Origin of the sequence: Pseudomonas cavernicola, assembly GCF_003596405.1 — a bacterium.
Taxonomy (GTDB): domain Bacteria; phylum Pseudomonadota; class Gammaproteobacteria; order Pseudomonadales; family Pseudomonadaceae; genus Aquipseudomonas; species Aquipseudomonas cavernicola.
Genome location: NZ_QYUR01000002.1, coordinates 970,526 through 1,198,915 on the forward strand (window position 1 = coordinate 970,526; position 228,390 = coordinate 1,198,915).

202 protein-coding genes, 4 pseudogenes and 3 riboswitches (1 of these 209 running past the window's edge) are annotated in these 228,390 nt (G+C 62.3%); of the genes and pseudogenes, 107 read left to right on the top strand and 99 right to left on the bottom strand.

The features are described 5' to 3' along the window. The first annotated feature begins 36 nt into the window (after positions 1-36). Positions 37-357, top strand: a complete 321-nt coding sequence (locus D3879_RS04870; RefSeq protein ID WP_119952946.1) for a DUF2388 domain-containing protein — start codon at positions 37-39, stop codon at positions 355-357. Further along, the gene (locus tag D3879_RS04875; RefSeq protein WP_119952947.1) at positions 354-2,312 is read left to right on the top strand and encodes a DUF7844 domain-containing protein; all 1,959 of its coding nucleotides are present in this window, start codon (positions 354-356) and stop codon (positions 2,310-2,312) included. The genes D3879_RS04870 and D3879_RS04875 overlap by 4 nt, the downstream gene beginning before the upstream one ends. Before the next feature lie 190 nt (positions 2,313-2,502). Here D3879_RS04875 and D3879_RS04880 read toward each other — a convergent pair whose 3' ends face one another. Further along, entirely contained in the window at positions 2,503-2,907 is a 405-nt protein-coding gene (locus tag D3879_RS04880) for a GFA family protein (protein ID WP_119952948.1), read from the bottom strand. 76 nt (positions 2,908-2,983) lie between these two features. Here D3879_RS04880 and D3879_RS04885 point away from each other — a divergent pair, with 76 nt between their 5' ends. After that, entirely contained in the window at positions 2,984-3,919 is a 936-nt protein-coding gene (locus D3879_RS04885) for an AEC family transporter (protein ID WP_238474203.1), read from the top strand. Between the two features lie 200 nt (positions 3,920-4,119). Here D3879_RS04885 and D3879_RS04890 read toward each other — a convergent pair whose 3' ends face one another. Beyond that, positions 4,120-5,019: a LysR substrate-binding domain-containing protein gene (locus tag D3879_RS04890; protein WP_119952949.1), complete on the bottom strand. Its 900-nt coding sequence runs from the start codon at positions 5,017-5,019 to the stop codon at positions 4,120-4,122. A gap of 195 nt (positions 5,020-5,214) precedes the next feature. Between D3879_RS04890 and D3879_RS04895 the strand changes: the two genes are divergently transcribed. The 10 genes from D3879_RS04895 to D3879_RS04940 all read left to right on the top strand — a co-directional run bounded on the left by D3879_RS04895 (position 5,215) and on the right by D3879_RS04940 (position 15,725). Further along, positions 5,215-6,855: a 5-guanidino-2-oxopentanoate decarboxylase gene (locus D3879_RS04895; protein WP_119952950.1), complete on the top strand. Its 1,641-nt coding sequence runs from the start codon at positions 5,215-5,217 to the stop codon at positions 6,853-6,855. Between the two features lie 368 nt (positions 6,856-7,223). Next, complete coding sequence (locus D3879_RS04900; RefSeq protein WP_119952951.1) at positions 7,224-8,327, top strand: ABC transporter substrate-binding protein; 1,104 nt, start codon at positions 7,224-7,226, stop codon at positions 8,325-8,327. A 96-nt stretch (positions 8,328-8,423) separates the two neighbouring features. After that, positions 8,424-9,332: an ABC transporter permease gene (locus D3879_RS04905; RefSeq protein WP_119952952.1), complete on the top strand. Its 909-nt coding sequence runs from the start codon at positions 8,424-8,426 to the stop codon at positions 9,330-9,332. Then, complete coding sequence (locus D3879_RS04910) at positions 9,329-10,174, top strand: ABC transporter permease (protein ID WP_119952953.1); 846 nt, start codon at positions 9,329-9,331, stop codon at positions 10,172-10,174. The genes D3879_RS04905 and D3879_RS04910 overlap by 4 nt, the downstream gene beginning before the upstream one ends. Positions 10,175-10,327: 153 nt before the next feature. After that, entirely contained in the window at positions 10,328-11,383 is a 1,056-nt protein-coding gene (locus D3879_RS04915; RefSeq protein ID WP_119952954.1) for an ABC transporter ATP-binding protein, read from the top strand. 37 nt (positions 11,384-11,420) lie between these two features. Further along, a complete protein-coding gene (locus D3879_RS26880) occupies positions 11,421-11,672 on the top strand; it encodes an SDR family NAD(P)-dependent oxidoreductase (RefSeq protein ID WP_238474204.1) in 252 nt (83 codons plus the stop codon). 8 nt (positions 11,673-11,680) lie between these two features. Continuing rightward, entirely contained in the window at positions 11,681-11,902 is a 222-nt protein-coding gene (locus D3879_RS26885; protein ID WP_238474205.1) for an SDR family oxidoreductase, read from the top strand. A gap of 478 nt (positions 11,903-12,380) precedes the next feature. After that, complete coding sequence (locus D3879_RS04930; RefSeq protein ID WP_119952956.1) at positions 12,381-13,688, top strand: CitMHS family transporter; 1,308 nt, start codon at positions 12,381-12,383, stop codon at positions 13,686-13,688. Positions 13,689-13,721: 33 nt separating this feature from the next. Beyond that, positions 13,722-14,492: a TerC family protein gene (locus D3879_RS04935; RefSeq protein ID WP_119952957.1), complete on the top strand. Its 771-nt coding sequence runs from the start codon at positions 13,722-13,724 to the stop codon at positions 14,490-14,492. A gap of 255 nt (positions 14,493-14,747) precedes the next feature. Beyond that, the gene (locus tag D3879_RS04940) at positions 14,748-15,725 is read left to right on the top strand and encodes a PGAP1-like alpha/beta domain-containing protein (protein WP_119952958.1); all 978 of its coding nucleotides are present in this window, start codon (positions 14,748-14,750) and stop codon (positions 15,723-15,725) included. 9 nt (positions 15,726-15,734) lie between these two features. Here the strand turns inward: D3879_RS04940 and recD are convergent. The 3 genes and pseudogenes from recD to recC form a co-directional block, all read right to left on the bottom strand. Further along, a pseudogene (recD, locus tag D3879_RS04945) lies at positions 15,735-17,593 on the bottom strand (exodeoxyribonuclease V subunit alpha). A 142-nt stretch (positions 17,594-17,735) separates the two neighbouring features. After that, positions 17,736-21,302 carry an exodeoxyribonuclease V subunit beta gene (recB, locus tag D3879_RS04950; protein WP_119952959.1) on the bottom strand — a complete coding sequence of 1,189 codons (3,567 nt, stop codon included), beginning with the start codon at positions 21,300-21,302 and terminating at the stop codon, positions 17,736-17,738. Next, on the bottom strand, positions 21,299-24,655 hold the full coding sequence (gene recC / locus D3879_RS04955; RefSeq protein WP_119952960.1) for an exodeoxyribonuclease V subunit gamma: 3,357 nt from the start codon (positions 24,653-24,655) through the stop codon (positions 21,299-21,301). The genes recB and recC overlap by 4 nt, the downstream gene beginning before the upstream one ends. Positions 24,656-24,944: 289 nt before the next feature. Here recC and D3879_RS04960 point away from each other — a divergent pair, with 289 nt between their 5' ends. Together D3879_RS04960 and D3879_RS04965 are read left to right on the top strand one after the other, a co-directional pair. After that, positions 24,945-26,603, top strand: a complete 1,659-nt coding sequence (locus D3879_RS04960) for a Na/Pi cotransporter family protein (RefSeq protein ID WP_119952961.1) — start codon at positions 24,945-24,947, stop codon at positions 26,601-26,603. Positions 26,604-26,679: 76 nt separating this feature from the next. Next, complete coding sequence (locus D3879_RS04965; RefSeq protein WP_119952962.1) at positions 26,680-27,717, top strand: AraC family transcriptional regulator; 1,038 nt, start codon at positions 26,680-26,682, stop codon at positions 27,715-27,717. A gap of 412 nt (positions 27,718-28,129) precedes the next feature. On the opposite strand, the gene D3879_RS04970 is transcribed toward D3879_RS04965, so the two are convergent. Further along, the gene (locus D3879_RS04970; protein ID WP_119952963.1) at positions 28,130-29,077 is read right to left on the bottom strand and encodes an SDR family oxidoreductase; all 948 of its coding nucleotides are present in this window, start codon (positions 29,075-29,077) and stop codon (positions 28,130-28,132) included. After that, positions 29,065-29,991 (bottom strand): bile acid:sodium symporter family protein, encoded by a 927-nt coding sequence (locus D3879_RS04975; RefSeq protein WP_119952964.1) that lies wholly within the window; start codon positions 29,989-29,991, stop codon positions 29,065-29,067. The genes D3879_RS04970 and D3879_RS04975 overlap by 13 nt, the downstream gene beginning before the upstream one ends. Positions 29,992-30,516: 525 nt before the next feature. Between D3879_RS04975 and D3879_RS04985 the strand changes: the two genes are divergently transcribed. Continuing rightward, a complete protein-coding gene (locus D3879_RS04985; RefSeq protein ID WP_119952966.1) occupies positions 30,517-31,530 on the top strand; it encodes a DUF5924 family protein in 1,014 nt (337 codons plus the stop codon). A 198-nt stretch (positions 31,531-31,728) separates the two neighbouring features. Here the strand turns inward: D3879_RS04985 and D3879_RS04990 are convergent, their stop codons facing one another. Then, positions 31,729-32,955 carry a nucleoside recognition domain-containing protein gene (locus tag D3879_RS04990; RefSeq protein ID WP_119952967.1) on the bottom strand — a complete coding sequence of 409 codons (1,227 nt, stop codon included), beginning with the start codon at positions 32,953-32,955 and terminating at the stop codon, positions 31,729-31,731. 532 nt (positions 32,956-33,487) lie between these two features. Here D3879_RS04990 and D3879_RS04995 point away from each other — a divergent pair. Beyond that, a complete protein-coding gene (locus tag D3879_RS04995) occupies positions 33,488-34,144 on the top strand; it encodes a DUF3313 domain-containing protein (protein ID WP_119952968.1) in 657 nt (218 codons plus the stop codon). A gap of 166 nt (positions 34,145-34,310) precedes the next feature. On the opposite strand, the gene D3879_RS05000 is transcribed toward D3879_RS04995, so the two are convergent. Then, the gene (locus D3879_RS05000; RefSeq protein ID WP_119952969.1) at positions 34,311-35,117 is read right to left on the bottom strand and encodes an N-acetylmuramoyl-L-alanine amidase; all 807 of its coding nucleotides are present in this window, start codon (positions 35,115-35,117) and stop codon (positions 34,311-34,313) included. Positions 35,118-35,648: 531 nt separating this feature from the next. On the opposite strand from D3879_RS05000, the gene D3879_RS05005 reads away from it, so the two are divergent. Further along, positions 35,649-36,800: an aminotransferase class V-fold PLP-dependent enzyme gene (locus D3879_RS05005; protein ID WP_119952970.1), complete on the top strand. Its 1,152-nt coding sequence runs from the start codon at positions 35,649-35,651 to the stop codon at positions 36,798-36,800. Between the two features lie 211 nt (positions 36,801-37,011). On the opposite strand, the gene D3879_RS05010 is transcribed toward D3879_RS05005, so the two are convergent. From D3879_RS05010 to D3879_RS05030, 5 genes are all read right to left on the bottom strand, one after another. Continuing rightward, complete coding sequence (locus D3879_RS05010; protein WP_119952971.1) at positions 37,012-38,997, bottom strand: GGDEF domain-containing protein; 1,986 nt, start codon at positions 38,995-38,997, stop codon at positions 37,012-37,014. Then, a complete protein-coding gene (locus tag D3879_RS05015; RefSeq protein WP_177412370.1) occupies positions 38,994-39,872 on the bottom strand; it encodes an endonuclease/exonuclease/phosphatase family protein in 879 nt (292 codons plus the stop codon). Before D3879_RS05015 ends, D3879_RS05010 begins: the two co-directional genes overlap by 4 nt. Before the next feature lie 6 nt (positions 39,873-39,878). Next, positions 39,879-40,511, bottom strand: coding sequence for a thiol:disulfide interchange protein DsbA/DsbL (locus D3879_RS05020; protein WP_119952972.1), 633 nt, complete (start codon positions 40,509-40,511; stop codon positions 39,879-39,881). Positions 40,512-40,673: 162 nt separating this feature from the next. Beyond that, the gene (locus tag D3879_RS05025; protein WP_119952973.1) at positions 40,674-41,279 is read right to left on the bottom strand and encodes a c-type cytochrome; all 606 of its coding nucleotides are present in this window, start codon (positions 41,277-41,279) and stop codon (positions 40,674-40,676) included. A 44-nt stretch (positions 41,280-41,323) separates the two neighbouring features. Next, a complete protein-coding gene (locus tag D3879_RS05030) occupies positions 41,324-41,614 on the bottom strand; it encodes a c-type cytochrome (RefSeq protein ID WP_119952974.1) in 291 nt (96 codons plus the stop codon). A 193-nt stretch (positions 41,615-41,807) separates the two neighbouring features. Between D3879_RS05030 and yihA the strand changes: the two genes are divergently transcribed. Then, positions 41,808-42,443 (top strand): ribosome biogenesis GTP-binding protein YihA/YsxC, encoded by a 636-nt coding sequence (yihA, locus tag D3879_RS05035; RefSeq protein WP_119954894.1) that lies wholly within the window; start codon positions 41,808-41,810, stop codon positions 42,441-42,443. Between the two features lie 280 nt (positions 42,444-42,723). Here the strand turns inward: yihA and polA are convergent, their stop codons facing one another. After that, complete coding sequence (polA, locus tag D3879_RS05040; RefSeq protein ID WP_119952975.1) at positions 42,724-45,582, bottom strand: DNA polymerase I; 2,859 nt, start codon at positions 45,580-45,582, stop codon at positions 42,724-42,726. A 73-nt stretch (positions 45,583-45,655) separates the two neighbouring features. Here polA and D3879_RS05045 point away from each other — a divergent pair, with 73 nt between their 5' ends. Further along, positions 45,656-45,940: a DUF2782 domain-containing protein gene (locus D3879_RS05045; RefSeq protein ID WP_119952976.1), complete on the top strand. Its 285-nt coding sequence runs from the start codon at positions 45,656-45,658 to the stop codon at positions 45,938-45,940. Between the two features lie 31 nt (positions 45,941-45,971). After that, complete coding sequence (locus tag D3879_RS05050) at positions 45,972-46,922, top strand: homoserine kinase (protein WP_119952977.1); 951 nt, start codon at positions 45,972-45,974, stop codon at positions 46,920-46,922. 195 nt (positions 46,923-47,117) lie between these two features. Here the strand turns inward: D3879_RS05050 and D3879_RS05055 are convergent, their stop codons facing one another. Then, the gene (locus tag D3879_RS05055; RefSeq protein WP_238474206.1) at positions 47,118-48,026 is read right to left on the bottom strand and encodes a zinc ABC transporter substrate-binding protein; all 909 of its coding nucleotides are present in this window, start codon (positions 48,024-48,026) and stop codon (positions 47,118-47,120) included. 63 nt (positions 48,027-48,089) lie between these two features. Here D3879_RS05055 and zur point away from each other — a divergent pair, with 63 nt between their 5' ends. The 7 genes from zur to D3879_RS05090 all read left to right on the top strand — a co-directional run bounded on the left by zur (position 48,090) and on the right by D3879_RS05090 (position 53,912). Further along, the gene (gene zur / locus D3879_RS05060) at positions 48,090-48,575 is read left to right on the top strand and encodes a zinc uptake transcriptional repressor Zur (protein ID WP_119952979.1); all 486 of its coding nucleotides are present in this window, start codon (positions 48,090-48,092) and stop codon (positions 48,573-48,575) included. Next, positions 48,572-49,381 carry a zinc ABC transporter ATP-binding protein ZnuC gene (gene znuC / locus D3879_RS05065; protein ID WP_119952980.1) on the top strand — a complete coding sequence of 270 codons (810 nt, stop codon included), beginning with the start codon at positions 48,572-48,574 and terminating at the stop codon, positions 49,379-49,381. The genes zur and znuC overlap by 4 nt, the downstream gene beginning before the upstream one ends. Beyond that, complete coding sequence (gene znuB, locus D3879_RS05070) at positions 49,374-50,162, top strand: zinc ABC transporter permease subunit ZnuB (RefSeq protein ID WP_119952981.1); 789 nt, start codon at positions 49,374-49,376, stop codon at positions 50,160-50,162. The genes znuC and znuB overlap by 8 nt, the downstream gene beginning before the upstream one ends. Positions 50,163-50,271: 109 nt before the next feature. Further along, a complete protein-coding gene (locus tag D3879_RS05075; RefSeq protein WP_119952982.1) occupies positions 50,272-51,138 on the top strand; it encodes a PA5502 family lipoprotein in 867 nt (288 codons plus the stop codon). A 236-nt stretch (positions 51,139-51,374) separates the two neighbouring features. Then, a complete protein-coding gene (locus D3879_RS05080) occupies positions 51,375-52,382 on the top strand; it encodes a methionine ABC transporter ATP-binding protein (RefSeq protein WP_119952983.1) in 1,008 nt (335 codons plus the stop codon). Further along, on the top strand, positions 52,382-53,056 hold the full coding sequence (locus D3879_RS05085; protein WP_119952984.1) for a methionine ABC transporter permease: 675 nt from the start codon (positions 52,382-52,384) through the stop codon (positions 53,054-53,056). The genes D3879_RS05080 and D3879_RS05085 overlap by 1 nt, the downstream gene beginning before the upstream one ends. A gap of 61 nt (positions 53,057-53,117) precedes the next feature. Then, on the top strand, positions 53,118-53,912 hold the full coding sequence (locus tag D3879_RS05090; protein ID WP_119952985.1) for a MetQ/NlpA family ABC transporter substrate-binding protein: 795 nt from the start codon (positions 53,118-53,120) through the stop codon (positions 53,910-53,912). Between the two features lie 190 nt (positions 53,913-54,102). Here the strand turns inward: D3879_RS05090 and D3879_RS05095 are convergent, their stop codons facing one another. From D3879_RS05095 to D3879_RS05115, 5 genes are all read right to left on the bottom strand, one after another. Continuing rightward, positions 54,103-54,738: an SCO family protein gene (locus tag D3879_RS05095; RefSeq protein WP_119952986.1), complete on the bottom strand. Its 636-nt coding sequence runs from the start codon at positions 54,736-54,738 to the stop codon at positions 54,103-54,105. 12 nt (positions 54,739-54,750) lie between these two features. Then, on the bottom strand, positions 54,751-55,650 hold the full coding sequence (cyoE, locus tag D3879_RS05100; RefSeq protein WP_119952987.1) for a heme o synthase: 900 nt from the start codon (positions 55,648-55,650) through the stop codon (positions 54,751-54,753). A 94-nt stretch (positions 55,651-55,744) separates the two neighbouring features. After that, complete coding sequence (locus D3879_RS05105) at positions 55,745-56,776, bottom strand: COX15/CtaA family protein (protein WP_119952988.1); 1,032 nt, start codon at positions 56,774-56,776, stop codon at positions 55,745-55,747. A gap of 9 nt (positions 56,777-56,785) precedes the next feature. Then, positions 56,786-57,367, bottom strand: a complete 582-nt coding sequence (locus D3879_RS05110; protein ID WP_119952989.1) for a hypothetical protein — start codon at positions 57,365-57,367, stop codon at positions 56,786-56,788. Continuing rightward, a complete protein-coding gene (locus tag D3879_RS05115) occupies positions 57,364-58,092 on the bottom strand; it encodes an SURF1 family protein (RefSeq protein ID WP_119952990.1) in 729 nt (242 codons plus the stop codon). Before D3879_RS05115 ends, D3879_RS05110 begins: the two co-directional genes overlap by 4 nt. A gap of 76 nt (positions 58,093-58,168) precedes the next feature. Here D3879_RS05115 and D3879_RS05120 point away from each other — a divergent pair, with 76 nt between their 5' ends. Beyond that, positions 58,169-58,372: a twin transmembrane helix small protein gene (locus D3879_RS05120; RefSeq protein WP_119952991.1), complete on the top strand. Its 204-nt coding sequence runs from the start codon at positions 58,169-58,171 to the stop codon at positions 58,370-58,372. Between the two features lie 70 nt (positions 58,373-58,442). Here the strand turns inward: D3879_RS05120 and D3879_RS05125 are convergent, their stop codons facing one another. From D3879_RS05125 to coxB, 4 genes are read right to left on the bottom strand one after another with little or no spacing between them, the layout of a single operon-like run. Continuing rightward, the gene (locus D3879_RS05125; protein WP_119952992.1) at positions 58,443-59,330 is read right to left on the bottom strand and encodes a cytochrome c oxidase subunit 3; all 888 of its coding nucleotides are present in this window, start codon (positions 59,328-59,330) and stop codon (positions 58,443-58,445) included. Positions 59,331-59,345: 15 nt separating this feature from the next. After that, positions 59,346-59,894: a cytochrome c oxidase assembly protein gene (locus tag D3879_RS05130; protein WP_119952993.1), complete on the bottom strand. Its 549-nt coding sequence runs from the start codon at positions 59,892-59,894 to the stop codon at positions 59,346-59,348. Next, positions 59,894-61,510 carry a cytochrome c oxidase subunit I gene (gene ctaD, locus D3879_RS05135; protein WP_119952994.1) on the bottom strand — a complete coding sequence of 539 codons (1,617 nt, stop codon included), beginning with the start codon at positions 61,508-61,510 and terminating at the stop codon, positions 59,894-59,896. The genes D3879_RS05130 and ctaD (D3879_RS05135) overlap by 1 nt, the downstream gene beginning before the upstream one ends. Before the next feature lie 11 nt (positions 61,511-61,521). Beyond that, entirely contained in the window at positions 61,522-62,646 is a 1,125-nt protein-coding gene (gene coxB / locus D3879_RS05140; RefSeq protein WP_119952995.1) for a cytochrome c oxidase subunit II, read from the bottom strand. Between the two features lie 372 nt (positions 62,647-63,018). Here coxB and D3879_RS05145 point away from each other — a divergent pair, with 372 nt between their 5' ends. Beyond that, a complete protein-coding gene (locus tag D3879_RS05145; protein ID WP_119952996.1) occupies positions 63,019-63,678 on the top strand; it encodes a hypothetical protein in 660 nt (219 codons plus the stop codon). Between the two features lie 15 nt (positions 63,679-63,693). Here D3879_RS05145 and D3879_RS26890 read toward each other — a convergent pair. Continuing rightward, a pseudogene (locus D3879_RS26890) lies at positions 63,694-63,899 on the bottom strand (hypothetical protein); the annotation flags it as partial. 294 nt (positions 63,900-64,193) lie between these two features. Between D3879_RS26890 and D3879_RS05155 the strand changes: the two are divergent. After that, the gene (locus D3879_RS05155; protein ID WP_119952997.1) at positions 64,194-64,748 is read left to right on the top strand and encodes a magnesium transporter; all 555 of its coding nucleotides are present in this window, start codon (positions 64,194-64,196) and stop codon (positions 64,746-64,748) included. A 30-nt stretch (positions 64,749-64,778) separates the two neighbouring features. Here the strand turns inward: D3879_RS05155 and D3879_RS05160 are convergent, their stop codons facing one another. From D3879_RS05160 to prlC, 9 genes and pseudogenes are all read right to left on the bottom strand, one after another. After that, the gene (locus tag D3879_RS05160) at positions 64,779-65,117 is read right to left on the bottom strand and encodes a cytochrome C oxidase subunit IV family protein (protein WP_119952998.1); all 339 of its coding nucleotides are present in this window, start codon (positions 65,115-65,117) and stop codon (positions 64,779-64,781) included. 164 nt (positions 65,118-65,281) lie between these two features. Then, positions 65,282-66,001, bottom strand: a complete 720-nt coding sequence (locus D3879_RS05165) for a heme-copper oxidase subunit III family protein (RefSeq protein ID WP_119952999.1) — start codon at positions 65,999-66,001, stop codon at positions 65,282-65,284. 6 nt (positions 66,002-66,007) lie between these two features. Beyond that, complete coding sequence (locus tag D3879_RS05170; protein ID WP_119953000.1) at positions 66,008-66,700, bottom strand: cytochrome c oxidase subunit 3; 693 nt, start codon at positions 66,698-66,700, stop codon at positions 66,008-66,010. Beyond that, complete coding sequence (gene ctaD, locus D3879_RS05175; RefSeq protein ID WP_119953001.1) at positions 66,697-68,472, bottom strand: cytochrome c oxidase subunit I; 1,776 nt, start codon at positions 68,470-68,472, stop codon at positions 66,697-66,699. Before ctaD (D3879_RS05175) ends, D3879_RS05170 begins: the two co-directional genes overlap by 4 nt. Positions 68,473-68,514: 42 nt before the next feature. After that, a pseudogene (locus D3879_RS05180) lies at positions 68,515-69,994 on the bottom strand (c-type cytochrome). Between the two features lie 351 nt (positions 69,995-70,345). After that, positions 70,346-71,404: a PA0069 family radical SAM protein gene (locus D3879_RS05185; protein WP_119953003.1), complete on the bottom strand. Its 1,059-nt coding sequence runs from the start codon at positions 71,402-71,404 to the stop codon at positions 70,346-70,348. Positions 71,405-71,765: 361 nt separating this feature from the next. After that, positions 71,766-72,557 (bottom strand): DUF3658 domain-containing protein, encoded by a 792-nt coding sequence (locus D3879_RS05190; RefSeq protein WP_119953004.1) that lies wholly within the window; start codon positions 72,555-72,557, stop codon positions 71,766-71,768. 21 nt (positions 72,558-72,578) lie between these two features. Further along, positions 72,579-72,860: a YheV family putative zinc ribbon protein gene (locus D3879_RS05195; protein WP_119953005.1), complete on the bottom strand. Its 282-nt coding sequence runs from the start codon at positions 72,858-72,860 to the stop codon at positions 72,579-72,581. Then, complete coding sequence (gene prlC, locus D3879_RS05200; protein WP_119953006.1) at positions 72,857-74,905, bottom strand: oligopeptidase A; 2,049 nt, start codon at positions 74,903-74,905, stop codon at positions 72,857-72,859. Before prlC ends, D3879_RS05195 begins: the two co-directional genes overlap by 4 nt. Before the next feature lie 135 nt (positions 74,906-75,040). On the opposite strand from prlC, the gene D3879_RS05205 reads away from it, so the two are divergent. Both D3879_RS05205 and D3879_RS05210 read left to right on the top strand, forming a co-directional pair. Beyond that, positions 75,041-75,583, top strand: coding sequence for a gamma carbonic anhydrase family protein (locus tag D3879_RS05205; protein ID WP_119953007.1), 543 nt, complete (start codon positions 75,041-75,043; stop codon positions 75,581-75,583). Between the two features lie 32 nt (positions 75,584-75,615). Continuing rightward, positions 75,616-76,263, top strand: coding sequence for an HAD family hydrolase (locus tag D3879_RS05210; RefSeq protein WP_119953008.1), 648 nt, complete (start codon positions 75,616-75,618; stop codon positions 76,261-76,263). A 146-nt stretch (positions 76,264-76,409) separates the two neighbouring features. On the opposite strand, the gene D3879_RS05215 is transcribed toward D3879_RS05210, so the two are convergent. Continuing rightward, positions 76,410-76,640, bottom strand: coding sequence for a DUF1161 domain-containing protein (locus D3879_RS05215; RefSeq protein ID WP_119953009.1), 231 nt, complete (start codon positions 76,638-76,640; stop codon positions 76,410-76,412). A 149-nt stretch (positions 76,641-76,789) separates the two neighbouring features. Continuing rightward, positions 76,790-77,863 (bottom strand): aminopeptidase, encoded by a 1,074-nt coding sequence (locus D3879_RS05220; RefSeq protein WP_119953010.1) that lies wholly within the window; start codon positions 77,861-77,863, stop codon positions 76,790-76,792. Positions 77,864-77,956: 93 nt separating this feature from the next. Between D3879_RS05220 and D3879_RS05225 the strand changes: the two genes are divergently transcribed. Then, positions 77,957-78,379: a PA0061/PA0062 family lipoprotein gene (locus tag D3879_RS05225; RefSeq protein WP_119953011.1), complete on the top strand. Its 423-nt coding sequence runs from the start codon at positions 77,957-77,959 to the stop codon at positions 78,377-78,379. A 46-nt stretch (positions 78,380-78,425) separates the two neighbouring features. Next, entirely contained in the window at positions 78,426-78,845 is a 420-nt protein-coding gene (locus D3879_RS05230; protein WP_119953012.1) for a PA0061/PA0062 family lipoprotein, read from the top strand. Between the two features lie 22 nt (positions 78,846-78,867). Here the strand turns inward: D3879_RS05230 and D3879_RS05235 are convergent, their stop codons facing one another. From D3879_RS05235 to D3879_RS05250, 4 genes are all read right to left on the bottom strand, one after another. Continuing rightward, positions 78,868-79,863 (bottom strand): LLM class flavin-dependent oxidoreductase, encoded by a 996-nt coding sequence (locus D3879_RS05235; RefSeq protein WP_119953013.1) that lies wholly within the window; start codon positions 79,861-79,863, stop codon positions 78,868-78,870. 483 nt (positions 79,864-80,346) lie between these two features. Further along, complete coding sequence (locus tag D3879_RS05240) at positions 80,347-80,571, bottom strand: DUF1161 domain-containing protein (protein WP_119954895.1); 225 nt, start codon at positions 80,569-80,571, stop codon at positions 80,347-80,349. Between the two features lie 329 nt (positions 80,572-80,900). Next, the gene (locus D3879_RS05245; RefSeq protein WP_119953014.1) at positions 80,901-81,116 is read right to left on the bottom strand and encodes a dodecin; all 216 of its coding nucleotides are present in this window, start codon (positions 81,114-81,116) and stop codon (positions 80,901-80,903) included. Positions 81,117-81,373: 257 nt separating this feature from the next. After that, complete coding sequence (locus D3879_RS05250) at positions 81,374-82,285, bottom strand: LysR family transcriptional regulator (protein WP_119953015.1); 912 nt, start codon at positions 82,283-82,285, stop codon at positions 81,374-81,376. A gap of 188 nt (positions 82,286-82,473) precedes the next feature. Between D3879_RS05250 and trpB the strand changes: the two genes are divergently transcribed. The 3 genes from trpB to D3879_RS05265 all read left to right on the top strand — a co-directional run bounded on the left by trpB (position 82,474) and on the right by D3879_RS05265 (position 85,134). Continuing rightward, positions 82,474-83,688 carry a tryptophan synthase subunit beta gene (trpB, locus tag D3879_RS05255; RefSeq protein WP_177412372.1) on the top strand — a complete coding sequence of 405 codons (1,215 nt, stop codon included), beginning with the start codon at positions 82,474-82,476 and terminating at the stop codon, positions 83,686-83,688. Beyond that, positions 83,685-84,494 (top strand): tryptophan synthase subunit alpha, encoded by an 810-nt coding sequence (gene trpA / locus D3879_RS05260; protein ID WP_119953017.1) that lies wholly within the window; start codon positions 83,685-83,687, stop codon positions 84,492-84,494. Before trpB ends, trpA begins: the two co-directional genes overlap by 4 nt. Positions 84,495-84,606: 112 nt before the next feature. Beyond that, positions 84,607-85,134 (top strand): REP-associated tyrosine transposase, encoded by a 528-nt coding sequence (locus D3879_RS05265; RefSeq protein ID WP_119953018.1) that lies wholly within the window; start codon positions 84,607-84,609, stop codon positions 85,132-85,134. Positions 85,135-85,247: 113 nt separating this feature from the next. Here the strand turns inward: D3879_RS05265 and D3879_RS05270 are convergent, their stop codons facing one another. Together D3879_RS05270 and D3879_RS05275 are read right to left on the bottom strand one after the other, a co-directional pair. Further along, positions 85,248-85,616, bottom strand: a complete 369-nt coding sequence (locus D3879_RS05270; RefSeq protein ID WP_119953019.1) for a DOPA 4,5-dioxygenase family protein — start codon at positions 85,614-85,616, stop codon at positions 85,248-85,250. Beyond that, positions 85,613-86,524, bottom strand: coding sequence for a choline sulfate utilization transcriptional regulator (locus D3879_RS05275; protein WP_420800902.1), 912 nt, complete (start codon positions 86,522-86,524; stop codon positions 85,613-85,615). Before D3879_RS05275 ends, D3879_RS05270 begins: the two co-directional genes overlap by 4 nt. 123 nt (positions 86,525-86,647) lie before the next feature. Here D3879_RS05275 and betC point away from each other — a divergent pair, with 123 nt between their 5' ends. The 3 genes from betC (at position 86,648) to D3879_RS05290 (ending at position 90,939) form a co-directional block, all read left to right on the top strand. Further along, a complete protein-coding gene (gene betC, locus D3879_RS05280) occupies positions 86,648-88,156 on the top strand; it encodes a choline-sulfatase (RefSeq protein WP_119953021.1) in 1,509 nt (502 codons plus the stop codon). Positions 88,157-88,252: 96 nt separating this feature from the next. Further along, on the top strand, positions 88,253-89,179 hold the full coding sequence (gene choX / locus D3879_RS05285; RefSeq protein ID WP_119953022.1) for a choline ABC transporter substrate-binding protein: 927 nt from the start codon (positions 88,253-88,255) through the stop codon (positions 89,177-89,179). A gap of 191 nt (positions 89,180-89,370) precedes the next feature. Continuing rightward, a complete protein-coding gene (locus D3879_RS05290; RefSeq protein ID WP_119953023.1) occupies positions 89,371-90,939 on the top strand; it encodes a SulP family inorganic anion transporter in 1,569 nt (522 codons plus the stop codon). Positions 90,940-91,011: 72 nt separating this feature from the next. Here the strand turns inward: D3879_RS05290 and aroE are convergent, their stop codons facing one another. Further along, positions 91,012-91,830 (bottom strand): shikimate dehydrogenase, encoded by an 819-nt coding sequence (gene aroE, locus D3879_RS05295; protein ID WP_119953024.1) that lies wholly within the window; start codon positions 91,828-91,830, stop codon positions 91,012-91,014. A 144-nt stretch (positions 91,831-91,974) separates the two neighbouring features. After that, a complete protein-coding gene (gene hemF, locus D3879_RS05300; protein ID WP_119953025.1) occupies positions 91,975-92,892 on the bottom strand; it encodes an oxygen-dependent coproporphyrinogen oxidase in 918 nt (305 codons plus the stop codon). A 315-nt stretch (positions 92,893-93,207) separates the two neighbouring features. Between hemF and D3879_RS05305 the strand changes: the two genes are divergently transcribed. Further along, the gene (locus D3879_RS05305) at positions 93,208-94,185 is read left to right on the top strand and encodes an NADPH:quinone reductase (RefSeq protein WP_119953026.1); all 978 of its coding nucleotides are present in this window, start codon (positions 93,208-93,210) and stop codon (positions 94,183-94,185) included. A 129-nt stretch (positions 94,186-94,314) separates the two neighbouring features. Here D3879_RS05305 and tsaC read toward each other — a convergent pair whose 3' ends face one another. The 3 genes from tsaC to D3879_RS05320 all read right to left on the bottom strand — a co-directional run bounded on the left by tsaC (position 94,315) and on the right by D3879_RS05320 (position 97,315). Continuing rightward, positions 94,315-94,872 (bottom strand): L-threonylcarbamoyladenylate synthase type 1 TsaC, encoded by a 558-nt coding sequence (gene tsaC, locus D3879_RS05310; protein WP_119953027.1) that lies wholly within the window; start codon positions 94,870-94,872, stop codon positions 94,315-94,317. A gap of 249 nt (positions 94,873-95,121) precedes the next feature. Continuing rightward, positions 95,122-96,216, bottom strand: a complete 1,095-nt coding sequence (gene dprA, locus D3879_RS05315) for a DNA-processing protein DprA (RefSeq protein WP_119953028.1) — start codon at positions 96,214-96,216, stop codon at positions 95,122-95,124. A gap of 73 nt (positions 96,217-96,289) precedes the next feature. Continuing rightward, complete coding sequence (locus D3879_RS05320) at positions 96,290-97,315, bottom strand: LysM peptidoglycan-binding domain-containing protein (RefSeq protein ID WP_119953029.1); 1,026 nt, start codon at positions 97,313-97,315, stop codon at positions 96,290-96,292. Between the two features lie 153 nt (positions 97,316-97,468). On the opposite strand from D3879_RS05320, the gene def reads away from it, so the two are divergent. The 5 genes from def (at position 97,469) to D3879_RS05345 (ending at position 102,298) form a co-directional block, all read left to right on the top strand. After that, positions 97,469-97,975: a peptide deformylase gene (def, locus tag D3879_RS05325; RefSeq protein ID WP_119953030.1), complete on the top strand. Its 507-nt coding sequence runs from the start codon at positions 97,469-97,471 to the stop codon at positions 97,973-97,975. A 72-nt stretch (positions 97,976-98,047) separates the two neighbouring features. Beyond that, positions 98,048-98,986, top strand: coding sequence for a methionyl-tRNA formyltransferase (gene fmt / locus D3879_RS05330; protein ID WP_119953031.1), 939 nt, complete (start codon positions 98,048-98,050; stop codon positions 98,984-98,986). Then, positions 98,983-100,311: a 16S rRNA (cytosine(967)-C(5))-methyltransferase RsmB gene (rsmB, locus tag D3879_RS05335; protein ID WP_119953032.1), complete on the top strand. Its 1,329-nt coding sequence runs from the start codon at positions 98,983-98,985 to the stop codon at positions 100,309-100,311. The genes fmt and rsmB overlap by 4 nt, the downstream gene beginning before the upstream one ends. A 265-nt stretch (positions 100,312-100,576) precedes the next feature. Further along, positions 100,577-101,950: a Trk system potassium transporter TrkA gene (trkA, locus tag D3879_RS05340; RefSeq protein ID WP_119953033.1), complete on the top strand. Its 1,374-nt coding sequence runs from the start codon at positions 100,577-100,579 to the stop codon at positions 101,948-101,950. A gap of 27 nt (positions 101,951-101,977) precedes the next feature. Further along, the gene (locus tag D3879_RS05345) at positions 101,978-102,298 is read left to right on the top strand and encodes a tetratricopeptide repeat protein (RefSeq protein WP_119953034.1); all 321 of its coding nucleotides are present in this window, start codon (positions 101,978-101,980) and stop codon (positions 102,296-102,298) included. Positions 102,299-102,307: 9 nt separating this feature from the next. Here D3879_RS05345 and D3879_RS05350 read toward each other — a convergent pair whose 3' ends face one another. From D3879_RS05350 to D3879_RS05360, 3 genes are all read right to left on the bottom strand, one after another. Beyond that, positions 102,308-102,571, bottom strand: coding sequence for a PilZ domain-containing protein (locus D3879_RS05350; protein ID WP_119953035.1), 264 nt, complete (start codon positions 102,569-102,571; stop codon positions 102,308-102,310). Between the two features lie 85 nt (positions 102,572-102,656). After that, entirely contained in the window at positions 102,657-103,544 is an 888-nt protein-coding gene (locus tag D3879_RS05355) for a lysophospholipid acyltransferase (protein ID WP_119953036.1), read from the bottom strand. An 88-nt stretch (positions 103,545-103,632) separates the two neighbouring features. Continuing rightward, on the bottom strand, positions 103,633-104,181 hold the full coding sequence (locus D3879_RS05360; protein ID WP_119953037.1) for a DNA-3-methyladenine glycosylase I: 549 nt from the start codon (positions 104,179-104,181) through the stop codon (positions 103,633-103,635). 80 nt (positions 104,182-104,261) lie between these two features. On the opposite strand from D3879_RS05360, the gene glyQ reads away from it, so the two are divergent. The 4 genes from glyQ to D3879_RS05380 are packed head-to-tail and all read left to right on the top strand — an operon-like array spanning position 104,262 to position 108,611. After that, entirely contained in the window at positions 104,262-105,215 is a 954-nt protein-coding gene (gene glyQ / locus D3879_RS05365; RefSeq protein WP_119953038.1) for a glycine--tRNA ligase subunit alpha, read from the top strand. After that, the gene (gene glyS / locus D3879_RS05370) at positions 105,212-107,266 is read left to right on the top strand and encodes a glycine--tRNA ligase subunit beta (RefSeq protein WP_119953039.1); all 2,055 of its coding nucleotides are present in this window, start codon (positions 105,212-105,214) and stop codon (positions 107,264-107,266) included. The genes glyQ and glyS overlap by 4 nt, the downstream gene beginning before the upstream one ends. A 3-nt stretch (positions 107,267-107,269) precedes the next feature. Continuing rightward, the gene (gene gmhB, locus D3879_RS05375; RefSeq protein ID WP_119953040.1) at positions 107,270-107,806 is read left to right on the top strand and encodes a D-glycero-beta-D-manno-heptose 1,7-bisphosphate 7-phosphatase; all 537 of its coding nucleotides are present in this window, start codon (positions 107,270-107,272) and stop codon (positions 107,804-107,806) included. 31 nt (positions 107,807-107,837) lie between these two features. After that, positions 107,838-108,611: a lysophospholipid acyltransferase family protein gene (locus D3879_RS05380; protein ID WP_119953041.1), complete on the top strand. Its 774-nt coding sequence runs from the start codon at positions 107,838-107,840 to the stop codon at positions 108,609-108,611. Positions 108,612-108,626: 15 nt separating this feature from the next. Here D3879_RS05380 and D3879_RS05385 read toward each other — a convergent pair whose 3' ends face one another. The 7 genes from D3879_RS05385 to dnaA all read right to left on the bottom strand — a co-directional run bounded on the left by D3879_RS05385 (position 108,627) and on the right by dnaA (position 118,800). Beyond that, the gene (locus D3879_RS05385; protein WP_119953042.1) at positions 108,627-109,487 is read right to left on the bottom strand and encodes a helix-turn-helix transcriptional regulator; all 861 of its coding nucleotides are present in this window, start codon (positions 109,485-109,487) and stop codon (positions 108,627-108,629) included. Positions 109,488-109,591: 104 nt separating this feature from the next. Beyond that, positions 109,592-111,001 carry an aminotransferase gene (locus D3879_RS05390; protein WP_119953043.1) on the bottom strand — a complete coding sequence of 470 codons (1,410 nt, stop codon included), beginning with the start codon at positions 110,999-111,001 and terminating at the stop codon, positions 109,592-109,594. Positions 111,002-111,109: 108 nt separating this feature from the next. Beyond that, complete coding sequence (locus D3879_RS05395; protein WP_119953044.1) at positions 111,110-112,213, bottom strand: polyamine ABC transporter substrate-binding protein; 1,104 nt, start codon at positions 112,211-112,213, stop codon at positions 111,110-111,112. A 426-nt stretch (positions 112,214-112,639) separates the two neighbouring features. Beyond that, a complete protein-coding gene (gyrB, locus tag D3879_RS05400; protein WP_119953045.1) occupies positions 112,640-115,057 on the bottom strand; it encodes a DNA topoisomerase (ATP-hydrolyzing) subunit B in 2,418 nt (805 codons plus the stop codon). Between the two features lie 4 nt (positions 115,058-115,061). Further along, a complete protein-coding gene (gene recF / locus D3879_RS05405) occupies positions 115,062-116,165 on the bottom strand; it encodes a DNA replication/repair protein RecF (RefSeq protein WP_119953046.1) in 1,104 nt (367 codons plus the stop codon). A 23-nt stretch (positions 116,166-116,188) separates the two neighbouring features. After that, the gene (gene dnaN / locus D3879_RS05410; RefSeq protein ID WP_119953047.1) at positions 116,189-117,292 is read right to left on the bottom strand and encodes a DNA polymerase III subunit beta; all 1,104 of its coding nucleotides are present in this window, start codon (positions 117,290-117,292) and stop codon (positions 116,189-116,191) included. A 38-nt stretch (positions 117,293-117,330) separates the two neighbouring features. Beyond that, a complete protein-coding gene (gene dnaA, locus D3879_RS05415) occupies positions 117,331-118,800 on the bottom strand; it encodes a chromosomal replication initiator protein DnaA (protein WP_119953048.1) in 1,470 nt (489 codons plus the stop codon). Positions 118,801-119,329: 529 nt separating this feature from the next. Here dnaA and rpmH point away from each other — a divergent pair. The 21 genes from rpmH (at position 119,330) to glmS (ending at position 140,106) form a co-directional block, all read left to right on the top strand. Further along, entirely contained in the window at positions 119,330-119,464 is a 135-nt protein-coding gene (rpmH, locus tag D3879_RS05420; protein ID WP_002551315.1) for a 50S ribosomal protein L34, read from the top strand. A 13-nt stretch (positions 119,465-119,477) separates the two neighbouring features. After that, a complete protein-coding gene (rnpA, locus tag D3879_RS05425; protein WP_177412416.1) occupies positions 119,478-119,882 on the top strand; it encodes a ribonuclease P protein component in 405 nt (134 codons plus the stop codon). Then, positions 119,875-120,120 carry a membrane protein insertion efficiency factor YidD gene (yidD, locus tag D3879_RS05430; protein ID WP_119953050.1) on the top strand — a complete coding sequence of 82 codons (246 nt, stop codon included), beginning with the start codon at positions 119,875-119,877 and terminating at the stop codon, positions 120,118-120,120. Before rnpA ends, yidD begins: the two co-directional genes overlap by 8 nt. A gap of 2 nt (positions 120,121-120,122) precedes the next feature. Further along, positions 120,123-121,865: a membrane protein insertase YidC gene (gene yidC, locus D3879_RS05435; protein WP_119953051.1), complete on the top strand. Its 1,743-nt coding sequence runs from the start codon at positions 120,123-120,125 to the stop codon at positions 121,863-121,865. Positions 121,866-121,947: 82 nt separating this feature from the next. Continuing rightward, positions 121,948-123,315: a tRNA uridine-5-carboxymethylaminomethyl(34) synthesis GTPase MnmE gene (gene mnmE, locus D3879_RS05440; protein WP_119953052.1), complete on the top strand. Its 1,368-nt coding sequence runs from the start codon at positions 121,948-121,950 to the stop codon at positions 123,313-123,315. A 593-nt stretch (positions 123,316-123,908) separates the two neighbouring features. Beyond that, positions 123,909-125,801: a tRNA uridine-5-carboxymethylaminomethyl(34) synthesis enzyme MnmG gene (mnmG, locus tag D3879_RS05445; RefSeq protein ID WP_119953053.1), complete on the top strand. Its 1,893-nt coding sequence runs from the start codon at positions 123,909-123,911 to the stop codon at positions 125,799-125,801. Beyond that, positions 125,801-126,463, top strand: coding sequence for a 16S rRNA (guanine(527)-N(7))-methyltransferase RsmG (gene rsmG / locus D3879_RS05450; protein WP_119953054.1), 663 nt, complete (start codon positions 125,801-125,803; stop codon positions 126,461-126,463). Before mnmG ends, rsmG begins: the two co-directional genes overlap by 1 nt. Before the next feature lie 268 nt (positions 126,464-126,731). Continuing rightward, entirely contained in the window at positions 126,732-127,520 is a 789-nt protein-coding gene (locus D3879_RS05455; RefSeq protein WP_119953055.1) for a ParA family protein, read from the top strand. Between the two features lie 9 nt (positions 127,521-127,529). After that, positions 127,530-128,402, top strand: a complete 873-nt coding sequence (locus D3879_RS05460) for a ParB/RepB/Spo0J family partition protein (RefSeq protein WP_119953056.1) — start codon at positions 127,530-127,532, stop codon at positions 128,400-128,402. Positions 128,403-128,575: 173 nt separating this feature from the next. Then, positions 128,576-128,983: a F0F1 ATP synthase subunit I gene (locus tag D3879_RS05465; RefSeq protein ID WP_119953057.1), complete on the top strand. Its 408-nt coding sequence runs from the start codon at positions 128,576-128,578 to the stop codon at positions 128,981-128,983. A gap of 16 nt (positions 128,984-128,999) precedes the next feature. Then, on the top strand, positions 129,000-129,869 hold the full coding sequence (atpB, locus tag D3879_RS05470) for a F0F1 ATP synthase subunit A (protein ID WP_119953058.1): 870 nt from the start codon (positions 129,000-129,002) through the stop codon (positions 129,867-129,869). Positions 129,870-130,148: 279 nt separating this feature from the next. Beyond that, complete coding sequence (gene atpE, locus D3879_RS05475) at positions 130,149-130,406, top strand: F0F1 ATP synthase subunit C (protein WP_002555987.1); 258 nt, start codon at positions 130,149-130,151, stop codon at positions 130,404-130,406. Positions 130,407-130,476: 70 nt separating this feature from the next. After that, complete coding sequence (locus D3879_RS05480; RefSeq protein ID WP_119953059.1) at positions 130,477-130,947, top strand: F0F1 ATP synthase subunit B; 471 nt, start codon at positions 130,477-130,479, stop codon at positions 130,945-130,947. Between the two features lie 14 nt (positions 130,948-130,961). Then, the gene (locus tag D3879_RS05485) at positions 130,962-131,498 is read left to right on the top strand and encodes a F0F1 ATP synthase subunit delta (RefSeq protein WP_119953060.1); all 537 of its coding nucleotides are present in this window, start codon (positions 130,962-130,964) and stop codon (positions 131,496-131,498) included. Positions 131,499-131,519: 21 nt separating this feature from the next. Then, positions 131,520-133,064 carry a F0F1 ATP synthase subunit alpha gene (gene atpA, locus D3879_RS05490; protein ID WP_119953061.1) on the top strand — a complete coding sequence of 515 codons (1,545 nt, stop codon included), beginning with the start codon at positions 131,520-131,522 and terminating at the stop codon, positions 133,062-133,064. 50 nt (positions 133,065-133,114) lie between these two features. Then, positions 133,115-133,975, top strand: coding sequence for a F0F1 ATP synthase subunit gamma (atpG, locus tag D3879_RS05495; protein WP_119953062.1), 861 nt, complete (start codon positions 133,115-133,117; stop codon positions 133,973-133,975). A gap of 30 nt (positions 133,976-134,005) precedes the next feature. Further along, a complete protein-coding gene (atpD, locus tag D3879_RS05500) occupies positions 134,006-135,382 on the top strand; it encodes a F0F1 ATP synthase subunit beta (protein ID WP_119953063.1) in 1,377 nt (458 codons plus the stop codon). A gap of 44 nt (positions 135,383-135,426) precedes the next feature. After that, the gene (locus D3879_RS05505) at positions 135,427-135,852 is read left to right on the top strand and encodes a F0F1 ATP synthase subunit epsilon (RefSeq protein WP_119953064.1); all 426 of its coding nucleotides are present in this window, start codon (positions 135,427-135,429) and stop codon (positions 135,850-135,852) included. Between the two features lie 171 nt (positions 135,853-136,023). Continuing rightward, positions 136,024-137,388, top strand: coding sequence for a bifunctional UDP-N-acetylglucosamine diphosphorylase/glucosamine-1-phosphate N-acetyltransferase GlmU (gene glmU / locus D3879_RS05510; protein ID WP_119953065.1), 1,365 nt, complete (start codon positions 136,024-136,026; stop codon positions 137,386-137,388). 86 nt (positions 137,389-137,474) lie between these two features. Next, entirely contained in the window at positions 137,475-138,245 is a 771-nt protein-coding gene (locus D3879_RS05515; protein WP_119953066.1) for a DeoR/GlpR family DNA-binding transcription regulator, read from the top strand. 10 nt (positions 138,246-138,255) lie between these two features. Beyond that, entirely contained in the window at positions 138,256-140,106 is a 1,851-nt protein-coding gene (gene glmS / locus D3879_RS05520; RefSeq protein WP_119953067.1) for a glutamine--fructose-6-phosphate transaminase (isomerizing), read from the top strand. 103 nt (positions 140,107-140,209) lie between these two features. On the opposite strand, the gene D3879_RS05525 is transcribed toward glmS, so the two are convergent. The 8 genes from D3879_RS05525 to cobG form a co-directional block, all read right to left on the bottom strand. Then, on the bottom strand, positions 140,210-143,860 hold the full coding sequence (locus tag D3879_RS05525; protein WP_238474207.1) for a transporter substrate-binding domain-containing protein: 3,651 nt from the start codon (positions 143,858-143,860) through the stop codon (positions 140,210-140,212). After that, complete coding sequence (locus D3879_RS05530) at positions 143,857-144,507, bottom strand: response regulator transcription factor (protein ID WP_119954896.1); 651 nt, start codon at positions 144,505-144,507, stop codon at positions 143,857-143,859. The genes D3879_RS05525 and D3879_RS05530 overlap by 4 nt, the downstream gene beginning before the upstream one ends. 611 nt (positions 144,508-145,118) lie before the next feature. Then, the gene (locus tag D3879_RS05535) at positions 145,119-146,315 is read right to left on the bottom strand and encodes an EAL domain-containing response regulator (protein ID WP_158592064.1); all 1,197 of its coding nucleotides are present in this window, start codon (positions 146,313-146,315) and stop codon (positions 145,119-145,121) included. Positions 146,316-146,437: 122 nt separating this feature from the next. After that, the gene (locus D3879_RS05540) at positions 146,438-146,854 is read right to left on the bottom strand and encodes a response regulator (RefSeq protein WP_119953070.1); all 417 of its coding nucleotides are present in this window, start codon (positions 146,852-146,854) and stop codon (positions 146,438-146,440) included. Positions 146,855-147,974: 1,120 nt separating this feature from the next. Beyond that, on the bottom strand, positions 147,975-149,666 hold the full coding sequence (gene cobJ, locus D3879_RS05545; protein WP_119953071.1) for a precorrin-3B C(17)-methyltransferase: 1,692 nt from the start codon (positions 149,664-149,666) through the stop codon (positions 147,975-147,977). 136 nt (positions 149,667-149,802) lie between these two features. After that, complete coding sequence (locus D3879_RS05550) at positions 149,803-150,552, bottom strand: precorrin-2 C(20)-methyltransferase (RefSeq protein WP_119953072.1); 750 nt, start codon at positions 150,550-150,552, stop codon at positions 149,803-149,805. Beyond that, the gene (locus D3879_RS05555; RefSeq protein WP_119953073.1) at positions 150,549-151,175 is read right to left on the bottom strand and encodes a precorrin-8X methylmutase; all 627 of its coding nucleotides are present in this window, start codon (positions 151,173-151,175) and stop codon (positions 150,549-150,551) included. Before D3879_RS05555 ends, D3879_RS05550 begins: the two co-directional genes overlap by 4 nt. Continuing rightward, positions 151,172-152,545 (bottom strand): precorrin-3B synthase, encoded by a 1,374-nt coding sequence (gene cobG / locus D3879_RS05560; protein ID WP_238474208.1) that lies wholly within the window; start codon positions 152,543-152,545, stop codon positions 151,172-151,174. The genes D3879_RS05555 and cobG overlap by 4 nt, the downstream gene beginning before the upstream one ends. A gap of 92 nt (positions 152,546-152,637) precedes the next feature. Further along, positions 152,638-152,876, bottom strand: a riboswitch (cobalamin riboswitch). 204 nt (positions 152,877-153,080) lie between these two features. Between cobG and cbiE the strand changes: the two genes are divergently transcribed. The 3 genes from cbiE to D3879_RS05575 all read left to right on the top strand — a co-directional run bounded on the left by cbiE (position 153,081) and on the right by D3879_RS05575 (position 156,331). After that, positions 153,081-154,286, top strand: a complete 1,206-nt coding sequence (cbiE, locus tag D3879_RS05565) for a precorrin-6y C5,15-methyltransferase (decarboxylating) subunit CbiE (protein ID WP_119953075.1) — start codon at positions 153,081-153,083, stop codon at positions 154,284-154,286. A gap of 231 nt (positions 154,287-154,517) precedes the next feature. After that, positions 154,518-155,615 carry a cobalt-precorrin-5B (C(1))-methyltransferase gene (locus tag D3879_RS05570; RefSeq protein WP_119953076.1) on the top strand — a complete coding sequence of 366 codons (1,098 nt, stop codon included), beginning with the start codon at positions 154,518-154,520 and terminating at the stop codon, positions 155,613-155,615. After that, on the top strand, positions 155,612-156,331 hold the full coding sequence (locus D3879_RS05575) for a cobalt-precorrin-6A reductase (RefSeq protein ID WP_119953077.1): 720 nt from the start codon (positions 155,612-155,614) through the stop codon (positions 156,329-156,331). The genes D3879_RS05570 and D3879_RS05575 overlap by 4 nt, the downstream gene beginning before the upstream one ends. A gap of 199 nt (positions 156,332-156,530) precedes the next feature. Here D3879_RS05575 and D3879_RS05580 read toward each other — a convergent pair whose 3' ends face one another. The 4 genes from D3879_RS05580 to cobW form a co-directional block, all read right to left on the bottom strand. Beyond that, positions 156,531-157,262 carry a vWA domain-containing protein gene (locus tag D3879_RS05580; protein ID WP_119953078.1) on the bottom strand — a complete coding sequence of 244 codons (732 nt, stop codon included), beginning with the start codon at positions 157,260-157,262 and terminating at the stop codon, positions 156,531-156,533. After that, complete coding sequence (locus tag D3879_RS05585; RefSeq protein ID WP_119953079.1) at positions 157,187-158,194, bottom strand: magnesium chelatase ATPase subunit I; 1,008 nt, start codon at positions 158,192-158,194, stop codon at positions 157,187-157,189. The genes D3879_RS05580 and D3879_RS05585 overlap by 76 nt, the downstream gene beginning before the upstream one ends. A gap of 52 nt (positions 158,195-158,246) precedes the next feature. After that, on the bottom strand, positions 158,247-162,008 hold the full coding sequence (gene cobN / locus D3879_RS05590) for a cobaltochelatase subunit CobN (protein ID WP_119953080.1): 3,762 nt from the start codon (positions 162,006-162,008) through the stop codon (positions 158,247-158,249). A gap of 129 nt (positions 162,009-162,137) precedes the next feature. Next, positions 162,138-163,190 carry a cobalamin biosynthesis protein CobW gene (gene cobW, locus D3879_RS05595; RefSeq protein ID WP_119954897.1) on the bottom strand — a complete coding sequence of 351 codons (1,053 nt, stop codon included), beginning with the start codon at positions 163,188-163,190 and terminating at the stop codon, positions 162,138-162,140. 120 nt (positions 163,191-163,310) lie between these two features. After that, positions 163,311-163,524: riboswitch (cobalamin riboswitch) on the bottom strand. Between the two features lie 120 nt (positions 163,525-163,644). Next, positions 163,645-163,890, top strand: a riboswitch (cobalamin riboswitch). Positions 163,891-164,000: 110 nt separating this feature from the next. Here cobW and D3879_RS05600 point away from each other — a divergent pair. From D3879_RS05600 to cfaB, 8 genes are all read left to right on the top strand, one after another. Next, positions 164,001-164,186 (top strand): CbtB domain-containing protein, encoded by a 186-nt coding sequence (locus D3879_RS05600; protein ID WP_119953081.1) that lies wholly within the window; start codon positions 164,001-164,003, stop codon positions 164,184-164,186. 10 nt (positions 164,187-164,196) lie between these two features. Next, positions 164,197-164,904 (top strand): CbtA family protein, encoded by a 708-nt coding sequence (locus D3879_RS05605; protein ID WP_119953082.1) that lies wholly within the window; start codon positions 164,197-164,199, stop codon positions 164,902-164,904. 97 nt (positions 164,905-165,001) lie between these two features. Then, positions 165,002-165,412 (top strand): cobalamin biosynthesis protein, encoded by a 411-nt coding sequence (locus D3879_RS05610; protein WP_119953083.1) that lies wholly within the window; start codon positions 165,002-165,004, stop codon positions 165,410-165,412. 29 nt (positions 165,413-165,441) lie between these two features. After that, the gene (gene cobM / locus D3879_RS05615; protein WP_119953084.1) at positions 165,442-166,200 is read left to right on the top strand and encodes a precorrin-4 C(11)-methyltransferase; all 759 of its coding nucleotides are present in this window, start codon (positions 165,442-165,444) and stop codon (positions 166,198-166,200) included. A gap of 176 nt (positions 166,201-166,376) precedes the next feature. Continuing rightward, on the top strand, positions 166,377-166,631 hold the full coding sequence (gene bufA2, locus D3879_RS05620) for a BufA2 family periplasmic bufferin-type metallophore (protein ID WP_119953085.1): 255 nt from the start codon (positions 166,377-166,379) through the stop codon (positions 166,629-166,631). Between the two features lie 58 nt (positions 166,632-166,689). Then, on the top strand, positions 166,690-167,535 hold the full coding sequence (bufB, locus tag D3879_RS05625) for an MNIO family bufferin maturase (protein ID WP_119953086.1): 846 nt from the start codon (positions 166,690-166,692) through the stop codon (positions 167,533-167,535). Next, entirely contained in the window at positions 167,526-168,326 is an 801-nt protein-coding gene (locus D3879_RS05630; RefSeq protein WP_119953087.1) for an HvfC/BufC N-terminal domain-containing protein, read from the top strand. The genes bufB and D3879_RS05630 overlap by 10 nt, the downstream gene beginning before the upstream one ends. Before the next feature lie 88 nt (positions 168,327-168,414). Further along, complete coding sequence (gene cfaB / locus D3879_RS05635) at positions 168,415-169,605, top strand: C17 cyclopropane fatty acid synthase CfaB (protein WP_119953088.1); 1,191 nt, start codon at positions 168,415-168,417, stop codon at positions 169,603-169,605. Between the two features lie 224 nt (positions 169,606-169,829). On the opposite strand, the gene cls is transcribed toward cfaB, so the two are convergent. After that, positions 169,830-171,269, bottom strand: a complete 1,440-nt coding sequence (gene cls / locus D3879_RS05640; RefSeq protein ID WP_119953089.1) for a cardiolipin synthase — start codon at positions 171,267-171,269, stop codon at positions 169,830-169,832. A gap of 236 nt (positions 171,270-171,505) precedes the next feature. Between cls and D3879_RS05645 the strand changes: the two genes are divergently transcribed. Then, a complete protein-coding gene (locus D3879_RS05645) occupies positions 171,506-172,027 on the top strand; it encodes a DUF3617 domain-containing protein (protein WP_119953090.1) in 522 nt (173 codons plus the stop codon). A gap of 28 nt (positions 172,028-172,055) precedes the next feature. Here the strand turns inward: D3879_RS05645 and D3879_RS05650 are convergent, their stop codons facing one another. From D3879_RS05650 to folE2, 4 genes are read right to left on the bottom strand one after another with little or no spacing between them, the layout of a single operon-like run. Further along, complete coding sequence (locus D3879_RS05650; protein ID WP_119953091.1) at positions 172,056-172,931, bottom strand: metal ABC transporter substrate-binding protein; 876 nt, start codon at positions 172,929-172,931, stop codon at positions 172,056-172,058. 28 nt (positions 172,932-172,959) lie between these two features. After that, positions 172,960-173,823: a metal ABC transporter permease gene (locus D3879_RS05655; RefSeq protein ID WP_119953092.1), complete on the bottom strand. Its 864-nt coding sequence runs from the start codon at positions 173,821-173,823 to the stop codon at positions 172,960-172,962. After that, positions 173,823-174,491: a metal ABC transporter ATP-binding protein gene (locus tag D3879_RS05660; RefSeq protein WP_119953093.1), complete on the bottom strand. Its 669-nt coding sequence runs from the start codon at positions 174,489-174,491 to the stop codon at positions 173,823-173,825. The genes D3879_RS05655 and D3879_RS05660 overlap by 1 nt, the downstream gene beginning before the upstream one ends. Then, positions 174,488-175,384, bottom strand: coding sequence for a GTP cyclohydrolase FolE2 (gene folE2 / locus D3879_RS05665; protein WP_119953094.1), 897 nt, complete (start codon positions 175,382-175,384; stop codon positions 174,488-174,490). Before folE2 ends, D3879_RS05660 begins: the two co-directional genes overlap by 4 nt. Positions 175,385-175,462: 78 nt before the next feature. On the opposite strand from folE2, the gene dksA reads away from it, so the two are divergent. From dksA to D3879_RS05680, 3 genes are read left to right on the top strand one after another with little or no spacing between them, the layout of a single operon-like run. Continuing rightward, on the top strand, positions 175,463-175,870 hold the full coding sequence (gene dksA / locus D3879_RS05670) for an RNA polymerase-binding protein DksA (protein ID WP_119953095.1): 408 nt from the start codon (positions 175,463-175,465) through the stop codon (positions 175,868-175,870). A 49-nt stretch (positions 175,871-175,919) separates the two neighbouring features. After that, complete coding sequence (gene zigA, locus D3879_RS05675) at positions 175,920-177,125, top strand: zinc metallochaperone GTPase ZigA (RefSeq protein ID WP_119953096.1); 1,206 nt, start codon at positions 175,920-175,922, stop codon at positions 177,123-177,125. Further along, a complete protein-coding gene (locus D3879_RS05680; RefSeq protein ID WP_119953097.1) occupies positions 177,125-177,784 on the top strand; it encodes a DUF1826 domain-containing protein in 660 nt (219 codons plus the stop codon). Before zigA ends, D3879_RS05680 begins: the two co-directional genes overlap by 1 nt. A 43-nt stretch (positions 177,785-177,827) precedes the next feature. On the opposite strand, the gene D3879_RS05685 is transcribed toward D3879_RS05680, so the two are convergent. Beyond that, positions 177,828-178,181: an NADH:ubiquinone oxidoreductase gene (locus D3879_RS05685; protein WP_119953098.1), complete on the bottom strand. Its 354-nt coding sequence runs from the start codon at positions 178,179-178,181 to the stop codon at positions 177,828-177,830. A 68-nt stretch (positions 178,182-178,249) separates the two neighbouring features. Between D3879_RS05685 and D3879_RS05690 the strand changes: the two genes are divergently transcribed. Continuing rightward, positions 178,250-179,218 (top strand): CobW family GTP-binding protein, encoded by a 969-nt coding sequence (locus tag D3879_RS05690; RefSeq protein ID WP_119953099.1) that lies wholly within the window; start codon positions 178,250-178,252, stop codon positions 179,216-179,218. Positions 179,219-179,338: 120 nt separating this feature from the next. Here the strand turns inward: D3879_RS05690 and D3879_RS05695 are convergent, their stop codons facing one another. The 4 genes from D3879_RS05695 to D3879_RS05710 form a co-directional block, all read right to left on the bottom strand. Beyond that, positions 179,339-180,652 carry an MFS transporter gene (locus tag D3879_RS05695; protein WP_119953100.1) on the bottom strand — a complete coding sequence of 438 codons (1,314 nt, stop codon included), beginning with the start codon at positions 180,650-180,652 and terminating at the stop codon, positions 179,339-179,341. A 338-nt stretch (positions 180,653-180,990) separates the two neighbouring features. Further along, complete coding sequence (locus tag D3879_RS05700) at positions 180,991-181,278, bottom strand: DUF559 domain-containing protein (RefSeq protein ID WP_338014868.1); 288 nt, start codon at positions 181,276-181,278, stop codon at positions 180,991-180,993. Positions 181,279-181,411: 133 nt separating this feature from the next. Beyond that, entirely contained in the window at positions 181,412-182,773 is a 1,362-nt protein-coding gene (locus tag D3879_RS05705) for a sigma-54-dependent transcriptional regulator (protein ID WP_119953101.1), read from the bottom strand. Then, complete coding sequence (locus tag D3879_RS05710) at positions 182,770-184,533, bottom strand: sensor histidine kinase (RefSeq protein WP_119953102.1); 1,764 nt, start codon at positions 184,531-184,533, stop codon at positions 182,770-182,772. Before D3879_RS05710 ends, D3879_RS05705 begins: the two co-directional genes overlap by 4 nt. 101 nt (positions 184,534-184,634) lie before the next feature. Here D3879_RS05710 and D3879_RS05715 point away from each other — a divergent pair, with 101 nt between their 5' ends. Next, positions 184,635-185,513, top strand: a complete 879-nt coding sequence (locus tag D3879_RS05715; protein ID WP_119953103.1) for an alpha/beta fold hydrolase — start codon at positions 184,635-184,637, stop codon at positions 185,511-185,513. Between the two features lie 149 nt (positions 185,514-185,662). On the opposite strand, the gene D3879_RS26650 is transcribed toward D3879_RS05715, so the two are convergent. After that, positions 185,663-186,166, bottom strand: coding sequence for a hypothetical protein (locus tag D3879_RS26650; RefSeq protein ID WP_177412374.1), 504 nt, complete (start codon positions 186,164-186,166; stop codon positions 185,663-185,665). A gap of 368 nt (positions 186,167-186,534) precedes the next feature. Then, the gene (locus D3879_RS05725) at positions 186,535-186,990 is read right to left on the bottom strand and encodes a DUF3301 domain-containing protein (RefSeq protein ID WP_119953105.1); all 456 of its coding nucleotides are present in this window, start codon (positions 186,988-186,990) and stop codon (positions 186,535-186,537) included. A 401-nt stretch (positions 186,991-187,391) separates the two neighbouring features. Between D3879_RS05725 and pdxY the strand changes: the two genes are divergently transcribed. Next, positions 187,392-188,258 carry a pyridoxal kinase PdxY gene (gene pdxY, locus D3879_RS05730; protein ID WP_119953106.1) on the top strand — a complete coding sequence of 289 codons (867 nt, stop codon included), beginning with the start codon at positions 187,392-187,394 and terminating at the stop codon, positions 188,256-188,258. Between the two features lie 69 nt (positions 188,259-188,327). On the opposite strand, the gene D3879_RS05735 is transcribed toward pdxY, so the two are convergent. The 4 genes from D3879_RS05735 to D3879_RS05750 form a co-directional block, all read right to left on the bottom strand. Beyond that, positions 188,328-188,810 carry an acyl-CoA thioesterase gene (locus tag D3879_RS05735; RefSeq protein ID WP_119953107.1) on the bottom strand — a complete coding sequence of 161 codons (483 nt, stop codon included), beginning with the start codon at positions 188,808-188,810 and terminating at the stop codon, positions 188,328-188,330. A 299-nt stretch (positions 188,811-189,109) separates the two neighbouring features. Further along, entirely contained in the window at positions 189,110-189,868 is a 759-nt protein-coding gene (locus D3879_RS05740) for an SDR family NAD(P)-dependent oxidoreductase (RefSeq protein ID WP_119953108.1), read from the bottom strand. 100 nt (positions 189,869-189,968) lie between these two features. Then, positions 189,969-191,348 carry a glutamine synthetase family protein gene (locus D3879_RS05745; protein WP_119953109.1) on the bottom strand — a complete coding sequence of 460 codons (1,380 nt, stop codon included), beginning with the start codon at positions 191,346-191,348 and terminating at the stop codon, positions 189,969-189,971. 134 nt (positions 191,349-191,482) lie between these two features. Further along, complete coding sequence (locus tag D3879_RS05750) at positions 191,483-192,874, bottom strand: aspartate aminotransferase family protein (protein WP_119953110.1); 1,392 nt, start codon at positions 192,872-192,874, stop codon at positions 191,483-191,485. Between the two features lie 121 nt (positions 192,875-192,995). Here D3879_RS05750 and D3879_RS05755 point away from each other — a divergent pair, with 121 nt between their 5' ends. From D3879_RS05755 to D3879_RS05765, 3 genes are all read left to right on the top strand, one after another. Next, a complete protein-coding gene (locus tag D3879_RS05755) occupies positions 192,996-193,775 on the top strand; it encodes an SDR family NAD(P)-dependent oxidoreductase (RefSeq protein WP_119953111.1) in 780 nt (259 codons plus the stop codon). Between the two features lie 69 nt (positions 193,776-193,844). Beyond that, complete coding sequence (locus tag D3879_RS05760; RefSeq protein WP_119953112.1) at positions 193,845-194,510, top strand: GntR family transcriptional regulator; 666 nt, start codon at positions 193,845-193,847, stop codon at positions 194,508-194,510. Positions 194,511-194,858: 348 nt separating this feature from the next. Beyond that, positions 194,859-196,622 carry a cation:proton antiporter gene (locus tag D3879_RS05765; RefSeq protein WP_119953113.1) on the top strand — a complete coding sequence of 588 codons (1,764 nt, stop codon included), beginning with the start codon at positions 194,859-194,861 and terminating at the stop codon, positions 196,620-196,622. Between the two features lie 39 nt (positions 196,623-196,661). On the opposite strand, the gene D3879_RS05770 is transcribed toward D3879_RS05765, so the two are convergent. Beyond that, positions 196,662-197,069, bottom strand: coding sequence for an SMI1/KNR4 family protein (locus D3879_RS05770; protein ID WP_119953114.1), 408 nt, complete (start codon positions 197,067-197,069; stop codon positions 196,662-196,664). Between the two features lie 314 nt (positions 197,070-197,383). Between D3879_RS05770 and D3879_RS05775 the strand changes: the two genes are divergently transcribed. Together D3879_RS05775 and D3879_RS05780 are read left to right on the top strand one after the other, a co-directional pair. Then, the gene (locus D3879_RS05775; protein WP_119953115.1) at positions 197,384-197,848 is read left to right on the top strand and encodes an aminoacyl-tRNA deacylase; all 465 of its coding nucleotides are present in this window, start codon (positions 197,384-197,386) and stop codon (positions 197,846-197,848) included. Between the two features lie 39 nt (positions 197,849-197,887). Then, positions 197,888-198,928, top strand: a complete 1,041-nt coding sequence (locus D3879_RS05780; RefSeq protein ID WP_119953116.1) for an MBL fold metallo-hydrolase — start codon at positions 197,888-197,890, stop codon at positions 198,926-198,928. 139 nt (positions 198,929-199,067) lie between these two features. Here D3879_RS05780 and D3879_RS05785 read toward each other — a convergent pair whose 3' ends face one another. From D3879_RS05785 to uvrD, 4 genes and pseudogenes are all read right to left on the bottom strand, one after another. Beyond that, positions 199,068-199,928, bottom strand: a complete 861-nt coding sequence (locus D3879_RS05785) for a Tim44 domain-containing protein (protein WP_119953117.1) — start codon at positions 199,926-199,928, stop codon at positions 199,068-199,070. Between the two features lie 89 nt (positions 199,929-200,017). Continuing rightward, complete coding sequence (locus tag D3879_RS05790) at positions 200,018-200,593, bottom strand: TetR/AcrR family transcriptional regulator (RefSeq protein WP_119953118.1); 576 nt, start codon at positions 200,591-200,593, stop codon at positions 200,018-200,020. Positions 200,594-200,734: 141 nt separating this feature from the next. Next, a pseudogene (locus D3879_RS26475) lies at positions 200,735-200,857 on the bottom strand (hypothetical protein); the annotation flags it as partial. Then, positions 200,835-203,021: a DNA helicase II gene (uvrD, locus tag D3879_RS05795; protein ID WP_119953119.1), complete on the bottom strand. Its 2,187-nt coding sequence runs from the start codon at positions 203,019-203,021 to the stop codon at positions 200,835-200,837. The gene uvrD and the pseudogene D3879_RS26475, both read right to left, overlap by 23 nt. 199 nt (positions 203,022-203,220) lie before the next feature. Between uvrD and D3879_RS05800 the strand changes: the two genes are divergently transcribed. The 7 genes from D3879_RS05800 (at position 203,221) to D3879_RS05830 (ending at position 214,907) form a co-directional block, all read left to right on the top strand. Then, positions 203,221-206,106, top strand: a complete 2,886-nt coding sequence (locus tag D3879_RS05800; protein WP_119953120.1) for an EAL domain-containing protein — start codon at positions 203,221-203,223, stop codon at positions 206,104-206,106. A gap of 764 nt (positions 206,107-206,870) precedes the next feature. After that, on the top strand, positions 206,871-207,416 hold the full coding sequence (locus D3879_RS05805; RefSeq protein ID WP_238474209.1) for a fimbrial protein: 546 nt from the start codon (positions 206,871-206,873) through the stop codon (positions 207,414-207,416). A 322-nt stretch (positions 207,417-207,738) separates the two neighbouring features. Further along, complete coding sequence (locus D3879_RS05810) at positions 207,739-208,485, top strand: fimbrial biogenesis chaperone (protein ID WP_177412417.1); 747 nt, start codon at positions 207,739-207,741, stop codon at positions 208,483-208,485. 189 nt (positions 208,486-208,674) lie between these two features. Further along, positions 208,675-211,368, top strand: a complete 2,694-nt coding sequence (locus D3879_RS05815) for a fimbria/pilus outer membrane usher protein (protein WP_119953121.1) — start codon at positions 208,675-208,677, stop codon at positions 211,366-211,368. Positions 211,369-211,382: 14 nt separating this feature from the next. After that, complete coding sequence (locus tag D3879_RS05820) at positions 211,383-212,747, top strand: fimbrial protein (protein WP_119953122.1); 1,365 nt, start codon at positions 211,383-211,385, stop codon at positions 212,745-212,747. Continuing rightward, positions 212,737-213,483, top strand: a complete 747-nt coding sequence (locus D3879_RS05825; protein ID WP_238474211.1) for a fimbrial biogenesis chaperone — start codon at positions 212,737-212,739, stop codon at positions 213,481-213,483. The genes D3879_RS05820 and D3879_RS05825 overlap by 11 nt, the downstream gene beginning before the upstream one ends. A gap of 749 nt (positions 213,484-214,232) precedes the next feature. Beyond that, positions 214,233-214,907: a hypothetical protein gene (locus tag D3879_RS05830; RefSeq protein ID WP_119954901.1), complete on the top strand. Its 675-nt coding sequence runs from the start codon at positions 214,233-214,235 to the stop codon at positions 214,905-214,907. Position 214,908: 1 nt separating this feature from the next. Here the strand turns inward: D3879_RS05830 and trhP are convergent, their stop codons facing one another. After that, complete coding sequence (gene trhP / locus D3879_RS05835) at positions 214,909-216,267, bottom strand: prephenate-dependent tRNA uridine(34) hydroxylase TrhP (protein ID WP_119953123.1); 1,359 nt, start codon at positions 216,265-216,267, stop codon at positions 214,909-214,911. A gap of 260 nt (positions 216,268-216,527) precedes the next feature. Next, a complete protein-coding gene (gene zwf / locus D3879_RS05840; RefSeq protein ID WP_218567830.1) occupies positions 216,528-217,952 on the bottom strand; it encodes a glucose-6-phosphate dehydrogenase in 1,425 nt (474 codons plus the stop codon). 132 nt (positions 217,953-218,084) lie between these two features. Between zwf and hexR the strand changes: the two genes are divergently transcribed. Together hexR and D3879_RS05850 are read left to right on the top strand one after the other, a co-directional pair. Then, positions 218,085-218,951: a transcriptional regulator HexR gene (gene hexR / locus D3879_RS05845; RefSeq protein ID WP_119953124.1), complete on the top strand. Its 867-nt coding sequence runs from the start codon at positions 218,085-218,087 to the stop codon at positions 218,949-218,951. Between the two features lie 97 nt (positions 218,952-219,048). Continuing rightward, a complete protein-coding gene (locus tag D3879_RS05850; RefSeq protein ID WP_119953125.1) occupies positions 219,049-219,273 on the top strand; it encodes a PA3496 family putative envelope integrity protein in 225 nt (74 codons plus the stop codon). Here D3879_RS05850 and D3879_RS05855 read toward each other — a convergent pair. Continuing rightward, positions 219,215-220,162, bottom strand: coding sequence for a LysR family transcriptional regulator (locus D3879_RS05855; RefSeq protein WP_119953126.1), 948 nt, complete (start codon positions 220,160-220,162; stop codon positions 219,215-219,217). The genes D3879_RS05850 and D3879_RS05855 overlap by 59 nt on opposite strands. Positions 220,163-220,373: 211 nt before the next feature. Between D3879_RS05855 and D3879_RS05860 the strand changes: the two genes are divergently transcribed. Together D3879_RS05860 and oadA are read left to right on the top strand one after the other, a co-directional pair. Further along, complete coding sequence (locus D3879_RS05860) at positions 220,374-221,792, top strand: acetyl-CoA carboxylase biotin carboxylase subunit (RefSeq protein ID WP_119953127.1); 1,419 nt, start codon at positions 220,374-220,376, stop codon at positions 221,790-221,792. Between the two features lie 10 nt (positions 221,793-221,802). Next, positions 221,803-223,611, top strand: a complete 1,809-nt coding sequence (oadA, locus tag D3879_RS05865) for a sodium-extruding oxaloacetate decarboxylase subunit alpha (protein ID WP_119953128.1) — start codon at positions 221,803-221,805, stop codon at positions 223,609-223,611. Positions 223,612-223,757: 146 nt separating this feature from the next. On the opposite strand, the gene D3879_RS05870 is transcribed toward oadA, so the two are convergent. From D3879_RS05870 to D3879_RS05885, 5 genes are all read right to left on the bottom strand, one after another. Next, complete coding sequence (locus D3879_RS05870; protein WP_119953129.1) at positions 223,758-224,858, bottom strand: polyamine ABC transporter substrate-binding protein; 1,101 nt, start codon at positions 224,856-224,858, stop codon at positions 223,758-223,760. A gap of 54 nt (positions 224,859-224,912) precedes the next feature. Further along, positions 224,913-225,041 carry a hypothetical protein gene (locus D3879_RS27425; protein ID WP_274381356.1) on the bottom strand — a complete coding sequence of 43 codons (129 nt, stop codon included), beginning with the start codon at positions 225,039-225,041 and terminating at the stop codon, positions 224,913-224,915. Positions 225,042-225,299: 258 nt separating this feature from the next. Next, positions 225,300-225,980, bottom strand: coding sequence for a GNAT family N-acetyltransferase (locus D3879_RS05875; protein ID WP_119953130.1), 681 nt, complete (start codon positions 225,978-225,980; stop codon positions 225,300-225,302). A gap of 38 nt (positions 225,981-226,018) precedes the next feature. Then, entirely contained in the window at positions 226,019-226,468 is a 450-nt protein-coding gene (locus D3879_RS05880; RefSeq protein ID WP_119953131.1) for a GNAT family N-acetyltransferase, read from the bottom strand. 134 nt (positions 226,469-226,602) lie between these two features. Beyond that, positions 226,603-227,247, bottom strand: a complete 645-nt coding sequence (locus D3879_RS05885) for an FMN-binding negative transcriptional regulator (RefSeq protein WP_119953132.1) — start codon at positions 227,245-227,247, stop codon at positions 226,603-226,605. Between the two features lie 121 nt (positions 227,248-227,368). Here D3879_RS05885 and pdxR point away from each other — a divergent pair, with 121 nt between their 5' ends. Continuing rightward, on the top strand, positions 227,369-228,390 hold the 5' portion of the coding sequence (gene pdxR / locus D3879_RS05890) for a MocR-like pyridoxine biosynthesis transcription factor PdxR (RefSeq protein ID WP_119953133.1). The gene runs 457 nt beyond the window's last position; only the first 1,022 of its 1,479 coding nucleotides appear in the window; it begins with the start codon at positions 227,369-227,371; the stop codon falls past the right edge of the window.

Genomic DNA, 228,390 nt, shown 5'->3' on the forward strand with positions numbered 1-228,390 from the left:
CAATCATCACGAATCCTTTGGTAAACCGGAGCCCCCATGCGTAGCCCGTTGACTATCGCAGCCCTCGCCCTGCTTATCGCCGCCGGAACCGCCCAGGCGCAGACCTTGGTCGCGACCAGCAACATCATCGTTCGCGCTTTCGGTCGCACCATCGACTTCACCTCGGACACCACCACCTCGATCCGCGACTCCAAATTAGTCCTCGAAGCCCACGACGATGCCGCCAGCTTTGTCGCCAGTCAAGGCGCTATCCGCGGCGCGCAACTGGAAGCCGCCTTCGGCACTCTCCGCGCCCGTGTGCCTGAAGCACGCGACGCCAGCGATCAAGTCTTGGCCGAAGCCATTCTCGCGCTGTGAAACCTGTCGGCGTCTGGCTGCTGGCTGCGGCGTTACTGCTGGGCGGCACCAGCACTCAGGCTGACCTGCGCCTGGTGCTACACGACGCAGGGCTGAGCAACAGTGAACGGCAAGCCAGCCAGGCCTTGCTCGATGAGGCGCATAGCGCCTTGCCGCCACGCGTAATCGAACAACTGGATCGGCGCGTCGAAGTCAGCTGGAGCAGCGATTTACCAGCCAATGCCTATGGCCGCGCCATCCGCGCTGACGCCCTGCTGCTGAATGCCAAGCTGCTGCCAGCCCTGGCCGATGGCTCCGCCGCCAGCAAAAAAACCAACCGTCCCCACGGCACCCTGCGGCGTGAATTGTTGGCCACCGTGCTGCATGAACTGACCCACCTCTACGATCGCGCCCGGCTGTGGCCGGCGGCCGAAAAAACCCTGCTACAACGCTGCCGGCAGCAGGCCTCCAGCCTCGGCAAAGTCGGCCTGCCGGATAACTGCCGCGGCCAGACGCAACGCCTCTACACCCTCAGCGATGCTCCGCGCCTGCTCGACCTGGCCGGCTGGGCGCAATACGTTGGCCGGCGCGGCGAACGCGAGCAGAGCAATCGCCAAGTCGCACGCAGCCCAGACAGCTACGAGCTGAGCAATCCGCGCGAGTTCGTCGCGGTGAACATGGAGTACTTCCTCCTCGACCCCGCCTACGCTTGTCGGCGGCCGGCGCTGTATCGCTATTTTCGTGCGCACTTCGGCTGGGCACCGAGCACAGCGCAGCCCTGCGCCCCTGCCTATGCCTACCTGAACGCCGGCCGTGATTTCGCCCGCCAGCCGCTCGGCAAGCTCGACCCGGAACGCGTCTACGCAGTCGACTACCTGCTGGCCGAAGCCAATGATCAGTGGGCCAGCCGCTGGGGCCACAGCATGTTGCGGCTGATCATCTGCGCGCCGAGCCGCCCGCGTGGGCCGGACTGTCGGCTGGATCTGGATCAGCACCTGGTGCTGTCCTACCGCGCCTTCGTCGGCGACGTGCAACTGTCCAGTTGGGACGGTCTGACCGGCGCCTATCCTTCGCGGCTGTTCGTCCTGCCACTCAGCCAGGTCATCGAGGAGTACACCAAAGTCGAGCTTCGCGGCCTCGCTTCAGTGCCACTGAAACTCTCGCGACAAGAGTTGGAAGCGCTGGTCGAACATGCCGCCGAGCAACACTGGAGCTACGACGGCAACTACTATTTCGTGTCGAATAACTGCGCCGTGGAAACCCTCAAGTTACTGCGCAGCGGCAGTGCACGGGCGGAGCTGAACAGCCTCGACAGCATCTTGCCCAACGGCCTGCTGGACATGCTTGAAGGCCGTGGCCTGGCCGACCGCAGCGTACTGAACGACCCCAAAGAAGCGCTGCGCCTGGGCTATCGCTTCGACTCCTTCCGCGACCGTTATCAGGCCATGTTCGTGGTGCTCAAGGAGCACCTGCCAATTCCTCAGGAACGGGTCGATGACTGGCTGGCCTTGACCGCCAGCGAACGCCGGCCCTGGTTCGCCCAAGCGGACCTGCGCACCAGCGCCGCCTTGTTATTGCTGGAGCAGGCGGCCCAGCGTCGGCAGTTGCTGCTGGCCCAGGATGAACTCAAGCGCCGCTACCTGAGCGGCCGCGAACAGCGCGATGGCAGCGTCGACAAGGCCGGTGGCACCCTGGAAAAGATCCTCGCCAGCAGCGGCTTCCTCAGCCGCCCGGCAGAGCTGCTGGAGGGCGGTTACGGTCTGCCGCAATCCGCCGAATGGCAGCACCTTGAACAGGAAAGCAGCAGTCGCCAGCAGCAGCTACGGCAACTGAGCGACGACCTCAATCAGGAAGTCCGCGCCCTCTTGGAACCCACCCGCCTGGCCGAACTGGAGGCCGGCGAAGCCAACCTGAAACAGCTCGGCGAACACTTGCGCGCACTGCACAAGGCCTCAGGCGGGCTGGTGCTGCCGTAGGCCTGAACGTAGCGATCTGATCCTCGTCATTCCCGCGTCGGGGGAATCCAGCATCTATTGCAGACCCGTACCTGTAGGAGCGAGCTCTGCTCGCGATCGGGCATGGCAGAAAAGCATCGCGAGCAGAGCTCGCTCCTACAAGGCAAAAAACGGCTCTGCCCAGCCTACGTCCTGCGGCTGGCCCCGCGTCCTACGAAATCTGCTCCTCATCTTCCTCCGGCAACTGCGGGTCCAGCGATAACCAGGGCAGGCGGCTTTTCGTCCAGATATGCCGATCCGCCGGCGCCCGCTCCGGGTGGTCGAGGGTGGCGATGGTGATATCCAGGGTTTGCGCGCTCAGCGTGGTGAACAGCGTCAGATGGGCGCCGCAGTTCGGACAGAAGCTGCGCGTGCAGCTCGCCGAAGAGGCGTATTCGGCGGGCGTGCCGGCGGTCCACTGAAAGGCCTGCAGCGGCACCGTTATCCAGGTAGTGACGATCCCGCCGGTAGTACGTCGGCAGATCGAACAATGGCAATGCGCGATATCTTCCAAGGGCGCGCGGAACTGGTAGCGCAAAGTACCGCAATGGCAGCCGCCGCTATACAGGTCGCTCATGACTCACCTCCGCGATAGAGCGCTTTAGCCTACTACTCATGTCGATCTTGCGCCGCCGCCCTCGGCTCACCAAGATGTGCGCCTGCCACTGGGGGTGTACGTGATCGATCTGTTGCTGGCCTTGTGGCCGTTGTTTGCTTTGATAGTCGGTGGTTATGCCTTGCGCCGTTGGGACTTCCCCGGCGATGCGTTCTGGCCCGCAGCCGAACGCCTGAACTACTTCATCCTGTTTCCCGCTCTGCTGTTCAGCAGCCTGGCCAGCGCACCGCTGGATAACCCGGCGCTGCCGCGATTGGCCATGGCCGTGATGTTTGGCCTGGGTCTGGCCTGGCTCGCGCTGTTGCTGGCCAAACGCCTGTGCGGCTGGCCAGCCGGGCGCTTTGGCGCGATCACTCAAGGCATCCTGCGCTTCAACACCTACCTCGGCCTGGCGGCAGTCGCCAGCCTGTTCGGCAAAGAGGGACTGACCCTCGCCGCCTTGATGCTGGCGCTGATGGTGCCGACGGTGAATGTGATGTCGGTCTGGGCGCTGACCGCCGAACGCGGGGTCAGCCTGCGCTCGTTGCTGCTGCCGGTGCTGAAGAACCCGCTGATCTTCGCCTGCGTCGCCGGCGCGCTGGTCAACCTCAGCGGCCTCGGCTTGCCCGGCGGCACGGATCGGCTGCTCGGCCTGCTCGCCGCCGCCAGCCTACCGCTCGGTCTACTCTGCGTCGGTGCCGCGCTGCGCCCGCAAGAGCTGGCGGGCGAGGTCCCGACGCTGGCCTGGAACTGCGCGCTGCGGTTGTTGGCGATGCCGCTGTTGGCTTTCGCGGCTGCCCGCATAGTTGGTCTGCCACCCATGGAAAGTGGCGTACTGGTGCTGTTCTTCGCCCTGCCCACCGCGCCCACCGCGTATGTGCTGACGCGCCAGCTCGGTGGTGACAGTCATCTCATGGCCGGCATCATCACCCTGCAGACGCTGCTGGCGGCCGGCAGCCTGCTGCTGGTTTTACTCATGCTGGGCGCTGCATAGGTACGTAGGCTGGGTAGAGCCGCTTTTTGGCGAAACCCAGCTTGGCAACTGTGGCATCGGTGTCGCTGGGTTTCATGAGGTGCATCCATGCACCTCGCCCTACAGGCAGCTAAAGCTGTGCAAAACGACTGTCCTGCCGTTTTGTCGCTTCGCTCTACCCAGCCTACAGGCCACGATAGGCAAACGAATTAACCCTCGGCTTAAGCGGGTGGCTGATCTGTGCGCTCGGCGGCCTGCACGAGTAGCCAGTCGATCAGCTCGCGCAACTGCGGTGAGGGGTCGGGGCGCTCCGGATAGACCAGGTAATAGGCGGCGCCCGTGCGAACCTTGAGGTCGAAGGGGGTGACCAGCCGCCCTGCGCTGAGGTCCTCGCCGATCAACGCCCAATCGCCAATGGCGACGCCCGTTCCCTGCGAGGCGACCGACATGGCCAGGTCCAGCGTGTCGAAATGCTGCCCTTTGCTGATGTTGTTGACCTTGGTGCCGGCGACCTTCAGCCAGGTTTCCCAGTCGCGTTGATCGCGGGTCGGGTGCAACAGCATGTGCTGCTCCAGATCGGCCAAGGTCTTGAGCGGTACGGGGCCCGCAATCAGTTGCTGCGAGCAGACCGGCGTGAGTTGTTCATCGAACAGGTGGTGGGCGACCACCGAGTTGCCGGGATGCGCACCATAGACCACGGCGGCGTCGAACTCCTCGCGGCGAAAATCGACCGCATGCTGCACGGTAGTGGTCAACTCGACCGGCACGTCCGGGCGCACTGCCTGCCACTGCAACAGGCGCGGCAGCAACCAACGCATCACACACGTGGGGGCCTTGAGTTGCAGCGCTTCGCGTTTCGCCCCCACCTGCTCGACCGCCTCGTCGATCAGAGCGAACACCTGCTGGATTCGTGGAAACAGCTCGCGCCCCTGGGTCGTCAGGCTCAAGCCGCGCGCCTGCCGCTGGAACAGCGGATAACCCAGATGACTCTCCAGACCGGCAATCTGCCGACTCACCGCCCCCTGGGTGATGTGCAGCAGATCGGCCGCCCGCGTGAAGTTGCAGCACTGGGCCGTGATCAGAAAGGTATGCAGAGCAGGCAGAGGGGGAAGCCGTTTCATGGGTGCTCAGGCATGAGGTGAGGACATGCCTAGTATGACAAATTTTGCGTTGTCACAGCTGCTCGCCGGCAGTTCCAATTGCGCCTCCTCTGCGCTTCATCCCGCGCCTGCCAACTCGCTTCACGGTCTCTGCTACCAGCCTGCAGATACGCGGGGATGCCGCACAACCTCACGATCAGAACAGGACCTATCAAGATGTCGACATGCGGCGAAGTGTTGGTGCAATTACTCGAGCGCTATGGGGTCGAGCAGGTATTCGGCATACCGGGCGTACACACCGTCGAGCTGTATCGCGGGCTCGCCCGGTCGACCATCAACCATGTCACGCCACGCCACGAGCAGGGTGCCGGTTTCATGGCCGATGGCTATGCGCGTACCAGCGGCAAACCGGGGGTGTGCTTCATCATCACCGGCCCCGGCATGACCAATATCGCCACCGCCATGGCCCAGGCCTATGCCGATTCGATCCCGATGCTGGTGATTTCCAGCGTGCAGGCGCGCAGCCAATTGGGCGGTGGGCGCGGCAAACTGCACGAGCTACCGTCGCAAAGTAACTTGGTCGCCGGCTTCTCCGCCTTCTCGCACACCCTGATGTCGGCGGCCGAGCTACCGGCCGTGCTGGCCCGCGCGTTTGCCGTGTTCCAGGCCGGTCGGCCGCGCCCGGTGCATATCGAGATTCCTCTCGACGTGCTGGTGGAAGAGGCCGACGCACTGCTCGCCAGCCAGCCTGTCAGCGTGGCGAAAGCCGGCGCCGGCCCTGCCGCTATTGCGCAAATGACCGGCTTGCTGGCCGCAGCCAAGCGCCCACTGATCCTTGCCGGTGGCGGCGCTGTCGATGCGGCGCCAGCGCTGACCCAACTGGCCGAGCTGCTGGATGCCCCGGTGGCCCTGACCATCAATGCCAAGGGCATGCTGCCTTCGCGCCACCCGCTGTTGATCGGCTCGACCCAATCCACCGTGGCTACCCGCGAGCTGGTCAGTGAGGCCGACGTGGTAGTGGCCGTCGGCACCGAGTTGGCCGAGACCGACTATGACGTGACCTTCGCCGGCGGCTTCGAAATCCCCGGCGCGCTGCTGCGCATCGACATCGACCCGGACCAGACGGTTCGCAACTACCCGCCAAGCGTGGCGCTGGTATCCGACGCCGGTGCGGCGCTGGAAGCCTTACTGGCCGCCCTCACGGCGAAAACGCTGGCACCACGTTGCGCCGAGTGGGGCAGCACCCGCGCCGGCGCATTGCGGGAGGCGCTCGAGGCATCCTGGGATAACGCCACGCGTGGGCAGACGTGCTTCCTGCAGACCGTGCTGGAGGTGCTGCCCGACGCCGTGCTGGTCGGCGATTCGACCCAGCCGGTCTACACCGGCAACCTGACCCTCAACCTGGAACAACCACGGCGCTGGTTCAACTCCTCGACGGGTTACGGAACCCTGGGTTACGCCTTGCCGGCGGCGATTGGTGCCTTGCTGGGCGACAACCGCGAGGCGTCGGCGCGGCGCCCGGTGGTCTGCCTGATTGGCGATGGCGGCCTGCAGTTCACCCTGGCGGAGCTGGCAAGTGCGGTGGAGGCGCGAACCCCAATCATCGTCCTGCTGTGGAATAACCAGGGCTATGAGGAGATCAAGAAGTACATGGTGAACCGCGCCATCGAGCCGGTTGGCGTGGACATCTACACCCCTGACTTCATCGGTGTGGCCAAGGCCCTGGGCTGCGCGGCGGAGCAGGTCCAGGGGGTCGATACCTTGCGCACGGCGCTGCGCAAGGCCAGCGACAGTCAACTGCCCACCCTGATCGAGATCGATCAGCAAAGCTGGATGAACGGGATGGCGCAATGCTGAACACTCAACCGATCGTGAACGAGACGCTCGCGGGCGTTCATCTCGACGGGCAATGGCTGGTCGGTCGTGAGCTGGGGCCATGGGGATGCCGGCCTTCCAGGAAATCAAACACGTCATCCGCGCCCTATAGCGGCGCGACCATGGTTAACGCATGCCTCCTTTCGAGGCATGCGTTACACACATGGCTTCAATGACTAATTTTCGATTGTTGAGCATTTGGACGCGCCGCAGGATGACCGCGTCGACCATGCCGCGCCTTCCCGTGTTGGGTTGCTACGGCCAGTTGAAAGATCTATTGCCGGGTGCGCATTCAGCCTGAGGCAAAGGGGCGACCACCCAAAGACTTACAAGAATAAAAGGAGTCAGAGATGGGCGAGTACGATCTGAACAGAAGAAAATTCATCAAATCGGTGGGCGTCGCCTCGGTGGCCGCCGCCACCTTGTCCATGCCCTTTATCCGGGCTAGCGGCAGCGACATGAGGTTTCATGGCAAGACCCTGCGTCTGCTCACCTGGTCCGACGACACCGGCCTGGCCGCGCTGCGCAATATCGCCGCCACCTTCGAAGCCAAAACCGGCGCCAAGGTCATCGCCGACCGCACCGGCAGCACCTCGGAGATGGTCGCCAAACTCAAGGCCGGCGGTGATCGCCCGCAGTACGACATCATCACCCTCGCCGGGGTCGGCGCGGAAGGCCTGGCCAGCGCCGGTCTGCTGGAAAAGCCCGACCTCAACCGCATCCCCAACCTCAAAGATGTGCCGGCGCAATACCAAACCGGCGCCAACGGCCATGGCATCGGCTATCTGCTCTGGTGCAACAGCCTGGTCTATAGCACCCGCACCGTGAAAGAAGTGCCGGATAGCTACGCGGCGCTGTGGGACAAGGACTTCGCCAGCAACCTGTTCCTGCCGCCACCGAACTGGACCGAGGCCATGGACCTGATCATCATCGCCGCCAAGCTGGCCGGTGGCGACGAGCACAACATCGAGCCGGGCTTCAAGAAGCTCGAAGAGCTCAAGGATCGGGTCATTACCCTGGGTGAAAACCCCAACCAGATCGCTGAGCTGTTCCGCACCGGCTCGCTGGATTTGGGCGGTCTCTATGCGCCGGCGTTCTTCCCGAAACAGATCCGCGACCCCGCTTACGGTCTGGGCGCCACCTTCGGCATGAAGGAAGGTTTCTACACCGACCTGATGCTCTCGGTAATGCCGAAGAATCGCCCCGGCGACACCGATCTGGCCTATGCCTTCATCGACCATTCGCTCGACCCGCTGGTGCAGGGCAAGATGGCCGAGGACATCTACAACGGTCCGGTCAACGCCAAGGCGATCATCTCGGCAGAAGCGCGCAAGAGCCCGTATATCCTCACGCCGGAGCAGATTGCAGAGAAGGCGATCATGCACGATAACGCCTTCCTCGCCACCGTTCACGACCAGTGGATTCGCCGCTACACGGAAATCTTCTCTTCCTGATGCAAGCACGGCACCTGCCGTGAATCACATCGCGCAGGTGGCCCCTGACCGCCTGCGCGATGCACGGCAATCCTCTGTTCTAACGAGATAACCGAAATGGAACACTCAACTCTGACCCGCCAGGTCGGCGTGGCGCCCCCGCGCCTGCCCAAGGCGATTTCCCCGACGGCGCGGGCCTGGCTTTTCCTCTCGCCGTCGATGCTTTTTCTCGCCGTACTGATTACCGCCAGCCTGCTGGTGCTGCGCATGAGTGTTGGCACCAAGGGCGCGGAATGGACTGGCTTCAGCCTCGCCAGCTACTCGCAGTTGACCGAACCCTACTACCTGAAATCGCTGCTGCTGACCTTGCGCTTGGCCCTCGTCAGTGCACTGATCGCGGTGCTGCTGGCGATCCCGGTCGGCTACAGCATGTCGCGCTTGCAGTCGCCACTGTTGCGCCGCGTGTTCCTCGCCGCCGTGCTGTTGCCGTTGCTGGTCAACTTGCTGCTGCAAAGCTACGGCTGGCTGGTGATCCTCGGCCCGGCCGGGATGCTCAACCAGGCGCTCATGGGCCTGGGCATCATCGATCGGCCGGTGATGATGCTCTACAACCAGACTGGCGTGCTGATGGGCCTGGTGCAGACCGCCTTCCCATTGGCGGTCCTGCCTATCGCCAGCGCCATGCGCGGCGTTTCGCGCAGCTACGAGGAAGCCGCCGCCACCCTGGGCGCCAGCCGTTTCCAGGTCTTCCGCCAAGTGGTGCTGCCGATGAGCCTGCCGGGCATCATCACCGGCGCCACGCTGGTCTTCGCCTACAACGCCAGTAGCTTCGTGGTACCGCTGCTGCTCGGCGGCCGCCGGGTGCCGATGCTGGCGGTGATGGTGCACGACCAGATCGCCCCGCTGATGAACTGGCCCGCTGCCTCCGCCGCCGGGGTCGTGCTGATCGTGACCACGCTGGCGATCATGACCCTCTCTGAATTCGTGACCGGCCGTCGCCGGCGCATCCTGGAGGCTTCGCAATGAGTCGTCTATTCCGTAGTACTCCCACCTTGCCGGGAGACAGCGGCCGTTTCGCCATGGGCCTGTCCGGGTTCATCCTGCTGCTGGCCGTGCTGCCGATCCTGACCATGATCGTGATGTCGTTCAGTGGCGCCTCGAACCTCGACTTCCCCCCCAGCAGTTACAGCCTGCAGTGGTACAAGGCCGCCTGGCATACCTTCGTATCGCCGGACTCGAGTGACGTACTCAGCCTCGGCCAGGCGCTGACCACCAGCCTGCTGGTCTCCTGCCTGACGATGATCCTCGCCACCTTGATCGCCGTACCGGCCGCCTATGCGCTGGTGCGCTGCGAATTCCGCGGCAAGGCCGTGGCGATGCAATTGATGTCGCTGCCGTTGGTGTTTCCGATGGTGGTACTGGGCCTGGCCCTGTTGCTGGTGTTCGACAGCCTGCCGTTTCAGATGAACACCTCGCGCCTGGTGATCGCCCACGTCATCCTCGCCCTGCCTTTCGTGGTGAAGAACTGCACGGCGGCGATGCTGGCCATTGGCAACGAAGTCGAGGAGGCCGCACAAATGCTTGGCGCACCGCCGCTGCGCGCCATCGTCGACGTGGTCGTACCGCTGATGCGCTCGGGCATCCTGGCGGGGATGCTGCTGGCCTTCATCGTCTCGTTCAACGAGTTCACCGTTACCTATTTCCTTTACAACATCGACGTGATGACCGTGCCGATCTGGATGTACAGCCGCACCGTGTCTTCCCTCGACCCGACCGTTTTCTCGTTCGCCGTGCTGATCGTGCTGATCGACTTCGCCCTGATCTGGGCGCTGGAGAAGCTCGTTGGTGAAGGTGGCGTTTCCTTTTAACGTGAAAGTCGCGCAGCGACGCCTCCCTTGTGCCCTTCTCCCTCTGGGAGAAGGTGGCGCGTAGCGCCGGATGAGGGAAACGGGCTTGCCACGATAGCTTTCATGATTCTGGGTGCCACTCGTGGCATGCCCGTTCGTTATTTGAGGTGAAGCATGACTGGACTAATTCTGGAAAACGTCGAGAAACACTACGGCTCGGCCTGCGCCGTGAAGGGCGTCAACCTGCACTTGCCCGAGGGCAAACTGGTGTGTTTCCTCGGCCCATCGGGTTGCGGCAAAACCACGCTGCTGCGCATGATCGCCGGCCTGGAAACCCTCAGCGGCGGTGAAATCCGCCTGGATGGGCAAGACATCGGCCACACCCCGGCGCACCAACGCAACTTCGGCATGGTGTTCCAATCGCTGGCGCTGTTCCCGCACATGACCGTCGGTGAAAACATCGCTTATCCGCTGCGCCTGCGCGGTGTGAATAAGACGGATCAGCAGGCGCGGGTGACTGAATTGCTGCAATTGATCCAATTGCAGGAGATGGTCGACCGCCCGGTAGCCAAGCTCTCTGGCGGGCAACGCCAGCGGGTGGCGATTGCCCGTGCGATCGCCTCGCACCCCAAGCTGCTGCTGCTGGACGAACCCTTGTCGGCACTCGATGCCAAGCTGCGCGAATCCATGCAGGTCGAGATCCGCCAACTGCAACAGCGCCTGAACATCACCACCATCATGGTCACCCACGACCAGCGTGAAGCCATGACCATGGCCGATATCGTGGTGGTGCTCGGCGAGCATCGGGTGCAGCAGGTCGGCACCCCGATCGAGATCTATCGCAACCCCGCCAACGAGTTTGTTGCCGACTTCATCGGCACCGGCAATATCTTCCCGGCGACCGCTCTGGGCAATGGCCGGGTGGGTCTGCCAGGTGGCGCGGCGATCCGGGTGCCGATCTGCGCGAGCATCCGCGCCGGCGCCAACATCAAGATGCTGGTGCGCCCGGAAGATCTGCAACTGTCGCTACCGCAGGCCAGCACAGACAATCGCCTACAGGGTACGGTGACCTTCGTGCGCGACATTGGCGCGACCATCGAAACCACCATCGATTGTTCCGGCGTATCGCTGACCGCGCTGAGCACACCCTGCCAGGGCATCGGCCTGGCCATCGGCAACCCGGTGTCGGTCACCATCCCGGAGCATGCTTGCCGGGTACTGACAGCCTGAACCACCTCTGTTAGCACCCCCTGGAAATGGAGACCCCATGAACCTTTCTCTCGAAAACCGTACCGCACTGGTCTGCGGAGGCAGCTCCGGGCTGGGCTTCGGCGTGGCGCTGGCCCTGGCGAAGGAGGGCGTGCGGGTCTGTCTTCTGGCGCGCAACCCGGCCAAGCTCGAACTCGCGGTCGAGCGCATCAGACAGGCCGGTGGCGATGCCCAAGCCATAGTGGCCGACCTGAACGACAGCGCCGCCCTCGATACGGCGATCCAGCAGGTGCGGGCGTCAACACCTTGATGCCTGGCATGTTCTGGACCGAGCGCACGGAGAGTCTGATCCATCGCACAGCCGAGAAAACTGCAACGCCGATGGCAACCCTGGTGGCTCAGGAGCAGGCTGCGATCCCCCTGGGGCGCTACGGCACTGCCGAGGAATTCGGCGCTGTCGCGGCCTTCCTTGCCAGCCCGCTTGCAGGCTATGTGACCGGAGCGCTGATCCCCGTCGACGGCGGGTTGTTGAAAGGCTGACAGCCCAATTGGCAAACGCAAAACCCGTAGGTAGGTGCTGAGCCGTAGGCGATGCCCAACAAGGAGTCGCCCGCGACACCCGGCGCTCGGCAACCCACCTACAAGCCCGGCCCTGCAGGCCGGTTGTTGGGCATCACTGCGTTCAGCACCAACCTACCCGGGGTTATGCCTGATATCGCAATTGCTAAGAGGCTGAAACCCGTCCGTCGGAAGCTCCTCTTCCCGGCGCCCCCCTGCGCCAACGAAAGCCTGCTGAAAGCTTCGCCGCTTAGCATCCAGCATCCCGCCACCAGCCGCGGGCTTCCACAAAAAAAACAATCGGTGGTTTGTCATGTTGAGTTCCTGCTCTGTCCTGCTGCGCTGCACCCGCGCCCCTAGCTTCGCCACGGCCAGCGCCCCTCCAGGCCGCCCGTCTCGCCCGCTGCTGTTTTGCCACGCCAGTTGACCTGCACGTCACCCATTCGCCTGGAGTAATCCCATGCTGACTTTCCTCGGCTTCGCCATGGTCATCACTTTTATGTACCTGATCATGACCAAGCGCCTCTCGGCGTTGATCGCCTTGATCATCATTCCTATCGTGTTCGCCCTGATCGGTGGCTTCGCCGCCGGAATCGGCCCGATGATGCTGGAGGGCATCACCAAGCTCGCGCCGACCGGCGTGATGCTGATGTTCGCCATCCTCTATTTCGCCCTGATGATCGACTCCGGGCTGTTCGACCCGGCGGTGCGCAAGATTCTCAAGTTGGTCAAAGGCGACCCGCTGAAAGTCTCGGTCGGTACCGCGGCGCTGGCGCTGGTGGTGTCCTTGGACGGTGACGGCGCGACCACCTACATGATCTGCGTGGCCGCCATGCTGCCGCTCTACAGCCGCCTGGGCATGAGCCCGCGGATCATGGCCGGTCTGATCATCCTCGCCGGCGGGGTGATGAATATGACGCCCTGGGGCGGCCCGACCGCGCGCGCCGCCAGCGCCCTGCACGTCGACCCGTCGGAGATCTTCGTGCCGATGATTCCGGCCATGCTCGCCGGCGTCGTGGCGATCCTGCTGATCGCCTACGCCTATGGCAAACGCGAGCGCGCGCGCCTCGGCGAACTGCATCTGCCCGGCGATGAGATCGGGCACGGCGCCATCAGCGTGTCGCAATACCCGGACGCCCGCCGGCCACGGCTGATCTGGTTCAACGGCGCACTCACCGCCGCCCTGATGGTCGCGCTGATTGCCGGCCTGCTGCCGCTGCCGGTGCTGTTCATGCTCGCCTTCGGCATCGCCATGATCGTCAACTACCCCTGCCTGCAGCAGCAAAAAGAGCGCGTCGCCGCCCATGCCGGCAACGCCATGGCAGTGGTCGGGCTGATCTTCGCCGCGGGGATCTTCACCGGCATCCTCTCTGGGACCGGCATGGTCGACGCCATGTCGAAGAGCTTATTGGCGGTGATCCCAGACGCCATGGGCCCTTATCTGGCGGTGATCACCGCCGTGGTGAGCATGCCGTTCACCTTTTTCATGTCCAACGACGCCTTCTACTACGGCGTGCTGCCGGTGCTCGCCGAGGCGGCCAGCCATTACGGGATCAGCGCGGTGGAAATGGCCCGCGCCTCGATCGTTGGCCAGCCGGTACATCTGCTCAGCCCGCTGGTCCCCTCGACCTACCTGCTGGTCGGCCTGGCCGGCATCGAGTTTGGCGACCACCAACGCTTCACCCTGAAATGGGCAGTGCTGGTTTGCCTGTGTATCCTGTTCGCCGCGCTGCTGATGGGGATCTTCCCACTGTTCGGCAGCCACTGACTTAATCGCGCCAACGCAAGAGGAAGGTTTTACATGGAATGGCTGACCAGCCCGGAAATCTGGATCGCATTTTTCACCCTGACGGCCCTGGAGATCGTCCTCGGCATCGACAACATCATCATGATCTCGATCCTGGTCAGCCGCATGCCGAAAGCCATGCAGCCGAAGACCCGTTTCTTCGGCCTGGCGTTGGCGATGGTCACGCGGATCATGCTGTTGCTGTCGATCACCTGGGTCATGCGCCTGACCAATGATCTGTTCACGGTAATGGAGCAGGGCTTTTCCGGGCGCGATCTGATTCTGTTCTTCGGCGGTCTGTTTCTGCTGTGGAAGAGCAGCACTGAGATGTACCACGGCCTGGAAGGCGAAGACGACACGCTCGGCGAGCCCAAAAGCATGACCGGCGGTTTTATCGGCACCATCATCCAGATCGCCATCATCGACATCGTCTTCTCGCTGGACTCGGTGATCACCGCGGTCGGCATGGTTTCCCATGTGCCGGTGATGATCGCCGCGATCGTCGTCGCCGTGCTGGTGATGATGCTGGCCGCCGGCACCATCAGCGACTTTATCGACAAGCACCCGTCGCTAAAGATGCTCGCGCTGTCGTTCCTGATCATGGTCGGCACCGTGCTGATCGCCGAAGCCTTCGATGTGCATGTACCCAAAGGCTACGTGTACTTCGCCATGGCCTTCTCGCTGGCGGTCGAAGCCGTCAACATCCGCATGCGCAGCGCGCGGGCGAAGAAGCAGCAGCAACTAAGCGAGCCGGTGAAGCTGCGCAAGGATATTCCGGGCGAGTAAAGCGCCTGAGCTGGAATAGAAAACGGGGCCTCGATGGCCCCGTTTCTTTTGGGTCTACTTTTTACTCAACTACTTAGACCAATCCGGCTAATACTCTATTTCGAATCGCTACTTGTCCATTTGTCGGATAGGCGAGCCAGCTCTTTGTGCAAATCCTCGAAGAAAACTAGCGTCAATTGCAAGTGTAGCGACAAGCCCAGAACAGCATAGGTAGCAGTCAATAAAATTAAATACCGACACCTCGAGGAGGCCGCCATGAAGAGACTCATATTTATTCATGGAAGAGCAAGCAAACCTAGAAAAGAGGAAAAATTCAGGCTACTTAGAGAGTCTCTGCTTCACGGCCTTCACAGAGTATCAAAAGATGCCCACATGAAAGTAGAGTCGGGCGACCTGAACATTGACCTGGCCTACTACGGCGATATAAACAACGCCTTGCTCTGGGCCGACAAGCAACGCCCATCGAAGAAGATAACCCCCGACTTTTTAAGTACATGGAAATTCCCCTTCGAAGCCGACGGCTCTTATGACGATTCACTGAATAAGTTATTTTTAGTGAAAACCAGCGAACAAAACAAGGAGCATTACCAGAAGCTGGCAAGATCCGAGAGGGATCTTAACGCAATAGACAACCTGGCAGACATCATCAGCCCAATCGCTCAAATTACCGGATTAAACGATGAATTAGTCAACTTTCTGCTTCCAGATATGGGCGCTTACTTTAAACACAGGTTGGTCGGCTCACTGATAAGACAACGGCTACAGGAAGTTTTGGTTCCAGCCCTAAGCCATAACGAAGATATATGCCTGGTCGGGCACAGCATGGGGACCATCGTTGCCTATGACGTGCTATGGAAGCTCTCCCGCATGAGTGAATATCAGAGCATCCACGATAGAAAGGTACGTTTATTTGTCACCCTCGGCTCGCCTCTCGGAGATCCCGCAATTACCAAACAACTGTATGACGTAAATGAACCGGATGACGGTAAGTACCCAACGAACATTGATGAGTGGCAAAACTTTTCGGCTCAAGACGATTTCATTTGCAGGGATGAGGAGCTTTCTGACAACTTCCAAAAAATGAAGAAGCGTAAATTCCTAAGAAAAATAGAAGACAACTTCATGTACAACTTCTGGGTCGGTGATGACGGTCTCAATCCGCATAAGCTTTACGGTTATCTGGACAATCAGCAGGTGGCCAAGACCCTCGCGAACTGGGTAACCAGCCCGTAGCAGTGGTCTTCAAAACAGGTTCATCTGCCCCGTCGACTGCATGCTGCCGTCCGCCAACTCGGGCACCGTTGATGGCCCTGCGACCGCCAACCGCTCGGCCAAGCCCGCCGCGCGTTCGGCGCGGGTGCTGACGGCCTCGGCGAGACGGGCCGGCAAAGCCCACAGTTCGACCTTGTGCTTGGCTCGGGTGATGCCGGTGTAGAGCAGCGAGCGGGTCAGCAGTGGGCTCGGGGTTTCCGGCAGGGCCAGCAGTACCTCGCTGAATTCCGAACCCTGGCTTTTGTGCACGGTCATGGCGAAGGCGCTGTCGTGGCTGGGCAGGCGGGCGGGCGAGAAGGGACGGAAGCTTTGCTCGGCCTCGCCGGAGCTCTCGAAATAGACCCGCAGGCCGTGCTCGGTGGCCAGGCAGATGCCAATATCGCCGTTGAACAGGCCGAGGGCGTAATCGTTCTGGCGCACCATCACCGCCCGGCCGGGGTACCAGCGCTCGCGTGTCGGCAGGCTGAAGCGACGCTTGATCCGCGCTTCCAGCGCCTCGTTGATACCGGCTACCCCCAGGGCCCTTCGCGCTGGGCGGTCAGCGCGCGGAAGGCATTGAAGGCGGCGAAGGCCGCGGCCGGATCGGCGCTTTTGGCGGCCACCAGGTAGGGCGCATAACCCTGCTCAAGGCGGGCGAGCAGGGCCGCCGTTGCGGGCTGGGATTGCCAGGCCAGATCCGTGCGCGCCTCCTTGAGCAGATTCAACGTCCCGGCCGCATCGCCGCCGTTGATGCGCCGTGCCAGTTCACCAATACCGCTGTCGCCGGCAAAGCGGTGGCTGTGGGTCAGCAACACCACGGCATCGCCGAGCTTGGAGCGCGGCGTTTGCACCGTCACCGGCTGCCCGGTCAGGCGTTGCAAGGCTGCCGCGGTTTGCTCGTCGAAACCACGACCTTCACACAGCTCGGCGAATACCGCGCCGGCTTCGACGGCGGACAGCTGGTCTTTATCGCCGAGCAGGATCAGTCGCGCATTCGCTGGCAGGGCGTCGACCAGCTTGGCCATCAGCGCCAGGTCGACCATCGAGGCTTCGTCCACCACCAACACATCCAGCGGCAATGGGCTGGCCGCGTTATGCCGCACGCGCGGGCTGTCGCCACGGCTGCCCAGCAGACGGTGCAGGGTACGCGCCTCTTCCGGTAGCGCCGCCTTGATCGCCGCGCTGACCGGCAGCTCGGCCTTGGCATTGCGGATCGCCTCGGCCATGCGCGCGGCGGCTTTGCCGGTGGGTGCGGCGAGGCCGATGGCCAGGCGCTCGCCGCCCGGTTGTTCGAGCAGCGCAGCGAGCAGGCGCACCACGGTGGTGGTCTTGCCGGTGCCGGGACCGCCGGAGATCACCGCCAGATTGCGTCGTACCGCCTGGGCCGCGGCGAGGCGTTGCCAATCCGGCCCGGCCTGGGCGCTATTGCGGGCAAACAGGCGAGTCAGGCCGTCGGCCAACAGCGCCTCGTCGACCTCTGGGTTAGCGCTCCCACGGGCGAGCAGTTGCTTCGCCAACTGGGTTTCGTAGGCGTGATAGCGAGCGAGGTAGAGACGCTCGCCATCCAGAATCAGCGGTGCAAACGCGCCGGGCAGGCCGACCAGGGCGGAGGCGGCAAGTTGTTCGCGCCAGTCGGCCAAGGCTGGCAAGAGCAGCCCACCGGCCACATCCGGCCAGGCCCGTTGCCCGGCCCAACGGCGCAATGGCAAGCAGACATCGCCCTCGACCAGCGCGCCGCAAGTCAGCGCAGCGGCCGCCAGCACGGCTTCGCCGGCCTGCGGATCGAGGCGCTGCAGGCTGTCGACAAAGGCCCGTTCCAGCGGGCCGAGGGGCAGGGCGGACAGGCTCATTGGTGGATGCTCGCTTGGGTGACGCGTGGGCTGAAGCCCACCCTACAAAAACGCCGCGCCGCCGTAGGGTGGGCTTCAGCCCACCGTCCAACAGCCAACTCGCCCTTGGCAAGGTCGCCTGTAAGACCGTTATGCAGACTCATCAGCGGCCCTCCGTGAACAGATGGTCGAGCGCATCCAGCAGCGAATCGGCCGGGCGCGAGAAATACACACCGGCGCTCGGCATGCCACGCAGGAACAGGTAATAGGCGCCGCCCAACTGGTCATCGTCGAAGTCGACCAAGCGCTGGCGGAGGAAGCGCCGCAACGCCACCAGATAAATCAGGTATTGCAGGTAGTAATGCTCGGCGGCCAGCGCCTGGATCAGCCGATCGCCGCCGTAATAACTGGCGTCCGGGCCGAGCCAGTTGGATTTGTAGTCGGCGATATACCAGCGCCCCTGATGCTCGAAGGTCAGGTCGATAAAGCCCTTGAGGAACCCCTTGAGGCTGTCGAACTCCAGCCGCGCAGCCGCTTCCCGCATGGGTGCGGCGAGACCATGGACCGGGTCCGCCAGGATCGTGCGCAGGCGCTGCACATCCAGGTTGGCCACCGGGAAGGTGAAGCCCAGCTCCGGCAGACGTCGCGCCGGGGCGAGGGCGGTCAGGGTCAGGCCCTGGCCGTCCAGATCGCTGTCGAGCACCCGCTGCAAATGCGTGGCCGCCAGCTCGGTCCAGTCGGTGGAAAGGCCGTGGGCATTCAGCGCGTTTTCCACCAGTTGCGGCAGCTCACCCTTGCCTCGCACCCAGTCTTCCAGCACGGCGTGCAGGCAGGTACCGGCACGCGCGCCACGGGGGAAGCCGAAGAAGCCGGCACCCGGCTCGCTGGCATCCGGCATGACCAGGCCATCGCGATCCGGCGCTTCCATGTGCATGCCAGCGGCCAGGCCGGAGAAGCTACCGATGCGCCAGGCGCTGTGCAGGCTGCGCTCGAAGTGCGCCAGCCGAGCCGGCGGCTGTGCCCGCTGCTCGCCCGCGGCGCTGGCTTCGCTGAGCAACAACGGCAGGCGGGCGAAGGTGCCGGTGCTCGCCGCAATCAATTGATCCAGCTCGTCACGCAGGCTGGCGCCGCTGCGCTCGCTGAGGTGCGCGGCCAGCTCGGGCAAAGCGTCCGCACCGCCGAGTTCGCGACCATGCAGCAGCCAGGCAAGGGCACTGCTGTGCAGGCCTTCTTCCGGCAGCAACCCGGTCTTTTTCACCGGCGCCGGTACGGCCACCGGCCCCCAGTGCAACCACAGGCGATCACGGGCGCGGGTCAGTGCCACATAAGCGAGGCGCAGCTGCTCGGCGAAGACTTCCCGACGGGCGCGTTGCAGGTGCTCGTCCAGGTTGGCGCTGCCCAGATCGAGCAGCGGCTGGCCGTGCTCGTCGTGACAGCTGGCGCTGTCCTTGTGCTTACCGAGTAGCTTGCCATTCCACAGGTAAGGGCAGAACACCAGGGGATATTCGAGCCCCTTGCTGGTGTGGATGGTGACGATCTGCACCCGTTCGGCATCGCTTTCCAACCGCAGCAAGGCGTCTTCACCGGCGCCTTCGCTGCCGCGTTGCGCGTTCAGCCACGCCAGTAGCGGCTCCAGGCCTGGGCGCTGCTGGCTCTCCGCCTGGAGCAATTCGGCCAGATGCAGCAGATTGGTCAAACGCCGTTCGCCGTCCGCCGCGGCGAGCAGGCGTTCGGCGACCTGTTCCTGATCCAGCCAGGCGCGGAAGGCGCGCATGAAGCCCTGTTGCTGCCAAAGCTGGTGATAGAGTTCGGCGTCCTCGCGCTCGCGATCCCAGGCGCGCTCGTCGTCCTGACAGCGCGCCAGTTGCAGCGCGTCACGGCCCAGCAGGCGGGTCGACAGGGCATAGCGCAACACGCCTTCACGGCCCGGTTCGGCATAGGCGGCGAGCACGGCAGCCAGCTCGGCGGCTTCTTCGCTATGCCAGACGCTCTGGTTACCCCGGCGCACGCTGGGTACGCCACGGGCCACCAACTCGGCGGCGATATCGGCGGCCTGCCGATGGTTGGCCACCAGCACGGCGATGTCGCCGCCTTTCAGCGCCGTGCGTTCAGCGCCGTCCTGGAAGTACGCCTGGCCCTGGGCGCTGGCGGCCAGCAGGCTGGCGATACGCTGGGCGGTGTCTATGGCTACCAGGGTGTCCGCCTTGCCCTTGTTCAGCTCCTCGTCACCCAACCAGACCAGCGCCAGTGGCGCGTCCTGCTCTTGGGTAGAGAGCGCGCGCGGCAACACCAGTTGCGCCCGTGCTTTGACCCCAGCGCTGACCTGCGGATAGTCCAGGCCGTTTTCGGCAAAGGGTTGCGGGCGCGCGAACAACAGGTTGAGGGCGGCGATCAACTGCGGCGTGGAGCGGTAGTTAAAGGGCAGGTCATAGCAACGCTCGGCGGCATCGCGGGCCTTGAGGTAAGTCGCCAGGTCGGCCCCGCGAAACGCATAAATAGCCTGCTTCGGATCGCCGACGAAACACAGGTCGCTATCGCGTTCATAGACCCGGTTGAAGATGTCGTACTGCACCGGGTCGGTGTCCTGGAATTCGTCGATCAGCGCCAGCGGATAACGGCTGCGCAGGGTCAGCGCCAGAGCGTCGCCGGCCGGGCCGTGCAACGCCTCATTCAGGCGGTTGAGCAGGTCGTCGAAGGCGAGCATGCGCTGCGCCGCTTTGCGGGCCGGCAGCTCCTTGTTGAGCTGGTCGAGCAGATTCACCTGCAAGGCGATCAGCCGTTTTTCACCAGCCGGCACGGCAGCGGCCAAGCTCTCGAGCAGTGCTTCAAACGCCTCGGCGATCGAGCTGCTCGGCGCGTCGAAGCCTTTCTTGGTGGCTTTGTGCAAGGCGCCGCTGGCGAGTTTCTCCAGGCCGGCCGGCACCTCGAACAGCGCAGCGGGGTCGGCGAAATAGCTGTCCAGCTCACTCGACCAAAGCGGCAACTTAGCCAGCTTGTGGGTGCTCTGGCTGAGGCCGCCGTGCTCCTGCAATTGCTCGACCCAGTTGTAGCCCTGGCTTTGCCAGAGGCCGGCCGCGTGGGACCAGGCCTGACTGGCGGCGGCAAGCTCTGCGCCACTGCCTGCACCACTGACGGCATCGCGCGGCTCGATTCGCAGGTAGGGCTTGCCCAGGTGATGGCGCAAACGCTGGCGCAACACACCCGGGGTAATCTTCTTCTGTGCCAGAAAGCGCGCCCAGGCCGGGTCGGCTTCGGCCAACTGGTGGCGCCAGGCGTCGGTCAGCAGCGCGTCGAGCACTTCGCGATCATCGCTGGTCAGCTCGCTGTCGAAGTCGCCACCGGCCTCAAAAGCCGCATCCTGCAAGGCGCGCTGACAGAAGCCGTGAATGGTGAAAATCGCCGCCTCATCGAAGCCGTGCACCGCCAATAGCAAGCGCCGACGGGCCTCGTCACCGGGGTATTGGGCGTGCAGGCGGGTCAGGAAGTCGTCCTTGCTCGGCGTACCTTCGTAGACCGCCAGCAGCTCCGCCAACCGCGCGCGGATACGCTCGCGCAACTCGGCGGTGGCGGCGGTGGTGTAGGTGACCACGAGGATCTGCCCGACGCTCAGTTGCCGCTCCAGCAGTAGGCGTGCGTAGAGCGCGGTGAGCGTCCAGGTCTTGCCGGTGCCGGCGCTGGCCTCGATCAGGGAGCGGCCGGTGAAGGACGAGCTGTGCAGGTCGAGGCTCATTCGTCGTCCCCTTCATCCGCCGCCAGGGCCTGCAGTGCCGGCGCGAACAACGCCTCGGCCAGTTGCTCGAAACGTTCGCCAAGCACCTCGCGGTCACGGAAAGCCAGGGCGTACCAGGGGTCCTGGGATTCGCCTGGGACTGGGCTGAAGTCCGCCCCCTCCCAGGCCAGCAAAGCTTTGCTGCGGGCCGCATCGAGGGGTTCCTTTTTGCCCGGTTTGAGCAGGCCTTCGGCAAAGGCGTAGCTGCTTTTCAGCAGCACCGGCAACGGCTCGCAAAGCGCCTCGCGGTAGGCGTGCAGCCAGGGTTCCAGCAGTTCAGCCGGGTTGGCCTGGGGACCCAGCTGCCAATCTTTCGAGGGTGATATCAGCAGGCTTTCGCGGGCGATGCCGGGTGTGGCGCTGAGGTTGAGCAGCAAGTGGCGCAACCAGAACGCCGGCAGATCCCAGGCCCCTGGCGCATTCAGGCGCCAGTCGAACAGGCCGCTGGAGGTCACGCCTTCCAGCCAGCCGTGGATGTGCACGCCAGCCAGTTGGATATCCACCAGCAGCGGCTGCGGCACTTCCTCCGGCCGCGCCTCGAACAGGCGCGGGGCGAAGGCGCGCACCGGGCCGCGCAACTTGCCCCACAGCGCATGGCCGAGCTCGCCGGTTGGCAGCCAGCCGGCGGCGCGGGCGACGTTGCGCTCCTGGGTCTGCGACCAGCCGCGCTCGACGGCATCCAGCGCCAGCTGGCGCAGGCCACGCCAGGCCGGGCCTTCCAGCGCGAAGGGTTCATCGCTGGCCAGGGCTTCTTCGGTGTCCGCCAGGCGCAAGCCCAGACGCTGCTCCAGCAGGAAGCGCGCCGGATGGCGGAAACACTGCAACAGCTGCGACGGTTCGATGCTCAGCCAGTCCGCATCCGGCTCGGGCAGGCGGCTGGCGAAGGGTTCCGGGCTGAGTTGCGGTGGCGCGGCCAGACGCTGGGCGGCGCGGAACCAGGGGGCGGCGAAACCGCTATGGGCGCCGGACTCGAAGTTACCGGGCGCAAAGGGTTGCAGCGGGTGAGCGAAGGTCAGCCGGGCGCTGGCAGCTTCAGCCTGTGGGAGCGGATTTATCCGCGATGGTTCTTCGCAGCTGAAACCGCTCCCACCAAGCCCATTCTCATCCGGGGCATCACTCCAGAAAGCGGTCAGGTCGACCGCCTCGAGCAATTCGCTGATCAGCACCGAGGGCGGCAGCACGGCGTTATTGCGTGGGTCGCGGCCCACGTAGCTGAGGTACAGCGCGTCGCGGGCCGAGAGCAGGATTTCCAGCAGCAGGTAACGGTCATCCAGCCGCCGGGCGCGATCGCCACGGCGCGGTCGTTGCGCGATCAGGTCGAAGCCGGCAGCCGGAGTCCTGCGTGGCAATGCTCCGTCATCCAGGCCGAGCAGGCAGACCAGGCGGAACGGCAGGCTACGCATCGGCACCATGGTGCAGAAGGTCACCGCCCCGGTGAGGAAACCCGAGGCGCCGCTGCCTTGCTCCAGCGCCGCGCTGAGTTGCTGACGCACCAGCTCCAGCTCCAGCGGCCGCTCGATACCGGCGGCCGTCGCCTGATCGCGCAGCGCCGCGCAAGCCTGGCTGAGCAGGAGCAGTGTGTCGCCGGCCTCGCGCTCATCGAACAGGCTATCGATCAGCCCTTGCAGGGTGTCGGCCCACGCCGCCAGCGGCCGTGGGCGTTGCAGTTCTTCGGCCAAGCCAGATAGGCGCTGAACGAAGCCGGCCAGGCGCCCGAGCAGTTGCGCGCGGCCACCTTCCAGGGCATCCAGCGGCCAGTTGTCACCGAGCAGCGGCGCGGCGGTTCCCGCCAACTGCGGCGGCGCAGCAAAGCCGAGCAGCAGGCGATCCAGACCCTGGCGCCAGGTAAAGGCCGCATCCGCCGGCAAGCCGAGCTGCTGGCGATGGCTGGCATCCCGACCCCAACGCACGCCGGCTTCGCGCAGCCAGTCGCGCAGCAACGGCAAGTCTTCATTCTCGATGCCGGCACGGGCGGCAATGGCCGGCTGTTCCAGCCAGGTGAGAATTTCCTCGGCGGTGAAACGGCTTTGCGCCAGGGCCAGCAGGTTGAGAAAGGCTTCGATCAGCGGGACTTCCGCACGCAGGCTGCGGTCGGCCAGGCTAAACGGTATGCGCGGCACGCCTTCACGCGTGGCGCCTGTCTTCGAGGAAAAAACCGCCTCGATATAGGGCGCGTAGCGTTCGATATCCGGGGTCAGCACCACCACCTGATCGGGTGTCAGGCCTGGCTCGGCCGCGAAGCGCGCAAGCAGCTGGTCATGGAGGATTTCCACCTCGCGCAGCGGCGAGTGGGCGATATGCACCTCCAGCGAACGATCATTCGCGCGCAACGCCAGGCGCTCGTCGGGGTTGCGGGTACGCAGGCGCAGGATGTCGTTTTGCAGGGCGCGCAGCACCGAGCTGTCGTGCAGGTCGGCATCTTCCGAATAGATGCCGACCTCTTGGCCGGCTTCAGCAAAAACCATGGCGAACAGCGCATCGAAGAAGTCGCGGCCTTGTTTGCCCAAACTCGCTAATAACGGGTGGCCGACGTCCAAATACCAATCATCAGGGCTCAGTTCGGGCTGCTGGGCCAGCTCGCGAATATCGCGGATATCCCCCCAAGCCTCGCGGCACGGGTTGAGCGCACAGACCACCACCTCGACATGCCGCGCCAAGCCTTCGAGCATGCGCATATGGTGCGGCGGCAGGCTGCTGATGCCGAATACCAGCAGGCGTTCGGGCAGGCCGGCGATGGGTCGGTCACTGTGCAAACGCCGCAGCAGATCATCCAGCAGCCGCGCCCGGTGCGGGTGGCCATCGGCGGTCAGTTCACGCCAAAGCAGTGCTTGCCAGCCTTCGTCGGGGCCCAAGTCGACCAACTCGTTGCGCTCCCAGGCGGCCAACCAGTCGTCGCGATACAGCAGATATTGGTCGAATACGTCTGCAATGCGCGCCGCCAGCGACAGGCGCCGGCGTTCGTCACCGCCTGCGAGGTACTGCGCCAGCCGCGGCGCACGCTCAAGATTGCTTGGCTCGCAGAGCCAGTCGTACAGACGCCAGGTCAGGGTGGTCGGCGAGAACGCCGACTGTTCCGGCAACTGGCCGAGCACCAACCGTGACACTTCCCAGACGAATTTCGCCGGCAACTGGACTTCCAGCTGCATGGCGATGCCCTGTTTGCGCGCCAACTCCAGGGTCAGCCAGCGGCCCATACCCTGGCTCGGCACCACCACCAAGGCCGGCGCAAACGGCTCGCGCTGCGGCTGGGCCAACAACGTCGTGGCCAACTCGCCGAGGGTTTCCAGATCTGGGGCGTGGTAGAGCGTGAGCATGGGCTGGGGTCACTTGCGGTCAGTCGGCGTAGGTTAACAGCTCGGCCAGCCTGACGGGATCAGGCGACAGGCTGTGTCTATTGCGCCTTGCCCCGACGACAGATGGCACGATAAAGCTGGCGCCAGCGGCAATCGCCAACTAAAGCTAAAGACAGGCCTGCGAGAAATATCCGAACAAGTACGCACTCTCGCCAGTCCATTACTCACACGCGTCGCCCGCCCGACCTATCGCTGCCGAGCCAGAGCGCCGCCTACGTCAATGCCGAAGGCTGCCAGGGAGGCCGCACCGATGCTGACCCTGCTCAACCTGCTGTCTGCCGTCGCCTTACTGATCTGGGGCACGCATATCGTTCGCACCGGCATCCTGCGGGTGTACGGCTCGCACCTGCGCAAAGTGCTCAGCCACAACATGAACAAGCGACCGCTGGCCTTTGCCGCCGGTATCGGCGTCACCGCGCTGGTGCAGAGCAGCAACGCCACGGCCTTGCTGGTCACCTCGTTCGTCGCCCAGGGTTTGATGGCGCTGACCCCGGCGCTGGCGATCATGCTCGGCGCCGATGTCGGCACGGCCTTGATGGCGCGGGTGCTGACCTTTGATCTGTCATGGTTGTCGCCGCTGTTGATTTTCCTCGGGGTGATTTTCTTCCTGTCGCGCAAACAGACCCGCGCCGGCCAGTTGGGGCGGGTAGCGATCGGACTGGGGCTGATCATTCTGGCGCTGGAGTTGATCGTCAGCGCCGCTACACCCATCACCGAGGCCAAGGGGATCAAGGTGCTGTTCGCCTCGTTGACCGGTGACCTGATGCTGGATGCGCTGGTCGGCGCGCTGTTCGCGCTGATTTCCTATTCCAGCCTGGCGGCGGTGCTGCTCACCGCGACGCTGGCCGGCGCCGGGCTGATCAGCCTGCCGGTGGCCATCGGCCTGGTGATCGGCGCCAATATCGGCAGCGGCATCCTGGCCTTTCTCGGCACCAGCATGCAGATCCCGGCGGGACGCCGAGTCGCCCTCGGCAGCTTGCTCTACAAGGTGATCGGCTTGGTGCTGATCATCCCGCTGCTCAACCCGCTGGTGCAGTGGCTGGCCACTCTGAAGCTGAGCCCGCAGGGTCTGGTGATTGGCTTTCACCTGCTCTACAACAGCTTGCGCTGCCTACTGCTGTTGCCCAGCGTCGGGTACATGGCACGCTTCTGCAACTGGCTGTTGCCCGAGCAGGCGCTGGACAACGGCGTGGCCAAGCCGCGTCACCTCGACCCGACGGCGCTGGACACGCCAAGCCTGGCGCTGGCCAATGCGGTACGCGAGACCTTGCGCATTGGCGACCTGATCGAAACCATGCTGAACAACCTGCTGCAAGTGCTGCGCGGCCACCAACCGGCGCTGAGCAAGGAGCTGCGGCGGCTGGACGAAGATGTCGATGCGCTCTACAGCGCGGTCAAACTGTACCTCGCGCAGGTGCCCGGCGAGGCGCTGGGTGAACATGATCGGCGACGTTGGGCGGAGATCATCGAGCTGAGCATCAATCTGCAACAGGCCGGCGACATCATCGAACGCATGCTCGGCAAGGTGCAGGATCAGAAAACCGCCCAGCGCTACTCGTTCTCCGACAGCGGCCTGGAAGAACTGGCCAGCCTGCACCTGCAATTGATGGCCAACCTGCGTTTGGGCCTCTCGGTGTTCCTCTCCGGCGATGCGGAAAGTGCCCGCCAACTGCTGCGCGAGAAGCGCCGCTTCCGCGCCCAGGAGCGGCGTCTGGCGCATTCTCACGTCAATCGCTTGCATCGCCAGGTGGTGCAGAGCATCGAGACCAGCTCGCTGCACCTGGAGCTGATCGCCGATATGAAGCGGCTCAATTCGCTGTTCTGCAGCAGCGCCTATGCGGTGCTGGAAGCTCAGGGAACCGGGGCGTTGGCGGATACGGCGCTACTGGATGAAAGCCTCGCACCGTGAACGCAACAGTGCCCAGCGCCGAGGCAAACATCTTTAGGCTATCGTCGCCGCAAGTCCTTGGGCAGAATCCCAGCCCATGCCAAACACACTGATCGACCCCCGCCACGCCTCCGTCAGCGCCAGCATCACCCAAGCGGTGCTGCACGCTGCCAGTCGCCTCGGTCTGCCACGCGAAGAACTGCTCGACGCCTGCGGCCTGCACGAGGCTCAGCTCGCCGATCCGGACGCCCGTGTGTCTTTCGCCAGCCAGGAACAGTTGTGGCAGCTGCTCGGCAGCCGCCTGGTAGCGCATCCAGAGCCGGGCCTTGTGCTCGGTGCCAATCTTTCCCCCGGACCGTTCAGCGTGCTCGGTTATCTGTTGCAAAGCAGCGCCACCCTCGGCGAGGCCTTGACGGCCGGCCTGCGCTATCAGCGCTTGGTCGGTGAAGGGGGTGAGTTGCAGTTGCAGGAGTACGCCGACGAGCTGCGAGTGCTCTATCGCCCACTGCATCCGCAGCTGCCGGCGACGCGCACACGGGTGTTGGCGCTGATGGCGTTCTGGGTGCAGATGATGACGCCGTTGCTCGACGACTTCCGCTTGCTGCGGGCGGACTTTGCCCATCCACAGCCCGACGAGCTGGCGACCTATCAGGCGGTGTTTGCTTGCCCGCTACGGTTCAGCGCCGCCGACTACGCGCTGGTGTTGCCGCTGAGCCTGCGCGACACCGCGTTGACCCAGGCCAACCCGCCGTTACAGAGCCTGCTGCGCCAGCATGCCGAAGCCCTGCTGGCTCGCCTGCCAAGCGAAGGCTTGATCGCCCGCGTGGTGACCCTGCTGGGTGCGCAATTGGCCCACGGCGAGCCGGATCGCGCCGAGCTCGCGCGCACCCTGCACCTCAGCGAACGCACGCTGCAACGCCGGTTGGCCGAGGAAGGCAGCAGCTACCAGCAATTGCTCAACGATACCCGTCAGCAACTCGCCGAACGCCATCTGGCAAGCGGTCAGCTGCCCGCGGCGGAGATTGCCCTGCTGCTCGGCTACTCCGAGCCCAGCGTGTTCTTCCGCGCCTTCCGCCATTGGACCGGGCTGACCCCCGGCGAGTACCGCGCGCAACATAGCCGCGCAAGCGCGTAGGGCAGCACGCACCTGTAGGTTGGTGCTGAGCCAAAGGCGATGCCCAACAACCGGCCTGCAAGGCCGCAATGCTGTTCACTTAGGCAACGTGCGCCTGGGCTCCCCTCTCCCGTTTACGGGAGAGGGGGTGGGGGAGAGGGTAAATAGCGGGCAAAAGTGAATTCATTTGGCATGCACCCCTCTCCCTAACCCTCTCCCCAGAGGGGCGAGGGGATAGAAGGCGAAAACGCATGCTTAAGTGAACAGCATTGCTGCAAGGCCGGGCTTTCATGTTCAAGACCGTGCATAGGAGTCGCAAGCGACTCCCTGGTGGGCATCGCTGCGCTCAGCGCCAACCTACATAACCGTCTCTTAGGCTAACCCTGCCAGCCGCCGCAAAACCGTTGGTGCTGAGCCGAAGGCGCGCGCCAACCTACGCTTGCGCCTCAAGGAAGGCGAGGAAGGCTTCACGGCTGGTGTAACGTGGCCGATAGCCGAACTCTTCCTTCAAGCGGCGGTTGGCCAATACTGGGCGATAACGCAGAAAATCCAGCTGCTCGGGGCCGTACTGGCTCAGCCCGAGCGGCTTGAGCAGGCGCAGCGCCGTACTGATTAACCCAGCCGGCAGCGGGCGATACGGTTTACCGAGAATCTGCGCGATTTCACTCAGCCTCAGCGCGCCGTCCCCGGCCAGGTTGAAGATCCCTTGCGCAGCGGTCTCCAGGCCCTGGCGGATGATGCTCACCACGTCCTGATCCCAGATAAACACGAAGCGGCTGTCGCTGCCTTTAATGCCCAGCACCGCGCGTTTTTTGAACAGGTCGGTGATCTGGTTATTCACCCGCTTGCCGAGGATGGTGCCTGGCCTCAGCACCAGTTGCTTGAGGTTGGGGTGATTGCGCCGCGCCGCGGCCAGCCGCGACTCGACCTCGCACTTGTGCCTGGCGTAGGCGAAGTGCTCATGGCCGCGCAGCGGATCGGTTTCGTCGATCCACTCGGCGTTTTCCGGGTAGTAGCCATAAGCCGCGCCCGAGCTGGTGACGATCAACTGACCCACACCATTGGCCACCGCAGCGTCGATGATCGCCTGAGTGCCACCGACATCGATGGCATGCAGGCGCGCGTCGCTCATGCCGCGCGGCGGCGTCACCACCGAGGCCAGATGCACGATCGCCTGCGGCTGCCAGGTCGCCACGCAGGCGCGCACCTCGGCCGGCTGGCTGATATCCAGCAGCACCGGTTCGACATTCGGCTTCAGCCCCTGGGCGGTCAGCGGGCGAATATCGGCGGCAATCAGCGTCCACCGGGGATGTTGCATCGCTAGCTCGTTAAGCAACTGCTGGCCAATAAAGCCGGCCGCGCCGGTGATCAGGACGCGCATGACAGCGACTCCTCGTGCAACGGTCGTGGTGCTAAGGGCCGGTTGCGCCAGACCAGTACCAGCAGCAAACCGCTGATCAGATGCCAAGTGCCCCAGAACGCGGCAACCAGCGCCATATTCGGTTCGCCGCCGAACTGGGCGAAGATCAACCCAAGTGCCAGGCCGGAGTTGTGCATGCTGATTTCGATCACCATCGCGCGCAGGTTGGCGCCACGTTGGCGCGCCAGCTTGGCCATCAACCAGCCGATCAAAATCGCGCTGAGGTTGTGCAGCACTACGATCAGCAGCACCAGCCCGAGATTGGAGCTGAACATCTTCCAATTGTTGGCCAGTGCACCGACCACGAAGAGAGCAAAGGCGAGCAGGGCGAAGCGCTTGAACCACGGCATGATTCGCTCAGCCACTCGCGGCCACAGGTTGCCTACCAGCATGCCCAATACCAGCGGCAGGCCGAGTAACCAGAGCAGATTGAGGAGAATGCTCAGGTGATCGACGTGCAGGCTTTCCATGCGCTCGGCAAGGTAGGCCGCGGCTTCGGGGTTGCAGGAGCTGGTCAGGGCGAAGTTCAGCGGCAGCAAGACCAGTGCCAGCAGGCTGGAGAGCGTGGTCATGCTCATCGACAGCGCCGTGTTGCCACGCGCCAGGTGTGTCATCACGTTGGACAGGTTACCGCCGGGGCAGCAGGCCACCAGCAGCAGTCCCAACTCAAGGCCGGGGTGCAGGTCGACCAGCAGGGTCACCAGCAGAGTCAGCCAGGGCAGTAGCAGGCACTGGCCGAGCATGCCGGCGAGGATCGGCTGCGGCTGGCGCAGCACCGCGCGAAACTGCTCGAGCCGCAGCTCCAGCGACACACCGAAGATCAACGCCGCCAGTACCAGGCCGAGGATCAGTTGTTGGCTAGCGTCGTAATTCATAAAACCGGCCTCTAGTTCTTGTTATTGGAACCTGTTCAAGATCTAGTCGAGCGCCGCTCAGGCAAGCGCAACGCAGCGAAGCGGAGTAACTGCCGAAGGCTGGCCCGCAGGGCGAGCGGAGCGAGTCAAACGAACGAAAAAGCGCAGTTTACGAGTGGTAAATGAGCATTTTGAGTTCGTTTTCAACGCAGCATGAGCAAGCGCAGGCAGATATTGAACAGGTTCTTAGCCCGCCGCAGCTTAAGGTCGTACGCACTCGGCAGCAGTGGCAGAGGCCGCCAAGCGCTGTGGCCAATCGCGACAGCCCGGTTTGGTGGATTACGCCGCCGCGCGGCTAATCCACCAAACCTGGTGAGCGTAGGCTGGGTAGCGCCGTTTTTGGCGAAACCCAGCCTACGGATACCGCGATAGCTGGCCACTTGATCGGCATCTCCGCCGTCGGCCTGCAACAGTCCTTCTCAGCGCCGGGGGTGATCAGTATCCTGCGTACCTGCTGTTTCTACTGCTCCTCGACGCGAACCGCCCATGCCTACCTGGAAGACCCGTCTTTTCAGCCTCATCGCCCTCACTCAACGCTATCCGGGGGTCGTGGCGGCATTCGGATTCGTCTCCGGCGTGTGCAGCTTCATCCTCGTCGACCGGCAGGCGAAACTCGCCACGGCGATTGCCCTGGTGCTGCTGGTCAGCTGGCTCTGGTTGACGCTGGAAAGCCTGTTCACGCGGATAATCGCGCGCATGTTCGGCCGCACGATACCGCAACCGCTGGTGCGCTATGCGACGCAGATGATCCATCAGGAGAGTCTGTTCTTCGTCTTGCCGTTCTTCCTCATTACCACCACCTGGAACAGCGGTCAGCTGCTGTTCACCGGATTGCTGGCCTGCGCTGGGCTGATCACCATCATCGACCCGCTGTACAACAAGTGGCTCGCCCCGCGCCGCTGGTTGTATCTGGCGCTGCACACCCTGACGCTGTTCGCCGCGCTACTGACGGCGCTGCCGATCATTCTTCACCTGACCACCGCGCAAAGTTACAAACTGGCCTTGGGCACCGCGGTGCTGCTGTCGTTTCCCAGCCTGCTGGTGACCTTCCCGGTGCAGCGCTGGTGGCGCGGGCTGGCGTTGATCGGGCTGACGCTGGCCCTGGGCGTCGTAGGCTGGCTCGCGCGCTCGTGGGTCCCGCCGGCCACCCTGTGGCTGACCGAGGTGGCGGTGACCACGCAGCTGGATGACCAGAGCCGTTCGCCGGGCAAAGGCCTCGAACAGGTGACGGCCGAGCAGATGCGCGCCCAGGGGCTGTATGCCTACACCGCGATCAATGCGCCACGCGGCCTCGCAGAGCGCATCTACCATGTCTGGCGCCACGAGGGCGAGGAAGTGGATCGCATCGCCCTGGATATCCACGGTGGCCGCGAGGCGGGATACCGCGCCTGGACGCACAAGCAGAACTTCCCCGAGCAGCTCGTCGGCGACTGGGAAGTCCGGGTGCTGACCGAGGATGGCCAGGTGATTGGCGTGCTGCGCTTCGAGGTGACGGAGTAGGCCGCGGCTGGCTAGTGGCCTGTGTGGCTAGTTCAATTAGTCAATTTCGGCGCCTGAAGCCCCGATACTGCGTTGCCGCTCCTCGCCATAGCCCAGCTATGACTCGTCACGGCGCCTGGTCTCAGGACTCCAGGCATCCGAACTTGAGTTAACCAACTAGCCGTACAGGCCACTAGCTCGCGGCCACGCGCTGCGCTCTCAGCCGAAGAACCAGTAACAAACCAGAATCGACGCCACGACGCCGACCAGGTCCGCCAGCAGGGCGCAGCCGACCGCGTGACGGGCGCGTTGGATGCCGACCGAGCCGAAGTACACCGCAAGCACGTAGAAGGTGGTTTCGGTGCTGCCCTGCATAGTGGCGGCAACCAGCGCGGGGAAGCTGTCGACGCCCTGGGTCTGCATGGTTTCGATCAGCATGGCGCGCGCCGCGCTGCCGGAGAAGGGTTTGACCAGGCCGGTGGGCAGGGCCTCGACGAAGCGGCTGTCCCAGCCCAGGCCTTCGACCAACCAGCGGATGCCGTCGAGCAGCACGTCCAGCGCGCCGGAAGCGCGCAGCACACCCACCGCGCAGAGCATCGCGACCAGATAGGGCAGCAGATTCTTGGCGACTTCGAAACCTTCCTTCGCGCCTTCGACAAAGCTCTCGTAAACCGCCACCTTTTTCAGCGCGCCCATCAACAGGAAGGCCAGGATCAGGCCAAACAAGGTGAGGTTGCCGAGCAAGGAGGACAGCGCCGTCAGCGCCGTCGCCGAGAGCCCGGCGAGCACCGCCATAAAGCCGCCGAGCAGCAGCGCACCGCCGGCGAACCAGGCCAGCATCACCGGGTCCCAGAGTTTCAGACGCTGCATAAAGGCCACCGAGAGCAGCGCGCTCAGGGTGGAGACGCTATTGGCCAGCAGGATCGGCAGGAACACCATGGCCGGGTCCTCGGCGCCCTGCTGCGTGCGGTACATAAAGATCGATACCGGCAACAGGACGAACGAGGAGGCGTTCATCACCATAAACAGCACCTGCGCGTTGCTCGCGGAGGTGGCGCTGGGGTTCAGCTCTTGCAGGGACTTCATGGCTTTCAGGCCGATCGGCGTGGCGGCGTTGTCCAGCCCCAGGCCGTTGGCGGTGAAACTCAGGGTGACCAGCCCAAGCGCCGGGTGCCCCCGCGGCACCTCCGGCATCAAGCGGGCGAACAGCGGCCCCAGCAGCCGCGCCAGCAGATCCACCAGGCCGGCCTTCTCGGCGATGCGCAGGAAGCCGAGCCAGAGGGTCAGGGTGCCGAACAGCAGGATCATCACCTCGACCGACAGCTTGGCCATGGCGAACAGACTTTCCACCATGGCCGCCCACACGCCCGGATCGCCGCCGATCCAGCGCATCACTGCGGCCACTGCTGCTACCACGAAAAAACTCAGCCACAGGCCGTTCAACATACGTATTCCCCCGGTCAGTGGCACGGATGATAGCGGCGCGGACTAACCTGACGCCAGAAACGACTAGGCCCCGGACAATACGCAATGCTGTTCAGTTAAGCTTCGAGCAATTGTGCGGGCACTCTGTAAATCCATCAGGAGTGCGCAGAGGTAGGTTAGCGCTGAAGTAGGTTGGCGCTGAACGCAGTGATGCCCAACAAGGAGTCGCCCGCGACTCCCAGGGTTCGGGGTCAGAAGCCCGGCCTTGCAGGCCGGCTGTTGGGCATCGCCTCCGGCTCAGCACCACCCTACGGTTTTGCGGTGATTGACGGTTATGTCGGTGCCCCTGCGGTTATGCGCAACGGTCATCTATAGCGACTACGCTCAGGCCCTCGCGGTAATCTCCGTAACACTCTGGAGTGTGGACGATGGCGAAGGTTTGGTGCTCCATTACACGCAAAGTTTGCTGCCCGCTTGCAGTAACAGACCACCACTGACGAACGCGCCAACACCCAGTAAAAATGCTTCACCACTATCATTAGGAGTTTCATGGATGACTAAACAGCTTTTCACCGCGTTCGGCCTGACTACCAGCCTGCTGCTCGCCGGCTGCTCCAGCCAGACCACCAAGCCCGAGCAATACTCGGGCTTTCTCGGCGATTATTCGATTCTCAAGCCGGCGACTTCGCCCAGCGGCGCGCCGGTGTTGCGCTGGGTAGCACCGGGCCTTGACCTGCACCGCTACTCCTCGGTGCTGGTGGAAAAACCGCAGTTCTACCCCCGACCGCAACCGAGCGCGCAAGTCAGCCAGAAGACCCTCGACGACATCGCCAACTACCTGCAGCAAGCCATGCAGCGCGAGTTGGGCGGGCGCCTGCGGATTGTCACCCAGGCGGATAAGGACACCCTGGTGCTGCGCTCGGCGATCAGCGCCGTCAACGTCTCGCCCGAGGGTCTGAAGGTCTACGAGGTGATTCCCATCGCCCTGGTCGTCGCCGCCGCCAGTGCGGCAGCCGGAACCCGCGATGAAGACAGCTCGATCTTCATCGAGATGCAGGCACTCGATGGCGGCACCAGCAAGCCGGTGGCCGAAGTGGTGCGCAAGGGCAGTGGTTTGCAGCTGGAGAATGACAGCACCCAACTGACCCTGAAGGACATCAAGCCGGTGCTGGATGTATGGGCCAAGGATGCGCACAACTTCAAGCCGTAAGCTCGCCGGCCGCAGCCGATCGCGCCCTCGAACAGCAACGCAAAACGCCCTCGCTTGAGGGCGTTTTTTATGCTTCTTCACGGAATCCCGCGGAAGACTGGCAGGGCGGGCGTTGGCCCACCGATGCAGGTTGCGTGGTGGGCTGAAACCCACCCTACGCCAACACTCAACTGATCGGCACGTGGCCTAGTCCGGGCTTCAGTTGCCGGTTCAAGGTCAGCAGCAGTGCTGCGGTTTGCGCATCAGGCTCGCCATCGAAGCGCGTCGGCCGGTAGTGCAGCTGGAAAGCGGCCAGTACATGGCGGGTGGCCGCATCCAGCACTCCGGTCTGCGGCGTGGCATAACCCAGGCTCATCAGTTCTTGCTGGAACCAGCTGATGCTCGGCAGCTTGAGCGCGAACAACGCCTGCTGCTGAGCCACCGCGTGGGCATCCGGCCAGACTCCCAGCCCGGCATCGGCCAGGCGCTTCCAAGGAAACAGCGGCCCCGGGTCAAGCTTGCGCGGCGGGGCAATGTCGCTGTGGGCGAGGATGTGTCTGGGCTCGAGGTTGTGGCGCTTGACGATATCCTTGAGCAGGACGATCAGCGCATCGATCTGCGCCTCCGAATAGGGGTACCAAACCCGCCCGTTCGGGGTTTCCTCATACCCCTCATTGACCAGCTCGATGCCGATCGAACTGGCGTTCAGCCAGGTGCGGCCCTCCCACTCGCTTTCACCGGCATGCCAGGCGCGACGACTTTCATCGACCAGCCGGTAGATAGTCGGCGGCGCGTCGCCGATCAGGTAATGACTGCTGACTTCGCCATGGGTCAGCAACTGCAGCGAGCTCTCAAGCCCGGTCGAGGTGTAATGCAGGATAACGAACTGCACCCGGCTGTCATGATTGACCGAAGGGTGACTGGTGTCGATCCGCGGACCTCTGGCACAACCGGCCAGCAGGGCAAGCATGAGAACAAGCGAGAAGATTTTCATCGGGTGGTAAGCAAGAGGCTCTGCAAGTTATCCAACGACCCGTCGACGCGGCGCAGGGTCAACAGGCCTGCCGCTGGTCGCTCTGAAGGTTTCCATGAGCCGCCCCGCAGGCACGGTGGTCTAGTCTAGTGCTTTGCGCCGGGCAAAGCTGTGGTCAAAGCGCTACCGCTCGTTTCCATAGAGCCGCTCGCGAACGTGGGCACGTCCCTTCAGACCGATGGCTCTATAGGCCAACGGCAGCCACCTATTGTTTACTCAAGTGCCATTCAGCGCACCAGTACAAACAAGAAGATCGAACGCATTTGATGGGGACGGCGCATTTGCCCATCTGTGTATCTAAATTGGGGAAGGGAGCACGACACAGTTGATGTTTTTCGTTTTCATTCGGAAGGGAAGATCCTCGAGCATTGGGATGTGATTCAGCCCGCCCCCGGTGAAGCCGCCAGCAGCAGTACGATGCTCTGAAGCGATGTAGCGCTTAACAAAGCGCGCCCAAACACTCGTCAGCCCAGGGCACAGAGGAGACTCATCATGTCGGAAGGCGCTTTAACACTTCCTAATCAGCGCCACCTTTTCGACATCCCCGATGATGTTGTCTATCTCAACTGCGCCAGCCTCGCCCCGCAAATGTTATCCGTCCGCGCCGCAGGCGAAGCCGCGATGTCGCGTAACGCTCAACCTTGGAAGATCCACGCAGAGGATTGGTTTACGCAGGTCGAAGAGCTCCGCGCTTTGTTCGCGCAAGTTATCAATGCGGATGCCGAAAGCGTGGCATTGATTCCAGCCACCAGCTACGGGCTTTCGGTCGCAGCGGCTAACGTCGAAGCGAAGCCGCATGACCGCATCCTTTTGATCGCCGATGATTACCCTTCAACCGTGTACACATGGAGAGCTTTCGCAAAGCGAACGGGCGCGGAGATTCTGACGGTTGAGCGAGCCGAACAGGAAAGTTGGACGGACGCGATTCTGAAAGTTTTTGATCAGCGCGTGAAGGTAGTTTCAGTGCCGAACGTGCATTGGACGAACGGCGCGCTTATAGATTTGAAACGCATTGGCCAACGCGCGCGTGAGGTCGGCGCTACCTTCATCGTTGATGCGAGCCAATCGCTGGGCGCAATGTCGACAGATGTGGCGGAGTTGCGTCCTGATTATCTGGTGACGGTCGGCTACAAGTGGCTGCTCGGACCTTTTAGCGTCGGCTATATGTACATTGACAGTGCGCGCCGTGACGGAAAGCCGATTGAGCAGAATTGGATTCTGCGGGCTGACTCGGAAAACTTCGACGGTCTGGTTGACTATAGAGATGAGTATCAGCCAGGCGCACGGCGGTTCGATGTCGGCGAGCGCACCAACTTCACGCTTACGCCTATGGCGATAGCAGCGCTCAAGCAACTGCTCGAATGGGACATTACTCGCATTACGTCCACGCTCTCGAAGATTACCGCGTCAATCGAACGGCGGGCGGACAGGCTAGGGCTCCGAACACTCGCCGCCGAGCAAAGAGGCCCGCACATGCTTGGCATCGAGTTGCCGAGTGAGAGCCTTAAATCGGTTGCCGCCCGACTCGCAGAACAGAACGTGTACGTCGGCATTCGCGGCGCGTCAATGCGGGTTTCGCCGCACGTGTACATCACCGAGCGCGACCTGGATCGATTCTTTAATCTGCTGAAAAATGCTTTGTGATAACTCGACAAATACATACAAGCAGCCTCTTTCTACGAACGGGCGAACTCACAAGTCATTCGAGCCGACCGCCCGCTAGCGTCCTTTTCATGCTTGTACCGCGTAGGCTGAGTTAGGCCACAGGCCGTAACCCACCAGCCGGCCCATGACGATGGCTGTCGGCATAAAGGGTGGGTTCCCCCGCCATCGCGGCTGAGTCGGCCTATGGGCTTTAACCCACTTCGAGCTGATTGCGGCCGCTGCGTTTGGCCCGGTACAGAGCCTGATCGGCGCGCTCAAAGACCAGTTCGCCACGCTCACCCGGACTGAACGCCGTGAGCCCCGCGGACAAGGTGATGGTGACGCGCTCGCCCTTGAAGTGGAACGGGCAGGCCTCTATAGCCGCACGCAGGGTTTCCAGCAGTTGCTGGCCACCCGCCAGCGGCGTCGCCGGAAGCAGCAGGACGAACTCCTCGCCACCGAAGCGGGCAATGAAGTCGGTCTTGCGCAGACGGCGGCTCAGCTCCCCGGCGATGATCTTCAAGACCTTGTCGCCGGCCAGATGGCCGTAGTTGTCATTGATCCGCTTGAAGTAATCGATATCCAACATGGCCAGCAGCAACTCGCCGCCATAGCCCTGCCAGCGCGCCACTTCCAGCTCCAGCCGCTCGCTCCAGGCCGCACGGTTGGGCAAGCCGGTGAGCGGATCGGTCAGGGCCTTCTGCCGCTGCTCCTCCAGGTGGTCGCGAAAACCCTTGGCTTCCTGCTCCATGCTCGCCACCCGCTCGACCAGGGTCTGTAACCGCCCGGCGACTTGCTGTTCGCGCTCATCGCGCTGGCGCTGGTACTGCTCCATGGTGCCCAACAAGCTATCCAGACGGTTCTCGACCAGGTGCTTGAGGTTGCCCAGATCGGTGGCCTCCTGCACGCTGCTGTGCAGCCCATCGACCTGCTGGCGTAGTTCGCTGTCGAGCTCGCGGGCCGCCAGCATCGAATCGGCATACCCTTGGTGGGCGTCCTGCAGGCCGCCCTGGAAGGTCGCCAAACGCTCATTCAGTTGCTTGAGGTAACCCTCGAACTCGCGCTGGCCAAGGTCGGCAAGCGCCAGCATCAGTACGGCAAAATCATCCAGCACCGGTACCAGTTCGTACATGTTCAAGCCGGCCTGGATACGCAGGCGCAACGTGTCGGCTTGTGGCTGATGACGCTCGGGCAAGGGCAACTCATCGAGCAAGCCCAGCAGCGTCGCCTCGACATGCTCGGCAATCGCGCTGTAGCTCGGTTCGGCGGCGACCGGTAGGGCATAGAGCGGGTCGGGTAGCGGTATTTCCGCCAGCGTGGCCGCTGCGGGGATTGCCGCCGAGACAACCTGGACAGCACCCTCGGTCAGCAGTGCAGCGGGGAGCGGCAAGCTGTCCAATCCCGTTAGCGCGGAGTGGGCGAGCGCGCCGCTGAGGTCAGCCGCTGCAATTGACCTCACCTCGTTGAGTACAGGAGCCCGCGCCAGACTGACCGGCGCGGCGGCCGCGCTGAGCGGCGGCAACGCCACGGCCGATGCTGGTGCGGCAGCGGCGAAACCGTCACCCGGCTCGTCGACTACCGTCGCCAGCGCAGTCGCCTCGGCGCGCACTGCCCCCGCTGCGGATGCCTGATGCGCGGTGCTGTCACTCAGCCTCTCGGTCGCCGCCAGGACATTCTCACGGCCACCGAACAAGCGCTGCAGCAAACCAGGACGCGCCGCTTCGGGGGTTTCCAGCATGGCCAAGGCTTGGCGCTGCAGGCCGTTCAACTCAACGAGCAACGCCGGCAGCTCACGCAGCTGGCCTGCACGGCCCTCCAGCTGTTTGGTAAAGCGCTTCAGTGGCTTGCGCACCTCACTGGGCAACGGCAAGCCCAGCAACTGGCCGACCAGTCCGCCGAGCGCACTGGTGACTTGCGCGCCCCGCTCCTGGCGGCGCTGCTCGGAATCCAGCACGGCCCTTTCCAGGCGTGGAATCAAGGCAGAAAGCCCGGCATCCATATCGTCGCGGCGAACGATCTCGCGCAAGTCCTGCATGCATTGATCGACCACCTTGTCTGTCCCTTCGGCGGCCAGCGAGCTGCGCACCAAGCCGCGGCGCAGCAAGTCGAGGCGGGCGTCCCAGCGCCGCTCGAGCTGCTCTTGCTGCTCGAGGCAGCTCAAGTACTTTTCTTTCCAGCGCTGGGCGTCGTCAGTCATGCCGGCGATCCGCGAGGGGCCGTAGTCAGCATCGGTGGCGCATCGCCGAGGCTCTCCGGCAGGCGAATCTCGACCGCCACCGGCAGATGATCGGAAATCGGCTGAGCGACCACCCGCACACTCTCCAAGGTCAGACTGGAACTCAGCAGGATATGGTCAAGGCAACGCTGCGGCCGCCAACTGGGGAACGTCGCCTCCACCTGCGGCGCCAACAGACCCAGATCGCGCAGCGGCGAATGCAGCAGCAGGTCAGAAGCATGGGTGTTCATATCGCCCATCAGGACCTGATGTCGGTAACCGCCGATCAGCTCGCGGATATAGGCCAGTTGCCGGGTTCGCGTCCGCGGCCCAAGCGACAGGTGCATCATCACCACCGCCAGCGCCTCGGCGCCTTCACCAAAGCGCAACAGGATCGCCCCACGCCCAGGCGGGCCGGGCAGCGGATGATCCTCCAACAGCGTTGGCTGCAAGCGGCTGAGCACACCGTTGCTGTGCTGCGCGAGGTGTCCGAGATTGCGATTGAGTTGCTGGTACCAGTAAGGAAAAGCGCCCAGCTGGGCGAGGTGTTCGACCTGATTGACATAGCCCGAACGCAGGCTGCCGCCATCGACCTCTTGCAAGGCGACCAGGTCATAGTCGCCGAGTAGCGCGCCGATGCGTTGCAGATTAACGGCTCGCCCCGTATGCGGTAGCAGATGCTGCCAACCGCGGGTCAGATAATGCCGATAACGCTCGGTGCTATTGCCAACCTGGATATTGAAACTGAGCAGACGCAATCGACCGTCCGCGGGCAGGCCGCTGGAATCCACGCAGTGCGGGTTGACTTGCGGGTTGCGCAGGCCAGCCACACGTTCGGTACCCCAACGGCGCAGCATGGCCGCTTACTGCGCAGCGCGTTCTTTGGCGATCAGCTGGTCAGCCACATCCAGCGCTTGCTCCGGGCCACCGGAAGAGCTGATGTCGAAACGGTACTTGCCGTTGACGATCAACACCGGCACACCACTGATCTGATACGCCATAGCCAGCTTCTTGGCTTTCTCCATCTGACTCTTCACGCCGAAGGAGTTGTAGGTCTTGAGGAATTCGTCCTTATCGATGCCTTGAGTAACGAGGAACTCGGCCATTTCTTCTGGCGTAGCGAGTTTCTTGCCGTCTTTCTGGATGGCCTCGAAGATCGCGGCGTGGACCTTGTTCTCGACCTTCATCGATTCGAGGGTAATGAACAGCTGGCCGTGGACATTCCACAGGCCGCCGAACATGGCCGGGATACGGATGAAGTTGACGTCTTTCGGCAGCTTTTCGACCCACGGATTGATGGTCGGTTCGAAATGGTAGCAATGTGGGCAGCCGTACCAGAACAGCTCCACCACTTCGATCTGGCCAGGCTTGGAGACCGGGACTGGACTGCTCAGTTCGACATACTGCTTGCCCGCCTGAATCGGCTCCGCAGCGTTGGCGGTCATCCCGAACAGGCTCGCAGTCGCGAGGGCGGCACTGAAAATCAGGTTACGCATGCTTTACTCCTTAGCAGATAAGACTCGCCTCATGGCGAACTAGATTTCGACCGACGGCCTTGAGGCTGGTTCCCGCTATTGTAACGGCGGCCCCAATGAAAAAGGGTGGCCTTCGCCACCCTTTTCCTTCCGCTCATCCGTACCTGAATACCGGCCTTGGCTTTAGTGCAGGCCCTGGATGTAGCTGGACACTGCCGCGATGTCCTTGTTGCTCAGCTTGGCCGCGATACCACGCATGATCATGCTGTCGCCGTCGTTGCTGCGGTTGCCTTCGCGAAAGTCGGTCAACTGTTTAGCCACATAGGTCGCGTGCTGACCGCCCAGTTGCGGGAAGCCTGCCGCAGCGTTGCCCGAGCCATCGGGCGAGTGGCAACCGGTGCATGCCGGCATGCCTTGGTCGAGTTTGCCGCCGCGGAACAGCTCTTCACCACGCGCAACCAGTTTAGGATCGGCCGCGCCGACGCTCATCTTCTGGCTAGCGAAGTACGCCGCGATGTCCTGCAAGTCTGCGTCGCTGACGTTGGTCAGCAGACCGGTCATTTCCAGCACCTGGCGGTTGCCGGCCTTGATGTCGAGCATTTGTTTGAGTAGGTAACGCTCGCCCTGACCCGCCAGTTTCGGGAAGTTCGGCGCAGGGCTGTTGCCATCGGCGCCGTGGCAGGCGCCACACATAGCAGCTTTGCCCTGACCGGCAGCGGCGTCGCCTGCGGCGTGAGCCATACCGGTGATGCCCAGGGTCAACAGCAGACTCACGAATACTTTGTTCATCAGCTAATCCATTACGGCTAAGGGGAGAGAAAATCAACGCGGGCTTACTTGCTCATCCATTCGATGACAGCTTGGTAATCCTCGGCGCTACAGTCGGTGCACAGGCCGCGCGGCGGCATGGCATTAAAACCATTGGTGACGTGCTGCACCAGCGTGTCCATGCCTTGGGCCAAACGCGGCTCCCAGGCGGCCTTATCGCCTTTTTTCGGCGCCATCGGCAGTTGCCCATTATGGCAAGCAGCACAGGCCCGGTTGTACACCGCCTCCGGATCCTGAGCAGCCTGAACATTCAAGGACAACAGTAGGGCACCGGCAGTAAGCAGCAGCATCTTCATCAGATCGACCTCATCAGGGAGGAAAGCGCTCTGCGTTCTTTGCGCAGAATCTCTAAATCGTTCCCGTAAATACCTATCTTGGTACGGGACAAAGCGCACACAAAATCTGCGGCATTATATACTGGCGTCACTGAAACGGAAACGACACCGCATGCCGGGCCAACCGCTGGCGCCGCCCTCACCGGAAAATTCGATGCAACCTAAGAATCCCATCATCGGCCTGTGCCAACAGGCTGACTTTATGATCAGCGCCGCAAAAGTCGACCAGTGCCCGGACGATGAAGGCTACGAAGTCGCCTTCGCCGGACGCTCCAACGCCGGCAAATCCAGCGCACTGAACACCCTGACCCACGCCAGTCTGGCGCGCACCTCGAAGACCCCTGGGCGTACCCAGCTGCTGAACTTCTTTCGGCTAGACGACGAGCGCCGCCTGGTCGATCTGCCGGGTTATGGCTACGCCAAGGTGCCGATTCCGCTCAAACTGCACTGGCAGCGCCACCTGGAAGCCTACCTTGGCAGCCGCCGCAGCCTGTCCGGGTTGATGCTGATGATGGACATCCGCCATCCGCTGACCGAGTTCGACCGGCTGATGCTCGACTGGTCCGCCGCCAGCCAGATGCCCATGCACATCCTGTTGACCAAGGCCGACAAGCTGGCCTTCGGCGCGGCGAAAAACGCCCTGCTCAAGGTGCAGCAGGATCTGCGCAAAGGCTGGGGCGAAGGGGTCAGTATTCAGCTGTTCTCGGCGCCGAAACGCCAAGGCATTGAAGAGGCGCAAGCCGTGCTGGCGCGCTGGCTGCAGCTGGAAGACCGCACGCCGGAAGAGTAAATCGCAGGCAAAAAAAACCCCGAGCATCATATGGGGAGGGAGAGGCTCGGGGTTTAAGGTCTGAACCGCTAGGGCGGGGTTCAGATATCTGCCAACACTTAACACAACATAGGAGCACCGAAGGGCTTCATCAGCCATTCATAAACTGTGACTCCCCCCTTCTGCAGAAAGTTCAGGGCTTTTTTAAAACCTCTTAGCAATAAGTAGCTTTCAACTAATGCCTTAAAGTTTTAAAACGCCGGCAACGGCGCGACCTTATGCCGCAGCCAAAATCTGCCGATTAGTGCGCCTCATCCCAATTCGCGCCAACCCCGACATCCACCAACAACGGCACAGCCAGTTCGGCGGCGCCGCTCATGCGCTGGCGAATCTGCTCACGCACCGGTTCGAGCAGATCCTCACGCACCTCCAGCACCAGTTCATCGTGAACCTGCAGGATGACTTTGGCGTCCAGCCCGGACTCGCTGAGCCAGTTGTCCACCGCGACCATCGCGCGCTTCATGATATCTGCGGCGGTGCCCTGCATCGGCGCGTTGATCGCCGTGCGCTCGGCACCCTTACGCAGGCCAGCGTTCTTCGAGTGAATCTCCGGCAAATACAAACGGCGACCGAACAGCGTCTCGACATAGCCCTGCTCGCCCGCCTGCTCGCGGGTGCGCTCCATGTAGGCCAACACTCCCGGATAACGCGCGAAGTAACGGTCGATATAGGCCTGCGACTGCTTGCGGTCGACGCCGATTTGCTTGGCCAGACCAAACGCACTCATGCCGTAGATCAACCCGAAGTTGATCGCCTTGGCGCTGCGCCGCTGATCGGTCGTGACCTGATCCAACTCAACGCCGAACACTTCCGCCGCCGTCGCACGGTGCACATCGAGGTTATTGCGGAAGGCGTGCAGCAGCCCTTCGTCCTGGGCCAGGTGGGCCATGATCCGCAGTTCGATCTGCGAATAGTCGGCCGCCAGCAGCTTGTAGCCGGCGGGAGCGATAAAGGCCTGGCGAATGCGCCGCCCCTCGGCGGTGCGGATCGGGATGTTCTGCAGGTTCGGGTCGCTGGATGACAGCCGCCCGGTCGCCGTCACCGCCTGATGGTAGGAGGTGTGGATACGCCCGGTACGCGGGTTGATCTGCTCCGGCAGGCGATCGGTGTAGGTGCTCTTCAGCTTGCTCAGCGAGCGGTACTGCATCAGCACCTTGGGCAGCGGGAAGTCCTGTTCGGCCAGCTCGGCAAGAACCGCTTCGGCGGTCGACGCCTGCCCCTTGGCGGTCTTGCTCAACACTGGCAACCCGAGCTTCTCGTACAGAATCACACCGAGCTGTTTGGGCGAGCTGAGGTTGAACTCCTCACCGGCGATGGCGAAGGCTTCGCGCTCCAATTGCACCAGCTTCTCGCCCAGTTCATGACTCTGGATGCCGAGCAGATTGGCGTCGACCAACGCCCCCTGCCGCTCGATCCGCGCCAGCACCGGCACTAGCGGCATTTCGATTTCGGTCAGCACCCTGGCCAGGCTCGGCACGGCCTGCAGCTTCTGCCACAAGGCCTGGTGCAGACGCAGGGTCACGTCGGCATCTTCGGCGGCATAGGGGCCGGCCTGTTCGAGGGCGATCTGGTCGAAGGTCAGTTGCTTGGCGCCCTTGCCGGCGATGTCCTCGAAGGCGATGGTGCTGTGGTCGAGGTATTTCAACGCCAGGGCGTCCATGTTATGGCGGGTGGCGGTCGAGTCCAGCACATAGGATTCGAGCATGCTGTCGAAGGCCACGCCCTGCATATTGATGCCATTCTGCGGATCACCATCGATGGCGCAGTTCGCCAGCACGTTGATGTCGTACTTGGCGTGCTGACCGACCTTGGCTTTCTGCGGGTCTTCCAGCAGCGGCTTGAGCGCCTTGAGCACCGTATCGCGATCGAGCTGCGCCGGCACACCCATGTATGAGTGGGTCAGCGGCACATAGGCGGCTTCCTGGGCATTGACCGCGAAGGAGACGCCGACAAGCCGCGCTTGTTGCGCGTCGAGGCCGGTGGTCTCGGTGTCGAAGGCGAACAGCTCGGCCTGCTTCAGCTTGTCCAGCCAGGCGTCAAAACGTGCGGGGTCGAGCACCGTTTCATAATTGGTTTCTGCTGGCGCGGGGCTCTGCGGGATATCCACTGTTTCGGCAACAGCAGGAGCGGACTGCTCCACATCGGCCGGACGGACCAACGCTGCCGGCGCAGCCTGATCGAACAGCCCTCCGGCGCGGATCGACTCGGCACCCGCCGCCTTGGCCTCGCGCTGCACCTCCTCCAGCCAGCTCTTGAACTCCAGCTCGGCATACAGCTCAGCCAGGGCCGGACGATCCTCTGCACCGGGGTGCAAGTCGTCGATCTGCAAGTCCAGCGGCACATCGATCTTGATCGTCGCCAGTTGATAGGACAGATAGGCCATCTCGCGGTGCTCGGCGAGTTTGGCCGGCAGCGTCTTGGCGCCGCGAATCGGCAGCTCAGGAACCTTGTCGAGGTTGGCATAGAGCACGTCCAGACCACCGCCGACGCCCACCAGCAGCCCTAATGCGGTCTTTTCCCCGACACCAGGAACGCCCGGAATGTTGTCGACCTTGTCGCCCATCAACGCCAAGTAGTCGATGATCAGCTCGGGACCGACCCCGAATTTCTCTTTAACGCCATCCACGTCGTAGACGCTACCGGTCATGGTGTTGACCAAGGTAACGTGCGGGCAGACTAGCTGCGCCATGTCCTTGTCGCCGGTGGAAATCACCACGTCCCGGCCTAAGGCTGCGCTTTGCCGGGCCAGGGTGCCGATCACATCATCGGCCTCTACACCGTCGACGCACAGCAGCGGAAACCCGAGGGCGCGCACGCTGGCATGCAGTGGCTCGACCTGCACACGCAAGTCATCCGGCATCGACGGGCGATTGGCTTTGTACTCGGCATACAGCTCGTCACGGAAGGTGCCGCCCTTGGCGTCGAACACCACCGCGAAGGGGCTCTCCGGGTACTGCTTGCGCAGGCTCTTGAGCATGTTCAACACGCCCTTGACCGCGCCCGTGGGCAGGCCCTTGGACGTGGTCAACGGCGGCAAGGCGTGGAAAGCGCGATACAAATATGACGAACCGTCCACTAGGACTAAGGGAGCTTGAGACATGCGCAGTTCAACCTTTTCGACGGGGCCGGCGTTAGAATGAGCGGACCATTGACGACAAAGGGACAAGGTTACCATGCGCACACTCAACCGCCTGTTGCTGACCAGTTTGCTAGCGCTCAGCCCGGTCGCTGCCTTCGCCGAGGAGCCAGTGTCAGCCGAACCCGATGTGACCATTCGCCAAGACGGCGACAAGACCATCCAGGAATACCGGGTCAATGGTTTCCTGTACGCCATCAAGGTCATCCCGAAAGGCGGCAAACCGTATTTCCTGGTACGGGCCGACGGCAGCGACGGCAACTTTGTTCGCTCCGATTACCCCGACATGCTGATCCCCTCCTGGGAAATTTTCAGCTGGTAGTCGCCAGCCCAATAAGCCGGTAGGTCTGACCATGTCTGTCTTCACGCCCCTCGAACGCACCGAGCTGGAAGCCTTTCTCGCGCCCTATGGGCTCGGTCGCCTGCGCGACTTTCAAGGCATCAGCGCCGGTAGCGAGAACAGCAATTTTTTCATCAGCCTGGAGCAGGGCGAGTTCGTCTTGACCCTGGTGGAGCGCGGCCCGATCCAGGATCTGCCGTTCTTTATCGAACTACTCGACGTGCTGCATGCCGCCGGCCTGCCGGTGCCCTACGCCCTGCGCACCACCGATGGCGAGGCGTTGCGCAGCCTGGCGGAGAAGCCGGCGCTGTTACAGCCACGCCTGCCGGGCAAGCATGTCAGCCAGCCGAATGCCCACCACTGCAGCGAAGTCGGCAACCTGCTGGCACGCCTGCATCTGGCCACCCACGAGCAGGTGCTGGAGCGCAAAAGCGATCGCGGCCTGGACTGGATGCTCAGCGAAGGCCCAAGCCTGGCGCTGCAACTGCCGGAACAGGAGCTGCCGCTGCTACGTGATGCGCTGGCCGAGATAGCCGCACTCAAAACCCAGATCCAAGCGCTGCCGCGGGCCAACCTGCATGCCGACGTGTTTCGCGACAACGTGCTGTTCGACGGCACCCATCTGGCCGGGCTGATCGACTTCTATAACGCCTGCTCGGGGCCGATGCTCTATGACCTGGCCATCGCCCTGAATGACTGGTGCTCGACGGCCGACGGTCGTCTTGATGCCCCACGTGCTCGCGCCCTGCTCGGCGCCTATGCCGCGCTGCGGCCCTTCACCCCAGCCGAAGCGGAACTCTGGCCAGCGATGCTGCGCACTGCCTGCGTGCGTTTCTGGCTGTCGCGGCTGATCGCTGCCGAATCTTTCGCCGGCCAGGAAGTGCTGATCCATGATCCGGCAGAGTTCCAGCGGCGGCTGGCGCAGCGCCAACAGGTCAGCATTCCGCTGCCGTTCGCGCTCTAACTTTGTCCGCCTGATGGCCAATTGGCGGGTTACGGCCTGCGGCCTAACCTGCCCTACCAAAGCCGACAACGTACCTTGTAAGGTGGGTTAGCCGTGTAGCGGCGTAACCCACCAATGGTGCCGCCAGGCGCCGCCACTTGCCGGCGGGATGGCGGGTTACGGCCTGCGGCCTAACCCGCCCTACGTCCTACATACTTACAAGCTCTCCAGACAATCAGCCAGGCCGTTGCCCAGGTTGTCCAGCAGTTGCTCATAGCCCCGCGCATTGACCGGCAGGCTGCCGCCCAACGCATCCAGCTCTGCCAGGCGTACCGGCAGGCCGGCGGTAAGGGTTTCCGCCAGCCGCGGGCGCAGCGGCGGCTCGCTGAAGACGCAGGTCGCACCCACCTGTTGCAAACGCGCGCGCATCGCCGCGACATGCTGCGCCCCCGGCTGCACCTCGCTGGCCACGCTGAACACCCCGGCGTGCTGCAGGCCATAGGCGGCTTCGAAATAATCGTAGGCTTCGTGGAACACGAAGTAGGGCTTGCCGGCGATGCCAGCCAGACGCGCCTTCAAGCGCTGATCCTGGGCCGTCAGGCGCTCATCGAACGCCTTCAGGTTGGCCTGATAACGCGTGGCGTTGGCCGGGTCGGCGACCGCCAGGTCGGCGGCCATCCGCGCGGCAATCACCCGCGCATTGGCCGGCGACAGCCAAAGGTGCGCGTCCAGCGTGCCCGGGCGGTGGGCATGGTCGTGTTCATCCGCGGCATCGGCAGCTTCCGCCTGGCCTTCGCCAAAATACCGCAGGCTCAAGCCCGGCAAGCCTTGCACGGCCACGCTGGGTAGGCTGCGACCTTGCAGCACGCGGGGGAGGAAATCTTCCATATCCGGGCCGATCCAATACAGCAGCTCGGCCTCGCGCACCCGCCGCACATCCGACGGGCGCAAGGCATAGTGGTGCGGCGAGGCCCCCGGCGGTAGCAACACCTCTGGCGTACCGACCCCCTCCTGAACCGCCGCGGCGATCAGTTGCAGTGGTTTGATGCTGGTCAGCAGGTGCACCTGCGCCTGGGCCGAAGCCGCGCAGAGGACAAAAAACAGCAGGGCGAGCAAACGCGACACAGGAGCACACTCCGCAGCGAAAGAGTTATAGAATAACGTCTCTTTCAACAGCCGTCGCCGCCCATGATCCTGACTCCCTTGGCTTCCCGCCCCCACGATCACTCCCATTGCGTGCATAACGCCCTGGCGGAAGCCGACGCCATCTGCACCCGCCTGGGTCTGCGCTTGACCACCCTGCGCCGGCGCGTGCTGGAGCTGGTCTGGCAGAGCCACAAGCCGCTGGGCGCCTACGACATTCTCGGCGTGCTGGCCGAAGAAGATGGTCGCCGCGCCGCGCCGCCGACGGTCTATCGCGCGCTGGATTTCCTTCTGGAAAACGGTCTGGTGCACCGCATCGCCTCGCTCAACGCCTTCGTCGGTTGCAACCACCCGGAACACGCCCATCAAGGTCAGTTCCTGATCTGTCGCAGCTGCCACGCGGCGATCGAGTTGGAACAGCGAGCGATCAGCGAAGCGATTGTCGACAGCGCCAACGCCGTTGGCTTCACGGTGGAAGGCCAGACCGTCGAAATCGTCGGCGTGTGCGCCGGCTGCCGGAAAGCCGAATGAGAGACGCACTGATCCGCCTTCAGGGCGTTGGCGTCAGCTTCGCCGGGCAAAGCGTGCTGAAGGATGTGCAGCTCAGCGTGCAACCGGGGGAAATCGTCACCCTGATCGGCCCCAACGGCGCCGGTAAAACCACCCTGGTGCGCGCCGTGCTTGGCCTGCTGAAAGCCGAGGTCGGCAGTGTCTGGCGCAAACCGAAACTGCGCATCGGTTATATGCCGCAGAAGCTCCATGTGGACGCCACCCTGCCGCTCTCGGTGCTGCGCTTTCTGCGCCTGGTGCCAGGCGTCGATCGGCCGCGCGCACTGGCCGCCTTGGCCGAAGTTGGCGCCGAGCAGGTGATCGACAGCCCGCTACAAAGTATCTCCGGCGGCGAACTGCAGCGCGTGCTGCTGGCCCGCGCACTGCTGCGCGAACCCGAATTGCTGGTGCTCGACGAGCCGGTACAAGGCGTCGACGTGGCCGGTCAGGCCGATCTGTATCGGCTGATCACCCGCCTGCGCGACCGCCATGGCTGCGGCGTGCTGATGGTCTCCCACGACCTGCATCTGGTGATGAGCACCACCGATCAGGTGGTCTGCCTGAACCGGCATGTCTGCTGCTCCGGCCATCCGGAACAGGTCAGTGGCGACCCGGCCTTCGTCGAGCTGTTTGGTCAGGATGCGCAAGCCCTGGCGATCTACCACCACCGCCACGACCACGCCCATGACCTGCACGGCGCCGTGGTCGATGAGCCGACGCCCGGCGGCCTGACCATCCAGGGCCAGGTGCAACCGCATGTCCACGGAGATGGCTGCAACCATGCCTGACTTTCTCCTCAACGCCCTGCTCGCCGGCTTAGCCCTGGCGCTGGTCGCCGGGCCGCTCGGCTCCTTCGTGGTCTGGCGGCGCATGGCCTATTTCGGCGATACCCTGTCGCATGCCGCGTTGCTCGGCGTGGCCCTCGGCCTGCTGCTCGACGTCAGCCCAACCCTGGCGGTAACCGCCGGCTGCCTGCTGCTGGCGGTGCTGCTGGTGACCTTGCAACAGCGCCAGCCGCTGGCCTCCGACACCCTGCTCGGGATTCTCGCGCCGACCACCTTGTCGCTGGGCCTGGTGGTGCTGAGCTTTATGCGCGACGTACGGATCGACCTGATGGGCTACCTGTTCGGCGATTTGCTCGCGGTCAGCCCCAACGAACTGGCCTGGATTCTCGGCGGCAGCGCGCTGGTGCTGCTGATGCTGACGGCCCTGTGGCGACCGCTGCTGGCGGTCACCGTGCACGAGGAGTTGGCCAAGGTCGAGGGCCTTCCCATCGCCAGCCTGCGCCTGGCGTTGATGCTGTTGATCGCAGTGGTGATTGCCGTGGCGATGAAGATTGTCGGCGTGTTGCTGATCACCTCACTGCTGATCATTCCGGCCGCCGCCGCCCAACGCCATGCGCGCACGCCTGAACAGATGGCCTGCGGCGCCAGCCTGCTCGGGTTGCTGGCCGTCTGCGCAGGCTTGGCGCTGTCCTGGTTCAAGGACACTCCAGCCGGACCGTCGATCGTGGTCTCGGCGGCTGCGCTATTCTTGCTGAGCTTTGCCCTACCGCGTCGAATGGCATAGCGATCCCGGCGGATTACGCCGCAAAGCGGCTAATCCGCCCTACGTTTGGCCTCACCCCGTCGCGCGGTGTAAACTCGCGTGTTTTTTGCGCCATTTGAGAGTTGCAGGAATGAAGCCGTTCGCCTCCCGTTGTCTGCCCATTGTGGCGATTTCCCTGCTGTTAGCGGCATGCCAGAGCCCGTCAAAAGTGACCACCCTGCCGACCGATGAGCTGATCACGGCGTTCCGCCAGCTGGATCAGAGCCTGGCCAGCGGTCAACTGGGCGAGGCCGAAAGCCAACTCAGCGCGTTGCAACAGCGCGCCGTCGGCGATACCCGCCTGGAACAGTACCAACGCCAGCTGGCCGAGGCCTATCTGCAGCAAGGCCAAAGCGCACTGCAAAAGGGCGATCTGGATACCGCGACCAAGGCCCTTAGCCATGCCCGCGATTTTATGCCGCAAGCCCCGGCACTGACCACCGGCCTGGATAGCGCCATCGCCCAGGCTCGTGCAACTGAGCTGAGCACCGCCGAGCAGGCCCGCAGCCGCGCGACGCAAGCCGCCGCCAGTGAAGCTGCCGCGCGTACCGAACAGGCCCGGCAACTGCGCTTGGCCGCCGAGCGTCAAGCCGCCGCCAGCAAAGCCAGCCAACTGCCCAGCACAGCGCCGGCAACAACGCCCGCTGCGCCGCCGAGCAAACCGCTGGCCCGCTTGATCGACCCAACGGCCAGTAGCAGTGCGATCCCCTTGCCGATGCTGGACACGCAGGACAATGAACGTCTGCGCAGCTTGCTCGATGCGGTCGCCGCCGATGTCGTGGCGTTTAACTGCACGGTGCGCATCGAAGTCCGCCAGGCCAAGGACTTCCCCTGGGTGGCCGCCTTGCTCTCGGCACGGATCAAAAAAATCGACCCGAGCTTCAGCCCGCGCCTGTCGCAGGTACTCAAGCCGGAACAAGTGCCACGCCTGCTGCTCAGCCCGCAAGCGAAAGGCTGATACCGTAGGGTGGGTTAGCGGCGCCAGCGGCGTAACCCACCGTCGATGCCGACAGGCGTCGCTATGGAATACGCCACTGGATCGGATGGCGGGTTACGGCCGCTGGCCTAACCCACCCTACGCGATTCAGCTATAACCATAGGCCTATAAAGATTTTTGCGGCCTATGAGGCGCCGGGTAGACTAGCGCCCCCTTATGCCTATCCGGCAGACCGACAAACCCAAAAGGTTTAACGCGTGATCGATTTCCACCACGTCCACAAGGCGTACCGCGTCAGTGGTCGCGACATTCCGGCCCTGCAGCCAACCGACCTGGCCATCGCCCGCGGTGAAGTGTTTGGCATCATTGGCCACTCCGGCGCCGGAAAAAGTACCTTGCTGCGCCTGATCAACCGCCTGGAAGAGCCTTCCGGCGGGCGCATCCAGATCGACGGTGAAGACGTCACTGCGCTGGACGCCAACGGCCTACGGCGCTTCCGCCAGCAGGTCGGGATGATCTTCCAGCACTTCAATCTGCTCGCCTCGAAAAGCGTCGCCGACAACGTCGCCCTGCCGTTGAAGCTGGCCGGCGAACTGTCGCGCCGCGAAATCGAGCAACGGGTTGCCGAGCTGCTCGAACGGGTCGGCCTCAGCGAGCACGCCAAGAAGTATCCAGCACAGCTGTCCGGCGGGCAGAAACAGCGTGTCGGCATCGCCCGCGCGCTGGCGACCAAGCCGAAGATCCTGCTTTGTGACGAGGCCACCAGCGCCCTCGACCCACAAACCACGGCCTCGGTGCTGGAACTGCTGGCGCAGATCAACCGCGAGCTGAACCTGACCATCGTGCTGATCACCCACGAGATGGACGTGATCCGTCGGGTCTGCGACCGCGTGGCGGTGATGGACGCCGGGGTGATCGTCGAGCAAGGCCCGGTGTCCGAGGTGTTCCTGCATCCGCAACACCCGACCACCAAGCGCTTCGTGCTGGAGGCCGAGCAGATCGATGAGAGCGAACAGCGTGATGATTTCGCCCATGTCCCGGGACGCATCTTGCGCCTGACCTTTCAGGGTGAAGCGACCTATGCACCGCTGCTCGGTACCGTGGCGCGGGAGACCGGGGTGGATTACAGCATCCTCGCCGGGCGCATCGACCGCATCAAGCAAACCCCTTACGGCCAACTGACGCTGGCCCTGACCGGTGGCAGTTTCGAGCAAGCCCTGACGCGCTTCCAGGCTGCCGATGTGCATGTGGAGGTATTGCGCTGATGGATGCTCTATTGGCCTTCTTCACCAACGTCGACTGGTATGAGATCTGGCTGGCGACCCTCGACACCCTGCTGATGCTCGGCGGCTCGCTGCTGTTCACCATTCTGCTGGGGCTCCCGCTTGGCGTGCTGCTGTTCCTCACCGGACCGCGACAGCTGTTCGAGCAGAAGGCGCTGTATGCGCTGCTCTCGCTAGTGGTCAACGTACTGCGCTCGCTGCCGTTCATCATCCTGCTGATCGTGATGATCCCCTTCACCGTACTGCTGACCGGCACTTCGCTGGGCGTGGCCGGCGCCATTCCGCCATTGGTGGTCGGCGCCACACCGTTCTTCGCCCGCCTGGTGGAAACCGCGCTGCGCGAGGTCGACCGCGGGATTATCGAGGCGACCCAGGCCATGGGCGCCAGCACCAAGCAGATCATCCTGAATGCCTTGCTGCCGGAAGCCCGCCCAGGCATTTTCGCCGCCACCACGGTCACCGCCATCACGCTGGTGTCCTACACGGCGATGGCCGGTGTGGTGGGAGCCGGCGGCCTCGGCGATTTGGCAATCCGCTTTGGCTACCAGCGCTTCCAGACTGACGTGATGGTGGTCACCGTCGTGTTGCTACTGGTGCTGGTGCAGATTCTGCAAACCGTCGGCGACAAGCTGGTGGTGCACTTCTCGAGAAAATAAAACCCTCGGCTATACGAGCGGCTATCCGCCGCCCCGACTGACATCCCACAAGGAGCACACGATGAAAAAACTACTAGCTGCTTTCGCTGCCGTGGCGGCGCTTTCCAATGCTGCCGCGGCTTTGGCCGCCCAGGCCAGCGAAACCCTGACCGTCGCAGCCACCCCGGTGCCGCACGCGGAAATCCTCGAGTTCATCAAGCCGGCCCTGGCCAAACAAGGCGTGGAGCTGAAGGTCAAAGTCTTCACCGACTATGTGCAGCCAAACGTGCAAGTGGCCGAGAAGCGTCTGGACGCCAACTTCTTCCAGCATCAGCCGTACCTGGATGAGTTCAACAAGAGCAAAGGCACCCAACTGGCCAGCGTCGCCGGCGTGCACGTCGAACCCTTCGGCGCTTATTCGAGCAAGTTCAAGAGCCTGAGCGAGCTGCCGCAGGGCGCCAGCGTAGTGATCCCCAACGACGCCACCAACGCCGGCCGGGCGTTGCTGCTGCTGAATACAGTCGGCGTGATCAAACTGAAGGACGCGCACAACATCCTCGCCACGCCGAAGGACATCGTCGAGAACCCGAAAAGCATCAAGGTGCGTGAGCTGGAAGCCGCGACCCTGCCGCGCGTGCTCAGCCAAGTCGACCTGGCGCTGATCAACACCAACTACGCCCTGGAAGCCAAACTCGACCCGAGCAAAGATGCCCTGGCGATAGAAGGCAGCGACTCGCCTTACGTGAACATCCTGGTCGCGCGCCCGGACAACAAAGATTCCGCCGCGATGCAGAAACTGGCCAAAGCGCTGAACAGCCCGGAGGTGAAGCAATTCATCCTGGAGAAATACCACGGCGCGATCGTGCCGGCGTTCTAGTTTATTGGGTCCCCGCCTTTTGATCGTTCCCACGCTCCGCGTGGGAACGCCGCCTGAGACGCTCCGCGTCTGCCCTGTGAAAGGACGCAGAGTGTCCTGGCAAGGGTCCCCACGCTGGAGCGTGGGAACCATCATCAATGCAAAAAGCCCGCTCATCTGAGCGGGCTTTTTTATGCGCGAACGCTTTGAATCAATCTTTGCCTTGCAACAGAACCGGTAGCTGCACGGCCAGTTTCTCATTGTTCAAGGGCGCGCGAATAAAGCCGCGCTGCCTGCCGTCCGGCCCAATGATAACCAGGTTGCCACTGTGATCGACGGTGTAGTTTTCCTTCGTGGTATCGCCCGGGATGAACGGGATACTCACCGCGTTAGCCAGCTTCTGGATGCTCACCAACTCGCCGGTCAGGCCCTGGAAAGTCGGGTCGAAATAACCGAGGTACTGCTTGAGTAGCTGCGGCGTATCGCGCTGCGGATCGACGCTGACCAGGATCACCTGCAGGTTGCTACGCACCTCTTCCGGCAACTTGCCCTTGAGTTCGCGCAACTGGGCGAGGGTGGTCGGGCAGATGTCCGGGCAGAAGGTGTAACCGAAGAACAGCAGACTCCATTTATCCTTGAGCTGATCGACAGCGACGGGTTGCCCTGCCTGATTGGTCAAGCTCAACTCCGGCAGAGTGCGGCTTTGTGGCAGCAAAATGATGCCGGCATCGATCAGCGCCGCCGGGTCCCCCTGGCTCCTACCATTGAGCACTTTATGCACGGTCAAACCGAGCACTAGCGCAACGAAGGCCACGAGAACGAAAACGGTAATTTGGGTACGGGTCATAGGCTCGACAATTCAGAGGTTCAGCAGCAGGTAGTGGTCGACCAGCAAAGCGATAAACAACAGGAACAGGTAGTAGATACTGTACTTGAAGGTGTTAATCGCCGCATGTGGCTTGCTGTCACGGTACAGCACCCAGGCCCAGTGCAGAAAGCGTGTGCCTAAACCCACGGCGCAAACCAGGTAGAGCGTTCCACTCATGTGGATGACATAAGGCAGCAGGCTGACCGCCAGCAACACCAGGGTGTAAAGGATGATATGCACCTTGGTGTAATGCTCGCCGTGGGTCACCGGCAACATCGGGATGTCGGCCTTGGCGTATTCCTCTTTGCGGTGAATGGCCAGGGCCCAGAAGTGCGGCGGCGTCCAGGCGAAGATGATCAGCACCAGAAGCAGCGGCTCCGCGCTCAGGTGCCCAGTCACCGCCACCCAGCCGAGCAGCGGTGGTGCAGCGCCAGCCAACCCACCGATAACGATGTTCTGCGGCGTGGCACGCTTGAGAAAGCCGGTGTAGAGCACTGCGTAGCCCAGCAGCGAGGCCAGGGTCAGCCAGGCCGTCAGCTCATTGGTGAAGGCCAGCAGAATGACCAGCCCGGCGACCGACAGGAACATCGCGAAAGCCAATGCCGCGGCGGGAGACACCCGGCCTTCAGCGAGCGGCCGCTTATGGGTGCGCGCCATTAACGCGTCGATGCGCCGATCCACCACATGGTTGACCGCCGCGGCGCCGCCCGCGCACAACGCGATGCCCAGGTTGCCGAACAGCAGCACGGTCCAAGGCACTCCGGCGCGGGTCGCAAGGAACATGCCGACCAGGGAGGTGATCAGCATCAGCACGACGACCTTGGGTTTGGTCAGCTCCAAATAGTCGCGCCAGAGGGCTTGGCTGTGTTGTTCGCTGAGTAGAGTGGCCATGGCGTCTCTCCTTCTTGTTATTCGTAAGGGGGATCAGGTCGAAGACCTAGCCCACCGTTTAACTCGACCCTGCTTTACTCGACCATAAGGTGGGTTACGCCGCAGTGCGGCTAACCCACCCTACGGAACCGTGCTTGACCCGGCCGACTGCGGTTCGCAGCCGGTAATTGACCAACACCAGCACCAGCAGCAACGCCGCGCCACCGCCGTTATGGGCGACGGCGACGACCAGCGGCAGGTGCAGTAATACGTTGCTCACGCCCAGGCTGACCTGTACGGCCAAGGCCAACACCAGCAACCCGGCCAAACGCGGAAACCCTGCTCTGCGCAGTTGCCAGGCCAGTGTCAGCAGCACCAGCGTCACCGCCAGGGCACCAAGTCGGTGAGTCAGATGAATAGCGGTACGCGCGTCGCTATCCAGCTGGCCGCCGAGGTAGTTGGGACCAATATGCTGGGTCAGGTGAAAGCCGTTGGCGAAGTCCATCTCCGGCCACCATCGGCCATGACAGGTGGGCAGATCGATGCAGGCCACCGCCGCGTAGTTGGAACTCACCCAGCCACCCAGGGCAATCTGCCCGATCACCAGCAGCAGCCCCAACGCCGCCAGGCGGCGCAGTCGGGTAGGCACCGCTGGCAACGGCGCTAAAGTGCCGGATAAACGCAGAGTCAGGAGAAACAGCAAGGCCAGGGTGGTGAAGCCCCCGAGCAGGTGGGCGGTAACCACTTGCGGCCAAAGCTTCAAGGTCACCGTCCACATGCCAAAGGCCGCCTGGGCGATCACCACACCGAGCAGTAGCAGTGGCAATTTCAATGGCTGGTCCGGCTGACCGCGGCGGCGTAGCGCGAGGATGGCCAAGCTGAGGATTAGCAAGCCAAGGCTACCGGCGAAGTAGCGGTGCACCATCTCGTTCCAGCCCTTCTGCGCCTCTACTGGTGCCTCCGGATAATGCTGCTCGGCATGGGCCAACTGCACCTCGGTTTTCGGTACGCCGATAAAGCCGTAGCAGCCGGGCCAGTCCGGGCAACCAAGGCCGGCGTGAGTCAACCGGGTGTATGCGCCAAGCAACACCACGACGACAGCCAGCACGGTAGCCAGCAGGGCGAGACGGAATCCGGATTTGGCCATAACGCGTCCTTAGCCGATATTCGACAGTTTCAGCAGATGGCGGAGATCATTCAGCACGGCTTTGCCTTTGACTTTGGCGTCATAGCGCAGTACCAGGTTGCCGTGCGGATCGATGATCCACAGCTGCGCAGCGCTGCCGCCTTCGGTAGCCTTGTCATAGGCCTGTGCATCCAGCGAGAAACGCTCGAGCTGGGGATATTCGCGCGCAAGCTTGGCGCTGTAGTCATCCGCCAGTGGCTGCGCATTGGCCAGGGCATGGCTGGCGCGTGAGGCTTCGCGGCCGAGGCCGATCTGAATTTGCCGCGCCAGGTAGACGAGCTGACGGCAGTCCTCAGCGCAGTCTTGCGGAGCGGTAACCAATATCTGCCAGCGTGTTTCTTCGGCGGATTGCACACCCAAATCAGCCCGGCTTTGGCCATTGCCGATCAGCTCACCGTGATAATTACGCCCATCCGGCACCCAGAACCGCCATTGGTACATGGCTGTCGCCAGCACCATCGGCCCGATAGTCAGCGCCAGCAGTAGCAACAGCTGCCAGCGCCCCCGACGACGGCTAGGCGAAGCATCAGACAGGATTATGGCTGGATTCATGACGATTCCCCTGCGCGTTGTGCACTACCAGATACAGAGTGCAATCCGAGATAAATAAACAGGCCGAACAGAGCTGCCGCGAGGGCAAACCATTGCACGGCATAACCCAGGTGTTTTTCCGGCCCCATGGCGACTACGGCCCAGTCGGCCTGATAGGCCGCAGGCCCTTGTTCCAGACGCAGTTCATACGGCAACCCGGCGCGCCCCAACTGCTCCCAGACGGTGCCTGGCTCAACGGCGGTGATCAGGCGCGGCCACTCGCGGCTCGGTTGGTCGGCTTGCAGCTGGAAGGTAGCGCCCGGCGGCACATAGACCCAGGCATCCAGGCCCAGAGCCGTATCCGGGGTGCTGAAGACTGGCGGCGTGCGGCGATCCGGCCAGCGCAGCCAGCCACGGTTGAGCAACAACCAGAGACCGCTGGCCTGATCGTAGAAGGGTTGGAGCAATTCGATGCCGACCTGTCCGGCACGAGTGCGGTTATCCAGTAACAGGCTGTGCTGCTCGTCGAAATGGCCGTACAAATGCACACGCCGATAAGCCGGATCGGTGCTGTGCTCCAACTCGACGATATCGATAGGGCCGGCACTGCGACGTGCGTCATAACTGGCCAGCAGGACGCGCTTTTCCTCTGCGCGGGACAACTGCCAAAAGCCCAGAGCGATCAGCAGCGGCAGTAGCGCCAACACCACCAGGGTTGGCGCCAGACCGGGACGAAAGCGGCTCATGCAGCCCTCCCGAATCCACCCGTGTGACTGGCTATACTGAACTGCATTCCCCTTCCCCACATCCGAGAGTCACGCCATGCTCAAAGCGGCGATCGTCTTCATGCTATTGGCAACCGTAGTCAGTCTGTTCAGCGGTCTGTTCTTTCTGGTCAAGGATCAAGGCCGCACCTCCCGCGTGGCCTACGCCCTGACCGTGCGTGTCACCCTTGCAGCCCTCACGTTGGCTCTAGTGGCCTGGGGTTTCTACAGCGGGCAGTTGGTGAGCCACGCGCCCTGGTAGCGGTAAGCCATAAGCTTCAAGTGGTAAGCGCTTTTGCTTGCAGCCTGTGGCTTAGGGCTCAGCTCTCCATTTAAAGCACATAGACAAAGGTAAACAAGCCGATCCACACCACATCGACGAAGTGCCAGTACCAGGCGGCCGCCTCGAAGCCGAAGTGGTGCTCGGGATCGAAGTGCCCGCGCAGGATGCGCACCAGCATCACCGTCAGAATGATCGTCCCCAGCGTCACGTGGGCCCCGTGGAAGCCCGTGAGCATAAAGAAGGTGGCTCCGTAGATGCCCGAGCCCAGGGTGAGGCCCAGTTCGTGGTAAGCCTCGACATATTCCGTGGCCTGGAATGCCAGGAAGGTCAGCCCGAGCAGGATGGTCAGCGCCAGCCACAGCTTCAGCGGCTTGCGATGGCCCTTGCGCAGCGCATGGTGGGCGAAGGTCACGGTAACGCTGGAACTCACCAGCAGGATGGTGTTGATCAGCGGCAGATCCCAGGGCGAGATCACTTCCTTGGGCGGCGGGAACAGCTTGGAGTCCGGGTTGTTCAGCAGCGGCCAGGCGAATTCGAAGCTCGGCCAGAGCATATGCGCCACGCCTTTCGCCCCATCGCCGCCGAGCCAGGGCCCGGCCAGCACACGCACGTAGAACAGCGCGCCGAAGAAGGCGGCGAAGAACATCACCTCGGAGAAGATGAACCAGCTCATGCCCCAGCGGAAGCTGCGGTCCATCTGTGCGCTGTACAGGCCGGAGCGGCTTTCCTTGATCACGGTGCCGAACCAGCCGAACAGCATGTAGGCAAGGAACAGGCCGCCGACGAAGAAGATCAGCGGGCCATGGGAGTCCGGGCGCGCAGCTTTCAAGTCGTTGAACCAGGTGCCCAGGCCGTAGACAGTGGTGAGCAGTCCAATTGTGGCGATGATCGGCCACTTGCTCTGGGTCGGAACGTAATACTGCTCGTGGGTTGCCATTATTGTTCTCCTTCGTTATCCGCCGTTGCTGGCAACGGGCGGATGACGTGCAGTGATATCGAACAGCGTGTAACCGAGGGTCAGGTGGTGCACATCCTTGGGCAGGTCTCGGTCGACGATGAAGCGCACCACCATCTCGATACGCTCACCCGGTTGCAGCACCTGCTGGGTGAAACAGAAGCATGCAGTTTTGTGGAAGTACGCCGCCGCCTCAGACGGCACCACACTGGGAATTGCCTGGGCCGTCATCGGCTTGTCGGTCGGGTTCTGCGCGATAAACTTCATCTCGTTGACCGCCCCTGGATGCACGAGCAAATCGTTCGCCTCGGGATGGAACTCCCAAACCATGTCGGCCGCATTGGTGGCGATAAACTGCACACGCACTTGGCGCTGCTCGTCCACTGTCTGCGTGCCCGCATAAGCCCCGGACGTTTTGCCATTGATGCCGAACGCCTTGCACATCACGTCGTAAATCGGCACCAGAGCGAAGCCGAAGGCGAACATCACCACCACCAGGATGAGCAGGCGGGTAACCAGGCGACGTGTACTCAGGGCTTCGCTCATCAGCGGCTCACTTCAACTTCCGGTGGCGTCGTGAAGGTGTGGTAAGGCGCTGGTGAGGGCACCGTCCACTCCAAGCCCTCTGCCCCATCCCACGGCTTGGCCAGCGCGGGTTCGCCGCCACGGATGCACTTGATGACGATGAACAGGAAGAGGAACTGCGTGGCACCGAAGCTGAAGGCACCGATCGAGGAGATCATGTTGAAGTCGGCGAACTGCAGGCTGTAGTCCGGAATCCGCCGGGGCATGCCCGCCAAGCCAACGAAGTGCATCGGGAAGAAGGCCATGTTCATGCCGACGAACGACAACCAGAAGTGCAGCTTGCCGAGGGTCTCGTCGTACATGTGGCCAGTCCACTTCGGCAGCCAGTAATAGGCCGAAGCGAAGATTCCGAAGATCGCTCCCGGCACCAATACATAGTGGAAGTGCGCCACCACAAAGTAAGTGTCGTGGTACTGGAAGTCTGCCGGGGCGATGGCCAGCATCAGCCCGGAGAAACCGCCGATGGTGAACAAGATGACGAAGGCAACGGCGAACAGCATCGGTGTCTCGAAGGTCAGCGAGCCCTGCCACATGGTGCTCGCCCAGTTGAACACCTTGACCCCGGTGGGTACGGCGATCAGCAGGGTGGCGTACATGAAGAACAACTCACCCACCAGGGGAATGCCGACCACGAACATGTGGTGCGCCCAGACGATGAACGAGAGGAAGGCGATACTCGCCGTGGCGTAGACCATCGAGGTGTAGCCGAACAGCGGCTTACGCGAGAAAGCTGGAATGATCGAGCTGACCGCACCGAAGGCCGGCAGGATCATGATGTACACCTCGGGGTGCCCGAAGAACCAGAACACATGCTGGAACAGCACCGGGTCGCCGCCGCCGGCAGCACTGAAGAAGCTGGTGCCGAAGTGGATGTCCATCAGCATCATGGTCACGCAACCAGCCAGTACCGGCATAACCGCGATTAGCAGGAAGGCGGTAATCAGCCAGGTCCAGACGAACAGCGGCATCTTCATCAGGGTCATGCCGGGGGCGCGCAGGTTGAGGATGGTCGCGATTATGTTGATCGCGCCCATGATCGAGCTGATGCCCATCAGGTGAATGGCGAAGATAAAGAAGGTCACGCTTTCCGGTGCGTAGGTGGTGGACAGCGGCGCGTAGAAGGTCCAGCCGAAGTCCGGCCCGCCAGCGGCAGTGAACAGCGTGCTGATCAACAGCCCGAACGCCGCCGGCAGCAGCCAGAAGCTGAAGTTGTTCATCCGCGGCAGGGCCATATCCGGCGCACCGACCATCAGCGGGATCATCCAGTTGGCCAGGCCGACGAAGGCCGGCATCACCGCGCCGAAGACCATGATCAGGCCGTGCATGGTGGTCATCTGGTTGAAGAATTCCGGCTGGACGATCTGCAAGCCGGGCTGGAACAGCTCGGCGCGAATGATCATGGCGAAGGAGCCACCCAACAAGAACATCGCAAAACTGAACCACAGGTACATCGTGCCGATGTCCTTGTGGTTGGTGGTCAATACCCAACGCATCAGCCCCTTGGCAGGGCCATGGTGATGATGATCCTGCTCGCTGCTCAGGTGGCTATGCTCGGGATGGTCGTTCACGGCATTCATAGTCATTCTTCCTATTCCTGAGCCTGTTTAAACGCCAACACGTCTTTCGGGGTGACCATGTCACCGACGTTGTTGCCCCAAGCGTTGCGCTCGTAGGTGATCACCGCGGCGATATCGACTTCCGACAGTTGCTTGCCGAATGCGGCCATGGAGGTTCCGGGTTTGCCGTTGAAGACGATCTTCAGGTGGTCTTCCTTCGGTCCGGTGGCGATCTTCGAGCCCTTGAGCGCCGGGAACATCGGCGGCAGGCCCTGGCCTTCGGGTTGGTGACAGGCGGCGCAGGTGGTGTGATAGATCTTGTCACCCCGCGCAACCAGTTCTTCGCGGGTCCATTCCTTGCTGGTCAGCTCCGCGAGCTTGAGCGTTTCTTCCTTGCGCGCGGCCAGCCAGGTGGCGAAATCTTCTTTCGACTTGGCTTCAACCACGATCGGCATAAAACCGTGGTCCTTGCCGCACAGTTCGGTGCACTGCCCACGATAGAGGCCGGGTTGCTCGATCCGCGTCCATGCCTCGTTGACGAAGCCAGGGATCGCATCGCGCTTCACCGCCAGCGCCGGCACCCACCAGGAGTGGATCACATCCGCGGCAGTAATCAGGAAACGCACCTTGGTGCCAACTGGCACTACCAATGGCTGGTCAACTTCCAGCAGGTAATGCTCGTCTTTGGGCGCTTGGTTATTGATCTGTTCGGCGGGGGTGGCCAGGTTGCTGAAGAACTCAATTTCCTGGCCCAGATATTTGTAGTGCCATTTCCATTGATAGCCGGTGACTTGGATATCCAGCTCCGACTCGCTGCTGTCGTAGATGTCGATCAGCGTCTTGGTCGCCGGAATCGCCATGGCCACCAGGATCACGAAGGGCACCACGGTCCAGAGAATCTCTACCGTCGTGCTTTCGTGGAAGTGAGCCGCCACCTGACCGGTGGAGCGCCGATGGACGATCATCGACCAAAACATCGCGCCGAACACCACGACGCCGATGACAGCGCAGATCCAGAAGATGGTCATGTGCAAATCAAAAACTGCGTGGCTGACCACCGTAGCGCCCGGCGCCATATTCACTGTCCAGGCGGCTTGCGCTTGGCTGAATACCGACCACAGCAGGAGTCCCACCCAGACTCGTGGATGTCGCATCATTGCGGGTTCCCCTTATCATTCTTGTTATCCCGCCGGCTGTGCCTGCGGCCAAGGGAGCGGCTGCTAAAAACCGACTTTAACTGCCGCAACCTCGCCTTGCCGTAGCTCAGTCCGGTTCCATCAGGTGACGCCTTTCGAATCGGAGTATAGACGGCGACTTCGTCCTGGCAACGTCGAAACGCAAATGACCAAAGCCGCCGAAGGCTTGTCCTAAACGCCCCGGTTGCTGCGGGAGGAAAACCGTCGTAAACACTCGATATAACACGCTCGCATAACCATTAAATAATTATGACAATCGAGTCTTAGCCACGGCGTCTGGCGAGCTATGGTCTTTGTTTCTTTCTCACCCATGTCCTTATTTCAGGAGCTGTCATGAACACCGCCGCCCTGCGCGAACTGATTCAGCGTGCGCACCTACACGAAGCCACCAGCGGTCACCTCGCGCGCCAACTCGAGGGAAAACTGGTGCGCCTACACCCCTCCATCCGCCTGCCGGCCAGCGATGCCCCAGGTGTCTTAACGCGCTTCGTCGCCGCGTATGTGGAGCAGGTTCCAGATGTCTTGGATGCTGCCAATCAAGTGGCTCGAGAGGCCGGGATCGAGGCGCAGATCAAGCCGGTGCTGAAGGTGGCCGAGCAGTTTTTCCTCCAGCCGCCGGCGCTAATGGCCGACCATGAAGGCCTAGATGGTCTGCTCGACGAGGCATATTTGGCGCATCGTCTGGTCGAGGAAGTGAATGATCGCTACATCACCCACCTCGGCCAGCCGTTGATTCCGCTGGATACCACGACGGCCAATCTGATCGCCCACCAGTTGATCGGTGAACCCTTCGCCAACCAACTGGACGAAGCGGTACACCATGCGGTCGAGGGCATGCTGGACGCTGCGATGTTTGCCCAAGACTCGGTACAGGCTTATCGCGAACGCCTGACCAGCCCAACAACGGATGCCGCCTGGAAACGCTGGCCATGCCTCTCACGCCAGCTCGGCGTCGAGCTGGAGTTCGATCAAGCGCAACGCGCGGCGAGCTGATTAGATCGCTGCCAACTAGGCCTCTACAGCTAAGTCTCTACACCAGCGCTTTTGCCCGACCGACGGGCAAAAGCGCGAACAGTCGAGATTGAAACCCTCACGCCTGTTCAGCCCCAGGCATTTGAGCGCCAGCTTGAAGCGCTACCAGCAAACAGCCCTTCACCACGCATCCGGGCGCCGCAGCGGCGGTCATGCGACTCACTGACGCCCCTGGTTTTCCGGCAGCTCTAAACTAGGGTTTGGCCGATCTGAGGGCCTGCTTCTGACCTCGTTGAGCGAACTCGCTGGTGGCGCTGCGATGCAGAATTCGTCGGACACGTCAGGACCTGATGCTGCTTTTATAGCTTGACGTTGATGGAGTTGAATGATAGGCGTTCCGGCGTGAGTGCTATACTGCTCTTGGATCGCAAGACCCGTGTGCAACGTTCTTCACGGGTAGGGATAGCGGCTGCAAATCTCGGTTAACGGCTGCGGGATAGGGGGGTCTACAGCAAACACGAAGTAGGAGGTATGCCATGAATCGGCACTATTACATCAGTGACAATCTGGACGATCTTGAAACCGTTGAAAATGAATTGGAAGCCAACGGTATCAGCACCGAACAGATCCATGTGCTCAGTGAAAAGGATGCTGATGTAGAACAGCATCATCTCCACGACGTGAACTCCTTGATGAAACAAGATGTTGTTCACTCTGGCGAGATTGGTGCGGTGATAGGCGTGCCACTTGCGGCGCTGATCATTGGCGGCGCCTATTGGTTGGGTTGGACTGAATCCGCCGCGGGCTGGGTGCCGTTTATCTTCCTTGCCATTGTGGTGTTGGGCTTTTGCATCTGGGAAGGCGGCTTTTTTGGTATCCAGGTGCCAAACACCCACTTCCGCAGCCTCAAACAGCAGGTAAAAGAAGGCGAGCATATTCTTTTCGTGGATGTTGAGCCGGGTCAGGAATCAGTATTGGACCGGGTAATCGAACATCATCCAAGGCTGACGATCGCCGGCACGGGAGCAGCAGCCCCTCACTGGATAGTAGCCTGGCTGCATAGATGGCATCAGTTCAAGCGAACGATATAGTGCCATTTCCTATGCTGAGCCCGTGAATACCTAAGGTTCTCCGGGAGTAGCGTTTTGCCCGAAGAAAATTACCCGACTAAGGAAAACATAGTCCGCCTCGGTGGCCATAAGTCCGACGAGCACCAGTAAACACAAAGGTGGCACCAATATGGCGTAGACCATGGCCAATCGCTCCCAGGCCATGTGCATAAAGATGGCGACAATTAAACCCGCCTTCAACAACATGAAAGTGACGATCAGGGACCACCGCAAGTAGCCTTGGAAGTGAAAATAGTCGACAAGATACGACATGGTGCTGAGGACGAATAACAGCCCCCAAATTTTAAGGTACAAACTAATCGGATGTTGTTGGCCCTGAATATGCGCCATCGTCAGTGCTCCTCTTCAGAACCTGCTCACGATCTACTGCACTCGGCCATGCTGCGTTAAAAATGGCTTCGGAATGCTCATTTACAACTTGTAAACTCCGCTTCCTCAGCCATTTTTGCCTTGCCTGACCTTCGCTCGCGACGATCGTGAGCAGGCTCTTAGACTTACCATAAATAGAAGAAAGCAAAAATAAACACCCACACCAAATCCACGAAGTGCCAGTAAAGCCCGGCTATCTCGACGATCTGATAGTTTCCGGAGCGCTCATAATCTCCCCGCAATACTTTCAGCGCCACAATGCTGAGGTAAATGACACCGATTGACACGTGCAGCCCGTGAAAACCGGTAATCATGAAAAAGCTGGCACCAAATTGCGCCGCCCCCATGGGGTTCCCCCAGGGGCGCACCCCTTCTGCGATGAGCTTGCTCCATTCAAATGCCTGCATGCCGACGAAGGTCGCACCAAAGGCTGCGGTCGCCAGCATCAGGGCAGTAGTTTTGACGCGATTACGGCGGTAGGCGAAATTGACTGCCATGGCCATGGTGCCGCTGCTACTGATCAGTACAAAGGTCATGATGGCGATCAGAATAAGTGGGATTTCGTTACCGCCGATCGTCAATGCGAACACTTCACTGGGGTTCGGCCAGGGCGCGGTGGTGGTCATGCGCACCGACATGTAGCCGGTTAAAAAACAGGTGAAGATAAAAGTATCGCTGAGCAGGAATATCCACATCATCGCCTTGCCCCAGGGGACCTGTTTAAAGGCGTCTCTATCCGAGGACCAGTCGCGGGCGATGCCCTGCCATCCCGGTGCAAGCGTGTCGGGCGAGCTTGGCGGACTGGATGAATTGGACTCCCCGGGGGCTTCAGGGTGCGATGCCATGGCTTTTCACCTCAGGCCGCAGAATCTGGCGATGGCTTCATAGGTTTCCGGTGTGCTGGTCAGCAGGGCGAATAGCACGAACCAAAGACCCAGCAAGTAATGCCAATAGATGGCACAGAGCTCTACGCTGGCACTGAGTTGCGGCAACGGCACGCGATGCAGGAACTTAGCGACGGTTCTGCTCCAGGCTATCAGCCCACCCAGCAGGTGAAGTCCATGCAGGCCGGTCAACAGGTAGAAGAAGCTGTTGGCCGGATTGCTGGAGACAAAGTAGCCCCAGGCGACAAACTGCTGCCAGAGCCAGAGTTGTCCCGTCAGAAAAGCAATTGCAAATACACCCCCCAATGCAAAGCCAATGACGGTTCCGCCAAGTTGAGCCTGTCGGGCGGCCATACGCGCCCACTGCAGTGCAATGCAGCTGCATACCAGAAAAGCCGAATTCAGCCATAGCTGCCATGGATTGGCTAACGGCGCCAAGGGCTCTGTCAGGGGTAGCCAGTCGGCCATTTGTGAGCGTGCGATGAAGGCGATCAGGAAGAGAAAGAATAACGAGCTCACCACGGCCAGAAACAGGCGCAGGCCTATTCTTGCGGTTTGGGTTCTATCGGCACCCTCGGCTGCCTGAATACCTTCAGGCTCGCGACTCCAACTGCCCCCAGGATCAGCGCTGTCGGTGTTTCTCAATAGCTGCCTGTTCATGTTCTTTCGTCCGTTATCTTGGCTTCGGCACTGAGTTGCCGCAGATGCGCCAACTCCTCTGCGGAGACCGTTTGCGGAACGAAATCCTGCTCTATGCCCGGTACGCTGTAGTCATAGGCCCAGCGATGCACCACTGGCAGCTTCGCTCCCCAGTTGCCGTGTATCGGCGGGGTGTTCGGCGTTTGCCATTCCAGACTGGTCGCGCCCCAGGGGTTACTGCCTGCGGGCTTGCCTTTGAATACACTCCAGAACAGGTTGAACAGGAATAGCAGCTGGGAAACGCCGACGGCCAATGCGACCACCGTAATGAAGGCGTTCAAATCTTGCGCCGACTGCGGGATGAACTCATAGCCTTGATAGGCGTAGTAGCGACGGGGCATGCCCAGGAAACCCAGGTAGTGCATAGGGAAGTAGATGAGGTAAGTGCCCAGAAACGTAATCCAGAAATGCAGCTTACCCAAGGTGTCGTTCAGCATGCGCCCGGTTATTTTCGGGAACCAATGATAAATGGCGCCGAACACCACCAGTATCGGTGCAACACCCATGACCATATGAAAATGGGCTACGACGAAATAAGTGTCCGATAGCGGAATATCCACAATCACATTACCGAGAAACAACCCAGTCAGACCGCCGACTATAAACGTGACGATAAATGCCAATGCAAACAGCATAGGCACGGTCAGATGGATGTCGCCCCGCCACAGCGTCAGCACCCAGTTGTAGACTTTCAGCGCAGTTGGCACCGCGATAACCAAGGTAGTGATGGCGAAGAAAAAGCCAAAGTACGGGTTCATTCCACTGACATACATATGGTGCGCCCAGACCACAAAACTCAGTACACCAATCGCAATAATGGCCCACACCATCATTCGGTAACCGAAGATATTTTTTCTCGCATGAGTGCTGATCAAGTCAGAGACCAGACCAAACGCGGGGAGAGCAACGATGTAGACTTCCGGATGGCCGAAGAACCAGAACAGGTGTTGGAATAATATCGGGCTGCCACCCTGGTGATCGAGCTGCTGCCCCATTGAGATGATCGCCGGCATAAAGAAACTGGTGCCCAGCAGTTTGTCGAACAGCATCATGACCGCACTGACAAACAGTGCAGGGAAGGCCAGCAGGGCCAAAATCGAGGCCATGAAGATTCCCCATACGGAGAGCGGCATGCGAAACAAGGTCATGCCGTGTGTGCGCGCCTGCAACACCGTGGTTACGTAGTTCAACCCGCCCATGGTGGTTGCGACAATAAAAATCGCCAGCGAAACGAGCATCAACACGATGCCCCACTCGGCCCCCGGTGTCCCCTTGGTAATCGCCTGTGGCGGATAAAGCGTCCAGCCCGCACCGGCGGGGCCGCCTGGGACAAAGAAACTGGCGAGCAGCACCAGTACCGATAACAGGTAGAACCAGTAGCTCAGCATGTTGACGTAGGGGAAGACCATGTCGCGGGCGCCAACCATCAGCGGAATCAGATAGTTGCCGAAGCCACCCAGAAACAGAGCCGTCAGCAAATAAATGACCATGATCATGCCGTGCATGGTCATCGCCTGATAGTAAGTGCTGACGTCCATGAACTCGAGACTGCCGGGGAAGCCTATCTGCATGCGCATCAGGCCGGACAACACCAAGGCGATAAGACCCACAAATATAGCCGTCAAGGAATATTGAATGGCTATGACCTTGTGATCCTGACTCCAGATATATTTGGTCAGGAAACTTTTGGGCTCGTGCAGTAATTCTGTTTCAGCTTGCTCCGCATAGGCCATCACGTCATCCTCCTGGTGAAGTTTCGGTGTATTTCTGGCTGCTTACGGCAACTCTCCTGGCTCCACCCTATTTCGCATCAGCGTTGGCATTCGCTTTGGATTTGATAAAAGCAATCAGTGCGTTCAAGTCCTCATCGCTCAGTGCAAAAGCCGGCATGATAGGGGCATAGCCTTTGACGATTACGGCATTAGGATTAAGAACGGAATCTTTTATATAGCCCTCATCGGCCTTTACCCTCGTACCGTCAGCAAGGGTTTCTGTCTTGCCATACAGGCCCTGCCAACTTGGGCCGACTCCCTGCTTGCCGTCGACACTGTGGCAGGCCAGACAGCCGAGCGACTCGGCCAATTGCTGTCCCTGTGCCGCCAGATCATCGCCTCTGCCCGTCGCGTCGCTGGCAGAAGGTCCATCGTCTTGCGGCACAGCACTCAGTGATTTGATGAGGGCAACGAGAGCGCCCAGCTCATCTTCATTGAGAGTATAGGGCACCATAACCGGCGGATAACCCTGGACCTGCCTGGCCTTTGGATCGCGGATCGACTCTTTCAGGTAGGCCTCATCGACCAGCACCCTGGTGCCATCGACAAGCTGTTCCGTGCGGCCGTACAGACCCTTCCAGCCCGGGCCGAGACTGGCGCTGCCATCCAGGCTATGGCAGGCCCGGCAGCCGTAGCTTTCGGCCAACAGGCGGCCTTTTTCCAGCACGCTGTCCCGGCTGGGCTTGGCAGCAGTCGTTAATGTCTGCGCAAAAGTCGGTTGGCTGTTAAGCCATTGATCGAAAGCGCCCTGTTCCTCCACGATCATATGGCCGCGCATGTTGTAATGACCTACGCCACAATATTCGGCGCAAAGAACTTCAAACTTCCCAGTTTTAGTCGGTGTGAACCAGAAGTGCGACACCATGCCTGGCACCATATCCATCTTGGCGCGAATTTGCGGTATATAGAAGTTGTGCAGCACATCTTTAGAGCGCAGTAAAACTTTCACCGGTTGATCGAGCGGGAGACGAATCTCATTGTTTCTTATGAGCACATCGTCCTGCCCAACAGGATCCTTGGGATCAAGGCCGAGGGGATTGGCAGAGTCAACAAATTTAACATCCGACCTACCCAGCTTCCCATCCTGGCCGGGAAAGCGAAAGGCCCACTGCCACTGCTGGGCGATCACTTCGAGTTCATTAGCATTTTTCGGAACCTGGACGAAATCATTATAAACAACCAAGCCTGGCGCCAACATGCCGACAATTCCCACCGAGGTGATGACAATTAACCACCATTCCAACTTCTTATTTTCTGGTTGGTAGGCGGCCCTTGCACCCTCCTTGTGACGATAACGCATCACGGCTACCGCCATAAATACCGTGATGGCGATGAAAAATATTCCGGTAATGACCAGGGTGATGAACAGGGTGGTGTCTATTGACCCCCAGTTGGAAGCTGCCGGTGTCGCTTGCCAAGGAGCTAGTATGTGGAACAGCACTGATGCAACAACGATTAGAATTAAGATAATTGCTATTGCCATTTTCTCTTCATCCTATTCCTGTTGCTCATTGGTTATGCAAACGCATCGCCACTAAACAGCGGCGTCAAATTAATATTAATCCGACGCCCAAGCAGGGCAGACCAGTACCACCAATCCTGGTGGCAAAATCAGTAAGAAGTATAGTGCATAGAAGGAACAAGCGCTTTTTTTGAAAAACCTGATAACCTGATATTCCGATTACAACATTTAGTTAATCGTTTAAAACCTATTTGCTACAACTTGCTGCAGATATTCACCAGCACTTCTTCCGGGATTAAATTGGTCGTAGCGACTTGTTTCCAATCAGTCCGAATGATTAGCGATCTAGTTGCGCCGCGACAACTAAAATCGCTACAACAACGCCATTTGCCCGCCCGGCGGGCAAAAGCGCGAACAATCGAGATTGAAACCCTCGCGCCTGTTCAGCCCTAGGCGCTTTAGAGCCAGCTTGAAGCGCTGCGCCAGCAGATCAGCAAACAGCCCTTCGCCGCTCATCCGCGTGCCGAAGCGGCTGTCGTACAGCTCGCCGCCACGGCTTTGCCGCACCAGGCTCAACACATGCTCGGCGCGCTCGGGGAAATGCGCCGACAGCCACTCCTCGAACAACGGAGCCACTTCGCGCGGCAGGCGCAGGAACATATACGCCGCGCTCTGCGCGCCAGCCTTTTTGGCCTCTGCCAACAGTTGCTCCAGCTCGCTGTCGTTGATCAACGGAATCATCGGCGAGCAGAGCACGCCAACCGGAACCCCCGCCTCACGTAGCACCCGAATGGCGCGCAAACGTGCCGCCGGTGCGGCCGCGCGCGGCTCCATGATGCGTTTCAGCTCATCATCGAGGGTGGTCAGGCTGATCATCACCGCCACCAGCCGCTGCTTGGCCAATTCGCTGAGTAGATCGAGGTCGCGCAGCACCAGCGAGCCCTTAGTCACGATCGTCACCGGATGGCGATAACGCAGCAGCACTTCAAGCGTATGCCGGGTCAGTTTGTGCTCCCGCTCGATCGGCTGATAGGGGTCGGTGTTGGAGCCCAGATTGATCGGTGCACACACGTAACCCGGCTTGGATAGCTGTTGTTCGAGCAAAGCCGCAGCATTGGTCTTGGCGATCAGCTTGGTCTCGAAGTCCAACCCCGGCGACATATCCCAATAAGCATGGCTGGGCCGTGCATAGCAGTAGATGCAGCCGTGTTCACAACCGCGGTACGGGTTGATCGAGCGGTCGAACGGCAAATCCGGCGACTGGTTGCGGGTAATGATGCTTTTCGCGGTTTCGATCCGAACTTCGGTGGCACGCGACAGCGGCACTTCCTGAAACCAGCCATCGTCCTCGGCCACCGAACGGGTCGGGGCAAAACGGTTATAAGGGTTGCTGGCCGTACCGCGGCCGCGCGGGGGCAGGGTGCTGGTCATGGGCATGATCCGAATAAAATACTGTTTAAATATACAGCATTTTATTCATGATACGACCACCGTAAGTCTGCCGGGAAACTCGCTCTCAGCTTCCGCCTTGCGCTTCCAAACCAGCCTGTCACTGCCTTTACCGAGCGTCGATGCGGGCCAGAGCTCCGCTATTCCCGGGCACCCATCAACACGCTCAATCGTGAGTCGCAGGCTCTATGGTCGACAGGTCGTTACTGGATCTGGGCCATTCCTTGCGAATAGTCCGGCCAAGTCTCGGCGGCCCCGTAGAAGCGGCCCATGGCCGCGAAGGGCGTTGGGCGGCCATGGGATGTTTGCCTGCCGCTGCCCAGATCGCGGGCGTGGCCCGCTCCTACAGGGACGGGTGATCGGGCAGACGCACCTTCAGCCCACCGTAGCCGCTGGCATCCGCCTCGCCAGACAGCTCGATGCGGCCGGTGCCGGCTAACTCGCGGGCCCGCCAGTAGACGAAGAAATCGCTAGGGAAGAAGCCGTCGCAACGCAGCATGACATCCGCCATTACCCGCGCCAGGGGCTTCCACTCAGGCGTGCAGTAGCCCAGCAGAATGGCGTCAATCTTCGCGTGGTCCTCACCATGGAAAGCGCCGTCGCGCCAACGGCGGATCGCCGCGTTCTCCTGCCGCACCGCATGCCATTGGGCGGCCAGGCGCTGGCGCCGGGCGGGCACGACCAGTAGCGGCCGGTACAACTCGCGCAGGGCCGTCGGTTCATGCATGGAAACAGCACGGCGGGTTTCGAAGCGGCTGTCGCCGCTGCCGCAGGGAACCTCCCAGAGCGGCAGGTCAGCATGTTCCAGCGCGGCGGCGACGCGGGCCAAAAGCAGTTGCTCGGAAGCGCTGTCGCCCTGCCAGACGGTGACCGGCCGTGCCTGCCGGGCCAAACCGGCGAGCCAGCGGGCGTCCTCGCTCAGTGTGCCGGTGAAGTCCGGTACCGGGCGCACCGTCTCCGGCCACAGCGCCTGCCAGAAGGCTGCGCGCTTGGTACATGGAGGCTGCTCGATATCGGCGAGCGGGCCAACTGCCAGATCATCCCTGAGCACACGCAGGGAATCGTTGGCGGGCGCCTGACCAAGCACGAATGTCACGCCCTCTACCGCTGCATCGCCACACACCAGATGCCACATGAGCCCTCCTTGGCCAGCGCCTTACTCCGCGGGCTTCTTCAATTTCGGATTGGGGAAAAACTGCACCGCCTGCACCTTGGGATCGGCTGGCTTGGGCACCTCCTTGTTGACTCGCGTGCCGAGCTCCTTCGGCACCGACTGACCTTGTTCGTTGAGGGTGTCGGCATAACCGCAGGCGACACACTCGCGGTGCGGCACGCCATCCACGTCCCACATCTGGATCTTGTCGACCTCGCTGCACGCCGGGCACACGGCGCCGGCGATAAAGCGTTTCTTGCCGATGTTCACCGGGGCGTCGCTCATGCTGCCTCCGCGCTCAAGCCGAGATGGCGCAGCAGCGCGTCGATCGACGGCTCACGACCACGGAAGTCGACGAACAGCTGCATCGGCTCCTGCGACCCGCCGCGCGCCAGGATTGCCTCGCGGAAGGCGCGGCCGGTGTCGGCGTTGAACACGCCTTCTTCCTCGAACTTGGAGAAGGCATCGGCGGACAGCACTTCGGCCCACTTGTAGCTGTAGTAACCCGCCGCATAACCGCCGGCGAAGATGTGCGCGAAGCTGTTGGGGAAGCGGTTGTAAGCCGGCGGACGCATGACCGAAACCTCGGCGCGAATGCCTTCCAGCACCTCCAGCACGCTACGACCGTCGCCGTGGGTGGCGTGCAGTTCGAAGTCGAACAGCGAGAACTCGATCTGCCGCGCCATCATCAGCCCGGACTGGAAGTTCTTCGCCGCCAGCATCTTGTCCAGCAGGTCCTGCGGTAGCGCTTCGCCGGTTTTGTAGTGGCCGGAGATCAGCGCCAGGCCTTCCGGCTCCCAGCACCAGTTTTCCATGAATTGGCTGGGCAGCTCGACCGCATCCCAGGCCACGCCGTTGATGCCCGCAGCACCGGCGTGCTCGACGCGGGTCAGCAGGTGATGCAGGCCGTGGCCGAACTCGTGGAACAGGGTGGTGACTTCATCGTGGGTCAGCAGCGCCGGCTGATCGCCGACCGCCGGGGTGAAATTGCAGACCAGGTTGGCTACCGGGTTGATCAGATCGCCTGCGGCCGAGCGGCGACGGTCGCGGGCGCCATCCATCCAGGCGCCGCCGCGCTTGTTGGCGCGGGCGTAGAGGTCGAAGAAGAAGCGCCCGACATGCTGGCCGTTTTCCTTGATCTCGAACAGACGCACGTCCGGATGCCAGCTGTCGAAGCCTTGCAGCTCGGCGATCTCGATGCCGTAGAGGCGCTGCACGATGGCGAACAGGCCGGTCAGCACCTGGTCGATCGGGAAGTAGGCGCGCAGGGTTTCCTGGGCAATGCTGTAGCGCTGCTCGCGCAGCTTCTCGCTGTAGTAGCCGACGTCCCAGCTCTGCAGATCGGCGCAACCCTTTTCGGCGGCAAAAGCCTGCAATTCGGTGAGATCCTGGGCGGCGAAGGGTTTGCTGCGCAGCGCCAGGTCACGCAGGAAGTTCAGCACCTGCTCGCTGCTGTCGGCCATCTTGGTCGCCAGGCTCAGCTCGGCGTAACTGGCGAAACCGAGCAGCTGCGCCAGCTCCTGGCGCAGGTCGAGGATCTCGGCCATCACCGGGCCGTTGTCGTTCTGCCCGGCATTCGGCCCCTGGTCGGAGGCGCGGGTGCAGTAGGCGGCGTAGACCTCTTCGCGCAACGCGCGGTCAGCGGCATAGGTCATCACAGCGTAGTAGCTGGGGAATTCCAGGCTGATCAACCAGCCGTCGAGATCCTTGGCCTTGGCCGCCTGGGCCATCTGCGCCTTGGCCGAGTCAGTCAGGCCGGCGAGCACGGCTTCATCCGTGACGTGCTTGGTCCAGGCCTGGGTGGCGTCGAGCAGTTGATTGGAGAAATGACTGCCCAGCTCGGAGAGTTTCATCTGGATCGCGCCGTAACGCTGCTGCTCGGCTGGCGGCAGGTCGATGCCGGACAGGCGGAAGTCGCGCAGGGCGTGTTCGAGAATAGTCGTCTGCGCCACCTCGAAACCGCTCGCGGCCGGGCTCTGCGCCAGTGCCGCGTAGGCTTCAAACAAACCGCGGTTCTGCCCCAGCTCGGTCCAGTACTCGGACAGCTTGGGCAAGCACGCTTCGTACGCCTGACGCAGTTCGGCGTTGTTGCACACGGCGTTCAGGTGACTGACCGGGCTCCAGGCACGGCTCAGGCGTTCACCCAGCTCATCCAGCGCCAACACCAGGCCATCCCAGGTCGGGGTGGCGGGTTGCTTGGCCAGCAGTTCGACGATCGCCGCCCGGCTGTCGGCCAGAATCGTATCAATGGCCGGCTCGACATGGTGCGGACGAATGGACGAGTAGGGCGGCAGGTCGAAGGATTGCAGTAAGGGGTTGTTCTCGCTCACGGCGGTTCACCTGTTTGGACATAGATGGATGTTCTGACCAGTGCCGGCGGGCGATGCTCCCCGGCGAGTTTCAAAACAGAATGGTCGCCATCTTAATTACAATCGCGGCTTACCGCAGCTTAAGAGGTTTCTATCGTGGCGATTCGCAGTTATCAGGGCATCACTCCCAACTTGGGCGAGCGGGTGTTCGTCGATGCCTCGGCCGTGGTCATTGGCGACGTGCAGTTGGGCGCCGACAGCTCGGTCTGGCCGCTGGTGGTGATCCGTGGTGACATGCACCGCATCCGCATCGGCGCACGCACCAGCGTGCAGGACGGCAGCGTGCTGCACATCACCCACGCCGGGCCGTTCAACCCGGACGGCTTCCCGTTGCTGATCGGCGACGACGTGACCATCGGCCACCAGGTCACCCTACACGGCTGCACCCTGGGCAACCGCATCTTGGTCGGCATGGGCTCGACGGTGATGGACGGCGCGGTGGTCGAGGACGAGGTGATCCTCGGCGCCGGCAGCCTGGTCCCACCGGGCAAACGCCTCGAGAGCGGTTACCTCTACGTCGGCAGCCCGGTGAAACAGGCGCGCCCGCTGAGCGATAAGGAAAAGGCTTTCTTCACCTATAGCGCGGCGAATTACGTGCAGCTCAAGGATCAGTATCTCGCCGAGGGTTACGACCAGTAATGCCTTCCCCCTATCAGTCACAAGGTTGCTCCATGCACTACCAGAACATCCTCTTCGACCTCGACGGCACCCTGACCGACCCACGCGAAGGCATCACCCGTTCGATCCAGTTCGCCCTGGCCAAGCTGGGTATCGACGAAGCGGATTTGCACAAGCTGGAGCACTTTATCGGCCCGCCGCTGTTGCAGGCCTTCATGCAGTTTTATGCCTTCGATGAAGCCAAGGCCTGGCAGGCGGTCGGCTACTACCGCGAGCGTTTCCAGGTGACTGGGCTGTACGAAAATCAAGTATTCGCGGGCGTCGGCGAGCTGTTGGCTTTGCTGCAGGGACAGGGCCGCACGCTGTATATCGCCACCTCGAAGCCTCACATATTCGCTCGCGAAATCGCCCGGCACTTCGACTTCGCCAAGTATTTCAAGGTGATCTACGGCAGCGAACTGGATGGCACGCGGACCAATAAAGTCGAGCTGATCCAGAACCTATTGGCGCAGGAACAGCTGGAGCCGGCGCAGACGCTGATGATCGGTGACCGCAAGCACGACCTGATCGGCGCCCGCAGCAATGGGCTGGATTGTGCCGCGGTGGGTTATGGCTTTGGCAGCCATGAGGAGTTGCTGGCCGAGGCGCCGACCTATCACTACCCGACGCTGGCCGAGCTGCAAGACGCTTTCTGCGCCTGAGCCGCTGCCTATCCGGCCCCTGGACATGTAGGAGCGAGCTCTGCTCGCGATCGGGCGTGGCAGAAAAGCATCGCGAGCAGCGCTCGATCCTACAAAAACAAAGGCTCTGCTGGCCGTAATTTCTGAGTCAGTACGCTAGGAGCCGCTTAACCGTTCTTCTGGTAGATGATCTTCTTCGTGCCGTTTTCGCAGCTGCCGACCACCATGCTCTGGTCATGTACCTCGGCGTTGCTCACGATCTCCAAGGTGTAGCTGGTGACCCCGGCGGCCTGGATCTTGGTTTCGATCTCCTGCTTGAGCTCTTCGCAGGATTTCGGCGCGGCGAGCACGGGGGTGGCGAGCAGACTGATCAGCACGGCGGCAGCTAGTTTTTTCATGGTGCAGCTTCCTATTGATTCCAACATTCCTTGACCGCACCCGCGTTACCGAGGTGGCTGGCCTGTGATTGGCCGGCACGCTTGGGCCACGTAGGCAAAGATTTTGACTGCATGACGACCCACCGAGTTCGCTTGAGTTGCTGCGCGCACTAACGCTCCCCCTGCAGGCTCTTCAGCGCGTGCTCGCGCATCGCGCTGGGCAACTCGCCGAGACGTTTGACCTGCGCATAGAACCTCGGCCAGTCGCCATTCACTTGCCGGAATACCTTCGCAAACGCCGGCACCCATCGATCATATAGGCCAAAAGGCAACAGCTTGGCATTGTTCAACGGGCTGTCGATCCAGCCGTCATAGCGCCCCACACCGGCCCATTCGCGCGCGCGCAGTTGGTGGTACTCCGCGCGCAGACGCTCGAATTCGGCGGCCTTGGCGCGGCGCAGTTCGGTCTCGCTTTGGCCGCTGGCATACAGGGTTTCCAGTCGCGCACGGCTGGCCAGCACCAGCGCAGTGAACTGCTCACGCTGCTGATCGCGGTTGTCCGCCGGCACCGACAAACCGCGCGCGGCACGCCATTGGCGCAGGCCTTCGGCCTCGACGAAGCTGGCGTAGGACTCGTTGAACGCGGTGTCGTCCGGTAGATAAAACTTCTGGTGCGCCAACTCGTGAAAGATCACCGCGACCATGCGCTGGTCATCCCAGCGCAGCATGGTGTTGAGGAGCGGATCGTCGAACCAGCCGAGCGTCGAATAGGCCTCCACCCCAGCGACGTAGGTGTCCAGCCCTTGCTGCTTGAGCAACGCCGCTGCACCGCGCGCGCGATTCTGCTCATAGAAGCCGCGATAGGCCACGCAACCGACGATGGGGAAGCAGTGCGTCTGTGGCGCCAGGGAGAACTCCGGGGTGGCGAACACATTCCACAACACGAACGGGCGAGCGAGATCGGCATACAGCCGATAGCTGCGGTTATCCGGCAAGCCCAGGCGCGCGCTGGCAAACTCCCGGGCCACTTGCGACAGCGCCAGCCGCTGACGTAGCTCGGGGTCGCGCGCGGGGTCGGCCAGCAGCTCGGCGACCGGCTCGCGGCGCTGCAATAGTTCGAGTTGGCCGCTGAGCAGTTGCGTGTAATAACTGACACTGGAACAACCGCTCAGCCCCAAGGCGAGCAGCAACGGAACCCAGCGCGGGTTCAGAGGGTCGAGTAACCAGGATAGACAGTGCGGCATCGCGCGCACCCTAGCGCATCTCAGGCAAGCGCTCCAGCATCGGCTGCTATCCCATTCTGCCCACCACTGCCAGACTCGCGTCGGAGCCCTAGCATGCGCCCTTTGCTTCTCGTCACCAGCTTGCTCACCCTCGGCGGCTGCGCCTTTTTGCGCTTTATGCCGACGCCCGATCCCAGCCAAGCCTGGGTCGATCTGCACACCAACACCGAGAGCGAGCTGCTCGCCTATCAAGTCGACGAAAAGCCCCTGGACGATGACCGCTACTTCCAGGTCAGCCCCGGCAAGCATGAACTGCAAGTGCGCTTCCAGTTCGCGGTCGACGCCAGCAATATCGGCCCCAACAGCCAAGCGCACCAACGCGACTGCCGGTTGGAGTTGAATTACCCGGAGTTCGCCGCCGGCCAACGCTATCGCCTGGAAGCCGGCAGTATTGGCTTCCGCCCCTGGGCCAAACTTTACGATGATCAGCATCGGCTGCTGGCGCGCGCCCGTGAGACTCGCTGCGGCGGTATCTAGGGGTAAACGCTATGCTGATAAGAACGATTTATTTCGCGAGACCGCCATGCGCCACCTGCCTTACTTGCTGCTAGCGCTCGCCCTTAGCGGCTGCGCCAGCCCGTTGCCCAAACCCGATCCCCAGCTAGCCTGGGTCGATCTGTATGCCACAGCTGGTTACACGTTGATGGCCAACAAGCTCGACGATAAACGCGTGAACGACGGCCGCTACTTCCAGGTCAGCCCCGGCCAGCATGAGCTGGAAGTACGTTTCCAGTTTGAAGCGAGCGGTGGCGGCGGCAGCGTTGATGGGCTGTCCGAGCCGCTGCAGATCACCTGTCACCTGCGGGTGCGTCATGACTTCAGCGCCGGCCAACGCTATCGCATTGAAGTCCGGCCGCTGTTGAATAGAGCCCAAGGCTGGTTGTTCGACGCCCAACACACGCTGCTTACCCGTGCAGAAGTGCTGCGCTGCCGGCCTTTCTGAGCCGTTGGCCTTATGACTAATCTCAGCGCAGCTGCGCGAGGATTTCGTAGGAGTGCAGGCGGTCGGCGAAGTCGTACATATCGCTGGTGAAAATCAGCTCATCGGCGCCGGTCTGCTCCAGCAACACCTCCAGCTTGGTGCGGATTTTCTCCGGGCCACCCACCATCGCCAGACCGAAAAACTCGCCTACCGCTTGCTTCTCATGGGGCAACCACAAGCCGTCCATGCTCGGCACCGGCGGCCTTTGCAGCAGGCTCTGGCCACGGATCAGGGCGAGAATCCGCTGGTAGGCGGAGGTCGCCAGATAGGCCGCCTGCTCATCGTTATCCGCCCCGATCAGCGGTACGCCGAGCATCACGTAGGGCTTATCCAGCACCGCGGAAGGCTGGAAATGGTTGCGATAGACGCGAATCGCCTCGTGCATCAGGCGCGGCGCAAAGTGCGAGGCGAAGGCGTAGGGCAAGCCCTTCTGGCCGGCCAGTTGCGCGCTGAACAGGCTCGAACCGAGCAGCCAGAGCGGCACCTCGGTGCCGCTGCCGGGCATGGCGATCACGCGTTGATCCGGCGTGCGTGGACCGAAATAGCGCTGCAACTCTTCGACATCCTCGGGGAAATCGTCGGCGCTGCCGGAGCGCTCGCGGCGCAAGGCGCGGGCGGTGTATTGATCGGCACCGGGCGCGCGACCCAGGCCGAGATCGATTCGCCCCGGGTACAGGGTGGCGAGGGTGCCAAATTGCTCGGCAATCACCAGCGGTGCGTGATTGGGCAACATCACCCCACCGGCGCCGAGGCGAATGCTCGTGGTGCCGGCGGCCAGATAGCCGATCAGTACCGCGGTCGCCGAGCTGGCGATGCCATCCATGTTGTGATGCTCAGCCACCCAAAAGCGCGTGTAACCCAGCTTCTCCACGTGCTGCGCTAGCGCCAGCGAGTTGCGCAAGGCTTGCTGCGGTCCGCCATCAGCGCGGATCGGGGCGAGGTCGAGGGTGGAAATCTTGATGTCTGCTAGTCGTTTCATAAACCTTGTCGGTGCTCTTGAGTGATCGCCGCGCGCTGGATGGCGCCGGCAATACCGCTGTGGGGCAAAGCAGCAATCGAGGGTAAAACGGCTCAGCGAAAGAGCCAACCGTGGCGGCGAGTTGGGTCGCGGCGATTTACCCGAGTGCAGCGCTGGGCCTTACTTTAGTGCGCTGTCTCAACAATAACTGTTCAATTTTGGCGGCGTCTTTTGCCGCCATACAGCGTTGCCGCTTCGAGCCAGGAGGCACTTTTCGCTGCAAGAGGCACCTGCGGGTAAGCATCAGGCAATAAAAAGCCGGCGTCGCCTGGGCAACGCCGGCTGTGGCTACAAACGTGGTTTAAAACCTGCTCAAGATCGTCGCGAGCGCAGGTCAGGCAAGGCGAAAGCAGGCGAGGAAGCGGAATTTACGGATGGTAAATGAGCATTCCGAGCCTGTTTTCAACGCAGCATGACCAAGCGCAGCAGATATTGAGCAGGTTTTTAGTTGCGCTGGTAGACGATTTCCTTAGTACCGCCGTCGCAACTACCGACCACTTGCTTGTCGGTCACACTGCCTTTTGCAACGATTTCCAGGCTGTAGGAGGCCACGCCCTTGGCTTTCAGCTTCGCGTCGATCTCGGCCTTCAGCTCTTCGCACGGCTTAGTGCTGGCGAAGGCCGAACTGGCCACGGCCAACAGGCTAACGGCCAACATCAGTTTCTTCATCATTAATAACGCTCCCTCGTTGTGTCTAAATCCAATTGGTAAGAACAACCTTCATTTGAACGGTTGGCAGTGCAGCGTACCCCAAGTAAACAGCGGGCATGCTGGACTCAGCCCGCAGCCTCTACACGAGCCAGCCGAAACTAGCCTAGCCCAAGCGCGCCGACAGCCATAGTGGCCGGTACGGCTAGTTGGTTAACTCAAGTCTGGTTGCCTGGAGTCCCGAGACAAGGCGCTGCGACGAGTCATAGCTGGGCTATTTTGATCCGCGGCAACGCAGCATCGGGGCTTCTGGCGCCGAAATTGACTAATGGAACTGGCCACACAGGCCACTAACTATCACTGATCCGGAAGCCGATTTTGAGCGTTACCTGGTAGTGGCCCACCTTGCCGTTTTCGATATGCCCACGGGTCTCGGTGACTTCAAACCAATCCATATTGCGTATCGACTTGGCGCATTCCGCCAAGGCGTTATTGATCGCCTCATCGATGCTGATAGGCGACGAGCCGATCAGTTCGATTTTCTTGTAGGTGTGGTGGTTCGACATAGACGCATCTCCTCTGCCGTTGGAAAAGGTCAGCGCTCAAGCGTTGCCTTTGTTCATGGACACTAGTCGACGGAGAAAAGCGCGGCAAACCCAACTCCACGAAATAGCTCAGCCCGCCTACTACGCGGCCTTGGGCAAATTTTTGACGCTGTCAAAGCGTCGCGTTCAGCCGCCAGGAGAAGGCCGTGCCCCAGCAGTTCGGCCGTGGCTTACACGGCCAAGAACGCCCGAACTATCGCGCTAATAGCAGGCCCTCGTCAGTTGGCGACGGGCTCACTCTGCGGCGGGCTGAGGGCGGCTTGCAGCCAAGCAGCCAATTGTTGCGGGCGCTTATCCAACGTCCGTGCCGGCACCCACAGCGCCAGCTTGGCCGAGGTTTCGACAAACCCCCAGGGGGCGACCAAGCGTCCGGCCGCCAGATCATCCGCCACCAGTTGTTGTGGGGCGATGGCCACGCCGAGACCCGCGGCGGCGGCTTCCAGCAAGAAATACAGGTGTTCGAAGCCCTGGCCGAGCTTGAGTGTCCCAGCGTCCAAGCCATTGCTCGCGGCCCAGGCTGGCCAGGCTTGCGGGCGTGAGGCCGTGTGCAACAAGGGCTCGCCGAGCAACGCGGCCGGCCCTGCGCTATGCAGTTCGGCAAAGCGCGCATAACGCGGACTGATCACCGGGCCGATGCGCTCGGCCGCCAGCTCGAAAACCTGCATATCCGCCGGCCACGGCGGCTCGGCAAACCACAGGGTGGCATCCAGCCCGGCCCGGCGCGGATCGAGCTCGCCCTCGCTGGCCGACAGGTGCAAGCGCAGCTCGGGCAATTCGCGGTTGAGCCGATCCAGACGCGGAATGAACCAGCGTGCCAGCAGGCTGCCGGGGCAACCGAGAACGAAAGGCGCATCGGCATTCTGCTGTTTCAGCTCGGCGCAGACAGTGCGCAGGCGCTCGAACGCCTCGCCACTGGCTTCACGCAGGCGCAGCCCTGCATCTGTGAGTTTTAGGCCGCGCCCATCCTTGACGAACAGGGTCAGCTCCAAATCCTCCTCGAGCAGGCGAATCTGCCGACTCACTGCGCCGTGGGTGACATGCAGTTGTTCTGCCGCCTGGCTGACGCTTTGCAGACGCGCCGCAACCTCGAATGCTCGCAGGGCATTGAGGGGTGGAAGGTCGTGGCTCATACGTGATATTTCCTTACAGGTTGCGGCGATCTTATCGCTTTTGCCGCACGCCACACAGATTTATCCTGTGCACATTGCAGTAGGAGCGGGCCATGCCCGCGAGCCAGGTTCGCGCCCATGGGGCGCATCCTACAGATGCAGGGGCTGGCTGAAATCCATTCAGCGCCCGACTTCACAGGAGCATACCCATGACCTCTTTCCGTAACGGCCCCGACGCCAATGGCCTGTTCGGTTCCTTCGGCGGCCAGTATGTCGCCGAAACCCTGATGCCGCTGATTCATGACCTGGCTCGCGAGTACGAAGCGGCCAAGGTCGATCCCGCCTTCCTTGAAGAGCTGGCCTATTTCCAACGCGATTACGTCGGCCGCCCGAGCCCGCTGTACTTCGCCGAGCGCCTGACCGAGTTCTGCGGTGGGGCGAAGATCTACCTCAAGCGCGAAGAGCTGAACCACACCGGCGCGCACAAGATTAACAACTGCATCGGCCAGATCCTGCTGGCCCGGCGCATGGGCAAGAAACGCATCATCGCCGAGACGGGCGCCGGCATGCACGGCGTGGCCACCGCCACCGTGGCCGCGCGTTTTGGTCTCGACTGCGTGATCTACATGGGCACCACCGACATCGATCGGCAGCAGGCCAACGTCTTCCGCATGAAACTGCTGGGCGCCGAGGTGATTCCGGTCACTGCCGGCACCGGCACCCTGAAGGACGCGATGAACGAGGCCCTGCGCGACTGGGTGACTAACGTCGACAGCACCTTCTACCTGATCGGCACCGTGGCCGGCCCGCATCCGTACCCGGCGATGGTCCGCGACTTCCAGGCGGTGATCGGCAAGGAAACCCGCGAACAGTTGCAGGCACAGGAAGGCCGTCTGCCCGACAGCCTGATTGCCTGCATCGGTGGCGGCTCGAATGCCATGGGCCTGTTCCACCCGTTCCTCGACGACGCCAGCGTGCAAATCATCGGTGTCGAAGCCGCTGGCTATGGCATTGAAACCGGCAAGCATGCGGCCAGCCTGAACGGTGGCGAACCCGGCGTGCTTCACGGCAACCGCACCTTCCTGTTGCAGGACGACGACGGCCAGATCATCGACGCCCACTCGATTTCCGCCGGCCTCGACTACCCCGGCATCGGCCCGGAACACGCTTGGTTGCACGAGGTGGGTCGGGTCGAATACACCTCGATCACCGACGCCGAAGCCCTCGAAGCCTTCCATAAATGCTGCCGCCTGGAAGGCATCATCCCGGCGCTGGAAAGCGCCCACGCACTGGCCGAAGTGTTCAAGCGCGCACCCAAGCTGCCGAAGGAGCACCTGATGGTGGTCAACCTCTCCGGGCGTGGCGACAAGGACATGCAGACCGTAATGCACCACTTGCAAGAGCAGAAGGAGTCCGTCGTATGAGCCGCCTGCAGACGCGCTTTGCCGAACTGAAAGAACAGAACCGTGCCGCACTGGTGACCTTCATCACCGCCGGCGACCCGAGCTATGACGCCTCGCTGGCGATCCTCAAGGGCTTGCCGCAGGCCGGCGCCGACGTGATCGAACTGGGCATGCCCTTTACCGACCCGATGGCCGACGGCCCGGCGATTCAGCTGGCCAACATCCGCGCGCTGGCGGCCAAGCAGAACCTGGCGAAAACCCTGCACATGGTTCGCGAGTTCCGCGCCGGCAACAGCGACACCCCGCTGGTACTGATGGGCTACTTCAACCCGATCCACCACTACGGCGTGCCGCGTTTCATCGCCGAGGCAAAAGAAGCGGGCGTGGACGGCCTGATCGTGGTCGACCTGCCGCCGGAGCATAACGTCGACCTCTGCGACCCGGCCCAGGCCGCCGGCCTCGACTTCATCCGCCTGACCACTCCGACCACCGACGATGCACGCCTGCCGAAGGTGCTCAACGGCAGTTCCGGCTTCGTCTACTACGTTTCGGTAGCCGGGGTAACCGGTGCTGGCTCGGCGACCCTCGAGCACGTCGAACAGGCCGTCGCCCGTCTGCGTCGGCATACCGACCTGCCGATCAGCATCGGCTTCGGCATCCGCACCCCGGAGCACGCAGCGACCATCGCCCGGCTGGCCGATGGCGTGGTAGTGGGTTCGGCACTGATCGACCAGATCGCCAATGCCGAGTCACCGGAGCAGGCGGTGCAGGACGTGCTGAAGCTCTGCGCGGAGTTGGCCGAAGGCGTGCGCAAAGCCCGCGCCTGAGTCCGCCGGCACAGCGTTTTCGTAACCTGCATACGATGGGCGCGAAAACTCTGCGCCGACGTAGGGTGGGCTTCAGCCCACCAAAACTGTCCCCAAGGCAATGGAGTGCCTTATGTCTCGCTACCGCCGTAGCCTGGTGCCGGGCGGCACCTATTTCTTCACCGTGACTCTAGCCGATCGACGATCCACGCTACTGACCGATGCCATTTCCCCACTGCGCCTGGCTTATGCCTGCGCCCAACAGCGCATGCCCTTTGAAAGCGTGGCGATCTGCATCCTGCCGGACCATCTGCACGCAATCTGGACCTTACCGACAGGCGATGCCGACTACGCGGGGCGCTGGAGCCTGATCAAGAGCGGCTTCTCCCGGGATATGCCAGCAGCCGAGGTTCTCAGCACCAGCAAGGTGCGCAAGCGTGAAAAGGGAATCTGGCAACGGCGCTATTGGGAACATCAGATTCAAGACGAGCCCGATCTGCAGCGGCATATCGATTACATCCACTACAACCCCGTCAAACATGCTCTGGTCGAGCGTGTCAGGGATTGGCCCTACTCGAGCTTTCATCGCTATGTGCGTAATGGGTCATTGCCTGAGGACTGGGGCAGTCGGGATGAGCTCTCTGGTCAATTCGGTGAGTAGGCGGGTGCCGCCAAAACGCGGGCTTCCGTAGGGTGGGCTTCAGCCCACCGAGGGTGCGAAGACGTCAGCAAACGGTGGGCTGAAGCCCACCCTACGGGCTGCGAGCCGGCAACCTAAAGGTCGTACTCCACCGGCCCTTCGCTGAGCCCGCTGAGATCCAGCGGCCGCACCGCGCCCATCCAGATCGCATGGTCACGGTGGTCGAGCAGATCGTTGCCGGTGATCGGGTGGATCAGCACCACCAGGCCCTGGCGGCGCAAGGCCAGCCAGGGAATCAGCTCGCCGAACAGCTCCGGACGAAACGCCAGTTGGCAGCTCCAGTCCGGGTGCGGCCCGACCGGGCGCTGGTGAACCCGACCCATCTTCAGCGCAAAGCGCCGGGCAGCCTCTTCACAGAGCGCGCGGGCCTGGTCGAGGGTCTGCGCATCGAAATAGATATGCGCGTGATAGCCGCGAATACGCGGCAGGGGAATGTCGTTCATGGCTGACGATTTTCCAAATTCAGCTCCGCCTGGAGCCAGTCGACGAAAGGCTGCACCAGGCGCATCCGCCGTTTGCGCTCGGGCAATACGGCGTAGTAACCGAAGCGCGACTCGGCGCTCTCGGCGATGACCCGACAGAGCAAGCCCTGTTCGAGCAACTCATCGACCAGATGGCGCCAGCCGATGGCCACGCCCTGACCGGCGATGGCGGCCTGGATCAGCAGGGTGTAGTTGTCGAAGCGCAAAGCCGCCGGAGTCTGTTGCTGGGGAATGCCCAATGCCTGGAACAGACCCGCCCAATCGAACCAGCGGCTCGCCACTTCCGGCTTGAGGTGGAGCATCGGCAGAGCTGCCAGTTGTTCTTTCGCCAATGGCAGCTGGCGGCCTTCGAGCAACCGGGGGCTGCAGACCGGAAAGACTTCCTCGCTGAACAGCCGGTGCGCCTCGCCGTGCTTGAAGCGGCCGTCACCGAAGGCAATGGCGACGTCGATATCGCTGCGCAGGGCGGTCATGCTGCGATCACTGGTGATCAGGCTAACGTCCAGTTGCGGATTAGCTTCGCGGAAACGTGGCAAGCGCGGCATCAACCAGTAGGCGGCAAAGGCGAAGTCCGTGGCGACCTGCAAGACCTCATGCTGGTTTTGCGCGGTCACCGCCGCAAGGCCGGCATCGATCGACTCCAGGCCGAGCTGGACGTGCTGTTGCAGCAACTGGCCGGCTTCGGTAAGCGCAATGCCCCGATGGATACGGTCGAACAGCCGCACGCCCAGCTCCTTCTCCAGCCGTTTGATCTGCTGGCTGACTGCTGGCTGAGTGGTGCCAAGTTCCGCCGCCGCCGCGGTGAAACTCAACTGGCGGGCGGCGGACTCGAACACCCGCAGCAAGTCGAGGGACAGGTTCAAGCGCACCTCTCACATAAGCATTGGTTATCCGAAGCATGTCTGGTCATGCGCTTTACCCCTCCAATCACTAGGCAGAAGATCGGCTAACGAACTATCGCATAACCCATCCGCATAGGATAAGCCGCCAAAATGAAGCGCCCCAACATTCTCTTTATCATGGCCGATCAGATGGCCGCGCCGCTGCTGCCGTTCTACAACGCCGACTCGCCGATCAAGCTGCCCAACCTCAGCCGCCTGGCCGGCGAAGGCGTACTGTTCGATTCCGCCTACTGCAACAGCCCGCTCTGCGCGCCCTCGCGTTTCACCCTGGTCAGCGGCCAGCTGCCGAGCAAGATCGGCGCCTACGACAATGCCGCCGACTTCCCCGCCGACGTGCCGACCTATGCCCATTACCTGCGTCGGCTCGGCTACAAGACCGCGCTGTCCGGCAAGATGCACTTCTGCGGCCCGGACCAGCTGCACGGCTACGAGGAACGCCTGACCAGCGACATCTACCCGGCCGACTACGGCTGGGCGGTGAACTGGGACGAGCCGGAGGTGCGCCCGAGCTGGTACCACAACATGTCCTCGGTGCTGCAAGCCGGGCCCTGCGTGCGCACCAACCAGCTGGATTTCGACGAGGAGGTGGTGTTCAAGGCGCAGCAATATCTGTTCGATCATGTGCGTAGCGAAGGTGAACAGCCGTTCTGCCTGACCGTGTCCATGACCCACCCGCATGACCCCTACAGCATCCCCAAGGCGTTCTGGGATCTGTATAGCGACGACGATATCGAACTGCCGCGCGTGCAACTGCGCCAGGAGGAGCAGGACCCCCATTCGCGGCGTCTGCTCAAGGTCTACGACCTCTGGGACAAGCCACTGCCCGAAGCCAAGATCCGCGATGCACGCCGCGCCTATTACGGCGCCTGCAGCTATATCGACAGCAACGTCGGCAAACTCCTGCAAACCCTAGAGGAAACCGGGCTGGCCGAAGACACCCTGATCGTCTTCTCCGGTGACCACGGCGACATGCTTGGCGAGCGCGGCCTCTGGTACAAGATGCACTGGTTCGAGATGTCCGCGCGGGTGCCGCTGCTGGTCCATGCGCCAGGGCAGTTCGCCGCACGGCGGGTCAGCGCCGCGGTGTCCACCGCCGACCTGTTGCCGACCCTGGTGGAACTGGCCGGCGGCTCGATCGAAACCAATCTGCCGCTGGACGGCCGCTCTCTGCTGGCACATTTGCAGGGTGACGGCGGGCATGACGAGGTGTTCGGCGAATATATGGCCGAAGGCAGCATCGGCCCGCTGATGATGATTCGCCGCGGCCCCTACAAATTCATCTATTCCGAACAGGACCCCTGCCTGCTATTCGACCTGCAAAGCGACCCGGACGAGCTGGAAGAACTCAGCCAGTCGCCGCAGCACCAGGCGCTGTTCGCCGCCTTTGTGACGGAGGCGCGTGCCAAGTGGGACATCCCCGCCATTCACCGACAGGTGCTGGCCAGCCAGCGCCGCCGCCGTTTCGTCGACCAGGCCCTGACTATCGGCCAGATGAAGAGCTGGGACCACCAGCCGCTGGTCGACGCCAGCCAGCAGTACGTGCGCAACCATATCGACCTGGACGATCTGGAGCGCAGGGCGCGCTTTCCTAAGCCATAGCAGCGCGCATCGCTAACAATTGGCCAGGTAAAGCTTCGCGAGCAGGGCTCGCTCCTACAAGAACAAGAACTGCACCTAACCTGAGAGGTAGATGGCATGAACAGAATCAACGCACTGCTGGCCGGCGGCTTGCTGCTGGCTGCCACCACGTTCCAGGCACAGGCCGAGGACACCAGTTGCAGCACGGTGAAGATGGCCGACCCGGGCTGGAGCGATATCGCCGTGACCAACGGCATTACCGCGTTCCTGCTCGATGGCATGGGCTACAAGAGCAAGATCGACACCCTCGCCGTGCCGATCATTTTCGGTGGCCTGAAGGATGGTCTGGTCGATGTCTTCATGGGTAACTGGATGCCCGCGCAACAGGCCCACTACGACAAGTTCGTGAAGAGCGGCGATGTCGTGCAACTGGCGAAGAACCTCGATGGCACCGAGTTCACCCTGGCCGTGCCGGACTATGTCTGGAATGCCGGCGTGAAGGATTACGCGGACCTGAGCAAATTCGCCGACAAGTTCGACAAGAAGATCTATGGCATCGGCTCAGGCGCTCCAGCGAACCAGTCGCTGCAGGAAATCATCAGCAAGAACGAGTTCGACCTCGGGCAGTGGAAACTGGTGGAATCCAGCGAGCAGGCGATGCTCTCGGAAGTCGGCCGCGCGGTTAAACGCGAGCGTTTCATCACCTTCCTCGGCTGGACCCCGCACCCGATGAACGTGCAATTCAAAATGAAATACCTGACCGGCGGCGAGAAACACTTCGGTGCCAGCGGCAGCGTCTATACGTTGACACGCAAGGGTTTCGCGCAGGCCTGCCCGAATGTCGGCCTGCTGCTAAGCAATCTACGCTTCACCCAAGAGATGGAGAACAGCATCATGGCCGCGGCGCTGACGAAGAAGGGCAGCACCGCCGAGGCGGTGCAGGCTTGGATCAAGGCCAATCCGCAAGTGCTGGAGCAGTGGCTGCAAGGGGTGAAGACCCTCGACGGCGGCGAAGCCTTGGCGGCGCTGAAGACCAAGCTATAAAGCGAAAGCGCTCGCTATCTTGTAGGAGCGAGTTCTACTCGCGATCGGGCGCCGACATCATCTGCCTTTGATCGCCAGCGGAGCTGGCTCCTACGGTGTCTGCAGTCCAAGCATGGCAGCGCACGCAACAGCTTGACCATCGCCACCCAGCAGGGTGCGGTTAGCACCACACCCCACGACCGAGAGTACCCATGCGCTGGCCCGACCGCTTGACCCTGCTGCCTTTTCTCGCTTGGTTGCCGCAGCAGAGCCTGCGCAGTGTGAGCCTCGATCTGCTGAGCGGGCTGAGCGGTGCGATCCTTGCCCTGCCGCAATCCATCGCCTACGCACTGATCGCCGGGTTGCCGGCCGAATACGGCCTGTACGCGGCCATAGTGCCGGTGCTGATCGCCTGCCTGTGGGGCTCGTCCTGGCATTTGATCTGTGGGCCGACGGCGGCGATTTCCATCGTCCTGTTTACCAGCGTCAGCCCGCTGGCGCTGCCGGGCAGTGCCGACTACATCGAGCTGATTCTGCTGCTGACCTTTCTCGCCGGGATGTTCCAGTGGCTGCTCGGCCTGCTGCGCTTCGGCTCGCTGGTTAACTTCGTCTCACAGTCGGTGGTGCTCGGGTTTAGCGCAGGCGCGGCCGTGGTGATCGCCATCGGCCAGTTGCCCAACCTGCTCGGCCTCGAGATCCCCAGCCAGGCGACCGCCCTTGCGAGCCTGCTCAAACTCGGTCAGCAGCTGCCGAACATGGATTGGGCCTCCTGTCTGGTCGCCGCCTTTAGCCTGCTCACCAGCCTCTTGCTGCGGCGCTTCTGGCCACGGGCGCCGGCCTTGCTGCTGGGCATTCTGGCCGGCAGCCTGGCGGTCTGGGCCTTGCCCCGGTTCAGTGCCAACGTGCCCCTGGTCAGCGCCTTCAGTGGCCAGCTACCGCCGTTTAGCCCGTTGTCGCTCGACCCAGCCACCATGCTGCGGCTGCTGCCCACGGCAGTGGCCTGCGGCATGCTCGGGCTGGTCACCAGCTTGTCGATCGCCCGCAGCCTGGCCAGCACGTCGCAGCAGCTGCTCAACGCCAATCAGGAAATTCGCGCCCAGGGGCTGTCGAATATGCTCGGCGCCTGGTTTTCCGGCTATCTCTCGGCCGGTTCCTTCACCCGCTCGGCGCTGAACCTGCAAGCAGGCGCCCACTCGCCCTTGGCCGGGGTGTTTTCCGCGCTACTGGTGGCGCTGTTCGCCGTGCTGGGCGCCGGCCTGATCGCGCATATCCCGCTGCCAAGCATGGCCGCGATCATCCTCTTGATCTGCTGGGGGCTGATCGACTTTCAAGGCATCCGCGCGCTGTATCGGGTCAGCCGCTCGGAATTTCTGGTGATGACCCTGACCTTCCTCGCCACCCTGCTGCTGGAGTTGCAAACGGCGATCTACGCCGGGGTGCTGGCGTCGCTGTTCTTCTACCTGAAACGCACCTCGCAGCCGCGCGTGCAGCAGTGGCGTGAAGGCGAAGAGGAACTGCTGCGGGTGGAGGGGTCGATCTTCTTTGGCGCCTGCCACTATCTGCAGCTGCGCTTGCAGCGCAGCCACGGCCAGCGAGTGGTCATCGAGGCGCAGCACATCAACTTCATCGACTACGCCGGTGTGGCCATGCTCCACCAAGAAGCTCGGCGCCTGCTCGCGCAGGGCCGCAGCCTGACGTTGAGGCGGGCCAGAGCGCAGGTGATCGAAGAGCTGCACAAGCTGGAAGGGCCAGAGTATTGCCCGATCCGTTTCGAAGCGTAGGGTGGGTTAGCCGCAATAGCGGCGTAACCCACCATCGGTGCCGCCAGGCATCGGCTTGACCGGTCCTGCGGGTTACGCCAGAAGGCGGCGCAGTTCGGCCAATACCGGCGCCGTGGCTGGGCGCACGCCGCGCCAGAGGAAGAAGGCTTCAGCGGCCTGTTCGACCAGCATGCCGAGGCCATCCAGTGCGCGAGCCGCGCCGTGCTCGCTGGCCCAACGACAGAACGTCGTCGGCTCCTTGCCGTACATCATGTCGTAGCACAGGGTATGCCCAGGCTGAATCAGGCTCGCCGAGATCGGCGGCAACTCGCCGGCCAGACTGGCCGAGGTGCCGTTGACGATCAGGTCCACCGGCTCGTCCAACCAGTCGAAACCGCTGGCAAACAGCGGCCCGAGATCGGCGAACTGCTGCGCCAACGCTTCGGCTTTTTCCACCGTGCGATTGGCGATCACCAGTGCCGCCGGCTGCTCGGCCAGGAACAGCGCCAAGACCCCACGCACCGCACCGCCGGCACCGAGCAGAAGTATGCGTTTACCCGCCAGGGAAAAGCCGGCATTCAGCGTCAAATCACGCACCAGCCCAGCACCGTCGGTGTTATCGCCGAGTAAGCTGCCATCGGCCTGCTTGCTCAAGGTATTCACCGCGCCAGCCCTCCGGGCACGGGCGCTCAGGCTATCGGCGAGCTGATAGGCCTGCTCCTTGAACGGCACGGTGACATTGGCACCCTTGCCGGTCTGGAAGAACGTCCGAGCGAAGCCACTGAAGTCGTCCAGCGGTGCCAGCAGGGCCTCGTAAGTCAGTTGCTGGCCGGTCTGCGCGGCGAACAGCCGGTGAATCAACGGCGATTTGCTGTGGCCAATGGGGTTGCCGAAGACTGCATATCGGTCCATGAAACATCCTTTGTAGGGTGGGTTAGGCCGCAGGCCGTAACCCACCGATCAGTATTGTGTGGCGGCACCGATGGTGGGTTACGCCGCGTGCGCGGCTAACCCACCCTACGCGATCATGGCGTGCCGGTGAGCCAACCCAACAGGCTATTGCGCCTCGGCCAACCAATCGCGGTCGGTGAGGAAATATTCGGTCAGCCGCGCTTCTTCGCTGCCGGGTGTGGGCTTCCAGTCATAACCCCAGCGCACCTGCGGCGGCAGCGACATCAGGATCGACTCGGTGCGCCCGCCGGATTGCAGGCCGAACAGCGTGCCGCGGTCATAGACCAGGTTGAACTCGACATAACGGCCACGGCGGAAGGCCTGGAACTCGCGCTGTTGCTCGGTAAAGGGCGTGGCTTTGCGCTTTTGAACGATCGGCAGGTAGGCCTCGATAAAGGCATCACCGATGGCGCGCATAAAGGCGAAGCTGGTGTCGAAATCCCACTCGTTGAGGTCATCGAAGAACAGGCCGCCGACGCCGCGCGGTTCATTGCGGTGCTTGATGTGGAAGTAGCGATCGCACCAGGCTTTGTAGCGCGGATAAACCTCGGCGCCGAACGGCGCGCAGGCCCGCTCGGCGATGCGGTGCCAGTGCACGCAGTCTTCCTCGACGGCGTAGTAGGGCGTCAGGTCGAAGCCGCCGCCGAACCACCAGACCGGCTCTTCGCCTTCCTTCTCGGCGATAAAGAAGCGCACGTTGGCGTGGGCGGTCGGCACATGGGGGTTTTCCGGGTGCATCACCAGCGACACGCCGAGGGCCTCGAAGCCACGCCCGGCCAGCTCCGGCCGGTGGGCACTGGCCGACGGCGGCAGGCCGCTGCCAAATACGTGGGAGAAGTTCACTCCGCCTTTTTCCAGCAGCGCACCATTCTCGATCACCCGCGTGCGCCCGCCGCCGCCGGCCGGGCGCTGCCAGGCGTCTTCAACGAATCGAGCGCTACCGTCTTCGCTTTCCAACGCGGCACAGATACGGTCTTGCAGGTCAAGCAGATAGGCCTTCACGGCCGCGGTACGGTCACTCACAGCATCACCTTAAGGAGATCTGGCCTGGCCAGATTTCTGCAGTACATGGATGTGCTGCCCGCCAAGCAAAGACTTCGCTTTGCGTTGTCGTGAGTCGAGTCCGGACCTGTGCCGGACTCAACATCCTTGCGCCCAAGCCAGGGCAGACTTGGGCGACACTCAAACGGCGGGCAAAGCCACGCAGCGAAGGCAGTGTGGCCTATAGGCTGAACAGGAGCGCTAGCATAGCATCTGCTCCTGCTCTTTCGCTGTTGACGCAGATCAAGCGGGGGAGTTGCATAGCGTCTTTGCCGAACCGTCCAAAGGAGCTTTCCCATGGCCAAGCGCATCCAATTCGCCACGCACGGCGGCCCCGAAGTGCTCGACTACGTCGACTACACCCCCGCCGAGCCGGGCCCACTGGAAGTCCGGGTACAGAACAAGGCGATCGGCCTGAACTTTATCGATACCTATTTTCGCAGTGGCCTCTACGCACCGCCGGCCTTGCCCTCCAGCCTGGGTACCGAAGGTGCCGGGGTGGTAGAGGCGGTGGGCAGCGCCGTGACCCATTTGCACGTCGGTGACCGCGTGGCCTACGCCACCGGCCCGTTGGGCGCCTACAGCGAGCTGCATGTGCTACCGGCGGAGAAGCTGGTCAAGCTGCCGGACAGCATCAGCTTTGAGCAGGCCGCCAGCGTGATGCTCAAAGGCCTGACCGTGCAGTACCTGCTGCGCCAGACCTATCCGCTCAAAGGCGGCGAAACCATTCTGTTCCATGCCGCGGCTGGCGGGGTCGGCAGCCTGGCCTGCCAGTGGGCCAAAGCCCTCGGCGTGAAGCTGATCGGCACTGTCGGCTCACCCGCCAAAGCCGAACGGGCCAAGGCTCTTGGCGCCTGGGCGACCATCGACTACAGCCGCGAGAACGTGGTCGCACGCGTGCGAGAATTGACCGATGGGCAGAAGTGCCCGGTGGTCTACGACTCGGTCGGCAAGGACACCTGGGAAACCTCGCTGGACTGCGTCGCACCGCGCGGCCTGCTGGTCAGCTTCGGCAATTCCTCCGGGCCGGTCAGCGGGGTGAACCTCGGCATCCTCGCGCAAAAAGGCTCACTGTTCGTCACCCGCCCGACCTTGGCCGGCTACGCCGACAGCCCGGCACACTTGCAGGCGATGGCCGACGAGCTGTTCGCGATGATTGGCAGCGGCAAGATTCAGCTGCAGATCAACCAACGCTTCGCCTTGAGCGAAGCTGCCGAAGCCCATCGCGCACTGACAGGGCGGCAGACCAGTGGGTCGACCATCTTGCTGCCGTAGGGTGGGTTAGGCCGCAGGCCGTAACCCACCATCCGTCAATGGACCGGCTAGCGGAGCCATGGGGCATGGGCTTCGCCTCGCGGGGCCGATGGTGGGTTACGCCGCGTTGCGGCTAATCCCTACCCAGCATCACGCCGGACGTACCACCTGACCGCTGACCAGATCACGAATCACGCTGGGATTCTTGCGCCCGCCCAGGGGGCCAGCGAGCACCGCGTCGAGCTGCCCAGGAAAGTACTGCTGGATCCGCAGCCGCGTCCGCGCCGGCGGGCGGCCGGCGGGATTGGCCGAGGTGGACACCAGCGGGCCGGTCAACGCGCACAGCTCACGCACCAGCGGGTGGCCGCTGACGCGCAAGGCCACGCTGTTGTGCTGGCCGGTAATCCACGCGGGGAGACGGTTCTGGTGCGGCACCAGCCAGGTATTCGGCCCCGGCCAGGTGCTGGCCAGGCGATCCAGCCAGAGCTCGGGAAAGTCTTCGAGGAGAAAGTCGAATTGGCCAATGCTGTCGGCGACCAGGATCAAGCCCTTGTCGATCGGCCGCACCTTCAGCGCCAGCAGGCGCTCGACGGCCTCTGCGTTCCACGGATCGCAGCCCAGGCCCCAGACAGCCTCGGTCGGGTAGGCGATCACCCCGCCGTTGCGCACCACGCGCGCCACCTGCTGTACCCGCCAACTGCTCACCATAGCCATCTCTCCGCAAAACTGGCGTGCAGTGTACCCAAGCTAGTATTTCGACTCATCAGTTTGCCGAAGCGATGGAGAGGTACTAGTGGTCTGTACGGTTAGTTCGTTAACTTAAATTCGGATGCAGGGAGTCGCGAGGCAAGGCGCAATGACGAGTCGTAGCAGGGCTACGGCGAGGAATTGCAACGCTGGATCGCGGCTTCAGGCGCCGAAGTTAACTAATGGAACTAGCCACGCAGGCCACTAGGTCTAGCGGCCCACCCAGCGCCCACCCTCGCAGGCCACCCGGCCCTCCAGCTCCAACTCGGTTAGCGCCGCCAACACGTGCGGCAACGGCCAGCCGCACGCAGCAGCAAGCGCCTCGCTGCTATGGGGCGCGGCATACAGCAGTTGCAGCAACGGATGCGTAGCGGGCGCAGGCGTCACTGGCTCTGTGCCGGCGGCCGGCGGCAAGACTTGCCAGCCGCGTAGCGCCTCCAGGATATGCTCGACGTTCTCCACCAGAATGGCGCCGTCACGTATCAGTTGATGGCAACCGCGTGCACCCGGATGGTGGATCGACCCCGGAATCGCATAGACCTCGCGACCCTGCTCAAGCGCCAGGCGCGCAGTGATCAAGGAGCCGCTTGACGGACTCGCCTCAACCACCAGCACGCCAAGCGAAAGGCCGCTGATGATCCGATTGCGCCGGGGAAAATTACTCGCTTGTGGCGGGCAGTCCAACGGGAACTCGGACACCAGCGCGCCGGCTTGCTCGCGAATCGCCGCCGCCAAACGCAGATGCCGTTGCGGATAGAGGCGCTCCAACCCCGTGCCGAGTACCGCGACGGTTTTTCCGCCGACATCCAGCGCGCCTTGATGGGCCGCGCCGTCGATACCCAGTGCCAGACCACTGGTAATCACGAAACCGCCGCCAGCCAGACTCCGCGCGAAGGCCTGCGCAGTGTCCAAGCCGGGCTTTGAAGCACGGCGACTGCCGACCATCGCCAGTTGCGGCTGCTCCAGAATGCCCGGATCACCGGCCACGAACAGCAGCGGCGGGGCATCCGCCAGTTCGGCCAACAGCGCGGGGTAATGCAGATCGTCCCACATCAACAGATGCTGGCCGGGTTGCTCGAGCCAGGCCAAGGTGGCCGCGGCCCGCTCGCGGATCTCGGCACTGCGCCGCGGCTGCGCACAGGCTGCCGGTAAACCCAAGGCGCGCCAGGCAGTGGCTGGCGCGCTGAGGGCAGAAGAGGCGCTGCCAAAGGCGGCGAGTAATTTGCGAAAACGCCGAGGCCCAAGTTCGGGCAGGCAATGCAGACGGAGGCGGGCCTCCAGCTCGGCGGGAGAGACGAGTGACATGCTGATCATCCTTGATCGAGCCCGCCGCAGCGGGCGGTAGCAAACTACAGGGCTAGTAAAGGGGGCTTGGGTGTTATGGGTTCTGCACCTTATCCATCACGGCCAGTTGGCGAGTGGCGCCCAGCACCAAGCCATAACTCAGTTTGTCGTAGGTGCGGAATACCATCAGCAGGCCGGCACGCTCGTCGGGAATCTTCACCAACTCGCCGGTGATGCGATCGCGCACGGTTTCCCCAGTTTTGTACACCGCCAGCACATTACCTTCGGTAAGCCCATCGCGTCTGCCCTTGTTCAGGGTCACCACGTCGAACTGACCGATCTGCGTTACGCCGCGTGGCACATCGAGGATCAAGCCTTTCACTTCTTTAGCCGGCGCACTCGGCATAAAGGTCGAGTTCACGGCCCGCTCTTCGGTGGGGAACAGCCGATCGCCATTACGCACTTCCTGCGTGGTGCGGGTCAGGTTCATGGTCGCCACATCGCCTTCTTCGGCAACCACTTCGCCACCGCCGATATCGTCGGCATTTATCCCGAGAAACTCTTCGGTGTCCGGATCGGTGTAGGTCTTGCCCTGGCGGAAGATGCCGTAGACCGGACGTGTTTCATCGAAGCTGCCGCGCGCATACACGCGGTCACCGGTGCCACTGACGACACGCTCGGCAGTGCCGGCCACGATGTAGGGCGCGCCCTGGAACTGCTCAGGCGTGTCGATGATGCGGTTGCTGATCAGGAAGCTGTTGATCGCCTCCAGCGGGATAGTCGGAATCGCTTGCGCCATCGGCGTGCTGCGCACTTGCGGCGACAGCTTGATGGTGCCGCGCGACGCACCGCGATTGAGCATCAAGCGCGGCTGGCCGTCGATGTAGACCAGGCTGAGCTGGTCGCCGGGGTAGATCAGATGGGGGTTTTCCACTTGCGGGTTAGCGTGCCAGATTTCTGGCCACTTCCACGGTTCACGCAGGAATTTACCGGAAATATCCCAGAGGGTATCGCCCTTGACCACGGTATAGCGGTCCGGATGGCCATCCTTGAGCTGCACTTCGGCCTGAGCCAAGCCACTGGCGGCAAGGAGTAGCAGGGCGAGTAGTGATTTCCTCATGCGGTGAATCCCTTTATTATGTGTCTTCACGTGGAACGCCCAAGGGCTGCCCCGAAACCCTCGGGAGCCGCGGCCTGAAGCCGTTTTTCAATGCTGCTCAGCATATTAGCAGCGGATTTTGACTTTATTCCACAAGTGCATCACACAACGCATATGGCAATTCTAAACATCCTCGAGTTTCCCGATCCGCGCCTGCGCACCATCGCCAAGCCGGTGGCCGTGTTCGATGACGCCCTGCGTCAGTTGATCGACGACATGTTTGAAACCATGTACGACGCCCCGGGTATTGGTCTAGCCGCCACCCAGGTAAACGTGCATAAGCGCGTGGTGGTGATGGATCTCAGCGAAGACAAGAGCGAGCCGCGGGTGTTTATCAACCCTGAGTTCGAAACCTTGACCGATGAAGTCGATCAGTACCAGGAAGGCTGTCTCTCGGTGCCGGGCTTCTACGAAAACGTCGACCGCCCGCAAAAGGTCAAGATCAAGGCCTTGGACCGCGATGGCCAAGCCTTTGAAGTGATCGCCGAAGGCCTGCTGGCGGTGTGCATCCAGCACGAGTGCGACCATCTCAACGGCAAACTGTTTGTCGATTACCTGTCTACTCTCAAGCGCGACCGCATCAAGAAGAAGCTGGAGAAGCTACACCGCCAGCACGCTTGAGTCCGACACCAAAGGCTTGCCGCGGCAAGCCTTTTTCTTTTCTGGTGCACTTTATTTCAGGAGCAGTCTCCTTTGCGCATCGTCTTTGCCGGCACCCCGGAATTTGCCGCACAGCATCTGCAGGCCTTGCTGACTAGCGAGCACGAACTGATCGCCGTCTACACCCAACCGGATCGCCCCGCCGGCCGTGGCCAGAAGCTGATGCCTAGCCCGGTGAAACAGCTTGCCCTGCAACACGCGCTGCCCGTGTATCAGCCGCAGACGCTACGCGACCCCACCGCGCAAGCGGAGCTGGCGGCGCTGCAAGCGGACTTGCTGGTGGTGGTGGCCTACGGTCTGATCCTCCCACAAGTGGTGCTGGATACCCCGCGCCTGGGTTGCATCAACAGCCATGCCTCCTTGTTGCCGCGCTGGCGCGGGGCTGCGCCGATTCAGCGCGCCATCGAAGCCGGCGATAGCGAATCCGGGGTGACGGTGATGCAGATGGAAGCAGGCCTGGATACCGGGCCGATGCTGCTGAAAGTCCGCACTCCGATCAGTGCCGAGGACACCGGTGGCAGCCTGCATGACCGCCTCGCCGAGCTGGGCCCGCCAGCCGTGCTGCAAGCCATCGCCGGCCTGGCCGCCGGCACGCTCAAGGGCGCGGTGCAAGACGACAGCCTGGCCACCTACGCGCACAAGTTGAACAAAGACGAAGCGCGCCTGGATTGGCGCCGCCCGGCGCTTGAACTGGAGCGTTTGATTCGCGCGTTCAACCCCTGGCCGATCTGCCATAGCACACTGAATGGCGAGCCCCTGAAAGTCCTCGCCGCGCAATTGGCTGAAGGGCAGGGCCAGCCGGGCCAGCTCATTCAGGCCGGCCGTGAAGGCTTGACCGTGGCGTGCGGCGAAGGTGCGTTGCGCCTGACTCGTCTGCAACTACCCGGCGGCAAGCCGTTGAACTTCGCCGATCTGTTCAACAGCCGCCGCGAACAGTTTTCCCTCGGCACGCTGCTGGGGGCGGCGCCATGAATCCGCGTCTGGCCGCTGCCCGCGCCCTGGCGGCGGTACTCGCCGGCAAAGCCTCGCTGAACAGTTCCCTGCCGGCGCAGCTGGACAAGGTCGAGCCACGCGACCGCGGCCTGACCCAGGAGCTGGCCTTCGGCACTGCGCGTTGGCAGCCGCGGCTGTCCGCATTGGCCGAGCGTCTGCTGCAAAAGCCGTTCAAGGCCGCTGACAAAGATGTCGAGGCGCTGTTGCTGGTCGGCCTCTATCAACTGCTCTACACCCGCATTCCCGCGCATGCCGCCCTCGGCGAGACGGTGGGTTGCGCCGACAAGCTGAAAAAGCCCTGGGCCAAGGGCCTGTTGAATGCCGTGCTGCGCCGCGCCCAGCGTGAGGCCGAGGCGTTGTTGGTCGAGATCGACCACGACCCCATGGCTCGCACCGCCCATCCGCGCTGGCTGCAAAAGGCCCTGAAGGCCTTCTGGCCGGAGCAGTGGGAAGCCATCTGCGCGGCCAATAACGCCCACCCGCCACTGATCTTGCGGGTCAATCGCCGCTTGGGCAGTCGCGATGCCTATCTCGAAGAGCTGCACCGCGTCGGCTTTGCCGCCAGCGCCTGCGCCTTCAGCCGTGACGGCATCCTTCTCGCCGAGGCCTGCGATGTAACAACCCTGCCCGGTTTTGCCGAAGGCCGGGTCAGCGTGCAAGACGAAGCCGCGCAGCTGGCTGCCGACCTGCTGGAATTGGCGCCCGGGCAACGCGTGCTGGATGCCTGCTGCGCGCCCGGTGGCAAGACCTGTCATCTGCTTGAGGTGGAGCCCGGCCTGGCCGCGGTGGTAGCGGTCGATCTGGAAGCCAAGCGGCTGATCCGCGTGCAGGAAAACCTCGACCGCCTGGGCCTTAGCGCGCAACTGATCGCCGCCGATGCCCGGCAGACAGCGCTGTGGTGGGACGGCCAACCGTTCCAGCGCATCCTGCTCGACGCGCCCTGTTCCGCCACCGGGGTGATCCGCCGCCATCCGGATATCAAACTGACCCGCCAGGCCGAGGACATTCCGGCCCTGGCCGCGCTGCAAGGCGAACTGCTGGACACCCTATGGCCAACCCTGGAAGTCGGCGGGGTGCTGCTCTATGCCACCTGCTCGACCTTGCCGACCGAGAACAGCGACGTGCTTGAAGCGTTCCTGGCCCGCACTCCCGGGGCGCGGGAACTGGATATTGCCGGCCAGCTCGGCCAGCCACCGCCCGGCCTGAAACAACCCCACGGCCGCCAGTTGCTCGCGCAGGAAGGCGGCCATGATGGCTTTTACTATGCCAAGCTGATTAAGATCGCCGCCCCCGCTCGCGGCTAAGAGCCTGTTCAGAATTGTCGCGAGCGAAGGTCAGGGCCGCACCCGTTCCCTACGGGTAGCGGCATTCCCCACATCCATGTGGGTCACAAGGCGCAACGTAGCGAAGCGCAGTAACAGCCGCAGGCTGGCCCGAAGGGCGAGCGCAGCGAGTCAAGATGGCTGAGGACGCGGAGTTTACGAGTTGTAAATGAGCAGTCCGAAGCCATTTTTAACGTAGCATCACCGAGAGCAGCAGATTATGAGCAGGCTCTGAGGAAAGACAGGGATGAAGATCATCATTCTCGGCGCCGGCCAGGTCGGCGGCACCCTGGCCGAACACCTGGCCAGTGAGCACAACGACATCACTGTGGTCGACACCGACGGCGACCGTCTGCGCGACCTCGGCGACCGCCTCGACATTCGTACCGTACAGGGCCGCGGCTCCTTCCCGACCGTGTTGCGCCAAGCTGGCGCCGACGATGCCGACATGCTGATCGCGGTGACCAACAGCGACGAAATCAACATGGTCGCCTGCCAAGTCGCCTACACCCTGTTCCACACTCCGACCAAGATCGCCCGGGTGCGCGAAGCCGCGTACCTGACTCGCGCCGGCCTATTCGACAACGAAGCGATTCCGGTCGATGTTCTGATCAGCCCGGAACAGCTGGTGACCAACTACATCAAGCGCCTGATCGAATACCCAGGCGCCTTGCAGGTGATCGACTTCGCCGAAGGCAAGGCCCAGTTGGTCGCGGTCAAGGCTTACTACGGCGGGCCCTTGGTCGGTCAGCAGCTGCGCCAACTGCGCCAGCATATGCCGAATGTCGACACCCGGGTGGCAGCGATCTACCGCCGCGACCGGCCGATTCTGCCGCAGGGTGACACGGTGATCGAGGCCGACGATGAAGTGTTCTTCATCGCCGCCAAGGGCCATATCCGCGCGGTGATGAGCGAGATGCGCCGTCTCGAGGACAGCTACAAGCGCATCGTCATCGCCGGCGGCGGGCATGTCGGCGAGCGCCTGGCCGAGGCCATCGAAAGCCGTTATCAGGTGAAGATCATCGAGATGAATCCGGGCCGTTGTCGCGCGCTCTCCGAGACCCTGGACAGCACCGTAGTGCTGCAGGGCAGCTCTTCCGATAAGGATTTGCTGGTCGAGGAAAACATCAATGAGGCGGACATCTTCCTCGCCCTGACCAACGACGACGAGGCCAACATCATGTCCTCGCTGCTGGCCAAACGCCTCGGCGCACGCAAGGTGATGAGCATCATCAACAACCCAGCCTATGTCGATCTGGTGCAGGGCGGCGAGATCGATATCGCCATCAGCCCGCAGCTGGCCACCATCGGCGCCCTGCTGGCCCACGTGCGCCGCGGCGATATCGTCAGCGTGCACTCGCTGCGGCGCGGGGCGGCGGAGGCCATCGAGGCCATTGCCCACGGCGACGCCAAGTCGAGCAAAGTGATCGGCCGCGCCATCGAAGACATCGCTTTGCCACCGGGCACCACCATCGGTGCGCTGGTGCGTGACGAAGAGGTGCTGATCGCCCACGACGATACGGTGATCGAGGCCGGCGACCACGTGATCCTGTTCCTGGTCGACAAGAAATACATCCGCGATGTCGAGCGGCTGTTCCAGGCCGGCCTGACGTTCTTTTAGCCACCTGAGACGAGTTTCGGAGGCGAGATGCTCGAGTCACTGGAAAAAATGCTCGCCAAGGGCGTGGATAACGCCCTGCTGCGCTTCGGCCTGGGCAAAGGCTATCTGGATCTAGGCGACTACCCTCGCGCCGCCGAGCACTTGCAGCGCTGCGTCGAGTTCGACCCGAAGTATTCCGCGGCCTGGAAGCTCCTCGGCAAGGCTCACGAAGGCCACGCCGATCATGCCGGCGCCCGCCGGGCCTGGGAGCAGGGCCTGGCCGCCGCCCAGGCGCACGGCGACAAGCAGGCCGAGAAGGAAATGGCGGTGTTTCTCAAGAGGCTGGCACGCCAGCATCCAGACTCCTAAGAGTCGGCGCTAGCGCTCGATAAAGCGTAGCCCGACCCCCTCGGGGTCGACCCGCATCACTTCCATCAATAACAGCGGCGCCTCGATTGGCAAGTCCTGCACTTGGCCAGTGACCTGCGTGCCTTGAGCCAGAGCCACCAGCGCCGGGTGTTTGACATACACGCCCGCGTCGGAAAGGTCACGCGTCAGCGCGATCAGCTCACCAAAACTCGGGTGACAGATTTTGATTCGGCACTTCATCGACGTACGTGGAGATTGTCGCTGGTTGGACATAAGCCCTGCCTTCCTGGTCAACAGTCCTTGGTTAATAGTGCAAATCCTCGCGCGCTCCTAGCTCTCCAGCGAAAACCACCCCTTCTCAGTACCAGCGAGCCTCACCTTCCGGACGCTTCTTGAAGCGTTTCATGCTCCACATGTATTGGCTCGGGTAAGCCCGTACATAGCTCTCGACCACCTGACTCATGGCCGCCACGGCGGTTTGCGGGTCTTCGCTATACATCGCCTCGGGAGCCGCCTCGAGGATCACCTTGTAGCCAGAGCCATCCTCCAGGCGCAGCGCATGCAGGAACACCCCCACCGCCTTGCCGCCGGCGAGCATCCCCGGAACGAATTTGCTGGTTAGCGCCTGCACCGCGCAGAAGGGCACGAAGAAGCCAGCCGAAACGCTCGGCTCGGGGTCGGCGGGAATCCCCACCGCGCCGCCTTTGCGGACTTCCTTGATGATGCTGAGGATGCCTTCCTTGGTCGAAGGCGCCACCCGATTGCCGAGCTGCACGCGCTGTTTGCGCAGCAACTCATCGACCGCCTTGAGCTTCGGCGGGCGGTAGAAAATGATCGGTTTGCACAGGTTGCAATAGTAGTGGTTGAGCACTTCCCAGTTGCCCAGGTGGCTGGTGATGCCGACCACGCCCTTGCCGGACGCCAGCGCCGCCTGCAACACCTCCAGACCTTGCACTTCACGCACCAGCTTGAGGGACTTCTGCGCCGGCCAGACCCAGGCGCAGGCGCTCTCGGTCAGCGTCCTGCCGATGTCCATCAGGCTCTGGCGCAGCAGGCGGTCATGGGCAGCAGCATCCAGCTCGGGAAAGCATTTGCTCAGGTTGATGCTCGCCACCTCGCGCGAGCTGTTCGGCAGTCGCCACATCAGCCAACCAATCGCGGCGCCGAGGCCTTGCACCACCCGCCAGGGCAGGAGGGCGAAGAGGCGCAGAAAGCCCACCACTAGCGCACCTTTGAACTTCTCCACAGGCAACTCCTGATATTCGAGAGGCGGGTATTGTAACCAGCTTGCGACCGGCGGTGGATGTGCCAGCTCTGGCCCGCCCGACAAACTCCTAGCTCAGCTCGGCGTAACGCACGCAATCGGTGGTGTGATCCATGACCATCCCGGCCGCCTGCATATAGGCGTAACAGATGGTCGGACCGACGAAGGTGAAACCGGCCTTTTTCAGCGCCTTGCTCATCGCCTCGGCCTCCGCCGTAACTGCCGGCACCTGGCTGCGATCCTTGAAATGATTGATCTTCGGCGCCCCGCCAACGAAGGACCAGAGCCACGTCACCGGATCCTCCAACTGCTGCCAGGCCTGGGCGTTCTGCCGGGCGGCATTGAGCTTGAGCCGATTGCGGATGATCCCCGGATCGAGCAAACGCTCCTCGATCTCGGTGTCGCTCATCTGCGCCAGGCGCTGCACGTCGAAGTCGAACAGCACCTCACGGTAGCGCTGGCGCTTCTTCAGCACGGTGATCCAGGACAAACCGGCCTGGAAGCCTTCCAGCAACAGCAGCTCGAACAGCTGTTGCGGATCGCGCAGCGGCACACCCCATTCCTGGTCGTGGTAAGCCGTATACAGCGGGTCATCGGTACACCAGAAGCAGCGTGGCATAAGGCTCCAGGGGGTAGAGGCGAGTGGGAATCGGGTATACTCCCGCCCTTTCTGTCGCAGCCTCAGTACAGGTGAATTTCGTGAGCCAGCCTACGCCTGCCGTGCGCACCTTCCAAGACTTGATCCTCGCCCTCCAGCAATACTGGGCCGAGCAAGGTTGTGTGGTGCTTCAGCCCTACGATATGGAAGTCGGTGCCGGCACTTTCCACACCGCCACGTTTCTGCGCGCCATCGGCCCGGAAACCTGGAACGCCGCCTACGTGCAACCCAGCCGTCGCCCAACTGACGGCCGTTATGGCGAAAACCCGAACCGATTGCAGCACTACTACCAGTTCCAGGTGGTATTGAAACCAAACCCGGACAACTTCCAGGAACTGTACCTGGGCTCGCTCAAGCACGTCGGCCTCGACCCGCTGGTGCACGACATCCGTTTCGTCGAAGACAACTGGGAATCGCCGACCCTCGGTGCCTGGGGTCTGGGCTGGGAAGTCTGGCTGAATGGCATGGAAGTGACTCAGTTCACCTACTTCCAGCAGGCGGGCGGCATCGAGTGCTACCCGGTGACCGGCGAGATCACCTATGGCCTGGAGCGTCTGGCCATGTACCTGCAGGGAGTCGACTCGGTCTACGACCTGGTCTGGACCGACGGTCCGTTCGGCAAAGTGACCTACGGCGACGTGTTCCACCAGAACGAAGTCGAGCAATCGACCTACAACTTCGAACACGCCAATGTCGAGAAACTGTTCGAGCTGTTCGACTTCTATGAAAGCGAAGCCAAGCGCTTGATCGAACTTGATCAGCCGTTGCCGTTGCCAAGCTACGAAATGGTCCTCAAGGCCTCGCACACCTTCAACCTGCTCGATGCTCGTCGTGCAATTTCGGTCACCGCGCGTCAGCAGTACATTCTGCGTGTACGCACTCTGGCGCGTTCCGTGGCACAGGCCTACCTGCTGGCCCGGGCCAAGCTGGGCTTCCCGATGGCGACCCCGGATTTGCGTAATGAAGTGTTGGCTAAGCTGGAGGCTGCACAATGAGTGCTCAAGATTTTCTGGTTGAACTGGGCACCGAAGAGCTGCCACCCAAAGCCCTGAAAACCCTCGGCGATTCCTTCCTCGGCGGCATCGAGAAAGGCTTGAAAGCCGCCGGCCTGAGCTACGGCGCCAGCCACGTATATGCCGCGCCACGACGCCTGGCGGTGTTGATCGAACAGCTGGCTGTCCAGCAGCCGGATCGTAGCGTCAACCTCGACGGCCCGCCGCTGCAGGCCGCCTTCGACGCCGAAGGCAAGCCGACCCAGGCCGCCCTCGGCTTCGCCAAGAAATGTGGCGTCGAGCTGGCCGAGATCGACCAGAGCGGTCCGAAGCTGAAATTCAGCCAAAGCATTCCCGGGCAGCCCGCCATTGGTTTGCTGCCGGGCATCGTGACGGTTTCATTGAACGAACTGCCGATTCCCAAGCGCATGCGCTGGGGCGCGCACAAGGAAGAATTCGTCCGCCCAACCCAGTGGCTGGTGATGCTGTTTGGCGATGCGGTGATCGACTGCGAAATCCTCGCGCAGACAGCTGGGCGCGAATCCCGTGGCCACCGCTTCCATAACCCGGACAAGGTGCGCATCAGCAAACCTTCGACTTACCTGGAAGACCTGCGTGGTGCCCATGTGCTGGCCGATTTCACCGAACGCCGTGAGCTGATCAGCGCCCGTGTCGCCGAGCTGGCGGCCGAGCAGCAGGGCACAGCTATCGTTCCCGCCGACCTGCTCGATGAAGTCACTGCCCTGGTCGAATGGCCGGTGCCGCTGGTGTGCTCCTTCGAGGAACGCTTCCTCGCCGTACCGCAGGAAGCCTTGATCACCACCATGCAGGACAACCAGAAATACTTCTGCCTGCTGGATGGCAGCGGCAAGTTGCTGCCGCGCTTTATCACCGTGGCCAACGTCGAAAGCAAAGACCCGGCGCAGATCATTTCCGGCAACGAGAAGGTCGTGCGGCCGCGTCTCACCGACGCCGAGTTCTTCTTCAAGCAAGACAAGAAGCAGAAGCTGGAAAGCTTCAACGAGCGCCTGGCCAATGTGGTGTTCCAGGCCCAACTCGGTTCGGTATTCGACAAGGCCCAGCGGGTTGCCGGGCTAGCGGCCTTTATAGCCGACCGCACCGGTGGCGACGCCCAGCGTGCGGCCCGCGCCGGCCTGCTCTCCAAGTGCGACCTGGCCACCGAGATGGTCGGCGAGTTCCCGGAAATGCAGGGCATCGCCGGTTACTACTACGCGCTGAATGACGGCGAAGCCGAAGATGTGGCCCTGGCGCTGAACGAGCAGTACATGCCGCGCGGTGCCGGCGCCGAATTGCCGACCACCCTAACCGGTGCGGCCGTCGCGGTCGCCGATAAGCTGGATACTCTGGTCGGAATCTTCGGTATCGGCATGCTGCCGACTGGCAGCAAAGACCCCTATGCGTTGCGCCGCGCGGCCCTGGGCGTGCTGCGAATTCTGATCGAGAAGCAACTGGATCTGGATCTGGCCGAGGCCATCGCCTTCGCCATCCAACAGTTCGCCGACAAGGTCAAAGCCGAAGGTCTGGCGTCCCAGGTGCAGGACTTCATCTTCGACCGCCTGCGTGCCCGTTACGAAGACGAAGGCGTGGAGGTCAGTGTGTATCAGGCCGTCCGTGCGCTGACGCCAACGGCGCCGCTGGACTTCGATCAACGCGTACAGGCGGTACAAGCTTTCCGCGCCCGTAGCGAAGCGGCAGCACTGGCGGCGGCGAATAAGCGCGTCTCCAACCTGCTGAGCAAATTCGACGGCCAAGTACCGGCCAGCGTGAACGTCGCACTGCTGCAAGAGCCTGCCGAGCAGACCCTGGCCCAGGTGGTTGCCGCAGCCTCCCAAGCCGTCGCGCCGCTGGCGGCTGCCCGCTGCTACCGCGAAGCCTTGGAGCACCTGGCCAGCCTGCGTGAGCCAGTCGATGCCTTCTTCGAGGCGGTGCTGGTCAACGCCGATGATGCCGCGGTCCGCACCAATCGCTATGCGCTGCTGGCGCAATTGCGCGGGCTGTTCCTCGGCGTCGCCGATATTTCGTTGCTGGGCTAAGCCGTGAAGTTGCTGATTCTCGATCGGGACGGGGTGATCAATTACGACTCCGACGCCTATATCAAGTCGCTGGAGGAGTGGATCCCGATTCCCGGCTCGATCGAGGCCATCGCGCAATTGAGCCGCGCCGGTTGGACGGTGGCAGTCGCCACCAACCAGTCCGGCCTGGCGCGCGGCTATTACGATCTGCCTACGCTGGACGCCATGCACACGCGCCTGCATGAGTTGGTGGCGGAGCAGGGCGGTGAACTCGGTTTGATTGTGTTCTGCCCGCATGGGCCGGATGAGGGCTGCGACTGTCGCAAACCAAAACCGGGCATGCTGAAGACCATCGCCGCGCATTACCGCGTTGCACTTGCCGGTCTGTGGTTCGTCGGCGACAGCAGGGGTGACCTGGAGGCGGCGCTGGCCGTCGATTGTCAGCCCGTATTGGTGAAAACCGGTAAAGGCCAACAAACCCTGGGCAACGCTGTGCCTGCGGGCACCTTGATATTTGACGATCTGGCGGCGGTTGCCGCACAGCTACTCCACTCCCACTAGGCGGGCAATGCCCGCGACGGATAAAGCTCACATGTCGACAGTGCAGGCCATCAGAATCTTTCTCTTCTACCTGCTGCTGTCCACCAGTGCTTTGCTCTGGTGCAGCCTAAGCTTTTTTATCGCGCCCTTTCTGTCGTTCAAGGCGCGCTACCATTTCATCAACGTCAACTGGTGCCGCTTCGCGGTGTGGCTGACGGCGGTGATGCTCGGCATTCGCTATGAAGTCAGCGGTGCGGAAAACGTCCCGAAACAGCCCTGCGTGATCCTCTCGAAACACCAGAGCACCTGGGAAACCTTCTTTCTCTCCTGCTACTTCGAGCCGCTCAGCCAGGTGCTGAAACGCGAGCTGTTGTTCCTGCCGTTCTTCGGCTGGGCGATGGCCATGCTGAAACCCATCGCCATCGATCGGGATAACCCGAAAGCTGCCCTCAAGCAGCTGGCCAAGCAAGGCCATGAGCGCTTGGAGGCGGGCATCTGGGTGTTGATCTTCCCGGAAGGCACCCGGGTGCCCGCCGGGCAGATCGCTAAGTTCTCCCGCGGTGGCGCGGCGCTGGCGGTGAACGCCAACTTGCCGGTGCTGCCAATTGCGCATAACGCCGGCGAGTTCTGGCCGAAGCAGGGCTGGGGCAAACGCTCCGGCACCATCCGGGTGGTGATTGGCCCGCCGATGTATGCCGAAGGTACGGGCCCACGCGCCATTGTCGAACTGAATGACCGTGCCTATGCCTGGGTAGAGCAGGCCCAGCGCGATATCGGCGCCTTGCCGGCCAGCGCGCCCGCAAGCGAAGCCGCGGCGCCATTCTAAGTCACGTCAGCCCCCTCAGAGCGTTGTCGGCGGCCCGACAATGCTGTCGATAAACAGCGCGAACAGCTCCGCCTGCGAGGACACCGCGAGTTTGGCGTAGAGGTTCTTGCGGTGCATCCGCACCGTTTCGGGCGAGATATCCAAGACCCGCGCAGTCGACTTCGCCGAGTGACCGCGGAGGATCAGATGGCTGATTTCACGCTCGCGTTCGGTCAGCACGGCATTGCCGAAGCTCATGAAGGCCTCTGCAATCTGTGTGTTCAGCGTCGTTGCGGGTAGCTCCTGGGCCGCCTGGAACTGCTCCACCGCCAGCGCCGATCCCAGTTGCTCGGCCCAGTGCTGCAACACCAACTGACGCACCAAGGGTTCGGCGCAACGCAGCAACGCTAGCTGCGCCGGGCTAAACCGGGATGCGCTCAAGCCCTGGTACAAGCAGATGGATATCTTGCTCTGCGCGCTCAGATCGACGATGTAGTAGCTGTCTTCCACCGAGCCGGTTTTCAGGTAGTAGGTCTTGTAATACTCACTGCTGAAAAAGTTATCCGGAGCGATTTCCGAGAGATGGTAGAAGCCTTCGACCAGACCATTTTCAACCGCCAGACAAAACGGATCGAGCATGTAGCCCCGCGAATAATAGCGGCTGATAAGCGCCGCACGGCGTTCCAGTGGAATTCCGCACTCATACAGCAACAGCGGCGGCTGGCCCTTGCGCTCCAGGCTAATCAGCACCGACTCGATGGGCGTCAGCTGCTGCAGCGCAGCGCAGAGAACGGCCGGAAACTCGCTGCTATGCAGCGCCATCAGTGCCCCCGCGAGGCCTGCGTGCCACGCATGCAGGGCGTCCAGGGGGAGCGATGGCAGGTTGGACTCAGTCATGCGCTGGAGTCTACTGAGCGCGCTGCGGCGACGCAAAACTTGCTCGACGCCGAGCGCCTCAACTACTGCTCCGCTAGGTGCTGCCGCGCTTAGCCGACGGGGAATCACCATTGACCGTTGCGGCGCAGCTCCTCGGCCGTCTCCAGGATGCACTCGCGCAAGATCTCGACGATCTCATCCACCTGCGCGTGGGTGATGATCAGCGGCGGCGACATCACGTTGAGGTGCACGATCGGCCGCACCAGTAAACCTTTCTGCTGAGCGCGCAAGTGAATCTTCTCGCCGATGTTCAGCGCCTCCGGAAACAGCGTCTTGCTCTGCTTATCGGCGACGAATTCGACACAGGCCATCAAGCGCTTGCAGCGCACATTACCCACCAGCGGCAGGTCGCTGAGGGTGGCCAGACGCTGCTCCATATAACGGCCGACGTCTTCGACGTGCGCCAACAGGTTTTCCTGCTCGATGATCTCGATGTTTTTCAGCGCGGTGGCACAACACACCGGGTGCCCGCTGTAGGTGAAACCGTGGGTGAAGCAGCGGCCCTTGCCCGGCTCGCTGATCACCGCCCAAATGCGCTCCGAGAAGATGCAGGCGCCCAGCGGCAGATAACCGGAGGTCAGGCCCTTGGCCGTGGTGATTATGTCCGGCTGCACGCCAAACACCTCTTCAGTGGCGAAGAATTTCCCCAACCGACCGAAGGAGGTCACCACCTCGTCCGAGACATACAGCAGGTCATAGCGTTTGCATACTTCCCACATCCGCCGGTGGTAACCCTCGGGCGGAATGATCACCCCGCCCGACCCCATGATCGGCTCGGCGAAGAACGCCGCGACATTATCGGCACCGATGGTGAGGATCTTGTCCTCGAACTCGTTGACCAGGAAGTCGAGGAATTCGGCCTCGCTCATGCCCGCCGGCGCGCGGTAGTAGTTGGGGCAGGAGATGTGATGGATCTTGTCGCTGAGAAAATCGAACTCCGGCGCCCGGTCGGCCGCCTTGTTGCCGATCGACATGGTCAGGTAGGTGGAGCCGTGATAGGCGCTGAAGCGCGAGATCACATGCTTCTTCGCAGGCTTGCCGCGGCTGTTCTGGTAGAACTGCACCAGCCGGTAGGCGGTATCCACTGCGGTCGAGCCGCCGGTGGTGAGGAACACATGATTCAGATCGCCTGGGGCCAGGCTCGCGAGCTTCTCGCAGAGTTCGATGGCGACCACATTGGCCATGTCCGAGAAGGGATTGGAGTAGGCCAGCCTGCGCACCTGATCGGCGATCACCTCGGCCATTTCCGTCCGCCCCAGGCCGACGTTGGTGCACCACATGCCGCCCACCGCATCGAGGTAGCGCTTGCCCTCGGTGTCGTAGATGTAGGCACCGTCGCCGGCGCTGATGTTCAACGAGCCCTGTTCGCGATGCTCATCGAACACGTGATAACCGTGCATATAGTGCGCCTTGTCGGCGGCGACCAGTTTTTCCTGGTCGAACTGTTTGAAGAACTCTGGGGCTGGAATGGCCATGACTTTTGCCTCTTACCGATAAACCTTTGCCGGTTCATCCAGGCAAAGGGGTAACCATGGCGGTGCCTGGGCACCACCTTCAACTGGAAAATTCGGAGTGTTGCTAGCCTATTTGCCGGTCTTCACCGTGTTCCACGTTCGGGTGACCAGACGCATGCTTTTCGCCGACGGGGTCTGCTGCGCGAACAACCGTTCACGCGTCTGCGCGTCGGGATAAATCGCCAGGTTTTGCCTGATCTCGGGATCGATCAACGGCGTTGCCGCCTGGTTGCTGTTGGCGTAGCGGATGTAGTTGGTCACGTCCGCCATGACCTGCGGCTGCAGCAGGTATTCGATGAACTTGTGAGCGTTCTCGGGGTGCGGTGCATCGCTGGGGATGTAGAAGTCGTCGAACCAGATCAGCGAGCCTTCCTTGGGAATGAAGTAGTCCAGGTTGACCTTGATCCCAGCCTCCTCGGCGCGCGCCATGGCCGTGGCGTAGTCGCCCGACCAGGTCATGGCCATGCACATATCGCCATTCGGCAGGCCGCTGAGGTAGCTCACCGAGTCGAACTTCTTGATGTAAGGGCGCACCGACAGCAGCAACGCTTCGGCGGCCTTCAGGTCCTCCGGCTTCACGCTGTTCGGGTCGCGGCCCAGATAGGTCAGCGCCAGCGGAATCACCTCGGTCGGCGCGTCGAGCAAGCTCACCCCACAGTCGGCAAAGCGTGACACCACTTTCGGATCGAAGATCATCGCCAGCGAGCCAATCGGCGCGTCCGGCATGCGCGCTTTGATCTTGTCGACGTTGTAGGTGATGCCGTTACTGCCCCAGGTATAAGGCGCCGAATACTTGACCCCGGGATCGTAGGTCTCGAGGCGCTGCAACACGTTTGGATCGAGGTTGTGCCAACTAGGCAGTTTGTCCTTGTCCAGCGGCTGAAAGACCTTGGCCTGAATCAAAGGCGGCACCAGGGAGGCATTCAGCACCACCAAGTCATAACCCGAGCGGCCCGGCAACAACTTGCCCTGCACGGTTTCATAGGAATCGAAGGTGTCATAAACGACCTTGATTCCGGTGGCCTTCTCGAAATTAGCCAGGGTGTCTTCGCCGATGTAATCCGACCAGTTATACAGCCGGAGCGTATTACCGGTCGCCGACTCTGCGCTGTGGCTCAATTTCGGCAAAGTCGCGAGTGATGCGCTGAGTACTGCCGCGAGGATTTTCTGCATGTCAGTCCCACCTTCTTATCGTTCTCACCTCGAATAGCGCTTTGCCCGCCCAGGTGCAGCGAGTGTGAGCGGCCACCTGCACTATCCGGCAGCCTCGCCACTCCCGCCATAACCCTATTGGGTAGGTGGCTGGAACCTGTGAGTCGGTCACTCTATTGCGACACCGGCAGGCCACGTCCATCCAGCAGTGCGCCAGCGGACAGCGGGCTCTGCGCTGTCTAAGCGCTACAACAAGACCAGCAGGGCTGGGTAAGCATGACTCTGTGGGTACGGAGCGAGGCTGGTGTTGTGCCTACGAGTAGCGGTGCTCTCGTCCCTCCTAAAACCCATAAAGTTCAGAGAAATAACTGATGTAGAAATAAAAAAGCCCCGGCTGTACCGAGGCTTTTTTATTTCTGAACACTTAATGTGCCCATCGACAGCCCATTAGAAGTCCAGGTTGGAAACTGCCAACGCGTTACTTTCGATGAACTCACGACGCGGTTCTACTTCATCGCCCATCAAGGTATTGAAGATCTGATCGGCACTGATTGCGTCTTCGATGGTCACTTTCAGCATGCGGCGGGCATCCGGGTCCATGGTAGTTTCCCACAGCTGGCTCGGGTTCATTTCGCCCAGTCCTTTATAGCGCTGGATGCTGTGGCGCTTGGTGCTTTCCGCCAGCAGCCAGTTCAAGGCGTCCTTGAAGGTGCTCACCGGTTTCTTGCGCTCACCGCGTTTAACGAAGGCGCTTTCTTCCAGCAGACTGTTCAGTTGCTCACCCAGGCTGGTAACGGTTTTGTAGTCGTTACTGGCGAAGAAGTCGCGGTTGAAGGTGATGTAGTTGGATACACCATGGGAAATCAACTCGACTTCCGGCAACCACAAATGCCGCTCCTGGTCTTCCCGCAGGTTGGTTTTATAGACCAGCCCGGACTTCTCGACGCCACGCAGGCGCTCGTTGAACTGCTCCAACCAGCCTTGCATCGAGCTCTGGTCAGCCAGGTTATCGAGGCTGACTGCCGGCAGGTAGACGAAGTGCTCGGTCAGCTCCTGCGGGTACAGGCGCGACAAACGCTTAAGGGTCTTCATCACCATGCGGAAGTCGTTAACCAGGCGCTCCAGCGACTCACCGGCGATACCAGGGGCGTTCTCGTTGACATGCAGGCTGGCATCTTCCAAGGCCGACTGGGTCATGTACTCCTCCATGGCCTCGTCATCCTTGATGTACTGCTCCTGCTTGCCCTTCTTCACTTTGTACAACGGCGGCTGAGCGATATAGATGTAGCCACGCTCGATCAGTTCAGGCAACTGGCGGAAGAAGAAGGTCAGCAACAGGGTGCGGATGTGCGAACCGTCGACGTCAGCATCGGTCATGATGATGATGTTGTGGTAACGCAGCTTCTCGATGTTGTATTCGTCGCGGCCAATACCACAACCCAAGGCGGTGATCAGCGTGCCAACTTCCTGGGAAGAAATCATTCGGTCGAAACGTGCGCGCTCGACGTTCAGAATCTTGCCTTTGAGCGGCAGAATAGCCTGGGTTTTCCGGTTACGCCCCTGCTTGGCTGAACCGCCAGCAGAGTCCCCTTCCACCAAGTAGAGTTCAGAGAGAGCGGGGTCTTTCTCCTGGCAGTCGGCCAGTTTTCCGGGCAGACCGGCAATATCCAGTGCGCCTTTGCGCCGGGTCATCTCCCGCGCTTTACGCGCGGCCTCACGGGCACGGGCGGCGTCGATCATCTTGCCGACCACTGCCTTGGCTTCGTTGGGGTTTTCCAACAGGAAGTCGGAGAAGTACTTACCCATTTCCTGTTCGACCGCGGTTTTCACCTCGGAGGAGACCAGCTTGTCTTTGGTCTGCGAGCTGAACTTCGGGTCCGGTACTTTCACCGAAATGATCGCGGTCAGGCCTTCGCGGGCATCGTCACCGGTGGTGGCGATTTTGTGCTTCTTCGCCAGGCCTTCCTGTTCGATGTAGGTGTTCAGGTTACGCGTCAACGCCGAGCGGAAGCCGGCTAGGTGCGTGCCACCGTCGCGCTGCGGGATGTTATTGGTGAAACACAGCAGGTTCTCATTGAAGCTGTCGTTCCACTGCAACGCCACTTCCACGCCGACACCGTCGTCACGTTGCACGTCGAAGTGGAATACCTGGTTCACCGGAGTCTTGTTGGTGTTCAGGTATTCGACGAAGGCGCGCAAACCGCCTTCGTACTTGAACAGTTCTTCCTTGCCACTGCGCTCGTCCTTGAGGACGATGCCGACACCGGAGTTGAGGAAGGACAGTTCGCGCAGGCGTTTGGCCAGAATATCCCAGCTGAAATGAATGTTGTGGAAGGTCTCGGCCGACGGCTTGAAGTGAATCTCGGTGCCGGTCTTATCGGTATCGCCAACCGTCTGCATCGGCGCCTGGGGCACCCCATGCACGTAGGTTTGCTCCCAGACTTTGCCACTCCGGCGCACGGTCAACAGCAGCAACTCGGACAAGGCGTTCACTACCGAAACGCCCACGCCGTGCAAGCCACCAGAGACTTTATAAGAGTTGTCGTCGAACTTACCGCCGGCGTGCAGCACGGTCATGATGACCTCGGCGGCGGAAATACCTTCCTCTTTGTGGACGTCGACCGGGATGCCGCGACCGTTGTCGCGCACGGTGATGGACTCATCCGGGTGGATGGTGATGCTGATGTCGTTGCAATGGCCGGCCAGTGCTTCGTCAATCGAGTTATCGACCACCTCAAACACCATATGGTGCAGGCCGCTGCCATCGTCGGTATCCCCGATATACATACCGGGACGCTTGCGTACGGCATCTAGCCCTTTCAGCACTTTAATGCTGGAGGAGTCGTACGTTTGATTTTCGCTCATGCCTTCACTCCCGATGGTCGTGGGTCTGGGTGATACGGCCATGTTCCACGTGGAACATGGCTACCGGCGTATCCGTGCGCCAGCTGCCCCGCAACAATTCATGGTCTACACAGGTGATAAAAACCTGGCAGTTCAAATCTTCTAACAATCGACACAAGGCCTTTCGGTGCTGCTCATCCAGTTCTGACGGCAAGTCATCCACCAGATAAATGCACTGGCCGCGACGGGCCTGACTGACCAGATGCCCCTGGGCAATTCGCAATGCGCAGACCACCAATTTCTGCTGGCCGCGAGAGAGAATTTCCGCCGCATTATGCGCACCGAGCCTCAGCCTGAGGTCTGCCCTCTGAGGGCCCGCTTGAGTATGTCCAAGCTGCTGATCACGGAGGAGGGAGGTGGCTAGCACTTCATTCAACTCGCGCTCTTTATCCCAGCCGCGATAATAGCTAAGCGACAACCCCTTGAGTTCAACCAGTTCGGCGAGGATGCGCTCGAACACCGGTTTCAGTACCTGAATGTAGGCTCGCCGATAACCGTCAATTTCATCGCTCGCCAGGCACAACTCACGGTCCCAGGCCGCCTGTGAAGCGGCGTCAAGTGTACCATGCCGTAGCCATGAGTTTCTCTGCCGCAGGGCCTTCTGTAGGCGCTGCCAGGCCGGTAGAAAGCGAGGTTCCACGTGGAACACACCCCAATCGAGAAACTGCCGCCTAATCTTCGGCGCACCTTCGAGCAAGCGAAAACTATCCGGATTGATCAGTTGCAGTGGCAGTGTCTCGGCCAATTGCGCAGCACTGCGCGCATTCTGGCCGTCGATGCGAATCTGAAACTCCCCCTGGCGATCGCGGGATATCCCCAAGCTGCTGTGGCCACCTTCAGCCAACTCAACCTGACCGAATACCGTACAGGCCAATTGCTCGTACTGAATAACCGGGAGTAAACGCGCACTGCGGAAAGAACGGGCGAGACCCAGCAAATGGATGGCTTCCAGCAGGCTGGTCTTACCGCTGCCGTTAGCGCCGTGAAGGATGTTGATGCGGGGGGAGGGGGAGAGGGTCACCGGGTGTAGATTGCGCACCGCGGTGACCGTGACGCGACTGAGGGACATCTAGGCTCTTTTCAATGTCAGCGTCAGAGACGCATCGGCATTACGACGTAAGCGGAATCGTCGTTGTCGGATTCCTGTACCAGCGCACTGCTGTTGGAGTCAGACAAAATCAGGCGAACTTGCTCCGTCGTCATCACGCCCAGCACGTCTAGCAGGTAGCTGACGTTGAAACCGATTTCTAGATTGCTGCCGTTGTAATCGACTGCCACTTCTTCTTCGGCTTCTTCTTGCTCAGGGTTGTTCGCCTGAATCTTCAGTTGCCCGGCCGCCAGTTGCAGACGGATACCCCGGTACTTCTCGTTGGAGAGAATTGCCGTACGGCTGAAGGCTTCACGCAGTGCCTGACGATCACCCAACACCAACTTGTCGCCACCTTTTGGTAGCACGCGTTCGTAATCCGGGAATTTGCCGTCGACCAGCTTCGAGGTGAAAGTGAACTCGCCGGTAGTCGCGCGGATATGGTGCTGCCCCAGAACGATGCTGACGGTGCCATCCTGCTCGGTGAGCAGACGCGCCAGTTCCAGAATACCTTTACGCGGGACGATGACCTGATGACGATCAGCCTGTTCGATACCGGCTTCCATCGAGCACATAGCCAGACGGTGACCATCGGTAGCCACCGCGCGCAAGACTCCGGTCTGCACTTCGAGCAACATGCCGTTCAGGTAATAGCGCACATCCTGCTGCGCCATGGCAAAACTGGTGCGCTCGATCAGGCGGCGCAACTTGCTTTGCATCAGGTTGAAGGTGAACGAACCAGGACCTTCCTCAACGGTCGGGAAATCATTCGCGGGAAGAGTCGACAAGGTGAAGCGGCTACGGCCGGCCTTGACCACCAGTTTTTGTTCATCGACACGGATATCGATCAGTGCGTCATTCGGCAAGCTTTTGCAGATATCCATCAGCTTGCGCGCCGGCACAGTGATCTCACCCGGCTCAGCCGGTTCTTCTAGCGCTACGCGGCCAACCAGTTCGACTTCCAAGTCGGTGCCGGTGAGCGACAGTTGCTGGCCTTCAACTACCAGCAACACATTGGACAGCACCGGCAAAGTCTGACGGCGTTCAACCACGCCGGCGACCAGTTGCAGCGGTTTCAACAGGGCTTCGCGTTGAATAGTGAAATGCATGGTCTCGTCCCTTGCCTCGTGGGCTGCGTTGTTTGGTATCAGGTGGTCAGCGTGCGCAGCAGGTTCTTGTAGTCCTCGCGGATGTCCGCGTCGGATTCCCTAAGTTCAGCAATCTTACGGCAAGCGTGCAATACCGTGGTGTGATCACGACCGCCGAAGGCGTCACCAATTTCCGGCAAGCTATGGTTGGTCAACTCTTTCGATAACGCCATAGCAACCTGACGCGGACGCGCGACAGAGCGCGAACGGCGCTTGGAAAGCAGATCGGAAATTTTGATCTTGTAGTACTCGGCGACCGTGCGCTGAATATTGTCGACGCTGACCAACTTGTCTTGCAGCGCCAACAGATCCTTCAACGACTCACGGATCAGCTCGATGGTGATATCACGCCCCATAAAATGCGAGTGGGCAATCACCCGTTTCAGCGCGCCTTCCAGTTCACGCACGTTGGAGCGAATGCGCTGAGCAATAAAGAAGGCCGCATCATGCGGTAGATCGACCTTCGCCTGGTCGGCCTTCTTCATCAAGATGGCCACCCGCGTTTCCAGCTCCGGTGGCTCCACAGCCACTGTCAGACCCCAGCCGAAACGCGACTTGAGGCGCTCTTCCAGACCTTCGATTTCCTTCGGGTAGCGGTCGCTGGTGAGGATCACCTGCTGGCCGCCTTCGAGAAGCGCGTTAAAGGTATGAAAAAACTCTTCCTGGGAACGCTCTTTCTTGGCGAAGAATTGAATATCGTCGATTAGCAGGGCATCCACCGAGCGGTAGAAACGCTTGAACTCGTTGATCGCGTTAAGCTGCAGCGCCTTGACCATGTCCGCAACGAAGCGCTCCGAATGCAGGTAAACCACCTTGGCATTCGGGTTCTTCTTTAATAGGTGATTACCCACGGCATGCATCAAGTGGGTTTTACCCAGACCAACACCGCCATACAGGAACAGCGGGTTATAGCCGTGCTTTGGGTTGTCTGCCACCTGCCAGGCCGCAGCGCGGGCCAGTTGGTTGGATTTACCCTCAACGAAGTTTTCGAAGGTAAAGGTACGATTCAGATAGCTGGTGTGCTTCAGCGCACCCTCCACTTGAACCGAACGCTCAGTGCGTACCGGCGCAGTCTGAGTGCTGGCTCCGGCCATCGGATCGAAGCTAGAGCGCGAAGGCTCATTCGCAGCAGCAGTAGTCGGCTCATCGCTACGGGCAACGCTACTTGCCGGCGCAGCAGCAGTAGTTACCGGCGCAGCAGGAGCAACGCGAGCAGCGGTACTGCGTTTACTCCCTATTAATAAGGAAAGCGCCGGCGCCATGCCCTCGCTGCGCTCCCCCAGCAACTCCAACAAACGGCCGAGGTATTTTTCGTTGACCCAGTCGAGGACGAAACGATTCGGCGCATAAATGCGCAACTCGTCGCTATCCGCTTCGACCTGCAACGGACGGATCCAGGTGTTGAATTGCTGGGCAGGCAGCTCGTCGCGTAGAAGCTCTACACACTGCTGCCAAAGTTCCACGGACACGGATATCCCCTAAGGTCGGAAAGGCCGCGAGGCCAAAAACAGCCGCCATTGTAGCGGCCAGAGAGAGAGTTATCCACATGAAGCGTGCGTTTTCAGCAAGTAAAATCAAAGCTTTACTCAACTTTTATGGGTTATGGACGGCACACACGAATCTCTGTGGATAACCTTTCGTAAGCTGCCTGGATAACCACTAGCGAAAGCGGGTGGATAACCGCTCTGTGCATAACTGGCCACTCTATCCCCAGCTTATCCGCTGGCACCGCACATGCAGAACACGGCTTCTCGACAACCTTTCGAAACGCTGAAAACCCTGCAGCGTATGGCCTGCGCAAGGTTATCCACAGAAAAATTCTCGCCTAAGAGTTATTAACATCACTAAAAAGATTTAAATATCTTCTTTCTTATTATTCTTTATCTGCACAGGAAAGGTTGGTTGGAAATTGACCTGACCGTCTGCTTTCTCTAGAATTGCCGGTCTCTTAAAACGGGGGCCATTCCGGCCCGTAGTCGACCACCCAGGTAACGCACCATGAAACGCACTTTCCAACCCAGCACTATCAAGCGCGCTCGCACCCACGGCTTCCGTGCCCGCATGGCCACCAAGAACGGTCGTGCAGTTCTGTCGCGTCGTCGCGCCAAAGGCCGTAAGCGTCTGGCAGTCTGATAATTCGGCACCGGTGGTGAGTCAAGACTTCAGTCGGGAAAAGCGCCTGCTGACCCCTCGACAATTCAAGGCCGTCTTTGACTCCCCCAGCGGTAAGGTTCCGGGTAAAAACGTCCTGCTCCTCGCGCGCAACAACGATCTTGATCATCCCCGCCTGGGTTTGGTCATCGGCAAGAAGAGCGTCAAGCTCTCGGTTGAGCGCAATCGCCTGAAGCGTGTGATTCGCGATTCATTCCGTCTGAACCAAGAGTCCTTGGCAGGATGGGATATCGTAATCGTCGCGCGTAAAGGCCTAGGTGATCTAGAAAACCCCGAACTCGCTCAACAGTTCGGCAAGCTCTGGAAACGCTTGGCACGCAGTCGGCCACGCCCGGAAGTCCTCACCGAAACGGGGGTAACCGACAGTCCCCATGCGTAAACTGGCACTCGCCTCGATCCAGGTTTACCGCTATGCCATCAGTCCGCTGATGGCCAGTCACTGTCGTTTTTACCCCAGCTGTTCCTGCTACGCGTATGAAGCCATCGAACATCATGGCCTCATGCGTGGTGGCTGGCTGACCTTGCGTCGGCTTGGTCGCTGTCACCCGTGGAATCCCGGTGGTTACGATCCGGTTCCAGTCGCCCCAACTTCCCGACCCCCTTCGATGGCCGAGTAATCATGGATATTAAACGCTCGATCCTGATCGCCGCCCTGGCAATCGTGTCCTATGTCATGGTTCTCAAGTGGAACGAGGACTACGGTCAAGCCGCGCTGCCAACTCCGAGTGCAGCCACCAACGGCGCTGCTTCCTCGTTGCAGGATACCCCTGTTGCGAATACCGCCAGTGACGATGTGCCGACGGCGAATGCTGCGCACAGCGAACCGAGCGCACCTGCGACTGCCGCGGCAAGCGACAAGCTGATTCGTGTCAAGACCGATGTTCTTGAACTGGCCATCGACCCTCGTGGCGGCGATATTGTGCAGTTGACTCTGCCGCAGTACCCGCGCCGGCAGGATCGCCCCGATGTACCTTTCCAGCTGTTCGATAACGGTGGCGAACGTCTGTATCAGGCGCAAAGTGGCCTGACCGGTGCCAACGGTCCGGATGCCAACAGCAACGGTCGGCCGCTTTACAACAGCGCGAAAAACTCTTACGCGCTGGAAGAAGGGAAAAACCAGCTGACGGTCGACCTGAATTACAGTGCCGACGGCGTTAACTACATCAAACGCTTTAGCTTCAAACGCGGCTTGAATCCGCAGTGTTCCGCCAAGGAACAGCAACAGAAAAAAACCGGCTGTGTCGATCCTTCGTCTTACCAGGTAGATGTCCGTTATCTGATCGATAACCAAAGCGCTCAGGCCTGGACGGGTAACCTGTTCGCTCAGCTCAAGCGTGACGCCAGCGACGATCCGTCCTCTACGACCGCCACCGGCACCGCCACCTACCTCGGTGCGGCACTCTGGACCAAGGAAGAGCCGTACAAAAAGGTGTCGATGAAAGACATCGATAAACAGCCGCTGAAAGAGACGGTCGACGGTGGTTGGGTAGCCTGGCTGCAGCATTACTTCGTGACGGCCTGGGTTCCTACTAAAGACACCAGCAACGTGGTGCAGACTCGTAAAGACAGCCAGGGCAACTACATCATCGGTTTCACTGGCCCAAGCTTGACTGTCGCGGCGGGCGCCAAGGCGGAAACTGCAGCGACCCTCTACGCCGGTCCGAAAAGCCAGGAATACCTCAAGCAGTTGTCCCCAGGTCTTGAGCTGACCGTCGACTACGGCATTCTCTGGTTTATCGCCCAACCCATCTTCTGGCTGCTGCAACATATCCACAGCCTGCTGGGTAACTGGGGTTGGTCGATCATCGCGCTGACCATCGTGATCAAACTGGCCTTCTTCCCGCTGTCGGCGGCCAGCTACAAATCCATGGCCCGCATGCGTGCCGTCGCGCCAAAACTGGCCGCTCTGAAAGAGCAGCATGGCGATGATCGGCAGAAGATGTCGCAAGCGATGATGGAGCTGTACAAGAAAGAGAAGATCAATCCGCTCGGTGGCTGTCTGCCGATCCTGGTGCAGATGCCGGTGTTCCTGGCCCTCTACTGGGTGTTGCTGGAAAGCGTGGAAATGCGCCAGGCACCCTGGCTACTGTGGATCACCGACCTGGCGATCAAGGATCCGTTCTTTATCCTGCCGATCATCATGGGCGCCACCATGTTCATCCAGCAGCAGCTGAACCCGACTCCGCCGGATCCGATGCAGGCCAGGGTGATGAAGTTGATGCCGATAATCTTCACCTTCTTCTTCCTCTGGTTCCCCGCCGGTCTGGTGCTGTACTGGGTGGTCAACAACTGCTTGTCGATCGCCCAGCAGTGGTACATTACCCGCAAGATCGAAGCAGCCACGAAGAAGGCCGCCGCCTGATTCAGCCCTGTTGCTGAGATAACGCAAAGCGCCCCCTAGTGGGGCGTTTTGCTATCTGCCCTTTGGCCATGAGAGCACCGCCATGATCACAGTTCGTGAAACCATCGCCGCCGTCGCCACCGCTCAGGGCCGTGCTGGCGTGGGTATCGTGCGCGTCTCCGGGCCACTGGCCGCCAGCATTGCCAAAGCGGTGAGCCAGCGGGAACTGAAACCACGCTACGCCCACTATGGCCCATTCCATGATGGCCATGACCAGGTGCTCGACGAAGGCTTGGCGCTGTATTTCCCTGGGCCGAACTCCTTCACCGGCGAAGACGTGCTCGAATTGCAAGGCCATGGCGGCCCGGTAGTTCTCGACTTACTGCTGCGCCGTTGCCTGGAGTTGGGCGCCCGTTTGGCCCGGCCGGGGGAGTTCAGCGAGCGGGCCTTTCTGAATGACAAACTCGACCTCGCTCAGGCTGAAGCGATTGCCGACCTGATCGAAGCCAGCTCCGAGCAAGCGGCACGCAATGCCTTGCGCTCGCTGCAGGGTGAGTTTTCCCGGCGTGTGCATGAGTTGACCGAGCGGTTGATTGCCCTGCGCATCTATGTCGAAGCCGCTATCGACTTCCCCGAGGAAGAAATCGATTTTCTCGCCGACGGCCATGTCCTGGGGCTGCTCGACGAGGTGCGCGCCGAGCTGGCGCAGGTGGTGCGCGAGGCCGGCCAAGGTGCACTGCTGCGCGATGGCATGACCGTGGTGATCGCCGGCCGGCCGAATGCTGGCAAATCCAGCTTGTTGAATGCCCTGGCCGGGCGGGAAGCGGCCATCGTCACCGAGATCGCCGGCACCACGCGGGATGTCTTGCGCGAACATATCCACATCGATGGCATGCCGCTGCATGTGGTGGATACCGCCGGCTTGCGCGACACCGATGATCAGGTGGAAAAGATCGGGGTAGAGCGGGCGCTCAAGGCTATCGGTGAAGCGGATCGGGTGCTGCTGGTAGTCGATGCCACAGCCCCGGAGGCCGCCGATCCCTTTGCCTTGTGGCCAGAGTTTCTCGATCAGCGGCCGGATCCGGCCAAGGTCACGCTGATTCGCAACAAAGCGGATCTGACGGCTGAAACCGTCGCCCTGGAGGTCGGCGCGGACGGCCACGTCACCATCAGCCTCTCCGCGAAATCCACTGATGGCTTGGATCTGTTGCGTGAACACCTGAAGGCCTGCATGGGCTACGAACAGACCTCTGAAAGCAGCTTCAGCGCTCGCAGACGCCACCTGCAGGCATTGGGCCTCGCCAGCGCATCCCTTGAGCATGGCCGTGCCCAGCTGACCCTGGCCGGTGCCGGCGAGCTACTGGCCGAAGACTTACGCCAGGCGCAACAGGCACTGGGAGAAATTACCGGCGCCTTCAGCTCCGACGACCTGCTCGGGCGGATCTTCTCCAGCTTCTGCATCGGTAAATAAACCCGTCATAGCGGCTGGTAAACCACCCAGCCGCCGCCTCGCTAAACCGTAACCATTCCCGATTCCCCTGTTTTCCTTCGAGAAACTTGGACGCTCTAGCGCTTCCCGGCCTCTCTGCGGGCGATTTTCGCCTGGAGAAAAGCTGGCAAAGCGATGGATAAGCCTTGTGGAAAACCGGGCCTGAGCCCGGTCCATAACCCGGTGATAAAGCGGGGGATAAAGTCCCCTGTGGATAACAGCCACTTTCATCCACAGCTTACGTACGGCTATCCAACAGGCAGAAATCAGGATCAACACAGGCTTTTGAAACGCTGTAAGCCTTGCAGAAATGGCTCTGCAGTGATCTATCCACAGAAAATCGGCTCATAAGTAATAAACATAAAAACAAAGCTTTAAAAAAATTCATTCCTTTAATCTTTATTTACCCACAGAAGTTTTTCGAACAAAGGCCGAGCAAGAGCTGGCTGGCTATTTTTTGTCCAGAAGGCTTCTTTCATGGGGCCGAAATCCCTATACTTGCGGGCTTTCCGCTTTGCCCGGTTCGCAGGGTCAGTTAAAAGCCTCCCCAATTCTCAACAGGCACGAGGTGCGTGGTGGATTTCCCTTCCCGTTTTGATGTGATCGTCATCGGCGGCGGCCATGCCGGTACCGAGGCTGCGCTAGCGGCTGCACGCATGGGGGTGAAAACCCTGTTGCTGACCCATAACGTGGAAACCCTCGGGCAGATGAGCTGTAACCCAGCCATCGGCGGCATCGGTAAAAGCCACCTGGTCAAGGAAATCGACGCCCTCGGCGGCGCCATGGCGCAAGCTACCGATAAAGGTGGTATCCAATTTCGTGTACTGAACAGCCGCAAAGGCCCGGCAGTGCGCGCAACTCGTGCCCAGGCCGACCGTGTTCTGTACAAGGCTGCGATCCGCTACACGCTGGAAAACCAGGCGAACCTGTGGATTTTCCAGCAAGCCTGTGATGACCTGATCGTCGAGCAGGATCAGGTTCGTGGCGTCGTGACTCAGATGGGGCTGCGTTTCTTTGCTGAATCCGTGGTGCTAACCACTGGCACCTTCCTTGGTGGACTTATCCACATCGGTTTGCAGAACCACTCCGGTGGCCGTGCCGGTGATCCGCCGTCGATTGCCTTGGCGCAACGCCTACGCGAACATCCGCTACGCGTCGGTCGGTTGAAAACCGGCACACCGCCGCGTATCGATGGCCGTTCGGTGGATTTCTCGGTGATGACCGAGCAACCCGGTGATACTCCGATTCCGGTGATGTCCTTTCTCGGCTCGAAAGAACAGCATCCGCAGCAAGTCAGCTGCTGGATTACCCACACCAATGCGCGCACCCACGAAATCATCGCCGCCAACCTCAATCGCTCGCCGATGTATTCCGGGGTGATCGAAGGGATTGGCCCGCGCTACTGTCCGTCGATCGAAGACAAGATCCATCGCTTCGCCGACAAGGACAGCCACCAGGTGTTTATCGAGCCTGAAGGCCTGACCACTCACGAGCTGTACCCGAACGGTATCTCCACCTCCCTGCCCTTCGATGTGCAGCTGGAACTTGTGCGTTCGATCCGCGGCATGGAAAACGCGCACATCGTGCGCCCGGGTTATGCCATCGAGTACGACTATTTCGATCCGCGCGACCTGAAATACAGCCTGGAAACCAAAGTGATCGGCGGGCTGTTCTTTGCCGGCCAAATCAACGGCACCACCGGTTACGAAGAAGCCGGAGCCCAAGGTCTGCTCGCCGGGGCCAACGCCGCGTTGCGCGCCCAGGGTAAAGACAGCTGGTGTCCACGTCGCGACGAGGCCTACATCGGCGTACTGGTCGATGACCTGATTACCCTGGGTACTCAGGAGCCCTACCGCATGTTCACTTCACGGGCCGAATACCGGCTGATCCTCCGTGAGGACAACGCCGACCTGCGCCTGACCGAAAAAGGTCGCGAGCTCGGCCTGGTCGATGACCAGCGTTGGGCGGCGTTCTGTGCCAAGCGCGAAGGCATCGAGCTGGAAGAACAACGACTGAAAAGCACCTGGGTACGCCCGGGCACAGCCCAAGGTGATGCGCTCGCCGAGCGTTTCGGCACGCCTCTGACCCACGAATACAATCTGCTGAACCTGCTGACTCGCCCGGAAATCGATTACGCCGGACTGATTGCAGTCACCGGCGCGGGCACCAGCGATCCGCAGGTGGCGGAACAGGTTGAGATCAAGACCAAGTACGCCGGTTACATCGATCGCCAACAGGACGAGATTGCCCGTCTGCGCGCCAGTGAAGACATCAAGTTGCCCGAGGATATCGATTACGCGGGTATTTCCGGCTTGTCGAAAGAGATCCAGCACAAGCTCGGACAGGCTCGTCCGGAAACCCTCGGCCAGGCCTCGCGGATTCCCGGAGTCACCCCGGCGGCGATTTCCCTGCTGATGATTCATCTGAAAAAACGTGGCGCCGGGCGTCAGTTGGAGCAAAGCGCCTGATGTCCTTGGTTACCGCGTCGCACGCCGCTGAATTGACCCGTGGTGCCGAGCAGTTGGGCGTCAGCCTGAGTGATAGCCAGCACAGCCAGTTGTTGGCTTACCTGGCACTGCTGATCAAGTGGAACAAGGCCTATAACCTCACCGCCGTGCGCGATCCCGACGAAATGGTCTCGCGACACCTGCTCGACAGCCTCAGTGTGGTGCCCTTCGTGCGCGAAGCTGGGGATAACTGGCTCGACGTTGGCAGTGGCGGCGGTATGCCGGGCATCCCACTGGCGATTCTGTTCCCCGAGCGCAACTTCACGCTGCTGGATTCCAACGGCAAGAAGACTCGCTTCCTCACGCAGGTCAAGCTGGAACTGAAACTGGCCAATCTGGAAGTTATCCACAGTCGCGTCGAAAGCTTCACGCCTGCGCAGCCGTTTGCCGGTATCTGTTCGCGGGCGTTCAGTTCGCTGGAAGATTTTGCGAACTGGACCCGCCATCTGGGCGATCTGAATACGCGCTGGCTGGCGATGAAAGGCGTGCATCCGGATGACGAGCTGCAGGCGTTGCCGGTGGATTTCCGCCTCACCGATACCCACGTGCTCAAGGTTCCCGGTTGCCAAGGCCAACGCCATCTGCTGATACTGCGCCGCACCCAAGGCTCTGTTGAGGTTTAATGGCGGCCGCGCCGTCGCCCCGCAAGGCGCAAGACTAGGCATGAGGAGAGAGGTTTGGTTATTCCAAATGAACGACGAATAACGACGTATTGCGCCTTGCGGGGCACGGCCCTTTGGGTTGGAGCTGTGAAGGTGCCAGGCGGTGTTGCACGACTTGGTAAGGGAACAACCCTTACCTGCGTCCCGCGTCTTGCCTGGCGCCATCACAGTTCCAACGCGGTTCGTCATTAAATCTCAACAGAGCCTTAAACCGGGACAGACACTGACCATGGCTAAAGTATTCGCCATCGCCAACCAGAAGGGCGGTGTCGCCAAGACCACCACCTGCATCAACCTCGCGGCTTCCCTGGTTGCCACCAAGCGCCGGGTGCTGTTGATCGACCTCGATCCGCAGGGTAACGCGACCACGGGGAGCGGTGTCGACAAGCTGGCGCTTGAGCATTCGATTTACGACGTGTTGATCGGTGAGTGCAGCCTGGTCGAGGCCATGCAGTTCTCCGAGCATGGCGGCTACCAGTTGCTGCCGGCCAACCGCGACCTGACCGCCGCCGAAGTTGCCCTGCTGGACATGCCGGCCAAGGAAAATCGTCTGCGCCAGGCATTGGCGCCGATTCGCGAAAACTACGACTACATCCTCATCGATTGCCCGCCGTCACTGTCGATGTTGACCGTCAACGCGCTGGTTGCCGCCGATGGGGTGATCATTCCGATGCAGTGCGAGTATTACGCACTGGAAGGGCTCACCGACCTGGTCAATTCGATCCAGCGGATCGGCAAGCTGCTCAACCCTACACTGCGGATCGAAGGCCTGCTGCGCACCATGTACGACCCGCGCATCAGCCTGACCAACGATGTTTCCGCACAGCTGAAAGAACACTTCGGCGACAAACTCTACGACACCGTGATCCCGCGCAATGTGCGTCTGGCCGAAGCACCTAGCTTTGGTATGCCGGCGCTGGTCTACGACAAGCAATCGCGTGGCGCCCTCGCCTACCTGGCATTGGCCGGTGAATTGTCGCGGCGTCAGCGCAGCGCCACCCGAACCGCAAAAGCATAAGGAACTCGCATGGCCACCAAAAAACGAGGTCTTGGACGCGGACTGGACGCCCTCTTGGGTGGCTCCAGCGTCAATGCTTTGCAAGAAGAAGCCGTTCAAGCCGATACCCGCGAGCTGCAATACATACCACTGGATCTGATCCAACGTGGCAAATACCAGCCGCGTCGCGACATGGACTCCACCGCCCTGGATGAACTGGCGCAATCGATCAGAGCACAAGGCGTGATGCAGCCCATCGTGGTGCGCCCGATTGGAGCCGGGCGGTTTGAGATCATCGCGGGTGAACGCCGTTGGCGCGCCAGCCAGTTGGCTAGCTTGGACAAGATTCCGGCGATGGTTCGCGAAGTGCCGGATGAGGCGGCCATCGCCATGGCATTGATCGAGAACATCCAGCGCGAAGACCTCAACCCGATCGAGGAAGCGGTCGCCTTGCAGCGCTTGCAGCAGGAGTTTCAACTGACCCAACAGCAAGTTGCCGAAGCGGTCGGTAAATCGCGCGTCACCATCACCAACTTGCTGCGCCTGATTGCCCTGCCGGAAGAGATAAAAATCCTTCTGTCTCACGGTGATCTGGAGATGGGGCATGCCCGCGCCTTGCTCGGCTTACCGGCAGAACAACAGGTCGAAGGGGCGCGACATGTTGTCGCACGTGGTCTGACTGTGCGCCAAACCGAAGCGCTGGTACGCCACTGGCTGAACAGCAAAGAAAAGCCGGTTGAACCGCCCAAGGTCGACCCGGACATCAGCCGTCTCGAGCAGCGCCTGGCTGAGCGCCTGGGCTCTCCGGTGCAGATCAAGCATGGGCAAAAGGGCAAGGGGCAACTGGTCATCCGCTACAGCTCGCTGGATGAGTTGCAAGGGGTTCTGGCCCACATTCGCTGAAACACTTGCTCATGTAGCGGGTAGTCGAAAATCACTACCGGGCAGTTGAATAGGGGGGGAACGCCCCCTATACTCTGCGCGCATTTTGTCGGCACAAACTATGCCAAGTCGTTGCCAAGTTGGTAATTGCAAGCGACTGACACCAGAGGCCGAAAAGCCGGAGATAAAGCTTGATGGATGTCCGCACGCCCAACCGCCTGCCCTTCCATCGTTTACCGGTGTTTCCCGTTCTGCTTGCCCAGTTCGTCGTGCTGTTACTCGCTGCGGTCGTATTGTGGCAGTGGCGCGGAGCGGTAAGTGGATACTCTGGGCTGTGTGGCGGGCTGATTGCCTGGCTGCCGAATGTGTATTTTGCCCACAAGGCGTTCCGTTTCACGGGAGCGCGGGCTGCTCAAGCCATAGTCCGGTCTTTTTATGCCGGTGAAGCGGGCAAACTGATTTTGACGGCAGTGCTCTTCGCGCTGACGTTTGCAGGTGTGAAGCCATTGGAAGCGCTGGCGGTATTTGGCGTGTTCCTACTGACCCAGTTGGTCAATTGGTTTGCGCCCCTGCTGATGAAAATAAGACTTTCGAGACCTTAGGGCGTTTGAGGCAAACATGGCAGAACAAACCGCTTCGGGCTATATCCAGCACCACCTGCAGAACCTGACTTTCGGGCAACTGCCGACTGGTGATTGGGGTTTCGCCCACACTGCAGCAGAAGCCAAAGAAATGGGCTTCTGGGCATTCCATGTCGACACTTTGGGCTGGTCCATCGCCCTGGGTCTGATCTTTATCCTGCTGTTCCGCCTGGCCGCGAATAAGGCGACCTCCGGTCAACCGGGTGGTCTGCAGAACTTCGTTGAAGTGATGGTCGAGTTCGTCGACGGCAGCGTCAAGGACACCTTCCACGGCCGTAATCCGCTGATTGCCCCGCTGGCCCTGACGATCTTCGTCTGGATCTTCCTGATGAACGCCATCGATCTGGTTCCAGTGGACTGGATTCCCCAGGTGGCGGCGTTCATTTCCGGGAATGAGCATCTGGTGTTCCGCGCCGTGCCGACTACCGATCCGAATGCCACCCTGGCCATGTCCCTGTCGGTATTCGCGCTGATCATTTTCTACAGCATCAAGATCAAGGGTATCGGTGGTTTCATCGGCGAACTGACCTTGCACCCGTTCAGCAGCAAGAACCTGGTCGTTCAAGCGCTGTTTATTCCGGTCAACTTCCTGCTGGAGTTCGTGACCCTGGTGGCCAAGCCGATTTCGCTGGCACTGCGTCTGTTCGGCAACATGTATGCCGGCGAGCTGGTGTTCATCCTGATCGCCGTGATGTTTGGCACCGGCATTCTCTGGCTGAGTGGCTTGGGCGTAGCACTGCAGTGGGCGTGGGCGGTATTCCACATCCTGATCATCACTCTGCAAGCGTTCATCTTCATGGTGCTGACCATCATCTATCTGTCGCTGGCTCACGAAGACAACCATTAAAAACGCATAGCGCACCTGATGACCTTCTCCCTTCAGGGAGAAGGTGCCCGAAGGGCGGAAGAGGGGCTTTTTTTTACCCTCTCCCCAACCCTCTCCCGCCAGCGGGAGAGGGGGCAAAAGCACTGACCTTTCCGTTGGGAAGGAAGGTGCCCGAAGGGCGGAAGAGGGTGTGCGGTGTTTTGAGTGGAGGCCCGCAAGGGCAAAGGCAAGAACCGATTTTGCTTTACCGCTTTACCTTAAAAACCTTAACCAATACGACATAAAAAGTCGGGAGGAAAGATGGAAACTGTAGTTGGTCTGACCGCGATCGCCGTTGCACTGCTGATTGGCCTGGGTGCCTTGGGTACCGCCATTGGTTTCGGCCTGCTGGGTGGCAAGTTCCTGGAAGGCGCTGCGCGTCAGCCGGAAATGGTTCCTATGCTGCAAGTTAAAATGTTCATCGTCGCTGGTCTGCTGGACGCCGTGACCATGATCGGCGTTGGTATCGCATTGTTCTTCACCTTCGCGAACCCCTTCGTTGGTCAACTCGCAGGCTAATGCTCTGAAATCCCAGCGATGGGATTTCGAGTGATTGGTTTGACGGACAACGAACGAGCGAGGTGTTGGCGTGAACATTAATGCAACCCTGATTGGCCAGTCCGTTGCCTTCTTCATCTTTGTGCTGTTCTGCATGAAGTTCGTGTGGCCTCCGGTCATCGCGGCTTTGCAGGAGCGTCAGAAGAAGATTGCGGATGGACTGGACGCTGCCAGCCGTGCGGCTCGTGATTTGGAGCTCGCCCACGAAAAAGTGGGTCTGCAACTGCGCGAAGCCAAAACCCAGGCAGCTGAAATCATTGAGCAAGCCAAGAAACGCGCTAACCAGATCGTCGACGAAGCTCGCGATCAGGCCCGTGTTGAAGGTGAGCGCCTGAAGACTCAGGCTCAGGCCGAGATCGAACAGGAACTGAACAGCGTCAAAGACGCCCTGCGGGCCCAACTGGGTGGCTTGGCGATCAGCGGTGCCGAGAAGATTCTGGGCGCCACTATCGACCGTAACGCGCATGCGGAGCTGGTTTCCAAACTGGCAGCCGAAATTTAAGCGAGGGCGCGATCATGGCAGAACTGACCACGTTGGCCCGACCTTACGCCAAGGCTGCTTTTGAGTACGCTCAGGCCCACCAGCAACTGGCCAATTGGTCAGCCATGCTCGGCCTGGCTGCAGAGGTGTCGCAAGACGACACCATGCAGCGCGTGCTCACGGCCCCGCGTCTGACGAGTACAGATAAGGCCACCACCTTTATCGAGGTGTGTGGTGATAAGTTCGACGCCAAGGTACAGAATTTCCTTCACGTCATTTCCGAAAACAACCGTCTGGAGTTGTTGCCGGAGATCGCCGAACTGTTCGAGCTGCTTAAGGCCGAACAGGAAAAATCGGTAGATGTGGACGTCACCAGTGCCTTTGCATTGAACGAAGAACAGCAAGACAAACTCGCCAAGGTTCTCAGTGCACGGCTCGGCCGGGAAGTGCGCCTGCACGCTGCGGAGGATGCCACCTTGATCGGTGGTGTCGTGATCCGCGCCGGCGACCTGGTTATCGATGGCTCAGTTCGCGGCAAACTCGCGCAACTAGCCGAAGCATTGAAATCTTGAGTTTGAAGGGGCAGCAGAGCAATGCAGCAACTCAATCCTTCCGAAATAAGTGAAATCATCAAGGGCCGCATCGAAAAGCTCGATGTGACCTCCCAAGCCCGTAACGAAGGCACAGTCGTCAGCGTGTCCGACGGTATCGTGCGGATTCACGGTCTGGCCGACGTTATGTACGGCGAAATGATCGAGTTCCCGGGTGGCGTCTACGGTATGGCGATGAACCTGGAGCGCGACTCTGTCGGCGCCGTGGTTCTCGGCGCCTACCAGTCGCTGGCCGAAGGCATGAGTGCCAAGTGCACCGGCCGCATCCTGGAAGTGCCGGTTGGTCCGGAACTGCTGGGTCGCGTAGTCGATGCCCTGGGTAACCCCGTCGACGGTAAAGGCCCTCTGAACAACGTCGCTACCGACGCGGTTGAGAAGGTTGCACCGGGCGTGATCTGGCGTAAGTCGGTCGACCAACCGGTACAAACCGGTTACAAGGCCGTCGATGCCATGATCCCGGTTGGCCGTGGCCAGCGTGAGCTGATCATTGGTGACCGTCAGATCGGTAAAACCGCTCTGGCGATCGATACGATCATCAACCAAAGAGACAGCGGCATCCGCTGCGTCTACGTAGCTATCGGTCAGAAGCAATCGACCATCGCCAACGTAGTTCGCAAGCTGGAAGAAAACGGCGCGTTGGCTAACACCATCATCGTCGCGGCCAGTGCTTCCGAATCCGCTGCGTTGCAGTTCATCGCACCGTACGCCGGTTGCACCATGGGCGAGTACTTCCGTGACCGCGGCGAAGACGCGCTGATCGTCTATGACGATCTGTCCAAGCAAGCTGTGGCGTATCGCCAGATTTCCTTGCTGCTGCGCCGTCCGCCAGGTCGTGAAGCTTACCCAGGCGACGTGTTCTATCTCCACAGCCGTCTGCTGGAGCGCGCTTCCCGCGTATCCGAAGAGTACGTTGAGAAGTTCACCAATGGCGCCGTGAAAGGCAAAACCGGTTCCTTGACCGCTCTGCCGATCATCGAAACCCAGGCCGGCGACGTTTCCGCGTTCGTTCCGACCAACGTGATCTCGATCACTGACGGTCAGATCTTCCTGGAATCGGCCATGTTCAACTCCGGCATCCGTCCGGCAGTGAACGCCGGTGTGTCGGTATCCCGTGTGGGTGGTGCCGCTCAGACCAAGATCATCAAGAAGCTCTCCGGTGGTATCCGTACCGCTCTGGCTCAGTACCGTGAATTGGCGGCTTTCGCCCAGTTCGCTTCTGACCTGGACGAAGCCACCCGTAAGCAGCTTGAGCATGGTCAGCGCGTTACCGAGCTGATGAAGCAGAAGCAATACGCGCCGATGTCCATCGCCGACATGTCGCTGTCCCTGTACGCCGCCGAGCGTGGCTTCCTGCAGGACATCGAGATCGTCAAAATCGGCAGCTTCGAACAAGCTCTGATTGCTTACTTCAACCGCGATCACGCCGAATTGATGGCGAAGATCAACGTGAAGGGTGACTTCAATGACGAAATCGACGCAGGCATCAAAGCCGGCATCGAGAAGTTCAAGGCCACCCAAACCTGGTAAGCCGCAGCGGGGGTCGCAAGACCCCCGCCTGCTAACCCGATAGGTGTTACATGGCAGGCGCAAAAGAGATTCGCAGCAAGATTGCGAGCATCAAAAGCACGCAAAAGATCACCAGCGCCATGGAAAAGGTGGCTGTCAGCAAGATGCGCAAGGCTCAAATGCGCATGGCTGCTAGCCGTCCTTACGCGGAGCGCATCCGCCAGGTGATTGGTCATCTGGCCAACGCTAACCCGGAATACCGTCACCCGTTCATGATCGACCGCGAAGTCAAGCGTGTCGGTTATGTAGTGGTGAGCAGTGACCGTGGTCTGTGCGGTGGCTTGAACACCAACCTGTTCAAGGCCCTGGTCAAGGACATGGCGGTAAACCGCGAACAAGGCGTAGAGATCGATATCTGCGTAGTAGGCAGCAAGGGTGCGGCATTTTTCCGCAACTTCGGCGGTAACGTCGTCGCTGCAATCAGCCACCTGGGCGAAGAACCGTCGATCAATGATCTGATCGGTAGCGTCAAGGTGATGCTGGATGCCTACCTGGATGGCCGGATTGATCGCCTGTCCGTGGTTTCCAACAAGTTCATCAACACGATGACGCAAAAGCCGACAGTGGAGCAGTTGATTCCGCTGGTGGCTGATCCGGATCAGGAACTCAAGCATCACTGGGACTATCTCTACGAACCCGACGCCAAAGAGCTGCTTGACGGCCTGATGGTGCGCTACGTGGAGTCGCAGGTGTACCAGGCGGTGGTCGAGAACAACGCAGCTGAACAAGCGGCGCGGATGATCGCGATGAAGAACGCTACCGACAACGCCGGTGATCTGATCAGCGATTTGCAGCTGATCTACAACAAGGCGCGTCAGGCGGCGATCACCCAAGAGATCTCGGAAATCGTTGGCGGCGCTGCCGCGGTCTGATACCGGTTCATATATTCAGAGGATCCAGCTATGAGTAGCGGACGTATCGTACAAATCATCGGCGCCGTGATCGACGTGGAATTCCCACGCGATCAGGTCCCGAGCATCTACGACGCCTTGAAAGTTCAAGGCGCCGACACCACCCTGGAAGTTCAGCAGCAGCTGGGCGACGGCGTGGTCCGTACCATTGCGATGGGCTCGACCGAAGGCTTGAAGCGCGGTCTGGACGTCAACAACACGGGCTCAGGCATCTCCGTACCGGTCGGTAAAGCGACCCTGGGCCGGATCATGGACGTACTCGGCAACCCGATCGACGAAGCCGGCCCGATCGGCGAAGAAGAGCGTTGGGGTATCCACCGCGAAGCTCCGTCCTTCGCCGACCAAGCGGGCGGCAACGAGCTGCTGGAAACCGGCATCAAGGTTATCGACCTGATCTGCCCGTTTGCCAAAGGCGGTAAAGTCGGTCTGTTCGGTGGCGCCGGTGTCGGCAAGACCGTGAACATGATGGAACTGATCCGTAACATCGCCATCGAGCACAGCGGTTATTCCGTGTTCGCCGGTGTGGGTGAGCGTACTCGTGAGGGTAACGACTTCTACCACGAGATGAAGGACTCCAACGTTCTCGACAAAGTGGCCCTGGTTTACGGTCAGATGAACGAGCCGCCGGGCAACCGTCTGCGCGTAGCATTGACCGGCCTGACCATGGCCGAGAAGTTCCGTGACGAGGGTAACGACGTACTGTTGTTCGTCGACAACATCTACCGTTACACCCTGGCCGGTACCGAAGTCTCCGCACTGCTGGGTCGTATGCCGTCCGCAGTGGGTTATCAGCCGACCCTGGCCGCGGAAATGGGCGCTCTGCAGGAGCGCATCACTTCGACCAAGACCGGTTCGATCACCTCAATCCAGGCCGTCTACGTCCCTGCGGACGACTTGACCGACCCGTCCCCGGCGACCACCTTCGCCCACTTGGACGCCACCGTCGTACTGTCCCGTGACATCGCCTCCCTGGGTATCTACCCGGCGGTCGATCCACTCGACTCGACGTCGCGTCAGTTGGACCCGATGGTGATCGGTCAGGAGCACTACGAGACCGCGCGTGGCGTGCAGTATGTGTTGCAGCGCTACAAAGAGCTGAAGGACATCATTGCGATCCTGGGTATGGACGAGCTGTCGGAAACCGACAAGCAGTTGGTATCCCGTGCTCGTAAGATCCAGCGCTTCCTGTCGCAGCCGTTCTTCGTGGCTGAAGTCTTCACCGGTGCTTCGGGTAAATACGTTTCCCTGAAGGACACCATTGCCGGCTTCAAAGGCATCCTCAACGGTGACTACGACCAACTGCCAGAACAAGCGTTCTACATGGTCGGCGGCATCGACGAAGCCATCGAGAAAGCCAAGAAACTGTAATCCCAGCGCCCGGCGACGGGCGCTAATCAGGTTGAGGCAAGCAAATGGCTATGACAGTCCATTGCGATATCGTCAGCGCGGAAGGCGAGATCTTCTCCGGTCTGGTCGAGATGGTGATAGCGCACGGTAACTTGGGTGATCTCGGTATCGCTCCAGGTCACGCACCGCTGATCACCGATCTCCAGCCGGGGCCGATCCGTCTGATCAAGCAGGGTGGCGAAACCGAGGTGTTTTACATCTCCGGTGGTTTCCTGGAAGTGCAGCCGAACATGGTGAAGGTCTTGGCCGACACCGTGCAGCGGGCAGCCGACCTGGACGAAGCCTCTGCTCAGGAAGCCGTCAAGGCTGCCGAGAAGGCCCTGCATGATAGAGGCGCGGAGTTCGACTACGGTTCCGCCGCTGCCCGTCTGGCCGAGGCTGCAGCTCAGCTGCGGACCATCCAGGCGGTGCGCAAGAAGTTCGGCGGCTAATCCCGCAAGACTTCATCGCGATCGAGTAAAAGGGTAGCCTTGGCTACCCTTTTTCTTTTCTGGCCTTTTATCCCGGAGGCTGGGTAGAACCCTAGGTGAAACCCAGCGTTAGCCATATTGCCGGGCTTCTCTGCGCTCTACGCAGCCTACGACTGTTCAGGATCCACTCTCATGTCTCTCGATATCGTCATCCTCGCTGCCGGCCAAGGCACGCGCATGCGTTCCGCTCTACCTAAAGTGCTGCATCCGGTCGCCGGTAAATCCATGCTCGGGCATGTCATCGACAGTGCTCGGCAACTACAGCCGCAGAGCATCCAGGTGGTGATCGGCCATGGCGCGGAAATCGTGCGCGAGCGTTTGGCCGCGGACGATCTGAGTTTCGTGCTGCAAGCCCAGCAACTGGGTACCGGCCACGCCGTGGCGCAGGCGCTGCCCAAGCTTTCGGCGGAGAACGTGCTGATCCTGTATGGCGATGTGCCGTTGATCGAGGTCGACACCCTGCAACGCCTGCTGCAACAGGTCAGTGCTGAGCAGCTTGGGCTGCTGACGGTCGATCTGAACGATCCGACCGGCTACGGTCGAATCGTTCGCGACGATAAGGGCGTGGTCAAAGCCATCGTCGAACACAAGGATGCGACACCCGAGCAGCGGGCGATCTGCGAAGGTAATACCGGCATCCTCGCGGTGCCCGGCAAGCGCTTGGCCGACTGGCTCGGCCGTCTGTCGAACAACAACGCCCAGGGCGAGTACTACCTGACCGACGTGATCGCCATGGCGGTGGCTGACGGTCTGGTGGTGGCCACCGAGCAGCCGTTGGATGCCATGGAAGTGCAGGGCGCCAACGACCGTATGCAACTGGCTGAACTCGAGCGGCATTACCAGAAACGCGCGGCCCGCCAACTGATGGCTCAGGGCGTGACCCTGCGTGATCCGGCGCGTTTCGATGTGCGCGGCGAGGTGACGGTGGGCCGCGATGTGCTGATCGACATCAACGTGATCCTCGAAGGCCGTGTGCTCATCGAAGATAACGTCGAGATCGGTCCCAACTGCGTGATCAAAAACAGCACCCTGCGCAAAGGTGCGGTGGTCAAAGCCAACAGCCATCTCGACGGTGTTGAGCTGGGCGAGGGCAGCGATGCCGGACCGTTCGCGCGCTTGCGCCCGGGTTCGGTGCTGGGGGCGAAGGCCCATGTGGGTAATTTCGTCGAATTGAAAAACGCCGTTTTGGGTGAAGGCGCCAAGGCCGGCCACCTGAGTTACTTGGGTGACGCCGAAGTGGGTGCGCGAACCAACATCGGCGCCGGGACCATCACCTGCAACTACGATGGTGCCAACAAGTTCAAGACGGTGATGGGTGAGGACGTGTTCATCGGCTCCAATAGTGCCCTGGTTGCTCCTGTGACCCTGGGCGATGGCTCCACCACTGGCGCCGGCTCGGTGATCACCGCCGATGTCCCAGCCAACACCCTGGCTGTCGGTCGAGCCAAACAGCGCAATATCGAAGACTGGAAGCGCCCACAAAAGATCAGGAAATAACGCGGCTCCTACCGCCAAGCGGCTCTTGACTCAAAAGCTTCGATAGGTTTTGATTCGCGTACTTATCTTTCGAATCGAAACGTTTCATGTCAAAACGAAACACCCCGCAACGTCGCCACGCTATCCTCGCGCTGCTCACCGAGCAGGGTGAGGTGAGTGTCGATGAGCTGGCCAAGCGTTTTGCCACCTCGGAAGTCACCATTCGTAAAGACCTCGGTGCGCTGGAAAAGAACGGCCTGCTGCTGCGTCGCTATGGCGGCGCGGTACCGATGCCGCAGGAACTGATCGCCGACAGCGGCCAACCGGTCTCCAAGTACAAACAGGCTATCGGCCGTGCGGCGGCTGGGCTGCTACGTGAGCATGCGCGGATCATCATCGACAGTGGCAGCACCACCGCGGCGCTGATTCCGGAGCTTGGGCACAAGCCTGGGTTGGTGGTGATGACCAACTCCTTGAGTGTGGTCAGCGCTTTGCGTGAGCTGGAACATGAGCCGGTGTTGTTGATGACTGGCGGTACCTGGGACCCACATTCCGAATCGTTCCAGGGCCAGGTCGCCGAACAAGTGCTGCGCTCCTACGATTTCGATCAGCTTTTTATCGGTGCCGATGGCATCGACCTGGCGCGAGGTACTACGACCTTCAATGAGCTGTTGGGCCTGAGCCGGGTCATGGCCGAAGTCGCCCGTGAAGTCATCGTGATGGTCGAGGCCGATAAGATCGGCCGCAAGATTCCCAATCTGGAGCTGCCCTGGAGCAGCATCCATACCCTGATTACCGATGAACGCCTCCCACCGGAGGCGCGTGAATTGATCACAGCGCGCGGGATAAACCTGATCTGCGCAGCTGTAGAAGCCTAAGGAGAGAACTATGTGTGGCATCGTTGGCGCCGTCGCTGAGCGCAATATCACCGCTATTCTGGTGGAAGGCCTGAAACGTCTGGAATACCGCGGCTACGACAGCGCCGGCCTGGCGGTCATCAGCAACGACGGCAAGCTGGAACGCCGCCGTCGTTCGGGCAAGGTCAGCGAACTGGATCAAGCGCTGGTTGACGAACCACTGGCCGGCCGCCTCGGCATCGCCCACACCCGCTGGGCCACCCACGGAGCGCCGTGCGAACGTAACGCCCACCCGCATTTCTCCGGTGTCGAGCTGGCGGTGGTGCACAACGGCATCATCGAAAACCACGAACAATTGCGTGAGCGTCTGAAGGGCCTCGGCTACGTTTTCAGCTCGGATACCGACACCGAAGTCATCGTCCATCTGCTCGATCACAAGCTTAAAGATCTCGGTGATCTGGCGGCGGCGCTGAAAGCTGCGGTGAAGGAATTACACGGTGCCTACGGTTTGGCGGTAATCAGCGCGAACCAGCCGGATCGCCTGCTCGCCGCCCGCAGTGGTAGCCCGCTGGTCATCGGCCTCGGTCTTGGTGAGAACTTCCTCGCCTCCGACCAGTTGGCACTGCGGCAGGTTACCGACCGCTTCGTGTACCTGGAAGAAGGTGATATCGCCGAGATCCGCCGTGACAGCGTGCAGATCTGGGCGGTCGATGGCCAGCCGGTGGTGCGCGAAAGCGTGCAGTACCACGAAGGTGCGGAAGCCGCCGACAAGGGCGAATACCGCCACTTCATGCTCAAGGAGATTCACGAGCAGCCGAAGGTGGTGCAGCGCACCCTGGAAGGCCGTCTGGGTTCCGATCACGTGCTGGTTCAGGCATTCGGCCCACAAGCCGCCGAGCTGTTCGCCAAGGTTAAGAACGTGCAAATCGTCGCCTGTGGCACCAGCTACCACGCCGGCATGGTCGCCCGTTATTGGCTGGAAGGCCTGGCCGGCATTCCTTGCCAAGTCGAAGTGGCCAGCGAGTTCCGCTACCGCAAGGTGGTGGTGCAACCGGGCACCCTGTTCGTCAGCATTTCCCAGTCCGGCGAAACCGCCGACACCCTGGCCGCATTGCGCAACGGCAAGGAACTGGGCCCGGATAACGGTGGTTACCTGGCCAGCCTGGCGATTTGCAACGTCGGCATCAGCTCACTGGTGCGTGAGTCCGACCTGACCCTGCTGACCCAGGCCGGCCCTGAAATTGGCGTGGCGTCGACCAAAGCCTTCACCACCCAGTTGGTGGCGCTGATGCTGCTGACCCTGTCCCTCGGTCAGGTACGCGGCACCTTGGCGGCGGGCGTGGAAGCCGAGTTAGTGGAAGAGCTGCGCCGCTTGCCAACCCGTCTCGGTGAAGCGCTCTCGATGGACACCACCGTGGAGAAAATCTCCGAGCTGTTCGCCGAGAAACATCACGCGCTGTTCCTCGGCCGCGGGGCTCAGTACCCGGTGGCCATGGAAGGTGCGCTGAAGCTCAAGGAAATCTCCTATATCCACGCCGAGGCTTACCCCGCCGGTGAGCTCAAGCACGGCCCGCTGGCCTTGGTGGACAGCGACATGCCGGTGGTCACCGTGGCGCCGAACAACGAGCTGCTGGAAAAGCTCAAATCCAACCTGCAGGAAGTGCGCGCCCGTGGCGGCGAGCTGATCGTCTTCGCCGATGGGCAAGCCGGCCTGAGCAACGGTGAAGGCACCCATGTGGTGAACATGCCGCACATCCTCGATGCGCTGGCACCGATCCTCTACACCATCCCGCTGCAACTGCTGTCCTACTACGTCGCCGTACTCAAGGGCACCGACGTCGACCAGCCGCGTAACCTGGCAAAATCGGTGACCGTGGAATAAGCCGCGGGGATAAGGGCGAGGCTGATCCAAAACAATAAAGTCTGTCGGAAAACCGGGACCGCCTCAGCTTTGAGGCCGTCCCAGCCAACCACGACCGAATGACTCAGTCCGCCAGCTGTGCGCCAAGGGCTACCTGTAGCTCTTCGAGCGCCAAACGCAAGGCCTCCGCCAGTTTCTGCAATTCCCGGCTGACCACCGTACTGCGGAACTCATCCTCGTAAGCCTGGCTGGCGGCAAGCAGCGGCTCGGCAGCGATCAGCCGTGCGGCGCCCTTGAGGCGATGGGCCAGCTTGTCCAGCTCGGCCCAATTTCCGGCCTCAAGCAGCTCATCGAGGTGAACGGCATCCACTGCGTTGGTTCTATACAGCTCATCCAACAGGCGGCGGTTCAGCTCTTGTACGCCACCGGTCACACCGTCCAGCGCAGTGGGGTCGAATACGGTAGTCGTAACCGGAGCAACCACCACAGGCCCTATCTGTCGATCGGCGACTGCCAAGCCCTGCAAATGGTGGTGTAAGCCTCCTAGGCTGATCGGCTTGAATAGGCAGTCGTCCATGCCTGCCGCCCGGCAGCGCGCACGTTCTTCCGGCTGGGCATTGGCGGTGAAGCCGAGGATCAGACAGGGTTGGGCGCCAACCTCCCGCTCGGCATGGCGGATGCGTGCAGTCAGGTCGTAACCGTTCAGCACTGGCATGTTGCAGTCAGTGATCACCAGGTCGAAGGCGCCGACCCGCCATTTGCCCAGTGCCTGCTGCCCGTCCTCGGCCCGCTCTATCTGGTGGCCGAGGAAGACCAGCTGTTCCGACAGCAGCAAGAGGTTGGCCGGATGGTCGTCCACCACCAACACGCGCAGCGCGTGCTTCGTCTGTGGCACGACCTGTTTGGCAGCCATCGGGGTCCGGGCCTGGACCGGCAGACGCGGCACTGTGAGTTGCAAGGTGACAGAGGTGCCCTCACCGAGATGGCTGCGCAGGCTCAACTCGCCACCCATCATTTCCACCAGGTGGCGACAGATGGTTAGGCCCAGCCCCGTGCCGCCACGCTGCTGATGGGCGATACCCTGGACCTGGGTGAAGGGCTCGAACAGCCGGAGCTGATCCGCCTCGGCGATGCCGATACCGCTGTCCTCCACCGTCAGTTGCAGCGCCAGGCACTCATCTTCCTGCAGCCTCGTCGTCAGCCGAACCCACACTTGGCCCTGGTCAGTGAACTTGATGGCATTGCCGAGCAGGTTGAAGAGGATCTGCTTGAAGCGCAGTGGGTCGATCAGCACGTCCTGCTCCGCCTCCGCCTCCGCCTCCGCGTCTAGCGTAAGCACCAGCTCCAGGCCCTTCTGTCGGGCCAGACCGGCGAACACCCGTATCACCGATTCCATCAGCTCGCGCAGATTAGCCCGCTCCGGCGCCAGAGCCAGTTGTCCCGACTCGATCTTGGCTACGTCGAGGATGTCGCCGATCAACGCCAGCAGCACATGCGCTGACTCGAAAGCCACCTCAATCGGCTCGCGCTCCCAGTGCCCCTGATCGGCCTTCCTCATTGTTAATTCAAGCATGCCGATGATGGCGTTCATCGGCGTGCGGATTTCATGGCTCATGGTGGCAAGGAAGGTACTCTTGGCCCGATTGGCCTGGTCGGCCTGATCTTTGGCCTCCTGCAACGCGAGAAACAGGCGTCGACGGACGGTGATGTCAATCCAACCGCAGATCAGACCGCAGACCTGCCCCTTGACATCTTTATAGGGTATGACCCAGCTGTAGATATCCAAGGTCCTGGCGCGCAGGTGGAGCTGCCGGTCGGCGAACACCGGCTCACCGTCCTCGATTGCGCGCAGATAGAGCTGATGAAAGGCCTGCGCCTGCGCCTGCTCGAGCCAATCGCCGTCGATGAGCCGCGCACCCAGGACCTCCTCGAGGCTAAGGCCAGTCTCCTCGAGAAAGCTGCGGTTGCAGGTGAGTAGTCGGCCTTGCAGATCGCGTACGATGATCGGATTTGGAATACCGTCGATCAGGATGCGCTGGGACTCCAGCTGGTCGCTCAATACCCGTTCAGCGCGCCGCCGCAGGTACACCTGGCGTCGTAGACGCAAGATCCAGGCGAGGAAGGCGCCGATCACCAGCAGGCTGACCAGCACTATCTGATCGATCCGGGTTTCGTAGCCAGCCCAGGCGCTCTCAGCCGCCTCGGCGTTGGAGTACCAGCGGTTGACTATGGCGCCCACCTCGTCCGGGGAAATGGACAATAGCGCCTTGTCGAGAATGCTCAAGAGCTCCGGCTCCCCGCGTACCACGGAGAACGCGTAGCGTGCTGGGTCGCGGCCGATGGTAGCGGCAATACGCAAGTCATTCTGGTAGTAACGGCTGATCAGAAAGTTGGCCGAGGACATGGCATGCACGGTGGCGTCCGCCCGGCCGTCGGCCACCATGGACAGACCGTCCATGCCGCTTGCGATCGCCACTAGGTGAATCTGCGGAAACTGCTCACGCAGGTAATCGGTTACCGCATGCCCCTCAGGCACCGCGAGCCTAAGCCCGGCGAGGTCCTTGAGGTCGTGAATTTCCTGATTCGCTTTGCGCACCACCACCACGTCGCTGGTGCTGAAGTAGGGCCGGGTGAAGTTGAGGTAGTTCTCGCGCTCGGAAGTGGAAACCAGAGTCGCAGCCATCTCCACCTCGCCCTTGCGCAACCGCTGGAGCATCTCCGCCACCGAACGGCTAGGCACCACCTCGACCTCCAGGCCGGTCTTGAGTCGCACCAAGTCCAGCAGTTCCGACACGACCCCGCGAAAGTGGTGCTCGGCATCGAAGAAGGTTAAGGGGGCCAGTGTTTCGTCCACTATCAGGCGCGCCGGGCCATGACGCTTCAGCCAGCGCTGTTCGCGCTCGGTGAGCACCAGTTTCTCGTCAGTCAAGGAGATGCTCGTCCCGCTGCCCCAGCGGTGCAGGATAGCGGTGCGTTCGGACTCGGGGATGGTCGCCAAGACGCTGTCGAAGAGGCGTTGCAGACGCATGTTGTCGGCACCGAAGGCAAAGCTGACCCCTGCCCCCTCAAGGCGGGTGAAATTGGTCATGCGTAGGTTGGTTAAATAGCCTTGGTCGATCAGGTAGTGGGCACTCACCGCGTCACCGATGAACACGTCCGCTTGGCCTAAGGCCACCGACTGCAACGCCTGCCGAACTGAACTAAAGGTACTCAATTGACCCTGTGGATAGAGACGGCGTACTGCCTCCGCTGGCAGGTAGTCCGCGGACATGGCCAGGCGCAAGCCAGCCAGGTGGCCATCGGTCGCACGGCCATCGCCCAAGCGCATCACCAACACTGGCTGGTTGAGTACATAGGGCTTGGACAGCACCACCCCGGGGGCGCTGGCGTCATAACCAAAGCTGCGGCCAAGCACATCTATCGTACCGTTGCGCAGTGCCTGCAAGGCGCTATCGCGGTCGGGGAAGCGGGTTACCCGAACGTCCAAGTTCAAGGTGTTGGCGATGATGCCCAGGTAATCGGCGGTCAGTCCTTCGTAATCGCGTCCGCTGGCGGAGATGTCGAACGGCGGGTAGTCCGGCTCCGAGGTGCCGACCTTGAGCTCACGCTTGTCGCGCAGCCATTGCCAGTCCTGCTCGGATAAAGACACCGGCAGATGTTCGAGGTTGGAGCGACCCAACAGTTGCAGGGGGGCTTCTCGATCGGCCTGAGCGGAAACATTCAGGCAACAGAGCAGCAGTAACAGCCCCAACAACCCCGGCAGCGCACGCATCATCCACCTAAAACCAATGCATTACGTTTGGCGAATTCGAGCAGATCCACCAGGGAATGTGCATTGAGTTTGAGCATCAGACGAGTCTTGTAGGTGCTTACCGTTTTGTTGCTGATAAACAGCTGCTCGGAAATCTCGATGTTGGAATAACCGTTGGCCAGATGCTGCAGCACGCTCAACTCGCGGTCGGACAGGTGGCTGATCAACTCGGCCTCGTCAGGCGTGCCAGCCAACCGCCGACTCGGCTGCAACACGTGGCTGGGAAAGTAGCTGTAGCCGGACAGCACGGCACGCGCCGCTGCCGCCAACTCGGCCAGATCGCCTTCCTTGCAGACGAAGCCAGCCGCTCCGGCCTGCATGCAGCGAGTCGCGTAATGCGCCGAGCTCTGCCCGGTCAATACCAGTACCTTAAATGGCTGTGCCTTTGCCGGGAGGGCCAGCGAGTGCAGGCGGGTGATCACATCCAAGCCATCCAGCTTGGGAATGCCGATATCCAGTACCACCAGATCTGGCAGGTGCTCACGAGCGAGAGCGATGGCGTCCACACCGTTGTCGGTCTCCCCCACTACCTCGTAACTTTCGAACTCCAGTATCAGACGCACCGCCAGGCGGACCATCGGGTGATCGTCGACGATCAAGATCTTTTTAATGACCTCACCCCTCGGTTGCTTCTGCAACATGTCATTCACATTCCGCAATCTGCTCATAGCGTTATCGCTCGGCTCAGTAGTTCAAGGAGGCAAAGATAGCCCCATAGAAAATGCCGTCGACCCCCACGGGCCATACAAACGGCAGATCAAGAAAACTCTCACGTGCAATTAGGAGAGATCCTACAAAAGCACGAGTGCGCGCTTATCCTTACGCGTCGCACGGAAGAGCAGTACGGGTATCGACGCACCGAAAGCGGAGGCTGAAACCCTCTTCTCGCCCCCTCAGCAAGAGATTCTTGGCCTTGGCTATTACGGCCAGGAGGACTCGCGCGCCGATATTAGAGGTGAGCAGCATCGTCATGCAGGTGAGCGGGAGAGCCTTCAGCCCCCGCGCTTACCTAGAATCAAATGCGGACCGAGGCACGACTTATTGACTTCAACTGGCTAGTGGCCTGTGTGGCTAGTTCAATTAGTCAATTTCGGCGCCTGAAGCCCCGATACTGCGTTGCCGCGGATCAAAGTAGCCCAGCTATGACTCGTCACGGCGCCTTGTCTCAGGACTCCAGGCATCCGAACTTGAGTTAACCAACTAGCCGTACAGGCCACTAGGTTCAGCAGGCCGTGGCTGAGGCCTGTTTCAACCAGGCGAGTAGTTGCTCTTCGGCCAGCGGTTTGGCCAGTAGGAAGCCCTGGCCGCAGGTGCCGCCCAGACTTCGCAGGAGTGTTAGTTGCTCGACGGTTTCGATGCCTTCGGCCACGACATGGAGGTTGAGTGTGTGGGCGAAGGCCAGGGTGCTGGCGACAGCTGCGCGGTAACGCTCGTGCTTGATCATGCCGCGAATGAAGCTGGCATCCAGCTTCAGCTCGTTGCAAGGCATCTCGCACAAGCGTTTCAAGGAGGAGAAGCCGGTACCGAAGTCGTCCACCGACACTCCGCAGCCCATTAGGCGCAGGCGTACCAGGTTTTCCAGGCTGGTGGCCGGGGCGTGCAGCATGCTGCTTTCGGTGATTTCAAAGGTTAGATCCGAGCCCAGCAGGCGGTGGCGCTTGAGGCCTTCGGCGAGACCTGTGCAGAGCTTGCGATCGCTCAGTTGTTCCGCGTCCAGATTAAAGGCCAAGGGCAGAGGGCGGCCTTCGGCGCGTAGCCGCCCGGCTAGTGCCAGGCCCTGCTCCAGCAACTGTTCGAACAGCTCGCCGAGCTGTCCGTAGCGCAGTACTGCAGTAAGGAAATGCTGCGGGCCGAGCACGCCACGCCGCGGGTGGCGCCAGCGTGCCAGCACCTCGGCGCCCAGCGGGCGCCCGCTGATCAGGTCCAGTTTGGGTTGGTAGTGCGCCTCGAACTCGCCGTCCACTAGAGCACGCTGCACTTCCACCTGCGAGGGTAGCTCGATCAGCGCCGGTAAGGTCTTGCCGGATTCATGACGCTTGGCTTCAAATCGCCTCAGCATGGCCGCCAGTTTGACGATCCGCAGTGGCTTGCCCAGATCACCGAGCAGGGGGAGGCCGAGCAGGTCAACCATCTGCATCACTGAGTGGCGCAGCTCGGGGGCGATCTCGCTGCAGAGGATCACCGATCTGGCCAAACCACGCTCGCTGACCGCGCGTATAAAGGCCAAGCCGTCCATACCAGGCATCTGGATATCGCACAGCAGGATGTCCACGGCACCATGCGTGGTGAGTTGCTCTAGCGCCTCGGCACCCTCGGAAGCTTGCAGGATGGGCCCACTCACTAGCCCCTGCATAGCCTGCACAGCCACCAAGCGTTGAAAGGCATGATCATCGAGAATCAGGGCACTAAAGGGGTACACGGCGTCCTCCTTGGGGCGCAACAAGTTATGCGACTAGTGTGGGCGGGAGGATCACTGGGTTCTGTCAGACTTTTCTCGGGGCTGTGTAGGCATACTCCTGATATTCGATAGTGCATGGCCGGTCATGCCTGAGCTAACCCGGCTTCTCGGTCGGGAAAGTGCTGAGCTATCAGGGGCGTGAGTTTTCGTCCATCGATGGGTTTGCTCAGGCATGCCAGCAAAGGCAGGGCTTTGGATTCGGCTTCACTGGCCAGGGCTGCCAATTCGGCATCGTTCACTCCGCTGAACAGCACCGCAGCGCGTACCTTGCCACTGGCGCAGGCCCGTTCGATTAGTTTGAGTCCGGGCATATCCGGTAGGTTCTGATCACACAGCAGCAGGTCGAACGGGGTTGCCGCGTTCTGCATCGCTTGCAGGGCTTCCTCGGCATCCAGCGCCTGGGCCAGGTGGTAGTAACCCAGCTGATTCAGCACCATCTGTGCAGCAATCAGTTGGAAGGAGTGGTCTTCCACCACCAAGATGCGTAAGGGACTGTGCATAGGACGGGGCCTCAAAAAAACGCCCGGCACACGGTCGGGCAAAAGTCTTGCCGGAGAATCCTTGCTGATGAGGCGCCATATGTTCTTCGCGCTGGACCGCTAGCTCCGTGCCGGGGAGCGGCAGTTCGAAGGTGACAAATTTTGGGGCGGCGGTGGCGGCCTGTATGTAGGAGTGCGATTTCTTTCATGCAGGAAAGCTCCTTCTTTTTTCACAGGGCTTAGGAAGCAAAGCTAGATCAACCACTAGTGGCCTGTACGGCTAGTTGGTTAACTCAAGTTCGGATGCCTGGAGTCCTGAGACCAGGCGCCGTGACGAGTCATAGCTGGGCTATGGTGAGGAGCGGCAACGCAGTATCGGGGCTTCAGGCGCCGAACTTGACTAATGGAACTAGCCGCACAGGCCACTAGCTAAGCTTCTGATAGAAAAATTGAAAACCGTTCCTACCGCCGTTCAAAAATCCCGAAGGCAGATGCCTCTGAACTGACCGGCTTGAGCGTCCGGCCAAGCAACACCATCTATCTGTTTGTACGTCGTCGCCTAGCTGATGAGTGCGAGCAAGCATCACCCCTTAAGGGCGTAGTTGAAGTCGATGAGTCGTGCTTCGATCCGCATTTGATTTCAGGAGCGCTGGAAAAAAACCATCGTGTTCGGTCTGCTCAAACGTGGTGAGAGGGTGTACACGCAGGTAGTGGCCGATTGACGGAAAGCCCTGCTGCAAGCGGCTATCAGGGGCCGTGGGGAGCTCGAAAGCGTGATTCACTCGGACAGTTGTCGAGTTATGACGGGCGGGTGGATGTGGGCTACGCGAAGTATTTACGCGTGCGCCATTCGCATGGCGAGCACGCAGTCGGTAGCAATCTCAGCAATGGTATCGAGTGATTCTTGAGCTTCGCCAAGCGGCGTTTGGCAAAGCTCAAAGAGTGCAAAAAAATGCGCATTTACAGCGCGTAAACTCGGCTCGGGCATCCTGCTTCGCTCTAACTCCTGCATCCATGCAGTCGTGCGCTCTTTCGCCTGATTGACTCGCCACGCTCGGCCTGCTGGCCAGCCTTTGGCTGTTACGCCGCTGCGCCTTGTCTAGCCTTCGCTCGCTACCATTTTTCAATGACCTGATAAGCCTCAGGGATAAGAGCGTGGCGTGTAGACCCATGCGCCACCGTCCTGGCGCGCAAAGCGCCGGGTCGTCGATGAGCCGATGATCACCATGGTGCGCATGTCCACCTGCTCCGGGCGCAGTTCGGCGAGGGTGGTGAGGGTCAGGGTTTCCCCTGGCCGGCCGATATCGCGACCGAGCACGACAATGGTATCGCCGCTGCGATGGCCGGCGACTATCTCCAGGGCGCGACCCAACTGCCAGGGACGGGCGCGGGAGATCGGGTTGTAGAAGGCCAGCGCCAAATCGGCCGCCGCCGCATGCTCAAGGCGCAGTTCGATGATGTCCCAGGGCTTGAGGTTGTCCGACAGCGACATGATGCAGAAGTCATGGCCCAGCGGTGCGCCAGCCCGTGCGGCAGTCGCCAGAGCGGCGGAGACTCCGGGGAAGATTTGCAGGTCGACGGCATGCCAGAGTGGATCGCTCGACGCTTCCAGCGCTTCCAATACCGCCGCGGCCATGGCGAACACGCCGGGGTCGCCAGACGACACCACCACCACCGAGCGACCGCTGCTGGCCAGCTCGAAGGCATGCCGGGCGCGCTGCAATTCTTCGCGGTTGTCGCTGCAGTGCAGCACCTGTTCCGGGCGGAACGGTCCGGCCATCTTCACGTAGGTTTCGTAACCGAGCACATCCTCGGCCTGTTGCAACGCCAGCTTGGCGGCCGGCACCATGAATTCGGCGGCGCCAGGGCCAAGGCCGACGACGGTCAGGCGGCCACGAGCCTGGCCGATCTGCCGGTGATCGAGCGGTTCGCTGGCCACGGCCAGGGTGACTCCATGGGCAGTGTGCAGCGCTTGCGGCTCGGCGATGGCTTGTTGAGCCAATGCCCAAGTGTTATCAGCGGCAATAAAGCGTAGCGGCACACCCAGGGTTAGCGCGGCCTGTTGCAGTACTGGGTTGGCCATCTGCTGGCTGCTCGCAACCAGGCAGACCAGGGCATGGGCGGCAATATTGGCCTCAGCCAAGGCCTGCTGGACATTGGCGGCCAACTCGGCGACTGGCTCGTCGATGACCGCTACGACCGTACGCGGGTGGATCAGCAGTTCATCGCCATTGGCTTCGCGCGCATCGTGGGTAATACGAATGCTCAGCGCTGCATCGGCGGCCAGCGGCAAGCGGGCTTGATCCAGCCAGGGCGCAGCGCCTTCGATACGCACGCTTTGCCCGCCGAGCAGATTGGAGACGAAGCGTTTGCCTTGTTCGATATCCGCCAGCACGTAGCCGGTCGGCGGGTTGAGCACGCAGGTGCCGAAGCGCAACTCGCCGCTGGTGGTGATGGCGGGTACAACCTCCAGAGCTGCGGCGATTTCCCGCGCCAGCATATTGACCCCACCGAGCCCGCCGAGCAGCGGCACCACGACGCTGCCATCTTCAGCCACGGCGAGTACCGGTGGTTCGGTGTTCTTGGCGGCCAGTAAGGGCGCCAGGGTGCGGATGATGATGCCGGCGGCGCAGAGGGCGATGATCGGCGTGTCGCGCTGATACAACTCGCGCAGGTGCCCGCCGAAGTCGCTATAGAGGATATCGGCCTCGACTCGGCCTTCCAGCCCGTGCACTTGCGCGCCTGGATACAGGGCTTGAACGCGTCGTGCCGTGGCCAGTGCGCCCATACCGAGGATGACGATCGCCGGGGTATTGGCTTGGGGGTTAGACATCAGAGGCTCCCTGTGAACTTGAAAAAGCCGTGCAGGGCTTGATTTGACTTCGACCCGTGGCAGTGGCCTTGGCCGCGCTGCTGGTGGGCGGGAGCGAATCGCGGGCATGGCCCGCTCCTACAAAAGCAGAACACCGTCAGGCCTGCCATTTCTCGCCCGGCACGATAATCAGCGAAAAGTACGGCGAAGCCATCGGCTCGACCTGATCGAGCGGCACGATGCGCTGGTTGTCCATGGTCGCCCGCTCGACGTAGAGCGCCCGTTTGGCCAGGCCGAGCTCTTCGAGCACGGCGCGAACCTTGTCGAAGTTGCGCCCGAGCTTCATCACCACTGCCGCGTCGGTGGCGGCCAGGCGTTGTTTGAGGTCGTCCGCCGGCAACACCCCGGAGAGCACCGCGAGGCTCTGGTTGCGGTACACCAGCGGGATGCCGAGCACCGCCGAGCCACCCAGCATGGAGCAGACCCCAGGCACGACTTCGGCTGCATAGCGGCTGGCCAGGCGGTCGTGCAGGTACATGTAGGAGCCGTAGAAGAACGGATCGCCTTCGCAGATCACCGCTACATCACGGCCTTGTTCCAGGTGCGCGGCGATCTGTTCGGCGCAGGTGTCGTAGAAGTCGCTGATGATGTCCTCGTAGCACAGCGGTGGCGCCAGCTTCTCGGTGGTCACCGGGTAGACCATCGGCAGGGTCTGCTGCTCGCTGCCAAGGTGTGCGGCGATGATGCCGAAGGCGTTGCCGTGCTGGCCCTTGGCGACCTTGGCCTTGGCCACGAAGTAGCCGACCACGGGGGCGGCCTGTAGCAGGCGTAGGGCCTTGAGGGTAATCAGCTCGGGGTCGCCGGGACCCACGCCGATGCCGAGCAGGCGTCCTTTGGCGCTCATCATTCCACCTCCGTGGCCAGGGCGTTGACCGCCGCTGCGGCCATCGCACTGCCACCGCGGCGACCGCGGACTATGACGTAGGGCACGCCACGGCTGTCGGCGGCGAGCATTTCTTTGGACTCAGCAGCGCCGACGAAACCCACCGGGAAGCCGAGGATCAGCGCCGGTTTCGGTGCGCCGGCGTCGAGCATCTCCAGCAGGTAGAAGAGCGCGGTGGGGGCATTGCCGATCACTACCACACTGCCTTCCAGGTGTTCGCGCCAGTGCTCCAGCGCGACCGCAGAGCGGGTGTTGCCGAGTTCGCGGGCCAGGTCGACCACCCCTTCGTCATTGAGGGTGCAGATCACCTTGTTGTTCGCCGGCAAGCGCGCGCGGGTCACGCCCTCGGCGACCATTCGCGCATCGCAGAGGATCGGCGCGCCGGCCGCCAGCGCTTTGCGCCCGGCGCTACCGGCACCCGGCGAGAAGCGCAGGTCTTCGACCACATCGACCATGCCGCAGGCATGGATCACCCGCACCGCAAGTTTTTCCAGGTCGGCGGGGATGCCCTGCAACTTGGCTTCGGCGCGGATGATGGAAAAGGACTGGCGGTAGATTTCCTGGCCATCGCGGATGTAATCAATCATCGGTCGGTTTCCATGGGGTCGGGCAGCGCGGCCAGCAGGTCGCCGGCCTCGGCAATTGTCAGGTGGCGCGCCAGCGGTCGGCCGAAGCCAGACACCGCAGCGGCGCGTTGGTAAAGGTCATAACGCCCGTCGGCGACGGCCAGCAGGGTCAGCGGTGAGTCATGGGCGGCGGCGCAGGAGCGCAGGCAGCCACTCAAGTGCAGGCCGGGCAGGGGCGCGCTGCCGGCCAGGCGAGTAGCCAGGGTCAGGGCATCCGCCTTGGTCGCGGCCAGACCTTTGCCGCAGCCGGCCGAGCCGCTGCAGGCGATGATGCGGGCCAGCGGCTGCAGGGGATCGCAGACCAGGCCGCGCTCGTCCAAGGCGTGCAACAGCGCCGGCCCATCGGCCTGGCGGATGTTCGGCAGCGACAGGCTTTGCCAGGGCGTCAGGCGCAGGCTGGCGTCACCGAACTGCTGCGCCAGCCGCGCCAGTTCAATCAGTTGCCGCGCGTGCAGACGGCCGAGCGGTGGTGCTGCGCCGACTTGCACCAGTCCTGGCTGCAGCTGCGGTTGCACACCCAGGTGCGCCCAGGCCTCAGCGGCCGGGCGCCGCCAGTGGCGCAGCGCTTCGCCCTGCCGCAAGGGGAAGTCCAGCCGGGCCTGTAGACGCTGGAGGAAGTCTTCCGCCGGCAGTTCCGTCAGCAGGTGGCGCATGCGGCTGTGCTCGGGGCCGGCCAGTTCGAGGAACAGCTCCAGGCACGCCAATACCAGCGCCGGTACTTGCTCAAGAGTTACGGTGGCGAGGGCCATTTCCGGGCTGCCGGGCAATGGTGGGCAGCCGGCCAGGCCGAAGGCGAACAGCGGCTGGCTGCCGCCCGGCATGGCACTCAGCCACAAGTCGTGAGGGTGTTCGAGCATGGCCAGGCGTTCACCGCCATCCAGCAGCAGGGCGAACTTGGCCGACAGCCGATGCAACGAGGCGTTGTCCTGCAACGTAGCCAGCAACCGGTCGGCCAGGGGGCTGACATCCAGCAGGGCGGCCGGGTCTATGCCGGCGGCGGGGCTGACCATCAGGTTGCGCACATCATCGGCACCTGGGCTGCTGGGGCCGAGGCCGGCAGCCAGCAGGCGGGCGATCAAGGCGGCTTCCTGGCCGGCGCGCACCCCGCGAATCTGCAGATTGGCGCGGTTGGTCACCTCGATCACGCCGCTGCCATGCTCCTCTGCGGCAGCCGCCACGGCCAGGGCCTGGCTGGCCTGCAAGCGGCCGGCCGGCAGTTTGATCCGGCAGATGCCGCCGTCGCGAGCCTGCACGATGCGCAGCAGTCCAGGGCACGCCGAAGGGCGTGGCTGGCTGGGCTGTTGGTGAGGCTGCTGTGCAGTGTCGTTCAAAAGGTCACCTGATCGGCTGTCGCGGTGACCGGGCGAGCGCTCCCCGCAAGGAACTCTCCACGACATCGGCACACCCCGTCCGATGCTTGCACACGCGACCAAGTTCGGCGGCAGGTCTCCTGGCTGGCAGTTGCAAGCCCTGTGGATAACACCTTAGCTGGGTTTATCCACAGGGCTCTACGTTTAGCGCGGCCTTCCCGGTGTGAACCAGTGGCGGGGGGCGCTCGAACTCGCTGCATACAGTTGCGGGGGCAGCCACGGTATTTTCCGTGTTCCCTCTTCGGCCTATCGATCTGTTTACGATCTGCTGCGCGTCGGCCATACGGCGTTGAAATCGTCTTCAGAATGCTCATTGACTACAGTCAACTCCGCTTCTTCAGCCAATTTCGCCTTGTCTGGCCTTAGCTCGCGAGATCTCTTACATCACTTTGGGCACCGACGAACGCGCTATTATGCCTGCTTTGCCCGGCCCCAGGAAAAGCCTCCTCGTCGGATGCTCGCGGGGTGTGTAGCGAATGCCAGTGAGGAGTTGCGGATGTCGCCTTGGCTGACAGTGGTGGGGATCGGGGAAGACGGCTTCAGCGGGCTCGGCAAACCGGCCCGGCGGGCGCTGTTAGAGGCCTCAGTGGTGTTCGGTGGGCAGCGCCAGCTGGATCTGCTGCCGGCTTGCCTGCGCGGGCAACGCCAGGCCTGGCCGAGCCCCTTCGCCTTGACGCCAGTGTTGGAAGCGCGCGGCACGCCGGTCTGCGTGCTGGCCAGCGGCGATCCCATGCTGTTCGGCGTCGGCGCCAGCCTGGCGCGGCAATTGCCGGCCGATGAGTTGCGGGTACTGCCGGCGCCGTCGTCCTTCTCCCTGGCCGCCGCGCGGCTCGGTTGGCCTTTGCAGGAGGTGGCCTGTCTGTCGGTGGTTGCCCGTCCGCTGGCCGCCCTGCACACGCAGATCCACCCCGGCGCGCGCCTGCTGGTGCTGAGCAACGACGGCAGCAGCCCCGCCGCCATCGCCGCGCTGCTCGATGAACGCGGTTTCGGCGCCAGCCGCCTGCGGGCGTTCGAGCACCTGGGCGGCCCGCTGGAGCGTTGCATCGATGGCACGGCGCAGGCCTGGAGCCTGGCCCGCACGGCGGCGCTCAATCTGGTGGCGGTCGACTGTCTGGCTACGCCGACGGCACGCCGCCTGCCGCTGACTCCGGGCCTGGCGGATGCAGCTTTCGCCCATGACGGCCAACTGACCAAACGCGATGTCCGCGCCATCACCCTGGCGCGTCTGGCCCCGGCGCCGGGCGAACTGCTCTGGGATGTCGGCGCCGGTTGCGGCTCCATTGGCATCGAGTGGATGCGGGCTCATCCCAGCTGTCGCGCCATCGCCATCGAGGCCAATGCCGGGCGCCAAGCCTTGATCGCGCAGAACCGCGATGCGCTTGGCGTACCTGGGCTGCAACTGGTCGCCGGCAGCGCGCCCGAGGCTTTGAATGGCTTACCGCCGGCCGATGCGATCTTCATCGGCGGTGGCGTCACGGTGCCCGGTATGCTGGAGAGCTGCTGGGCCCAGCTGCGCCCCGGCGGCCGGCTGGTGGCGAATGCGGTGACCCTGCAGAGCGAAGCGACCCTGGTGGCTTGGCGGGCGGCCCATGGCGGCGAGTTGACCCGCATCACCGTGGCCCAGGCTCAGCCCCTCGGCGATTTCGATACCTGGCGCGCGGCATTGCCGATTACCCTTCTGGAAGCGATCAAGCCTGCATAGGTAGGCCCAGCGGTCATGCAGGAGAATACGAATGTAGGTTGGTGCTGAGCCGAAGGCGATGCCCAACAACCGGCCTGCAAGGCCGGGCTTGTGTGTGCGGGACCGAGCACCGGGGGAGTTGCGTGGCGACTCCATGTTGGGCATCGCTGCGCTCAGCACCAACCTACAATGTTGTGCCCTGATAACGACGTGGAGCCACTCACCTCCACCCACGGAACGACGAACTCTTGCATGCGCGACGAGACCCCTGAACAGCCGGCGCCCCTGCGTAGCGGCTACACCACCGGCAGTTGTGCCACGGCCACCAGCCTGGCCGCCGCGCGACTGCTGCTCGCTGGTTCGGCCAGCGATGCGGTGGAAATCGTCCTGCCCAAGGGCAAGCAGGTGCTGATGCGTTTGGAGTTCTGCCGCCTGTTCGAGGAGGGTGCCGAAGCGGGCACCCTGAAAGATGCCGGCGACGACCCGGATGTGACCCATGGCGCCCTGGTCTTTGCCCGCGTGCGGCTGAGCGCCGAGCCTGGCGTGCGTTTCCATGCCGGGCCGGGTGTCGGCACGGTCACCAAACCCGGCCTGACCCTGGCGGTGGGCGAGCCGGCGATCAACCCGGTGCCACGGCAGATGATGACCGCCCACCTGACCCAGCTCGCCGCCGAGCACGCTTACGCCGGCGGTTTCGAGGTGGCGATCGGTGTCGAGAACGGCGAGGCATTGGCGCTGAAAACCATGAACCCACGACTGGGCATCCTCGGCGGGCTGTCCATCCTCGGCACCAGCGGCATCGTCCGCCCGTTCTCCTGCGCCGCCTATATCGCCTCGATCAACCAGGGCATCGACGTCGCCCGCGCCAACGGTTTCCAGCATCTGGCCGCCTGCACCGGCAACGCCAGCGAAGACACCATGCGCGCTTACTACAACCTGCCGGACACGGCCCTGGTCGAGATGGGCGACTTCGTCGGCGCGGTACTCAAGCATCTGCGCAAGGCGCCGGTGGAAAAGCTCAGCCTGTGCGGCGGCTTCGGCAAGATCAGCAAACTTGCTGCCGGGCACATGGACCTGCACAGCCGTCACTCCAGCATCAACCTGGCGCAATTGGCTGGCTGGGCCGGGGAGATCGGCGCCAGCGCCGAGTTGCAGCAGGCCATGTGCGCCGCCAACACCAGCCAACAAGCTTTGGTGCTGGCCAGCGCCGCCGGGGTGAAACTCGGCGATGCGGTGTGCGCCCATGCCCTGGCCTTCGCCCGCAAGACAGTCCCGGCGCAGGTGCAGCTGGAGGTGTTCGCCATCGACCGGCAGGGCAAGATTGTTGGCATGGCGGTCGAGCAACGATGAGTCGTATCCTCCTGCTCGGCGGCATCACCGAAGCCCTGGGCATCGCTCGCCAGCTTGGCCCCGAGCACATCTACAGCCTCGCGGGATTGGGCAGGGTGCCGGATGATCTGGCTTGCCAGGTGCGCGTCGGCGGCTTCGGCGGCGCCGAAGGGCTGGCGCGTTTCATCGTCGAGGCAGGCATCGGCCTGCTGGTCGATGCCACCCATCCCTACGCCGCGCAGATCAGCCAGAACGCCGTCACGGCCGCACGCCTGACCGGTATTCCCTGCTGGGCATTGCGCCGCCCCGGTTGGCAGGCGCAAGTCGGCGATGACTGGCGCGAAGTGGCGGACTGGGCCGGGCTGATCGAAGCGCTCGAGGACTTTCGCCGCCCGCTGTTCACCCTCGGCCGCGAGCCGTTGCAGCACCTGCACGAGATCCCCGAGTCGCAACACTGGGCCGTGCGCTGCCTGCAATCCCTGCCCGGCAACCCACGCGCCGAAGTGATCGGTGCGCGCGGTCCGTTCAGTCTGGAAGGCGAGCGCGAACTGTTCGCCCGGCTGCGCACCGATGTGCTGATCAGCAAGAACAGCGGCAGCCAGTCCACCGAACCCAAGCTGCAAGTGGCGCGGGAACTGGGCCTGCCGGTGCTGGTGCTACGCCGCCCACAATTGCCCGAGGTCGACCGCGAATTCACCGACCCGCAGAGCCTGCTCAGCGCGCTTTCGCACGCGTAGGTTGGCGCTGAACGAAGTGATGCCCAACAAGGAGTCGCCCGGCGACTCCCAATGCTCGATCTCGAACGAAGCCCCACCTGAAAAGCCCGGCCTTGCAGGCCGGTTGTTGGGCATCGCTGGCGCTCAGCACCAACCTACATTCAGCGCAGCCACCGCGGCAGGAAGCCGCGCCGGCCGTTGGCGGTCACCGTCGAGCTGGCTATAGATCCTCGATAGCCCAATACTCCGCTCCCACTTCCTCCGCCAATCTTCGAGCCCTGCCCAACCGAATCGGTCCGCTTTCGATATCCACCAGTAGCGCCGGGCAGGCCATCGGCACAAGGGTCGGCCAGTCGCGCAGGCGGCCGTCGGTGAGGATCAGCAGGCGTTGCTGTTCGGCCGGCTTTTGTCGCTGCCGGCGCTCCAGCCAGGTCGAGGCTTGTTGCAGGGCTCCGATTAGCGGGGTGCCACCGCCGGCGCCAAGGTGGGTGAGCCAGTTGTGCAGGGCGGGGGAGGCTTTTTGGCCTTGCCAGAGCCATTGCGGTTGGTGGCCGGTGGCGTGGAGCACGGCGAGGCGGGCGCGTTGGCGGTAGGCCTGTTCGAACAGCGTGGCGAGCAGGCCCTTGGCCTGGGCGAGGGCGCCGTGGCGGCGGGTGGAGGCGGAGGCGTCGACGATTACCAGCCAGAGTTCGCTGGGGTGGCGGCTACGCGGGCGGCGTTGCAGATCGGCCAGGCACCGTGGGCGGCCGCGTAGCAGGGTGGCCAGCCAGTGGATCGCGCCCAGTTCGCCGTGCCGGGAGGCGCCATGGCGGCCTCCGTCGAGGCGGCCGGGTCTTGGTTTGGCATCCGCGCCAGTGACCTGTCGCGGGCGGATGCTCAGGGCTTTTTTGGCCAGCGCGGCAGCTCGCGCTGCGCGCCCATGGGCACCGGTAGGGCGGGCAATTCGCCCCATTGGCCTTCGCCGGCGCCAGCCTGCCCGGTCTGGGGGCTGGCGGCGGGTGGCGATTGCGGGGGCTGGGCGGCCGGCGGTGGGCTGTGGCGGCGGCGGTGCAGCAGGGCGAAGTGTTCGACCGCGTCGATATCCTCGGCGGCGATCTGCCCGGCACCGCGCCAAGCGGCGTGGGCGCGGGCGGCACGCAGCCAGACCAGGTCGGCACGCAGGCCGTCGACGCCGGCGGCGAAGCAGCGGCGGGCGATTTCATCGAGGGTCGCGTCGTCCAGCGCGATCAATGCCAACTGCTCACGGGCGACGATGCAGCGTTGCTGCAAGACACTTTGCGGCTCGGCCCAGCGTTGCAGAAAGGCCAGCGGGTCGGCATCGAAGGCCAGCCGGCGACGGACGATTTCGGCGCGCTCGGCCGGTTGCGGCTGAGAACCGAGCACCACGTTCAGGCCGAAGCGATCGAGCAGCTGCGGGCGCAGTTCGCCTTCTTCCGGGTTCATGGTGCCGATCAGTACGAAGCGGGCCTTGTGGTTATGGGAAATGCCGTCCCGTTCGATGTGGTTGACCCCGCTGGCGGCAACGTCGAGCAGCAGGTCGACCAGATGGTCCGGCAGCAGATTGACTTCGTCGACGTAGAGCACCCCGTCGTCGGCCTTGGCCAGCAGGCCGGGGGAGAACTGTGCACGGCCTTCGCCCAATGCGGCGTCGAGGTCGAGGGTGCCGACTATGCGCTCTTCGCTGGCGCCCAGGGGCAGGGTGACGAAGTGGCCGCCGGGCAGCAGCTCGGCGACGCCTCGGGCCAGGGTCGATTTGGCCATGCCGCGCGGCCCTTCGATCAACACACCGCCAATCGCCGGGTCGATAGCCGCCAGGCACAATGCCAGCTTCAGCTCATCGGCGGCGACTACGGCGGCCAGCGGGAATTGCAGGGTGTTGGTCATGGTCAGTCTTCCGAAAGAGTCAGCACTACAGGTACCGCAATAGGTAAACGAATCAACCGCACTGGCCTTCCTCGCTATCCATCAGCAAGTTCTCCAGTGCCGCGCGGTACTCGCCCGGTTCCTGCCACAGCCCGCGTTGCTGGGCTTCGAGCAGGCGTTCGGTGATTTCCTGGAGGGCGCCGGGGTTGTGTTGCTGGATGAACTCGCGGGTGTCCGCGTCCAGCAGGTAGGCGTCGCTCAGCAGCTCGTACTGATGATCGTCGACCAATTCGCTGGTGGCGTCGAAGGCGCACAGGTAATCCACGGTCGCAGCCATCTCGAAGGCGCCTTTGTAGCCATGCCGCTTCATCCCGGCGATCCACTTGGGATTGGCCGCGCGGGCGCGCACCACGCGGTTCAGCTCTTCCTTGAGAGTGCGGACGCGCGGGTTGTCCGGCTGGCTGTGGTCGCCGTGGTAACTGGCGACCTGCTCGCCGCGCAGGGTTTCCACCGCCGCCAGCATGCCGCCCTGGAACTGGTAGTAATCGTTGGAATCGAGAATGTCGTGTTCGCGGTTGTCCTGGTTGTGCAGCACCGCTTGCAGGCGCTCCAGGCGCTGGACGAAGTGCTCGCGGGCGGGCGTGCCGCTGTCCGCCGCACCGTAGGCGTAGCCGCCCCAGTTCAGGTAGACCTCGGCCAAATCGGCGCGGGTCTGCCACAGACGTTCCTCGATGGCGTTCTGCACCCCGGCGCCATAGGCCCCCGGCTTGGAGCCGAAGATGCGCCAGCCGGCTTGCCGACGTGCATCTGCGGCGTCGACACCCTGGGTCTCCAGGCGTTGGCGTTCGAGGCGCACCCGGGCGGCCAGGGGGTTAAGGTCTTCCGGCTCGTCCAGTTCGGCCACTGCCTGCACGGCGGCGTCGAACAGGCGGATCAGGTTGCTGAAGGCATCGCGGAAGAATCCCGAGACCCGCAACGTGACGTCCACCCGTGGGCGGTCGAGCAGCGACAGCGGCAGGATTTCGAAATCCTCGACCCGCTGGCTGCCGGCCTGCCATACCGGGCGTACGCCGAGCAGGGCCATGGCCTGGGCCATGTCGTCGCCGCCGGTGCGCATGGTCGCGGTACCCCAGACCGACAGGCCGAGCTGGCGCAGGTGGTCGCCGTTGTCTTGCAGGTGGCGTTCGAGCAGCAGGCTGGCGGACTGGAAGCCGATGCGCCAGGCGGTCGGTGTCGGCAGGTTGCGCACATCCACCGAGTAGAAGTTGCGCCCGGTCGGCAGTACATCGAGGCGGCCACGGCTCGGTGCGCCACTGGGGCCGGCGGGGACGAAGCGACCACGCAGGGCCGCCAGCAGCCCTGCGATTTCTGCCGGGCCACAGGCGTCCAGGGTCGGCGCGACCTGATTGCGCAGCACCTCGAGCACTGGCGCGGTTTCAGTGCCGACGGCCACCGGCGCACCGAGCAAGGTCGCCTCGATCAGCTGCAAGGCAAATAGCTCCAGGCGCTCGCGGGTGTCGCCTTGAGTGCGCCAGGCATCGGCACTCAAGGCTTGCAACGCGACTGGGCGTGGCCCGTTCCAGGGGGTGGCCATTTCGCAGTTGAGCGGGTTGAAACCCAGCTCGAAATCCTTGGCCAAGGCCCGCAACAGGCTGGCGTTGGCGCCCCGGCCATCGCCACGGGGAATCCGCAGCAAGGCCAGCAGGGTGTCGATGCGCAGGCGCCCGGCCGGCGATTCGCCGAATATGTGCAGGCCATCGCGGATCTGCGATTCCTTCAGGTCACACAGGTAGGCGTCGAGCTGCGGCAGCCAACTATCCGGGTCTTCGTTGATCTGCAGTTGCAGTTCGCGGTCGAGCTGGGTGGCGCGCACCAGGGTGAGAATCTCGCCGCGCAGTTCGCTGGCACGGCGGGGGTCGAGCAGGGAGGCGTCGTAATACTCGTCGGCCAGCCGCTCGATATCGCGCAGCGGGCCGTAGCTTTCGGCGCGGGTCAGCGGAGGCATCAGGTGGTCGATGATCACCGCCTGGGTGCGGCGCTTGGCCTGGGCGCCTTCGCCCGGATCGTTGACGATAAAGGGATAGACGTTGGGCATGGGCCCGAGCAGCGCATCCGGCCAGCAGTTCTCCGACAGGCCGACGCTCTTGCCCGGCAGCCATTCCAGGTTGCCGTGCTTGCCGACATGCACCACGGCATTGGCGCCGAAGACTTGCCGCAGCCAGAAATAGAACGCCAGGTAACCGTGGGGCGGCACCAGGTCGGGGTCGTGGTACACGGCGCTGGCATCGAGCTGGTAGCCACGCGCCGGCTGGATGCCGACGAAGGTCAGGCCGAAGCGCAGGCCGGCGATCATCATCCGTCCGCCATGGTCGACTCGGTACATTGGATCCTGCTCGGGTTCGCCCCAGCGTTCGCGCACGGCCAGTTGGTTGGCGGCGGGCAGGCGTTCGAAGTGTTTGCGGTATTCGTCCAGCGCCAGGCTTTGCGCACAGGGGCGCAGGTCGAGGTTGTCCAGGTCGTTGGTCACCCCGCCCAACAGCAGGTGGATCAGCGTGGTGCCGCTGTCCGGCAAACCCTGCACCGGATAGCCCTCGGCTTGCAGGGCACGGAGGATATTCAGTGCGGCGGCCGGCGTATCCAGGCCGACGCCGTTGCCGATGCGCCCGTCGCGGGTGGGGTAGTTGGCCAGCACCAGGGCGATGCGTTTGTCGGCACTCGGCACGCGTGCCAGTTCGACCCAACGCCGCGCCAGCTCGGCGACGAAATCCATCCGCCCGGTTTCGGCCTGGTAGCAGACCACATCGCTCTGGCTGCGCTCGCTGCGCCAGGCCAGGCCCTTGAAGCTGATGGGCCGGGTGATGATGCGGCCGTCCAGCTCGGGCAAGGCGATGTGCATGGCCAGATCACGCGAACCCAGCCCCTGGGGGTTGTCGCGCCAGAGCGGTAGGTTGTCGAGGGCGCAGATGGCTTGCAGCACCGGTACATTGCGGCGGAACGGGCGCAGGTTGGGCGCCTCGGGGTTGGACTGGGCGAAGCCGGTGGTGTTGATGATCAGTGCGGCGTCCGTTTGCTCGAGCAAATCCTCCACCACCTTCAGGCAGGCTGCCTCTTTCAGGCTGGCCACGGCAATCGGCAAGGGGTTGAGACCCTGAGCCGACAACCGTTGGCAGAACGCGTCGATGAAGGCGGTGTTCGCCGACTGCACATGGGTGCGGTAGAACAGCAACCCGACCACCGCCTGCCCAGCACGCCAGTCGGCTTGCCAATGGCTCAGTGCGGCGTTGGCCTGTTGCGGGTGATAGAGGCCTACGCGCGGCAGCGGCTGCGGTTCGACCCAGGGGTAATCGGCACCCAGCCAGGTGCTGGCGAGGTAGTGATAGAGCTGCCTGGCGTTGTCTACCCCGCCTTGGCGCAGGTACTGCCAAAGCCGTTCGGCCTCGATGGCGCTGACGTTGCCCAGCGCCGTCAATTCCGGATCGTGGCTGTCGTCGCCCGGCACCAGGATCAGTTTGGCGCCGCGCGCGGCGAGCTCGACCAGACGCTCGACGCCGTAACGCCAGTAGCTGATGCCGCCATGCAGGGAGATCAGGATCAGCTTGGCGTGTTGCAGCACCTCGTCCACATAGAGGTCGACCGACGCATGGTTTTGCAGCTGTGCCGGGCTGGCCAGGCGCAGGCTCGGATAGTCCGCCGGCAGATCCCGCGCCGCCTCGGCCAACAGCGACAGGTGCGAGTCGCCGGTGCAGAGGATCACGACATCGGCCGGTGTCTGTGCCAGATGGGCGATGCCATCGGCGGGGACGAAACCACCGGGCTGGGTGCGCAAGAGGTGCATAGGGTTACCTCCCTCTCCCGTTTACGGGAGAGGGATCGAGGGAGAGGGTTATAAGCCCACTGATAGACAACTGGCCCTCTCCCCAACCCTCTCCCGTAAACGGGAGAGGGAGCAAACGTGGCGTGATGCTCACAGCAACGAGGTCTTCAGCTCGTTGCTGATAAGCGCCTGGTCTAGCTCCTGGCCGATCACCACCAGATGGCTGGTGCGGCTTTCATCGGTGCGCCAGGCGCGATCGAAATGTTTGTCGAAACGCTTGCCGACCCCTTGGATCAGCAGGCGCATGGGCTTGCCGGGAATCGCCGCGAAGCCCTTGATGCGCAGAACGCCATGGCGCTCGACCAGGCCATTGAGGGCGGTCAGCAGCAGCGCTTCTTCCACTTCCGGCAGCTCGACGGCGAAGGAGTCGAACTCGTCGTGGTCGTGCTCTTCGTGGTCTTCCAGATCGTGGTGGGTCTTGCGGCCGTCGATGTGCAGCTCGGTTTCCGAATTCAAGCCCAGCAGGATCGAGATCGGCAGCTCGCCACCGCGCGCTTCGATGACTTTCACCGCCGCCGGCAATTCTTCCGCCACTTCTGCACGGACGGCGGCCAGCGCTTCAGGGCTGAGCAGGTCGGCTTTGTTGAGGATGACCAGGTCGGCGCTGGCCAGTTGGTCGGCGAACAACTCGTGCAGCGGCGATTCGTGGTCGAGGTTCGGGTCTTCACGGCGCTGGGCGTCGACCTGATCCGGGAAGGCGGCGAAGGTGCCGGCGGCCACGGCTGGGCTGTCGACCACGGTGATGACCGCGTCGACGGTGCAGGCGTTGCGGATTTCCGGCCAATTGAAGGCTTGCACCAGTGGTTTGGGCAACGCCAGGCCGGAGGTCTCGATGAGAATCTGGTCGAGGTCGCCACGCCGCGCCACCAGTTCACGCATGACCGGGAAGAACTCTTCCTGCACGGTGCAGCACAGGCAGCCGTTGGCCAGCTCGAACACCCGGCCGACGGCTTCTTCTTCACTGCAGCCGATCGAGCATTGCTTGAGGATTTCGCCGTCGATGCCGAGTTCGCCGAACTCGTTGACGATCACCGCGATGCGTCGCCCTTCGGCGTTGTTGAGCATGTGTCGCAGCAGGGTGGTTTTACCGGCGCCGAGAAAGCCGGTAACGATGGTGACGGGAAGTTTGGCCAAGGTTTTCATGCGTCGCGCAGCCCTGTTCAGATCGAAGCGAAATCGGATCGGCGGGCATGCGGGACGAGCGTAGCGGAGCACCAGGGCCCGCATTGCGAGTTCGCCACCGGATCACCCCGCCCGGTTGTCGTAAAAAGCAGCTCGAAGGCAGGTCTCCTGGCTCACGACCTGGCCCGCTCTCCTAATCAGGGGCCCCTCTCTTCGCCTTCCCGCGTACAGCAGTGGCATTGGAAGAGATCAAGTCGCTTACAGTTGCGGGGGCAGCCACGGCGTTCAACCGCGTTCCCTCTTAGCTCTGGCGCTAGCAAGCTCTGCCCAGAGAACCTCGAAGCGGCAAGGCTACGCAGTGCGTGGAGATGGGTCAATTCAGGTTGTGGGAAACAAGCGCCTATGGGGAGCTATCCCCAGGCCTACTGCATGCAGCGGTGCGCCGAAGTTGACGCTCTACCGGTGTTCGTGATGTTCTAGAAAGGCTGTTTCAGGTGTCTTGCGCGGTCGTGCGCAAGGTGAAACGGGAAGTCGGTGCGCCCCTTGGGGCTAGTCCGACGCTGCCCCCGCAACGGTAAGCGAATGGTGGGATCGAAAAACCACTGTGCTACGAGTCATTAACAGGCTCTTGGGCATGGGAAGGTGAATCCCACAACACTGTGGATGTTCGCATCCAGCAGTCATCGCAAGCCCGGAGACCGGCCTGAAATCATTACAGTTTGGCAAACCCGCGGTGGGCGGGCGCAAGCCGGAAGCTCGAGTGCATTCGCAGTCGACTCCTCGTGCGTTCCCTTCTGCTACGTTTTCATTTCCAGTTCAGAGGGAACGGTCATGTCCACTAGCACCCTGACACATTCTGTCGAGGCCAGCGCCTCGCTATCGCAACGCCTGATCCTGGCCATCGGTGCCGGCCTGTTGGGCGCACTGCTGGTCTATTTTGCCGGCTTCTCGCAGATCGATGCCGTACACAACGCGGCGCACGATACCCGACACAGCTCCGCATTCCCGTGCCACTGAGAGGCTTGCCATGATCAAGCGCATCGCTCAGACGGCCGGCTTCAGCGGGCTGTTGGCGGCACTTTTACTGACTCTGTTGCAGAGTTTTTGGGTCGCACCGCTGATTCTTGAAGGGGAAACCTACGAGAACAGTGCACCGGCCACCGAACAGCCCAGCGAACATACGCATGAGGCCGGCGTTGCCGCCCATGAGCACAGCGCCGAGGCCTGGGCGCCGGAAGATGGCTGGCAGCGCGTGCTGTCCACCACCGGCGGTAATCTGGTGGTGGCGGTGGGCTTCGCGCTGATGCTGGCCGGCCTGTACAGCCTGCGGACGCCGGGCCGGAGCTGGGAAGGCTTGCTCTGGGGCCTGGGCGGTTTCGCGACCTTCAGCCTGGCGCCTTCGCTGGGCTTGCCGCCGGAATTGCCGGGGACTGCCGCCGCCGATCTGACACTGCGCCAGTACTGGTGGGTGGGTACCGCCACGGCTACGGCGGTAGGTCTGGCGCTGATCGTCTTCGGTCGGCATTGGGCGCTGCGCATCGTTGGTTTGGTGTTGCTGCTGGTGCCGCATGTGATCGGTGCGCCGCAGCCCGAGGTGCATGCGAGCCTGGCGCCAGAGGCCCTGGAGCACCAGTTCATCTGGGCCTCGCTGATTACCAATGCGTTGTTCTGGTCGGCGCTGGGGTTGCTTTCGGCCTGGCTGTATCGCCATTTCGCCGGTTCGAACGCGGCGTGACCAACCGCCCCGGCCCTCGGCCGGTTGCCTGCGAACCCGTTGACGGCGTTGCCATCAGCGGGTTTTTCGCTTTTGCTCAAGCCGCGGCGCCGCTGCTATGACGGTCGCCCCGCTGTATATCGCCGGCCTGGGCTGCCGGCGTGGCTGTTCGGAAGCCGTGCTGCGCGAACTGCTGGAGCAGACGCTGCCTGCCTATGGTTTGCACCTGGTGGACTTGAGCGGGCTCGCCAGTATCGAGCAGAAGCGCACCGAGCCTGGCTTGCTGGCCTTGGCGCAAACGCTGGGGCTGCCGCTGGAGTTTTTCTCTGCCGCACAATTGGCAGCGTTCGACAGCCGGCTGACGCAACATTCCGCCATCGCCTTGCGCGCCATCGGCAGCGCCGGGGTGGCCGAAGCCTGTGCCTTGGCACAGGTTGAGGCGTTGAGCGGCAGTCGGGCCGAACTGTTGATCAGCAAACACAGCAATGCCAGCGCCAGCTTCGCCCTGGCCAGCGTTCGGCGCGCATAAGTGCTTACTTCACGATTCAGGAGAGACCCATGACGGTCTATTTCATCGGCGCCGGCCCAGGCGATCCGGAACTGATCACGGTCAAGGGTCAGCGCTTGATCCGTTCGTGTCCGGTGATTCTCTATGCCGGTTCGCTGGTGCCCGAGGCGGTGCTCGAAGGCCATCGCGCGGGGCTGGTGGTGAATACCGCCGAACTGCATCTGGAGGAAATCATCGCGCTGATCAAAACGGCGCATGAGCAGGGCCAGGATATCGCCCGCGTGCACTCCGGCGACCCGTCGCTGTATGGCGCGATCGGCGAGCAGATTCGCCTGCTGCGCAAACTGCAGATTCCGTTCGAGATCATCCCGGGCGTCACTGCCACCGCCGCCTGTGCGGCGCTGCTGGAAAGCGAGCTGACCCTGCCGGGGATCTCGCAAACTCTGATCCTCACCCGCTACGCGAGCAAAACCGCGATGCCGGCCGGTGAACAGTTGCCGGACTTGGCGCGCCATGGCGCGACCATGGCGATTCACCTGGGCATCAGCCATTTGCACAAGATCGTCGCCGAGCTGCTGCCGCACTATGGCGCCGACTGCCCGGTGGCGGTGATTCACCGTGCCAGCTGGCCGGATCAGGACTGGGTCAGCGGCACCCTGGCCGACATCCAGCCCAAGGTGCAGGCCAAAGGTTTTCAGCGCACGGCGTTGATCCTGGTCGGCCGGGTGCTGGCGGCCGAGGACTTCGCTGACTCGAATCTTTACCGCGAAGGTCACGAGCACCTTTATCGGCCGGCGGACAAGGCCTGACGGCAGATAAAGGGCTGAGGCTCTTTAGGTTTTGCATTTTTCCAATGCGCGCAAACGCAGGCATAGGGATTATTTTCGTCTGGCTGTAACGCCAGAAACTGTCTTCACTCTATCAATGTGTCGGGCCTGATCCAGCCGTCCACGGCCGACGTCCCCCATCACATGAGGATAACAAGATGACCATCAAGACTGCCGCTGCTGGCGCCGCCCTGGCCCTGGCGGCCGCTGGACTGTTCGCCAGCATCCCGACCCAATCCTTCGCCGAGGAAGCCCAGTCGGTGCACTGTTACGGCGTCAACGCCTGCAAAGGGAAAAATGACTGCAAGACCACGAAAAACGCCTGCAAAGGGCAGGGCTCCTGCAAGGGACAAGGCTTCAAGAGCATGACCCTGGCTGAGTGCAACAACGCCGGCGGCAAAGTCGGTCCGTAAGTGCGCCCGGGGTGGCCGATTGGCGGCCACCCCGACCCCTTAGGCGAAGGAGCCCGGCATGTCTTCAGCTACTCCCTGCCTCGGCTACGGCCTGGGGCTGCGCAGCACCTACTACAACGAGATACTCGAGCAGCGCCCGGCGGTGGACTGGTTCGAAGTCGTCTCGGAAAACTATCTGGTCGAGGGCGGTAAGGCGCTGTACTACCTGGACGCCATCGGCGAGCACTACCCGCTGGTGATGCACGGCGTGTCGCTGTCCATCGGTGGCCCGCATCCGCTCGATCGCGACTACCTGCAGCAGCTCAAGCGTCTCGCCGAACGGGTGCAGCCGGAGTGGATCTCCGACCACCTGTGTTGGAGCCGCGGTAACGCCCATCAACTGCACGACCTGCTGCCGCTGCCTTACACCGAAGAAAGCCTGCAGCATGTGGCTGCCCGTGTGCGCCAGGTGCAGGAGGTAATAGAGCGGCCGCTGGTGCTGGAAAATGTCTCCAGTTACGTGCGCACCGCGAACTCTGATTTCAGCGAATGGCAGTTCCTCGCCGCCCTCAGCGAGCTGAGTGGCTGCGAGTTACTGCTGGACGTCAACAACGTCTACGTCAGCGCGCGCAATCACGGCTTCGAGCCCTGGGACTTTATCAGCGCGCTGCCGGCCGCGCGGATTCGTCAGCTGCACCTGGCCGGGCATAGCGACTACGGCAGCTACCTGATCGACACCCACGATCAGCCAGTCAGCGATCCGGTCTGGCAGCTCTATCAGCGTACCCTGCAGCATCTCGGGCCGGTCGCCACCCTGCTGGAGCGCGACGATCACTTCCCGCCCTTGGCCGAGCTGCTCGCCGAACTGGACCAGGCCCGCGCCCTCGGCGCCATAGCACTCGGCACGGAGGCCGCATGCGCCTGAACGACTGGCAGCGCGAGCTAGAGGCCTACCTGCTCGGCGTACAGACGCAGCCCAACACGGCGTTGCGCGACAGCCTGCTCGGCAGCCCCGCCTTGAGCGCCGAGGAAGGCCTGGCGATCTACCACAACGCCTACCGGGCGCGGCTGTTGGATGCCCTGCGCGAAGACTACCCGACCCTGCACCATTGGCTCGGTGACGACGAGTTCGAGGGTCTGGCGAGTGCCTATCTGCAAGCCCATCCATCCCGCCATTTCAGCCTGCGCTGGCTGGGTGCGCGGCTAGCGGATTTCATCGACGGCTATCTGGTCGCCGCACAGAGCGCCCCGCTGGCCGAACTGGCGCGTCTGGAATGGGCTTTCACCCTGGCCTTCGACGCCGCGGATGGCGAACCCCTGACCTTGCAGAGCATGGCCACGCTGCCGCCCGCGGATTGGCCCGAGCTACGGGTACGCCTGCTGCCCAGCGTGCAGTGGCTGGTCTGCCACTACAACAGCCTGGCGTTGTGGCGCGCACTCAAGGCCGCGGAGGAGACGCCAGCCAGCACACTGCTGGAGCAGCCGCACGTCTGTCTGATCTGGCGCCAGGGCCTGGTCAGCCGATACCGCAGCCTGGGCCCGGCGGAAGCCGAGGCGCTGCAGGGCATGGGCGTGCAGGGCTGGAGCTTCGCCGAACTCTGTGCCCGGCTCAGTGAGCAGGGCGAAGCTCCGGCCCTGCAAGCCGCCTCCTGGCTCAAGCAGTGGCTGAGCGACGGGCTGCTGCAGCGGGTGTCTGTCATAGACAAAGGTTGTTGAGCCTATAGCGAGGTCGTTGAGCCTCTAGCTTGGCGTGGGAGTCATTTGAACTACGCTTGCACTGACGAGTGTGAACGTGGAGCTTCCTATGCTGGCACAACTTCCGCCGACCTTGCGCGACCTTCAATTGCCACTGCGGCTGCGCTTGTGGAACGGCCATGAACTCGACCTCGGCCCTGCGCCGAGCGTCACCATGGTGCTCAAGGATCCGAGCCTGGTCGCGCAATTCACCCACCCCAGCCTGGATGCGCTGGGCGGCGCTTTCGTGGAGGGGCGGTTGGGCCTTGAGGGGCCGATCAGCGAAGTCATTCGCATCGGCGATATCCTCAGCCAAGCGCTGCTCGGCGAGGGTGAGGCGACCCCGCCGAAGCGCACCAAGCATGACAAGGCCACCGATGCCGCCGCCATTTCCTATCATTACGACCTCTCCAACGAGTTCTACGCACTCTGGCTGGATCGCGAGATGGTCTACTCCTGTGCCTACTTCGAGACCGGCACGGAAGACCTCGAGCAGGCCCAACAGGCCAAGCTGCGTCACCTCTGCCGCAAACTGCGCCTGCAGCCGGGCGAGCGTCTGCTCGATGTCGGTTGTGGCTGGGGCGGTTTAGCGCGCTTTGCCGCCCGCGAGTTCGGCGTGCAGGTGTACGGCATCACCCTCAGCCAAGCTCAACTGGACTTGGGCCGCGAGCGGGTCACGGCCGAAGGGCTGGACGCTCAGGTGCAGTTGGAACTGCTGGACTACCGCGATCTGCCGCAGGACGGTCGTTTCGACAAGGTCGTCAGCGTCGGCATGTTCGAACATGTCGGCCACGCCAACCTGCCGCTCTACTGTCAGCACCTTTACGGTGCGGTGCGAGCCGGCGGGCTGGTGCTGAACCACGGCATCACCGCCAAGTACACCGATGGCCGCCCGGTCGGGCGCGGCGCCGGCGCGTTTATCGGCCGTTACGTGTTCCCCCACGGCGAACTGCCGCATCTGGCCAATATGACTAAGCACCTCAGCGAGGTGGGCCTGGAAGTAGTGGATGTGGAAAGCCTGCGCCGGCATTACGCCCGCACCCTGGAGTTTTGGAGCGCGCGTTTGGAGAGCAAGCTGGCGCAAGCCGCCACGCTGGTGCCGGAGCAGGTGCTGCGGATCTGGCGCCTGTACCTGGCCGGCTGTGCCTATGGGTTTGCCCAAGGCTGGATGAACCTGCATCAGATTCTGGCGGTCAAGCCGTTAAGCGATGGCTCGCACGATCTGCCCTGGAGTCGGGCCGATCTGTACCGCGAAACCTGAAAGCTGCGCGCGACGGGGCAGCCGTAGAGGCTGTTCACGATCTCGCGAGCTAAGGTCAGGCAAGGCGAAATCGGGCGCAACGTAGCGAAGCGGAGTAACAGCCAAAGGCTGGCCCGCAGGGCGAGCGAAGCGAGTCAAAAGCGCAGTTTACAAGTAGTAAATGTGCATTTTGAGCCCGATTTCAACGCAGCATGGCCGACGCGCAGCAGATCATGAACAGGCTCTTACAAAATCGGCGAAATCAGCCGCGCTACCCGCATGCCGAGCTGACGCAGGCGATGGATATTCTGGTCGTCGCCGGCGGCCAGTTCGCGCGATTGCGCGAAATCGTCTTCGAGCATCCGCTCGACCTCAGTTGCAAAGCCACGATCGACGGTGAGCAACATGATCTCGAAATTCAGTCGGAACGAGCGGTTGTCCAGGTTGGCGCTGCCGATGGCGGCGGCGTCTTGGTCGATCAACACGACTTTCTGGTGCAGGAAGCCCGGCTGGTAGCGGAACACGCGCACACCGGCATGCAGCGCTTCGAAGGCGTACAGGCTGGAGGCGGCGAACACCGTGCGGTGATCGGGCCGCGCGGGGAGCAGAATACGCACGTCGACATTGCGCAGCGCCGCCAGGCGTAAGGCGGCGAACACGGCCTCGTCGGGGATGAAATACGGGCTGGTGATCCACACCCGTTCGCGCGCCGCATGGATCGCTTCGACGAAGAACAGCGAGCAGGTTTCCTGCGCATCCGCCGGGCCGCTGGTCAGCACCTGACAGAGCATCCCACTGCCGGGATAGGCCTCCGGCAGAATCAGCGGTGGCAGCTGCCGGGTGGCCCAGAACCAGTCCTCGGCGAACGACTCCTGCAGACAGGCCACCACCGGCCCGTGTAGTTCGATATGGGTATCGCGCCAGGGCGCCAGCGGCGGTTTAAGGCCGAGGTATAAGTCACTGACATTGTGCCCGCCGATGAATCCGCACTCGCCATCCACCACCACGATTTTGCGATGGTTGCGGAAGTTGACCTGGAAGCGGTTGAGCATCCCGCTGCGGGTGGCAAAAGCTTCGATTTGCACACCACCGCTACGCAAGCGTTCGATATAGCTGCGCGGCAACCCATGGCTACCGATGCTGTCGTAGAGCAAGCAGACGACGACCCCGGCCGCGGCGCGCTCCAGCAGCAAGGTTTGCAGGCGGCGGCCCAGAGCATCGTCATGGACGGTGAAGAACTGGATGAGGATCGCCTGCCGCGCCGCGCCGATGGCGGCGAAGATCGCCGCGAAGGTCGCCTCGCCATCGATCAGCAGGCGTACTTGGTTGTTCGCCAGGCACGGCATGCGGCTCAGACGCGGCATGGCTCGCAGATTGCCGTAAGCCTCGGATTCAAGTGCCGCCAGGGCTTCTTCTGCCCAGGGGCGCCAGTTCAAGTTGGTCATCGCGTTGCGCATTTCGCGGTCGGCGTGGCGCCGGGCTTTGATGTAGGCGTCGAACGTGCTGCGCCCGAACACCAGATACGGCAGCAGCGTCAGGTAGGGCATAAACAGCAAGGCAATGGCCCAGGCAATCGCACCTTGCGCAGTGCGTACGGTGAACACCGCATGGATTGCTGTGGCGATCCCAAGCAGTTGCACCAGCGCAAGCAGATAGCCGAGTAGCGGGGGAATGCTGTAATCCATGCGCGAGCACTTTCCTTCGACGGGGGAGCCACGGCCTGGCCGGCCAGGTTGTCCCGAGACTGTATACCGAGAGTGTCGCCGCAGGTGGCTATGGGCACATCTGCCGTGCGCCGCTGCAACTGTCGACCACTGACGGCGTCTACTACTGGGTAGGCTAGCGCGGGTTGGCGTCGATGGCACGCCATTCGGGCGAGTCGCGCCGGCCGCATAAGCAGCCCCTGCAAGGAATCCTGAGTATGAACATCCGCCTTCTTACCCTTGGTGCGGCGATCTGCCTGCTAACGCAACTGGCCCAGGCGCAAACGCTGCAGCCTGGGCTCTGGGAAATCAGCTCGAACAACATGCAGCTCAATGGTCAGGCGTTGCCGAACCTAGAGCTATTGCTCGGTAATTTACCGGCAGAGCAGCGACAAATGGCCGAGCAGGCGATGGCGAAGCAGGGGGTCGCGATCGCTGGGCAAGGAGTGCGCATTTGCCTGACTGCAGAACAGGCCAAGACCGACAACATTCCCCTGCTGGGTGCGCAGGCCGGTTGCACCCAGCAGATCACCGAGCGCAGCGCGCAGCTCTGGAAGTTCCGTTATAGCTGCCCGCAGGGCAAGGGCGAAGGGCAGACGCGCTTTGTCAGTGACCGCGAGTTCGTCACCACACTCAATAGCACCTTCACTGCGGGCGGCCAGCCGCAAAGTGGCAGCCTGGAGTCCCGCGGGCGGTGGTTGGCGGCGGACTGCGGCACGTTACAACCGCGCCAGCCTTAGAGCCTGTTCATGATCTGCTGCGTGCTGCTTATGGCTGCGCCAGAGCCTGATGCAGGGTTTTCAGGTTGTGCTCGAACAGCCCGATAAAACTGCTGGCCGGGCCGGAGGTTGCGAGGGCGTCGGAATACAGGGTGCCGCCGATTTGCGCGCCGCTTTCCTGGGCGATTTGCTCGAGCAGGCGCGAGTCCTTGATGTTCTCGACGAACACCGCCTTGATGTGCTGCTGGCGGACCTGTCGAATCAGGCCCGCGACTTCGGCGGCGGAAGGTTCGCTCTCCGTGGACAGGCCTTGCGGGGCAATGAAGCGGATGCCGTAGGCCTGGCCGAGATAGCCGAAAGCGTCATGCGAGGTGACGATGTTGCGGCTGCCGGCCGGCAGGTTGCCGAGCTGTTGCTTGGCCAGCGCCAGCAGCGGGTAAATCTTCTGCAAATAGGCTTGGCTGTTCTGCGAATAGTCCTGGGCATGCGCCGGGTCGGCGCTGCTCAGGGCCTTGGCGATGTTGTTCACGTACAGCTCGGCATTCGCCAGGTTATTCCAGGCGTGCGGGTCGGGAATGCTCTGGCCGCCTTGGTCCAGTGCGCGCGGCAATACGCCGCGGCTGGCGACGACTAGCTTGGCCTTGCTCGCCGTGCTGGCGATCAGGCGATCCAGCCAGGGTTCGAAGCCCAGGCCGTTCTCGATCACGACATCGGCCTTAAGCAGCGCCTTGGCATCATCCGGAGTCGGTTCGTAGGTGTGGGCGTCGGCGTCCGCGCCGACCATATTGCTCAGCTGGATATGCTCGCCACCGATGTGCGCGGTCATGTCGGCGAGGATGCTGAAGCTGGTGACGACCTTGAGTTTCTCGGCGGCCGACAGCGATAACGGCAACAGCAGGGCGAGCAGCACGACTAATCCGCGCATGGGGGTAAACCTCTTGGGGAGCGATGGGTCATTGGGAGGTGATCAGCGGCGGCTGGCGCAGCAAGCCGTGCACCGGGCCGAAGACCACCGAGAGCAGATACAGGCTGCCGGCGACCAGCACGATGGCCGGGCCGCTGGGCAGGGAGGCGTAAAACGACAGCAACAACCCGAGCCAGACCGCGACACTGCCGAGTGCCGCGGCGATCACCAACAAGCGCGGCAAACGTCGGCTCCAGAAGCGCGCGGCCGCGGCCGGCAGCATCATCAGGCCGACCACCATCAGCGCGCCGATGGCTTGAAAGCCGATCACCAGATTGAGCACCACCAGGGTCAGGAACAGGCCGTGAGCCAGCGGGCCAAAGCGGCTGACGCTGCGCAAAAACAGCGGATCGAGGGTGTCCAGTAACAGTGCGCGATAAATCAGCGCGAGCAACAGCAGGCTCAGTGCAGAAACCCAGAGCATGCCGGTCAGCGTCTGGCTATCCACCGCCAGGGCGGAGCCAAACAGCAGATGCAGCAAGTCCAGGCGTTTGCCGGCCAGGCCGAGAATCAACACGCCGCTGGCCAGTGAAATGGGATAGATCGCCGCCAGGCTAGCGTCCTCACGCAGTCCCGTGCGGCGGGTGATCCAGGCCGCCAGCCCGGCCATCGCCAACCCCGCGCCGAGGCCGCCAATGCTCAGTGCCGGCAGGCTCAGGCCGGCGACCCAGAAGCCCAGGGCGGCGCCTGGCAGAATGCCGTGAGCCACGGCGTCGCCAATCAGGCTCATGCGCCGCAGAATCAGGAAAACCCCAAGTGGCGCAGCGCTGCAGGCGAGCACGATGCCGCCAAGCAGGGCGCGGCGCATAAAGGCGAACTCGCTGAACGGTTGCCACAGTTGCGCCAGCAGCATCAGGCCACCTGCATCTGCGGTTGCTGGGCGATAATCTGCTTACTTGCAGACAACGTGCAGCCATTGCTGGCGATTTGCAGCGAAGTTGGAATGTTGCGGCGTACTGCTGCGAGGTCGTGACAGACCACCAGTAGGGTGCGGCCTTCGGCATGCCAGCGCTGGATATGTTTCCACAGCAGCGCTTGGCCAGCTTCGTCGAGTGCCGCGTGTGGCTCATCCAGGAGCAGTAGCGGCGCCTCCGTCAGGCTCAGCCGGGCGAGCAGGGCGCGTTGTAGTTCCCCGCCGGACAGGGCCAGCAACGGGCGCTGTTCCAGGCCGCTCAAACGCCAGTCCGCAAGCACCTGTTGCAAGCGTTCACGGCGATCCGTGGCTGACGGGCGGGCGCGCCAGAGGCCCGCCGCCACCAACTCGACCAAGCTGATTGGAAACTGCCGGTCAAGGCTTTGCTGCTGCGGCAGAAAGCCCACTCCGCCGCGTCGCGGGACAGCCAACTCGACCTGGCCCGCCAGGGGCTTTTGCAACCCGGCGATGACCTTGAGCAGGCTGCTTTTGCCACAGCCATTGGCGCCAATCACCGCCGTCAGGCTGCCAGCGGGCAGGCTCAGGTCCAGCGCCGGGGTCAGTGCCTGGCCGGGTGGGCCCCATCGCAGTGCGCGGCAGCGGATCATGCGCCCTCCCAGTTCCACCGGCTCTCGGCGACGGCGTCATGCGCGTGCAGGCTTTCGGCATGCACCACTCGCAGGTTCAAGCCATGCACCTCGGGTTGTTCGCGCAGGGCCAGATGCAGGCGCCGCGCGGCGTCTTCGCAGAACATCGGGTTTTGCCCATTGGCCAGGGCGAAGGCTTGCTCGTCGGCGCGCTTCACCGCGGTCTGTAACGCAGTGCCCAGTGTGGCTTCCGCGCGGTCGATCAGTGCTTCCAGCGGCAAGTCCGTGGCGGCCGGATTCAGACGAATCTGCAACTGGGCGCTGCTGCGCTGGCTATGCGGGGTGGCGACAATCCCCTGCGGCGAGCCCAGCCAGGCCAGCACCGCAGAGTGCTCCAGGGGGCGACTGCTGAAGTCTTGGCTAAAGCGCTGCTGGATCAGCTGCCGCGCCAGCGCCGCCGAGCACGGGCAGGTCGATGAATAGCTCACGGCGACGCTCAGTTCCACGTGAAACCCCCTTGAATCCAGGCGTGCAGCGATGCTGGCCGGATATGACTTCCAGCCGGCCAGGGGACTGACCAGTGCCGGCCGCTTCAGCAGAGCCTCGGTGTGCAGACGCAAAGAGGCGCTGGCGGAGAGCCCTTGATGACTGTCTAGAAAGTGTTGCAGCACCCGCCGCAGAAGCGCTGGCGAGAGCGGCTCATGCTCCAGCAGTTCAAGGGCCAGATAGAGCCGCGACATATGAATGCCGCGGGCCGCGCCGTCATCCAGGCTGACGCCGGCGTCGGCCCGTGCATTCAGCCGTTGTCCCGCCAACCACAGCGGCACCGCGATACCGCACATGCCGACCCAGTCCAGCGGCAGCGCTTGCCGGGACGCCTGCGCGGCAATGTCCGGCAGAGTTAGAGCGTTCATCGGATTTCCTGTCGAGGGGATTGGTCAAATTATATTGTTATAATATAACATACAGTCAAGCCACGGACGTGACGCCCCATGACCGAACAAGAACTGCTCTGCCAACCGGCTGCGGCCTACATGAATGACGCGCAGCAAGGGTTTTTCCGTGAACTGCTGTTAAGCCAACGCAACGAATTACAGGAGCGCATCAGCGCCGAGTTCGCGCTGTTGGGCGAACAGGAACCGAGCAGTGACCCCGCCGACATCGGCAGCGCCGAGGAGCAGCGGCAATGGCAGCTGCGCCTGCTGGAGCGGGAAAAGAAGCTGCTCGACAAGATCGATCAGGCCCTCGAACTGCTGGCCCGTGGCGAATATGGCTGGTGCGCCGAAAGCGGCGAGCCGATCGGTTTGCCGCGCCTGCTGCTGCGCCCGACCGCGACCCTGTGTGTCGAGGCGAAAGAGCGTGAAGAGCAGCGCGAGCGCCATGTCCGTCAGGGCTTATGAAAATCGCTGATCAAGAGCCGCTGCTAAAGCGCCCAATGAGGAAAATCCGATGCAAAACCGACTTCCTGTGACCGTGCTGTCCGGCTTTCTCGGTGCCGGCAAAAGCACCCTGCTGAATTATGTGCTGAAGAACCGTGAAAACCTGCGGGTCGCGGTGATCGTCAACGACATGAGCGAGATCAATATCGATGGCAGCGAAGTTCAACGCGATGTCAGCCTGAACCGCGCGGAAGAAAAACTTATCGAGATGAGCAACGGCTGCATCTGCTGCACCCTGCGCGAAGACCTGCTGGAAGAAGTCAGCCGCCTGGCCCAGGACGGTCGTTTCGATTACCTGTTGATCGAGTCCACCGGGATTTCCGAGCCGTTGCCGGTGGCGGAAACCTTCACCTTCCGTGCTGAAGACGGCAAAAGCCTGGCCGACCTGGCGCGGCTGGACACCATGGTTACGGTGGTCGATGGGCTGAATTTCCTGCGCGATTACCAAGCAGCGGAAAGCCTGGCCAGCCGCGGCGAGGTGCTGGGCGAGGAGGATGAGCGCTCGATCACCGATCTGCTGATCGAGCAGGTCGAGTTCGCCGATGTGATCCTGCTCAACAAGATTGACCTGATCTCCAGCAGCGAGCGCGAAGAGCTGCTCAGTATCCTCGGCAGCCTGAACGCCACGGCGGAAATCATTCCGATGGTCATGGGCCAGGTGCCGTTGGCGAAGATCCTCGACACCGGCCGTTTCGACTTCGAGCGTGCGGCCCAGGCGCCTGGCTGGCTCAAGGAGTTGCGCGGCGAGCATGTGGCGGAAAGCGAGGCGTACGGCATTGCCTCGAGCGCCTACCGGGCACGGCGGCCGTTCCATCCCGAACGTTTTTTCAGCTTCATAAATCGTGAGTGGACCAATGGCCGCTTGCTGCGCTCCAAGGGCTTTTTCTGGCTGGCCAGCAAGCACCAGGAGGCCGGTAGCTGGTCGCAGGCCGGTGGTTTGATGCGCCATGGTTTCGCCGGGCGCTGGTGGCGTTTCGTGCCCAAGAGCCAGTGGCCGCAAGACGCCGAAGGCGTGCAGACAATCATGCAGAACTGGAGCAAGGAGGTCGGTGATTGCCGCCAGGAACTGGTGTTTATCGGGCAGAACATCGACTTCGCCAAGCTCAATGAAGAATTGGATGCCTGCCAGATGACCGACTTCGAAATGGCCCAGGGCGTGGAGGCTTGGCAACAGTTGCCGGACCCGTTCGGCCCCTGGCATGCGGAGGCTGCCTGATGCTCGCCCGCCCATTAACTCCGCGTAAGTTAACTCCAGTTGCGCGCCAGGTGCTCGGCGATAGCCCGCAGGTGCTGGCTGAGGCGCTGGAAGAGGGCGTCAACCTAGCGGTCTGGCGGAGGCAACTGCCGGCGCCTGTCGCGGGTTTCGCCGACACGTTGTTGTCTTTGGCTGGGCCGCTGGCAGAGGCCATCAGCCTGGAGCTGGAGGGCCAGGAAGCTGAGCCGAATCTGCGTGAATTAGCCGGCAATTTCTCCGATCTGGACGGCTATGATTATTTCGTGGCCGATGTTGCCTGGCTGCTGTCGGCCTACGCCTGCTTGCTCGATGCCAAGCGCATTGGCCTGCGCCTGCGGGTACTGGACAAGGCCATGTGCCCGCGCTTTCACGTGGATCATGTACCGCTGCGGCTAATCACCACCTATGCCGGGACCGGCAGTCAGTGGTTGCGCGAGGGTGCGATCGATCGTGCACGGCTTGGCGACCCGGCGGCCGAGCCGCAAGCGCCGGCGCGTATCCAGCAGTTGGCCAGCGGTGAGGTGGCGCTGTTCAAAGGCGAGAAGTGGCTGGGTAATGAAGGCTACGGCATTGTCCATCGCTCGCCGCAACTGGCTGACGGTGAACGGCGCTTGATCCTCACCCTGGATTGGCTGGCTTGAGCGTGCACTGGCAGTAAGCCCAAGGCAGGTGACGGACAGGTGACTAACGGGCCATCCACACGCCTTGGCTTTGTTTCTCGCAGGCCGGCTTGAGATAGGCTGCATCGCTGGCCACGCCGTAGTAATGAATGTCCTGCTGGTAGGGCGTGCCGGTGACTCGTGCAGAGCGGCAGACCCCAAAGGAGCCGATCGGGCACTGCTCGACAAACTCGACGGCCACCTTCTGCCCTTGCAGTTGCGGCTGGCAAAAGCCTTCGCGAAACAGTTGCGGCGGGATGCTGCGGTTTTGCTGGCAGACCTTGATGTCCAGCCGCGCGGCCTGGCTATGCACCACACAGGCTTCGGCCTGGGCGAACAAGGGTAGGGCGGATAACAGTGCGAGAAGCCACAGACGCATGACAACGCCTCCAGAACGAAATGCGCGAGACTCTAGCACGGTCCCCAGACAGGCCTCACCATAAGCCCATGTTGAAGAATATCCCCACCCACCTGATCGCCGGCCCCCTGGGGGCGGGCAAGACCAGCCTGATTCGCCAGTTGCTGGCGCAGCGGCCGGCGCACGAGCGTTGGGCGGTGCTGATCAATGAATTCGGTCAGATTGGCCTGGACGCCGCGCTGCTGGCGAGCAGCGACGATGGCATCGCCCTCGGTGAAGTCGCCGGTGGCTGCCTGTGCTGCGTGAATGGCGCGCCGTTTCAGATTGGTCTGGCCCGCTTGCTACGTAAAGCCAAGCCGAATCGCCTGCTGATCGAACCGTCTGGTCTTGGCCACCCGGTGGAACTCTTGCGTCAACTGCACGAGCCGCCTTGGGCGGGAGTGCTGGCGGTGCAACCGAGTGTGCTGGTGCTGGATGCCGCCGCCTTGGCCGCCGGACAAGCGCTGCCAGAAACTCAGCAAGCGGCGTTGGCCGAGGCGGGTTTGCTGGTGCTGAACAAAGCGGAAAACCTCGATGACGCGGTGCGGGCGCGGCTGCTGGCCGAGCTGCCGCAGCGGCCGTGGTGCTGGACCAGTCAGGGCGTGCTGCCGCTGGCCCAATTGCCTGGTCTGCAGGCTCAGGCCGAGAGCGCTGGGGATGAGCAGGCGTTGCCATCGAGTGACGCGCCGATCCTGTCCAGTGTCTGGCTCGACCGCCGTCAGCCGATCTGTCAAAGCCAGGGGCAGGCGGAGGGTTGGAGCATCGGTTGGCGCTGGCATCCGAGTCAGCGGTTCGAGTTGATGCGCGTGCAGTTGTGGCTGGCCACGTTGCCCTGGCGGCGTGCCAAGCTGGTGCTGCAGACCAATGCCGGCTGGCTCTCCGGCAATGCCTTGAACGGTGAGCCGATCCATTGGCAAAACAGCGAATGGCGTAAGGATTCGCGCCTGGAACTGATCTTCAGCCAGGCCCAGGATGAGGCGGCGCTCAGTGCCGGGCTGGCCGCCTGTCAGCTGGAGTAGAAAGGCCCGGTGTTGGGATACGCGGGGCTTAGCTGCGCTGAGAAGGTAGGGTGGGCTTCAGCCCACCACGCACCCTGTATCGGTGGGCTGAAGCCCACCCTACTTGGCTCCGCAACCCCCTCAATCGTCCATCCGCGAGTTGGTTCTGGTGTCCTTCATGAACACGTAGACCAGCAGCGAGCAGGCGATGCAGGCGGTGACGTACCAGTAGAAACCGCTCTCCATGCCGATGCTCTTGAACCACAGGGCGATGTATTCGGCGGTGCCGCCGAAGATCGATACGGTCAACGCATATGGCAGGCCAACGCCGAGGGCGCGGATCTCGGTGGGGAACAGCTCGGCTTTGACCACCGCGTTGATCGAGGTGTAACCGCTGACGATGATCAGCGCGAACATGATCAGGAAGAACGCGCCCCACCAGGTCTGGATGCTTTGCAGCGTGCTGAGGATCGGTACGGTGCAGAGGGTGCCGAGCACACCGAAGGTAATCAGGATCGGGCGGCGGCCGATCTTGTCGGAGAGCGCGCCGACGATCGGCTGCAGCAGCATGAACAGGAACAGGGTGGCGGCCGAGATCATGGTCGCATCGCCCTTGCTCATGCCGGCGCTGTTGACCAGGTACTTCTGCATGTAGGTGGTGTAGGTGTAAAACGCCAGGGTGCCGCCCATGGTCAGGCCGACCACGGTGAGGACTTCCTTGGGGTGGCGCAGCAGGGTGCGCAACAGGCTTTCCTTGGGTTTGTCCTTCTTCTTGGTGAAGGAGTCGGTTTCCTCCATGTCGCGGCGCAGGAGCATGGCGACTACCGCACACAGCGCGCCGATGAAGAACGGCACGCGCCAGCCCCAGCTTTCCAGCTGTTCGACGCTCAGGGTCTGTTGCAGCAGGATCAGCACCGCCAGGGCGATGAGTTGGCCGGAGATCAGGGTGACGTACTGGAAGCTGGAGAAGAAGCCGCGCTGCTCCTTGGTCGCCATCTCGGACAGGTAGGTGGCCGAGGTGCCGTATTCACCGCCGACCGACAGGCCCTGCAGCAGACGGGCGAATACCAGCAGGACCGGCGCGGCGACACCGATGGTCTCGTAGCTGGGGGTCAGGGCGATGATCAGCGAGCCGAAACACATCAGCAGCACCGAGGCCACCAGCGCCGCCTTGCGGCCCTTGCGGTCGGCGTAGATGCCCATCAGCCAGCCGCCGACCGGACGCATCAGGAAGCCCACGGCGAAGATCGCGGCGGTGTTGAGCAGTTGTGCGGTGAGGTCGCCCTGGGGGAAGAAAGCCTTGGCGAAGTACAGCGAGAAGGCGGCGTAGACGTACCAGTCGTACCACTCGACGAGGTTGCCGACCGAGCCACTGAAAATTGATTTGAGCCGCTGCGAAGTGGTCTTCGACTCCGCTGGGCTGGCAGATGCAGAAAGGGTGCTGGAGCTGTCCATCACGAATCCTCTTGTCATTGTTGTCGTGGGCGCGTGGCAACACGGCCGGGACAGAGGCAATGGCAAGAGCTGTGCCAGGGGTGGAAAGGCGTGATCTAGAGGGGTTTGGTTAGAATTTCTGGCTGTAAATGAGCGGAAAACTGCCGATGGATTTGACGGGATAAGCGGAAATCCGCCGATACAAAGGGGGGTGGCCCTCTCCCCTAGCCGGGCGCCCCCAGCCCCCGCTCTGCGCCCCGGCCCGAACGCGCAGCGTTCAGGCGCTCATCGGCATCCGAGCCTGTGGCTCGAAAACATGCCGCCTCGCCCCGTAAACGGGAGAGGGGCGTGAAGGTACTTCAAGTCGAGATCGTCAGCCTGATCTGATCCAGTACGGCCTCAGTTTGCCCAAGTGCTTCGTGATTCCGAAAGCGTAGAACCCTGAAGCCTCGCTCCGTGAAATAGCGATCACGGGCGATGTCGCGCGATTGTTGTAGCTGATGCTGACTGCCATCCAATTCGATGATCAGAAAATGCTCTAGGCAAACGAAGTCGACGATATAGCGGCCCATGGGTTTTTGCCGCTTGAACTTCAGACCCCATGAAGCGCTGAGCGCGCAGGTGATATCACAGACGCTGTTCCGCATCGGTCATGGTGCTGCGTAGGTGCCTGGCGTTATGGCGTAGATCCATGCTGAGTGTCCTTACTCGTCATTGACTTTGCTCCCCTCTCCCATTTATGGGAGAGGGGTTGGGGGAGAGGGAGGGCGTGCAAATCCCCTATTTATCGTCAGCAAAAAACTCGCCACGGGCCAGCCCGTGGCGCTGCATCTTCTCATTGAGGGTGCGGCGGGGCAGTTGCAGTTCTGCCAACACCGCCTTGATCTCGCCCCGGTGGCGCGCCAGGGCGCCGCGCAGGCACTGGGCCTCGAAGGCCTCCAGCTGTTCGGCCAGCGACTGGGCGGCGCTGTCGCTGGCCGCCCCGGGTGAGTCGAGGCCGAGCACATGGCGTTCGGCGGCATTCGCCAGTTCGCGCACGTTGCCGAGCCAGGGTTGGCTGAGCAGTTGGCTCAACTCGCTGCCGCTGAGGGGCTGGACCTTGCGGCCGAGACGGGCGGCGGCGTTGTGGGCGAAATGCTCGAATAGCAGAGGGATGTCCTCGCGGCGCTCGCGCAGTGGCGGCAGGCGCAGTTCGGCGACATTCAGGCGGTAGGCCAAGTCCTCGCGGAAGCGCCCGGCGCGGGCTTCCTCCAGCAGGTCAGGCTTGGTCGCGGCGATCACCCGCAGGTCGACGGCGATGCTCTGATTGGAGCCGAGGCGCTCCAGGCGTTGTTCCTGCAACACGCGCAACAGCTTGACCTGTTGTGCCAGCGGCATGCTCTCGATCTCATCGAGGAACAGCGTGCCGCCGTCGGCGTGCTCGATCTTGCCGATGCGTTTGCCCTGGGCGCCGGTGAAGGCACCGCTCTCGTGGCCGAACAGCTCGTTCTCGAACAGGCCCTCGGGGATCGCCGCGCAGTTGAGGGCGACGAAGGGCTGACCCGCGCGCGGACCGAAATCATGCAGGCAGCGGGCCACCAGCTCCTTGCCGCTGCCGGTCTCGCCGCGGATCAGCACGTTGACCGGCATCTGCGCCAGCTCCAGCACCTGCCGGCGCAGGGTTTCCAGGCCGCGCGAGAAGCCCAGCAGGCGGGTTTCGAGCTGCTGTTTGTGGTCGGCCTGTTGATGCAGGCGACGGTTCTCCAGCACCAGTTGGCGTTTCTCCAAGGCGCGCTTGAGGCTGCTCAGCAGGGTTTCCGGACTGAACGGTTTTTCCAGAAAGTCGTAGGCGCCCTGACGCATGGCGTCGACCGCCATCGGCACGTCGCCGTGGCCGGTGAGGAGGATCACCGGCAGGTCGCGGTCCAGCGCTTGCAGGCGTTGCAGCAGGCCGAGGCCGTCGAGGCCGGGCATGCGCACGTCGCTGAGCACCACGCCAGGGAAGTCGGGGTCGAGGTTCTGCAGGCAATCCTCGGCGCGGCGGTATAGCTGCACCTGAAAGCCGGACAGCTGCAGCCACTGCTGCACCGCTTCGCGGATGCTGGCTTCGTCGTCGATCAGGATCACCGAGTTGATCGGCTGGTTGGTCAGCTGGTGGGTCATTGCGGTTCCTCGTCTAAGACGGCGGGCAGGCGCAGGCTGAACAGCGCGCCGGCACCCTGGTTGCAGGCTTCCAGGCGGCCGCCCTGCTCCATGACGATACCGTAGGACACCGCCAGCCCGAGGCCGAGCCCGTCGCCGACCGGCTTGGTGGTGAAGAACGGATCGAACACGCTGCCCAGGTGTTCGGCGGCGATGCCGCCGCCATTATCGGCCACGGTCAGCAGCCACTGGCCGTGTTCGGCCTGGATGCCTACCTGCAACTCGCGCCGGGCCTGCTTGGCGGTGGCGTCGAGGGCATTGCGCAGCAGGTTGACCAGTACCTGCTCGAGACGGATGGCATCGCCACGCACCCAGGCCGGCCGCGCCAGGTGCAGTTCGATGGCCACCTCGGCGCCCCGCAGGCGCGGTTCCAACAGTTGCAGGGCGCGATCCACCACCTGCGCCAGATCCGCGCGCTCGTGCAGGCCGCCGGGACTTTTGCGGGCGAAAGTCTTCAGGTGGCCGGTGAGCGCGGCCATGCGTTCCAGCAGTTCATCCAGGCGCAGTAGGGCCTGCTGTGCCTCATCCGTGCGGCCGTGCGCGAGCAGCAGCCGCAGGCTGGCCAGGTGCATGCGCTGGGCGGTCAGCGGCTGGTTGATCTCGTGGGCCAGGGCGGCGGACATCTGCCCCAGCGCCGCCAGTTTGGCCGCTTGCACCAGGCCATCCTGGGCGGTGCGCAGGGCGGCGGTGCGTTCCTCTACCAGGCGTTCCAGCTCCGTACGGCTGCGTTGGCGCAGGCGCGCCAGACGCCAGCGCTGGTGCAGGAACAGGCCGAGGAACACCAGCGCCAACCAGGCGCCGTTGGCGGCGAGGGCAGCATTGCGGGCGCTGGCGGTGGCGGTTTGCGGTCGGTGCAGCAGGTGTAGGGTCCAGCCTTCGTGCTCCAGCGGCAGCGACTCCCACAGATAGTCGTGGCGGCCCTCGGGGCCGTCGACCCGGGCCAGGCGGCTGTGTGCGCTGAAGTCCTGCAGGCTGCGGTGGCGCAAGGGCACCAGCGGTCTTTTGTCGTATTGGCGGGTGCTGCTCAATTCGGCGCGACCCTGGCTGGAGATCGGTAGCAGCTCGCGGTAGCGCCAGTCCTCATGATTGGCGATGAATACGATGCCTTTGGCGTCGCTGACCAAGATGATGTCCGGGCGCTGGCTCCACTCCCGCTCGAGGCCGGGGAACTCAAGCTTGACCACCATGGCGCCGAGAAACTCGCCGGCATCGCCGAGCACCGCCTGGGAGAGGAAATAGCCGGGAATGCCACTGATTACCCCCACCGCGTAGAAGCGTCCGCTGCCCTTGGTGCGGGTTTCGAGGAAATACGGGCGAAAGCCGTAGTTGTGGCCGACGTAACTGGTCGGCAGACGCCAGTTGCTCGCCGCTACCGCCAGGCCGTTGCGATCCAGCAGTTCGAGGGTCGAGGAGTTGGCCGCGCCATTGATCTGCTCCAGCTTACGGTTGAGGTGTAGTTGCAGCTCACCGCTGACAGGGCCGCGTAATGCCGCACGTAATTCCGGGTCCAGTGCCAGCACCGCCGGCAAGGCGCGATAGCGCTCGATCAGGGTGTGCAGGGACTCGGCGTAGAGCCCCAGTTGTTCGCGCGTTTGCTGGCCCTCATCGAGCAGGGCGCGGCGTTCGCCCTGATGCAGGGCAAGAGCGCCGCTCAGCAGCATCCCGGCCAGGATAAGCAGACTGAAGAGAGCGAAGCGTAATAGGCGGGAATTGATCGTCATGGGCGGCGACGATAGCAAGTCGGCGCAGCCAAGGTGAAGCCGACGATGCCTTGGCCTGCGCTGCGCCGTTAAACTGTCGGCTGATTTTTCGAGGCGTTCCCATGCAGTTGCTCTCCTGGTCGCATCCCACTTCTGCCGATTTCACCCTGCGTGGCTGGCACAGCCCGCCTTCGGGTAAACCGGTGCTGCATTTTCTGCATGGCAATGGTTTTTGTGGGCGCGCTTACGAGCCGCTGCTCAAACGTTTGGCGGCGGACTTCGACCTTTGGCTGTGCGATATCCAGGGCCATGGCGACAGCGATCACGGCGGGCGTTTCCACGGCTGGAACCGCAGTGCCGAACTGGCGCTGGAGGCCTTCGAGAGCGGCCGCGGCATATTCGGCGAAGTACCCTGCTTTGCCGTCGGGCACAGTTTTGGCGGGGTGCTCAGCAGTTTGATCCTGGCCAAACATCCGCAGTTGTTTCAGCGCGCGGTGCTGCTCGACCCGGTGCTGTTTCCACCGGCGCTGATCGGCGTGATGGCGCTGTCCGAAGTGCTCGGTCTGCATCGCCGCAGCACCTTGGCGCGCAAGTCCGCCGCTCGCCGCCGACAGTGGCCGGACCGTGCCGCGGCCTATGCGGGGCTGTATGGTCGCGGCATCTTCAAGGGCTGGGACGATGCGGCGCTGTGGGCCTACGTCGAGCATGCGCTGAAGGAGGTAGAGGGCGGTGTCGAGTTGAAATGCCGGCCGAGCCGTGAGGTGGAAATCTTCAGCTCCTACCCGCGCCGGCTGTGGCCGTCGCTGGGCAAGATCGTGACGCCAACGCAGATTCTGCATGGTCAGCAAAGCTATCCCTTTGTCGCCAAGGCGGTGGCGCGGGTAACGGTGCTGAATGCCCACGTCAGTGCCCAGGTGGTGTCCGGCGGGCACTGCTTTATGCAGGAAGCCCCGCAGGATTGCGCCGAGCGCGTCGCCAATTTCCTCTTGCAGCACAGTTGAGCTGGGCAAGCCCCGCCGCTTAATTGGCAGTGAACAACGGCGTCGGTTTCCTCGGAACTCCATGAGGCGCCCAAGAAACACGAAAGACGGGGCTGGAGGAGGTCGGGTGCGTCATCCGTGGACGGCGCGCCCGGCGGAACTCCCGGAAATCAGCGGTCGTTCTTGGATGTTGAGGTTGCGGCGTTGCCCAAGCCTTTCATGTTGTGATCGCCGGGGGTGGTATCCGAAATGGCAGTGGCCTTGGTCAGCCCGCGGGTGTCCTTCGAGTTGGCGACGCCGGAGGTGATCGAGCCATGCTCAGAGTCATCCGCCCGATCTCTGCCGTAGTGGTTGCTGTGGTCATCCCCCGTTCTGACCGCCCTTCCGGAGTGGTCGCTGCTCAGGCCGGCGCCCTGGCCGTTACTGCTGTGGCTGCCGGAATGCCCGCCCGCATTGCCACCACCCTGTCCGCCGCCATGCCCACCGCCGTGTCCGCCGCCATGCCCGCCACCATGTCCGCCACCGCCACCGCCACCGCCACCGCCACCGCCACCATTTCCGCCTTTTGCATGGGCAGCGGAGATGAAAGACATTTCGCTGGGGAGCAGGGCGGCCGAGCCGAACATCATCGTGCAGGCCGCCACGGCCAACAGTGTTTTCTTCTTAATAAGCATGATGCCTCCTGGGCAATCGATCACGTGGAGGTAAGACCGCGCGTGCAGAAATTTGTTCTTGCACCCAAGACGAAAGGCCATGCCTTCGCATGGGCCGGCGTGCGCGCGTTGGGGCCGCTCTAACTAGATGCTAGTGGAATTAGTAGGGTGGAATCCCCGAAGGGGCTTCCACCGCTTGCCGCGAACCAACTGGCCGTTAGGACTTCGAATCGCTCGAACGCCTCGCCTTGTGCTTGGCGTTGATTGTTTGCCCCCTTTGGTGGATTACGCCGCTGCGCGGCTAATCCACCCTACCTGCTGCAGAAATTCGTTCTTGCAGCCAAGACGAAGGGCAATGCCGCCACACAGGCCACTAACGCTGGCGTAGTTCAGTGGTGCCACTTGTCATGCGTGCGGCGCCACTCGCTGAGCTGGATCACTTCGGCTGAGGTGCCGGGCTTTTCTGGTTTTTTGTCGGGTGTTATATCGGGCACTATGTCGGGCTTTTCTAACGCGGTGCTGGGCTTTTCCATAAACGGGTGCGGTGCCAGTTCGATATGTCCGACTTGCTCGCCGAACATGGTGATGGTGCCGGCATGCCGCTGTTCGCTGGTGACGGTGAACTCGAAGCCATAGACCCGCGCCAGACGCTTACGTCCGCGGGCGTCGGGCAGCAGGGCGATTCTGCGCAGGGCGACGTTGTCGTCGAGCAAAATCACCTCCGCCTGCTGGCAATGCTGCTTGACCTTCGCCAAGGCTCGTTCGCGCAAGCCATGGGCATGCCACAGCCAGGCGCCGCCGGCGGCCAACAACATCAGCACGAACAGATTACCCAGGGTCAGCATGGTCGTTGCGCTCCAACAAGGGCGGTCAGCTTACCCGCCGCGAGCCAGGCACTCCAGCCTGTCTCATCGGGGCTATTTGCCGCCATACTCCGCTCTCACAATTGCAGCTTTAACAGGCTGTTGAAAAACTACTGCGAGCTTCGCGCGCTATGCGGCGCTGAAATCCACCTGACAAAAGCGAAGCAAATAGAATGCTCATTTGCAGTTCGTAAACTCGGCTCGGGCATCCTGCTTCGCTCTAACTCCTGCATCCATGCAGTCGTGCGCCTTCTCGGCTGATTGACTCGCTACACTCGTCCTGCGGGCCAGCCTTTGGCTGTTACTCCGCTTCGCTGCGTTGCGCCTTGCAGCCGTCGCTCGCGACTTTTTTCAATCGTCTGTTCACAGTTCAGGAACCCGGCATGAAACGTACACCTCATCTGCTCGCCATCCAGTCCCATGTGGTGTTCGGCCATGCCGGCAACAGCGCGGCGGTCTTTCCCATACAGCGTGTTGGGGTCAACGTCTGGCCGCTGAATACCGTGCAGTTCTCCAATCACACTCAGTATGGCCAGTGGGCGGGAGAAGTGTTGGAGTCGGCGCAAATTCCGGCGCTGGTCGAAGGTATTGCGACGATTGGTGAGCTGGGTCGCTGCGATGCGGTGTTGTCCGGTTACCTCGGCAGCGCGGCGCAAGGCCGGGCGATTTTGCAGGGGCTGGCGCGAATCAAGGCGGCCAACCCCAAGGTGCTATACCTCTGTGATCCGGTGATGGGCCATCCGGAGAAGGGTTGCAGCGTCGCCCCGGAAGTCAGCCATTTCCTGCTCGAGGAGGCCGCCGCCGTCGCCGATTTCCTCTGCCCCAATCAACTGGAGCTGAACAGCTTCGCCGGGTACCCGCCGAGGTCGCTGCAGGATTGCGTCTATATGGCCCGCTCCCTGTTGGCGCGTGGGCCGCAAGCCGTGCTGGTCAAGCACCTGGACTACCCCGGCAAGGCCGCCGATTGCTTCGAGATGCTGCTGGTGACCGCCGAGGCGAACTGGCATTTGCAGCGTCCGCTGCTGGCGTTCCCGCGTCAGCCGGTAGGGGTGGGCGACCTGACTTCGGGGTTGTTCCTGGCCCGGCTGCTCCTGGGCGACGAGCCGCTTGCCGCCTTTGAATTCACCGCTGCGGCAGTGCACGAGGTGCTGCTGGAGACCCAGGCCTGCGCCAGTTGGGAGCTGGAGCTGGTGCGCGCGCAGGATCGCATCGCCCACCCGCGGCAACGCTTTGCGGCGGTGCGGCTGTAAGGGCAGTTCAAACCACTCAAGTGCCGCCCAGCCACCAGGCACTGCCGATTAGCTTGGCACAGGCTGGTCTCAGGCTTCTTCGCGAATTTCCTTATAGCGCTGCTCCAGCTCCTGGCGCAGCTGGCGGCGCTGCTGGGCTTGCTTGAAACGGCGTTTTTCGTCGGCGCTTTGCGGCTGCCGTGGCGGCACGGCGGTAGGTTTACCGGCGTCGTCGACGGCGACCATGGTGAAGAAGCAACTGTTGGTATGCCGCACCGATTGCTCGCGGATGTTCTCGGTGACCACTTTGACGCCAATCTCCATCGAGCTGGTGCCGCTGTAGTTGACCGAAGCGAGGAAGGTCACCAGTTCGCCGACATGGATCGGCTCGCGAAAGATCACCTGATCCACCGACAGGGTCACCACATACCGCCCGGCGTAACGGCTGGCGCAGGCGTAGGCGACTTCGTCGAGGTACTTCAACAAGGTGCCGCCATGCACGTTGCCGGAGAAGTTGGCCATGTCCGGAGTCATCAACACGGTCATCGACAGCTGGGCGTTTCCGGGTTCCATAGGGCAGGCTCTTGGCTGGGGAGTGGGACGGGTGTGCTGTCTCAAAAATAACGATTCAATTTTGGCGGCGTCTTTTGCCGCCATACCGCGTTGCCGTTCCTCGCCATAGCTGGGCTATGACTCGTCACGGCGCCTTGCCTGGCAACAAAATCCACTCGCCAATTCTTGACCGTATTTCCGAGACAGCACACTAGGATAGCCGCGCCGCAATATGCGGCACTGGCCTCTCTACCCTGACGCAACGCCCCGCCGACTCGTCACGCCGGCGCTGGCGAGCGGCCTTGCCCGCCGTGGGCTGGTTACTTGCCGGCCGAGAGGCCGAAATCGATCGCCAGGTTGGCGCCGGTGATGGCTTCCGCATGGGGCTGGCAGAGGAACCAGACCAGCTCGGCGACTTCATCCGGGCGGATAAACCGCGCGTCTTTGCCCTGCGGGTAGAGTTCCAGCAGCTGGCGTTTATAGGCTTTTGGATTGCCTTCACCGTAGCGCTCGGCCTGGAAATCGAGCATCGGCGTGGCGATATCCCCCGGCGACACCGTGTTCACCCGGATGCCATCGCTGGCCAGATCCAGCGCCAGGGTCTTGCCCATCAAGGTCAGGCCGCCCTTGGCCGCGCAGTAGGCGGCGGCGTTGCGGTTGCCCTGGTGGCCGGCGTCGCTGGAGATGTTGACGATGCTGCCGCGGCTTTCGCGCAGGTGCGGAATCGCCGCCGAACACATGAAGAAGGCGGCCTTCAGATTAACCGCCATGACCAGATCGAAGTCCTCCTCACTGAAGGATTCCACCGGCCCCTCACGCCAGATGCCGGCGGCGTTGACCAGCGCGTCCAGACGCCCGGTACGGCCGAGCACGCAACTGACCAACTCCTGGCAATTGGCCGCCGAGCGCAGGTCGATCGGCATGCTCGCCGCCAATGGCATGCTGTTGTTCAGGACATGCAGGCCGGCGCTGTCGACGTCCGTGGCGGCCACGCGCCAGCCGCCTTGGGCAAAGCGCTTGGCCAGTGCGCTACCGAGGCCGCCGGCCGCGCCGGTGATAAGAACTACGGGGGTACTCATCGGAACTCCTTAGTCTGTAAGGTGGGCTTCAGCCCACCGATGCAACTCTTGTGGTGGGCTAAAGCCCACCCTACGGCCTCCCCGCGCGGGGAGGGCGACTTCACGCCTGGGTCAGGTACCAGCGCCAATCCTGCTCGCCGACCTCGCCCATGAATTGGCGGTATTCCTCGTGCTTGATCGCCAGAAAGACCTTGAGAAACTCTGCACCGAAGACTTCCTTGGCCCAACTGGAGTCTTCCAGTGCGCGCAGTGCGGTCAGCCAGTCGGTCGGCAGAAACTCCTTGGCCTGGGCGTAGCCGTTGCCCACGATCGGCGCGCCGGGATCGATCTGCTGGCGGATGCCGTGATGGATGCCGGCGAGAATTGCCGCAGCGGCCAGATAGGGGTTGGCGTCGGCGCCACAGATACGGTGTTCGATATGCCGGCTCTTGGCCGGCCCCCCTGGCACGCGCAGGGACACGGTGCGGTTGTTGATGCCCCAGGTCAGCGCCAGCGGCGCATAGCTATTGGCCTGGAAGCGGCGGAAGGAGTTGGCGTTGGGGCAGAACAGCGCCAGCGAGTCGAGCAGGGTGGCCATCATGCCGCCGATGGACTGTTTCAGTAGCGTGCCTGCGTTGCTATCAAGGTCAGAAAGCTCGCTGGCGTAGAGGTTATTGCCCTGCTCATCGGCCAGGCTGACATGCATGTGCATGCCGGTGCCGGCCAGATCGCCGAACGGTTTGGCCATGAAGCAGGCCTGCAGGCCGTGCTTGTTCGCCACGCCTTTGACCAGGCGCTTGTAACGAATGCCCTCGTCGATGGCTTGCAGTGCGTCGTAGCGGTGTTCGAGGGTGATCTCCACTTGCCCCGGGGCGTATTCGGAAATCGCCGTGCGCGCCGGCAGACCCTGAGCGTCGCAGGCGTCGTACAGGTCATTGAGAAACGGTTGCAGTTGCTCCAGCTCATACACGCCATAAACCTGGGTGGCATGCGGGCGTGAGCCATTGGCCTGGCGCGCCGGAAGCGGCCGACCGTTTTCGCCACGCTCGCGGTCGAGCAGGTAGAACTCCAGTTCGACGGCCATCACCGGGTGATAACCCTCGGCTTTCAGTCCGTCGATCACCTTGACCAGCACATGCCGCGGATCGGCGACGGCGGCGGGCTGGCCGTGCTGCGGGTGCATGCTCACCTGCAACTGGCCGGTCGGTTGCTGGCGCCAGGGTTGCAGGGTCAGGCTGCCGGGCAGTGGGTAGGTCCAGCAATCGGCATCGCCGACTTCCCAGACCAGCCCGGTGTCTTCGACGTCATCGCCATTGATGGTCAGGCCGAGGATGGTGCTCGGCAGTGGTCGGCCGCTTTCGTAGATCGCCAGCAGTTCTTCACGGTGCAGCAACTTGCCGCGCGGCACGCCGTTGGTGTCGATGATGAACAACTCGATGCTGCGCACCTCGGGATGGGCGGCGAGGAAGTCTTGGGCTTCTTTAATGTCGGCGAATTGCATGGGGGTGTCCTGTTGTCTGGTTTTTTCGCCCCGCTCCGCGCCCCGGCCTGAACGCGGAGCGTTCAGGCGCTCATCGGCACACGAGCCTGCGGCTCTAAAAGCATGCCTCCTCGCCCCGTAAACGGGAGAGAGGGTTATTGCCGCGCGCCGGGGATGGCCAGTAGTTCGCTCAGTGCTTCGTCCAGCGTAGCCAATAGGCGATCGACATCGCTGACGCTGGTGTCGGGGCAGCACAGGGTCATGTTGTGGAACGGCGTGATGAGGATGCCGCGGTTGATCAAATAGAGGTGCAGGGTCATCTGCAGGCTGTCATGGAAGGCCGCTTCGGCGTCGGCGCCGGTTTTCGGCGACTGCGCGCAGAATTGGAACTCGCTGCGGGCGCCAAGTTCGGTCACCGACCAGTTGAGCGCGTGTTTGTCGATCAACTGGCGAAAGCCGGCCGCCAGGCGCGCGGCCAACGGCAGCATGTGCGCATACGCGGCCTCGGTCATCACTTCGCTGAGGTTGGTGCGCATGCAGTGCATGGCCAGAGCGTTGGCCGACAGCGTGGTGCCCATGCCGCTGTGGCCGTGGCCTTCACCGTGCTCGCTGGCGTGGCTGCGGGCCAGTTGCATGGCCGTGGCCATTTCCGCGCTGCAACCGTAGACCGAGCAGGGCACGCCACCGGCGATCGGTTTGCCGAGGGTGATGAAGTCCGGCTCGAGGTTCCAGGCGCGGGTACAGCCGCCGGGGCCGGTGGAGATGGTGTGGGTTTCGTCGATGATCAGCAGCGTGCCGTACTGGCGGGTCAGCTCGCGCAGCTTGGCGTGGTAACCGGGCTCGGGCAGGACCATGCCGATATTGGTCATCGCCGGCTCGCAGAGCACCGCCGCCACGTCACCTTGAGCCAAGGCCGCTTCCAGGGCGGCGAGGTCGTTGAAGGGTACGGCGCGGCTGTATTGGGTCAGGTCGTAGGCCTGGCCGAGCAGGCCGGGGCGGTGCACGGTGCGGTCGTTCTTGTGCCGCACCATCACGTCATCGACGGTGCCGTGGTAGCAGCCGTCGAACACAAGAACCACCTTGCGCCCGGTGATCGCCCGCGCCCAGCGGAGAACGAAGCGGTTGGCATCGGTGGCGGTGGTCGCGACTTGCCAATAGGGCAGGCCGAAGCGCTCGGCGAGCAGCTCGCCAGCGACTACCGCATCTTCGCCGGGGAGCATGGTGGTCAGGCCATTGCCGCCTTGTTCGGCGAGCGCGCGGGCAATCGGTGCCGGCGAATGGCCGAACATGCTGCCCGTGTCGCCAAGGCAGAAGTCGACGTAGTCGTGGCCATCGACGTCATAGAAGCGCGCGCCTTGGGCGCGGCTGACAAACAGCGGCGAAGGCGTCGACCAGTCGCTCATCCAGTGCATCGGCACGCCGCCGAACAGCGAGTGGCGGGCGCGCTCGGCGAGGGCGATGGATTTGGGATTCTGTTCGAGGAAACGTGCACGCTCACGGGCGGCTAAGGTTTCCACGGCGCTTTCGCTGATACCACTGGCGGTCATTTTGAACACCTCGTTCGAATTTCCGCACATGATTGTTTTGTGATCACAGAACTGTCAATAGCTGTCATAAAAAAGCCGATAAGCTACAATTCTCAAAATTTGTGATCACAAAGAGGATTTTATGTCTGTTAACGCATGGCAAGGGCAGGTGGCGTTAGTCAGTGGTGCGGGCAGTGCCGAGGGGATTGGCTTCGCGATCGCTCGGCGGTTGGCGCGCGAAGGCGTGCGTTTGCTGCTGACGGCTAGCAGTGAGCGAATCCACCAGCGCGCGGCCGAGTTGGCGGAGCAAGGTATCGAAGTGCGGGCGGCCATCGCCGACCTCACGGACGAAGCGCAGGTGGCACAGTTGTCGGCCTGGGCCGAGGCGCAATGGGGCCGGGTGGACATTCTGGTGAACAACGCCGGCATGGCGCAGGTGGGCAGTGCCGAGCCTTTCGCCGAGGTCGCCGGTATGGACTTGGCCACCTGGAACCTGTCGCTGACGCGCAACCTGACCAGCAGCTTCCTGCTTACCCGCGCCCTGCTGCCGAGCATGCAAGCGCGCGGCTATGGGCGCATCGTCAATATCAGCTCGACCACCGGCACGCGCGGCAGCAACCTCGGCGAGGCCGCGTACAGTGCGGCGAAAGCCGGCCTGGTCGGCCTGAGCATGGGCTTGGCGCTGGAAGTGGCGAAGCAGGGCATCACGGTCAACAGCATCGCCCCGGGTTGGATCGCGACCGGCTCGAGCAGCGATGAGGAGCGCCACGCGGCGCAATACACCCCGCTGGGTCGCGCCGGACGCCCGGAGGAGATCGCCGCGGCCGTGGCCTTTCTTGCCTCACCGGAGGCCAGCTACATCACCGGCGAATTGCTGGTGGTGGATGGCGGTAACTGTCTGATCGAGAACAAGGCACCCTGACGATGCGCAACTGCAGCCTGACCCTGAACCAACTGCCGGCGCCGCCGGCCCCTGCACAGTGACGCGAGCATGGCCGACAACCTGCAGGACCAGCTGTACCAACGTATCCGCAAGGGCCTGCTGGCCGGGCAATTCCGGCCCGGCGAGCGCCTGAAAATCCGCGACTTGGCGGCGGCCTTGGGCACCAGCCCGATGCCGGTGCGCACCGCCTTGCAACGCCTGGTAGCCGAGGGCGCGCTGGAGGCTGAGCCGCAGCGTTCGGTGCGCGTCCCGCCGATGACCCGTGAACGCTTTCAGCAATTGTTCCAGGTGCGTCTGGCGCTCGAAGGTCTGGCGGTGGAAACCGCCACGCCGCGCCTGACAGCCAGCGACCTGGCGATCTTGCAGGGCTGTGTCGAGCGTATGGAAAGCGCGCTGGAGCGCCGAGACGTGCAGGGCTATCTGAACGACAACAGCCTGTTTCACCTGACGCTCTACCAAGCCTGTGCCAACCCGGTGTTGTTACGCATGATCGAAGGGCTGTGGTTGCAGGTCGGGCCGTTCTTCAATCGGCTGTTCACCGAGGCCGACTTGTCGCTGCGTCTCAACGACTTCCACGACGACACCCTCAAGGCGCTAAAGGCCGGTGACGGCAAAGCGGCACGCGCGGCCGTGGAGCAGGATCTGACCTACTTCGGGCAGTTCCTGCTCAATCTGCTGGCGCTGGAAAACAGCCAGGTATCGCGGAACGCGTAATCCTGCGTGATCCGGTGAACCCCCTGGATCCCGCATTCGCGAGGAAGACGAGGTTGGGGCATGCGTATACGCAGCGGTGACGAATTGCCGAGACCTCCCCTGCCCACACCGTCATTTCCGCGCAGGCGGGAATCCAGTGCACGCACTCCGGCATCGAACGGGAACTGTTTCAATCTATTGCGCCCGACCGGCGGCGGCGATGCCCGGTGATAACCTGCCCGGGTCCCCCCAAAGCCTTCGGCTCCCGGGCGACTCCCCCCTTCCCTACAGAGGCTCCAACGGAGTCAAGCGAGAAACCCCAGCGCGGGCCACTGCTCTGCGCGCTGAATAACGAGGAGTTAGTGCGCCATGCATGCCATCAGCTTTATCCAGGATCTGGCCGTGATCATGCTGATCGCGGGTATGGTGACCATCCTTTTTCATCGCTTCAGGCAGCCAGTGGTGCTGGGCTACATAGTCGCCGGCTTCATCATCGGCCCGCATACCCCGCCGTTCGAGCTGATCCAAGACGAAGAGACCATCAAGATCCTCGCCGAGCTGGGAGTGATCTTTCTGATGTTCTGCCTCGGCCTGGAATTCAGCCTGCGCAAGCTGTTCCATGTCGGAGCCACGGCCTTTATCGCCGCGTTTCTCGAAATCGTCCTGATGATCTGGATCGGCTACGAGATCGGCAGCTATTTCGGCTGGAGCACCATGGACTCACTGTTCCTCGGCGCGATCCTGGCGATTTCCTCGACCACCATCATCGTCAAGGCGCTGGGCGACCTGAAGATGAAGAACGAGCGCTTCGCCCAGTTGATCTTCGGTGTGCTGATCGTCGAGGACATCCTCGGCATCGGCATTATCGCTCTGCTTTCGGGTATCGCGCTGAGCGGCACAGTGGAAACCGGGCAGGTGTTCGCCACCGTCGGCAAACTTAGTCTGTTCATGATCGTCGCGCTGGTCGTCGGCATCCTGCTGGTGCCGCGCCTGCTGGCCTACGTGGCGAAGTTCGAAAGCAACGAAATGTTGTTGGTGACCGTGCTCGGCCTGTGCTTTGGCTTCTGCCTGCTGGTGGTCAAGTTGGAGTACAGCATGGTGCTCGGTGCCTTCTTGATCGGTGCGATCATGGCCGAATCGCGCCAGCTGGCGCAGATCGAGCGTCTGGTGGAGCCGGTGCGCGACATGTTCAGCGCGATCTTCTTCGTCGCCATCGGCCTGTTGATCGACCCGAAGATCCTTGTCGAATATGCCTGGCCGATCCTGGTGATCACCGTCGCCGTGGTACTCGGCAAGATGATCTCCTGCGGCATCGGCGCTTTCATCGCCGGTAATGACGGGCGTACTTCGCTGCGCGTCGGCATGGGCCTGTCGCAGATCGGGGAGTTCTCTTTCATCATCGCCGCGCTCGGCATCAGCCTGCAGGTCACCAGTGACTTTCTCTATCCGGTGGCGGTGGCTGTCTCGGCGATTACCACACTGCTGACGCCCTACTTGATCCGGGCTGCCGACCCACTGTCGAGGAAGCTGGCCAGCATCATGCCGCGCCGCGTAGCGCGGGTGTTCGGCATGTACGGCGACTGGCTGCGCAGTATTCAGCCGCAGGGGCAGGGCGCCGTGCTAGCCGGGATGATCCGCAGAATTCTGCTGCAGATTGGGGTGAACATCGCGCTGGTGGTGGCGATCTTCCTCGGCGGGGCTTATTTCGCCGATACCCTGGGCGAGTACCTGAGCGACTGGGTGCAGCCGCTGAATCTGCAGAAAGCGCTGATCTGGGGTGCTGCACTGTTGCTCTCGCTGCCTTTCCTGATTGCCGCCTATCGCAAGCTCAAGGCGCTTTCCATGCTGCTGGCGGAAATGGGCGTGGCTCCGGAGACGGCGGGCCGGCATACTGAGCGGGTGCGCAAGGTGATTGCCGAAGTGATCCCGCTGCTCTCGCTGGCGGCCATCATGTTGCTACTGATGGCGCTATCGGCGAGCATCCTGCCGACCCTTGAGCTGCTGATCCTGATCGCCCTGCTGGCAGCCGGAGTGAGCGCCTTGCTCTGGCGCTGGCTGATCCGCTTGCACTCGCGCATGCAGATCGCCCTGATGGAAACCCTGGAGCAGAGCCAGGAAGACCATCACCGCTGAGTCGGCTGCGCTGTGTGTCACGGCGCCCTGCGCAGCTGTTTAGCTCTGCAGCCAAACCTCACGCGCCCATTTCCACACCGAATCCCAGCTCTCGTCGGTCAGGTCTTCTTCGTCGCCATCCCACAGCAGCACGGTGCCGTCGAGTTCGACGCAGTAGTAGTTGCCGTGGTCCTCACAGAGCGGAATCAGCTCGCGCGGCAGGCCCAGCGACCAGGCCACCGAGGCCACTTCCGGCAGGTAGGTATGCGATTGCGGGTCGGTCACGGTCACCGGCTCCAGGCGGCCGTAGACCACATCGCTGACCTTGAGCAGAAATTCGCGGAACTCGAAGGGTATGTTGATCAGCAACTGCTCTTCGATTTCCACCAGCAATTCTTCGTCCGGCAGCTCCAGGGGCACCGGTACCGGCTCATTGAGTTCACGCAATTCGTCGATCACTTCTTCCATGGCATAGAACCTCTCACTTGGGATGGCGCGTTTTATACAGTAGCTCGGCGCAAGCGCAATGCCTGCAGTTCGCTGAATAGAAAAACCCCAACCAAGGCCGGGGTTTCGGTAAAGCGCTAACGCCAGCCAGGTTTAGCCGTTCTGGCGGATGGAGCGGGCCTTTGTTAGACCGAGCACGCCTATAGACGGCGCCCCATAGCATCAAGTGTTTCAGTCTGCCGGCCGCCTCCCGCCTAACACTGGCTAAACTTTGATCAGCAAGGTTTCTGATAACCAGCGGTCCTGAAGCATTCGGTAGGGCGAGGAGGTACATCATGCATATGGCGGCAACCTTACAGCGCAGCTTGGAAAGTGCGCAGTGTCAGTTTGACCTGGTGGCGCACCCGCATTCGGCGAGCAGCTTGGAGTCGGCCCGTGTGGCCAGCATTCCGGCGGAGCGCCTGGCCAAGTCGGTGATCCTGGATGACCGGCACGGGCATTACTTGATGGCGGTGGTGCCGGCCAGTCGTCACCTGGATGTGGGCAAGGTGCGCAAGGGCGCAGAGGCATGGCAGCTCACCAGCGAAGCCACGATTGCCAGCCTGTTCCAGGATTGCGAGCTCGGTGCCGTACCGGCGCTGGGCGAGCCTTATGGGATGAACATGGTGGTCGATCCCTTGCTGACCCGGCAGCAGGACATCTATCTGGAGGCGGGCGATCACGAGAGCCTGGTGCACATGCGGATGGATCAGTATCTCAAGCTGGTGCCCCGCGCCGAGGTGTGCGAGATCTGCCAGTAAGGGTGAGTGCGCGCAGCTGCAAACGGCGTGGGAGGCGGGATGGTTTTCGAGCAGGTTGCCACCGGCGGTTGCCAATCCTATCTGGTCGGCTGCAACGAGACCTGCGTGGCGGCGGTGATCGACCCGGAGATCAGCCAGATCGACCGCTATCTCGGCTTGGCCGCGCGTGACGGATTGCGCATCCGTTACCTGATTGATACTCACACCCACGCGGACCACTTTTCCGGGACACGGGAGCTCGCCCGGCAGCTCGGCATTCCCGTGGTGATGCATCGCGAGAGCCCGGCACCGTTCGTCGACATGCGCGTGGACGATGGCGATATGTTGCTCGTGGGGCACCTGCGCGCGCGGGTGATCCACACCCCGGGCCACACGCGCGACTCGATGTGTCTCATGGTGGAGGACCGCCTGTTCACCGGCGACACCTTGCTGATCGGCGCCACCGGCCGCACCGACCTGCCGACCGGCGATCCGGAGGCGCTGTTCGACAGCCTGTTCCGCAACATCCTGCGGCTGGATCCGACGCTCAGGGTGCAGCCGGCGCACGACTATCAGGGCTTGGGTTCCTCGACCATCGCCCGCGAACTCGCGGAGAATCCGCGGCTGCAGAAGCGCGACCGGGCGGCATTCGTAGAGATGATGCGCAGCCTCAATCTGACCATGCCGACGCACATGACCGAGGCGCTGCGCAGCAACATGAGCGGCGGCAAGACCGTCGCCCAGTTGCTGGCGGAGGCCGCCGCGAAAGTGCCGTTCATGGCGCTGGCCGATCTCAAGGCGCGCGTCGAGGCCGAGGAGGGCGACCTTATAGTGCTGGACGTGCGCGAGCGCGAAGCTTACGAGACGGGCCACATTCCGCGGGCGCGTCTGCTGCCGCGTGGTCAGCTGGAGCTGCGGGTCAATCACGATCTGCCCGACCCGACCCGGCGCATCCTCACCTATTGCGAACTCGGCTGTATCTCGACGCTGGCCGCGGCGACGCTGCGCGAGCTGGGTTTCCAGCGTGCGGTGGCCCTGGATGGCGGCATGCAGGCCTGGCGCGAGGCGGGCTACCCGGTCAAGTCCGGCGCCAAACCTTGACCGCTCATACGGGGGCGGCCCGACTTATTTCCGCGCGACACCCGGCCAATCGCCGGCTATCCGGCGACTTCTCCAGGGGTCTGCCGCGCAAAGACAACAAACCCGGGCAAGCCCGGGTTGGTCTTTATCAGGCAGCGGATCAGCCGTTCTGGCGGATACCGGCGACCAGCCACGGCTGGTTGTCGCCGTTGCCGCGCTCCATGCGCCAGCTTTCGCTGAACGCTTCGCCTTGGTCGAAGCGCGAGGTTTTCGCGACGCCGACGAAGGTCAGGGTGGCCACGGTCTTGTCGGCCAGTTCATCGATGCCGTCCAACTGCACGTGCAGATCATCCACATAGGTGGACTGGAAGCCGTCACCGAGGCTGGCGCGTTCTTCCTTGAGGAAGCTGAGCATCTGCGGGGTGACGAACTCGGCGATCTTGTCCATCTCGGCCGCATCCCAGTGCTGTTGCAGGGACAGGAAATGCTCACGGCCGGCCTCGAGGAAGCGCTGCTCGTTGAACCAGCTCGGGGCGTTGATCACCGGTGCAGCGGCGCTGCTGCTACTGCCGCCGAAGATCGATGTTGGTGAAGGCGCATCCGCTACCGGCATTTGGCGCTGGAACGGCGCGTGCCCGGCAGCGGCCGGTTGACCCTGGGCCTGCTGACGGCGACGGGCGGCAATGAAGCGGAAGGCCAGGAAGGCGATCAGACCGATGATCAGGAAGTCGAAGATCTGCATGCCCTGGAAGCCGTCACCCATGAACATCGAGGCGAGCAGACCACCGGCGGCGATCCCGGCCAGCGGGCCGAGCCAGCGCGAAGCACCGCTGGCTGCGGCAGCGGGGGCGGCACGGCCCGGAGCGGCAGTCTGGCTGGTGGCCGGCGGGGTGGCTTGGCGGGTTTGGTGAGTCGGCGCCGAGCCGAAGGATTTACCGCCGCCCATGCGTCTGGCATTGGCATCCAGGCTGAGCGTCAGGGCGACGCAAAGCACCATGGCAAGGCTGAGGAAACGCTTCATTATTGGAGCTCTCTGTTATTGATTCAACGCGCGCCATCTTGCACAGGCTGCACGGCTATGACCAGCGGCAGAGTGTTTCTGGCTTTTGCCTAGGGGCGCAGTAGCAGGAGCAGAGGAACGGACCGCAGCTGTTGGCGCAAAAAGGCGCGCAGCTCGGCTTCTTCTTCCTGCGGGTGGCGCAACCAATGGAGGAAGGTACACAGGTAAGCGGTGCTCAGCAGGCTTTCCTCGATGATCCGGCTGAGCGTGTGGTTGCCACGGCGAGCCGCCTCACGCCACCACTGCACGGTGCGACTGATGCGCAGCAGACCGAGCACCTGCAAATGCACGTGACCGGGTTCCAGCTTGTACAGCAGCATCTGCGCGGTGACTGCTCGGTGCGCGGCGAGGCTGTTGAGCCAGGCGATCAGCAGTTCTTCCAGGCGTTTTTCTGGCTGTAACGCCGCAAGGTCGGGTGCTCGGGCGCGTGCCAGCATCGCGCTATCCGCGCGGTCGAACCAAGCCTCGACCAAGTCGTCCTTCTGTCGGTAATGGCGGGCGATGGCGTCCAGGCCGACCTCCAGCTGCTCGGCGACCGCGAACAGATGTAAGCGCTCCCAGCCACAGGTTTCGGCCAGTTCAAGGGCGCAGTCGAGAATTTGCTGGGCGCTGGGCGATCGATTCATCGGGCATACCTCGCCTGCAAGTATGAATCGTCAGCCTTGGGATGCTGCCGAAAACGACCAACGGAGCCCTCTGGCTCGGCTGGCTGGCGCAGTCCCAGTCTCTCACCCAGCAGGGTTACGCCGAGCAGTGCCACCAGCACGCAGGATCACCACCGTGCGCAGCAGGGTGGCGAAGTCGGAATTGACGTGCTCGATGCCGACTTTGGCGAAGATCGCCGTCAGCGGCGCGATGAGCAGGCCCTTACACCGGCTCCAGCTTGGCATAGCCGAGCATCAGCCATTTGCTGCCTTCGTCGGCGAAATTCACCTGCACCCGCGCCTGCGCGCCGGCGCCTTCGAAGTTGAGGATCACCCCTTCGCCGAACAGCGAGTGTTTCACCGCCTGGCCGAGGCGGAATTCGGTTTCCGGCACCTCGGCATTGGCGAACATGCTGCTGGTGTTGGCGCCACGGTTACTGCTGCCATATGGCCGGCTGACGCTGTTGGACAGCCGCACTTCCTGAATCAGGGCCGGCGGAATCTCGCGGACGAAGCGCGAGACCTTGTTGTAGGTCTCGCTACCATACAGACGGCGGGTTTCTGCGTAGCTGATGACCAGATACTGCATGGCGCGGGTGATGCCGACGTAGGCCAGGCGGCGTTCCTCTTCGAGGCGGCCGGGTTCTTCCAGGCTCATCTTGTGCGGGAACAGACCTTCCTCCATGCCGACCAGGAACACCTGCGGGAACTCCAGACCTTTGGCGCTGTGCAGGGTCATCAGCTGCACGCTGTCCTCATGTTCGTCGGCCTGGGTGTCGCCGGCTTCCAGCGAGGCATGGCCGAGGAAGGCCGCCAACGGCGTTTGATCTTCTTCCTCGTTGTTCTCGAAGGCGCGCGCGGCGCTGACCAGTTCTTCCAGGTTTTCCACCCGCGCCTGGCCTTTCTCGCCTTTTTCTTCCTTGTGGTAGGTGATCAGCCCGGACTGCTCGATGACGGTCTGGGTCATCAGGTGCAGTGGCATCTGCATGACCTTGGCCGCGAGGTTTTCGATCAGCTCGACAAAGCCACTTAGTGCGCCGGCGGCGCGACCGCTCAGGCCCTTGTTGGCGATCAGCAGGCGCATCGCCTCCCACATCGACACGTCATTGGCGCGGGCGAACTCGCGGATGCTCTCGACGGTTTTTTCGCCAATGCCGCGCGCCGGCACGTTGATCACCCGCTCCAGCGCCGCATCGTTGCCGCGGCCGTCGAGTAGGCGCAGGTAGGCCATGGCGTTCTTGATTTCGGCGCGCTCGAAGAAGCGCTGGCCGCCGTAGATGCGATAGGGAATCTTCTCGCGCAGCAGCGCCTCTTCCAGCACCCGCGACTGGGCGTTGGAGCGGTAGAGAATGGCGATATCGCTGCGTGCCAAGCCGTTCTTCAGCGCGCTTTCGATGCTTTCCACCACGTAGCGCGCTTCATCGTGCTCGTTGAAGGCGGCGTACAGGCTCAACAGTTCGCCGTCGCCGCCATCGGTCCACAGTTCTTTACCCAAGCGCCCGCTGTTATTGACGATCAGCGCGTTGGCCGCCTTGAGGATGCTCGCGGTGGAGCGGTAGTTCTGCTCCAGGCGGATGGTTTCGGCGTCGGGGAAATCCGCCGAGTATTGATGGATGTTCTCGATCTTCGCCCCACGCCAACCGTAGATGGACTGATCGTCGTCACCGACCACCATCAGGCTGTCGCCGCTCTTGGCGAGCAGGCGTAGCCAGGCGTACTGCACGGCGTTGGTGTCCTGGAACTCGTCGACCAGAATGTGGCGGAAGCGCCGCTGGTAATGCTCGAGCAGGCCCGGATGGTCGCGCCACAGGTCCAGCGCCCGCAACAGCAGCTCGGAGAAGTCGATCACCCCGGCGCGCAGGCAGGCCGCTTCATAGGCTTCGTAAATCTTGCGCATGGTGGCGAGGAACAGATCGCCGCTGGCCTGGATATGTTGGGGTCTTAACCCCTCATCCTTTTGCCCGTTGATAAACCACTGGGCTTGGCGGACCGGCCAGCGCTGCTCGTCCAGGCCGAGGTCGCGGATCACCCGCTTGACCAGCCGTTGCTGGTCGTCGCTGTCGAGAATCTGGAAGCTCTGGCTCAAGCCGGCTTCCTGCCAGTGCGCCCGCAGCAAGCGGTGCGCCAGGCCATGGAAGGTGCCGACCCACATGCCGGCGGGGTTGATCCCCAGCAGCTGTTCGATGCGCAGGCGCATCTCGGCCGCGGCCTTGTTGGTGAAGGTCACCGAGAGGATCGAGTGTGGCGAGGCATGCTCGACCTGGATCAACCAGGCGATGCGGTGCACCAGCACACGGGTTTTACCGGAACCAGCGCCGGCCAGAACCAACTGACGACCCACCGGGGCTGCTACAGCCTGGCGTTGAGCGTCGTTGAGGGAATTCAGCAGAAGGGAGAGATCGTCGCGCATGGCGGCATTCTAGGGGGCCAGGATAGTCAGGGCAAACGCCAGGCGGCGGATGACCGGTTAGTCAGTGTGACGGGCGGGCCCCGCCTATCGAAAGTACGGGCTGGCGGGGGTGGAAATGCGGCACTTCAGCCTTGGGTGCCGCCCTGGGCTCGGGTATGCTCCGGCGACGCCTAGGCACACCATTACAAGAAAATAGCCTATGACCGCTAATGCAAGGACTCTCCCCGCGCAGTCGTCTGCGGACGCCGATCGGGATATTCGCCAGCTGTTCGCCACCGACATCGCCGTTGAACGCACCCGTCTGCTCTATCAGGGCTCACGGATCCCCACGCTATTCATGCTGCTCAGCGGCTTGGCCTGCGCGTATCTGCTGTGGAGCCCACAGGGCGGCCTGCTGCTCTCTGGCTGGTTGGTCGGGCTGGTGCTGCTGGCCGTGTTGCGGCTGATTCAGGTGGCGGCCTTCAATGCCGCGCTACCCTCGCTCCAGGCCAAGCCGCACTGGCGGCGGATGTTCCTGCTGGGCGCCGCGGCTTCCGGGGTGACCCTGGCTATCGGCGCTATCGGCCTGGTGCCGCCGGATGCCTTTCTCCAGCAGGCGCTGATGTTCGGCTTGATCGCCGCGGCCATTCTCTCCGCCAGCATCGCCTATGCGGTCAGCCTCTCGGCCTTTCTGACCTTCGCCTTGCCTTGCCTGCTGCCATCGGTGGTCTATCTCCTGCTCAGTAGCCACCCGTTGCAGCAGGGTTGGGGGTTGCTCGGGCTGATTCTGTTCGGCGCGCTATTAGTAGTGGCCTGGCAGGTCAATCGCCTGGTGCAGCGCAGTTTGCTCCAGCGTTTTCACAATCAGGCGCTGATCAGCCGCTTGGAATATGCCAAGGCCCAGGCCGAGGGGCTCAACGGCGAGCTGGCGCGCGAGGTGGAACAGCGTCGGCGCGCCGAACGCGAATTGCGTCAGGCTCACGGTGAGCTAGAAATGCGCGTGGCCCAGCGCACCCTGGAGCTGGATGAGGCCAGCCATGCCCTGAGCAAGAGCGAGGAACGTCTGGCCCTGGCGCTGGAGGCCAGCGAGCTGGGTCTGTGGGACTGGAACCTGGTGACCGACGAGGTGCACCACTCACAGCTCAAGGAGCTCTTCGGCCTCGAGTCGGATGAAGTGAAGGCCATGCTGCGCGATCTTAAACCGCGCCTGCACCCGGAAGACCTGCCGTTGCTGCGGCGGACCCTGGTCGAGCACATGAAGGGGCTGAGCGACGGCTACCAGATCGAATACCGCGTGTGCCACGCCAACGGCCAGTGGGTGTGGATAGAGGATCGCGGGCGCGCGGTGGAGCGCGATGCGCGAGGCCAGGTCACCCGCATGCTCGGCACCCGCCGCGATATCAGCACCTGGAAGGGCCGTGAGGAAGAACAGCGCCTGGCCGCCACCGTGTTCGAAGCGGCGAGCGAGGGCATCATCATCCTCGACCCGGACTATCTGGTACTGGCGGTCAACCAGGCCTATAGCCAGGTCACCGGCTACAGCAAAGACGAAGTGCTTGGGCGAAGCGTCGCCAGCTTGATTGGCAGCCGGGCGGCGCGCCGCCAGTACGAAGTGATCCGCCAGGAGTTGGAGCTGAGCGGCACCTGGCAGGGCGAGTTGATCGAAACCCGCAAAAATGGCGAGCTGTACCCGCAGTGGTTGCAGCTCAATGTGGTGCGCGATTCGCGTGGGCGGGTCAGTCACATCGTTGGCTTCTTCGCCGACCTGTCGTCGCGCCGCGATGCCGAGGAGCGCCTGCGCTACCTGTCGCACTACGACGAACTGACCGGCCTGGCCAATCGCACGCTGTTCAAGGCGCGCCTGCATGAAGCCAGCCAGCGCGCGCGGCAGAGCGGGCGCAGCCTGGCCCTGCTGCATATCGACCTGGACCGCTTCAAGATGCTGAATGACAGCCTCGGCCACGAAGTCGCCGACCAGCTGTTGCGACAGCTGAGCCGGCGCCTGACCCAGGCGGTGCCGGAGGCCGACACCCTGGCGCGGCTCTCCGGCGACGAATTCGCCGTGTTGCTGGACTCCTACGGCAGCCTGTCGAGCCTGGCGCGGATGGCTAGCCGCCTGCTCAGCAAGCTGCGCATGCCGATAACCGTCGGCGGTCAGGAACTGGTGGTCAGCGCGTCCCTCGGCATCAGCTTGCTGCCGGACAACGCGCGGGAAATCTCCGCCTTGATCAGCCAAGCCAACATGGCAATGCAGCATGCCAAACACCTGGGCGGCAACACTTTCCAGTTTTTCACCGATAACCTGCAGGCCTGCACCCTCGAGCGTTTGCAGCTGGAAAACCAGTTGCGCAAAGGCATCGAACTCGGCCAGCTGGAAGTCTTTTACCAGCCCAAGCTGTGCTTGGCCGATGACAGCCTGAACGCCGCCGAAGCCTTGGTGCGCTGGCGTCATCCCGAGTTGGGCCTGGTGCCGCCGGGGGACTTTATCGGCCTGGCCGAGGAGACCGGGCTGATCGCGCCGATTGGCGAGTTTGTGCTGCGCCAGGCCTGCCGGCAGGCGCGTGAATGGCAGCGCCAGGGGTTGGCGGATATCCGCGTTTCGGTGAACCTCTCGGTGCACCAGTTACGCCAAGGCAACCTGACCAGCCTGGTGCGCCAAGTGCTCGACGAAACCGGCCTGGCGCCGCGCTTCCTGGAGCTGGAACTGACCGAAAGCCAGCTACTCGACAACGTCGAGAACGTCATCGCGACCTTCCAGCAACTGCGTGACATGGGCGTGAAGCTGGCGATCGACGACTTCGGTACCGGCTACTCCTCACTGAGTTACCTCAAGCGCTTCCCGGTGGACTACGTGAAGATCGACCAGACCTTCATCCGCGACCTCTCCGCCAACGGCGAAGACGCCGCCATTACCCGCGCCATCATCGCCATGGCCCACAGCCTGGAGCTCAAGGTGGTCGCCGAAGGCGTCGAAACCCAGGCGCAAATGGACTTCCTCAAGGCCCAGCACTGCGACGAGATTCAAGGTTTCCTGATTAGCCCGCCGGTGGAGGCCGAGGCGTTTGCGCAGCTGTTGCGCGATCAGGCGACGGCGTTGTGGTGGTGACTTGGAGCAGCGCAAACCCTGTATTGGTGGGCTGAAGCCCACCCTACCAGCCTCCGCCAAATAGATGATCGTTCCCGCGCTCCGCGTGGGAACGCAGCCTTCGACGCTCCAGCGTCCACCTTATGATTTGATCGATCAGTCCCTACTGAGCACCTGACGCAGAGCGTCACAGGCTCTGCTCCCACGCAGAGCATGGGAGCAATCCGATTCATGTGCGTTTGATCGTTCCCACGCTCCGCGTGGGAACGCAGCCTTCGACGCTCCAGCGTCCACCTTATGATTCGATTGATCAGTCCCTACTGAGCACCTGACGCAGAGCGTCACAGGCTCCGCTCCCACGCAGGAGCATGGGAGCAATCCGATTCATGTGCGTTTGATCGTTCCCACGCTCCGCGCGGGAACGCAGCCTTCGACGCTCCAGCGTCCACCTTATGATTCGATTGATCAGTCCCTGCTGAGCACCTGACGCAGAGCGTCACAGGCTCTGCTCCCACGCAGGAGCATGGGAGCAATCTGAATCCCCTTTTTGCTGTCCCCTTTTTAATCTCACAAGCCTGGAGAGTGTCTAGAAAACCCGGGGCAATTCACACTGCTTATGCTTTCAGAGTATTCCTACACGCCCATCGGATACCCCCGACAGATACGAAAAATACAGATCTATATCTTGCATCGCCATCGAACTCAACCTTTGGAAGGCCGGTGAAGCCGCCTTGGGAAGCTCGAAAAATGCTGGAATTTCGCAACTGTCTAGTAAGGTGAAAAATATGAACGCCATGAAAAAACTTATTGCTCTCGCAGTTATCGCTGCGCCCGGTTTTGCTGCAGCAGCTCCCTCCGCAAACACCATCAACTTCCTGGGTGAAGTTACCGCCCAAACTTGCCAAGTGACCATCAACGGTAATGCGACTACCCCGGTTGTGCTGCTGCCGACCGTACAGGCAAGCACTCTTGCCGCCGCAGGAAGCGTTGTTGGTGAAACCCCGTTCACCCTGGGCGTGACTGGTTGTGTCGCTCCGACTTCTGCCGCCCAAGCCATCAAAGCCGTGTTTGTCGGCAACAACGTCACCTCCAGTGGCAACCTGGGCAATACTGCCGCGGGCGGCGCTACCAACGTCGAGCTGCAGATTCTCAATGGGGTTGCCGGCACCCCGGTCAACCTGAGCAGCCCGGCCACTGTCGCCGGTATCAGCCTGCCAGTCGGCGCCACCTCCGCCTCGCACGACTATGCCGTGCAGTACAAGTCGGTGCCGGGTGGCGCGACTGCCGGTGCGGTAACTAGCTCGATGCAATACACCGTAAGTTATCAGTAACTAACGGTTTTCGGAGTAGCACTGCTATTGGCACAAGGATGTGCCTTGCCGAAACATCGTTAGATCAATCAAACATATCCCCGCGAGAATCGGCTTGGCGCAAGGGTTGTGTGTGCCTTGAAGATATGAATTCAGAACATTCTACTTGCCCTTTTTTCAGCTGGCAGGTGGTCATTTTTTTGAGCCGAATTGGCTGGGGTCGCAACTTCGACTGGCATATTTGCGCTGCTCCTTGTTAGAGGGGACGAGTCGAAGAAATTCAACTTCGCGATTGCGGGAAGTTGGAGATTCAAACAGTGATTAGGTGAAAGTTATGCGCTCGATGTTCAAATCAGTCATCAGCAAAACATTCGTGGCTGGCCTGGGTTTGTCTGCTTTGGTTCTGGCTTCGTCCGCTTCCGCCAGCGTGGTGGTTACCGGTACCCGTGTGATCTATCCGGGCGATGTCCGTGAAAAAACCGTGCAGCTCAGCAATGAGGACGACCACCCCAACGTCGTGCAGGCCTGGGTGGATACCAACAACCCGAACTCAACTCCAAACGATGCGGACGCTCCCTTCGTAGTGACGCCGCCGATGTTTCGCATGGAGCCAAAGGCCGGGCAAAGCCTGCGTATCGTTTTCACCGGCCAGGGCCTACCTCAAGATCGTGAGTCGGTTTACTACCTCAACGTGCTGCAAATCCCTCCGCGCAACGAAGCCTACAAAGAGCAGAACCAGATGCTGGTGCTGCTGCGCAACCGCATGAAGCTGTTCTACCGGCCAAGCGGCATCGTCGGCAAACCCGCGGATGTCGCCGATCAGCTGCGGTTCAGTCTGGCTCAGGGGGCCAATGGTTGGCATGTGAATGTGGATAACCCGACGGGCTATTACGCCTCCTTTAACGGCGCAAGCGTGTCGGTTGGCGGCCGTGAACTGTCGCTCAAAGCGGACATGGTCGCCCCGAAATCCCAAGGCAGCTGGCAGCTCGACAAGGCCGGCAGCCTTCCGGCCGGTGCGGCAAGCGTTCGCGCCGTGCTGGTCAATGACTACGGCGCACAGATCGAAATCAAGCAAGAGCTCAAGCGCTGAGATGAACATCTTCCCGCGCCATACGCTGCTGCGTTGATGGCTGTGCCCCATTAGCGAGCGGCAGCCTGGCGCGGGCAGTTGGTCCATTCAGATTAATCCTACGGGCACATCGGATAGCCCTTGCAGGCATGGCGGAATGAAAGCCGTAGCCTCATTCCATCGAAGTTGAGCAGGAAGTCGCAGACTGTCATGAGCATTTCTCCCCGTCATACACATGGGCGCACCGATGGGCGTGCCCCGTTCGCATTAGGCCGCCTGGCGCGAGCAGTGGCGGGCATCTCGCTGTTGCTGGCACTGGGAGTCGCGCATGCCGAAGCGGTAAACAGCGACCTTCTCGCTTACAGCTTCGATGACGACCTGCTGATGGGCACCCCCCTGGGCGGTGGCAAGTTGTCGCGCTTCAACCAACCCGGCCAGGTGGACCCCGGCACCTACAGCGTCGATCTGTATGTCAACGGCGCCTTCGTCTTGCGTACTTCCATCGAGTTCCGTCAAGAAGGTGGGGAGAACGGCGTCGCGCCCTGTCTAAGCGACCGCTACCTGGTCAAGACGGCTGGCGTACTGGCCGACAAACTGCCTGGTGCAGCGGAGGTTGCAAGCACGGAGGACAAACCCGAAGCAGCGCTCGACGACAAAGCCAGCTGCCAGCCGTTGGGCCAGCGCCTGCCCGGCTCGTCCTTCAAGTTCGACTACGCCCGGCTGCGTCTGGACCTGACGATTCCGCAGGCGTTGATGGATCGCAAGCCGCGCGGCTATGTCAGCCCCGAAGAATGGAATGCCGGCAGCAGCATGGCGTTCGTCAACTATGACGGCAGCTACTACCGCTCGGACTACAGCGGTGTGGCTTCGAGCACATCCGATTATGGTTACCTGGGATTGAACGGCGGCATTAACGTCGGCCTGTGGCGTCTGCGCCAGCAGTCCAGTTATCGCTATTCCAACTACGGAGGCGAAAAGACTACCGAACTGAGCAACATCCGCAGCTATGCGCAGCGTGCACTGCCGGGGATACGCAGCGAGATGACCGTGGGTGACAGCTTCACCCCGGGCAACCTGTTCGGCAGCATGGCCTACCGCGGCGTGCAACTCTCGACGGACGACCGGATGCTGCCGGACTCGATGCGTGGCTATGCACCGCAGGTGCGCGGTGTCGCCCAGACCAACGCACGCGTGATCGTCAGCCAGAACGGCAACACCATCTACGAAACCAGCGTGGCGCCGGGCCCGTTCATCATCGACGACCTGTACGGCACCAGCTATCAGGGCGACCTGAATGTACAGGTGGTCGAGGCCGATGGCCGCGTCTCGTCGTTTACCGTGCCGTTCTCCGCGGTGCCCGAGTCCATGCGTCCGGGCCAGTCGCGCTACAGCGCAAGCATCGGCCAGGCACGCTACTACGGCGATGGCAAGGACCTGTTCGCAGACGTCACCTACCAACGCGGTATCACCAACAGGCTGACGGCGAACACCGGCGCGCGCGTCGCACAGGACTACCTGGCCGTGCTGGGCGGTGGGGTGCTGGCCTCAGACATCGGCGCTTTCGGCGCCAACCTGACCTTCTCCAGCGCCAAGGTCGAAAACAACCAGCAGAAGCAGGGCTGGCGCGCGGAAGCCAACTACAGCCGTACCATCAATCCAACCGGGACGACGGTGACCCTGGCCGGTTACCGCTACTCGACCGAAGGCTTCCGCGACCTCGGCGATGTGCTCGGCGTACGCGCCGCGGAACAGGACGGCACCACCTGGACCTCCAGCACCTACCAGCAGCGTAACCAGTTCACCACTACCATCAGCCAGAGCCTGGGTGGCTATGGCAACCTCTATCTGTCCGGCTCCACCAGCGACTATTACGACGGTAGCAGCCGGGACACCCAGGTGCAGTTCGGCTATTCCGATCACTACCGCGACCTCAGCTACAACCTGTCGTACACCCGGCAGAAGTCCGTTCATGTGAACCAGGCGCTGTTTGACGACCAACAAACCCCGGACTTCATCACGCGCAACGACAGCAGCGTGACCAACAACAACGTATTGATGCTGACTTTGTCGATGCCGCTGGGCTCCGGCAGCAATGCCCCGAATCTATCCACTTCGGCCACCCATCGTTCGGGCGACAACAAGGGCGACTCCTATCAGACGGGCCTCAGCGGCACGCTCGGGGAGAGCCGCACGACGAGTTACAGCGTCAACGCCGGCCGCGATTCGGACAGCCGCGCCACCGACTTGGGCGCCAGCGTGCAGAAACAACTCCCTTCGGTAACCGTGGGCGCGACGTATTCGCAGGGGCAGGACTACCAGCAGGCCAGCGGCAGCGCTCGCGGCGCCGCCGTCTTGCATAGCGATGGGCTAACCTTCGGTCCGTACCTCGGCGACACCTTCGCCCTGGTCGAGGCCAAAGGTGCGAGCGGGGCCAGCGTGCTCGGCGGGCAGGGCGCGAAGATCGACGATTCCGGCTATGCCGTAGTGCCGTCGCTCACCCCCTACCGCTACAACCCGGTAGGTCTGGACCCGACCGGCATCAACAAACAGGCCGAATTGGTGGAAACCGAGCAGCGCGTAGCGCCTTACGCGGGCGCGGCGGTCAAGGTGTCGTTCAAGACCCTGGCCGGGCACGCCTTGCTGATCAAGGCCAAGCAAGCGGACGGTTCGCCGTTGCCGCTGGGCGCCAATGTATTGGATAGCAAAGGCGTGAACATCGGCATGGTCGGCCAGGGTGGCCAACTCTATGCCCGAGCCGACGGCGAGCAGGGCCGCCTGATCGTGCAATGGGGCGACAGCGCCAATGAGCAGTGCCAGTTGCCCTATGACCTCAAGGGGCAGGACACCGAGCAGGCGCTTATCCGCCTGGAAGCGAACTGTACGACCGTCCCCGCCACTCTCTAATCCGGACTAGCATCATGACGAACATTTCAGGCAAGGGTTTCAAGAAACTGGGGCTGTTGGCCGGCCTCGCGTTGGTTGGAGGCATCCTGGCGACGCCGGCTTCGGCCACCTGTTACCAGGTGTCCGGGACCAGCACCAGCCCGGGCAACAATCAGATCCTGCCAACGGAAGGCGCGGCCTATGGCTGGGCCGGTGCCGGCAACGGGTACAACGGTTCGCTGGGCCTACCGAGCGTCATCAACGTGAGCGACGAAGGCTTTCAACCCAACGGTACCTTGCTCGCGGCGGGCACGGCGCCGTTTACCCAATATGGTTTCAAGACCCCCTATGGCCCCGAGCAGACCTTCTTCCGCTGTGCGCCAGCGGATGCCGGCAGCCTTTATGAGAAGTACGCCATCCACGGCAACTACCGCGACGTGGCAATGAACGAAGACGGTGCGCTCTACGGTATCCCCAGTGGTTTTGCAACCAAGTGGGCCAACGTCGCCTTCCGCATGACCAACCTGAGTACCGGCCAGTACTTCAAACGCAACTGGCAACAGCGGCCGCTCACCGGACTGGACGTCGATTCGCGTGGCTACCTGCTGGTCAAGGCGAAGAACTTCACCAGCGTCTATACCGAGCTGTACCGCATCGGTCCAGGCGCGGCGTATAACCTGCAAACCGGTACCGGTTTGTATAACGACATCTATCCACTGGCCTATATCGCCTTTGCCGGCCCCGGCGTCAGTTCACCTCCGCTGGGCAGCGACTCCAACGGCAACGACCAGGGCTATGGCTCGGAATGGCCCGGTACTTTGAGCCTGTACAACTATGTGACCCTTCGCCGTTCTGCCACGTGCGCCGTCAACACCGTCACCCCGGTCGTGCAGTTTCCTCTGATCACCGTGGCCGAGTTGATGGCTGGAGGCAATCGCCAAGTGCCCTTCCAGGTCAGCTTCAAGTGCCAGTCGGCGGCGGTCTCCGGCGTTGCGCAGACCAATACCGCCCTCGGTCTGTTGCCATCGGCCGGGTCGCGAGCAGCCGCCAGCAGCCTCGGTCTGACCAACGCTTCCGGCGGCAGCGCCTATCTGCTGTCCGATCAATACGGTTCCGCCGGAATTGCACAGGGCGTGGGGATCCGCATCTTGCGCAACAACCAGGCGATCAATCTGCTGCCGAATGAGAACTCGGCGATGGGCGCCACCGCGACGGCGACTGCCATGGGCTGGTATCCGGTGCTGGGCGGTGCGCAGGTGAAGACCGGCAGTAGCGGCGGGGTGGACCAGTACACCGAAACCTTCAATGCAAGTCTGGAAAAACTCACCCTAGGCACGCGACCGCCGGTTACCGCCGGCAGCGTGAACGCCACCGCGCAGGTCATCATTCGTGTTCAGTAGCCGGTTGCGCCGTGCCCTGTGCAGCCTGTTGTGCATCTGCGGGCTGCTTGGCGGCGCTTTGGCGCAGGCCGGGGTAACGGCGGAGCGCACGCGGGTCATCTTTCCCGGCGAGAGCCATGAAACGTCACTGCTGCTAGCGAACCTCAATGCCTATCCGGTACTGGTCCAGACCTGGATCGACGACGGTGCGCTGGACTCGACGCCAGACACCGCCGTGGCGCCGATCATGCCGTTGCCGCCGGTATTCCGCATGGCTCCAGGGGAGCGCCGCAGCCTGCGCTTGCTGTTCACCGGCGGCAACTTGCCCGCCGACCGCGAGTCGCTGTTCTGGCTGAATCTGTATGAAATACCGCCAAGTGAAAGTGTGCGTAACCTGACACCCGAACAGGCGCGCCTGGTCGTCACCATGCGTACGCAAATGAAAGTGTTCTATCGGCCGAAGGACCTGCCGTCCTCGCCTGAGGCAGCAGCGCGCAAGCTGGCCTTTTCGGTGCGTCAGGAGGCCGGAAGAGCGGTACTCCGAGTGGAGAATGGCAGTCCCTATCACGTCACGCTGGCGAATCTCGACTTGCGCGGCAGCGGCCAGGGCCAGGTGCTCCGAGGCGACATGGTAGGCCCCTTTGCTCATCTGGATCTGCCCATAGAGCCCCAGGCAGTCACAGGAAAGAATCAGGTGGTATTCACCTGGCTCGACGACGATGGCAACACCAGGGAAGACAACGCGCCGCTGCATTGAACGAGGCGGTTGTTGCAGGGGGGAGAGGTAGACGGCGCATCAAAGGGCAGCGGCCCGCCAGCGCCGACTTTTCCGGCGTTGGTGAAGGGGTACGAGCCCGCGATCTAAAGAGCGCTAAAGGTGTCGGAGTGATTTATTTCGACCAACAACCTCTCTGATCAAAAACAAATCACTCCTACTCCTTTATCTACCTTTATCTAGGGCGCAAGTGGTTGGAGTGAGCGCATCAGCCTGAGCCACAATCGGATTGCTCCCATGCTCCTGCGTGGGAGCAGAGCCTGTGACGCTCTGCGTCAGGTGCTCAGTCGGGACTGATCGATCAAATCATAAGGTGGACGCTGGAGCGTCGAAGGCTGCGTTCCCACGCGGAGCGTGGGAACGATCAAACGCACATGAATCGGATTGCTCCCATGCTCTGCGTGGGAGCAGAGCCTGTGACGCTCTGCGTCAGGTGCTCAGTCGGGACTAATCGATCAAATCATAAGGTGGACGCTGGAGCGTCGAAGGCTGCGTTCCCACGCGGAGCGTGGGAACGATCAATATCCTTTAGGGAAGGTTTCCCTAATACTTCATTCCGGCCCCCTTTATTCATGGCAGTAACAGTGGTTGAGGACGCTGTTACTGCGATGCTCTGCCCGATGCTCACCGCCCATGCAAAGATGGCTGTGTTGCGCGCGCTGCCGCGCCATGCTGAGTTCAGCGCAGCCCAGAGTGCGCAGTGCTTTCCTCCTGCCGAGAAGGACTCTGCCATGGCAAAACTCCCCAGCCTGAATGTTGGTCTCCGCCTGCTGCTGGCCTCCCAGGGGCTGGCACCGTTGGCGGTCAAGGTGCCGCTGGTGGTGCAACTGGGGCCGCTGCGCGCCGCGCAGATGGCACCGCACATGCCGCCGGCACAGCTGCGCGAGTTGATCATGGCGCTGCCCATCGAGTTCGCCGCCAAGACCACCACCCATCTCGATCCACGCCTGATACTCGAGGCCTATCTGAGTCTGCCGGATAGCCTGCACTTGGATGTAGCGCGTCAGCTCTGTATCGACCGCGCCTTCGCTACCGCGGCGCGTTACGCCGAGTGCCTGTCGGCACCGCAGCTCAAGGTGCTGATCTTCGGGCTCAACTCGCCGGAGAATGTGTTGCAGATCGCGCGGCACATCCAGGACATGGAGCTGATCGTGCAGAGCCTGCGCAGTTTCTCCAGCGGTTACCTGTGCAAGCTCACCGAGGCGGCGGCGGACGATGACAATATCGCCGTGTCGGTGCGGGTCATCGGTGGCCTGCCGTTGCAGCGCCAGGCCGATGTCTGCGCCGGCCTGCGTCCGGCGACCTTGATCGTGCTGCTGCTGGAATTGCTACGGGTCAGCGACCAAGCGTTGCGCGAATACCTGCCCGAGCGGGTGCTGGCGCAGCACGAGCCGCAGCCGGCGTGAGTTAGCCTGCCGCCATCCCGGCGCCGCAGTCGGGCGTGGTGATTGGGCCGAGGTAACGCATCAGCAGTCCGTAGGACAGCTCGACCTCCGCGGGCACCGGCAGGTACAGGCGGTGGCCATCGCCGGGCGCCACCGTCCTGCCCTCGCCCTGGCTGCTCTCCAGGGCCTCCAGGCGAAAACTCAGGTTGCCCTGCGGCGTCATCAGCTCCAGCTGATCGCCGACGGCGAAGCGGTTCTTCACCCGCACCTCGGCCAGGCCGTGGCGCCGTTCGCCGGTGAGCTCGCCGACGAACTGCTGGCGCTCGGATAGCGAGTGGCCGTGCTGGTAGTTCTGATACTCGTCATGCACATGCCGGCGCAGGAAGCCCTCGGTGTAACCGCGGTGGGCGAGCGACTCCAGCGCCGTCAGCAGCGTGCGGTCGAACGGCCGTCCGGCCACGGCATCGTCGATCGCCTTGCGGTACACCTGGGCGGTACGGGCCACGTAATAGTGAGACTTGGTGCGCCCCTCGATCTTCAGCGAATGCACGCCCATCTGCACCAGGCGCGGCACATGCTGCGCGGCGCGCAGGTCCTTGGAATTCATGATGTAGGTGCCGTGTTCATCCTCGTAGGCGGACATCGACTCGCCGGGGCGACTGGTGTCTTCCAGGAGGAAAACCTGCGTGGTCGGTGCGCCGCGGCCGAGGGTCGGCTCGCAGTGCCGGACGACCTCGCCCAGTTCGTTCTCCTGCCCGGGCTCGGCTTTGTACTGCCAGCGGCAGGCATTGGTGCAGGTGCCCTGGTTGGGATCGCGCTTGTTGATGTAACCGGACAGCAGGCAGCGCCCGGAATAGGCCATGCACAGCGCGCCGTGGACGAACACCTCGAGCTCCATGCCAGGAACCGCCTGGCGGATTTCCAGGATCTCCTCCAGCGACAGCTCGCGGGACAGGATCACCCGGCCCAGTCCCTGCTGCTGCCAGAACCTCACGCTGGCCCAGTTCACCGCATTGGCCTGCACCGACAGGTGGATCGGCATCTGCGGGAAGTGTTCGCGCACCAGCATGATCAGGCCGGGGTCGGACATGATCAGCGCATCCGGCGCCATGGCGATCACCGGCTTCAGGTCCTTGAGGAAGGTCTTCAACTTGGCGTTATGCGGCGCGATGTTCACCACCACATAGAAGCGCTTGCCCTGCCCGTGGGCCTCGGCAATGCCCAGGGCCAGATTGGCGTGATCGAACTCGTTGTTGCGTACCCGCAGGCTGTAGCGCGGTTGCCCGGCGTAGACCGCATCGGCGCCATAGGCGAAGGCGTAGCGCATGGCTTTCAAGGTGCCGGCGGGGGAGAGCAGTTCGGGTTGGTGGATCTGGGGCATGGCGCGGCTCTGCGAGTTGCGGGAGCCGCGAATTCTAGGGGGCCGTGCCAGATCCGCATTGCTCTGGAGCAATACTTGGTGGTGTGCTGCCCGGCTTTTGATCGTTCCCACGCTCGGCGTGGGAACGCAGCCTTCGACGCCCCGGCGTCCACCTTATGATTTGATTGATCGTCCCTACTGAGACCTGACGCAGAGCGTCACAGGCTCTGCTCCCACGCAGGAGCATGGGAGCAATCCGATTGTGGCTCAGCCTGATGCGCTCACTCCAGCCACTTGCGCCCTTGCAGTTCGAGTAGGCTCTGCGCTTGCTCTGGGCCGTTGGAGCCTGCCGAATAGGGGCGTGGGTTCTGGTAGTACTCGAGCCAGCCTTTGAGGATCGGGTCGACCCAGGTCCAGGCGGCTTCCACTTCATCGCGGCGCATGAACAGCGTCGAGTCGCCCTCGATCACGTCCAGCAGCAGCCGTTCGTATGCGTCCCAGCGACGTTTCTGGCGGAAGGCCTGGGCCAGGTTGAGGTCCAGCTCGACCGGCGCCAGGCGCATGCCTTTGCCGGGGGTTTTGCCCATCAGTTGCAGGCTGATGCGCTCTTCCGGTTGCAGGCGGATGAGCAGGCGATTGGGTTGGCTGCCGTCGAACAGGCGATGCGGCACTGGTTTGAACTGGATGACGATCTCCGTAGCCTTCTTCGCCATGCGCTTGCCGGTGCGCAGATAAAACGGCACGCCGGCCCAGCGCCAGTTGTCGATTTCGACCTGTAGGGCGACGAAGGTCTCGGTATCGCTGTCGTTGTCGACATTCTTCTCGAAGTAATAGGCCGGCACTTCCTGCCCGCCGATCTTCCCGGCGGTGTACTGGCCGCGCACGGTATTGTCCTGCACATCGAGGCCGCTGATCGGTTTGAGCGCCTGCAGAATCTTCAGCTTTTCGTTGCGTACCGCTTCGGCGTCGAAGCGCACCGGCGCCTCCATGGCCACCAGGCAGAGCAGTTGCAGCAGGTGGTTCTGGATCATGTCGCGCATGGCGCCAGAGCGGTCGTAGTAAGCGCCGCGATTTTCCACGCCGAGGGTTTCGCAGACGCTGATCTGCACATGATCGATATGCCCGGCGCGCCACACTGGCTCGAACAGGGCGTTGGCGAAGCGCAGCGCCATCAGGTTCTGCACTGTCTCTTTGCCCAGGTAGTGGTCGATACGAAACACCCGGGACTCATCGAACACTGCGCCGATCGCCGCGTTGATGGCTTTGGCCGACTCCAGCGAATGGCCGATCGGTTTTTCCAGGACGATGCGCGCGTGCGACCCGGCCAGGCCAGCGATGGCCAGGTGGGCGGCGATGTCTTCGAACAGGTCCGGCGCGGTCGCCAGGTAGTGAACCCGCACGCGGTGCTCAGCGTGCCCCAGGTGTTTGGCCAGACGGCCGAAGTCGGCGCTTTGTGAGGCGTCCATGGCGAAGTAGTCGAGGCGAGCGGCGAAGCTGCTCCAGGTCAGCGCATCGAAATCGGCGCGGGCGACCTGGGCCCGGCAGCGCCGTTCGGCCAACGCCTGGTAGGCCTCGCGAGCAAGCGCGGTGCGGGCCAGGGCGAGGATGCGTAGGTCAGGGTGCAGGCGGCCGTCGCGGTGCAGGTGATAGAGCGCCGGCAGCAGTTTGTGCAGGGCCAGATCACCGGTGCCGCCAAATACCAACATGTCACAGGGGATGGTCAACAAAGGCTCTCCGAGCGCGGTTTACCTGGGCGGGAGGCGGGTCATGTAGTATAACTACAAGCACGCTACAACCCGGCGTGCGCCGATCATAACTCATCAACAGAGCCCAGCCCCTTGAACCTCTTGCAACACATTGCCCAGTCACGTCATCTGTTACGAAAGTCGGAACTTAAGGTCGCCGATCACGTGCTGCTCGACCCCGCGGCGGTGATGCACAGTTCCATGGCCGATTTGGCGCACAGCGTTGGGATCAGCGAGCCAACCATCGTGCGTTTCTGCCGCGCCATCGGCTGCACCGGTTTCCAGGATCTCAAGCTGAAACTCGCGCAGAGCCTGGCGGCCGGCGCAAGTTTCGGCCAGTTCGCGATCCATGAAGACGACTCGGTCGCGGACTTCAGCCTGAAGATTTTCGACACTACCCTGCACACCCTGATCGAGGTGCGCGAAAAGCTCGACCCGAAGGCCTTACAACGCGCCATCGCGGCCTGTTCCCAGGCGCAGCGCGTGGAGTTCTACGGCTTTGGCGCCTCGGGTGCGGTGGCGGCGGATGCCCAGCACAAGTTCTTCCGGCTGTTGCTGACGGCGGCGGCCTATTCCGATCCGCACATGCAGGCGATGTCGGCGGTGACCCTGAAGCCGACCGATGTGGCCATCTGCATCTCGCAATCCGGGCGCTCCAAGGATTTGCTGATCACGGCCAACCTGGTGCGCGAAACCGGCGCGACCTTGATCACCCTGTGTCCGAGCCAAACGCCGCTGGCCGAGTTGTCCACGGTCAACCTGGCCATCGATGTGCAGGAAGACACCGAGATCTACACTCCGCTGACTTCCAGGATCGCCCACCTGGTGGTTATCGACGTACTGGCGATGGGCGTGGCCATGGCCCGTGGACCGAGCCTGGTCAATCACCTCAAGAGCGTGAAGCGCAGCTTGCGTAGCCTGCGACTGTCGCCGAAAACGGTGAAGGCGAGCGAAGACTGAAACCGCGTGGTCACCGCAGTTTCATTGCTCTGCCGTTAAAGCGTAACGCCCGCCGCCCATGCTGGTGCTCCCCGCACCTAGTCTTGGGAGATCCGATATGGCTCGTTATGTGGATGACTCGCAACAGTACGTCAGCACGGCGACTAAAACCCGCCGCCAGCAAGAAGACCAGCGCCGTATGGCCTACCGCCGCGCCATCGAGGACTTCGCCGAGCAACGCCGACTGCAGCAGGAGTTGCTCGACTTCCCCGAACTGATCGCCGCTAACTACCTGGATGCGGTCCGGGCAGCGTCCCGGCGAAACGCGCGGCCAGCGCGCTGATCTGCGTACGTTCGGCGCGGATAAACGCAAGAAACGCCTGACCTACCGGCGACACGCGTTTGCCACGGGCATGGACTACACACCAGCTGCGATAGAGCGGCAGCTCTTCGACTGCCAGCTCGCGGAGTAGGCCGGTGGCCAGTTCCAGGCTGACCGCGTGGCGCGGTAGCAGCGCCAGGCCGAGGCCGGCCGCCACGGATTCGCGCAGGGCATCCAGCGAGCCCACTTCAAGGGTCTGGGCGAAGTGGGCGTGCTTCTGCTGGAAGTACTCTTCGCAGGCCTTGCGCGTGCCGGAACCGGGCTCGCGGATCAGCAGCGGGTAGGGCTCCAGGTCTTTCAGGGTCAGTTGCCCGGCGCTGCACAGCGGATGGTCGGGCGGCGCCACGGCGACGATCGGGTTGTTCAGGAATGGCAGAAACTCCAGGGCCATGTCCTGCGGTACCAGCGACATGATGACCAAGTCGTCGCGGTTGTCGGCGAGACGTTTGATCACCTGGGCGCGGTTGACCACCGAGAGGTGCAGGTTGACCTCCGGGTGCTGGCGCTTGAAGGCGGCGAACAGGTGCGGCACGAAGTATTTGGCGCTGGATTCCACTGCCAGGTTGAGCTGGCCCTGCAGCGAGCCCTGCAAATCCGAGAGCTGCATATCGAGGTTTTCCAGACGCTGGAAAATATCCGCGCTGGCGCGTTTCAGCGCGTCGGCGGCGTCGGTCAGGTAGAGCTTTTTGCCGATGTACTCGAACAGCGGCTGACCCACCAGTTCCTCCAACTGACGAATTTGCAGGCTGACCGCCGGCTGGGTCAGGGCCATTTCCTCGGCCGCGCGGCTGTAGGAGCGGCTTTCGCAGACCGCGGTAAAAACCTGCAACTGGCGCAGGGTCATGCGCATCAATGACTTACGCACGGAATTCACCTGTTTATCTATGCTTGGTCGAACGACTATAAGCCTTTACTAATAGCTAACCCAATAATTATTGATTTTGGTTAATCGGCGCAGGGGGCTAGGGTAAATACGCGACTGGGAATTCGTTTCTCGGGCTCGCTCATGGGTCGACCGGCGGTAAGCGGTCGCCAGTTCACCAGGCCGAGGGAAACCTTCCGTGATCAAGAAAATCCTGATCGCTAACCGTGGCGAGATTGCCGTTCGTATCGTGCGCGCTTGCGCCGAGATGGGCATCCGCTCGGTGGCGGTTTATTCCGATGCCGACCGCATGGCGCTACACGTGAAGCGCGCCGACGAGGCCCACAGCATCGGCGCCGAGCCGTTGGCTGGCTACTTGAACCCGCGCAAGCTGGTCAATCTGGCGGTCGAGACCGGTTGCGATGCGTTGCACCCGGGCTATGGCTTCCTCTCCGAGAACGCTGAGCTGGCGGATATCTGCGCCGAGCGTGGGATCAAATTCATCGGTCCATCGGCCGAGGTGATTCGCCGCATGGGCGACAAGACCGAGGCGCGCCGCAGCATGATCGCCGCCGGCGTGCCGGTCACTCCGGGCACCAAAGGTAACGTCGCCGATATCGCCGAGGCCCTGAAGGAGGGCGAGCGCATCGGTTATCCGGTGATGCTCAAGGCCACTTCCGGTGGCGGCGGTCGCGGCATTCGCCGCTGCAACAGCCCCGAGGAGCTGGAGCAGGCTTTCCCGCGGGTGATCTCCGAGGCGACCAAGGCCTTCGGTTCGGCCGAGGTCTTTCTCGAGAAGTGCATCGTCAATCCCAAGCACATCGAGGCTCAGGTGCTGGCCGACAGCTTCGGCAGCACCGTGCACCTGTTCGAACGCGACTGCTCGATCCAGCGGCGCAACCAGAAACTCATCGAAATCGCCCCCAGCCCGCAACTGACGCCGGAACAGCGTGCCTACATCGGCGATCTGTCGGTGCGTGCGGCCAAGGCAGTGGGTTATGAGAACGCCGGCACCGTGGAGTTCCTGCTCGCCGAAGATGGCGAGCTGTACTTCATGGAGATGAACACCCGGGTGCAGGTGGAACACACCATCACCGAGGAAATCACCGGCATCGACATCGTCCGCGAGCAGATCCGCATCGCCTCCGGCCTGCCGCTGTCGGTGAAGCAGGAAGACATCCAGTACCGCGGCTTCGCCTTGCAGTTCCGGATCAACGCCGAGGACCCGAAGAACAACTTCCTGCCCTCGTTCGGCAAGATCACCCGTTACTACGCACCCGGCGGCCCCGGCGTGCGCACCGATACGGCGATCTACACCGGCTACACGATTCCCCCGTACTACGACTCCATGTGCCTGAAGCTGGTCGTCTGGGCGCTGACCTGGGAAGAGGCGATGGACCGCGGCCTGCGCGCCCTGGATGACATGCGCGTGCAAGGGGTGAAGACCACCGCCGCCTACTACCAGGAAATTCTGCGCAACCCGGAATTCCGCAGCGGCCAGTTCAACACCAGCTTCGTCGAGAGCCACCCGGAACTGACCGAGTACTCGATCAAGCGCAACCCATCGCACCTGGCCCTGGCCATCGCCACCGCCATCGCCGCCCACGCCGGCCTGTGAGGAACGAACCATGAGCAAGAAGATTTACGTTACCGACACCATCCTGCGTGACGCCCACCAATCGGTGATCGCCACCCGCATGCGCACCGAAGACATGCTGCCGATCTGCGACAAGCTCGACAAAGTCGGCTATTGGTCGCTGGAAGTCTGGGGCGGCGCGACCTTCGACGCCTGCGTGCGCTTCCTCAAGGAAGACCCCTGGGAGCGCCTGCGCAAACTGCGCGCGGCGCTGCCTAACACCCGTCTGCAAATGCTCCTGCGCGGGCAGAACCTGCTCGGCTACCGGCATTACAGCGATGACGTGGTCAAGGCCTTCGTCGCCAAGGCCGCAGTGAATGGCATCGACGTGTTCCGCATCTTCGACGCGATGAACGACGTGCGTAACCTGCGGGTATCCATCGAAGCGGTGAAAGCCGCTGGCAAGCACGCCCAGGGCACCATTTGCTACACCACCAGCCCGGTGCACACGGTCGAGGCCTTCGTCGCCCAGGCCAAGCAGATGGAAGCCATGGGTTGCGACTCGGTGGCGATCAAGGACATGGCCGGCCTGCTGACGCCCTACGCCACCGGCGAGCTGGTCAAGGCGCTGAAGGCCGAGCAGTCGCTGCCGGTGTTTATCCACTCGCATGACACCGCCGGCCTGGCCGCCATGTGCCAGCTCAAGGCAATCGAGAACGGCGCCGACCATATCGACACCGCGATCTCCAGCTTCGCCTGGGGCACCAGCCATCCGGGCACCGAGTCGATGGTCGCCGCGCTCAAGGGCAGCGAGTTCGACACCGGTCTGGATCTGCAACTGTTGCAGGAAATCGGTCTGTACTTCTACGCCGTGCGCAAGAAATACCACCAGTTCGAGAGCGAATTCACCGCGGTCGATACCCGCGTGCAAGTCAACCAGGTACCGGGCGGGATGATGTCCAACCTGGCCAACCAGCTGAAAGAGCAGGGCGCGCTGAGCCGTATCAACGAAGTGTTTGCCGAGATCCCGAAAGTCCGTGCAGACCTCGGTTTCCCGCCGCTGGTGACGCCGACTTCGCAGATCGTCGGCACCCAGGCGGTGTTCAACGTGCTGGCCGGCGAGCGCTACAAGACCATCACCAACGAAGTGAAGCTTTATCTGCAAGGCCGCTACGGGCGGGCCGCCGGCAAGGTCGATGAACAACTTCGGCGCCAGGCGATCGGCAATGAAGACGTGATCGATGTACGTCCGGCCGATCTGCTCAAGCCGGAACTGGCCAAGCTGCGCGAAGAAATCGGCGCCCTGGCCAAGTCCGAAGAGGATGTGCTGACCTACGCCATGTTCCCGGATATCGGTCGCAAGTTCCTCGAAGAGCGCGAGGCCGGCAGCCTGACCCCGGAAGCCTTGCTGCCGATTCCGGAAGCCGGCGGTGTGGCGGCGGCCAGCGGCGAGGGCGTGCCGACCGAGTTCATCATCGACGTACACGGTGAGAGCTACCGTGTGGATATCACTGGCGTCGGCGTGAAGACAGACGGCAAGCGGCACTTCTACCTGTCCCTCGATGGCATGCCGGAAGAGGTGGTGTTCGAGCCGCTCAACGAGTTCGTCGGTGCCGGCACCGGCAAGCGCAAGCACGCCAGCGCGCCGGGCCACGTCAGCACCACCATGCCGGGCAATATCGTCGATGTATTGGTCAAGGAAGGCGACACGGTGAAAGCCGGCCAGGCCGTGCTGATCAGCGAGGCGATGAAGATGGAAACCGAAATACAGGCACCCATCGCCGGCAAGGTCACGGCCATCCATGTGGTCAAGGGCGACCGCGTGAATCCGGGCGAAATCCTGGTCGAGATCGAAGGCTGAGTCAAAGGCTAAACAGAAGTCCCCTCGGGAGCCGCAAGGCTCCCTTTTTTTGCGCGGGTTTTCTGCGCTGTGGCGCGCTTCATCCCTCCCTCACCCCGCCGTCTTCCGCGGCGAGGGAGGAGTAAGGAGTGAATCCGTTGCTCCGCTCAGGTGCCCGATTTGATCTTGGTCCAGGCCCGGGTGCGGGCGCGCTCGGCCGCACGTGGCAAGGGCTCGAGGATGTACAGGGTCTTCTGCTGCTCGGCGGTGGGCGTCAGGTCATGGTTGTCGCGGATTGCCGCACCGACCAGCGGCATGGCGTCCTGGTTCGGGTTAGGGTAGCCGAGGAAGTCGCTGATCGGCGCGATCACGTCCGGCTTGAGCAGGTTGTTGAGGAACTCATGGGCCTCGTCGATGTTCTTCGCATCCTTGGGAATGGCGAAGGTGTCGAACCAGATCGGCGCGCCTTCCTTGGGCAGACGCCAGTCGATCACCACGCCGCTGCCGGCTTCCTTGGCGCGATTGGCAAACTGGTAGAAGCTGCCGGAATAGCCGACCGCCACGCAGATGTCGCCGTTGGCGATGTCGGTCATGTACTTGGCCGAATGGAAGTAGGCGATGTAGGGGCGGATCTTCAGCATCAGCGCGGCGGCCTTGTCGTAGTCCTTGGGCTCGCTGCTGTTCGGCGGCAGGCCGAGGTAGTGCAGGGCCAGCGGCAGGATCTCCGACGGCGAGTCGAGCAGGGCGACGCCGCACTGCTTGAGCTTGCTGATGTTCTCTTCCTTGAAGATCAGGTCCCAGCTGTCCACCGGCGCGTCGTCGCCGAGCGCAGCCTTGACCTTGGCCGGATTGAAGCCGATCAGCACGGTGCCGTACATGTAGGGCACGCCGTACTGGTTGCCCGGATCGTTGGCGGCGAGCAACTTGAGCAGCGCCGGATCGAGGTGCTGCCAGTTGGGCAGCTTGCTGTGGTCGAGCTTCTGGAAGGCGCCGGCCTCGATCTGCTTGGCCAGGAACATGTTCGACGGCACCACCAAGTCGTAGCCGGAGTTGCCGGTGAGCAGCTTGGCCTCCAGTGCCTCGTTGGTGTCGAAGATGTCCCAGGTCAGCTTGATGCCGGACTGCTTTTTGAAGTCGGTTAGGGTCTGCGGCAGTATGTAGTCGGCCCAGTTGTAGACGCGCAGTTCTCGCTGTTCGGCCTGCACCGCGCCGCCGAGCAGGCCGCTGGCCAGGAGAGTGGTGCCCAGCAGGAGTTTGAGTCTGTTCATGTCTGCTTCCTTAAAAGGTCTTCGCGGTTGAGTCGCTATGGGTGCGGGCGCGCGTCAGGCGCCGTCGAAACCTTCCAGCACATTACTGTGGATAGTCAGCGCTTTATTGTTCTCCTCGGGGGCCAGATGGTGTTCGCCATTCTTCGTGCTGGACTGGCTGGGGAAAATGCTGCGCCAGGCCAAAAAGGGATCAATAAGGTCAATTTTTCTGACCGCATCGAAACCATCGGATTAAGGGACGAACGCGCCCGCGCCGCCAGCAGAAGCTCAGCGAAAGCATCGCCCCGCCCCAGCTGACCCCGAATAACGCGCCTGCAGATGCCCCTGCGCGGGTAGAGCCTGCACGGCTGCTGAAATTATAGCGCTGACGCGGTTTAGGCTTTCGTCACCAAGGCGGCGGTGAACGGCATCGACCTGTTCCGCCCCAGCAGTGCGCCGCTCTCAGCCGTTGCGTAGTGCCGCCAAGGTTTGCCGTTGTTGGCCGGCAGCATCGAAGTTCTCTGCCGCCAGCCAGCGCTCGAAGGCGCGCCGCACGGCCGGCCATTCGCTATCGAGCATGGCGTACCAGGCGGTGTCGCGGTTGCGATCCTTGATCACCATGTGCTGGCGGAACAACCCCTCGTATCCGAAGCCAAAGCGCTCGGCGGCACGTTTCGAGCGGGCGTTCTGCGCGTTGCACTTCCATTCCAGGCGGCGGTAACCCAGCTCGAAGGCGTATTTGGCTAACAGGTAAATCACCTCGCTCGCCTGCGCGGTGCGCTGCATGGCGCGGCCGTAGCAGATATTGCCGATCTCGATGCTGCCATGGGCCGGGACGATGTTGAGAAAACTGAGCAAGCCTTGGGCGCTTGCGCTGGCCAGGTCGATCACCGTGTAGAACAACGGATTGCTGGTCGCCGCATTGCCGGCCAGCCAGGCGTCGAAGGCGCTGCGCTCGCTGAACGGGCCATACGCCATGTAGTCCCAGAGCGCCGGGTCGGACTGCGGGCCTTGCAAGGCTTGCCATAAATCGTTGCCGTGGCGGGCCGGGTCGAGGGGTTCCAGGCGTACGCGCTGGCCGCTCAACGGCTGACGCTCAGGGGGGTTGGCTGGCTGCCAGTGCAGTAAAGGCTCGTTCGACATGGCGGGTTCTCGTGGTGGTGATTAAGGCATGCGGCCCGTTAAGGCAGGAGCTTGCGGTACTGAATGAAGCCAGAGCGCTCGGCGATGCGCTCGTACAACTGAATGGCGGTGTGATTGCTTTCGTGGGTCAGCCAGTGCACTCGCGAGGCGCCGGCGGCATGCGCTTGCTCGTAAACGTGTTCGATCAGTTGCCGGCCGATGCCGGCGGTACGCTGACCTTCGCCGACGAACAGATCCTGCAGGTAACAGTAGTCGCCGGGCGTCCAGCAGGAGCGATGAAAGATCCAGTGCACCAGGCCGACGGCGCGCTCGTCCTGCCAGGCCAGCGCGGCATGCATAGGCTCGGTCGGATCGAGGAAACGCTGCCAGGTGACGGCGCTGGTGCCGGCGGGAATCTCGGCCTTGTAGAACGCTTGATAACCCTGCCAGAGCGGCAGCCAGGCGGCGTGGTCGTCCTGGCCGATGGGGCGGATAGTGAGTGTGGTCATAGTCTGTTCTCGTAGGTTGGTGCTGAGCCAAAGGCGATGCCCAACAACCGGCCTGTAAGGCCGGGCTTTCATGTTCAAGACCGCATATAGGAGTCGCCGACTCCTTGTTGGGCATCGCTACGTTCAGCACCAACCTACGAAGCCCCTTTTGCACATTCGGCCATCCGCGCCGCCAGTGCGACCTCACTCGCCAAGGCGCTGCCGGCCAGTTGCTCGCGCACGCCAGCGCGGTCTTCCTGGCTACGGTTCTGGCTGAGTTTCCATTTGCCTTCCAGGCGCTCGATCGGCAGGGAGAAGCCGACGATGGCACGCAGCATGCTGTCCAGATAGTCCGCCGGCGCATCGCTGAGCGACCAGGGCTGCGCCCGGCCTTGTTCGTGCTGCCGAGTCAGTTGCGCCAGCAGTTCGCGCAGGCGCTGCGGGTCGTCGTAGACCTCGGCATGGCCATAGGCGTGTACGGCGATGTAGTTCCAGGTCGGCACTGCTTTGCCGTGCTCGGCCTTGCTCGGGTAATAGCTGGGGCTGACGTAGGCTTGCGGCCCAGGGAAGATAACCATGGCCTCGGCGCCGGCCGCGAGGCTTCGCCAGTGCGGGTTGGCCCGAGCGAAGTGGCCTTTCAAGGTGCCGAAGCGACCCTCTTCAGGGCTCAGCAGCAGCGGCAGGTGGCTGCTTTCGAAGCCGTTCGCGCCGTGGCTCAGTAGGATCGCCAAAGGCGTTTGCGCGATCTGTGTATGCAGTGTGGGCAGGTCTTCTTCGCGGAATGCGGGCGGCAGGTACATGGCAGTTCTCCGGCGGGATGAATGCATCCTAGGCCGGCTATTGGTCTGTTGTAAGAGCCATTAATGGCAATTTTCATTGGGCCAATTTAGGCTGTGACGGTCACCTATAGGTCAGCCGTCCATGCCTCCGAACGCACCGCGCCCGCCGTTGCCGCTCGATCCCTCGGGCATTCATCTTGACCGCCGCCAAGGCTTGTCCCGTCAGCTGTATCAGGCGTTGCGCGAGCGCATTCTCGGCGGTCAGCTGAGCAGTCGCGTGCGCCTGCCGGCCAGCCGTGATCTGGCGGCGGCGCTAGGCGTATCGCGCAATACCGTGGTGCGCGCCTACGACCAGCTATATGCCGAGGGCTATCTCGAGGGGCGCATTGGCGATGGCACCTATGTGGCGGAGTTAGCCAGCAGCGCCGCGCCGCCCAGCCCATCCGCGCCGGCGGCCAGTGCGCTGCACACGAGTCTGCTCAGGCGCTTGCAGAACAACCGCTTGCCCGCCCCGCGAGCCGGTGCGCCCCGAGCCTTTCGCGTCGGCATCGCGGCGTTCGACCTGTTTCCTTTCGACATCTGGGCACGTTTGCAATCCAACTTCTGGCGTCATCCGCCCCTGGAGCGCCTGGGTTATGCCGAGGCTGCAGGCGACCCGCAGTTGCGCGAGCTGATCGCCGCCTACCTGCGCAATAGTCGCGGTCTGATCTGCGATCCAGCGCAGGTCATCATCACCAGTGGCGCCCAGCAGGCCATCAGCCTGTGTGCCCAGGTATTGCTGGAAGTGGGCGATGGCGTGGCGGTGGAAAACCCTGGTTATCGCGCTGCCGGACATGCCTTTGCGCTTGCCGGCGCGTGGCTGCATGGGGTCGCGGTCGACCAGGACGGTCTGGACACCACGCAACTGGCGGCACTAAAGGATTGCCGGCTGGCTTATGTGACGCCTTCGCATCAGTACCCAACCGGCGTCACCTTGTCCCTGCCACGGCGTTTGGAGTTGCTGGAGTGGGCCGAGCGCGAGCAGGCCTGGATCGTCGAGGACGATTACGACGGCGAATACCGGTATCGCGGTACGCCGCTGTCACCCTTGGCCGCGCTCGATCGGCAGGGCCGTGTGCTGTACGTCGGGACCTTCTCGAAGATCGCTTTTCCTGGCCTGCGCCT

What these genes read in the sequence shown, in the direction of transcription:
- D3879_RS05785 (WP_119953117.1), bottom strand. Translation starts at nt 199,928, where the DNA reads ATGAAGCGTTTCCTCAGCCTTGCCATGGTGCTTTGCGTCGCCCTGACG.
- D3879_RS05160 (WP_119952998.1), bottom strand. Translation starts at nt 65,117, where the DNA reads ATGGCGCATATTCAGGGCCAACAACATCCGATTAGTTTGTACCTTAAA.
- glmU (WP_119953065.1), top strand. Translation starts at nt 136,024, where the DNA reads ATGTCTCTCGATATCGTCATCCTCGCTGCCGGCCAAGGCACGCGCATG.
- D3879_RS05700 (WP_338014868.1), bottom strand. Translation starts at nt 181,278, where the DNA reads ATGCGGAACAGCGTCTGTGATATCACCTGCGCGCTCAGCGCTTCATGG.
- D3879_RS04870 (WP_119952946.1), top strand. Translation starts at nt 37, where the DNA reads ATGCGTAGCCCGTTGACTATCGCAGCCCTCGCCCTGCTTATCGCCGCC.
- trhP (WP_119953123.1), bottom strand. Translation starts at nt 216,267, where the DNA reads ATGCCCCAGATCCACCAACCCGAACTGCTCTCCCCCGCCGGCACCTTG.
- D3879_RS05655 (WP_119953092.1), bottom strand. Translation starts at nt 173,823, where the DNA reads ATGCTGCTGGCGCAACTGTGGCAACCGTTCAGCGAGTTCGCCTTTATG.
- D3879_RS05215 (WP_119953009.1), bottom strand. Translation starts at nt 76,640, where the DNA reads ATGAAAAAACTAGCTGCCGCCGTGCTGATCAGTCTGCTCGCCACCCCC.
- cobM (WP_119953084.1), top strand. Translation starts at nt 165,442, where the DNA reads ATGACGGTCTATTTCATCGGCGCCGGCCCAGGCGATCCGGAACTGATC.
- D3879_RS05210 (WP_119953008.1), top strand. Translation starts at nt 75,616, where the DNA reads ATGCACTACCAGAACATCCTCTTCGACCTCGACGGCACCCTGACCGAC.
- D3879_RS04940 (WP_119952958.1), top strand. Translation starts at nt 14,748, where the DNA reads ATGAAGAGACTCATATTTATTCATGGAAGAGCAAGCAAACCTAGAAAA.
- atpG (WP_119953062.1), top strand. Translation starts at nt 133,115, where the DNA reads ATGGCAGGCGCAAAAGAGATTCGCAGCAAGATTGCGAGCATCAAAAGC.
- D3879_RS05465 (WP_119953057.1), top strand. Translation starts at nt 128,576, where the DNA reads ATGGATGTCCGCACGCCCAACCGCCTGCCCTTCCATCGTTTACCGGTG.
- D3879_RS05505 (WP_119953064.1), top strand. Translation starts at nt 135,427, where the DNA reads ATGGCTATGACAGTCCATTGCGATATCGTCAGCGCGGAAGGCGAGATC.
- recF (WP_119953046.1), bottom strand. Translation starts at nt 116,165, where the DNA reads ATGTCCCTCAGTCGCGTCACGGTCACCGCGGTGCGCAATCTACACCCG.
- D3879_RS05750 (WP_119953110.1), bottom strand. Translation starts at nt 192,874, where the DNA reads ATGACCGCCAGTGGTATCAGCGAAAGCGCCGTGGAAACCTTAGCCGCC.
- trpB (WP_177412372.1), top strand. Translation starts at nt 82,474, where the DNA reads ATGACCTCTTTCCGTAACGGCCCCGACGCCAATGGCCTGTTCGGTTCC.
- D3879_RS04910 (WP_119952953.1), top strand. Translation starts at nt 9,329, where the DNA reads ATGAGTCGTCTATTCCGTAGTACTCCCACCTTGCCGGGAGACAGCGGC.
- D3879_RS05760 (WP_119953112.1), top strand. Translation starts at nt 193,845, where the DNA reads ATGGCCGACAACCTGCAGGACCAGCTGTACCAACGTATCCGCAAGGGC.
- zwf (WP_218567830.1), bottom strand. Translation starts at nt 217,952, where the DNA reads ATGTTGGTATTTGGCGGCACCGGTGATCTGGCCCTGCACAAACTGCTG.
- D3879_RS04935 (WP_119952957.1), top strand. Translation starts at nt 13,722, where the DNA reads ATGGAATGGCTGACCAGCCCGGAAATCTGGATCGCATTTTTCACCCTG.
- D3879_RS05485 (WP_119953060.1), top strand. Translation starts at nt 130,962, where the DNA reads ATGGCAGAACTGACCACGTTGGCCCGACCTTACGCCAAGGCTGCTTTT.
- glyS (WP_119953039.1), top strand. Translation starts at nt 105,212, where the DNA reads ATGAGTGCTCAAGATTTTCTGGTTGAACTGGGCACCGAAGAGCTGCCA.
- D3879_RS05005 (WP_119952970.1), top strand. Translation starts at nt 35,649, where the DNA reads ATGTCGGAAGGCGCTTTAACACTTCCTAATCAGCGCCACCTTTTCGAC.
- D3879_RS05230 (WP_119953012.1), top strand. Translation starts at nt 78,426, where the DNA reads ATGCGCCACCTGCCTTACTTGCTGCTAGCGCTCGCCCTTAGCGGCTGC.
- D3879_RS05015 (WP_177412370.1), bottom strand. Translation starts at nt 39,872, where the DNA reads ATGCTGCGCCGTTGGGGTACCGAACGTGTGGCTGGCCTGCGCAACCCG.
- D3879_RS05030 (WP_119952974.1), bottom strand. Translation starts at nt 41,614, where the DNA reads ATGAAGATGCTGCTGCTTACTGCCGGTGCCCTACTGTTGTCCTTGAAT.
- D3879_RS05045 (WP_119952976.1), top strand. Translation starts at nt 45,656, where the DNA reads ATGCGCACACTCAACCGCCTGTTGCTGACCAGTTTGCTAGCGCTCAGC.
- D3879_RS05190 (WP_119953004.1), bottom strand. Translation starts at nt 72,557, where the DNA reads ATGTGGCATCTGGTGTGTGGCGATGCAGCGGTAGAGGGCGTGACATTC.
- yidC (WP_119953051.1), top strand. Translation starts at nt 120,123, where the DNA reads ATGGATATTAAACGCTCGATCCTGATCGCCGCCCTGGCAATCGTGTCC.
- D3879_RS05725 (WP_119953105.1), bottom strand. Translation starts at nt 186,990, where the DNA reads ATGCTGACCCTGGGTAATCTGTTCGTGCTGATGTTGTTGGCCGCCGGC.
- D3879_RS05790 (WP_119953118.1), bottom strand. Translation starts at nt 200,593, where the DNA reads ATGAATCGATCGCCCAGCGCCCAGCAAATTCTCGACTGCGCCCTTGAA.
- D3879_RS05695 (WP_119953100.1), bottom strand. Translation starts at nt 180,652, where the DNA reads ATGGACAGCTCCAGCACCCTTTCTGCATCTGCCAGCCCAGCGGAGTCG.
- D3879_RS05820 (WP_119953122.1), top strand. Translation starts at nt 211,383, where the DNA reads ATGACGAACATTTCAGGCAAGGGTTTCAAGAAACTGGGGCTGTTGGCC.
- oadA (WP_119953128.1), top strand. Translation starts at nt 221,803, where the DNA reads ATGAGCAAGAAGATTTACGTTACCGACACCATCCTGCGTGACGCCCAC.
- D3879_RS26885 (WP_238474205.1), top strand. Translation starts at nt 11,681, where the DNA reads ATGTTCTGGACCGAGCGCACGGAGAGTCTGATCCATCGCACAGCCGAG.
- D3879_RS05650 (WP_119953091.1), bottom strand. Translation starts at nt 172,931, where the DNA reads ATGCGCGGATTAGTCGTGCTGCTCGCCCTGCTGTTGCCGTTATCGCTG.
- D3879_RS05680 (WP_119953097.1), top strand. Translation starts at nt 177,125, where the DNA reads ATGCTCGCCCGCCCATTAACTCCGCGTAAGTTAACTCCAGTTGCGCGC.
- D3879_RS05745 (WP_119953109.1), bottom strand. Translation starts at nt 191,348, where the DNA reads ATGCAATTCGCCGACATTAAAGAAGCCCAAGACTTCCTCGCCGCCCAT.
- bufB (WP_119953086.1), top strand. Translation starts at nt 166,690, where the DNA reads ATGTCTTCAGCTACTCCCTGCCTCGGCTACGGCCTGGGGCTGCGCAGC.
- D3879_RS05610 (WP_119953083.1), top strand. Translation starts at nt 165,002, where the DNA reads ATGACGGTCGCCCCGCTGTATATCGCCGGCCTGGGCTGCCGGCGTGGC.
- D3879_RS05390 (WP_119953043.1), bottom strand. Translation starts at nt 111,001, where the DNA reads ATGGCCATTCCAGCCCCAGAGTTCTTCAAACAGTTCGACCAGGAAAAA.
- D3879_RS05320 (WP_119953029.1), bottom strand. Translation starts at nt 97,315, where the DNA reads ATGAGGAAATCACTACTCGCCCTGCTACTCCTTGCCGCCAGTGGCTTG.
- D3879_RS05880 (WP_119953131.1), bottom strand. Translation starts at nt 226,468, where the DNA reads ATGACCACACTCACTATCCGCCCCATCGGCCAGGACGACCACGCCGCC.
- D3879_RS05075 (WP_119952982.1), top strand. Translation starts at nt 50,272, where the DNA reads ATGAAGCCGTTCGCCTCCCGTTGTCTGCCCATTGTGGCGATTTCCCTG.
- D3879_RS05525 (WP_238474207.1), bottom strand. Translation starts at nt 143,860, where the DNA reads ATGATGCGTGCGCTGCCGGGGTTGTTGGGGCTGTTACTGCTGCTCTGT.
- recB (WP_119952959.1), bottom strand. Translation starts at nt 21,302, where the DNA reads ATGAGCCTCGACCTGCACAGCTCGTCCTTCACCGGCCGCTCCCTGATC.
- D3879_RS04995 (WP_119952968.1), top strand. Translation starts at nt 33,488, where the DNA reads ATGACTAAACAGCTTTTCACCGCGTTCGGCCTGACTACCAGCCTGCTG.
- D3879_RS05380 (WP_119953041.1), top strand. Translation starts at nt 107,838, where the DNA reads ATGTCGACAGTGCAGGCCATCAGAATCTTTCTCTTCTACCTGCTGCTG.
- D3879_RS05395 (WP_119953044.1), bottom strand. Translation starts at nt 112,213, where the DNA reads ATGCAGAAAATCCTCGCGGCAGTACTCAGCGCATCACTCGCGACTTTG.
- betC (WP_119953021.1), top strand. Translation starts at nt 86,648, where the DNA reads ATGAAGCGCCCCAACATTCTCTTTATCATGGCCGATCAGATGGCCGCG.
- D3879_RS05715 (WP_119953103.1), top strand. Translation starts at nt 184,635, where the DNA reads ATGCAGTTGCTCTCCTGGTCGCATCCCACTTCTGCCGATTTCACCCTG.
- yidD (WP_119953050.1), top strand. Translation starts at nt 119,875, where the DNA reads ATGCGTAAACTGGCACTCGCCTCGATCCAGGTTTACCGCTATGCCATC.
- D3879_RS05580 (WP_119953078.1), bottom strand. Translation starts at nt 157,262, where the DNA reads ATGGGGCGAATTGCCCGCCCTACCGGTGCCCATGGGCGCGCAGCGCGA.
- mnmE (WP_119953052.1), top strand. Translation starts at nt 121,948, where the DNA reads ATGATCACAGTTCGTGAAACCATCGCCGCCGTCGCCACCGCTCAGGGC.
- znuB (WP_119952981.1), top strand. Translation starts at nt 49,374, where the DNA reads ATGCCTGACTTTCTCCTCAACGCCCTGCTCGCCGGCTTAGCCCTGGCG.
- D3879_RS05810 (WP_177412417.1), top strand. Translation starts at nt 207,739, where the DNA reads ATGTTCAAATCAGTCATCAGCAAAACATTCGTGGCTGGCCTGGGTTTG.
- D3879_RS05740 (WP_119953108.1), bottom strand. Translation starts at nt 189,868, where the DNA reads ATGAGTACCCCCGTAGTTCTTATCACCGGCGCGGCCGGCGGCCTCGGT.
- D3879_RS04905 (WP_119952952.1), top strand. Translation starts at nt 8,424, where the DNA reads ATGGAACACTCAACTCTGACCCGCCAGGTCGGCGTGGCGCCCCCGCGC.
- tsaC (WP_119953027.1), bottom strand. Translation starts at nt 94,872, where the DNA reads ATGGTGAGCAGTTGGCGGGTACAGCAGGTGGCGCGCGTGGTGCGCAAC.
- D3879_RS05630 (WP_119953087.1), top strand. Translation starts at nt 167,526, where the DNA reads ATGCGCCTGAACGACTGGCAGCGCGAGCTAGAGGCCTACCTGCTCGGC.
- ctaD (WP_119952994.1), bottom strand. Translation starts at nt 61,510, where the DNA reads ATGAATGCCGTGAACGACCATCCCGAGCATAGCCACCTGAGCAGCGAG.
- D3879_RS05345 (WP_119953034.1), top strand. Translation starts at nt 101,978, where the DNA reads ATGCTCGAGTCACTGGAAAAAATGCTCGCCAAGGGCGTGGATAACGCC.
- def (WP_119953030.1), top strand. Translation starts at nt 97,469, where the DNA reads ATGGCAATTCTAAACATCCTCGAGTTTCCCGATCCGCGCCTGCGCACC.
- D3879_RS05020 (WP_119952972.1), bottom strand. Translation starts at nt 40,511, where the DNA reads ATGCGTAACCTGATTTTCAGTGCCGCCCTCGCGACTGCGAGCCTGTTC.
- D3879_RS05660 (WP_119953093.1), bottom strand. Translation starts at nt 174,491, where the DNA reads ATGATCCGCTGCCGCGCACTGCGATGGGGCCCACCCGGCCAGGCACTG.
- D3879_RS05125 (WP_119952992.1), bottom strand. Translation starts at nt 59,330, where the DNA reads ATGGCAACCCACGAGCAGTATTACGTTCCGACCCAGAGCAAGTGGCCG.
- uvrD (WP_119953119.1), bottom strand. Translation starts at nt 203,021, where the DNA reads ATGCGCGACGATCTCTCCCTTCTGCTGAATTCCCTCAACGACGCTCAA.
- D3879_RS05555 (WP_119953073.1), bottom strand. Translation starts at nt 151,175, where the DNA reads ATGATTGATTACATCCGCGATGGCCAGGAAATCTACCGCCAGTCCTTT.
- D3879_RS05460 (WP_119953056.1), top strand. Translation starts at nt 127,530, where the DNA reads ATGGCCACCAAAAAACGAGGTCTTGGACGCGGACTGGACGCCCTCTTG.
- zur (WP_119952979.1), top strand. Translation starts at nt 48,090, where the DNA reads ATGATCCTGACTCCCTTGGCTTCCCGCCCCCACGATCACTCCCATTGC.
- D3879_RS05350 (WP_119953035.1), bottom strand. Translation starts at nt 102,571, where the DNA reads ATGTCCAACCAGCGACAATCTCCACGTACGTCGATGAAGTGCCGAATC.
- D3879_RS05025 (WP_119952973.1), bottom strand. Translation starts at nt 41,279, where the DNA reads ATGAACAAAGTATTCGTGAGTCTGCTGTTGACCCTGGGCATCACCGGT.
- D3879_RS05575 (WP_119953077.1), top strand. Translation starts at nt 155,612, where the DNA reads ATGAGTCGTATCCTCCTGCTCGGCGGCATCACCGAAGCCCTGGGCATC.
- atpD (WP_119953063.1), top strand. Translation starts at nt 134,006, where the DNA reads ATGAGTAGCGGACGTATCGTACAAATCATCGGCGCCGTGATCGACGTG.
- D3879_RS05690 (WP_119953099.1), top strand. Translation starts at nt 178,250, where the DNA reads ATGTTGAAGAATATCCCCACCCACCTGATCGCCGGCCCCCTGGGGGCG.
- atpE (WP_002555987.1), top strand. Translation starts at nt 130,149, where the DNA reads ATGGAAACTGTAGTTGGTCTGACCGCGATCGCCGTTGCACTGCTGATT.
- D3879_RS05085 (WP_119952984.1), top strand. Translation starts at nt 52,382, where the DNA reads ATGGATGCTCTATTGGCCTTCTTCACCAACGTCGACTGGTATGAGATC.
- rsmG (WP_119953054.1), top strand. Translation starts at nt 125,801, where the DNA reads ATGTCCTTGGTTACCGCGTCGCACGCCGCTGAATTGACCCGTGGTGCC.
- D3879_RS26880 (WP_238474204.1), top strand. Translation starts at nt 11,421, where the DNA reads ATGAACCTTTCTCTCGAAAACCGTACCGCACTGGTCTGCGGAGGCAGC.
- D3879_RS05245 (WP_119953014.1), bottom strand. Translation starts at nt 81,116, where the DNA reads ATGTCGAACCACCACACCTACAAGAAAATCGAACTGATCGGCTCGTCG.
- rsmB (WP_119953032.1), top strand. Translation starts at nt 98,983, where the DNA reads ATGAATCCGCGTCTGGCCGCTGCCCGCGCCCTGGCGGCGGTACTCGCC.
- D3879_RS05010 (WP_119952971.1), bottom strand. Translation starts at nt 38,997, where the DNA reads ATGACTGACGACGCCCAGCGCTGGAAAGAAAAGTACTTGAGCTGCCTC.
- D3879_RS05185 (WP_119953003.1), bottom strand. Translation starts at nt 71,404, where the DNA reads ATGACCAGCACCCTGCCCCCGCGCGGCCGCGGTACGGCCAGCAACCCT.
- D3879_RS05305 (WP_119953026.1), top strand. Translation starts at nt 93,208, where the DNA reads ATGGCCAAGCGCATCCAATTCGCCACGCACGGCGGCCCCGAAGTGCTC.
- D3879_RS04975 (WP_119952964.1), bottom strand. Translation starts at nt 29,991, where the DNA reads ATGAATTACGACGCTAGCCAACAACTGATCCTCGGCCTGGTACTGGCG.
- cyoE (WP_119952987.1), bottom strand. Translation starts at nt 55,650, where the DNA reads ATGGCCACTCTACTCAGCGAACAACACAGCCAAGCCCTCTGGCGCGAC.
- D3879_RS05195 (WP_119953005.1), bottom strand. Translation starts at nt 72,860, where the DNA reads ATGAGCGACGCCCCGGTGAACATCGGCAAGAAACGCTTTATCGCCGGC.
- D3879_RS04985 (WP_119952966.1), top strand. Translation starts at nt 30,517, where the DNA reads ATGCCTACCTGGAAGACCCGTCTTTTCAGCCTCATCGCCCTCACTCAA.
- D3879_RS05645 (WP_119953090.1), top strand. Translation starts at nt 171,506, where the DNA reads ATGAACATCCGCCTTCTTACCCTTGGTGCGGCGATCTGCCTGCTAACG.
- D3879_RS05570 (WP_119953076.1), top strand. Translation starts at nt 154,518, where the DNA reads ATGCGCGACGAGACCCCTGAACAGCCGGCGCCCCTGCGTAGCGGCTAC.
- D3879_RS04915 (WP_119952954.1), top strand. Translation starts at nt 10,328, where the DNA reads ATGACTGGACTAATTCTGGAAAACGTCGAGAAACACTACGGCTCGGCC.
- D3879_RS05225 (WP_119953011.1), top strand. Translation starts at nt 77,957, where the DNA reads ATGCGCCCTTTGCTTCTCGTCACCAGCTTGCTCACCCTCGGCGGCTGC.
- D3879_RS04960 (WP_119952961.1), top strand. Translation starts at nt 24,945, where the DNA reads ATGCTGACCCTGCTCAACCTGCTGTCTGCCGTCGCCTTACTGATCTGG.
- D3879_RS05290 (WP_119953023.1), top strand. Translation starts at nt 89,371, where the DNA reads ATGCGCTGGCCCGACCGCTTGACCCTGCTGCCTTTTCTCGCTTGGTTG.
- D3879_RS05815 (WP_119953121.1), top strand. Translation starts at nt 208,675, where the DNA reads ATGAGCATTTCTCCCCGTCATACACATGGGCGCACCGATGGGCGTGCC.
- D3879_RS05705 (WP_119953101.1), bottom strand. Translation starts at nt 182,773, where the DNA reads ATGACCCACCAGCTGACCAACCAGCCGATCAACTCGGTGATCCTGATC.
- gyrB (WP_119953045.1), bottom strand. Translation starts at nt 115,057, where the DNA reads ATGAGCGAAAATCAAACGTACGACTCCTCCAGCATTAAAGTGCTGAAA.
- D3879_RS05120 (WP_119952991.1), top strand. Translation starts at nt 58,169, where the DNA reads ATGCTCAAAGCGGCGATCGTCTTCATGCTATTGGCAACCGTAGTCAGT.
- D3879_RS04970 (WP_119952963.1), bottom strand. Translation starts at nt 29,077, where the DNA reads ATGCGCGTCCTGATCACCGGCGCGGCCGGCTTTATTGGCCAGCAGTTG.
- folE2 (WP_119953094.1), bottom strand. Translation starts at nt 175,384, where the DNA reads ATGAACGCTCTAACTCTGCCGGACATTGCCGCGCAGGCGTCCCGGCAA.
- D3879_RS05235 (WP_119953013.1), bottom strand. Translation starts at nt 79,863, where the DNA reads ATGAAACGACTAGCAGACATCAAGATTTCCACCCTCGACCTCGCCCCG.
- D3879_RS05115 (WP_119952990.1), bottom strand. Translation starts at nt 58,092, where the DNA reads ATGAGCCGCTTTCGTCCCGGTCTGGCGCCAACCCTGGTGGTGTTGGCG.
- D3879_RS05850 (WP_119953125.1), top strand. Translation starts at nt 219,049, where the DNA reads ATGGCTCGTTATGTGGATGACTCGCAACAGTACGTCAGCACGGCGACT.
- D3879_RS05755 (WP_119953111.1), top strand. Translation starts at nt 192,996, where the DNA reads ATGTCTGTTAACGCATGGCAAGGGCAGGTGGCGTTAGTCAGTGGTGCG.
- D3879_RS05000 (WP_119952969.1), bottom strand. Translation starts at nt 35,117, where the DNA reads ATGAAAATCTTCTCGCTTGTTCTCATGCTTGCCCTGCTGGCCGGTTGT.
- D3879_RS05050 (WP_119952977.1), top strand. Translation starts at nt 45,972, where the DNA reads ATGTCTGTCTTCACGCCCCTCGAACGCACCGAGCTGGAAGCCTTTCTC.
- dnaN (WP_119953047.1), bottom strand. Translation starts at nt 117,292, where the DNA reads ATGCATTTCACTATTCAACGCGAAGCCCTGTTGAAACCGCTGCAACTG.
- D3879_RS05515 (WP_119953066.1), top strand. Translation starts at nt 137,475, where the DNA reads ATGTCAAAACGAAACACCCCGCAACGTCGCCACGCTATCCTCGCGCTG.
- dksA (WP_119953095.1), top strand. Translation starts at nt 175,463, where the DNA reads ATGACCGAACAAGAACTGCTCTGCCAACCGGCTGCGGCCTACATGAAT.
- yihA (WP_119954894.1), top strand. Translation starts at nt 41,808, where the DNA reads ATGCAACCTAAGAATCCCATCATCGGCCTGTGCCAACAGGCTGACTTT.
- D3879_RS05105 (WP_119952988.1), bottom strand. Translation starts at nt 56,776, where the DNA reads ATGGCCAAATCCGGATTCCGTCTCGCCCTGCTGGCTACCGTGCTGGCT.
- cobN (WP_119953080.1), bottom strand. Translation starts at nt 162,008, where the DNA reads ATGCACCTCTTGCGCACCCAGCCCGGTGGTTTCGTCCCCGCCGATGGC.
- zigA (WP_119953096.1), top strand. Translation starts at nt 175,920, where the DNA reads ATGCAAAACCGACTTCCTGTGACCGTGCTGTCCGGCTTTCTCGGTGCC.
- D3879_RS05540 (WP_119953070.1), bottom strand. Translation starts at nt 146,854, where the DNA reads ATGCACAGTCCCTTACGCATCTTGGTGGTGGAAGACCACTCCTTCCAA.
- choX (WP_119953022.1), top strand. Translation starts at nt 88,253, where the DNA reads ATGAACAGAATCAACGCACTGCTGGCCGGCGGCTTGCTGCTGGCTGCC.
- D3879_RS04990 (WP_119952967.1), bottom strand. Translation starts at nt 32,955, where the DNA reads ATGTTGAACGGCCTGTGGCTGAGTTTTTTCGTGGTAGCAGCAGTGGCC.
- bufA2 (WP_119953085.1), top strand. Translation starts at nt 166,377, where the DNA reads ATGACCATCAAGACTGCCGCTGCTGGCGCCGCCCTGGCCCTGGCGGCC.
- aroE (WP_119953024.1), bottom strand. Translation starts at nt 91,830, where the DNA reads ATGGACCGATATGCAGTCTTCGGCAACCCCATTGGCCACAGCAAATCG.
- cobW (WP_119954897.1), bottom strand. Translation starts at nt 163,190, where the DNA reads ATGAAAACCTTGGCCAAACTTCCCGTCACCATCGTTACCGGCTTTCTC.
- cfaB (WP_119953088.1), top strand. Translation starts at nt 168,415, where the DNA reads ATGCTGGCACAACTTCCGCCGACCTTGCGCGACCTTCAATTGCCACTG.
- D3879_RS05110 (WP_119952989.1), bottom strand. Translation starts at nt 57,367, where the DNA reads ATGAATCCAGCCATAATCCTGTCTGATGCTTCGCCTAGCCGTCGTCGG.
- trkA (WP_119953033.1), top strand. Translation starts at nt 100,577, where the DNA reads ATGAAGATCATCATTCTCGGCGCCGGCCAGGTCGGCGGCACCCTGGCC.
- polA (WP_119952975.1), bottom strand. Translation starts at nt 45,582, where the DNA reads ATGTCTCAAGCTCCCTTAGTCCTAGTGGACGGTTCGTCATATTTGTAT.
- pdxY (WP_119953106.1), top strand. Translation starts at nt 187,392, where the DNA reads ATGAAACGTACACCTCATCTGCTCGCCATCCAGTCCCATGTGGTGTTC.
- D3879_RS05155 (WP_119952997.1), top strand. Translation starts at nt 64,194, where the DNA reads ATGAATCGGCACTATTACATCAGTGACAATCTGGACGATCTTGAAACC.
- D3879_RS05270 (WP_119953019.1), bottom strand. Translation starts at nt 85,616, where the DNA reads ATGAACGACATTCCCCTGCCGCGTATTCGCGGCTATCACGCGCATATC.
- D3879_RS05805 (WP_238474209.1), top strand. Translation starts at nt 206,871, where the DNA reads ATGAACGCCATGAAAAAACTTATTGCTCTCGCAGTTATCGCTGCGCCC.
- D3879_RS05600 (WP_119953081.1), top strand. Translation starts at nt 164,001, where the DNA reads ATGTCCACTAGCACCCTGACACATTCTGTCGAGGCCAGCGCCTCGCTA.
- D3879_RS05220 (WP_119953010.1), bottom strand. Translation starts at nt 77,863, where the DNA reads ATGCCGCACTGTCTATCCTGGTTACTCGACCCTCTGAACCCGCGCTGG.
- D3879_RS05685 (WP_119953098.1), bottom strand. Translation starts at nt 178,181, where the DNA reads ATGCGTCTGTGGCTTCTCGCACTGTTATCCGCCCTACCCTTGTTCGCC.
- ctaD (WP_119953001.1), bottom strand. Translation starts at nt 68,472, where the DNA reads ATGGCCTATGCGGAGCAAGCTGAAACAGAATTACTGCACGAGCCCAAA.
- coxB (WP_119952995.1), bottom strand. Translation starts at nt 62,646, where the DNA reads ATGATGCGACATCCACGAGTCTGGGTGGGACTCCTGCTGTGGTCGGTA.
- D3879_RS05360 (WP_119953037.1), bottom strand. Translation starts at nt 104,181, where the DNA reads ATGCCACGCTGCTTCTGGTGTACCGATGACCCGCTGTATACGGCTTAC.
- D3879_RS05145 (WP_119952996.1), top strand. Translation starts at nt 63,019, where the DNA reads ATGAACACCGCCGCCCTGCGCGAACTGATTCAGCGTGCGCACCTACAC.
- D3879_RS05090 (WP_119952985.1), top strand. Translation starts at nt 53,118, where the DNA reads ATGAAAAAACTACTAGCTGCTTTCGCTGCCGTGGCGGCGCTTTCCAAT.
- D3879_RS05550 (WP_119953072.1), bottom strand. Translation starts at nt 150,552, where the DNA reads ATGATGAGCGCCAAAGGACGCCTGCTCGGCATCGGCGTGGGTCCCGGC.
- znuC (WP_119952980.1), top strand. Translation starts at nt 48,572, where the DNA reads ATGAGAGACGCACTGATCCGCCTTCAGGGCGTTGGCGTCAGCTTCGCC.
- D3879_RS04965 (WP_119952962.1), top strand. Translation starts at nt 26,680, where the DNA reads ATGCCAAACACACTGATCGACCCCCGCCACGCCTCCGTCAGCGCCAGC.
- D3879_RS05775 (WP_119953115.1), top strand. Translation starts at nt 197,384, where the DNA reads ATGCATATGGCGGCAACCTTACAGCGCAGCTTGGAAAGTGCGCAGTGT.
- D3879_RS05765 (WP_119953113.1), top strand. Translation starts at nt 194,859, where the DNA reads ATGCATGCCATCAGCTTTATCCAGGATCTGGCCGTGATCATGCTGATC.
- cbiE (WP_119953075.1), top strand. Translation starts at nt 153,081, where the DNA reads ATGTCGCCTTGGCTGACAGTGGTGGGGATCGGGGAAGACGGCTTCAGC.
- D3879_RS05240 (WP_119954895.1), bottom strand. Translation starts at nt 80,571, where the DNA reads ATGAAGAAACTGATGTTGGCCGTTAGCCTGTTGGCCGTGGCCAGTTCG.
- cls (WP_119953089.1), bottom strand. Translation starts at nt 171,269, where the DNA reads ATGGATTACAGCATTCCCCCGCTACTCGGCTATCTGCTTGCGCTGGTG.
- D3879_RS05455 (WP_119953055.1), top strand. Translation starts at nt 126,732, where the DNA reads ATGGCTAAAGTATTCGCCATCGCCAACCAGAAGGGCGGTGTCGCCAAG.
- D3879_RS05710 (WP_119953102.1), bottom strand. Translation starts at nt 184,533, where the DNA reads ATGACGATCAATTCCCGCCTATTACGCTTCGCTCTCTTCAGTCTGCTT.
- recC (WP_119952960.1), bottom strand. Translation starts at nt 24,655, where the DNA reads ATGCTCACGCTCTACCACGCCCCAGATCTGGAAACCCTCGGCGAGTTG.
- D3879_RS05605 (WP_119953082.1), top strand. Translation starts at nt 164,197, where the DNA reads ATGATCAAGCGCATCGCTCAGACGGCCGGCTTCAGCGGGCTGTTGGCG.
- D3879_RS04895 (WP_119952950.1), top strand. Translation starts at nt 5,215, where the DNA reads ATGTCGACATGCGGCGAAGTGTTGGTGCAATTACTCGAGCGCTATGGG.
- D3879_RS04930 (WP_119952956.1), top strand. Translation starts at nt 12,381, where the DNA reads ATGCTGACTTTCCTCGGCTTCGCCATGGTCATCACTTTTATGTACCTG.
- D3879_RS05875 (WP_119953130.1), bottom strand. Translation starts at nt 225,980, where the DNA reads ATGTCGAACGAGCCTTTACTGCACTGGCAGCCAGCCAACCCCCCTGAG.
- D3879_RS04880 (WP_119952948.1), bottom strand. Translation starts at nt 2,907, where the DNA reads ATGAGCGACCTGTATAGCGGCGGCTGCCATTGCGGTACTTTGCGCTAC.
- D3879_RS05385 (WP_119953042.1), bottom strand. Translation starts at nt 109,487, where the DNA reads ATGACTGAGTCCAACCTGCCATCGCTCCCCCTGGACGCCCTGCATGCG.
- cobJ (WP_119953071.1), bottom strand. Translation starts at nt 149,666, where the DNA reads ATGTCTAACCCCCAAGCCAATACCCCGGCGATCGTCATCCTCGGTATG.
- D3879_RS05885 (WP_119953132.1), bottom strand. Translation starts at nt 227,247, where the DNA reads ATGTACCTGCCGCCCGCATTCCGCGAAGAAGACCTGCCCACACTGCAT.
- D3879_RS05770 (WP_119953114.1), bottom strand. Translation starts at nt 197,069, where the DNA reads ATGGAAGAAGTGATCGACGAATTGCGTGAACTCAATGAGCCGGTACCG.
- atpB (WP_119953058.1), top strand. Translation starts at nt 129,000, where the DNA reads ATGGCAGAACAAACCGCTTCGGGCTATATCCAGCACCACCTGCAGAAC.
- D3879_RS04900 (WP_119952951.1), top strand. Translation starts at nt 7,224, where the DNA reads ATGGGCGAGTACGATCTGAACAGAAGAAAATTCATCAAATCGGTGGGC.
- D3879_RS05250 (WP_119953015.1), bottom strand. Translation starts at nt 82,285, where the DNA reads ATGAGCCACGACCTTCCACCCCTCAATGCCCTGCGAGCATTCGAGGTT.
- rpmH (WP_002551315.1), top strand. Translation starts at nt 119,330, where the DNA reads ATGAAACGCACTTTCCAACCCAGCACTATCAAGCGCGCTCGCACCCAC.
- D3879_RS05095 (WP_119952986.1), bottom strand. Translation starts at nt 54,738, where the DNA reads ATGACCCGTACCCAAATTACCGTTTTCGTTCTCGTGGCCTTCGTTGCG.
- D3879_RS05800 (WP_119953120.1), top strand. Translation starts at nt 203,221, where the DNA reads ATGACCGCTAATGCAAGGACTCTCCCCGCGCAGTCGTCTGCGGACGCC.
- D3879_RS05130 (WP_119952993.1), bottom strand. Translation starts at nt 59,894, where the DNA reads ATGAGCGAAGCCCTGAGTACACGTCGCCTGGTTACCCGCCTGCTCATC.
- D3879_RS05830 (WP_119954901.1), top strand. Translation starts at nt 214,233, where the DNA reads ATGGCAAAACTCCCCAGCCTGAATGTTGGTCTCCGCCTGCTGCTGGCC.
- D3879_RS05585 (WP_119953079.1), bottom strand. Translation starts at nt 158,194, where the DNA reads ATGACCAACACCCTGCAATTCCCGCTGGCCGCCGTAGTCGCCGCCGAT.
- D3879_RS05780 (WP_119953116.1), top strand. Translation starts at nt 197,888, where the DNA reads ATGGTTTTCGAGCAGGTTGCCACCGGCGGTTGCCAATCCTATCTGGTC.
- D3879_RS26650 (WP_177412374.1), bottom strand. Translation starts at nt 186,166, where the DNA reads ATGCTTATTAAGAAGAAAACACTGTTGGCCGTGGCGGCCTGCACGATG.
- D3879_RS05855 (WP_119953126.1), bottom strand. Translation starts at nt 220,162, where the DNA reads ATGCGCATGACCCTGCGCCAGTTGCAGGTTTTTACCGCGGTCTGCGAA.
- dprA (WP_119953028.1), bottom strand. Translation starts at nt 96,216, where the DNA reads ATGTCACTCGTCTCTCCCGCCGAGCTGGAGGCCCGCCTCCGTCTGCAT.
- D3879_RS05265 (WP_119953018.1), top strand. Translation starts at nt 84,607, where the DNA reads ATGTCTCGCTACCGCCGTAGCCTGGTGCCGGGCGGCACCTATTTCTTC.
- D3879_RS04890 (WP_119952949.1), bottom strand. Translation starts at nt 5,019, where the DNA reads ATGAAACGGCTTCCCCCTCTGCCTGCTCTGCATACCTTTCTGATCACG.
- glmS (WP_119953067.1), top strand. Translation starts at nt 138,256, where the DNA reads ATGTGTGGCATCGTTGGCGCCGTCGCTGAGCGCAATATCACCGCTATT.
- D3879_RS05170 (WP_119953000.1), bottom strand. Translation starts at nt 66,700, where the DNA reads ATGAACAGGCAGCTATTGAGAAACACCGACAGCGCTGATCCTGGGGGC.
- D3879_RS05870 (WP_119953129.1), bottom strand. Translation starts at nt 224,858, where the DNA reads ATGAACAGACTCAAACTCCTGCTGGGCACCACTCTCCTGGCCAGCGGC.
- atpA (WP_119953061.1), top strand. Translation starts at nt 131,520, where the DNA reads ATGCAGCAACTCAATCCTTCCGAAATAAGTGAAATCATCAAGGGCCGC.
- D3879_RS05165 (WP_119952999.1), bottom strand. Translation starts at nt 66,001, where the DNA reads ATGGCATCGCACCCTGAAGCCCCCGGGGAGTCCAATTCATCCAGTCCG.
- trpA (WP_119953017.1), top strand. Translation starts at nt 83,685, where the DNA reads ATGAGCCGCCTGCAGACGCGCTTTGCCGAACTGAAAGAACAGAACCGT.
- D3879_RS05735 (WP_119953107.1), bottom strand. Translation starts at nt 188,810, where the DNA reads ATGGAACCCGGAAACGCCCAGCTGTCGATGACCGTGTTGATGACTCCG.